At 60.0% G+C, this 212668-nt stretch carries 187 protein-coding genes, 5 tRNA genes, 1 riboswitch and 2 other annotated features (1 of these 195 only partly in view); of the genes, 67 read left to right on the top strand and 125 right to left on the bottom strand.

Annotated features, from left to right (window positions below; genetic code table 11):
• Positions 1 to 463 precede the first annotated feature (463 nt).
• The 3 genes from clpB to rluD form a co-directional block, all read right to left on the bottom strand.
• Positions 464 to 3037 (bottom strand): ATP-dependent chaperone ClpB, encoded by a 2574-nt coding sequence (gene clpB / locus ACJ8OK_RS12350; RefSeq protein ID WP_004932446.1) that lies wholly within the window; start codon positions 3035 to 3037, stop codon positions 464 to 466.
• Between the two features lie 130 nt (positions 3038 to 3167).
• Positions 3168 to 3899, bottom strand: a complete 732-nt coding sequence (gene yfiH, locus ACJ8OK_RS12345; protein ID WP_015376712.1) for a purine nucleoside phosphorylase YfiH — start codon at positions 3897 to 3899, stop codon at positions 3168 to 3170.
• A complete protein-coding gene (gene rluD / locus ACJ8OK_RS12340; protein WP_004932452.1) occupies positions 3899 to 4876 on the bottom strand; it encodes a 23S rRNA pseudouridine(1911/1915/1917) synthase RluD in 978 nt (325 codons plus the stop codon). Before rluD ends, yfiH begins: the two co-directional genes overlap by 1 nt.
• A gap of 131 nt (positions 4877 to 5007) precedes the next feature.
• On the opposite strand from rluD, the gene bamD reads away from it, so the two are divergent.
• From bamD to pheA, 4 genes are all read left to right on the top strand, one after another.
• Positions 5008 to 5739 (top strand): outer membrane protein assembly factor BamD, encoded by a 732-nt coding sequence (gene bamD / locus ACJ8OK_RS12335; RefSeq protein ID WP_004932456.1) that lies wholly within the window; start codon positions 5008 to 5010, stop codon positions 5737 to 5739.
• A gap of 312 nt (positions 5740 to 6051) precedes the next feature.
• Positions 6052 to 6393, top strand: a complete 342-nt coding sequence (gene raiA / locus ACJ8OK_RS12330) for a ribosome-associated translation inhibitor RaiA (RefSeq protein WP_004932457.1) — start codon at positions 6052 to 6054, stop codon at positions 6391 to 6393.
• 122 nt (positions 6394 to 6515) lie between these two features.
• Positions 6516 to 6642 (top strand) — a sequence feature (Phe leader region).
• Positions 6517 to 6564 carry a hypothetical protein gene (locus ACJ8OK_RS12325; RefSeq protein WP_101428074.1) on the top strand — a complete coding sequence of 16 codons (48 nt, stop codon included), beginning with the start codon at positions 6517 to 6519 and terminating at the stop codon, positions 6562 to 6564. Its footprint overlaps the feature before it by 48 nt.
• A 42-nt stretch (positions 6643 to 6684) precedes the next feature.
• Positions 6685 to 7842 carry a bifunctional chorismate mutase/prephenate dehydratase gene (gene pheA / locus ACJ8OK_RS12320; protein ID WP_033631828.1) on the top strand — a complete coding sequence of 386 codons (1158 nt, stop codon included), beginning with the start codon at positions 6685 to 6687 and terminating at the stop codon, positions 7840 to 7842.
• Positions 7843 to 7896: 54 nt separating this feature from the next.
• Here pheA and tyrA read toward each other — a convergent pair whose 3' ends face one another.
• Together tyrA and ACJ8OK_RS12310 are read right to left on the bottom strand one after the other, a co-directional pair.
• On the bottom strand, positions 7897 to 9018 hold the full coding sequence (gene tyrA / locus ACJ8OK_RS12315) for a bifunctional chorismate mutase/prephenate dehydrogenase (RefSeq protein ID WP_048326245.1): 1122 nt from the start codon (positions 9016 to 9018) through the stop codon (positions 7897 to 7899).
• Positions 9019 to 9021: 3 nt separating this feature from the next.
• The gene (locus ACJ8OK_RS12310) at positions 9022 to 10098 is read right to left on the bottom strand and encodes a 3-deoxy-7-phosphoheptulonate synthase (RefSeq protein WP_047025233.1); all 1077 of its coding nucleotides are present in this window, start codon (positions 10096 to 10098) and stop codon (positions 9022 to 9024) included.
• A 495-nt stretch (positions 10099 to 10593) separates the two neighbouring features.
• Here ACJ8OK_RS12310 and ACJ8OK_RS12305 point away from each other — a divergent pair, with 495 nt between their 5' ends.
• The 4 genes from ACJ8OK_RS12305 (at position 10594) to ACJ8OK_RS12290 (ending at position 12614) form a co-directional block, all read left to right on the top strand.
• The gene (locus ACJ8OK_RS12305; RefSeq protein ID WP_004932469.1) at positions 10594 to 11358 is read left to right on the top strand and encodes a DUF481 domain-containing protein; all 765 of its coding nucleotides are present in this window, start codon (positions 10594 to 10596) and stop codon (positions 11356 to 11358) included.
• 245 nt (positions 11359 to 11603) lie between these two features.
• On the top strand, positions 11604 to 11825 hold the full coding sequence (locus ACJ8OK_RS12300; protein ID WP_004932472.1) for an HP1 family phage holin: 222 nt from the start codon (positions 11604 to 11606) through the stop codon (positions 11823 to 11825).
• Entirely contained in the window at positions 11809 to 12321 is a 513-nt protein-coding gene (locus ACJ8OK_RS12295) for a lysozyme (protein ID WP_015376709.1), read from the top strand. Before ACJ8OK_RS12300 ends, ACJ8OK_RS12295 begins: the two co-directional genes overlap by 17 nt.
• Before the next feature lie 65 nt (positions 12322 to 12386).
• Positions 12387 to 12614, top strand: coding sequence for an ogr/Delta-like zinc finger family protein (locus ACJ8OK_RS12290; protein WP_016929021.1), 228 nt, complete (start codon positions 12387 to 12389; stop codon positions 12612 to 12614).
• A 144-nt stretch (positions 12615 to 12758) separates the two neighbouring features.
• On the opposite strand, the gene rplS is transcribed toward ACJ8OK_RS12290, so the two are convergent.
• From rplS to ffh, 5 genes are all read right to left on the bottom strand, one after another.
• Complete coding sequence (gene rplS, locus ACJ8OK_RS12285; RefSeq protein ID WP_004932484.1) at positions 12759 to 13115, bottom strand: 50S ribosomal protein L19; 357 nt, start codon at positions 13113 to 13115, stop codon at positions 12759 to 12761.
• A gap of 48 nt (positions 13116 to 13163) precedes the next feature.
• On the bottom strand, positions 13164 to 13931 hold the full coding sequence (trmD, locus tag ACJ8OK_RS12280) for a tRNA (guanosine(37)-N1)-methyltransferase TrmD (protein WP_004932485.1): 768 nt from the start codon (positions 13929 to 13931) through the stop codon (positions 13164 to 13166).
• 52 nt (positions 13932 to 13983) lie between these two features.
• Entirely contained in the window at positions 13984 to 14532 is a 549-nt protein-coding gene (rimM, locus tag ACJ8OK_RS12275; protein WP_004932489.1) for a ribosome maturation factor RimM, read from the bottom strand.
• Positions 14533 to 14550: 18 nt separating this feature from the next.
• Positions 14551 to 14799, bottom strand: a complete 249-nt coding sequence (rpsP, locus tag ACJ8OK_RS12270) for a 30S ribosomal protein S16 (protein ID WP_004932501.1) — start codon at positions 14797 to 14799, stop codon at positions 14551 to 14553.
• 214 nt (positions 14800 to 15013) lie between these two features.
• Positions 15014 to 16375: a signal recognition particle protein gene (gene ffh / locus ACJ8OK_RS12265; RefSeq protein ID WP_004932504.1), complete on the bottom strand. Its 1362-nt coding sequence runs from the start codon at positions 16373 to 16375 to the stop codon at positions 15014 to 15016.
• 169 nt (positions 16376 to 16544) lie between these two features.
• Between ffh and ACJ8OK_RS12260 the strand changes: the two genes are divergently transcribed.
• Both ACJ8OK_RS12260 and ACJ8OK_RS12255 read left to right on the top strand, forming a co-directional pair.
• Positions 16545 to 17336: a cytochrome C assembly family protein gene (locus ACJ8OK_RS12260; RefSeq protein ID WP_004932506.1), complete on the top strand. Its 792-nt coding sequence runs from the start codon at positions 16545 to 16547 to the stop codon at positions 17334 to 17336.
• Between the two features lie 42 nt (positions 17337 to 17378).
• The gene (locus tag ACJ8OK_RS12255) at positions 17379 to 18668 is read left to right on the top strand and encodes an HlyC/CorC family transporter (RefSeq protein ID WP_442530609.1); all 1290 of its coding nucleotides are present in this window, start codon (positions 17379 to 17381) and stop codon (positions 18666 to 18668) included.
• Between the two features lie 65 nt (positions 18669 to 18733).
• Here ACJ8OK_RS12255 and luxS read toward each other — a convergent pair whose 3' ends face one another.
• The 14 genes from luxS to pncC form a co-directional block, all read right to left on the bottom strand.
• A complete protein-coding gene (gene luxS / locus ACJ8OK_RS12250) occupies positions 18734 to 19249 on the bottom strand; it encodes an S-ribosylhomocysteine lyase (protein ID WP_004932513.1) in 516 nt (171 codons plus the stop codon).
• A 166-nt stretch (positions 19250 to 19415) separates the two neighbouring features.
• Positions 19416 to 20978, bottom strand: a complete 1563-nt coding sequence (gene gshA, locus ACJ8OK_RS12245) for a glutamate--cysteine ligase (protein ID WP_015376703.1) — start codon at positions 20976 to 20978, stop codon at positions 19416 to 19418.
• Positions 20979 to 21060: 82 nt separating this feature from the next.
• A complete protein-coding gene (locus ACJ8OK_RS12240) occupies positions 21061 to 21489 on the bottom strand; it encodes a YqaA family protein (protein WP_025159656.1) in 429 nt (142 codons plus the stop codon).
• The gene (gene yqaB, locus ACJ8OK_RS12235; RefSeq protein WP_004932523.1) at positions 21486 to 22052 is read right to left on the bottom strand and encodes a fructose-1-phosphate/6-phosphogluconate phosphatase; all 567 of its coding nucleotides are present in this window, start codon (positions 22050 to 22052) and stop codon (positions 21486 to 21488) included. Before yqaB ends, ACJ8OK_RS12240 begins: the two co-directional genes overlap by 4 nt.
• 315 nt (positions 22053 to 22367) lie before the next feature.
• Positions 22368 to 22444 (bottom strand) — tRNA-Arg (locus tag ACJ8OK_RS12230).
• A gap of 75 nt (positions 22445 to 22519) precedes the next feature.
• A tRNA-Arg gene (locus ACJ8OK_RS12225) sits at positions 22520 to 22596 on the bottom strand.
• A gap of 189 nt (positions 22597 to 22785) precedes the next feature.
• A tRNA-Arg gene (locus tag ACJ8OK_RS12220) sits at positions 22786 to 22862 on the bottom strand.
• A gap of 61 nt (positions 22863 to 22923) precedes the next feature.
• Positions 22924 to 23000, bottom strand: a tRNA-Arg gene (locus ACJ8OK_RS12215).
• Positions 23001 to 23003: 3 nt separating this feature from the next.
• A tRNA-Ser gene (locus ACJ8OK_RS12210) sits at positions 23004 to 23096 on the bottom strand.
• A 310-nt stretch (positions 23097 to 23406) separates the two neighbouring features.
• Complete coding sequence (gene csrA, locus ACJ8OK_RS12205) at positions 23407 to 23592, bottom strand: carbon storage regulator CsrA (protein ID WP_004091602.1); 186 nt, start codon at positions 23590 to 23592, stop codon at positions 23407 to 23409.
• 252 nt (positions 23593 to 23844) lie between these two features.
• Positions 23845 to 26472, bottom strand: a complete 2628-nt coding sequence (alaS, locus tag ACJ8OK_RS12200) for an alanine--tRNA ligase (protein WP_442530608.1) — start codon at positions 26470 to 26472, stop codon at positions 23845 to 23847.
• Between the two features lie 133 nt (positions 26473 to 26605).
• Complete coding sequence (gene recX / locus ACJ8OK_RS12195; RefSeq protein WP_033631822.1) at positions 26606 to 27109, bottom strand: recombination regulator RecX; 504 nt, start codon at positions 27107 to 27109, stop codon at positions 26606 to 26608.
• 60 nt (positions 27110 to 27169) lie between these two features.
• On the bottom strand, positions 27170 to 28234 hold the full coding sequence (gene recA / locus ACJ8OK_RS12190) for a recombinase RecA (RefSeq protein WP_004932541.1): 1065 nt from the start codon (positions 28232 to 28234) through the stop codon (positions 27170 to 27172).
• Positions 28235 to 28345: 111 nt separating this feature from the next.
• The gene (gene pncC / locus ACJ8OK_RS12185; RefSeq protein ID WP_004932543.1) at positions 28346 to 28834 is read right to left on the bottom strand and encodes a nicotinamide-nucleotide amidase; all 489 of its coding nucleotides are present in this window, start codon (positions 28832 to 28834) and stop codon (positions 28346 to 28348) included.
• 240 nt (positions 28835 to 29074) lie between these two features.
• Between pncC and ACJ8OK_RS12180 the strand changes: the two genes are divergently transcribed.
• On the top strand, positions 29075 to 30454 hold the full coding sequence (locus ACJ8OK_RS12180) for an MFS transporter (RefSeq protein ID WP_021505306.1): 1380 nt from the start codon (positions 29075 to 29077) through the stop codon (positions 30452 to 30454).
• 9 nt (positions 30455 to 30463) lie between these two features.
• On the opposite strand, the gene chbG is transcribed toward ACJ8OK_RS12180, so the two are convergent.
• From chbG to ACJ8OK_RS12150, 6 genes are all read right to left on the bottom strand, one after another.
• Complete coding sequence (chbG, locus tag ACJ8OK_RS12175; protein WP_442530607.1) at positions 30464 to 31225, bottom strand: chitin disaccharide deacetylase; 762 nt, start codon at positions 31223 to 31225, stop codon at positions 30464 to 30466.
• A 147-nt stretch (positions 31226 to 31372) separates the two neighbouring features.
• Positions 31373 to 32221, bottom strand: coding sequence for a transcriptional regulator ChbR (gene chbR, locus ACJ8OK_RS12170; RefSeq protein WP_015376697.1), 849 nt, complete (start codon positions 32219 to 32221; stop codon positions 31373 to 31375).
• 15 nt (positions 32222 to 32236) lie between these two features.
• Positions 32237 to 33622: a glycoside hydrolase family 1 protein gene (locus ACJ8OK_RS12165; RefSeq protein ID WP_033631819.1), complete on the bottom strand. Its 1386-nt coding sequence runs from the start codon at positions 33620 to 33622 to the stop codon at positions 32237 to 32239.
• Positions 33623 to 33665: 43 nt separating this feature from the next.
• The gene (chbC, locus tag ACJ8OK_RS12160; RefSeq protein ID WP_004932557.1) at positions 33666 to 35027 is read right to left on the bottom strand and encodes a PTS N,N'-diacetylchitobiose transporter subunit IIC; all 1362 of its coding nucleotides are present in this window, start codon (positions 35025 to 35027) and stop codon (positions 33666 to 33668) included.
• A 12-nt stretch (positions 35028 to 35039) separates the two neighbouring features.
• On the bottom strand, positions 35040 to 35357 hold the full coding sequence (locus ACJ8OK_RS12155; RefSeq protein ID WP_004932561.1) for a PTS sugar transporter subunit IIB: 318 nt from the start codon (positions 35355 to 35357) through the stop codon (positions 35040 to 35042).
• A gap of 417 nt (positions 35358 to 35774) precedes the next feature.
• Positions 35775 to 36668 (bottom strand): LysR family transcriptional regulator, encoded by an 894-nt coding sequence (locus ACJ8OK_RS12150; RefSeq protein WP_060558603.1) that lies wholly within the window; start codon positions 36666 to 36668, stop codon positions 35775 to 35777.
• A 106-nt stretch (positions 36669 to 36774) separates the two neighbouring features.
• On the opposite strand from ACJ8OK_RS12150, the gene ACJ8OK_RS12145 reads away from it, so the two are divergent.
• The 4 genes from ACJ8OK_RS12145 to mutS all read left to right on the top strand — a co-directional run bounded on the left by ACJ8OK_RS12145 (position 36775) and on the right by mutS (position 42447).
• A complete protein-coding gene (locus ACJ8OK_RS12145) occupies positions 36775 to 37575 on the top strand; it encodes an SDR family NAD(P)-dependent oxidoreductase (protein ID WP_317522971.1) in 801 nt (266 codons plus the stop codon).
• A gap of 12 nt (positions 37576 to 37587) precedes the next feature.
• Positions 37588 to 38559 carry an aldo/keto reductase gene (locus ACJ8OK_RS12140; RefSeq protein WP_442530606.1) on the top strand — a complete coding sequence of 324 codons (972 nt, stop codon included), beginning with the start codon at positions 37588 to 37590 and terminating at the stop codon, positions 38557 to 38559.
• 28 nt (positions 38560 to 38587) lie between these two features.
• Positions 38588 to 39580, top strand: a complete 993-nt coding sequence (locus ACJ8OK_RS12135; RefSeq protein WP_311265702.1) for a Vgb family protein — start codon at positions 38588 to 38590, stop codon at positions 39578 to 39580.
• Between the two features lie 311 nt (positions 39581 to 39891).
• Positions 39892 to 42447, top strand: a complete 2556-nt coding sequence (mutS, locus tag ACJ8OK_RS12130; RefSeq protein WP_048326278.1) for a DNA mismatch repair protein MutS — start codon at positions 39892 to 39894, stop codon at positions 42445 to 42447.
• A 79-nt stretch (positions 42448 to 42526) separates the two neighbouring features.
• On the opposite strand, the gene rpoS is transcribed toward mutS, so the two are convergent.
• From rpoS to ftsB, 8 genes are all read right to left on the bottom strand, one after another.
• Positions 42527 to 43525, bottom strand: coding sequence for an RNA polymerase sigma factor RpoS (gene rpoS, locus ACJ8OK_RS12125; RefSeq protein WP_004932578.1), 999 nt, complete (start codon positions 43523 to 43525; stop codon positions 42527 to 42529).
• Positions 43526 to 43579: 54 nt separating this feature from the next.
• Positions 43580 to 44578 carry a murein hydrolase activator NlpD gene (gene nlpD / locus ACJ8OK_RS12120; RefSeq protein ID WP_015376692.1) on the bottom strand — a complete coding sequence of 333 codons (999 nt, stop codon included), beginning with the start codon at positions 44576 to 44578 and terminating at the stop codon, positions 43580 to 43582.
• A gap of 325 nt (positions 44579 to 44903) precedes the next feature.
• Positions 44904 to 45530 (bottom strand): protein-L-isoaspartate(D-aspartate) O-methyltransferase, encoded by a 627-nt coding sequence (locus ACJ8OK_RS12115; protein ID WP_004932585.1) that lies wholly within the window; start codon positions 45528 to 45530, stop codon positions 44904 to 44906.
• Complete coding sequence (gene surE, locus ACJ8OK_RS12110; RefSeq protein ID WP_033631815.1) at positions 45524 to 46285, bottom strand: 5'/3'-nucleotidase SurE; 762 nt, start codon at positions 46283 to 46285, stop codon at positions 45524 to 45526. Before surE ends, ACJ8OK_RS12115 begins: the two co-directional genes overlap by 7 nt.
• On the bottom strand, positions 46266 to 47312 hold the full coding sequence (gene truD, locus ACJ8OK_RS12105) for a tRNA pseudouridine(13) synthase TruD (RefSeq protein ID WP_060558600.1): 1047 nt from the start codon (positions 47310 to 47312) through the stop codon (positions 46266 to 46268). The genes surE and truD overlap by 20 nt, the downstream gene beginning before the upstream one ends.
• Positions 47313 to 47316: 4 nt before the next feature.
• Positions 47317 to 47790 (bottom strand): 2-C-methyl-D-erythritol 2,4-cyclodiphosphate synthase, encoded by a 474-nt coding sequence (ispF, locus tag ACJ8OK_RS12100; RefSeq protein WP_004932594.1) that lies wholly within the window; start codon positions 47788 to 47790, stop codon positions 47317 to 47319.
• 10 nt (positions 47791 to 47800) lie between these two features.
• Positions 47801 to 48508: a 2-C-methyl-D-erythritol 4-phosphate cytidylyltransferase gene (gene ispD, locus ACJ8OK_RS12095; RefSeq protein WP_015376689.1), complete on the bottom strand. Its 708-nt coding sequence runs from the start codon at positions 48506 to 48508 to the stop codon at positions 47801 to 47803.
• A gap of 3 nt (positions 48509 to 48511) precedes the next feature.
• Positions 48512 to 48832: a cell division protein FtsB gene (ftsB, locus tag ACJ8OK_RS12090; RefSeq protein WP_016929043.1), complete on the bottom strand. Its 321-nt coding sequence runs from the start codon at positions 48830 to 48832 to the stop codon at positions 48512 to 48514.
• Between the two features lie 403 nt (positions 48833 to 49235).
• Here ftsB and ACJ8OK_RS12085 point away from each other — a divergent pair, with 403 nt between their 5' ends.
• From ACJ8OK_RS12085 to ACJ8OK_RS12075, 3 genes are all read left to right on the top strand, one after another.
• Entirely contained in the window at positions 49236 to 50006 is a 771-nt protein-coding gene (locus ACJ8OK_RS12085) for a basic amino acid ABC transporter substrate-binding protein (RefSeq protein WP_044029659.1), read from the top strand.
• 114 nt (positions 50007 to 50120) lie between these two features.
• Entirely contained in the window at positions 50121 to 50840 is a 720-nt protein-coding gene (locus ACJ8OK_RS12080; RefSeq protein WP_049188078.1) for an amino acid ABC transporter permease, read from the top strand.
• Positions 50824 to 51546, top strand: a complete 723-nt coding sequence (locus ACJ8OK_RS12075) for an amino acid ABC transporter ATP-binding protein (RefSeq protein WP_015376686.1) — start codon at positions 50824 to 50826, stop codon at positions 51544 to 51546. Before ACJ8OK_RS12080 ends, ACJ8OK_RS12075 begins: the two co-directional genes overlap by 17 nt.
• Before the next feature lie 52 nt (positions 51547 to 51598).
• On the opposite strand, the gene ACJ8OK_RS12070 is transcribed toward ACJ8OK_RS12075, so the two are convergent.
• The 5 genes from ACJ8OK_RS12070 to cysG all read right to left on the bottom strand — a co-directional run bounded on the left by ACJ8OK_RS12070 (position 51599) and on the right by cysG (position 56438).
• Complete coding sequence (locus ACJ8OK_RS12070; protein WP_004932611.1) at positions 51599 to 51925, bottom strand: DUF3561 family protein; 327 nt, start codon at positions 51923 to 51925, stop codon at positions 51599 to 51601.
• An 84-nt stretch (positions 51926 to 52009) separates the two neighbouring features.
• Positions 52010 to 52699: an adenylyl-sulfate kinase gene (gene cysC, locus ACJ8OK_RS12065; RefSeq protein ID WP_442530605.1), complete on the bottom strand. Its 690-nt coding sequence runs from the start codon at positions 52697 to 52699 to the stop codon at positions 52010 to 52012.
• Positions 52638 to 54065, bottom strand: coding sequence for a sulfate adenylyltransferase subunit CysN (cysN, locus tag ACJ8OK_RS12060; protein WP_033631809.1), 1428 nt, complete (start codon positions 54063 to 54065; stop codon positions 52638 to 52640). The genes cysC and cysN overlap by 62 nt, the downstream gene beginning before the upstream one ends.
• 11 nt (positions 54066 to 54076) lie before the next feature.
• The gene (gene cysD, locus ACJ8OK_RS12055; RefSeq protein ID WP_004932620.1) at positions 54077 to 54985 is read right to left on the bottom strand and encodes a sulfate adenylyltransferase subunit CysD; all 909 of its coding nucleotides are present in this window, start codon (positions 54983 to 54985) and stop codon (positions 54077 to 54079) included.
• Positions 54986 to 55007: 22 nt separating this feature from the next.
• Entirely contained in the window at positions 55008 to 56438 is a 1431-nt protein-coding gene (cysG, locus tag ACJ8OK_RS12050) for a siroheme synthase CysG (RefSeq protein WP_442530604.1), read from the bottom strand.
• Positions 56439 to 56699: 261 nt separating this feature from the next.
• Between cysG and ACJ8OK_RS12045 the strand changes: the two genes are divergently transcribed.
• Positions 56700 to 57770, top strand: coding sequence for an aminopeptidase (locus ACJ8OK_RS12045; RefSeq protein WP_033633554.1), 1071 nt, complete (start codon positions 56700 to 56702; stop codon positions 57768 to 57770).
• A 55-nt stretch (positions 57771 to 57825) separates the two neighbouring features.
• Here ACJ8OK_RS12045 and ACJ8OK_RS12040 read toward each other — a convergent pair whose 3' ends face one another.
• The 3 genes from ACJ8OK_RS12040 to cysJ all read right to left on the bottom strand — a co-directional run bounded on the left by ACJ8OK_RS12040 (position 57826) and on the right by cysJ (position 62139).
• The gene (locus ACJ8OK_RS12040; RefSeq protein ID WP_016929052.1) at positions 57826 to 58560 is read right to left on the bottom strand and encodes a phosphoadenylyl-sulfate reductase; all 735 of its coding nucleotides are present in this window, start codon (positions 58558 to 58560) and stop codon (positions 57826 to 57828) included.
• A 61-nt stretch (positions 58561 to 58621) separates the two neighbouring features.
• Positions 58622 to 60337, bottom strand: a complete 1716-nt coding sequence (gene cysI, locus ACJ8OK_RS12035; RefSeq protein ID WP_033631807.1) for an assimilatory sulfite reductase (NADPH) hemoprotein subunit — start codon at positions 60335 to 60337, stop codon at positions 58622 to 58624.
• Positions 60337 to 62139, bottom strand: a complete 1803-nt coding sequence (gene cysJ, locus ACJ8OK_RS12030; protein WP_015376679.1) for an NADPH-dependent assimilatory sulfite reductase flavoprotein subunit — start codon at positions 62137 to 62139, stop codon at positions 60337 to 60339. Before cysJ ends, cysI begins: the two co-directional genes overlap by 1 nt.
• Positions 62140 to 62575: 436 nt before the next feature.
• Here cysJ and queD point away from each other — a divergent pair, with 436 nt between their 5' ends.
• The gene (gene queD, locus ACJ8OK_RS12025) at positions 62576 to 62935 is read left to right on the top strand and encodes a 6-carboxytetrahydropterin synthase QueD (RefSeq protein WP_004932638.1); all 360 of its coding nucleotides are present in this window, start codon (positions 62576 to 62578) and stop codon (positions 62933 to 62935) included.
• Between the two features lie 30 nt (positions 62936 to 62965).
• Here the strand turns inward: queD and queE are convergent, their stop codons facing one another.
• Positions 62966 to 63637: a 7-carboxy-7-deazaguanine synthase QueE gene (gene queE, locus ACJ8OK_RS12020; RefSeq protein ID WP_033631806.1), complete on the bottom strand. Its 672-nt coding sequence runs from the start codon at positions 63635 to 63637 to the stop codon at positions 62966 to 62968.
• 327 nt (positions 63638 to 63964) lie between these two features.
• Here queE and ACJ8OK_RS12015 point away from each other — a divergent pair, with 327 nt between their 5' ends.
• The 4 genes from ACJ8OK_RS12015 to ACJ8OK_RS12000 all read left to right on the top strand — a co-directional run bounded on the left by ACJ8OK_RS12015 (position 63965) and on the right by ACJ8OK_RS12000 (position 70401).
• Positions 63965 to 65305, top strand: coding sequence for an MFS transporter (locus ACJ8OK_RS12015; RefSeq protein WP_015376678.1), 1341 nt, complete (start codon positions 63965 to 63967; stop codon positions 65303 to 65305).
• Positions 65306 to 65680: 375 nt separating this feature from the next.
• Entirely contained in the window at positions 65681 to 67372 is a 1692-nt protein-coding gene (gene hutU, locus ACJ8OK_RS12010; protein WP_015376677.1) for a urocanate hydratase, read from the top strand.
• On the top strand, positions 67369 to 68904 hold the full coding sequence (gene hutH / locus ACJ8OK_RS12005) for a histidine ammonia-lyase (RefSeq protein WP_015376676.1): 1536 nt from the start codon (positions 67369 to 67371) through the stop codon (positions 68902 to 68904). The genes hutU and hutH overlap by 4 nt, the downstream gene beginning before the upstream one ends.
• Positions 68905 to 69006: 102 nt before the next feature.
• Positions 69007 to 70401 carry an amino acid permease gene (locus ACJ8OK_RS12000; RefSeq protein WP_015376675.1) on the top strand — a complete coding sequence of 465 codons (1395 nt, stop codon included), beginning with the start codon at positions 69007 to 69009 and terminating at the stop codon, positions 70399 to 70401.
• Positions 70402 to 70438: 37 nt separating this feature from the next.
• On the opposite strand, the gene ACJ8OK_RS11995 is transcribed toward ACJ8OK_RS12000, so the two are convergent.
• From ACJ8OK_RS11995 to rlmD, 9 genes are all read right to left on the bottom strand, one after another.
• Complete coding sequence (locus ACJ8OK_RS11995; protein WP_135637785.1) at positions 70439 to 71635, bottom strand: methionine gamma-lyase; 1197 nt, start codon at positions 71633 to 71635, stop codon at positions 70439 to 70441.
• 30 nt (positions 71636 to 71665) lie between these two features.
• The gene (locus tag ACJ8OK_RS11990; RefSeq protein ID WP_080347712.1) at positions 71666 to 72070 is read right to left on the bottom strand and encodes a hypothetical protein; all 405 of its coding nucleotides are present in this window, start codon (positions 72068 to 72070) and stop codon (positions 71666 to 71668) included.
• Positions 72067 to 73257: an NAD(P)/FAD-dependent oxidoreductase gene (locus tag ACJ8OK_RS11985; protein ID WP_135637784.1), complete on the bottom strand. Its 1191-nt coding sequence runs from the start codon at positions 73255 to 73257 to the stop codon at positions 72067 to 72069. Before ACJ8OK_RS11985 ends, ACJ8OK_RS11990 begins: the two co-directional genes overlap by 4 nt.
• 297 nt (positions 73258 to 73554) lie before the next feature.
• Positions 73555 to 74850: a phosphopyruvate hydratase gene (gene eno, locus ACJ8OK_RS11980; RefSeq protein WP_004932670.1), complete on the bottom strand. Its 1296-nt coding sequence runs from the start codon at positions 74848 to 74850 to the stop codon at positions 73555 to 73557.
• Positions 74851 to 74931: 81 nt separating this feature from the next.
• Positions 74932 to 76569, bottom strand: coding sequence for a glutamine hydrolyzing CTP synthase (gene pyrG, locus ACJ8OK_RS11975; protein ID WP_004932674.1), 1638 nt, complete (start codon positions 76567 to 76569; stop codon positions 74932 to 74934).
• A 393-nt stretch (positions 76570 to 76962) separates the two neighbouring features.
• Positions 76963 to 77826 carry a hypothetical protein gene (locus ACJ8OK_RS11970; protein ID WP_442530603.1) on the bottom strand — a complete coding sequence of 288 codons (864 nt, stop codon included), beginning with the start codon at positions 77824 to 77826 and terminating at the stop codon, positions 76963 to 76965.
• A 71-nt stretch (positions 77827 to 77897) separates the two neighbouring features.
• Positions 77898 to 78692, bottom strand: a complete 795-nt coding sequence (gene mazG / locus ACJ8OK_RS11965; RefSeq protein ID WP_442530602.1) for a nucleoside triphosphate pyrophosphohydrolase — start codon at positions 78690 to 78692, stop codon at positions 77898 to 77900.
• A 102-nt stretch (positions 78693 to 78794) separates the two neighbouring features.
• A complete protein-coding gene (gene relA, locus ACJ8OK_RS11960) occupies positions 78795 to 81026 on the bottom strand; it encodes a GTP diphosphokinase (RefSeq protein WP_004932686.1) in 2232 nt (743 codons plus the stop codon).
• 9 nt (positions 81027 to 81035) lie between these two features.
• On the bottom strand, positions 81036 to 82385 hold the full coding sequence (gene rlmD / locus ACJ8OK_RS11955) for a 23S rRNA (uracil(1939)-C(5))-methyltransferase RlmD (protein ID WP_280597905.1): 1350 nt from the start codon (positions 82383 to 82385) through the stop codon (positions 81036 to 81038).
• Between the two features lie 66 nt (positions 82386 to 82451).
• On the opposite strand from rlmD, the gene barA reads away from it, so the two are divergent.
• Positions 82452 to 85178, top strand: coding sequence for a two-component sensor histidine kinase BarA (gene barA, locus ACJ8OK_RS11950; protein WP_033631801.1), 2727 nt, complete (start codon positions 82452 to 82454; stop codon positions 85176 to 85178).
• A gap of 68 nt (positions 85179 to 85246) precedes the next feature.
• On the opposite strand, the gene degP is transcribed toward barA, so the two are convergent.
• Both degP and dgt read right to left on the bottom strand, forming a co-directional pair.
• Entirely contained in the window at positions 85247 to 86686 is a 1440-nt protein-coding gene (gene degP, locus ACJ8OK_RS11945) for a serine endoprotease DegP (protein ID WP_044029675.1), read from the bottom strand.
• A gap of 181 nt (positions 86687 to 86867) precedes the next feature.
• Complete coding sequence (gene dgt, locus ACJ8OK_RS11940) at positions 86868 to 88385, bottom strand: dGTPase (RefSeq protein ID WP_103085949.1); 1518 nt, start codon at positions 88383 to 88385, stop codon at positions 86868 to 86870.
• Between the two features lie 129 nt (positions 88386 to 88514).
• Between dgt and mtnN the strand changes: the two genes are divergently transcribed.
• Genes mtnN through ACJ8OK_RS11925 form a run of 3 tightly spaced genes read left to right on the top strand, consistent with a single transcriptional unit; the run spans position 88515 to position 90638 of the window.
• Complete coding sequence (gene mtnN, locus ACJ8OK_RS11935; RefSeq protein WP_015376665.1) at positions 88515 to 89216, top strand: 5'-methylthioadenosine/S-adenosylhomocysteine nucleosidase; 702 nt, start codon at positions 88515 to 88517, stop codon at positions 89214 to 89216.
• Between the two features lie 22 nt (positions 89217 to 89238).
• The gene (gene btuF / locus ACJ8OK_RS11930; protein ID WP_156866192.1) at positions 89239 to 90024 is read left to right on the top strand and encodes a vitamin B12 ABC transporter substrate-binding protein BtuF; all 786 of its coding nucleotides are present in this window, start codon (positions 89239 to 89241) and stop codon (positions 90022 to 90024) included.
• The gene (locus ACJ8OK_RS11925; protein ID WP_019455092.1) at positions 90024 to 90638 is read left to right on the top strand and encodes a TRIC cation channel family protein; all 615 of its coding nucleotides are present in this window, start codon (positions 90024 to 90026) and stop codon (positions 90636 to 90638) included. The genes btuF and ACJ8OK_RS11925 overlap by 1 nt, the downstream gene beginning before the upstream one ends.
• A 125-nt stretch (positions 90639 to 90763) precedes the next feature.
• Here the strand turns inward: ACJ8OK_RS11925 and erpA are convergent, their stop codons facing one another.
• Together erpA and clcA are read right to left on the bottom strand one after the other, a co-directional pair.
• On the bottom strand, positions 90764 to 91108 hold the full coding sequence (gene erpA / locus ACJ8OK_RS11920) for an iron-sulfur cluster insertion protein ErpA (RefSeq protein ID WP_004932708.1): 345 nt from the start codon (positions 91106 to 91108) through the stop codon (positions 90764 to 90766).
• A gap of 89 nt (positions 91109 to 91197) precedes the next feature.
• On the bottom strand, positions 91198 to 92637 hold the full coding sequence (gene clcA, locus ACJ8OK_RS11915) for a H(+)/Cl(-) exchange transporter ClcA (protein ID WP_033631797.1): 1440 nt from the start codon (positions 92635 to 92637) through the stop codon (positions 91198 to 91200).
• A 174-nt stretch (positions 92638 to 92811) separates the two neighbouring features.
• On the opposite strand from clcA, the gene hemL reads away from it, so the two are divergent.
• The gene (gene hemL / locus ACJ8OK_RS11910; protein WP_049242056.1) at positions 92812 to 94101 is read left to right on the top strand and encodes a glutamate-1-semialdehyde 2,1-aminomutase; all 1290 of its coding nucleotides are present in this window, start codon (positions 92812 to 92814) and stop codon (positions 94099 to 94101) included.
• A gap of 60 nt (positions 94102 to 94161) precedes the next feature.
• On the opposite strand, the gene ampE is transcribed toward hemL, so the two are convergent.
• A complete protein-coding gene (ampE, locus tag ACJ8OK_RS11905) occupies positions 94162 to 95016 on the bottom strand; it encodes a beta-lactamase regulator AmpE (protein WP_033631795.1) in 855 nt (284 codons plus the stop codon).
• Entirely contained in the window at positions 95016 to 95612 is a 597-nt protein-coding gene (ampD, locus tag ACJ8OK_RS11900; protein WP_033631794.1) for a 1,6-anhydro-N-acetylmuramyl-L-alanine amidase AmpD, read from the bottom strand. The genes ampE and ampD overlap by 1 nt, the downstream gene beginning before the upstream one ends.
• An 84-nt stretch (positions 95613 to 95696) precedes the next feature.
• On the opposite strand from ampD, the gene nadC reads away from it, so the two are divergent.
• From nadC to hofC, 4 genes are all read left to right on the top strand, one after another.
• Entirely contained in the window at positions 95697 to 96587 is an 891-nt protein-coding gene (gene nadC, locus ACJ8OK_RS11895; RefSeq protein WP_004932717.1) for a carboxylating nicotinate-nucleotide diphosphorylase, read from the top strand.
• Between the two features lie 189 nt (positions 96588 to 96776).
• The gene (ppdD, locus tag ACJ8OK_RS11890; protein WP_049242050.1) at positions 96777 to 97214 is read left to right on the top strand and encodes a prepilin peptidase-dependent pilin; all 438 of its coding nucleotides are present in this window, start codon (positions 96777 to 96779) and stop codon (positions 97212 to 97214) included.
• Positions 97215 to 97219: 5 nt separating this feature from the next.
• Positions 97220 to 98662 (top strand): type II secretion system protein GspE, encoded by a 1443-nt coding sequence (gene gspE, locus ACJ8OK_RS11885; RefSeq protein ID WP_442530601.1) that lies wholly within the window; start codon positions 97220 to 97222, stop codon positions 98660 to 98662.
• Entirely contained in the window at positions 98659 to 99858 is a 1200-nt protein-coding gene (gene hofC / locus ACJ8OK_RS11880) for a protein transport protein HofC (protein ID WP_060558576.1), read from the top strand. The genes gspE and hofC overlap by 4 nt, the downstream gene beginning before the upstream one ends.
• A 52-nt stretch (positions 99859 to 99910) precedes the next feature.
• Here hofC and ACJ8OK_RS11875 read toward each other — a convergent pair whose 3' ends face one another.
• Positions 99911 to 100954, bottom strand: coding sequence for a GMP reductase (locus ACJ8OK_RS11875; protein WP_442530600.1), 1044 nt, complete (start codon positions 100952 to 100954; stop codon positions 99911 to 99913).
• A 362-nt stretch (positions 100955 to 101316) separates the two neighbouring features.
• Here ACJ8OK_RS11875 and coaE point away from each other — a divergent pair, with 362 nt between their 5' ends.
• The 3 genes from coaE to yacG are packed head-to-tail and all read left to right on the top strand — an operon-like array spanning position 101317 to position 102931.
• The gene (gene coaE / locus ACJ8OK_RS11870) at positions 101317 to 101931 is read left to right on the top strand and encodes a dephospho-CoA kinase (RefSeq protein ID WP_060558574.1); all 615 of its coding nucleotides are present in this window, start codon (positions 101317 to 101319) and stop codon (positions 101929 to 101931) included.
• A gap of 5 nt (positions 101932 to 101936) precedes the next feature.
• Positions 101937 to 102689: a cell division protein ZapD gene (gene zapD / locus ACJ8OK_RS11865; protein WP_033631789.1), complete on the top strand. Its 753-nt coding sequence runs from the start codon at positions 101937 to 101939 to the stop codon at positions 102687 to 102689.
• 50 nt (positions 102690 to 102739) lie between these two features.
• Positions 102740 to 102931 (top strand): DNA gyrase inhibitor YacG, encoded by a 192-nt coding sequence (yacG, locus tag ACJ8OK_RS11860; RefSeq protein WP_004932737.1) that lies wholly within the window; start codon positions 102740 to 102742, stop codon positions 102929 to 102931.
• Between the two features lie 39 nt (positions 102932 to 102970).
• Here yacG and mutT read toward each other — a convergent pair whose 3' ends face one another.
• From mutT to secM, 3 genes are all read right to left on the bottom strand, one after another.
• A complete protein-coding gene (gene mutT / locus ACJ8OK_RS11855; protein WP_033631788.1) occupies positions 102971 to 103375 on the bottom strand; it encodes an 8-oxo-dGTP diphosphatase MutT in 405 nt (134 codons plus the stop codon).
• 80 nt (positions 103376 to 103455) lie between these two features.
• The gene (gene secA / locus ACJ8OK_RS11850) at positions 103456 to 106164 is read right to left on the bottom strand and encodes a preprotein translocase subunit SecA (protein WP_046898126.1); all 2709 of its coding nucleotides are present in this window, start codon (positions 106162 to 106164) and stop codon (positions 103456 to 103458) included.
• A gap of 82 nt (positions 106165 to 106246) precedes the next feature.
• Positions 106247 to 106777: a secA translation cis-regulator SecM gene (secM, locus tag ACJ8OK_RS11845; RefSeq protein ID WP_004932747.1), complete on the bottom strand. Its 531-nt coding sequence runs from the start codon at positions 106775 to 106777 to the stop codon at positions 106247 to 106249.
• A gap of 26 nt (positions 106778 to 106803) precedes the next feature.
• Here secM and ACJ8OK_RS11840 point away from each other — a divergent pair, with 26 nt between their 5' ends.
• Complete coding sequence (locus tag ACJ8OK_RS11840; RefSeq protein WP_004932751.1) at positions 106804 to 107319, top strand: DUF721 domain-containing protein; 516 nt, start codon at positions 106804 to 106806, stop codon at positions 107317 to 107319.
• A gap of 101 nt (positions 107320 to 107420) precedes the next feature.
• On the opposite strand, the gene lpxC is transcribed toward ACJ8OK_RS11840, so the two are convergent.
• The 16 genes from lpxC to mraZ form a co-directional block, all read right to left on the bottom strand.
• Positions 107421 to 108338 carry a UDP-3-O-acyl-N-acetylglucosamine deacetylase gene (gene lpxC, locus ACJ8OK_RS11835; protein WP_004932754.1) on the bottom strand — a complete coding sequence of 306 codons (918 nt, stop codon included), beginning with the start codon at positions 108336 to 108338 and terminating at the stop codon, positions 107421 to 107423.
• A 103-nt stretch (positions 108339 to 108441) separates the two neighbouring features.
• Positions 108442 to 109596, bottom strand: coding sequence for a cell division protein FtsZ (ftsZ, locus tag ACJ8OK_RS11830; RefSeq protein WP_004932757.1), 1155 nt, complete (start codon positions 109594 to 109596; stop codon positions 108442 to 108444).
• Positions 109597 to 109670: 74 nt separating this feature from the next.
• Positions 109671 to 110927: a cell division protein FtsA gene (ftsA, locus tag ACJ8OK_RS11825; RefSeq protein WP_004932758.1), complete on the bottom strand. Its 1257-nt coding sequence runs from the start codon at positions 110925 to 110927 to the stop codon at positions 109671 to 109673.
• Complete coding sequence (gene ftsQ, locus ACJ8OK_RS11820; protein ID WP_004932761.1) at positions 110924 to 111775, bottom strand: cell division protein FtsQ; 852 nt, start codon at positions 111773 to 111775, stop codon at positions 110924 to 110926. The genes ftsA and ftsQ overlap by 4 nt, the downstream gene beginning before the upstream one ends.
• Before the next feature lies 1 nt (position 111776).
• The gene (locus tag ACJ8OK_RS11815) at positions 111777 to 112697 is read right to left on the bottom strand and encodes a D-alanine--D-alanine ligase (protein WP_004932764.1); all 921 of its coding nucleotides are present in this window, start codon (positions 112695 to 112697) and stop codon (positions 111777 to 111779) included.
• Positions 112690 to 114165 (bottom strand): UDP-N-acetylmuramate--L-alanine ligase, encoded by a 1476-nt coding sequence (murC, locus tag ACJ8OK_RS11810; RefSeq protein ID WP_028127852.1) that lies wholly within the window; start codon positions 114163 to 114165, stop codon positions 112690 to 112692. The genes ACJ8OK_RS11815 and murC overlap by 8 nt, the downstream gene beginning before the upstream one ends.
• Positions 114166 to 114249: 84 nt before the next feature.
• Positions 114250 to 115314, bottom strand: coding sequence for an undecaprenyldiphospho-muramoylpentapeptide beta-N-acetylglucosaminyltransferase (gene murG, locus ACJ8OK_RS11805; protein WP_004932773.1), 1065 nt, complete (start codon positions 115312 to 115314; stop codon positions 114250 to 114252).
• 3 nt (positions 115315 to 115317) lie between these two features.
• Positions 115318 to 116520: a cell division protein FtsW gene (ftsW, locus tag ACJ8OK_RS11800; RefSeq protein ID WP_004932776.1), complete on the bottom strand. Its 1203-nt coding sequence runs from the start codon at positions 116518 to 116520 to the stop codon at positions 115318 to 115320.
• Complete coding sequence (murD, locus tag ACJ8OK_RS11795; RefSeq protein WP_442530599.1) at positions 116517 to 117836, bottom strand: UDP-N-acetylmuramoyl-L-alanine--D-glutamate ligase; 1320 nt, start codon at positions 117834 to 117836, stop codon at positions 116517 to 116519. The genes ftsW and murD overlap by 4 nt, the downstream gene beginning before the upstream one ends.
• A 2-nt stretch (positions 117837 to 117838) precedes the next feature.
• A complete protein-coding gene (gene mraY / locus ACJ8OK_RS11790) occupies positions 117839 to 118921 on the bottom strand; it encodes a phospho-N-acetylmuramoyl-pentapeptide-transferase (protein WP_004932782.1) in 1083 nt (360 codons plus the stop codon).
• Positions 118915 to 120276, bottom strand: a complete 1362-nt coding sequence (murF, locus tag ACJ8OK_RS11785; RefSeq protein WP_049277355.1) for a UDP-N-acetylmuramoyl-tripeptide--D-alanyl-D-alanine ligase — start codon at positions 120274 to 120276, stop codon at positions 118915 to 118917. The genes mraY and murF overlap by 7 nt, the downstream gene beginning before the upstream one ends.
• Positions 120273 to 121760, bottom strand: coding sequence for a UDP-N-acetylmuramoyl-L-alanyl-D-glutamate--2,6-diaminopimelate ligase (gene murE / locus ACJ8OK_RS11780; RefSeq protein ID WP_442530598.1), 1488 nt, complete (start codon positions 121758 to 121760; stop codon positions 120273 to 120275). The genes murF and murE overlap by 4 nt, the downstream gene beginning before the upstream one ends.
• A complete protein-coding gene (locus ACJ8OK_RS11775; RefSeq protein ID WP_004932790.1) occupies positions 121747 to 123510 on the bottom strand; it encodes a peptidoglycan glycosyltransferase FtsI in 1764 nt (587 codons plus the stop codon). The genes murE and ACJ8OK_RS11775 overlap by 14 nt, the downstream gene beginning before the upstream one ends.
• Before the next feature lie 42 nt (positions 123511 to 123552).
• A complete protein-coding gene (gene ftsL / locus ACJ8OK_RS11770) occupies positions 123553 to 123873 on the bottom strand; it encodes a cell division protein FtsL (RefSeq protein WP_015376645.1) in 321 nt (106 codons plus the stop codon).
• On the bottom strand, positions 123870 to 124811 hold the full coding sequence (rsmH, locus tag ACJ8OK_RS11765) for a 16S rRNA (cytosine(1402)-N(4))-methyltransferase RsmH (protein ID WP_004932794.1): 942 nt from the start codon (positions 124809 to 124811) through the stop codon (positions 123870 to 123872). Before rsmH ends, ftsL begins: the two co-directional genes overlap by 4 nt.
• 2 nt (positions 124812 to 124813) lie before the next feature.
• On the bottom strand, positions 124814 to 125272 hold the full coding sequence (gene mraZ / locus ACJ8OK_RS11760; protein WP_031300396.1) for a division/cell wall cluster transcriptional repressor MraZ: 459 nt from the start codon (positions 125270 to 125272) through the stop codon (positions 124814 to 124816).
• A gap of 862 nt (positions 125273 to 126134) precedes the next feature.
• Between mraZ and ACJ8OK_RS11755 the strand changes: the two genes are divergently transcribed.
• Positions 126135 to 126575 (top strand): L-alanine exporter AlaE, encoded by a 441-nt coding sequence (locus tag ACJ8OK_RS11755; protein ID WP_004932798.1) that lies wholly within the window; start codon positions 126135 to 126137, stop codon positions 126573 to 126575.
• Between the two features lie 37 nt (positions 126576 to 126612).
• On the opposite strand, the gene cra is transcribed toward ACJ8OK_RS11755, so the two are convergent.
• From cra to leuO, 5 genes are all read right to left on the bottom strand, one after another.
• The gene (gene cra / locus ACJ8OK_RS11750) at positions 126613 to 127617 is read right to left on the bottom strand and encodes a catabolite repressor/activator (protein ID WP_004932801.1); all 1005 of its coding nucleotides are present in this window, start codon (positions 127615 to 127617) and stop codon (positions 126613 to 126615) included.
• A gap of 217 nt (positions 127618 to 127834) precedes the next feature.
• Positions 127835 to 128326, bottom strand: a complete 492-nt coding sequence (gene ilvN, locus ACJ8OK_RS11745) for an acetolactate synthase small subunit (RefSeq protein WP_004932806.1) — start codon at positions 128324 to 128326, stop codon at positions 127835 to 127837.
• Positions 128327 to 128328: 2 nt separating this feature from the next.
• Positions 128329 to 130047, bottom strand: coding sequence for an acetolactate synthase 3 large subunit (ilvI, locus tag ACJ8OK_RS11740; protein WP_235363375.1), 1719 nt, complete (start codon positions 130045 to 130047; stop codon positions 128329 to 128331).
• Between the two features lie 316 nt (positions 130048 to 130363).
• Positions 130364 to 132172: an AMP-dependent synthetase/ligase gene (locus tag ACJ8OK_RS11735; protein WP_442530597.1), complete on the bottom strand. Its 1809-nt coding sequence runs from the start codon at positions 132170 to 132172 to the stop codon at positions 130364 to 130366.
• 465 nt (positions 132173 to 132637) lie between these two features.
• Entirely contained in the window at positions 132638 to 133585 is a 948-nt protein-coding gene (gene leuO, locus ACJ8OK_RS11730; protein WP_004932811.1) for a transcriptional regulator LeuO, read from the bottom strand.
• Between the two features lie 873 nt (positions 133586 to 134458).
• Here leuO and leuA point away from each other — a divergent pair.
• The 4 genes from leuA to leuD are packed head-to-tail and all read left to right on the top strand — an operon-like array spanning position 134459 to position 139141.
• Complete coding sequence (leuA, locus tag ACJ8OK_RS11725; protein WP_004932820.1) at positions 134459 to 136033, top strand: 2-isopropylmalate synthase; 1575 nt, start codon at positions 134459 to 134461, stop codon at positions 136031 to 136033.
• 2 nt (positions 136034 to 136035) lie between these two features.
• Positions 136036 to 137127: a 3-isopropylmalate dehydrogenase gene (gene leuB / locus ACJ8OK_RS11720; RefSeq protein ID WP_025159635.1), complete on the top strand. Its 1092-nt coding sequence runs from the start codon at positions 136036 to 136038 to the stop codon at positions 137125 to 137127.
• Between the two features lies 1 nt (position 137128).
• Positions 137129 to 138529, top strand: coding sequence for a 3-isopropylmalate dehydratase large subunit (gene leuC, locus ACJ8OK_RS11715; RefSeq protein ID WP_033631780.1), 1401 nt, complete (start codon positions 137129 to 137131; stop codon positions 138527 to 138529).
• Positions 138530 to 138538: 9 nt separating this feature from the next.
• Entirely contained in the window at positions 138539 to 139141 is a 603-nt protein-coding gene (gene leuD, locus ACJ8OK_RS11710; RefSeq protein ID WP_442530596.1) for a 3-isopropylmalate dehydratase small subunit, read from the top strand.
• Between the two features lie 37 nt (positions 139142 to 139178).
• Here the strand turns inward: leuD and ACJ8OK_RS11705 are convergent, their stop codons facing one another.
• The 3 genes from ACJ8OK_RS11705 to sgrT all read right to left on the bottom strand — a co-directional run bounded on the left by ACJ8OK_RS11705 (position 139179) and on the right by sgrT (position 142320).
• Positions 139179 to 140651 carry a DASS family sodium-coupled anion symporter gene (locus ACJ8OK_RS11705; RefSeq protein WP_135637779.1) on the bottom strand — a complete coding sequence of 491 codons (1473 nt, stop codon included), beginning with the start codon at positions 140649 to 140651 and terminating at the stop codon, positions 139179 to 139181.
• Positions 140652 to 140795: 144 nt separating this feature from the next.
• Complete coding sequence (locus ACJ8OK_RS11700) at positions 140796 to 141992, bottom strand: MFS transporter (RefSeq protein WP_033631778.1); 1197 nt, start codon at positions 141990 to 141992, stop codon at positions 140796 to 140798.
• A gap of 154 nt (positions 141993 to 142146) precedes the next feature.
• Positions 142147 to 142320, bottom strand: a complete 174-nt coding sequence (gene sgrT / locus ACJ8OK_RS11695; protein WP_442530595.1) for a glucose uptake inhibitor SgrT — start codon at positions 142318 to 142320, stop codon at positions 142147 to 142149.
• A 90-nt stretch (positions 142321 to 142410) separates the two neighbouring features.
• Between sgrT and sgrR the strand changes: the two genes are divergently transcribed.
• The 7 genes from sgrR to ilvN (ACJ8OK_RS11660) all read left to right on the top strand — a co-directional run bounded on the left by sgrR (position 142411) and on the right by ilvN (ACJ8OK_RS11660) (position 149851).
• Positions 142411 to 144072 carry an HTH-type transcriptional regulator SgrR gene (gene sgrR / locus ACJ8OK_RS11690; RefSeq protein WP_015376637.1) on the top strand — a complete coding sequence of 554 codons (1662 nt, stop codon included), beginning with the start codon at positions 142411 to 142413 and terminating at the stop codon, positions 144070 to 144072.
• A 37-nt stretch (positions 144073 to 144109) separates the two neighbouring features.
• Positions 144110 to 144228: riboswitch (TPP riboswitch) on the top strand.
• Between the two features lie 57 nt (positions 144229 to 144285).
• Positions 144286 to 145272, top strand: a complete 987-nt coding sequence (thiB, locus tag ACJ8OK_RS11685) for a thiamine ABC transporter substrate binding subunit (RefSeq protein ID WP_015376636.1) — start codon at positions 144286 to 144288, stop codon at positions 145270 to 145272.
• Positions 145248 to 146855 (top strand): thiamine/thiamine pyrophosphate ABC transporter permease ThiP, encoded by a 1608-nt coding sequence (thiP, locus tag ACJ8OK_RS11680; RefSeq protein ID WP_442530594.1) that lies wholly within the window; start codon positions 145248 to 145250, stop codon positions 146853 to 146855. The genes thiB and thiP overlap by 25 nt, the downstream gene beginning before the upstream one ends.
• Positions 146842 to 147546, top strand: a complete 705-nt coding sequence (gene thiQ / locus ACJ8OK_RS11675) for a thiamine ABC transporter ATP-binding protein ThiQ (RefSeq protein ID WP_033631775.1) — start codon at positions 146842 to 146844, stop codon at positions 147544 to 147546. The genes thiP and thiQ overlap by 14 nt, the downstream gene beginning before the upstream one ends.
• Before the next feature lie 88 nt (positions 147547 to 147634).
• Positions 147635 to 147748, top strand: coding sequence for an ilvB operon leader peptide IvbL (ivbL, locus tag ACJ8OK_RS11670; RefSeq protein WP_154747116.1), 114 nt, complete (start codon positions 147635 to 147637; stop codon positions 147746 to 147748).
• Between the two features lie 111 nt (positions 147749 to 147859).
• Complete coding sequence (gene ilvB, locus ACJ8OK_RS11665) at positions 147860 to 149554, top strand: acetolactate synthase large subunit (protein WP_442530593.1); 1695 nt, start codon at positions 147860 to 147862, stop codon at positions 149552 to 149554.
• A gap of 3 nt (positions 149555 to 149557) precedes the next feature.
• Positions 149558 to 149851: an acetolactate synthase small subunit gene (gene ilvN / locus ACJ8OK_RS11660; protein ID WP_033631773.1), complete on the top strand. Its 294-nt coding sequence runs from the start codon at positions 149558 to 149560 to the stop codon at positions 149849 to 149851.
• Between the two features lie 28 nt (positions 149852 to 149879).
• Here ilvN (ACJ8OK_RS11660) and ACJ8OK_RS11655 read toward each other — a convergent pair whose 3' ends face one another.
• The gene (locus ACJ8OK_RS11655) at positions 149880 to 150650 is read right to left on the bottom strand and encodes a DedA family protein (protein WP_033631772.1); all 771 of its coding nucleotides are present in this window, start codon (positions 150648 to 150650) and stop codon (positions 149880 to 149882) included.
• A 214-nt stretch (positions 150651 to 150864) separates the two neighbouring features.
• On the opposite strand from ACJ8OK_RS11655, the gene ACJ8OK_RS11650 reads away from it, so the two are divergent.
• From ACJ8OK_RS11650 to rluA, 3 genes are all read left to right on the top strand, one after another.
• Entirely contained in the window at positions 150865 to 153231 is a 2367-nt protein-coding gene (locus ACJ8OK_RS11650) for a DNA polymerase II (RefSeq protein WP_442530592.1), read from the top strand.
• 247 nt (positions 153232 to 153478) lie between these two features.
• Positions 153479 to 156385, top strand: a complete 2907-nt coding sequence (gene rapA / locus ACJ8OK_RS11645; RefSeq protein ID WP_213929252.1) for an RNA polymerase-associated protein RapA — start codon at positions 153479 to 153481, stop codon at positions 156383 to 156385.
• A 57-nt stretch (positions 156386 to 156442) separates the two neighbouring features.
• Positions 156443 to 157093: a bifunctional tRNA pseudouridine(32) synthase/23S rRNA pseudouridine(746) synthase RluA gene (rluA, locus tag ACJ8OK_RS11640; RefSeq protein ID WP_004932866.1), complete on the top strand. Its 651-nt coding sequence runs from the start codon at positions 156443 to 156445 to the stop codon at positions 157091 to 157093.
• Between the two features lie 143 nt (positions 157094 to 157236).
• On the opposite strand, the gene djlA is transcribed toward rluA, so the two are convergent.
• Positions 157237 to 158058: a co-chaperone DjlA gene (gene djlA, locus ACJ8OK_RS11635; RefSeq protein ID WP_015376627.1), complete on the bottom strand. Its 822-nt coding sequence runs from the start codon at positions 158056 to 158058 to the stop codon at positions 157237 to 157239.
• Between the two features lie 228 nt (positions 158059 to 158286).
• Here djlA and lptD point away from each other — a divergent pair, with 228 nt between their 5' ends.
• The 6 genes from lptD (at position 158287) to apaH (ending at position 165048) form a co-directional block, all read left to right on the top strand.
• On the top strand, positions 158287 to 160647 hold the full coding sequence (gene lptD / locus ACJ8OK_RS11630; protein ID WP_048326136.1) for an LPS assembly protein LptD: 2361 nt from the start codon (positions 158287 to 158289) through the stop codon (positions 160645 to 160647).
• A 65-nt stretch (positions 160648 to 160712) separates the two neighbouring features.
• The gene (gene surA / locus ACJ8OK_RS11625; protein WP_033631769.1) at positions 160713 to 162014 is read left to right on the top strand and encodes a peptidylprolyl isomerase SurA; all 1302 of its coding nucleotides are present in this window, start codon (positions 160713 to 160715) and stop codon (positions 162012 to 162014) included.
• Positions 161992 to 162993, top strand: coding sequence for a 4-hydroxythreonine-4-phosphate dehydrogenase PdxA (pdxA, locus tag ACJ8OK_RS11620; RefSeq protein WP_370531233.1), 1002 nt, complete (start codon positions 161992 to 161994; stop codon positions 162991 to 162993). Before surA ends, pdxA begins: the two co-directional genes overlap by 23 nt.
• A complete protein-coding gene (rsmA, locus tag ACJ8OK_RS11615; protein ID WP_004932881.1) occupies positions 162986 to 163804 on the top strand; it encodes a 16S rRNA (adenine(1518)-N(6)/adenine(1519)-N(6))-dimethyltransferase RsmA in 819 nt (272 codons plus the stop codon). Before pdxA ends, rsmA begins: the two co-directional genes overlap by 8 nt.
• Positions 163805 to 163816: 12 nt before the next feature.
• Positions 163817 to 164194 (top strand): Co2+/Mg2+ efflux protein ApaG, encoded by a 378-nt coding sequence (apaG, locus tag ACJ8OK_RS11610; RefSeq protein WP_015376624.1) that lies wholly within the window; start codon positions 163817 to 163819, stop codon positions 164192 to 164194.
• Between the two features lie 2 nt (positions 164195 to 164196).
• Positions 164197 to 165048 (top strand): bis(5'-nucleosyl)-tetraphosphatase (symmetrical) ApaH, encoded by an 852-nt coding sequence (gene apaH, locus ACJ8OK_RS11605; RefSeq protein ID WP_442530591.1) that lies wholly within the window; start codon positions 164197 to 164199, stop codon positions 165046 to 165048.
• Positions 165049 to 165094: 46 nt separating this feature from the next.
• On the opposite strand, the gene ACJ8OK_RS11600 is transcribed toward apaH, so the two are convergent.
• From ACJ8OK_RS11600 to ACJ8OK_RS11585, 4 genes are all read right to left on the bottom strand, one after another.
• The gene (locus ACJ8OK_RS11600; RefSeq protein ID WP_442530590.1) at positions 165095 to 166984 is read right to left on the bottom strand and encodes a PhoX family protein; all 1890 of its coding nucleotides are present in this window, start codon (positions 166982 to 166984) and stop codon (positions 165095 to 165097) included.
• Between the two features lie 180 nt (positions 166985 to 167164).
• Positions 167165 to 167647: a type 3 dihydrofolate reductase gene (gene folA, locus ACJ8OK_RS11595; protein WP_004932893.1), complete on the bottom strand. Its 483-nt coding sequence runs from the start codon at positions 167645 to 167647 to the stop codon at positions 167165 to 167167.
• 143 nt (positions 167648 to 167790) lie between these two features.
• Positions 167791 to 168255 (bottom strand): threonine/serine exporter, encoded by a 465-nt coding sequence (locus tag ACJ8OK_RS11590; protein WP_260953418.1) that lies wholly within the window; start codon positions 168253 to 168255, stop codon positions 167791 to 167793.
• Positions 168252 to 169052: a threonine/serine ThrE exporter family protein gene (locus tag ACJ8OK_RS11585; protein ID WP_015376620.1), complete on the bottom strand. Its 801-nt coding sequence runs from the start codon at positions 169050 to 169052 to the stop codon at positions 168252 to 168254. Before ACJ8OK_RS11585 ends, ACJ8OK_RS11590 begins: the two co-directional genes overlap by 4 nt.
• Positions 169053 to 169180: 128 nt before the next feature.
• Between ACJ8OK_RS11585 and ACJ8OK_RS11580 the strand changes: the two genes are divergently transcribed.
• The gene (locus ACJ8OK_RS11580; protein WP_015376619.1) at positions 169181 to 169795 is read left to right on the top strand and encodes a LysE family translocator; all 615 of its coding nucleotides are present in this window, start codon (positions 169181 to 169183) and stop codon (positions 169793 to 169795) included.
• 35 nt (positions 169796 to 169830) lie between these two features.
• On the opposite strand, the gene kefC is transcribed toward ACJ8OK_RS11580, so the two are convergent.
• The 8 genes from kefC to pvcA form a co-directional block, all read right to left on the bottom strand.
• On the bottom strand, positions 169831 to 171684 hold the full coding sequence (gene kefC, locus ACJ8OK_RS11575; RefSeq protein WP_021505358.1) for a glutathione-regulated potassium-efflux system protein KefC: 1854 nt from the start codon (positions 171682 to 171684) through the stop codon (positions 169831 to 169833).
• Positions 171677 to 172234: a glutathione-regulated potassium-efflux system oxidoreductase KefF gene (gene kefF, locus ACJ8OK_RS11570; RefSeq protein WP_004932911.1), complete on the bottom strand. Its 558-nt coding sequence runs from the start codon at positions 172232 to 172234 to the stop codon at positions 171677 to 171679. Before kefF ends, kefC begins: the two co-directional genes overlap by 8 nt.
• Positions 172235 to 172405: 171 nt before the next feature.
• Complete coding sequence (carB, locus tag ACJ8OK_RS11565) at positions 172406 to 175630, bottom strand: carbamoyl-phosphate synthase large subunit (protein ID WP_033631765.1); 3225 nt, start codon at positions 175628 to 175630, stop codon at positions 172406 to 172408.
• 16 nt (positions 175631 to 175646) lie between these two features.
• The gene (carA, locus tag ACJ8OK_RS11560; RefSeq protein WP_004932920.1) at positions 175647 to 176795 is read right to left on the bottom strand and encodes a glutamine-hydrolyzing carbamoyl-phosphate synthase small subunit; all 1149 of its coding nucleotides are present in this window, start codon (positions 176793 to 176795) and stop codon (positions 175647 to 175649) included.
• 470 nt (positions 176796 to 177265) lie between these two features.
• Complete coding sequence (dapB, locus tag ACJ8OK_RS11555; RefSeq protein ID WP_033631764.1) at positions 177266 to 178087, bottom strand: 4-hydroxy-tetrahydrodipicolinate reductase; 822 nt, start codon at positions 178085 to 178087, stop codon at positions 177266 to 177268.
• Between the two features lie 263 nt (positions 178088 to 178350).
• Positions 178351 to 179610, bottom strand: a complete 1260-nt coding sequence (locus ACJ8OK_RS11550) for a glycosyltransferase (protein ID WP_135638769.1) — start codon at positions 179608 to 179610, stop codon at positions 178351 to 178353.
• Positions 179611 to 179634: 24 nt separating this feature from the next.
• Positions 179635 to 180498, bottom strand: a complete 864-nt coding sequence (locus ACJ8OK_RS11545) for a TauD/TfdA dioxygenase family protein (RefSeq protein WP_317522870.1) — start codon at positions 180496 to 180498, stop codon at positions 179635 to 179637.
• Positions 180499 to 180594: 96 nt separating this feature from the next.
• On the bottom strand, positions 180595 to 181563 hold the full coding sequence (pvcA, locus tag ACJ8OK_RS11540; protein ID WP_004932937.1) for an L-tyrosine isonitrile synthase: 969 nt from the start codon (positions 181561 to 181563) through the stop codon (positions 180595 to 180597).
• Between the two features lie 191 nt (positions 181564 to 181754).
• Between pvcA and ACJ8OK_RS11535 the strand changes: the two genes are divergently transcribed.
• Entirely contained in the window at positions 181755 to 182681 is a 927-nt protein-coding gene (locus ACJ8OK_RS11535) for a LysR family transcriptional regulator (protein ID WP_004932941.1), read from the top strand.
• Between the two features lie 271 nt (positions 182682 to 182952).
• Here ACJ8OK_RS11535 and ispH read toward each other — a convergent pair whose 3' ends face one another.
• The 5 genes from ispH to ribF form a co-directional block, all read right to left on the bottom strand.
• Positions 182953 to 183906, bottom strand: coding sequence for a 4-hydroxy-3-methylbut-2-enyl diphosphate reductase (ispH, locus tag ACJ8OK_RS11530; RefSeq protein WP_048326109.1), 954 nt, complete (start codon positions 183904 to 183906; stop codon positions 182953 to 182955).
• Positions 183887 to 184357 carry an FKBP-type peptidyl-prolyl cis-trans isomerase gene (gene fkpB / locus ACJ8OK_RS11525; protein WP_260953415.1) on the bottom strand — a complete coding sequence of 157 codons (471 nt, stop codon included), beginning with the start codon at positions 184355 to 184357 and terminating at the stop codon, positions 183887 to 183889. The genes ispH and fkpB overlap by 20 nt, the downstream gene beginning before the upstream one ends.
• Position 184358: 1 nt before the next feature.
• Positions 184359 to 184868 (bottom strand): signal peptidase II, encoded by a 510-nt coding sequence (gene lspA, locus ACJ8OK_RS11520; protein WP_025301524.1) that lies wholly within the window; start codon positions 184866 to 184868, stop codon positions 184359 to 184361.
• 13 nt (positions 184869 to 184881) lie between these two features.
• Positions 184882 to 187698 carry an isoleucine--tRNA ligase gene (gene ileS / locus ACJ8OK_RS11515; RefSeq protein WP_260953414.1) on the bottom strand — a complete coding sequence of 939 codons (2817 nt, stop codon included), beginning with the start codon at positions 187696 to 187698 and terminating at the stop codon, positions 184882 to 184884.
• A gap of 156 nt (positions 187699 to 187854) precedes the next feature.
• Entirely contained in the window at positions 187855 to 188793 is a 939-nt protein-coding gene (gene ribF, locus ACJ8OK_RS11510; protein ID WP_060558553.1) for a bifunctional riboflavin kinase/FAD synthetase, read from the bottom strand.
• Between the two features lie 390 nt (positions 188794 to 189183).
• On the opposite strand from ribF, the gene rpsT reads away from it, so the two are divergent.
• Entirely contained in the window at positions 189184 to 189447 is a 264-nt protein-coding gene (gene rpsT, locus ACJ8OK_RS11505) for a 30S ribosomal protein S20 (RefSeq protein ID WP_004932960.1), read from the top strand.
• A 71-nt stretch (positions 189448 to 189518) separates the two neighbouring features.
• Here the strand turns inward: rpsT and nhaR are convergent, their stop codons facing one another.
• The 4 genes from nhaR to dnaK all read right to left on the bottom strand — a co-directional run bounded on the left by nhaR (position 189519) and on the right by dnaK (position 195157).
• The gene (gene nhaR, locus ACJ8OK_RS11500; protein ID WP_004932962.1) at positions 189519 to 190418 is read right to left on the bottom strand and encodes a transcriptional activator NhaR; all 900 of its coding nucleotides are present in this window, start codon (positions 190416 to 190418) and stop codon (positions 189519 to 189521) included.
• 192 nt (positions 190419 to 190610) lie between these two features.
• On the bottom strand, positions 190611 to 191777 hold the full coding sequence (gene nhaA, locus ACJ8OK_RS11495; RefSeq protein WP_033631758.1) for a Na+/H+ antiporter NhaA: 1167 nt from the start codon (positions 191775 to 191777) through the stop codon (positions 190611 to 190613).
• A 236-nt stretch (positions 191778 to 192013) separates the two neighbouring features.
• A complete protein-coding gene (gene dnaJ, locus ACJ8OK_RS11490) occupies positions 192014 to 193138 on the bottom strand; it encodes a molecular chaperone DnaJ (protein WP_004932969.1) in 1125 nt (374 codons plus the stop codon).
• 105 nt (positions 193139 to 193243) lie between these two features.
• On the bottom strand, positions 193244 to 195157 hold the full coding sequence (gene dnaK, locus ACJ8OK_RS11485) for a molecular chaperone DnaK (protein ID WP_004932972.1): 1914 nt from the start codon (positions 195155 to 195157) through the stop codon (positions 193244 to 193246).
• A gap of 324 nt (positions 195158 to 195481) precedes the next feature.
• On the opposite strand from dnaK, the gene satP reads away from it, so the two are divergent.
• Positions 195482 to 196081: an acetate uptake transporter gene (gene satP, locus ACJ8OK_RS11480; RefSeq protein WP_048326269.1), complete on the top strand. Its 600-nt coding sequence runs from the start codon at positions 195482 to 195484 to the stop codon at positions 196079 to 196081.
• A 44-nt stretch (positions 196082 to 196125) separates the two neighbouring features.
• On the opposite strand, the gene ACJ8OK_RS11475 is transcribed toward satP, so the two are convergent.
• The 3 genes from ACJ8OK_RS11475 to tal form a co-directional block, all read right to left on the bottom strand.
• Complete coding sequence (locus ACJ8OK_RS11475; protein ID WP_044029718.1) at positions 196126 to 197433, bottom strand: MFS transporter; 1308 nt, start codon at positions 197431 to 197433, stop codon at positions 196126 to 196128.
• 124 nt (positions 197434 to 197557) lie between these two features.
• On the bottom strand, positions 197558 to 198145 hold the full coding sequence (mog, locus tag ACJ8OK_RS11470; RefSeq protein WP_004932980.1) for a molybdopterin adenylyltransferase: 588 nt from the start codon (positions 198143 to 198145) through the stop codon (positions 197558 to 197560).
• Between the two features lie 151 nt (positions 198146 to 198296).
• Positions 198297 to 199250, bottom strand: coding sequence for a transaldolase (gene tal / locus ACJ8OK_RS11465; RefSeq protein ID WP_004932982.1), 954 nt, complete (start codon positions 199248 to 199250; stop codon positions 198297 to 198299).
• 383 nt (positions 199251 to 199633) lie between these two features.
• Between tal and ACJ8OK_RS11460 the strand changes: the two genes are divergently transcribed.
• Both ACJ8OK_RS11460 and yaaA read left to right on the top strand, forming a co-directional pair.
• Positions 199634 to 201070 carry an alanine/glycine:cation symporter family protein gene (locus ACJ8OK_RS11460; protein WP_242141321.1) on the top strand — a complete coding sequence of 479 codons (1437 nt, stop codon included), beginning with the start codon at positions 199634 to 199636 and terminating at the stop codon, positions 201068 to 201070.
• Between the two features lie 105 nt (positions 201071 to 201175).
• Positions 201176 to 201952 carry a peroxide stress protein YaaA gene (gene yaaA / locus ACJ8OK_RS11455; RefSeq protein ID WP_033631756.1) on the top strand — a complete coding sequence of 259 codons (777 nt, stop codon included), beginning with the start codon at positions 201176 to 201178 and terminating at the stop codon, positions 201950 to 201952.
• 46 nt (positions 201953 to 201998) lie between these two features.
• Here yaaA and thrC read toward each other — a convergent pair whose 3' ends face one another.
• The 5 genes from thrC to ACJ8OK_RS11430 all read right to left on the bottom strand — a co-directional run bounded on the left by thrC (position 201999) and on the right by ACJ8OK_RS11430 (position 207730).
• Complete coding sequence (gene thrC, locus ACJ8OK_RS11450; RefSeq protein WP_049277389.1) at positions 201999 to 203288, bottom strand: threonine synthase; 1290 nt, start codon at positions 203286 to 203288, stop codon at positions 201999 to 202001.
• A gap of 3 nt (positions 203289 to 203291) precedes the next feature.
• Positions 203292 to 204221, bottom strand: coding sequence for a homoserine kinase (gene thrB / locus ACJ8OK_RS11445; protein ID WP_004932993.1), 930 nt, complete (start codon positions 204219 to 204221; stop codon positions 203292 to 203294).
• Position 204222: 1 nt separating this feature from the next.
• The gene (thrA, locus tag ACJ8OK_RS11440; protein ID WP_442530589.1) at positions 204223 to 206682 is read right to left on the bottom strand and encodes a bifunctional aspartate kinase/homoserine dehydrogenase I; all 2460 of its coding nucleotides are present in this window, start codon (positions 206680 to 206682) and stop codon (positions 204223 to 204225) included.
• A 24-nt stretch (positions 206683 to 206706) separates the two neighbouring features.
• Positions 206707 to 206824, bottom strand: a sequence feature (Thr leader region).
• Positions 206763 to 206831, bottom strand: a complete 69-nt coding sequence (thrL, locus tag ACJ8OK_RS11435; RefSeq protein ID WP_086581142.1) for a thr operon leader peptide — start codon at positions 206829 to 206831, stop codon at positions 206763 to 206765. (Overlaps the previous feature by 62 nt.)
• A gap of 212 nt (positions 206832 to 207043) precedes the next feature.
• Complete coding sequence (locus tag ACJ8OK_RS11430) at positions 207044 to 207730, bottom strand: tRNA/rRNA methyltransferase (RefSeq protein WP_033631753.1); 687 nt, start codon at positions 207728 to 207730, stop codon at positions 207044 to 207046.
• A 635-nt stretch (positions 207731 to 208365) separates the two neighbouring features.
• Here ACJ8OK_RS11430 and arcA point away from each other — a divergent pair.
• Positions 208366 to 209082 carry a two-component system response regulator ArcA gene (gene arcA, locus ACJ8OK_RS11425; RefSeq protein WP_004933003.1) on the top strand — a complete coding sequence of 239 codons (717 nt, stop codon included), beginning with the start codon at positions 208366 to 208368 and terminating at the stop codon, positions 209080 to 209082.
• A 51-nt stretch (positions 209083 to 209133) separates the two neighbouring features.
• Here the strand turns inward: arcA and creA are convergent, their stop codons facing one another.
• Positions 209134 to 209613 carry a protein CreA gene (creA, locus tag ACJ8OK_RS11420; protein WP_004933005.1) on the bottom strand — a complete coding sequence of 160 codons (480 nt, stop codon included), beginning with the start codon at positions 209611 to 209613 and terminating at the stop codon, positions 209134 to 209136.
• Between the two features lie 342 nt (positions 209614 to 209955).
• Between creA and robA the strand changes: the two genes are divergently transcribed.
• The gene (gene robA / locus ACJ8OK_RS11415) at positions 209956 to 210825 is read left to right on the top strand and encodes an MDR efflux pump AcrAB transcriptional activator RobA (protein WP_015376605.1); all 870 of its coding nucleotides are present in this window, start codon (positions 209956 to 209958) and stop codon (positions 210823 to 210825) included.
• Here the strand turns inward: robA and gpmB are convergent.
• Positions 210822 to 211469 carry a 2,3-diphosphoglycerate-dependent phosphoglycerate mutase GpmB gene (gene gpmB / locus ACJ8OK_RS11410; RefSeq protein ID WP_004933012.1) on the bottom strand — a complete coding sequence of 216 codons (648 nt, stop codon included), beginning with the start codon at positions 211467 to 211469 and terminating at the stop codon, positions 210822 to 210824. The genes robA and gpmB overlap by 4 nt on opposite strands.
• Positions 211470 to 211570: 101 nt before the next feature.
• Here gpmB and yjjX point away from each other — a divergent pair, with 101 nt between their 5' ends.
• Positions 211571 to 212089 (top strand): inosine/xanthosine triphosphatase, encoded by a 519-nt coding sequence (yjjX, locus tag ACJ8OK_RS11405; RefSeq protein WP_004933015.1) that lies wholly within the window; start codon positions 211571 to 211573, stop codon positions 212087 to 212089.
• Between the two features lie 11 nt (positions 212090 to 212100).
• Here the strand turns inward: yjjX and trpR are convergent, their stop codons facing one another.
• Both trpR and sltY read right to left on the bottom strand, forming a co-directional pair.
• Positions 212101 to 212430, bottom strand: coding sequence for a trp operon repressor (gene trpR, locus ACJ8OK_RS11400; protein WP_016929152.1), 330 nt, complete (start codon positions 212428 to 212430; stop codon positions 212101 to 212103).
• Between the two features lie 54 nt (positions 212431 to 212484).
• Positions 212485 to 212668, bottom strand: partial view of a murein transglycosylase gene (sltY, locus tag ACJ8OK_RS11395; RefSeq protein ID WP_033631751.1) — the end only. The gene runs 1745 nt beyond the window's last position; 184 of the gene's 1929 nt are visible here — the last part of the coding sequence; its start codon lies off the right edge, out of view; it ends in the stop codon at positions 212485 to 212487.

The following is a 212668-nucleotide window of genomic DNA, read 5'->3' as shown; positions in this document are numbered from 1 at the left end:
CATGAATTTTACTTCAGTTAGTCACTCTTCAAGACTTGATATTTTTTTGCATCCGAAGATGCTGGATATCGTCTTGTGGAGTGCCCACACAGATTGTCTGATAAATTGTTAAAGAGCAGCGCCGAGAAACTCATCGGCGCGGGCTGCGTATACTACGCTTTTCGCCCGGAGAGTCAAGCGTTTATTTCGCTTTCTTCTCGCTGACCCGGCGGCTTGTCAGTCGTTGTTCCCGGTCAGTGGAGGCGCATTATAGGGAGTTCTCGGCAGGCCGCAACCCCTAATTGCAAAAAACTTTTCAAGCGCTCAAATAATCACCAAAAACGCCTTTTTAGGATATTTATTAGTCGAAAAACACCGGTTTTAGCACAGTAATAGCGGCAACCTCTGTAAATAGGGACAAACGAAGATAAAGAAAAGGGAGCGGTCACCCGCTCCCTTTCATCTCTAATAGGCTTAATTGCCGTTATTGGCGTGCAACGATATGGTCGTTTTCCACATCCAGCGTCACCAGCTTGCCGGGGATCAGCTTGCCGGACAGGATTTGCTGCGCCAACGGGTTCTCGATCTCCTGCTGAATAGCGCGTTTCAACGGACGCGCACCATACACAGGGTCGTAACCGGTTTTGCTCAACAACGCCAGAGCAGGCTCGGTCATGGTCACTTCGTAACCGCGCTCTTCCAAACGCTTGTACAGACGCGACAGCTGAATCTTGGCGATCGCAGCAATGTGTTTCTCGCCCAGCGGATGGAACACCACCACTTCATCGATACGGTTGATGAATTCCGGACGGAAGTGGTGACTCACCATCTCCATCACCGACTCTTTCATCTGCGCGTAGTTCATCTGACCGAAATGCTCCTGGATCAGATCCGAACCCAGGTTGGACGTCATGATCACCACGGTATTGCGGAAATCGACGGTACGGCCCTGGCCATCGGTCAGGCGGCCGTCATCCAACACCTGCAGCAGGATGTTGAACACGTCCGGGTGCGCTTTCTCGACTTCATCCAGCAGGATCACCGAATAAGGCCGGCGGCGCACGGCTTCCGTCAGGTAGCCGCCCTCTTCATAACCGACATAGCCCGGAGGCGCGCCGACCAGACGCGAAACGGAGTGTTTCTCCATAAACTCGGACATGTCGATACGCACCATAGCGTCGTCGCTGTCGAACAGGAACGAAGCCAGCGCCTTGCAGAGCTCGGTTTTCCCCACCCCGGTCGGGCCAAGGAACAGGAACGAACCGATCGGCCGGTTAGGATCGGACAACCCGGCGCGACTGCGGCGGATAGCATTAGAGACCGCGCTGACCGCTTCGTCCTGGCCGATCACCCGCGAATGCAGCTCTTGCTCCAGGCGCAGCAGCTTGTCGCGCTCGCCTTCCAGCATTCTGGCCACCGGGATCCCGGTCGCGCGCGCCAGCACTTCGGCAATCTCCGCATCGGTTACCCGGTTGCGCAGCAGCTTCATGCTCTTGCCTTCGGCCTGCGTGGCAGCGGCGAGCTGTTTCTCCAGCTCAGGGATCTTGCCGTACTGCAGTTCCGACATCCGCCCCAAATCGCCGACGCGACGCGCCTGCTCCAGGGTGATTTTGGCCTGCTCGAGTTCCGCCTTGATGTTCTGAGTACCGGAGAGTGACGCTTTTTCCGCTTTCCACTCTTCTTCCAGCTCCGAATATTCGCGTTCTTTCTGCCCCAGCTCATCGCTGAGCATTTCCAAGCGTTTCTTACTGGCGTCGTCCGACTCTTTATTCAGCGCCTGCTGTTCCAGCTTCAACTGAATGATGCGGCGCTCAAGCCTGTCGAGCGATTCAGGCTTGGAGTCCATCTGCATGCGAATGCTGGACGCCGCTTCGTCGATCAGGTCAATAGCCTTGTCCGGCAATTGACGATCGGCGATATAACGGTGCGAAAGCGTTGCCGCCGCCACGATGGCCGGATCGGTGATCTGCACGTGGTGGTGCAGTTCGTAACGCTCTTTCAGGCCGCGCAGAATAGCGATAGTGTCTTCCACGCTCGGCTCCGCCACATACACTTTCTGGAAACGACGTTCGAGGGCCGCATCCTTCTCTATATATTGACGATACTCATCCAGCGTGGTGGCACCGACGCAGTGCAGCTCGCCGCGCGCCAGCGCCGGCTTCAGCATGTTGCCCGCATCCATTGCGCCATCCGCCTTACCGGCGCCGACCATGGTGTGCAGTTCGTCGATAAACAGGATCACGCTGCCTTCCTGCTTGGCCAGATCGTTGAGCACGCCTTTCAGACGCTCTTCAAACTCGCCGCGATATTTGGCGCCGGCGATCAACGCGCCCATATCGAGGGACAATACGCGCTTGTGCTTCAACCCTTCCGGCACTTCGCCGTTGATGATGCGCTGCGCCAGGCCTTCGACGATGGCGGTTTTACCCACGCCGGGTTCGCCGATCAGCACCGGGTTATTTTTGGTGCGGCGTTGCAGCACCTGAATGGTGCGGCGGATCTCTTCGTCACGGCCAATCACCGGGTCAAGTTTGCCCTGCTCGGCACGTTCGGTCAGATCGATGGTGTATTTCTTCAATGCTTGCCGTTGGTCTTCGGCGCCTTGGTCTTCCACGCTGTCACCGCCTCTCATTTGTTCAATGGCTTTGCTGATTTTGTCGGCCGTTGCGCCGGCCGCTTTCAACAAGTCGGTCAACGAGCCGCGGTCTTCCAGCACCGCAAGCACAAACAGCTCGGAAGAAATGAATTTGTCCGCGCGCTTCTGCGCCAGCTTGTCGCACAGGTTCAGGACGCGCACCAGCTCGTGGGACGGTTGAACGTCGCCACCGGTGCCTTCTACCTGCGGTAAACGGGACAGCGCCTGTTCGATTTCGGTGCGCACGCGCCCGGCATCGATACCTGCGGAAGTTAATAGTGGACGAACCGTGCCCCCTTCCTGATTGAGCAGGGCGCTCATCAGATGTAGCGGTTCAATAAACTGGTTGTCGTGCCCAAGGGCTAGTGACTGGGCATCGGCGAGGGCAAGCTGGAATTTGTTGGTAAGACGATCCAGACGCATAACACCTCCAAGATGGGTCGAAATTGCTACTGGAGATTAAATGAGGTCATCCCTCAAATTTTCAAGGTTATCTCGACGCTAAATTTTCGGTACAACGCCATGCGTCGTTGGATCGTCCTAATTCAATAGGTTATATCAGCCAGATTAAACTTGCCATACGTCCGGTTATTCCATCGCGCCGATAGGAGAAAAAATGACTCGTTTCGTTAACCGTACAGCGGTCGCCGCCATAGATGGCCTGCACGCCCGCACGCAACAAGCGTTGGCGAGCCAGCAAATAGATATTAGCCAAAAACTTATCGCCGTGCGGCGTAAATGCCGCCGCGGCTTCGGCGTCTTCCGCCATGAAAGCGGCGCGCACTTCCGGCCCGACCTCAAACTGCTGTGGGCCGATCGCCGGCCCCAACCAGGCGCTGATCTGACCCGGCGCGGCGCTGAACGCCGCCACGGTTTGCTCCAGCACGCCGTGGCATAACCCGCGCCAGCCGGCGTGGGCGGCAGCCACTTCGTCACCGTGCTGCGAGCAGAATAGCACCGGCAGACAATCCGCCGTCATCACGGCGCACACCTGCCCCGGTACGTTGCTGTACACCGCATCCGCCCGCAGATCGGCGGGCGCTTTCCCTGTCAACGTCACCACGCGAGTGCCGTGCACCTGCTCGAGCCACACCGGCATCTGCGGCAAACCGGCGGCGGTAACCAAACGTTCCCGATTGCGTGTCACCGCTTGCGCCTCATCACCGACGTGGGTGCCGAGGTTCAGCGAGTCATAAGGCGGCAGGCTAACGCCGCCGCCACGCGTGGTGCTGCAGGCCTTAACGCCGGTAGGCAACGGCCAGTCAGGCAGAATGAGCGAGCTCATTACCAGTCCATCTGATCTTTGAATTCTTCGGTGTCCGCCTTCAGCGCGTTGATCAGATCGACCATGTCCTGCGGCAGCGGCGCATGCCACTCCATCTGGATGCCGCTGATCGGATGATACAAACGCAGCATGGTGGCGTGCAGCGCCTGGCGGTCAAAGCCGCGCAGCGTGTTGATGAAGGCTTCCGAAGCGCCCTTTGGTGGACGCGGACGGCCGCCGTACAGCGGATCGCCCACCAGCGGATGGCTGATGTAAGCCATGTGCACGCGGATCTGGTGAGTACGGCCGGTTTCCAGGCGCAGGCGCAGGCGGGTGTGCGCGCGGAAGTGTTCCATGATGCGGTAGTGCGTTACCGCCGGTTTACCCATCGGGTGCACCGCCATATGGGTACGCTTGGTGGAATGACGCGCGATAGGCTCTTCTACCGTGCCGCCGGCGGTCATGGTGCCGATCGCCACCGCTTCGTATTCACGGGTGATCTCACGCGCCTGCAGCGCTTCCACCAGCCGGGTTTGCGCCGGCACGGTTTTCGCCACCACCATCAGGCCGGTGGTGTCTTTGTCCAGACGGTGCACGATGCCGGCACGCGGCACGTCGGCGATTTCCGGGTAGTGATGCAGCAGCGCATTGAGCACCGTGCCGTCCGGGTTACCGGCGCCAGGGTGCACCACCAAATCGCGCGGTTTGTTGATCACCAGGATGTCGCTGTCTTCATAGACGATATCCAGCGCGATATCCTGTGGCTCCCAACGCGCCTCTTCTTCAATCTGTGCATCGATGGCGACGGTCTCTCCGCCCAGCACCTTCTCTTTCGGTTTGTTTGACGTTTTGCCATTGACCTTCACCCGATCGCCCAGGATCCACTCTTTTATGCGAGATCGTGAATAATCAGGGAACAATTCGGCCAAAGCCTGATCTAAACGTTGTCCGAGTTGAGATTCGGCCACCGTTGCGGTGAGTTGTACTTGTTGTGCCATATGCAGCTTCTTCGTTAACGTTGGGTTTTCACGGCGATGCCGTTTAATATAATGTGCTATTGTACCTGGTCTTTGTCGGGAGCTTAACGGACAGTCTCCCGGAATAACACCCTGAGGATAATCAAAACGTCATGACGCGTATGAAATATCTGGTGGCGGCAGCCACGTTGAGCCTGGCGCTGGCAGGTTGCTCCACATCCAAGGATGCGGTTCCCGACAACCCACCTTCGGAAATCTATGCTACCGCGCAGCAAAAACTGCAGGACGGTAACTTCAAGGGCGCGATTACGCAACTCGAAGCGTTAGATAACCGCTATCCTTTCGGGCCGTATTCCCAGCAGGTCCAGCTGGATTTGATTTACGCCTACTATAAGGCCGCCGACTTGCCGATGGCTCAGGCATCCATCGATCGCTTCATGCGTCTGAACCCGACGCACCCGAACATCGATTACGTGATGTACATGCGCGGCCTGACCGACATGGCGCTCGATGACAGCGCGCTGCAGGGCTTCTTCGGGGTTGACCGTTCGGACCGCGATCCTCAGCACGCTCGCGCTGCGTTCCGCGACTTCAGCCAGTTGATTCAGCAATACCCGAACAGCCAATACGCGACCGACGCCAACAAGCGTTTGGTGTATCTGAAAGACCGTTTGGCCAAGTATGAGCTTTCGGTGGCGGAATACTACACTAAACGCGGTGCTTACGTCGCGGTCGTTAATCGCGCCGAGCAGATGTTGCGAGAATTCCCGGATACCAAAGCGACGCACGACGTGTTGCCGCTGATGGAAAATGCCTACAAGCAGCTGCAGCTGAACGGCCAGGCTGACAAAGTGGCCAAAGTGATCGCCGCCAACCCGCAATAAGCGTGCTTCGGCACAGGCAGAAAAACCAAACGGCAGCCAAGGCTGCCGTTTTCATTGGCGTCGACCTGGTTTTTACTGGAAAAATACACAAGTAAAAACACGGTGTTAGCTAGTACTCCTCACCGGTCAACTCATCGATAATGCGCCATCCGGCGGCAACTCTCAAGCATTAGATAGCCAATTCAAATGCTGAATCACAGATTGAACTAACTTTGCAAAAAGTGACAAAAAATCGTGATTTACATCACGCATTTAAACAAAAAGCGGGGTATGCTGGATTCACCAAGACGGAAAGACAGAGAGGTAAGTTATATGACATTGAACATTACCAGCAAACAAATGGATATCACTCCCGCAATCCGCAATCACGTCGAAGACCGTCTCACCAAACTGGAAAAATGGCAGACCCAGCTGATTAACCCGCATATCGTCTTATCCAAAGAACCGCAAGGGTTTGTCGCCGATGCTACCATTACCACGCCTAACGGCCCGCTGGTCGCCAGCGCCAAACATGATGACATGTATACCGCCGTTAATGAGCTGATCGCCAAGCTGGAGCGCCAGCTGAACAAGGTGCAGCACAAAGGCGAAGCGCGCCGCTGCAACGCCAGCGTGAAAGACATCGTGCCGGAAGTCACGCAAGAGCAGGAATAACCGTCCGACTGCGGTTGCCGCATCAAACGCGCCCGAGGGCGCGTTTTTTGTCGGGTATTTTTGTTGACGGGGTAAAAACCAACGGTTACTTTAAAACCTGTTCGCATTAACCTTAGGTAGACCATGCCACGCACACCGTTTTTCTTCGCATTCTTTTTTACCTTCCCCTGACTGGGAGGCGTTTCGTCGTGTGAGAAAGAATGCGAAGACGAACAATAAGGCCTCCTGGAGACAGGGGGCTTTTTTTATGGCTGTTTTACAACGAATAAGAACTGAAGGCGGAAGCTGATTATGACTGACAACCCGTTATTGGTGCTGCGCGAGCGCATCAGCGCACTGGACTTGAAACTGTTGGCCCTGCTGGCGGAACGCCGTGAGCTGGCGATCGAAGTCGGCAAGACCAAACTGCACTCTCATCGTCCGATCCGCGACAAAGAGCGCGAACGCGATCTGCTGGATGCGCTGATCGCCGCCGCCAAACCTTACGATCTGGACGGCTTCTACGTCACCCGCCTGTTTCAACTGATTATCGAAGATTCCGTCCTGACCCAGCAGGCACTGCTGCAGCACCAGCTCAACCCCGTCAGCCAACACTCTGCACGCATCGCCTTTCTCGGCCCGAAAGGCTCCTACTCACATCTGGCGGCACGCCAATACGCCGCCCGCCATTTCGATCGGCTGATCGAATGCGGCTGCCAGAAGTTTCAGGATATCTTCGCCCAGGTGGAAACCGGCCAGGCGGACTACGCAATTTTGCCGATCGAGAATACCAGTTCCGGTTCGATTAACGAGGTGTACGATCTGCTGCAACACACCAGCCTGTCGATCGTCGGCGAACTAACCAACCCGATCGATCATTGCGTTCTGGTGGCCGGCGACAGCGATCTTAGCCAGATTGAAACCGTCTACAGCCACCCGCAGCCGTTCCAACAGTGCAGCCAGTTCCTAAACCGCTTCCCGCACTGGAAAATCGAGTACACCGAAAGCACCGCCGCGGCGATGGAGAAAGTCGCCAAGCTGAATTCGCCGAAGGTGGCAGCGCTGGGCAGTGAGGCTGGCGGCGCGTTGTACGGGCTGCAGGTGCTGGAACACAACCTCGCCAACCAGCAGCAGAACATCACTCGCTTCATCGTCCTGGCGCGCAAAGCGATCGACGTATCTGAACAGGTGCCGGCCAAAACCACGCTGATCATGGCGACCGGCCAACAATCCGGTGCGTTGGTCGAAGCGCTGCTGGTTCTGCGCGACAACGGCATCATCATGACCAAACTGGAATCACGCCCGATCAACGGCAATCCGTGGGAAGAGATGTTTTATATCGATGTGCAGGCCAACCTGCGTGCCGACGCGATGCAAAAAGCGCTGCGCGATCTGGCGCCAATCACCCGCTCGCTGAAGGTCCTGGGCTGCTACCCGAGCGACACCGTGGTGCCGGTCAACCCATCCTGAAACCATAAAAAAAGGTTCGGCCAAGCCGAACCTTTTACGTTTACCGCCCGCGTTTTACTGTCGGCTGTCGTTAGCCTGTCGCAACAGCGTGCGGCTCTCCACCAGGAAGCGTTGGGCGTAATCGCCAAACCAGTGCTCCACCTTGCGGAAACTGTCGATAAACGCCTGTTTGTCGCCATGCTCCAACAGCGTTATCGCCTCGCCGAAGCGCTGGTAGTAACGCTTAATCAGCGCCACGTTTTCTTCCGACGACATAATGATATCGGCGTACAGCTGCGGATCCTGCGCAAACAGGCGGCCAACCATCGCCAGCTCCAGCCGGTAGATCGGCGAGGAGAGCGCCAGCAACTGCTCCAGTTGCACGTTCTCTTCCGCCAGATGCAACCCGTAGGCGAAGGTGGCGAAGTGCCGCAGCGCCTGAATAAACGCCATGTTCTGATCGTGTTCGACCGCGCTGATGCGATGCAGCCGAGCGCCCCACACCTGCAGCTGTTCAAGCAGCCATTGGTAAGCCTCCGGCTGGCGGCCGTCGCAGTAAACCACCACCTGCTTCGCCACGCTGCCCACGTCCGGGCCGAACATCGGGTGCAGCCCGACCACTGGGCCGCTGTGCGCCGCCAACATCGCGTGCAGCGGGCGGTTCTTCACCGACGCCAAATCCACCAGAATACAGTCGGCAGGCAGCGTCGGCAGGCGGCTTATCACCTGCTCGGTCACGTGGATCGGCACGCTGACGATCACCATGCCGGCGTCTGCCAGCAGCTGTTCCGCCTGCGGCCAATCTTCCTGATCCAGTACCCTGACCTGATAACCCGACAGCGTCAGCAAACGGTTGAACAGCCGTCCCATCTGGCCGTTGCCGCCGATGATGACGATCGGCCGCAGCTGCGGACACAAAGTTTTAAAGCCTTTATCGTTCTCGCTGACGTAGGATTCGCGCATCACGCGGCGCAAAACGTCCTCGATCAAATCCGGCGGCACCCCGAGGTTTTCCGCCTCCTGGCGACGCGAGGCCAGCATCGCGGCTTCGCGCTCCGGTACGTAAACCGGCAGGCCATGACGGCTTTTCACTTCGCCCACTTCCGCTACCAGATGCAGGCGTTTCGCCAGCAGATCCAGCAGCGCTTTATCCACCTCATCGATTTGATCGCGCAGCGCGGTCAGTTCTGCCACCATAACTTACTTTTCTCCCGTACGGGCCGTCAGCACAGCGCCGAGTTCCTGATGCATATGGCGCAACAGGGTTTCCGTGCTCTCCCAGTTGATGCAGGCGTCGGTGACGGACACACCGTAACGCATGTCTGCACGCGGCTGTTCGGAAGACTGATTGCCCTCATGCAGATGGCTCTCCAGCATAATGCCGGTGATTGAGCGGTTACCCGCCTTGATCTGCTCCACCACGGACTCGGCCACCGCCGGCTGACGGCGATAGTCTTTATTCGAGTTGCCATGGCTGCAATCTATCATCAAGGACGGGTGGAGTCCCGCCTCAAGCATCTGTTTTTCACAGGCCGCAACGTGCTCAGCGCTGTAGTTCGGAGTTTTGCCGCCGCGCAGGATCACGTGCCCATCCGGGTTGCCCTGCGTCTGCAGCAGGCAAACCTGGCCTGCCTGGTTGATGCCGACGAAGCGGTGCGGCATAGCAGCGGCGCGCATGGCGTTGATGGCGGTACCCAAACTGCCGTCGGTGCCGTTTTTGAACCCGACCGGCATCGACAGGCCGGAGGCCATTTCGCGGTGGGTCTGCGATTCGGTGGTGCGCGCACCGATCGCCGACCAGCTGAACAAATCCCCCAGGTACTGCGGGCTGTTCGGATCCAACGCTTCGGTAGCCAACGGCAAGCCCATGCCCACCAGATCCAGCAACAGGCGACGCGCGATATGCAAGCCTGCTTCAACGTCAAACGAACCGTCCATGTATGGATCGTTGATCAAACCTTTCCAGCCGACAGTGGTTCTGGGTTTTTCAAAGTAGACGCGCATAACGATATACAGCTGATCGCTCAAGTCAGCCGCCAGGGTTTTCAAACGACGGGCATAGTCCAGCGCCGCGTCCGGATCGTGGATCGAACAAGGCCCGCACACCACCAACAGGCGATGATCGCGCCCCTGCAAAATGTTGGCGATAGTGTTGCGCGCAGTGGCGATCTCATTTTCGTCGTCGGCGCTGAGCGGGAACTGGTTCTTCAGCTCCTCCGGCGTGATGAGAACCTGTTCTGCACTGATGTGTACGTTATTGAGCGCGTCTTTTTGCATGATGCTATTCCTGTCGTTTGGCGTTATGCGTTGAAATGGAACATTGAGCGTTTCAGGGCTCTACCCTATCACGATATGTAAAGTTTTCAATCCATTTTCCGTAAATAAAAAATTACCATAATCACCCTGATTAAATCACCGTTGAAAAAGGCTTGTAAAAACCAGTTAAAATACAATAAATACATGGAATTAATGAATCACAAAGCCCGTCACCCCACATTAGCCACTCGGTCTAAGAAAAATGAGCACTCGTAAATAAATATGTACACTTGGTTTTGCAGCGAAAATACGCCGCCGATCTCGGCACCGACGCCTGTGCAAAGCAGGATCAGCACGAAATGCCGCCAAAAGCGATGATTTTAAGTAGAAGAAAAGCGAATAAATGAGGGATAAAAATTAAAAACTTAAGCTAATGGCGGCTATTTTTGTCGCCGAAATGAACCGATATAATGTGACCGTCATCAACAATAACTCCCCTTAACAACTGGATCCAAGATGCTCTCTTCTCGCGCTCGTCGCGCTTTTCCGCTGTATATTTGCTGCTTAACGACTTTCACCAGTGTTTCAGCCCTTGCCGACAATACGCTTTTCACCGCGATGGACGATCCGGCCACCGCCAAGAAACCGTTCGAAGGCAACGTGCAGGCGGGCTACAACGCCCAGTCAGGCAACTCGCAGAGCTCCACCCTGTTGGCCAACACCAACATGACCTGGTTCAACAGCGACGCGGCGTACAGCCTGTGGGGGGCGGCCAACAACACCACCTCCTCCAACGTGCGCTCATCCGAAAAATACCAGGCCGGTGGCCGTACGCGCTATAACCTGACAGATCGCAACTACCTGTTCGGTCAGGCCAGCTGGCTGAGTGACCGTTTCAACGGTTACGACTCACGCTCCACGCTGACCGGCGGCTACGGCCGTCAACTCCTTAACGGGCCGCTCAGTGACCTGCGGGTGGAATTCGGTCCCGGCGTGCGCCATGATGAATACCATGGCGGCGGCCGCTCGACCAAGGGGCTGGCCTATGGTGCGGCCAACTATTCCTATCAGTTGACCGACAACACCAAGTTCATTCAGGGCGTTTCCGCGCTGGCGAACGAAGAAACCACGCTGAACTCGGAAAGCGCGTTGAACGTGGCGATCAACGATCGCTTCTCATTGCGCGTGGCTTACACCGTGACCTACAACAGCAAACCGCCGGCCTCAGCGCCGAAGAACACAGATACCACCACCTCGGTCACGCTGGTCTACGGCCTGTAATCTCCCCCATTATTTCTCGAAGCCCATCATCGATGGGCTTTTTTTATGCCGCCCCCCTCCCTCTTTTGCACAATCTGCTAAAAATATTCACCTCACCCATTGACGATTTTAGCAAATAGCTTAATACTGTATGTATATACAGTAATTATCATACAGGCCAGGAGCATGATGGATATCGATAGCAAGCTGTCTCGCATTGATGCCTCCGGCTCCCGAGATTCTGTAAACGAAGCGAGCATAAGGCTATGGAGAAAATAACCTCATTCATCACCTACGCCATGGCGCTGTTTCTCGCCTGGCTCGGCAAGCTGTCTCCGCAGGACATTGCCTTTTTAGTCGGTGCGGCGGTAGGCATCGGCACGTTTCTGGTGAACTGGTACTACCGACGTAAAAGCCTGCAGATCTTGAAGGCCATTGAGCGCAATGCGACATCGCGGAGGAAAATTTACGATGAGTGCAACCGTTAAGCGCTGCAGCGTCGCCGCCGTTTTGGCCATCGCCGTGCTGTTGCCGTCATTTGGCGAGCTGCAAACCTCAGAAGCTGGCCTCAGGCTGATCGCCGATCTCGAAGGTTGCCGCCTGTCGCCTTACCAGTGCAGCGCCGGGGTGTGGACTCAGGGCATTGGGCACACCGCTGGCGTCATCCCTGGTAAAGCGATCGATGAACACAAAGCCGCGATGGATTTGGTCGACGATGTTCGCCGCACCGAGCGCGGCATGGCCGCCTGCCTGCCGGATACGCTCTCGCAACAAACCTATGATGCGGCGATCGCCTTCGCCTTCAATGTGGGCGTCAGCGCAGCCTGCCACTCTACGCTGGTCGCGCTGCTGCAACAGCGCCAGTGGCGGCAGGCCTGCGATCAGCTGCCACGCTGGGTTTACGTAAACGGAAAGAAAAACAAAGGGCTGGAACAGCGACGCGCCATGGAACGCGCACTGTGTTTGCAGGGCATTGCCTCATGATGACGAGTTCGCTCGCCAAAGGATGATGCCACACCAATTTACTTAATTTGTTCAAGGGGGTTCTTATGATGCACTGTCCACTATGCGGTCACGTGGCCCACACTCGCTCCAGCCGCTATCTGAGCGAGTCGACCAAAGAGCGTTACCATCAATGCCGCAACATCAATTGCAGCTGCACGTTCGCCACGCACGAGTCCGTTGCACGGGTGATCGTCAAACCTGGCGATGATATTGTCCCGGCGCAGCCGCACCCGCCGGAGAATCAACATAAACAAAGCGCCGCCGCGCTGTAATGCCAAAAGCCTGCTGATGGAGGCTTTTTAATGTCGCGGCCAGGCAGCTAAGGCCTCGCAAATGCAACGTGATAGATTTTTCAGATAAAAAAAGGGGTTGGCATAATGCCAACCCCTGATAACTATTAACTTTTGGATGCAGCGTTAGCCAACGCGGTTCAGACGCTCTTTGATACGAGCAGCCTTACCAGTACGCTCACGCAGGTAGTACAGTTTAGCTTTACGAACGGCACCACGACGTTTAACAGTAATGCTGTCGATTACTGGGGAGTGAGTCTGGAATACGCGCTCAACACCTTCGCCGTTGGAAATCTTACGAACAGTGAATGCAGAGTGCAGACCGCGGTTACGGATAGCGATAACCACGCCCTCGAATGCCTGCAGACGTTTTTTGCTACCTTCAACGACCCATACCTTCACTTCCACGGAATCACCCGGACGGAATGCAGGTACGTCTTGTTTCATCTGCTCTTGTTCAAGTTGCTTAATAATGTTGCTCATAATATGTCTCTTACCCTAGGTAAACTGATATATCGGTCCCGTCTGATGTCAGACGTTTCCTTCATAGTCCTGTTGCCTGGCCTGATGTTCCCGTTGGAACTCAGCCAGCAACACCGCTTGCTCGTCAGTCAGAGCTAGGCTTTCTAGAAGTTCAGGTCTTCTAAGCCAGGTTCGGCCCAGCGACTGCTTTAAGCGCCAGCGACGTATCTCGGCATGGTTGCCCGACAGCAGAACCGGCGGTACCTCCATCCCTTCCAACACCTCGGGGCGGGTATAGTGCGGGCAGTCCAGCAATCCGTCGGCGAAGGAGTCTTCCTCCGCAGAGGCCTGATGGCCCAGCACACCCGGTATGAAACGGGCGACTGAATCAATCAGGGTCATCGCCGGCAGTTCCCCGCCGCTGAGAACGTAATCGCCGATTGACCATTCTTCGTCAATTTCGGTTTGGATTACGCGCTCGTCTATCCCTTCGTAACGGCCGCACACCAGAATCATCTTCTGATTGGCCGCCAGTTCGCACACGCCGGTTTGATCCAGCTTGCGCCCCTGAGGTGACAGATAAATCACCTTTGCTCCCTCGCCTGCCGCTGCTTTCGCCGCATGAATGGCTTCCCGTAAAGGTTGCACCATCATCAGCATTCCCGGGCCGCCGCCGTAAGGGCGATCGTCCACGGTGCGATGCCGGTCGTAGGTGAAGTCGCGAGGACTCCAACACTGCACGCTCAGCAGGCCATTTTTTACTGCCCGGCCAGTCACCCCGTAATCGGTGATAGCGCGGAACATCTCAGGAAACAGGCTTACAATACCGATGAACACAAGCCAATCCCCTTACCGTTATTCCACTTGCTTCGACCGTTTGATCCGGGGGTCAAAAACCAGGATCCCAATCTGCCTCAATCACGCGAGCAGTGAGATCGACTTTCTTGATAACCTGCCCATGAAGAAACGGAATCAACCGCTCCTTCATGCCGAACGCATCTTTCAGGTTCGCTTTCACAACCATCACATCGTTCGAGCCGGTTTCCATCATATCGATGACTTTACCCAGCTCGTAGCCGGCGGAGGTGACTACCTGGCAGCCCATCAGGTCTTTCCAGTAGTAATCATCACCCTCCAACGGAGGAAGTTGATCGGAATCCACCATAATCTCGCGATTAGTCAGCAGATTCGCCGCGTCCCGATCGTCAATGCCTTTGACTTTGATGATCAGATCCTGACTGTGGCGCTTCCAGTCTTCCAACTCGATATGCTGCCACTGACCCGCCTGCTGGATAAACCACGGCTGATAGTCAAAAATGCTTTCGGCGTTCTCGGTGGATGAAAACACTCTGAGCCAACCACGAATGCCGTAAGCGGAACCCATTTTACCGAGTACAATCGGCGCGATCGGCGCTACCGGTTTGAGTTGCTTGCTCATTGCCACCACCGCGACAGATTAAGCTGCTTTCTTAGCGTCTTTGATCAGCGCGTGAACGCGATCAGAAACGGTTGCACCCAGACCAACCCAGTGCTCGATGCGGTCCAGGTCCAGACGCAGTGCTTCAGCCTGACCGGAAGCGATCGGGTTGAAGAAGCCTACGCGCTCGATGAAACGACCATCACGAGCGTTGCGGCTGTCGGTCACTACTACTTGATAGAACGGACGCTTTTTAGCGCCGCCACGTGCCAAACGAATTGTTACCATAACATCCTCTTTAGTTAATAAAACAGCCGGGCCCCATTGAGGGACGGGGCCCGGTTGCAATATAAAAAGCCCGAAAATTTTACTCATTTTGGCGCAAAAAGCAATCTAAAGCGTCGATCGCAGGGGACAACTTTTGCAGCCTGTCAAATTTCGGACGGTTTTCACCGCGAACGGCGAATGCTGAAAGCGCCCGCACTCAGCGTGCGGAAGCCCGTCAGCGGCCAGGGAAGCCCGGCGGCATCATACCTTTCATGCCGCGCATCATCTTCGCCATACCGCCTTTTTTCATCTTCTTCATCATACGCTGCATTTCGTCGAACTGCTTCAGCAAGCGGTTGACGTCTTGCACCTGCATGCCGGCCCCCATCGCGATGCGACGCTTGCGCGAGCCCTTGATGATTTCCGGTTTGGCGCGCTCTTTCAGCGTCATCGAGTTGATGATCGCCTCCATGCGCACCAGCACTTTGTCGTCCATCTGCGACTTGACGTTGTCCGGCAGTTGGCCGGCGCCCGGCAGCTTGCTCAGCATATTGGCCATGCCGCCCATGTTGCGCATCTGCTTGAGCTGCTCCAGGAAGTCGGTCAGATCGAAACCGTCGCCCTTCTTCAGCTTGTTGGCCAGCTTCTCCGCCTGCTCGCGGTCGACCTTGCTTTCGATATCTTCGATCAGCGACAGCACGTCGCCCATGCCCAGGATGCGCGATGCCACGCGATCCGGGTAAAACGGCTCCAGCGCTTCGGTCTTCTCGCCGACGCCGAGGAACTTGATCGGCTTGCCGGTGATATGGCGGATGGACAACGCGGCACCGCCGCGCGCATCGCCGTCGACCTTGGTCAGCACCACGCCGGTCAGCGGCAGCGCTTCGTTAAACGCCTTGGCGGTATTGGCGGCGTCCTGGCCGGTCATGGCGTCGACCACGAACAGGGTTTCCACCGGCTTGATCGCCGCGTGCACCTGTTTGATCTCGTCCATCATCGCTTCGTCAACGTGCAAGCGGCCGGCGGTATCGACAATAAGGACATCGTAGAACTTCAGCTTGGCCTGTTGCAGCGCACGATTGACGATGTCGATCGGTTTTTCTTTGACGTCAGACGGGAAGAAGTCGATGCCGACGCCTTCCGCCAAGGTTTCCAGCTGTTTGATCGCCGCCGGGCGATAAACGTCCGCGGAAACCACCAACACTTTCTTCTTCTGTTTTTCTTTCAGGAACTTGCCGAGCTTACCGACGCTGGTGGTTTTACCGGCCCCCTGCAGGCCCGCCATCAGCACCACCGCCGGCGGCTGGGCCGCCAGATTCAGCTCGGTGTTGACTTCGCCCATCGCGGCGATCAGCTCGCCCTTGACGATCTTGACGAACTCCTGCCCCGGCGTCAGGCTTTTGTTGACTTCATGGCCAACCGCGCTCTCTTTGACGCGGTTGATGAAGTCGCGCACCACCGGCAGCGCAACGTCCGCTTCCAGCAATGCCATACGCACTTCACGCAGGGTTTCCTTGATATTCTCTTCGGTCAGCCGCCCGCGGCCGCTGATATTGCGCAACGTGCGCGACAATCGATCGGTTAAATTTTCAAACATCGTCTCATGCTCAACGTGTAATGACAGGCCGCTCCGGCGACACAATTGCGCCGATGATAACACGAAGCGCGCAGGATCTCTGCCTCAGCGTTGGAGATAGGTTGGAGTGAAACGCGCGCAACGCTATACTGACACTCCAATTAACCACGCCGAAGCAAAATTAAACGTTATGCCAGTTTTCTCCATTGTGGCTTTGATGGCCTACCTGCTCAGCCTTGGACTGATCATTCCCAGCTTGTTGCGGAAGAACAGCGCATACCGTCGGCTCGCCCTCGTCTCGGCGGTGGTGGCGTTGATTTGCCACGCCATCGCGCTGCAGCAGCGCATCTTTGACGTCAGCGCCGGGCAGAATCTCAGCCTGCTGAACATTGGTTCTATCGTCAGCCTGATCATCTGTTCGGTGATGACCTTCGTCGCTTCACGCGATCGCGGCTGGTTCCTGCTGCCGATCGTCTACAGCTTCGCGATGATCAATCTGGCCTTCGCCAGCTTCATGCCCGGCGAGTTCATCACTCACCTGGAAGCCAGCCCGGAATTGATGGTGCATATCGGCCTGGCGCTGTTCTCTTACGCCACCCTTATCATCGCCGCGCTCTACGCCTTACAGCTCGCCTGGCTCGACTACCTGTTGAAAAACAAAAAGCTGACCTTCAGCGCCGACATGCCGCCGCTGATGAGCATTGAGCGCAAGATGTTCCATATCACCCAGATCGGCGTGGTGCTGCTGACGCTCACCCTGTGCACCGGCCTGCTGTACATGGATAATCTGTTCAGCAAAGAGAACGTACATAAAGCCGTGTTGTCGATCATGGCCTGGTTCGTGTATATCGTGCTGTTGTGGGGCCATTACCATGAAGGCTGGCGCGGCCGCCGCGTCGTCTGGTTCAGCTTCGCCGGCGCCTTCCTGCTGACGCTCGCCTACTTCGGCAGCCGTCTGATTCAACAGGTGATGGTGCGCTGAGCCAGCCCGGTTCAACTTTCCCTCTCTATAAGGAATACTGCATTGGAGCATGTGTCGACGGGGACCCTCATCATTATCCTGGTGATCATGATCGTGGTCTCCGCTTACTTCTCCGCCTCCGAAACCGGCATGATGACGCTCAACCGTTATCGCCTGCGCCACCTGTCCAAGCAGGGTAACCGTTCGGCGCGCCGGGTGGAGAAGCTGCTGCAAAAACCGGATCGGCTGATCGGCCTGGTGCTGATCGGCAACAACCTGGTCAACATCCTCGCCTCGGCACTGGCGACCATCGTCGGCATGCGGCTGTATGGCGATCTCGGCGTGGCGATTGCGACCGGCGTGCTGACCTTCGCCGTGCTGCTGTTCGCCGAAGTGCTGCCGAAGACCTTCGCCGCGCTCTATCCGGAACGCATCGCCTTCCCCAGCAGCTTCCTGCTGGCGCCGTTGCAAAAGGTGATGTTCCCACTGGTCTGGCTGCTCAACGGCATCACCAGCCTGACCTTGCGCCTGTTCGGTATCCGCACCAACGTGCGCATCAGCGACGCCGTCAGCAAGGATGAGCTGCGCACCATCGTGCGTGAATCCCAGTCGCAGATCTCCCGCCGCAATCAGGACATGCTGATCTCGGTGCTGGACCTGGAAAAGGTGACGGTCAACGACATCATGGTGCCGCGCACCGAGATCGTCGGCATCGACGTCAACGACGACTGGAAGTCGATCATGCGCCAGCTGACCCACTCGCCGCACGGCCGCATCGTGCTGTATCGCAGCTCGCTGGACGACGCGATCAGCATGCTGCGCGTGCGCGAAGCCTACCGTCTGATGACCGAGAAAAAAGAGTTTAACAAAGAGAACCTGCTGCGCGCCGCCGATGAGATCTACTTCGTACCGGAAGGCACGCCGCTCAACGTGCAGCTGGTGAAATTCCAGCGCAACAAAGAGAAGGTCGGCATCGTGGTCGACGAGTACGGCGACATTCAGGGCCTGGTTACGGTGGAAGACATCCTCGAGGAGATCGTCGGCGACTTCACCACCTCGATGTCGCCGACGCTGGCGGAAGAAGTCACGCCGCAGAGCGACGGCTCGGTCTTGATCGACGGCACCGCCAACGTGCGGGAGCTGAACAAGGCCTTTAACTGGACTTTACCCGCCAACGAGGCTCGCACCGTCAACGGCATGCTGCTGGAAGAACTGGAAGAGATCCCCGAAATCGGCACCCGGGTGCGTATCGGCCATTACGATATCGACATTCTTGACGTGCAGGGCAATATGATCAAACAGGTGCGGGTCACGCCGATCACCTCGCTGCAGTCCAGCATCGGCCATCACTAACCCTCCGCCAGAACGTAAAAAAGACGCGAAATCGCGTCTTTTTTGTCTCTGCGGGAAACGTACGGTTAGATATGCAGCTCCTGCAGCTTCTCTTTCGGCAGCGCCAGTTCGTCGTTGTGGTTCACCACCACGCCGTTATCCAGAATGTGCTTGGCGATCTCCTGCGCTTCTTCCAGCGAGTGCATGTGGTAGGTACCACACTGGTACTCGTTCAGCTCAGGGATCTTGCGCTGGTCGGTCACTTTCAGCACGTCTGCCATCGCCGCTTTCCAGGCATCGGCAACGCGCTGCTCTTCCGGCACGCCGATCAGGCTCATGTAGAAACCGGTGCGACAGCCCATTGGGGAGATGTCGATAATCTCCACGCCCTGGCCGTTCAGGTGGTCGCGCATAAAGCCGGCGAACAGGTGTTCCAGCGTGTGAATGCCGCGTTCGGGCATCACTTCCAGGTTCGGGCGGCAAAAGCGCAGATCAAATACCGTGATGGTATCGCCATGAGGCGTTTTCATGGTTTTCGCAACGCGGACAGCCGGGGCTGCCATACGGGTATGATCGACGGTAAAGCTATCCAGCAATGGCATTTCGCTACCTCCTCGTAAAAGAGCATTTATTTCGAAACTTTTTTTCCTAACCGGGAAACCTTTTCCAACCCTGCGAGTCTGAGTATGTGAAAGACGCGCATTTGTTATCATCATCCCTGTCATCAGAGATGCATATTTGGCCACATTGATGTGGCCTTTTTCTTTTTCAGCTTCCGCCGTTTTGCTTCAGGAACGCTTCAAAGCTTAGCGTATCATTGGCTTCTATGTCGCGTTGACGCTGCCAAGAGGCTTCCCGCTCTTTATCCAGCTCGGCTTCGTTCAGGATTTCCAACGGTTCTTCCAGCAATGTCTGGCGATACTGCTCCGCCAGCTGCAGACCGACGCGTCCGGTGCCTTCCGCCTTCATCGCCTTCAGAATGCGCGCGGAGAAGGTCAGCTCAGGATCGTCAAACGCGGCGACCAGCTCATCGCACACCTGCTGGTATTGACGGTTGCCGGCTTCGCCGTCCAACACTTCCGCGACCCGACGCAGATCGGCGAACAGCGCCTTGCCCACTTTTTCCAACGGTTCATGGCTGGCGCCACAGCCGATGCCGATGGTCTGGCCCGGCTTGCGCCCTTCCAGAATCACCCGGTTCCAGTTCTTGCGCGTGCACAGCAGTTCATCGCTGCTCATCTCCGGCGCATCGGCCAGCGCGCACCACACCAGGAACAGATCCAGGAAACGCGCCTGCACCGCATCCACGCCGATCGGCGAGAACGGGTTGATATCCAGCGAACGCACTTCGATGTATTCGATACCGCCGCGCAGCAGCGCGTCTGACGGCGTCTCGCCGCTTTTGGTCACGCGCTTCGGCCGGATCGGCGCATACAGCTCGTTCTCGATTTGCAGCACGTTGCTGTTCAACTGCAGGTAGCGATCACCCTCTTTCACGCCCAGCTTGGCGAACTCTTCGGAAGGCGTAACGATCGCCCGCTTCAAACCGGCCACATAGCTGTGCAGATCGTTGAAGGTGATGCCCAGATTACTCTGCGACTTGTTGGTATAACCCAGGTCGCTCAGACGCAGCGAGGTGGCGTACGGCAGGTAGCACATCCCCTGCTCGGTGCGTTCGAACGGCAGAGTGGTCTCGCGCCCTTTGAGGAACGAAGAACAAATGGCCGGCGATGCGCCGAACAGATACGGGATCACCCAACCGAAACGGTAGTAGTTGCGGATCAGGCGGAAATACCCCGCCGAGATCTGCTCTTTACCGCTTTCTGCGTCCTGCACGCCGGCCCAGGCCTGCCAAAACTCCAGCGGCAGCGAGAAGTTGTAGTGCACGCCGGAAATGGTCTGCATCAACGCGCCATAGCGATTCTTCAACCCTTCGCGGTACAGCGTCTTCATGCGGCCGATGTTCGAAGAACCGAACTGCGCCAGCTCAATATCCTGCTCGGCTTCGATAAAGCACGGCATGCTGAGCGGCCACATGCGCTCATCGCCAATATTGCGCGCAACGTAGCGATGAATATCGCGCAGGAACGTCAGCAGGTGATCGATATTGTCATCAACCGGCGTAATGAACTCTAACAGCGCCTCGGCGAAATCCGTGGTGATCCAGTGATGCGTCAATGCCGCCCCCAGCTTTTCCGGATGCCCGGTAGTCGCCAAGGTGCCGTTCGGCGTGACTCGCAGCGTTTCACGCTCGATGCCGCGACGAATGCCTTTTAATGCCTGAGGATGGGCTTCCAACCAAGAAAGCGCCTGTGATACGTCCGGGATCAAATTGACCTCCCGCTTCTAAAAACAATAACTCGTAAGCATACTGAATCCGCACCCGAGAGAATATTGAGTTATATTCACTTGGTTACTGCCACCAGGCGATGCCCTGTACCGTTATCATAGTCAAAACGATGTAACGCAGCGCCTTTCCGATACACAGAAACAGCGCGACAGAGCCCCAGGGCATGCGCAGCCAACCTGCCAACACGCACAACAAATCGCCCACCACCGGCACCCAACTGAGCAACAGCGCAGCCGGGCCGAAGCGTTGCAGCCACCCGAGCGCCGTTGCCAGCCCCCGCTGTGGTTTCAACGCCGGTAACAGGCGCCCGATAATGACATTGGTCAAGCCGCCCAGCGTGTTGCCCAGGGTCGCAGCCAGCACCAGCAACTCCGGCGAGACGCGACTCTGGGTCAGCAAAGCGACCAGAACGATTTCTGAATTTCCCGGCAGCAGCGTCGCACTGAGGAAGCTGCTGCCAAATAACGATATTACGGCTAGCGTACTACTCACAGCGTGCGAACGTCTACCACGTCCATACCGGCGCTTTTTGCCGCCTGAATGCCGAACTCGGCGTCTTCAAACACCACGCACTTTTCCGGCGGCACGCCGATAAGTTCGGCGCAACGCAGGAAGGTGTCCGGCTCCGGTTTATGGCGCTGTACGTCGTCCGCACCGACGATCGCGTCGAAGCAGTTGAACAGGCCGAGATGACGCAGCAGCATTTCCGCCATGCGGTGCTCGCTGCCGGTACCGACCGCCATCGGACGGCGACCGTGATAGGATTTTACCACCTCGATCAGCGGCAACGGGCGCACGCTGTCCAACAGCATCGCCTCCACCGCGCGGGTTTTCTCCGCCGCCAGATGATGGGGATCGAGATCGGCCTGGTGGCTGGCGATAATCGCCTGAGCGATGCGCCAGGTCGGTGAACCGCTCAGCGCCACCATCGCCGCTTCATCAAACGTCATGCCATAACGCGACAGCACTTCACTCCACGCTTTGCGGTGCGTTGGCTCGGTGTCCAGAATCGTGCCGTCCATGTCGAAAATAAGACCCTGATAGCGGTCGTACATCGTTACTCCATGATCGTTGAGGAAAGAAAACTACTTTAGCGTAAAGCCGTTGGGTTGTCGCTGACTGCGTCATAGCGGAATGTGCTGTGATCGATCGGGTACAAAGCAGGAAAGGGGTGAAGAGAGAATGGCTAAATGCTGAAAAGCGAAAAACCCGCCAGGGCGGGTTTCTCTTAGATGGTACATCCGGGAGGATGATTCGGCGCCAACGCCTCACCCTGCGGGCCGTTGCTAAAGCAACGTTATCCTCCCCAAGGACACTTTCTTTTTACCACCCGCATGACGATTTCTCTTCGCGATACGGGAGGTTAAGCATGGTGCATCCGGGAGGATTCGAACCTCCGACCGCTCGGTTCGTAGCCGAGTACTCTATCCAGCTGAGCTACGGATGCATGACTGTTTTTGCCGCTTGTCTGTTTCACGAATAACAGAAAAGCAAAAACCCGCTAAGGCGGGCTTCTCTTAGATGGTGCATCCGGGAGGATTCGAACCTCCGACCGCTCGGTTCGTAGCCGAGTACTCTATCCAGCTGAGCTACGGATGCATTACTATTTTTACCGCGCGCCGGCTTTGCTAATAAAGCCAGGCTTTAAGAATGGTGTATCCGGGAGGATGATTCGGCGCTTGCGCCTTACCCTGCGGGCCGTTGCTGAAGCAACGTTATCCTCCCTGGGAACACTTTTTTCCTCTCACCCGCATGAAAATTTTTCTTCGCGACGAATGAGATTAAGAATGGTGCATCCGGGAGGATTCGAACCTCCGACCGCTCGGTTCGTAGCCGAGTACTCTATCCAGCTGAGCTACGGATGCACAGGAATTCTTTTTTGATACCGTATGGTACGTTGTTACTACCCCACCATACTGCAAAATATGGTGCATCCGGGAGGATTCGAACCTCCGACCGCTCGGTTCGTAGCCGAGTACTCTATCCAGCTGAGCTACGGATGCAAATGGCGGTGAGGCGGGGATTCGAACCCCGGATGCAGCTTTTGACCGCATACTCCCTTAGCAGGGGAGCGCCTTCAGCCTCTCGGCCACCTCACCATACGCTTCTTTCGAATTGTGCCTGACTTGCTTTGGAGAAGCTCATCGGCACTGCGTGGCGCACATATTACTTTCTCCGACTTTTAAGTCAAACAATTTTTCCCAACTCATGCGCGTTTGCACAATTCGCACCCAACATGGGCGATTTCACGGCAAAAAGGGCGTTTTATCAACAGGCAACCGCAACGTCTGCAGCAATAAAGCAGGAAACTCACCGGGAAAATAATCACGAAAAAGAGAGGGGAGAACGAAAGAAGTGGGTAAAACGATGCAGTAGCGTCTCGTCTGGCAACGAGACGCTGCTTCGGAATCAGTAAGTCGTCTGCTGAGACTTCTCTGCCTGAATGCGCTGATAGATTTCTTCACGGTGAACTGAAACCTCTTTGGGGGCGTTCACACCAATACGCACCTGGTTGCCTTTTACCCCTAGCACAGTGACCGTAACCTCATCGCCAATCATGAGGGTTTCACCAACTCGACGAGTCAGAATTAACATTCTTTGCTCCTTGAAAGATTAAAAGAGTCGGGTCTCTCAGTTTCCCCGTCATTATCCATCATATATGGTGAAAACGTAAGCCGCGCAATCCACAATAAGTGTAAGCAGACTTGGTCCCACCTCAGATAATGGTAAGTTTAGCCGACCAGAAAAACTTTGTTCCCGCAATTGTAACTAAATTGTGTTAGCACAGTATGAAAACGCCATAATCAACAAAGTATTATGGCGTTTGTCCGTGCTATTTATTTATGTTCACAGCTTTGAGGCCACCCAGGCTTCTACGCTGTTTAACGCCGCTGGCAGAGCGTTGATATCCGTCCCCCCCGCCATCGCCATATCCGGGCGACCACCGCCCTTGCCGCCGACCTGCTGCGCCACGTTGCCGATCAACTCGCCGGCTTTCACGCGGTCAGTCAGATCCTTGGTCACGCCCGCGACCAGGCTGACTTTGTCATCAGCCGTCGTCGCCAACACGATAATGGCCGAACCCAATTGATTTTTCAGGTCATCCACCATGGTGCGCAGCATTTTGGCTTCGACATTGTCCAACTGGCTGACCAACAGCTTCACGCCGTTAACCACTTTCGCCTGGCTGGACAGCGACGCGCTTTCCTGCGCCGCCTGCTGATCTTTCAGTTGCTGCAGTTCTTTTTCCAGCACGCGCGTGCGATCGAGCACCGAGCGCACTTTATCGGTCAGGTTGTTACTGTCGCCCTTCACCAACTGCGCAACGTCTTGCAACAAATCGCTTTGCTGGTGCAGCGTGGCGATAGCGCCTGCGCCGGTCACCGCTTCAATACGGCGGATGCCCGCCGCGGTGCCCGACTCGCTCAGAATGCGGAACAGGCCGATATCGCCGGTGCGGCTGGCGTGGGTGCCGCCGCACAGCTCGGTGGAGAAGTCGCCCATGGTCAGCACGCGCACGTTGTCGTCGTACTTCTCACCGAACAGCGCCATTGCGCCCTTCTCTTTGGCGTCTTCCAACGCCATCAGCTCGGTCTGCACCGGCAGGTTACGACGCACCTGCTGGTTCACCAGATCTTCCACCCCGCGGATTTGTTCCGGCTTCATCGCTTCGAAGTGCGAGAAGTCGAAACGCAGGTATTTGTCGTTAACCAGCGAGCCTTTCTGCGCAACGTGATCGCCCAGCGTTTGGCGCAGCGCGGCGTGCAGCAGGTGAGTCGCGGAGTGGTTCAGGCGGATGCTGTTGCGGCGCTCGGCGTCGATCTGCGCATCCACGCGATCGTTCAGCTTCAGCGAGCCCTGCGCCAGTTTGCCTTGGTGGCCGATAGCCTGACCGTATTTCTGGGTGTCATTGACCACAAACTCGGCGCCGGCGGCTTTCAGCACGCCTTTATCGCCGACCTGCCCGCCGGATTCACCGTAGAACGGCGTCTCGTCCAGCACCACCACCGCCTCTTCGCCGGCGTTGATCTGCTCGACCGGCTGGCCGTCACGGAACAGCGCGATCACCGTCGCCTGCTGCTCGTCGTGATCGTAGCCGCTGAACTGGCTGCTGCCATCCACGCGGATCAGGCTGTTGTAGTCGGCGCCGAAGCCGCTGGACTCACGCGCGCGGCGGCGCTGGGCTTCCATCGCCTCTTCAAAGCCCGCTTCGTCGACTTTCAGACCGCGCTCGCGGCAGACGTCAGCGGTCAGATCGACCGGGAAACCGTAGGTATCGTACAGACGGAAAGCGGTTTCGCCGTCCAGGGTATCGCCCTGCAGCTTGGCCAGCTCTTCGTCCAACAGCGCTAGCCCACGCTCCAGCGTGCGGGCAAACTGCTCCTCTTCGGTTTTCAGCACCTGCTCCACCAGCGATTGCTGGCGTTTCAGCTCGTCGGCCGCCGGGCCCATCACTTCGATCAGTGGCGCTACCAGCTTGTAGAAGAAGGTATCTTTCGCGCCCAGCATGTTGCCATGACGGATCGCGCGGCGAATGATACGGCGCAGCACGTAGCCGCGGTTTTCGTTAGACGGGATCACGCCGTCAGACACCAGGAAGGCGCAGGAACGGATGTGGTCGGCGATAACGCGCAGGGATTTGTTATCCAGATCGGTCGCGCCGGTCACTTTCGCTACGGCGGCGATCAGGGTGCGGAACAGGTCGATCTCATAGTTGGAGTTCACATGCTGCAACACCGCCGCGATGCGTTCCAGACCCATACCGGTATCCACCGAAGGTTTCGGCAGCGGCAGCATGGTGCCGTCGGACTGACGGTTGAACTGCATGAAAACGATGTTCCAGATCTCGATGTAGCGGTCACCGTCTTCTTCCGGGCTGCCCGGAGGGCCGCCCCAGATGTGATCGCCGTGATCGTAGAAAATCTCGGTGCACGGGCCGCATGGGCCGGTATCGCCCATCTGCCAGAAGTTATCGGAAGCGAAAGGCGCGCCCTTGTTGTCGCCGATGCGGATAATGCGCTCGGCCGGTACGCCGATTTGCTTCTGCCAAATGTCGAACGCTTCATCATCGGTTTCATACACGGTGACCCACAGTCTCTCTTTCGGCAGGTTGAACCAGTTTTCACCGGTCAGCAGTTCCCACGCGTAGCTGATCGCGTCGTGCTTGAAGTAATCGCCGAAGCTGAAGTTACCCAGCATTTCAAAGAAGGTGTGGTGACGAGCGGTATAACCGACGTTTTCCAGGTCGTTATGCTTGCCGCCTGCGCGCACGCAGCGCTGCGAGGTGGTGGCGCGGGAATAGGCGCGTTTGTCGAGCCCCAGGAAAACATCCTTAAATTGGTTCATGCCGGCATTGGTAAACAGCAATGTCGGATCATTGTTAGGCACCAGGGAGCTGCTTGCTACAACCTGATGGCCCTTACTATGAAAGAAATCGAGAAACGCTTGACGGATCTCAGCGGTGCTCTTGCTCATAATTTTCCTGGAAAGGCTAGAATAACGACACGTGAGCCGGTGGCGCGTCATCCCGACGATGACAACCAGCTCACGAACAAAAAGTGGGGATAAGATAAATTTTCTTCAGAGGGAAGTAAAACCCCGTGTGCGCTCATTGCGCAAAATCACGGTAAATTGACTGAATTTCTTCCTGGAAGAAGCCGCGATAGAGCAGATAACGCTGCACTTTGGCTTTCTCTTTCCAGTCGGTTGGCAACGCATCGCCAAATTTTCGCTGCGCCACCTGTTTCGCCTGTTCGCACCAGTCGATATCGCATTCCGCCAACGCGTCCTGTACCAGCGCTTTATCCACGCCCTTTTGCATCAATTCGCTGCGGATGCGCTGCGCGCCATAACCCTTGCGGCTGCGGCTACCGATGTAGCTGTGTGCGAAACGCTGATCGTCCAGCCAGTTGTGCTGGTAACAGTAGGCGATAACCTGATCGATTAGCGCAGGATCCACCGGCTCTTCGGCCACCGTCGGCGCATGCGGCCCCTTACCGCCAAACCGGGCTTTCGCCACAAACGGCTGCGCCGCAAGTTTGCGGCGCAGTTCAGCTTCACTATGATCGCGTTGCGACAGCAGGCGCATGGCGCGGCTTAGCAAGTCATTCATCATTCAAGCCTGAATTCAGAGGATATGCGCCACATAAACGGCGGCGCACATCTTCAGCGATTAGAACTGCTCGCTGGTTTCCGCTTCATCGTCTTCGAAGTCGTCACCGGAAGCGGCTACCAGTTCACCGCCGCTGTGCAGCAGCAGGTCGCGCAGTTTCTTATCCAGCTCGGCGGCGATAGCCGGGTTTTCTTTCAGGAAGTTACAGGCGTTCGCCTTGCCCTGACCAATCTTCTCGCCGTTATAGCTGTACCAGGCGCCGGCTTTTTCGATCATCTTGTGCTTCACGCCCAGATCGACCAGTTCGCCGCGGCTGTTGATGCCTTCGCCGTACATGATTTGGAACTCAGCCTGTTTGAACGGCGCAGCGATTTTGTTCTTCACCACTTTCACGCGGGTTTCGCTGCCCACCACTTCGTCGCCCTCTTTGATGGCGCCGATACGACGGATATCCAAACGCACCGAAGCATAGAACTTCAGGGCGTTACCGCCGGTCGTGGTTTCCGGGTTGCCGAACATCACACCAATTTTCATACGGATCTGGTTGATGAAGATCAGCAGGGTATTGGCGTTTTTCAGGTTGCCGGCCAGCTTACGCATCGCCTGGCTCATCATGCGCGCCGCCAGGCCCATGTGCGAATCGCCGATTTCACCTTCGATTTCCGCCTTCGGCGTCAGCGCCGCCACGGAGTCGACGATGATGACATCAACCGCGCCGGAGCGGGTCAGCGCATCACAGATTTCCAGCGCCTGCTCGCCGGTATCCGGCTGCGAGCACAGCAGGTTGTCGATATCGACGCCCAGCTTTTTCGCATAGATAGGATCCAGCGCGTGCTCGGCGTCGATGAACGCACAGGTTTTGCCTTCGCGCTGCGCAGCGGCGATCACCTGCAGCGTCAAAGTGGTTTTACCGGACGATTCCGGGCCGTAGATTTCTACGATGCGGCCCATCGGCAGGCCGCCGGCGCCCAGGGCGATATCGAGTGACAGTGAGCCGGTGGAGATCGTTTCCACGTCCATGGAGCGGTCTTCACCCAGACGCATGATGGAGCCTTTGCCGAACTGTTTCTCAATCTGGCCCAGTGCCGCAGCTAACGCCTTTTGCTTGTTCTCATCAATAGCCATTTTTGCTCCTTCGTTTCGCAATGCCGGTGTTACCCCACACTGCCACTGAATGTATGTTGTGCAGGAAATGTCACTAATTATACTGTATGGTCATACAGTATCAAGCCTAATTTACAAAAATTCGTCGATGGCGGTTTGCAGCGCGAAAATCGTCGCCTGCAGCCGCACCGCATCGCGGTCGCCCTCGAATTGCATCTTGCGCGAAAGCCCCCGGCCATCGCTGCTGGCAAAGCCGAACCACACGGTGCCGACCGGCTTTTCCACGCTGCCGCCGTCCGGGCCGGCGATGCCGCTCACCGACAGCGCCAGATCGGCCTGCGCCGCCCGCAGCGCCCCTATCGCCATCTCGCGCACCACCTCTTCGCTGACCGCGCCGTGCGCCGCCAACGTCGCTTCGCTCACCCCCAACAGATCATGTTTCGCCGCATTACTGTAGGTGACGAAACCGCGATCGAAATAGGCGGAGCTGCCGGCGATATCGGTAATGGCCTTGGCTATGCCGCCGCCGGTGCAGGATTCCGCGCAGGTGATCCAGCGGCCCTGAGCCTTCAGTTTTTCCCCCGCCAGCACGCTGAGCCGGCGCAGTTGGTTTTCACTCATAACCCCTCCCTCGCGAATTCAGGTATATGCGCCCGATAGTAGCATTTATCAAGGCGACACGGCGGCCGGCGCGCAGAAATGCGCAGCGCCTCGCAGGAGGTGCGGTTTTAAGCGCCCGGCCAAGCTGCTAGTATCAAAAGAAGCGCCCCATTGAGCGGCGGCGCACCAGCACAAGGAACATCACGGAGGCGGCACGCTGCGGCGGCCTCAGGGCGCACCAGAAGAGATTAGGATGATAGCGTGAAAAAAACGTTGGGCGTATTCTTGCCGTTGTACACCACCACCCTGCTGCTGCTGTTGGGCTCAGGCCTGCTCACCACCTATGTCTCGCTGCGGCTGGCCTCCATCCACGTCAGCAGCGCGCTGATCGGCGCCATCATCGCCGCCAACTACATCGGGTTGGTGATCGGCGGCAAGGTCGGCCACTTTCTCATCGCCCGCGTCGGGCATATCCGCGCCTACGTGGCCTGCGCCGGCATCATCACCGCTGCAGTGCTGGGGCACGGTCTGACGGCATTCATTCCCGCCTGGGTCGCACTGCGTCTGGTGATCGGGCTGTGCATGATGTGCCAGTATATGGTGCTGGAAAGCTGGCTGAACGACCAGGCGGAATCCAACCAGCGCGGCATGGTGTTCGGCTTCTATATGGCGGCGACCTATCTCGGCATGTCGCTGGGCCAGATAGTGCTGATGCTGCAAAGCAACCTGGGCATCACCACGCTGCTGGTGATCGCGTTGTGCTTCGCGCTTTGTCTGGTGCCCATCGCTCTCACCACCCGCACCAATGCGCGCCACATGTCGCCGGCCCCGATGGAGCTGCGTTACTTTGTCGGCGCCATTCCCAAGGTGCTGGCTACCACGCTGGTGATCGGCATGGTGGTGGGCTCGTTTTACGGCCTGGCGCCGGTCTACGCCAGCCTGCAATCCTTAACCACTCAGCAAACCGGCCTGTTCATGGCGCTGGCCATCTTCGCCGGGCTGGTGGCGCAGTTCCCGCTCAGTTGGCTGTCGGATCGCTATAATCGCCCGTTGCTGATGCGCCTCAACGCCATTTTTCTGATCGTGGCGGCGCTGCCGCTGGCGCTGCTGCCGCACATCGATTTCCCGCTGCTGCTAGCGGTCGGGTTCGTCGTCAGCATGTTGCAATTTACGCTCTACCCGCTGGCGGTGGCGCTGGCCAACGATCTGATCGAGCCGGAACGCCGCGTCTCGCTGGCCGCCTGTCTGCTGATGGCGTTCGGCGTCGGCGCCAGCATCGGGCCATTGGCGGTCGGTGCGCTGATCGAGCCGCTGGGCGGCAATATCCTGTACGCCTTTTTCGCCCTGTGCGGCGTGCTGCTGGCGGCTCTCAGCCGCACGGCGAAAGCGGAGGAACCGCAGTTGGCGCAGGACGCGCCGGTGCCGCACATTCCGCTGCCGGACAGCCTCACCAGCTCGCCGCTGTCGCCGGCGCTTAATCCGACCTTCGATGAACAGATCATTCACGACACCATGCCGCCGCCGGAAGCGGCGCCCGAGGTCGACGAGCCGCAGCCCGAAGCACAAGAGGCGGAACCCTTGCCTCAGGGCGCCGATCCGGAAGAAGACACCGGCCTGAAAAAGGCGCACGCCATGCTGTAAACGGCGGCGTTACAGATCCTGGAAGGAGCCCAACAGAAAACCGCGTTCGGCGATCGCCGCTTTCAGCGTCGGCGCGGTCAACACATCCAGCTCGACGAGGCGCGGATGGCAGTATTGGCTCTGCAGGATCGTCGCGTCGAGGAGCGCCGGGTGGCACATCATTTCCAATGATTCTGCGCCCTGCTCGTCGGCGCGCGCCAACCTTTGCAGGAACAACGTTTCGGAAATCGTCTCACCGTAGAATCCCGCGTCGAAAACGTCAGTGCTATAGGGGGCATGCAGCGTGATGCCACGCCGTTTCGCCTCTTCGCGATCGAGACGCAGCGGCAGACCCTGCGCTTGCGCGAACGCCTCCACCAGCGGATAAATTTGCGGCTGCATATGCACATGGTGGTGGCTGTCGATATGCGTCGGCGGCCGGCCGAACAGCGTCACGAAGCGCGTGAACTGGCGCTGCAGCTCCTCGTGAATTTCGTCCAGCTGCAGCTCGCCGGCCTCGGCGCGGCGCCACAGCCATTTACCCAGTTCGCCATGTTCGTTGACCAGCGAAGGCATGGCGCCCAGCGGCTTGCCATGGGTCAAAACGAAATGCAGCCCAATCGGCAACCCCGGATATTGCCGGCTGAGCGCCGCCGCGTGCTGCGCGCCGCCGCCGTTCACCATCGCCGTGGTGGAGGAAACGACGCCATGCTGATACGCCTCGATGACGCCATAGTTCTGCCCTTTGCTCAGGCCGAAATCATCGGCATTCACGATCAGTAGTTTTTCCATAGAGGCTCCCGCGGGATGGATTTTTGGCAAGGGAAGGCCGACCGCTCGGCGCGGCATTCCCCCTCGTTAAGGTAAAATCAAATGATTAACCGACTGGCGCCCTGAAGCTCATCGGCATATCGGCGTTGATACTGATCGGGAGCGGCCCTAAAGAGGGCCGTAACACTTTTTTCGGTAGTTGCCTGGGGTCACGTCGGTGAGCCGCTTGAAGTTTTTAATGAACAAGCTGACGTCGCCATAGCCGGAATCGAAAGCGATGTCAGAGACCGAATAGTTGGTGACCTCCAGCTGCGTCTTGGCGAAGTTGATGCGGATCTCATTGATCACCTGCATCGGCGTCTTCTGGTAGTAGCGCCGCATCGCCCGGGTCAGGTACTCCTGGGTTTTCCCCGACAGCGCCACCATGTTCGCCAACGCCTTTTCACCGAACATCGCCTTGTCATGCATGCCGGCCAGGGTGTTCTTCAGCCACTGCGGGATATCATCGCCGCCGTCGTTTTCTTCTTTATGGTGACGAATGCGGCTGATCACATAGAAGGTCAGCGTTTCGAGAAACTCGGCGAAGTCATCCTCGCGAAACTGCGGCGAACTCACCACCGATTCGATATAGGCCAAAAACTCGCTTCTCAGGCTGTAGGCCTGCGAGGCGACAAAGCAACGCGGCAGCTGCTGCAAATAGTGCTCTTCAAAGAACGCTTTGCTAACCGCCACGTTGAAAATTTTCGTCGCGCCGAACTCGTAAAAGCTCTGGTGGTAGGAACCGATAGGGATAAAGACGAAATCCCCGCGTTCCAGCAGCACCCGCTTGCCGTTGATCTCCTGATAGCATTTGCCGCTCAGCACAATAGTGAACTCGTAGTAGTCGTGCTGATGCAGCCCGGTGGCACTTTCCACCTTGTTGTAGATGAACAGGTGAAAGTCTTTGCAGTTAAAGAAATCCTGCTCGCGAATCAGCTTCACGTCGTTGGCACTCAGCGAAATTCGGTTATCGGACACGGCGCCGGCCTCCCGTTAGTCAAATCCGTTGCGTCTGGCCGCCTCGGCAAACCAGTAACCGCTTTTTTTGATGGTGCGCCGCTGATCCGCCCGATCCAGCCGCACCAGCCCATAACGATTCTTGTAGGCATTCAGCCAGGACCAGCAGTCGATAAAGGTCCACAGATGATAGCCCTTGCACTGCGAGCCTTCGGCCAGCGCGCGGTGCAGCCACTTCAGGTGCTCGCGAATAAAGTCGATGCGGTAATCGTCCTCCACCCGCCCATCGGCGCCGATAAACGCTTCTTCGCCCTCGACGCCCATGCCGTTTTCCGAAATATAACAGGGCAGATTGCCGTAGTTCTCTTTCAGATCCATCAGGATGTCGTACAGCCCCTTTTCGTAGATCTCCCAGCCGCGGTGCGGATTGATTTTGCGACCCGGCATTGCATAGTAACTGAACAAATCCTCCGGCGATGCGATCGGCCCCTCGGCGCGCCGTCCCGCTTTCGCCTGCACCCTGCGCGGCTGGTAATAGTTGACGCCAAGGATATCCACCACGCCGCCTTCGATCAGCTGAGCGTCCTGCGGTTCGCAGTAGGGCATCAGCCCATGCCGCTCCAGCAGGTGCAGCAATGCGGCCGGGTAACGCCCTTTGGCGACAGGATCGAGGAAACTGCGGTTGAGCAGCAGATCGGCGTCGTGTGCCGCCTGCAGATCCTCCGGCGCGTCGGAGCGCGGATAGGTCGGGCTCAGATTCAGAATGATGCCGATGCTCCCCTGCAGCCTCCGCGCTCTGAAACGCTGCACCGCCATGGCGTGCGCCAGTACGCTGTGATACGCCACGGTGACCGCCCGTTTGAAGTCCACTACGCAAGGGTAGTGCAGGTCATTCAGGTAACCGGCTTCCACCGGCACGATCGGCTCGTTGAAGGTGAACCAGTGGGTGACCCGATCGCCAAATAGGCCGAAACAGGTATCGGCGTAACGCGCATAGGCTTCGACCACCGCCCGGCTTTCCCAACCGCCGCGCTGTTGCATGCACAGCGGCATATCGAAGTGATAGAGATTGATAAACGGGGTGATGCCCTGCGCCAGCAGCTCGTCGATCATCGCGTTATAGAACGCCGCCGCCTGCGGGTTCACTTCACCGTCGCCGTCCGGGATCAGCCGCGACCACGAGATCGACGTTCTAAAGGTATTGTGGCCCAGCGTTTTGAGCAGCCCGATATCGGTGCGGAAATGGTCGTAAAAGGTCGAGGCTTCGGTCGGACCCACCCGCTCGTGAAAGCGCTCGGGCGCGATCTCGTACCAATAGTCGAAGATGTTGCGGCTCTTGCCGTCCCGCGCGGCCGCCCCTTCAGACTGCGGCGCGGAGGTGGCGCTGCCCCACCAGAACCCGTCGGCAAATTGATATTCCATACTCGCGTCCCTCGCGGGGCGGCCACGCCGCCCCGTTCCACAGTTAGAATTTCAGCGCCTTGGCGATGTCTTCTTCGCTTTCCGTCGCCGCGTCGATCTGGCTCTGCGCCTTGTTGGAGATCGCCACGAACGGCAGATAGATCACGGTGGCGACCGCCAGGTTGAACAGGCTCAGCAACATGGCCATGATGCTGCCATTGGTGTTGAAGAACGCCCCCAGGCCGACCGGCATGGTCCAGGGAGCGATGTTGGTGATCGGCGGGATCAGCCCGGAGTAGTAGGCCAGGGAGGTGATAATGGTCAGCACCGGCTGCACCAGGATGAACGGAATGAACATCACCGGGTTCATGATCACCGGCAGGCCGAACAGTATCGGTTCGTTGATCTGGAAGATGCCGGATGGCGTCGCCAGTTTGGCGACCTGGCGATAATCTTCGCGGCGCGAGGCGATGAAGATGGCGATGATCAAGCCCAGCGTCGAGCCGGTGCCGCCGAGGTAGATGTAGGAGTCGACGAACGGTTTCGCCCACATGTGGAACTCTTTTCCGGCGGCCACCGCCGCTTCGACCGAACCGTATTTGTTGTACAGCTCCACGTTTTCCAGCGCGAACGGCGTCATGATGCCGCTGTCCAGGGCCGCCAGCGCCATGGAGCCGTGCACCCCAAAGAACCACAGCAGCGAGGAGAACAGCACGTACACCCAGCCCACCACGCTGCCCATCTTGGCCAGCGGCGCCGAAATGCCGTCCATGATGATCTGGTGGAAGTTGGTGCCCCAGTGCGCCAGCGCGAACGCCACCAGCCCCATGATGGAGAGGATGATGAAACCGGGGATCAGCGCCGAGAAGGAACGCGACACCGAAGCCGGCACGCTGTCCGGCAAGCTAATCACCCAGTTGCGCCGCACGATGAAGGCAAACATCTCGGCCACCACCAGCCCAATCACCATACCGGAAATGATGTTGGCGCCGCCCAACCAGTTGGCTCCCACCGCATAGGCCTCGCCGACATTGAACGGTGTGACGGTCATAAAGGCCGCCACCGCCAGCAGCGCCGAAGCGAGCGGATCGACCTTTCGCTCTTCCGCCAACGCCATGCTGATAAAGAACGGCGTCATCAGGGACATGATCCCCAGCGTGCCGTTGTAAACGCTGCCGCCGATGCTCTTCAGACTATTCAGCGTCTCGATGGTAGAGGCATCCAACCTTACGCCCAGCGAATAGAAGAACGATCCTTCGCCGAAGCTCAGGAACACGTTGTTGATCAACACGAACATCGCCCCGGTCAAGGTCAGCGGCATCAGGCGGATAAAGCCATTCTTGATGGCGTTGACGTGGGGCTGCTTACCGATTTTTACGGCGAAAGGCAGGATAACCTTCTCGAGCGAGGCAATGAGGGTATTCACGGCGGCCTCCTTTTATTGATTGGCTTTCTTGATGGCGGCCACCGCGGCCTTCAGTACGCCCAGCCCATCGACCTTGCCGTACAGCAGCGGATCGATGACTTCCACAGGTTTGTTGGGCAGCTGTTTTTGCACTTCCGGCAAGGTGTAGGCGATCTGCGGCCCCAGCAGGATCAGATCCGCCTCAACGCCTTTCTCCGCAGCCAGCGCTTCCGGATAGGCGGCGATGATCACCGGCACTTCATATTTCTCGGCCTGCGCCTTCATTTTTGATACCAACAGGGAAGTGGACATACCGGCAGAACAAAACAGATAGATTTTTTTCTTTTCCATACCAAGCACCTCAGATAATCAAAAAAACCCGGTGTTATTTGTATGCCAGATGCAATCACGATTGCTTCACGCACATTCCTTATGAAAATTTCCGTCACGTTGCCCTGGTTACGGACAGTATACGGAGCATGAAAAACGGATCGGTAAGCCAGGAGTAGACATAACCGTCTCTCATTGACCTGACGGATTGACCCCCTTCACATTTCGCACAAAAAAATAGTGTGACCGGGCTCTCAAATAACCGATAAAAACTCGGAATATTCGCAATAAATATTCAAATAACAATTATAAACAGCAAGTTACAAACTCACCGAGAATTTAAGAGTTTATTTGCGCCTGAACAAACGAAAAGGGAATAAAAATAGTTCAAGCTTGATTCACCTACGGCCATCCGAACGCGATAGCCGGTGAAGAGGATTAGGTGGGCAGACGCAGCAACTCGATCACCGTGCTCAGCGCCACGGAATGATTCCTGCGGTTAGGGTAATAGAGATAAAAACCGGTAAACGGCGCGCACCAGTCGGTCAACACCCGCCGCAGCCGCCCGCTCGCCAGGTGTTCTTCTACCTCTTGTTCGATGGCGAAAGCGATGCCGACGTGCGCCAGCGCCGCCTGCACCATCATCCTGCCGTCATCGAGTATCAACGGGCTGTTAACCGCCACGGAAAACCGCTGCTCACCCTGCTGAAATGCCCATTTGTAGCGCTCGCCCGAAGAGGCCTTGCGCCAACCGATGCAGCGGTGCTGCAGCAAATCCTGCGGATGCAGCGGTTCGCCGTGCCGTTGAAAATAGTCCGGCGTGGCGACGATGGCGAAACGCAGATCCGGCGTCAGACGCACCGCGCGCATATCGTTGTGCAGATCCTCGCCGAGCCTAATACCGGCGTCAAAGCCCTGTTCGACAATGTTGGCAAACCCCTCGTCCGCCACCACTTCCAGCGTAATGCCGGGGTACTCGCAGGCCAACCGCTCCAGATGCGGCACGATGGCAAGATCGATGGCCGAACGCGGCGCGTTGATGCGCACCAGGCCGCGCGGCCCTTCGCGAAACACATTCAGGCTCTCCAGCGCGGCGTCGATGTCGGTAAAAGCGGGCACCAGCTGTGCCAGCAGATGCTCACCGGCCTCCGTCGGCGAGACGTTGCGGGTGGTGCGGTTTAGCAGGCGAATGCCCACCTGCGCTTCCAATTCGCGCAGGGTGTGGGTCAGCGTCGGCGGCGTCACGCCCAATCGGGCGGCGGCGCGGCGGAAGCTGCGTTCACTGGCGATAGCCACGAAGGCCGCCAGCCCAGACAGTTCAGGTTTTTTCATGCTATTGATATAAATTATCTAATAGTGAGATGAATTTTTAGCGGATAGTTATCCGTCACCTAACAACATAGCATTGCGATCGACCCCATTACCAGGTATCGATACGATGATTAATGCTACAGCTCCAACTCATGAAACGCCGCGCCGTCTGGCGGGCAAAGTCGTACTGGTGAGCGGCGGCGGCACCGGCATCGGCCGCGCCGCCGCGCTGGCCTATGCCCGCGAAGGCGCCAACGTCGCGCTGGCCGGCCGACGCGCGGCGGAAATCGAAGCCACGGCGCGCGACATCGCGCTGGCTGGCGGCGACGCCCTGCCCATCGTGGCCGACGTCTCCCAAGAAAACGATATCCGCCAACTGATCGCCACGGTGACCGCCCATTACGGCCGGCTCGACGTCGCCTTCAACAACGCCGGCATCATCGGCAACTTCGCCCCCATCGCCGAACAGAGCAGCGAGGATTTTGACCGGGTGATCGCCATTAACCTCAGGGGCGTCTGGCTGGCGATGAAATATGAGATTGAAACCTTCCTGGCTCAGCGCTCGGGCGGCGTGATCATCAACACCTCCTCCTGGCTGACCCACGGCGCGCTGGCCGGCTCATCCAGCTACTCCGCCAGCAAGGGCGCGCTCGATGCGATGATCCGCGCGGTGGCGCTCGAATACAGCGGCCAGGGCATCCGCGTCAACAACATCAACCCCGGCATCATCGACACGCCGATGGCACGCGGCAGCGTGGCTGACAGCGCGGCCTTCGCGCCCTTTATCGCCCATACGCCCGCCGGCCGCCTGGGTGAATCGGAAGACATCGGCGATGTGGCGCTGTGGCTGGCGACGGACGAAGCTCGCTTCATCACCGGCCAAAGCCTGCTGGTGGACGGCGGTTACACCATCGCCGGCATGCGTTGAGGAGACGAGGCCATGAACTACGTTCGGCTTGGCGACAGCGGCCTGAAGGTGTCCCGCCTCTGCCTGGGTTGCATGACCTACGGCGATCCGGCCTGGCGGCCCTGGGTGCTGAAGGAAGATGAAGCGCGCCCCTTTATCCGCGAGGCGCTGGAGGCGGGTATCAATTTTTTCGATACCGCCAACATTTACTCCGGCGGAGAAAGCGAGCGCATTCTCGGCCGCGCGCTGAGGGCGTTCGCCCGCCGTGAAGACGTGGTGATCGCCACCAAGGCCTACTTTCCAATAGACGCGCAGCCGAACAGCCGGGGGCTATCACGCAAGCACCTGCTGCACAGCGTCGACGCCTCCTTGCAGCGGCTGGGAACGGATTACCTCGATCTGTTCGTGCTGCACCGCTTCGACACCGAAACGCCGATCGAAGAAACCGCCGACACCCTCGATGGCCTGGTGCGGGCGGGCAAGATCCGCTATCTCGGCGCCTCCTCGCTGCACGCCTGGCGCCTGATGAAAATGCTGGCCTTTCAACGTCAGCACCGCCTGGCGCCGTTTATTTCGCTGCAAAGCCAATACAACCTGGTGACGCGTGAAGATGAAGAGGAACTGATCCCGCTGTGCCTGGAGGAGGGTCTTGGTCTAACGCCCTGGTCGCCGCTGGCCCGCGGCGTGCTGGCCGGCTCCGGCAGCGGCGGCACGCTGCGCGCCGCCACCGACGAACAGGCGCCCCGTTGGTACGGCGGCAGAAACGAGGTAGAACGCACCGTCGCGGCGGTCGCGGAGGTGGCGGCCGCGCGCGGCGTTCCACCAGCGCAGATCGCGCTGGCCTGGCTGTTGGCCAAACCCGGCGTGGTGTCGCCGCTGGTGGGCATGTCCAAGCCGCATCATCTGCAGGATGCGCTGGCAGCGCTCGACCTCAGGCTATCACCGGAAGACGTGGCCGCGCTGGAGGCGCCAATGGCGCACGCTGTCCGCCCTGAGCGCTGGTAGCCCCTTTTCCCCATTCCCGGAGAGAAACATGTCATACGCTGTTACCGTGCGAGCGGTGTTGCTCGCCCTCGCTGCCGCATTCCCCCTTAGCGTTCCGGTGCAGGCTGCCGTCAGCGCAGACTGCACAGAAAGCAGCATGACGCTACCGCCTGGCGCACTTTACCCCAATGGCATCGCCCGTGCGACGGACGGTACGCTGTATGTCGGCTTTGTCACCAGCGGCAACGTGCTGCGCAAGCGGCCGGGTCAAGCGTGGGAAACCTTTTTCCCCGGCGCTGACACGGTGTTCGCCTCAAACGCGCTGCGGCTGGACGAACGGCGCGGGTTGCTGTGGGGCAATTCGCCGGACTTTCTCTCCGGCGGCAAAACGCGCGCCAACCGCATTTACGCGCTGAACGTCGCGGATGGCACGCTCGACCGCAGCCTGGCGTTGCCGACGGGAGAAATGGGTAACGATATCGTACTCGGCGCAGACGGTACGGTGTATGTGACGGAAACCCGCGGCGGCGGCATCCTGCGCCTGCGGCCGGGCGAGACGGCATTCCGTACGCTGTTTCAGGATCCGCAGTTAGCGGCCCCCAGCGGGCTGGGCGCCGCCGGGATCGTGCTGCTCGACGACCGGCTGATGGCTGTCGCCAATTTCGGCACCGGTAAGCTCTACACCCTCAGTTATAACGCTCCAAAGCCGCAGCTGACGGAAATGCGGCTGCCGCGCCTCATCGAAAACCCGGACGGAATGGGATTGGCGCCGGACGGCGCGCTGATCGTGCTGGAAAACGGGATCCAAAGCGGCCAGGGGCGGATCCTGCGGATCCCCTCACCCAAGGCGGCAGGCATGCACCAGCTTGAGGTCTTGCGCGAAGGCATGGAATCGCCGGTCAACCTGACTATTACCCCGCAAGGCTGCGCCTTCGTCAGCGAATCGCGCATCCGCCACCGCCTGCTGCCCGGCCATGAAACCGAAGTGCCCGACAGTTTCCTCCTCTATCAACTGCCCTTGCCTCTCACCGCCGCGCAATAACCTCTCCACCACTACTGCAGGCGGCGACACTTGCGTTGTTGCCCGCAGGCGAACGACAATCTCGCTTCGTTGCAAACCGGCCTTGCGCAGCACTTCCCATTTTTACCTGTGACAGCCGATTGCCCGCTGGGCTAGTATAAGCGTCTGTGCAAACCTCGGGTTTGAGCGCGCCGTTTGGCGTATTGATAATTTGATTTGCGCCGCCCGCCAAGCGCTGAATGGGGCGACGCCTGCTGAAACAATGTGATAGCGAATGACGACAATGAAAATCACAGTGACCTTTACATTCAATGGATTGGAAAAATAATCGCATGAATAGCACCGATAAACTCGATTCGCACACGCCAATGATGCAGCAGTACCTGCGCCTCAAGGCCCAGCATCCTGAAATCCTGCTGTTCTACCGCATGGGCGACTTCTACGAGCTATTTTACGACGACGCCAAGCGCGCTTCCCAACTGCTGGATATCTCGCTGACCAAACGCGGCGCCTCGGCGGGCGAACCGATCCCGATGGCCGGCGTGCCGCACCACGCGGTGGAGAACTACCTGGCCAAGCTGGTGCAGCTCGGCGAGTCCGTCGCCATCTGCGAGCAGATCGGCGATCCGGCCACCAGCAAAGGGCCGGTCGAACGCAAAGTGGTGCGTATCGTCACCCCCGGCACCATCACCGACGAAGCGCTGCTGCAAGAGCGTCAGGACAACCTGCTGGCGGCGATCTGGCAGGACGCGCGCGGCTTCGGCTACGCCACGCTGGACGTCAGCTCCGGCCGCTTCCGCGTCGCCGAGCCGCAGGATCTGGAAACCATGGCGGCCGAGCTGCAGCGCACCAATCCGGCCGAGCTGCTGTATCCGGAAACCTTCGAACACATGGCGCTGATCGAACAGCGCCACGGCCTGCGCCGCCGTCCGCTGTGGGAATTCGAGCTTGAGACCGCGCGTCAGCAGCTCAACCTGCAGTTCGGCACCCGCGACTTGAACGGCTTCGGCGTCGAGCAGGCGCACCAGGCGCTGCGCGCCGCCGGCTGTCTGCTGCAGTACGTCAAAGATACCCAACGCACTTCGCTGCCGCACATTCGCGGCATCACCATGGAACGCCAACAGGACGGCATCATCATGGATGCCGCCACCCGCCGCAACCTGGAGCTGACGCAGAGCCTGTCCGGCGGCAGCGACAACACGCTGGCGGCGATCCTCGACCGTACGGTCACGCCGATGGGCAGCCGCATGCTGAAACGCTGGCTGCACATGCCGACCCGCGACATCAAGGTGCTGACCGCCCGCCAGCAGGCGATCGGCGCATTGCAGGAACTGTTCGCGGATCTGCAGCCTTCGCTGCGTCAGGTAGGCGATCAGGAACGTATTTTGGCGCGTTTGGCGCTGCGCACCGCCCGGCCGCGCGATCTGGCGCGCATGCGCCATGCTTTCCAGCAACTGCCGGACATCCGCGCGCTGCTGCAGGATGTGAAAACGCCGCACGTGCAGCAGCTGCTGTCGCAGGTGGGCCAGTTTGACGAACTGCGCGAGCTGCTGGAACGTGCGGTCATTGAATCACCGCCGGTGCTGGTGCGCGACGGCGGCGTGATCGCCCCCGGCTACAACAGCGAACTGGACGAGTGGCGCGCGTTGGCCGACGGCGCCAGCGACTACCTCGATCGGCTGGAGATCCGCGAGCGTGAAAAGCTGGGTCTGGATACGCTGAAGGTCGGCTTCAACGGCGTACACGGCTATTACATTCAGGTCAGCCGCGGTCAAAGCCACCTGGTGCCGATCCACTATGTACGCCGTCAGACGCTGAAAAACGCCGAGCGCTATATCATCCCGGAACTGAAAGAGTACGAAGACAAAGTGCTCACCTCCAAGGGTAAGGCGCTGGCGATCGAGAAAAGCCTGTACGACGAGCTGTTCGATCTGCTGCTGCCGCACCTGGCGGAGCTGCAACAAAGCGCCGCCGCGCTGGCCGAGCTGGACGTGCTGGCCAACCTGGCCGAGCGCGCCGATACCCTGAACTACGCTTGCCCGACCATGAGCGAGCAGCCGGGGATCCGCATTACCGAAGGCCGCCATCCGGTGGTGGAGCAGGTGCTGAGCGAGCCGTTTATCTCCAACCCGCTCACCCTGTCGCCGCAGCGCCGCATGCTGATCATAACCGGTCCGAATATGGGCGGTAAAAGCACCTATATGCGGCAAACGGCGCTGATCGTGCTGATGGCGCACATCGGCAGCTACGTGCCGGCCACCAAGGCCACCATCGGCCCGGTGGATCGCATCTTCACCCGCGTCGGCGCGGCGGACGATCTGGCTTCCGGCCGCTCCACCTTCATGGTGGAGATGACCGAAACCGCCAACATTCTGCACAACGCCACCGAGCACAGCCTGGTGTTGATGGATGAAATCGGCCGCGGCACCTCCACCTACGACGGCCTGTCGCTGGCCTGGGCCTGCGCCGAGAACCTGGCCAACCGCATCAAGGCGATGACGCTGTTCGCCACCCACTACTTCGAGCTGACGACCCTGCCGGAGAAGATGGAAGGCGTGGTCAACGTGCATCTGGATGCGCTTGAACACGGCGACACCATCGCCTTCATGCACAGCGTGCAGGACGGTGCCGCCAGCAAAAGCTATGGCCTGGCGGTCGCCGCGCTGGCCGGCGTGCCGCGCGACGTCATCAAACGCGCCCGTCAGAAACTGCGCGAGCTGGAATCCATCTCCAGCCACACCGCATCGGGCAGCGTCGATGCCACCCAGATGACGCTGCTGCAGGAAGAGACCTCGCCGGCGGTAGAAGCCCTGGAGGCGCTTGATCCGGATTCCCTGTCGCCGCGACAGGCGCTGGAATGGATCTACCGGCTGAAAAATATGGTGTAATCTGGCGCCAAACGCGGGCATAAAAAAACGGTGAGCATCATGCTCACCGTTTTTATTTGATGCGGTTCAACAACCGGCGTTATTCGCGGAACAGCGCCTCAATGCTCAGGCCCTGCATCTGCAAAATCTCACGCAGACGGCGCAGACCTTCTACCTGAATCTGACGGACGCGCTCGCGCGTCAGGCCAATCTCCCGGCCTACGTCTTCCAGCGTCGCCGCTTCATAGCCCAGCAGGCCGAAACGACGCGCCAACACTTCACGCTGTTTGGCGTTCAGTTCGAACAGCCATTTGACGATGCTTTGCTTCATATCGTCATCTTGCGTGGTGTCTTCAGGCCCGTTGTCCTTCTCGTCGGCCAGAATGTCCAGCAGCGCTTTCTCCGAATCCCCACCCAGCGGCGTATCCACCGAGGTGATGCGCTCATTCAGGCGCAGCATGCGGCTGACGTCATCCACCGGCTTGTCGAGTTGCTCGGCAATTTCTTCAGCGCTCGGTTCATGATCCAGCTTGTGGGAAAGCTCGCGCGCGGTGCGCAGATAGACATTCAGTTCTTTGACGATATGGATAGGCAAACGAATGGTACGGGTTTGGTTCATGATCGCCCGTTCAATCGTCTGACGGATCCACCAGGTTGCATAAGTGGAGAAGCGGAAGCCGCGTTCCGGGTCGAATTTTTCCACTGCGCGAATCAGACCGAGGTTACCCTCTTCGATCAGATCCAGCAGCGCCAGACCGCGGTTGCTGTAGCGGCGGGCGATTTTCACCACCAGCCGCAGGTTGCTTTCAATCATGCGGCGGCGGGACGGCACGTCACCGCGCAGAGCACGCCGCGCAAAATAGACTTCTTCCTCTGCGGTCAGCAGAGGTGAATAACCGATCTCACCCAGATAGAGCTGCGTCGCATCCAATACGCGTTGCGTAACGCCTTGAGACAACAGCTCTTCTTCCGCTAAATCGTTCTCGCTGGTCTCTTCTTCTACCAGCGCTTTTTCATCAAACGACTCGGCCTCAGCTCCATTCTCGTCGAAATCCGCATCATCATGTAACTCGTTAACTTTCAGCGTATTTTGGCTCATATGCTGCTCCTACCCGTGATACCGCGAGCAGAATCTCAGCGTATTCTGCCCAATCTATCGCTGCGGAAGATAACGCAGCGGGTTTACGGATTTCCCCTTGTAACGAATTTCAAAATGCAAACGTACTGAACTGGTACCGGTGCTACCCATGGTGGCTATTTTTTGACCCGCCTTCACTTCTTGTTGTTCCCGGACCAGCATTGTGTCGTTATGAGCGTAGGCGCTCAGGTAATCATCATTATGTTTGATGATGATTAGATTACCGTAACCCCGTAAAGCGTTGCCTGCATACACTACGCGGCCATCGGCGGTAGCGAAGATAGGCTGCCCACGGGAACCGGCGATATCGACACCCTTATTCCCACCTTCTGATGAGGAAAAGTTATCAATAACCTTACCGTCAGTCGGCCATCTCCAGGTACTGACCGGAGCGCTGTTGCTGACGGTGCTGCTCACAGGCGGAGCGGCTTCCGGCGCGGTAACAGGCGCAGTCGCGGTCCCAACCGCTGCGGCACCTGCTGCAGGTAACATCTTACCTACATTCTGTTTACCCGAGTTTTCAGAATACGCGTTAGTTGATTGAGAATCAACCGTTGCCGTCTGGATCTGGGAGCTGGAAGGTGGCTTCGGAACACCGCCTTTGGTCGCATCTGTCGTCGCCAACATGCCGCCGCCGCCGTTGGCGGAACCATTACCAAGTTGAATGGTTTGGCCAACATTCAGGCTGTATGGCTCGGGAATATTGTTGCGCTGCGCCAGGTCGCGGAAATCATTGCCGGTGATCCAGGCGATATAAAACAGCGTATCGCCGCGCTTGACCGTATAAGTTTCGCCGCCGCTGTAACTCCCTTTAGGGATGGCGTTATAACTGCGGTTATAAACAATGCGGCCCTCTGGGCTGGCCTGCTGCACTCCGCCATTATTATTGCCGGATGGAGCGGCACCGCCGCCCCCCACGCTGCTGATAGGAGCCGACGTCGAGGCCGTATTCGTACAACCCGCCAACCACAAACTTACCATCGTACACACCGCTACCCGGCGTAACGTAATCATTGGGCTTCCCGTGCTCATGCTTCCCCCATGACAGCAATATCAGTGATATATCCAAAATACCCTTTACATCGTAGCCGAGCTTTTGCCACTTCCCAGTTTCTGCGATGTAAAGGCGCCGCCGGCCGATCCCTGAACGCCAGGTCATCTCGCGCCGGAGCATCAAAACGCGCGCCAATGCTAACCACATTGGCGTTGCCGCACCATAAGACAACTACGTAGAAAGGCCAATTCTAGTGAAAATTAGCCTGATTGGAACGAGAAAACCTTATCCGGCCATGATGAAAGTGCAACAGATTTTGCAGACGGTCGAAAATTCAGACAATCGCTAGGCCAATTCGCCTTTCACCAACGGCACAAAGCGCACCGCCTCTACCGCATCGACAACGAAATCGTTGCCATGACGCTGAATGCGTTTGAGGGTTTGGGCCTGCTCGCCCACCGGCAACACCAAAATGCCGCCGTCGTCCAGCTGCTCCACCAGTGCCTGCGGGATCTCCGGCGGCGCGGCAGTGACGATGATCGCATCGAACGGGCCGCGCGACGCCCAACCCTGCCAGCCATCGCCATGGCGGGTGGAAACATTGTGAAGATCGAGCTGTTTCAGGCGGCGCTTGGCCTGCCACTGCAGCCCCTTGATGCGTTCGACGGAACAAACGTGTTGCACCAGATGCGCCAGGATAGCGGTTTGATAACCGGAACCGGTACCGATCTCCAGCACCCTTGAGGTAGGTTTCAGATTCAGCAGCTCGGTCATCCGCGCCACCATATAAGGCTGGGAAATGGTCTGACCGGAACCGATCGGCAATGCGGTGTTTTCGTAGGCCTTATGATCCAGCGCTTCATCAACAAAACGCTCGCGCGGCACCGCCTCGATCGCCCGCAGCAGCTTTTCGTCTCGGATCCCCTGCTGCCGCAGCTGCGTCAGCAATGTTTGCATGCGCTTATTCACCATTCCCCGCTAACCTCTGCCTTGGTTAACCATGTTTTCACGACTTCTTGCGCCGCGTAGGCGGTTAAATCCACCTGCAGCGGCGTTATCGCCACATAGCCTTGTTCCACCGCCGCAAAGTCGGTATCCGGCCCGGCATCAAATTTATCACCAGGCGGCCCGATCCAGTAGATATTTTGTCCGCGCGGATCCTGCTGGCAGAAGACCTTGTCGGCGGGATGGCGGCTGCCGCAGCGGGTAACGCGCAGGCCTTTGATCTCAGCCAGCGGCAGATCCGGCACGTTAATATTCAGAATTTTTCCGGTACGTAGCGGTTCGCGCTGCAGCGCGCGCAGGATGCGGCAGGTAATGGCGGCTGCGGTCGCGTAGTGCCGGTGGCCGTTCAGCGACACCGCCAAGGCAGGCAACCCCAGGTGCCGGCCCTCCATCGCCGCCGCGACGGTGCCGGAATAGATAACGTCGTCGCCCAAATTCGGCCCGGCGTTAATGCCGGATACCACGATATCGGGCGCCGGGCGCATCAATGCGTTGACGCCAAGGTAAACGCAGTCGGTCGGCGTCCCTTGCAACACCGCAATATCCCCGTTGGCCAGCGTCTGCGTGCGCAACGGCGACTCCAGCGTTAAAGCATTGGAAGAACCGCTGCGGTTACGATCCGGCGCCACGACCTGCACTTCGGCGAATTCCCGCAGCGCCGCCGCCAGCACCTGAATGCCCGGGGCGCTGACGCCGTCATCGTTACTCAGCAATATCCGCATCACTGTTATCCTGCTGCATGATCTCGCGAACCACGCTGGTAGCAAAGCTGCCCGCCGGCAGCCAGAAGCGCAGTTCCACGGTAACGTCATCCCACCAGTTCCACTGCAAATTTTGCGGCTGCAACAGCAGGGCCCGGCGAGCGGGTTCGACACGCTCGCGCTTTAAAAGCGTAAGCAATTCCGGTTGTTCCGCCAAGCATTGTTGTTCAAAAACCAAGGCTTGGCCGGCAGTGCCTGGCTCACCGTCGCCCGGCAAGGGAGCCGTGATCGCCAGCTCGCCGGCATCCAGCCGTTGCTGCAACGTCTCCAGCTCATCAGCTTTGGCGACGAACCAGCTGCCGCGCCCACTCAGCTGCAGGGCATCCCCTTCCAGCACGGTGCGCTGCAGCCCGTCAGCCAGGCGTTGGCTCGCGATCAGATTGAACAGCGCGCTACGGCTGGCGGACAGGTAGAAGCTGCGCTTACTGCGCTCTTTGACACGAATTTCGTCGTTCGCCCAGCGGCGCGCCATCACCAGGTTGTTGCCGCCACGACCGAAACGCTGGCTGCCGAAGTAGTTTGGCACGCCCTGCGCGGCGATGGCCTGCAGGCGACGTTCCACGTCCTGCCGATCGGAAATCTGGCGCAGCACCAGCGTAAAGTGGTTGCCCTTCAGATTGCCGATGCGCATTTTGCGCAGGTGGCGGGCGAACGAGAGCACCTCGCAGCCTTCCAGCGTAAACCGGGAGAAATCCGGCGTGTCTTTGCCCGGCATATGCAGGCAGAACCACTGTTCGGTCACCGCGTGGCGATCCTTCAAACCGGCATAGCTGACAGAACGGGCGTGAATACCGGCGAAGCGCGCCAGGTAATCGGCCACGAACTGGGTATTGCAGCCGTTTTTACGGATATTTACCAGCACGTGCTCGCCTTCGCCGTCCGGTGCAAAACCCAGATCTTCGACCACCACGAAATCTTCCGGATTGGCTTTCAACACCCCGGAACTCTGCGGCCGGCCATGCAGCCAGGTCAGATTCGCCATATCCATGCGGTTATTCCTTGATCAGCAAGGCGACCGCTTCGCACGCGATGCCCTCGCCGCGCCCGGTGAAACCGAGCTGTTCGGTGGTGGTGGCCTTCACGTTGACGTCATCCATATGGCACTGCAGATCTTCCGCCAGGAAGACGCGCATCTGCGGGATGTGCGGCGCCATTTTCGGCGCCTGAGCGATGATGGTGATATCGAGGTTACCGAGGCGGTAACCTTTGGCGCGGATGCGTTTCCAGGCTTCGCGCAGCAGCTCGCGGCTGTCGGCGCCTTTGAAGGCCGGATCGGTATCGGGGAACAGTTTGCCGATATCGCCCAGCGCCGCCGCCCCCAACAGGGCGTCGGTGGCGGCATGCAGCGCGACGTCACCGTCGGAGTGGGCCAGCAAGCCTTTGTCGTAAGGGATGCGAACACCACCGATCACCAACGGGCCTTCGCCGCCGAATTTATGTACATCAAAACCGTGACCGATACGCATGATGCGCTCCTTAATTGTCTAACTGGGTCAAATAGAACGCCGCCAGCGCCAAATCCTCCGGCCGCGTTACTTTAATGTTGTCCGCCCGGCCGGCGATCAGCTGCGGATGATAGCCGCAATGCTCCAGCGCCGAGGCTTCGTCGGTGACGTTTGCGCCTTCATCCAGCGCGCGCTGCAGGCACTGCTTGAGCAGCGGCAGCGGAAACAGCTGCGGCGTCAGCGCATGCCACAGATCCTGCCGTTCAACGGTGTGGGCGATGGTGTCGCGGCCGGGTTCGGCGCGCTTCATGGTGTCGCGCACCGGCGCGGCGAGAATGCCGCCCACCTTGCTGTGTGCGGTGATCGCCAGCAGGCGCTCGAGATCGTCGGCGTGCAGGCAGGGGCGCGCGGCGTCGTGCACCAACACCCAGTCCGCATCACCCGCCAGTTTCAACCCGGCCATCACCGAATCGGCGCGCTGTTTGCCGCCCTCGGTGACGGTCACCCGCGGATCCTGAGCGATGGGTAGCCGTTCGAACTGACGATCTTCGGGGCCGATCGCCACGATCACCCGTTCAATGCGCGGGTGGCGCAACAGGGCGTGGATGGCGTGTTCGACGATGCTGTGCCGGCCGATGGTTAAATATTGCTTCGGGCATTCCGCCTGCATGCGGCTGCCGATACCGGCAGCGGGCAGGACGGCAATCACCGAGGGAAAGGTACCTGCGGAGTGATTCATGCGTTATTTTTGTGCGTTGTTTTGCGAAGAAGACGCCGCGTTGCGCCTGGATTGGTCAGGAACCAGACGATAGAAAGTCTCACCGGGCTTGATCATGCCCAGCTCATTACGCGCACGCTCTTCGATCGCTTCCTGTCCGCCGTTCAAATCATCGATTTCGGCAAACAGCTGATCGTTACGCGCTTTCAACTTGGCGTTGTTGCCCTGCTGGACCGCAACGTCTTCATTGACCCGCACGTAATCGTGAATACCATTTTTGCCCAGCCACAGTGAATACTGTAACCAACCGAGCAATGCCAGCAATAGCAGCGTAAGTTTTCCCATCTCCGCCCCCTGAAAAACCGACCAATCATCCCACAACTTCTCGTTGGACTCCACACTGAGAGCGGCATTTCAACGCCAAATTCAGAATACGGATGAAGGGTTCCCGTGTTTATCGCCTAATTCCGCTGCGAAAGCGGCAAAAAACGCCCCTTTGGCTCGGCGCACGCGCCGCGTTTTCCAATGAGACACACACTGCCCTACCTCCATTATGCAGCAAGAATCACTGCATCACCGCTTCCTGACACATCGCTTACGCCACAGCAAAGCAAAAAGTGAATATTTAACACCATAGAGAGAAGAATCGTCATGCAGCGGTTGCACTTTCATTCATTGAAGCTTATTTTTATGCACTCATAGTGCATAAATAATTCCAATATATAACCATTCATTATCGGGGATCGCGATGTTAAAACGTTTAGTTCTGATCGGCGCCTGCCTGGCCGCCACCTTCTCCATCGCCGCGTTGGCGGCTGAACCCACCTACGTCGTCGGCTCCGGCGGCACCTATCGGCCATTCGAATTTGAAAACAGCCAAAAGCAGCTGGAAGGCTTCGACATCGACATCATCAAGGCGGTGGCCAAGGCCGAAGGCTTCCAAATCAAACTGATCAATACGCCGTGGGAAGGGATCTTCGCCACGCTGAACTCCGGCGATCGCGATATCATCATTTCCGGCATCACCATCACCGATAAGCGCAAGCAGATGGTTGATTTCTCTGCGCCTTACTTCCCGGCTGAGCAGGCCATCGTGGTGCCGCAAGACTCGAAGGTGGACTCCATCGCCGCGCTGAAAGCGCTGAAGGTCGGCGTAGTGAACTCCAGCACCGGCGACATCGTGGTGTCCGACGTGCTGGGCAAGAACAGCACCGCCATCAAGCGCTTCGACAATACCCCGCTGATGCTGCAGGAGCTGTATGAAGACGGCATCGGCGCGGCGGTCGGCGACGTCGGCGTGGCCAAGTTCTATATCAAGACCCACCCTGAGAAAGCCTTCAAGCTGGTGCCCGACGCCAAGTTCGAGCGCCAGTATTTCGGCATCGCCGTCGCCAAAGGCAACGATGAGCTGCGCAACAAGATCAACGCCGGCCTGAAGAAAATCGTCGCCGACGGCACCTACGCCAAGATCTACCAAACCTGGTTCGACAGCAACGTACCGACGCTGCCGGCGGAATAATCCCCAGTAGCCGGCGCCCGCAAGGGCGTCGGCGCACCACCGTTTCAGCCTACCAAGAAGGAATACCCCTTGAACTTCCGCTGGGAGATCATCCAGGAATACGCGCCGCTGTTTATGGAAGGCGCCTGGATGACCATCAAATGCACCATTATCTGCGTGCTGCTGGGCACCACCTGGGGCTTGCTCCTCGGGCTGGGCCGTTTGGCGCAGGCGCCGCACGGCATCTGGAAACCCATCCTGCATTACGGCGTTCAGTGGCCGGTGCGCATCTACATCAGCGCCTTTCGCGGCACACCGCTGTTCGTGCAGATCATGGTGGTGCACTTCGCGCTGGTGCCGCTGTTCATCAACCCGCGTGACGGTCTGCTGGTCACCAGCGGCCTGATGAGCGTCGATTTCGCCCGTGCGCTGCGCGCCGACTACGGCGCCTTTCTCTCCTGCGTGGTGGCGATCACGCTCAACGCCGGTGCCTATGTGTCGGAAATCTTCCGCGCCGGGATCCAGTCTATCGACCGCGGCCAGATGGAAGCCTCACGCTCACTGGGCATGAGCTATGGCAAGACCATGCGCCAGGTGATCCTGCCGCAGGCCTTCCGCCGCATGCTGCCGCCGCTGGGCAACAACGCCATCGCCATCGTCAAGGATTCGTCGCTGGCCTCCGCCATCGGCCTGGCGGATCTGGCCTATGCCGCCCGTACCGTCTCCGGCGCCTACGCCACCTACTGGGAGCCCTATCTGACCATTTCGCTGGTCTATTGGGTCATCACCTTCCTGCTCTCGCTGCTGGTGCAGCATATGGAAAAGAGGTTCGGTAAAAGTGATTCGCGTACATAACCTGCAAAAACAGTTCGGCGAAAGCCACGTGCTGCGCGGCATTTCTTGCCAGATTGCCGCCAACGAAGTGGTGTGCGTCATCGGCCCTTCCGGCTCGGGCAAAAGCACCTTCCTGCGCTGCATCAATGCGCTGGAAACGCTCTCCGGCGGCGAGATCGAGGTGAACGGCTTCGCCGTCCACGATCAGAAAACCGACCTGAACAAAATGCGGGAAAGCGTGGGCATGGTGTTCCAGCGTTTCAATCTGTTCCCGCACATGACGGTGTTGGAAAACATCATCATGGCGCCGGTAAGCGTGAAGAAACAGCCGCGCGCCGAAGCCATCGCGCAAGCAGAACAGCTGCTGCTCAAGGTCGGCCTGCTCGACAAGATCGATGCCTACCCCAACAGCCTGTCAGGCGGCCAGCAGCAGCGGGTGGCGATCGCCCGCGCGCTGGCGATGGAGCCGAAGATCATGTTGTTCGATGAACCGACCTCCGCGCTCGATCCTGAGCTGGTGGGCGAAGTGTTGGCGGTGATGAAATCACTGGCCCACGAGGGCATGACCATGGTGGTGGTGACGCATGAGATGGGCTTTGCCCGCGAGGTGGCCGACCGGGTGCTGTTTATCGATCAGGGGATCATTCAGGAGGAGGGTGCGCCGCAGCAGATCTTCAGCCAGCCGGCCAATCCGCGCACTCAGGCGTTTCTGAGCAAAGTTTTGTAACCTTCGACACGGCTTTGCAATCCTTCGGGCGCCGGCATCGGCGCCCGCTCTCTCACCACCCGGTCAGGAAGCTGAACACCAGCCAGAACAGGCACAGCACGATCGCGCCGGTCAGCAGCAGCGTCAGGATCAGACGGCCGCGCAACAGCATGCTGAGGGTGATGCCGATCAGCACCGACAGCGGCATCAGCGCCAGGAAGAACGGCCAGGTATAGAGCAGGAAAAACAGCGTGTTGGAACCGTAAACCAGAAACGGCAACGCGAACGCCAGCCAGTAGAAAACAAAGCCGCTGACGCCGCCCAGGAAAGAATAAGAAGGCTCCTCTCTCTCCTGTTTTGACTGCTTGGAGTCGATCAAGATAGGCGTGACATTTTGCATAGTGATCCCTGGTTATTCGGCTCGCTCTGCGGCGGCTTAGAGTAAAAAGCGCATGGCGAAAAACGCCACACGCTTTTTTTGAATTCAGGGTTTGATAATAGCCTGACCACGCAACACGTCTAACAATTGCGCAATCAAATTTGTTACCAATTGTTGGCCGTCGAGGTGGATTTCCGGCTGCTGCGGCGCCTCATAAACCGCGTCGATACCGGTGAAATTGCGCAGCTCGCCGGCGCGCGCTTTTTTATACAACCCTTTCGGATCGCGCGCCTCGCAGATCGCCAACGGCGTGTCGACGAACACCTCGATAAAGCGATCGTCGCCGAGCATCTCGCGCACCATTTTCCGCTCGGCGCGGTGCGGCGAAATGAACGCGGTCAGCACCACCAGCCCGGCATCCACCATCAGCTTGGCCACTTCCCCCACCCGGCGGATGTTCTCGCGCCGATCCTCGTCGGAAAAACCGAGATCGCGGCACAGGCCGTGGCGCACGTTATCGCCGTCCAGCAGATAGGTGCTGACGCCAAGCCCATGCAGCGCCTGCTCCAGCGCGCCGGCGACGGTGGATTTGCCCGAGCCGGACAGCCCGGTAAACCACAGCACCGCGCCGCAGTGGCCGTTGCGCGCTTCGCGATCCGCACGCGTCACCGCATGCGGATGCCAAACCACATTTTCGTCGTCCGGCCCGGTCGCCCTCAGTTCAGCGGCCACCTTATCGGCCACCGAGCAGATCGCGTGCGCCCCAATGCGGGAAGTGCTTGCGCACCAGCGCATTCAGCTCCAGCTCGAAGGCGCTGAATTCGCCGCGCGCCGCCGAGGCATCCTGCAGCGTTTCACGCACCAGACCGGCGCCAACCGTCACGTTGCTCATGCGATCGATGAAGATCAGCCCGCCGGTGTCGTGATTGCTCTGATAGCTGTCCAGCACCAGCGGTTCGTCGAAGGTCAGCTCCACCAACCCGATGCCGTTGAGCGGCAATGTGTCGGCCGGGTGTTGCGCCAGCGTGTTGATCTCCACCTGATGGCGGATGCTCTCCACGCGGGCGCGGGTCTTTTTGCCGGCGATCTTGATGTCGTAGCTCTGGCCCGGCACCAGCGGCTGCTCGGCCATCCATACCACGTCCACCCGCGCGCTCTGCGCCGCCTGCAGGCTTTCGCCAGCGTCGACCAGCAAATCGCCGCGGCTGATGTCCACTTCATCTTTCAGCACCAGCGTAATCGCCTCGCCCGGCACCGCTTCTTGCAGATCGCCGTCGAAGGTCACGATGCGCGCCACGCTGGACTCCACGCCGGAAGGCAGCACTTTGACCCGTTGCCCCACCCGCACTACGCCGGCGGACAGCGTGCCGGCATAGCCGCGGAAATCGAGGTTCGGGCGGTTGACGTACTGCACCGGGAAGCGCAGCGGCTGGTTTTCTCGCTCGCTGATCACGTCAACGCTCTCGAGCACTTCCAGCAGCGTCGGGCCGCTATACCACGGCATATGGGCGCTTTCGCTCGCCACGTTGTCGCCGTCCAACGCCGACAGCGGCACGAACTTGATGTCCAGGTCGCCAGGCAGCTGCTGGGCGAAGGTCAGGTAATCCTGTTTGAACTGCTCGAACACCGCTTCCTGATAGTCCACCAGATCCATTTTGTTTACCGCAACCACCAGATGGCGAATGCCCAGCAGGGTCGCGATAAAGCTGTGGCGGCGAGTCTGATCCAACACCCCTTTGCGCGCGTCGATCAACAGGATCGCCAGATCGCAGGTCGAGGCGCCGGTGGCCATGTTGCGGGTGTACTGCTCGTGCCCCGGGGTATCGGCGATGATAAATTTACGTTTTTCGGTCGAGAAATAGCGATAGGCCACGTCGATGGTGATGCCCTGCTCGCGCTCGGCCTGCAGGCCGTCCACCAGCAGCGCCAGATCGAGCTTTTCGCCCTGGGTGCCGATGCGTTTGCTGTCACTGTGCAACGTCGACAGCTGATCCTCGTAGATCTGGCGGGTATCGTGCAGCAGGCGGCCAATCAGGGTGCTTTTGCCGTCATCGACGCTGCCGCAGGTCAGAAAGCGCAGCAGGCTCTTGTGCTGCTGCGCGTGCAGATAGGATTCGACGCCGCCCTGGTCAGCGATTTGTTGTGCAATTGCGTTGTTCATCCGGCGGCTCCTTAGAAATACCCTTGACGCTTTTTCAGCTCCATCGAGCCGGACTGATCGCGATCGATCATCCGCCCCTGGCGTTCGCTGGTGGTGGAGACCAGCATTTCTTCGATGATCTCCGGCAGGGTTTGCGCCTGCGAGTCCACCGCGCCGGTCAGCGGCCAGCACCCCAGGGTGCGGAAACGCACCATGCGCTGGCTGATCACTTCACCCGGCTGCAGATCGATGCGATCGTCGTCCACCATCATCAACATGCCGTCGCGCTCCACCACCGGGCGCGGTTTCGCCAGGTACAGCGGCACGATGTCGATCTTTTCCAGGAAGATGTACTGCCAGATATCCAGCTCGGTCCAGTTCGACAGCGGGAAGACGCGGATGCTCTCCCCTTTGTTGATCTGGCCGTTGTAGTTGTGCCACAGCTCCGGCCGCTGGTTTTTCGGATCCCAGCGGTGGAAGCGATCGCGGAACGAATAGATGCGCTCTTTGGCGCGCGATTTCTCCTCGTCGCGCCGCGCACCGCCGAAGGCGGCGTCGAAACCGTACTTGTTCAACGCCTGCTTCAGGCCCTCGGTCTTCATGATGTCGGTATGCTTGGCGCTGCCGTGCACGAACGGGTTGATGCCCATCGCCACCCCTTCCGGGTTTTTATGCACCAGCAGCTCGAAGCCGTACTCCTTCGCGGTGCGATCGCGGAATTCGTACATTTCGCGGAATTTCCAGCCGGTATCGACGTGCAGCAGCGGGAACGGCAGCGTGCCGGGGAAGAACGCCTTACGCGCCAAATGCAGCATCACGGAAGAGTCCTTGCCGATGGAATACAGCATTACCGGGTTGGCGAATTCAGCGGCGACTTCACGGATGATATGGATACTCTCCGCCTCCAATTGCCGCAAATGAGTGAGTCGTTTTTCGTCCATAACAGATCCTTAAAAGCCTTGCCTATGCCAAATTCACGACGGCCGGGCGCACGGCCCCTTCCGTCTGCGATTGATGCCCGAACCAGGCGATTTGATGGTGCAGTTCCACCACCTCGCCGATCACCAACAGCGCCGGCAACGGCGCCTGTTGGGCCAGGTGTTCCAATTGATCCAGCGTGCCGATCTGCACCTGCTGATCGGCGCGCGTGCCGCGGCTGATCACCGCCACCGGCGTCGCAGCGTCGCGGCCGTGGGCGATCAGGCGTTGGCTGATGTCCGCCGCCTTCATGGTGCCCATGTAGATAGCCAGCGTTTGCCGCGTCCGGGCCAGATCGGCCCAGTCCAGGCCATCGCCGTCCGGGCGGCAGTGGCCGGTGATAAAGGTCACGCTCTGCGCGTGATCGCGATGCGTCAGCGGAATGCCGGCGTAGGCGGTCGCCCCCGCGGCGGCCGTGACGCCCGGCACCACCTGGAACGGAATGCCGGCGGCGGCGGCCACCTGCAGCTCTTCGCCGCCGCGGCCGAAGATGAACGGATCGCCGCCCTTGAGGCGCACCACGCGTTTGCCCTGCTGCGCCAGCTCCACCAGCAGCCGGTTGGTCTCTTCCTGGATCACCGAGTGCGCGCCGGCGCGCTTGCCCACGCAGATGCGTTCGGCGTCGCGGCGCACCAGATCGAGGATCTCACCGCTGACCAAATGGTCATACAGCACCACGTCCGCCTGCTGCATCACCTGCAGCCCGCGCAGGGTCAACAGCCCCACGTCGCCCGGCCCGGCGCCCACCAGGGCGATCTCGCCCTGTGCGCCTTCATCGCCTGCGGCGAAGCGGTGTAAATCCTGCTCCAGCTGGCGTTCCGCCTGCGCCGTCTGGCCGTTGGCCACCAGCGTGGCGAAACGGCCGCCGAAGGTTTTCTCCCAGAAACGGCGACGTTCGCCGATCGAAGCCAACCGCTGTTTGACCTGGCCGCGCCAGCGGCCCGCGACCTGCGCCATCTGCCCCAAACTGGCGGGCAATAACGCCTCCAGCTTTTCGCGCAGCAGTCGCGCCAGCACCGGCGCCTGGCCGCTGGACGACACCGCCACCACCAGCGGCGAGCGATCGATGATCGACGGGAAGATGAACGAGCAGCGCGGCTGATCGTCCACCACGTTGGCCAGCACCCGGCGTTTATCCGCCTCGGCGAACACCGCGGCGTTCAGCGCGTTGTCGTCCGTGGCGGCGATCGCCAGAAACACGTCGTCCAACTGCTGCGGATCAAAGGTTTTCCCCAGCCAGAGCACCCGCCCTTGCTGACGTTGTTGTTCCAGTTCCGGTGAGAGCGACTGCGCAACTATCCGTATTTCAGCCCCGGCGCGCTGAAGCAAGGAGACTTTGCGCGCCGCCACGTCACCACCGCCAACGACCAGCACCGGGCGTTGTTTCAGGTCGGCGAATATTGGTAGATAGTCCACAACAGCCTTTTCATATAACAGAAAGATAGTGTGACTATACGGGCTGAGATTTAGCCTCTGAAATGACGAAAAGGAATGATTAGTTCCTTTATGGAATATAGGCCGCAACGCAGGAGGCAAACGGTAATACTCACGGCGGCGGTTTGCGCGTTCGCGCGAAAATTAAGAGACAGGGAAATTGTGTAATGCCGCCCGGCGTCTCATACTGGGTGCCGAAGAAAAATGATCGGCAGCGCCGATAGCAAAGAAGGATTTTTCGGTATGTTTTCCCGTTTTTACCTGAAGACCAGCCTGCTGGCCCTCGCACTCGGCGGCGTCTTCAGCGTTTGTGCCGCACAGCCCGTAAAAGACGCGCCAATGGGCCGTTTCGCCGCCGAACAGACCCGCCACATCGCCACTTACTTCCCCGGCCGCATGGCGGGCAGCCCGGCTGAATTGCTCACCGCCGACTATCTGAAGCAGCAATTCAGCAAGATGGGTTACCAAAGCGACATTCGCAGCGTCAATACGCGCTATCTCTACACCAGCAAAGACGGCAAGAAGAACTGGAACAACGTCACCGCCAGCTCGGTGATCGCCGCCCGCAACGGCGACAGCCCAAAACAGATCGTGGTCGTCGCCCACTTCGACACCTATACGCCGCAGAGCGACGAGGATCTGGATAACAACCTCGGCGGCTTGACGCTGCAGGGCGTCGACGACAACGCCTCCGGCATCGGTGTGATGCTGGAACTGGCGGAACGCCTGAAGAACATCCCCACCGCCTACGGCCTGCGCTTCGTCGCCACCAGCGCCGAAGAGATCGGTTCACTGGGGGCGCAGAACTACCTGCAACGCATGAGCGCGGAAGAGAAAAGCAACACCGTGCTGGTGATCAACCTCGACAGCCTGATCACCGGCGATCGTCTGTATTTCAACGCCGGGCGCAACACGCCGCCGCAAATGGCGAAGCGTTCCCGCGATCGCGCGCTGGATATCGCCCACCGCTACGGCATCGCCGCCGCCACCAACCCAGGCAACGCGCAGCATCCGCAAGGCACCGGCTGCTGTTCCGATCAAGAGGTGTTCGACGCCGCAGGCATCCCGGTATTGTCAGTGGAGGCCACCAACTGGTCGCTGGGCGACAAAGATGGCTACCAGCAGCGCGCCGTCAGCCCGCACTTCCCGCAGGGCATCACCTGGCATCGTCCGCAGTATGACAATCTGCAATATCTGGATCGCTACCTGCCGGGGCGGATCGACAAACGCAGCCGCGACAGCGTGCAGATCCTGCTGCCGCTGATCAAAGAGCTGGCGCAGGCGCACCCGCCGAAAGCACAGAAGAAAAAGTAGCCCGCAAAAAAACAGGGCCCAGCATTGCTGAGCCCTGTCATGTCAATCACGCCGTTTAGCCTTCGTGCAGGCCACACTCGCGCTTCAGGCCGAAGAAACGCGTCTCTTCCTCGCTCATGCCCGGCTCCCACTTCTGGGTGGTGTGTGTATCGCCTACCGACAGGTAGCCCTGCTCCCACAGCGGGTGATAACTCAGCCCGTGTTCGGTCAGATACTGGTAAATCTTGCGGTTGTCCCAGTCGATGATCGGCAGGATCTTGAACACCCCACGCTGCACCGCCAGTACCGGCAGATTGGCGCGGCTGCCGGACTGCTCGCGCCGCAGGCCGGCGAACCAGCTCTGCGCGCCCAGCGTCTCCAGCGCGCGGTTCATCGGCTCGACCTTGTTGATCTGGTTGTATTTTTCAATCCCTTCCACGCCCTGCTCCCACAGCTTGCCATAGCGCGCCTCTTGCCAGGCGGGAGACTGCTCCGCGCGGAACACCTGCAGATTCAGCTTCAGCTGGTCGGTCAGTTGATCGATAAAGCGATAGGTTTCCGGGAACAGATAACCGGTGTCGGTCAGGATCACCGGGATATCCGGCCGGATGCGCGTCACCAGGTGCAGGCATACCGCCGCCTGAATGCCGAAACTGGACGAGAGTACGAACTCGCCGGGCAGATGCTCCAGCGCCCATGCGACGCGCTGTTCGGCGCTGAGGGTCTCCAGTTGGCCGTTGACCACCGCCAATGCCAGCGCCTGCCCGGATTTGGGCAACGCGTTCAGCGCCGCCAGATCGAATTCAGCCATGTTGTCTCTCCTGATACTTGAAATTATCTGTGCGGCCCCTCTGCCCAGGGGCCGCCCGGCCTCACTCCCAGAAATCTCGCGCCGGATCCAGCACCGGTTTGACGACGCCCGCGCGCACGGTGAAGTCACCGAAACCTTCGCCGGCGTTGCGCTCCTTCGCCCAGCGTCCCACCAGCAGATCGATCTCGCTCAGGATCTCATCTTCGTTGATGTTCTCGCGGTACATGCGCGGAATGCGCGTGCCTTCGCGGTTGCCGCCCAAATGCAGGTTATAGCGGCCGACCGCCTTGCCCACCAGCCCCAGCTCCGCCAGCAGCGCGCGGCCACAGCCGTTCGGGCAGCCGGTGATGCGCAGCACGATATGCTCGTCGCCCACCCCATGCCGATGCATAATCCCTTCCACCTTGGTGACAAACTGCGGCAGGAAGCGCTCGGCCTCCGCCATCGCCAGCGGGCAGGTCGGGAACGATACGCAGGCCATCGAGTTCTTCCGTTGCTCGCTGATCTGGTCGTCGATCAGGCCATGATCGCGCGCCAAGGCTTCGATCTTCGCCTTCTCGCTTTCCGGCACGCCGGCGATGATCACGTTTTGGTTCGCCGTCAGACGGAAGTCGCCTTTATGGAGCTTGGCGATCTCCGCCATGCCGGTCTTCAGCGGGCGCCCCGGATAGTCCAGCAGGCGGCCGTTCTCGATAAACAGCGTCAGGTGCCACTGATCGTCTATACCCTTCACCCAACCGATGCGATCGCCGCGGCCGGTGAATTCATACGGCCGGATCGGCGCGAAGGTGATGCCGGCGCGCTTTTCCACTTCGGCGCGGAAAACGTCCACCCCAACGCGCTCCAGCGTGTATTTGGTTTTGGCGTTCTTGCGGTCGGTACGGTTGCCCCAGTCGCGCTGCGTGGTCACCACCGCTTCCGCCACCGCCAGCGTATGCTCGAGCGGAATGTAGCCGAACTCGCTGGCCTGGCGCGCGTAGGTTTTCTTGTTGCCGTGCTCAATGGACAGCCCGCCGCCCACCAGCAGGTTGAAGCCCACCAGCTTGCCGTTTTCGGCGATCGCCACAAAGTTCATGTCGTTGGCGTGCAGATCGACGTCGTTCTGCGGCGGGATCACCACCGTGGTTTTAAATTTGCGCGGCAGGTAGGTCGGCCCCAGAATCGGCTCTTCGTCGGTGGTGGCCACCTTCTCCTGATCCAGCCACACCTCTGCGTAGGCGCGGGTGCGCGGCAGCAGGTGTTCGGAGATCTTCTTCGCCCACTCGTAGGCTTCCTGATGCAGCTCGGACTCCACCGGATTGGAGGTGCACAGCACGTTGCGGTTCACGTCGTTGGCGGTCGCCAGCGCGTCCAGCCCCAAGCGGTTCAGCAGCTGGTGCACCGGTTTGACGTTGCCTTTCAGAATGCCGTGAAACTGGAACGTTTGGCGGTTGGTGATGCGAATGCTGCCGTACAGCGTGCTCTCCTGCGCGAACTTGTCGATGCCCAGCCACTGCTGCGGGCTGATGATGCCACCCGGCAGGCGACAGCGCAGCATCATGGCGTGGCGCGGCTCCAGCTTCTGCTCGGCGCGTTCGGCGCGAATGTCGCGGTCATCCTGCTGGTACATGCCGTGAAAACGGATCAGCAGGAAGTTGTCGCCGTTGAAGCCGCCGGTCAGGCCGTCGTTCAAATCTTCGGCGATGGTGCCACGCAAGAAGTTGCTTTCCTTCTTCATGCGCTCCGCATCGGCCAGTTTGCCTTCGACTACCAAAGGCCCGGGGTGTTTATCACTCATCAGTAAACATCTCGCTGATAACGGCGCTCAAGGCGCAGCTCACTTAAAAATTCATCCGCCTGCTCGGTATCCATGCCACCGTGCTCGGCCACCAGTTCCAGTAATGTGTTTTCCACGTCTTTCGCCATGCGATTGGCATCACCGCAGACGTAAATGTGCGCGCCTTCCTGAATCCAGCGCCACACTTCCGCGCCCTGTTCGCGCAGTTTGTCTTGTACATATATTTTATGTTGCTGGTCACGGGACCAGGCCAGATCGATGCGGGTCAGCAGGCCGTCTTTCACATAGCGCTGCCATTCGACCTGATACAGGAAATCTTCGGTAAAGTGCGGGTTGCCGAAGAACAGCCAGTTTTTGCCGCCGGCACCGTCGGCGTCGCGCTGCTGCATAAAGGCGCGGAACGGCGCGATGCCGGTGCCCGGGCCGATCATGATCACCGGCGTTTCCGGGTTGGCCGGCAGGCGGAAGTTATCGTTGTGTTCGATAAACACCCGCACGTCGCCGTCTTCCTCCAGGCGATCCGCCAGGAAGCCGGAGGCGCCGCCGCTGCGGGCGCGCCCGTCGATGTCGTAACGCACCACGCCCACGGTGATGTGCACTTCGCTTTCGTTCTCCGCCTGCGAAGAGGCGATGGAGTACAGGCGCGGCGTCAGCGGGCGCAGCAGGCCGACCAGCTGTTCGGCGCTCAGATCCGCCGGCGCCTGGCGCACCATGTCGACGATCGGCGTGTTGTGCGCGTACTGCTGCAGCGCGGCTTTATCCGCCAGCAGGCCGATCAGCGTTTCATCGCGCGACAGGGCGGCGTATTTATCGACGATCGGCGTGGTGTTCTGCGTCAGCTCGAAATGGCTGCGCAGCGCTTGCGCCAGCGGCAGGGTTTGCCCTTCCACCTCGACCGGCTCGTCGCCTTTCAGCCACAACAGCTGCACCAGTTCGTCCACCAGCGCCGGATCGTTGTCGAACCATACGCCGAGCGCATCGCCCGGCTGATAGCGCAGGCCGGAGTCGCCCAGATCGATCTCGATATGGCGCACGTCTTTATCCGACGCGCGGCCGGTAATTTTCTGCTTGACCGCCAGTTGGGCGGTGAGCGGCTGTTCCTTGCTGTACGGGCTGCTGTCGATCAGATCGACCGCGCCGCTGGCCAGCACGCCCGGCGCGGCGCTTTCCGCCGGCGCGCGCGCCTTCAGCACCGACACCACCTGTTTGCGCCAGGCGGCGGCCAGTTCCTGGTACTCCACGTCGGCGTCCACGCGCTCCACCAGGCGCTCGGCGCCCAGCTCGGCCAGCTTGCCGTCGAAATCCTTGCCAGACTGGCAGAAATTCTCATAAGAGGTGTCGCCCAGCCCGAACACCGCAAAAGCGGTATCATTCAGCTTCGGCGCCTTTTTCGAGAACAGGAATTTATGCAGCGCCACCGCTTCTTCCGCCGGCTCGCCTTCTCCTTGCGTGGAGGCGACGATCACCAACAGGCGCTCTTGAGCTATCTGCTTGAACTTGTAGTCGCCGGCGCTGATCAGCGTGGCGCTCAGATTGGCGGCCAGCAGATCGTCGCGCAGCTGCTCCGCCAGGCGGCGCGCATTGCCGGTCTGCGAAGCGGAAATGATGGTGATGCCGGCGGCAGCCGCAGGGGCAACAGGCGCAATGGCCACGGCTCCGGGCTGTTGATTGACCATGCCCCAAAAATAACCGGACAGCCACGCCAGCTGCGTCGGCGAATAGTCGCCGATTGTCGCCTGTAGGCGCGCCAACTGTTCGGGCGTCAGCGGGAGCAAAGATGTTGGAGGAGCCTGAGTCGTCATTGCTGTACTTATTTCCTATACTTAGCGCCTTTCCTGCCAGGCGCGCGCCAGTGTCAGTCGCTGTCTCTTCTCTGCGTCGGGTGTGCGGAAAAGATCAGGAGAGTTTGTAAGGTTACCGAGCAGAATAGCAACGATTAAATAAGGGATAGCAATAAATCATAACCAAAATGACTAAGCTGTTTTTCTGGTAAGGGATAACGCTTAAACCGTTAAACAAAGTTTTTTATCCAGATGAAATTAAAGCGCTTTTTTTCATCGTTTTTTCACCGTTCAACATTTCGGCTCATAACCCCAGCCGATAGGTTCCGCAAACACCAAACAAAAAAAGTGTTAAACGGGCGCGTTGACCGTGGCGGTAGACCATAACGGTATAAATGGCAAGCAGACGCGCTTTCCGGTACTATGCGGCGGTTTTTGAGTCAATGAGGCCGTAATAATGGCAACCACGCTGTTTAAAGATTTTCAGTTTGAAGCCGCACACCGCTTGCCGCACGTGCCGGAGGGCCATAAATGCGGCCGTCTGCATGGGCATTCGTTTATGGTGCGTCTGGAAGTGACCGGTGAAGTGGATCCCCACACCGGTTGGGTGATGGATTTCGCCGAGCTCAAGGCTGTGTTTTCCCCGATCTGGGAACGGCTGGATCACCATTATCTGAACGATATTCCAGGATTGGAAAATCCCACCAGCGAAGTGCTCGCCGCCTGGATTTGGCAGCAGCTCAAGCCCCAGCTGCCGGAATTGACGGCGGTGATGGTGAAAGAGACCTGTACGGCGGGATGCGTATATAAAGGTTAAAAGAAAGGGCGCCGCAATGGCGCCCTGATTTTAGGCGATGTTCAGATACTTGTGGGTCTGCATCGACAGCCGCCAATTGCGCGCGATACAGGTTTCAATACACAGACGGGTCGCCTCTTCTTTCTGGCTGATCGGCTGCAGTGCGATAATGCGCGCCTTGTCATCCTGCAACGTCGCCAGCAGCGCATCCAGTGCCTCGATGTCGCGCTCGCGCGCCACCGGATGCTTCACCTCGTCGGCGCGCCGCAGCGCCTGATCCAACACCTTCATGCCGCCGCGCATATTCACCTTGGGCGAAACCGTCACCCAGGTGTTGGCGGAACAGCGAATTTCGTGGGTGCCGCTGGTCTCAATCTGGCAACGGTAGCCGTGCTGTTCGAACAGCTCGGTCAGCGGCACCAGATCGTAGATGCAGGGTTCGCCGCCGGTGATCACCACATGACGCGCGGTGTAGCCTTGCTGACGCATCACCGCCAGCAGCTGCTCGGCGCTGGCATTGCCCCAGGCGTCGCTCTCTTCTGTTTTGACCAGGATCCGTTGCAGGTCTACTTCCCGATGGGCTTCCTTTTCCCAGGTATGTTTGGTGTCGCACCAGCTGCACCCTACCGGGCAGCCCTGCAGGCGGATGAAAATGGCCGGCACGCCGGTGAAAAAGCCTTCGCCTTGCAAGGTTTGGAACATCTCGTTGATCGGGTACTGCATCGGTTTCTCAATCTGGAAAAGTAAAAAACGATTATCGCAGATTCCGGCTCGGCGACCAAACGGCCAAAATTGTATTAAATTTTTTCCTCCGCGCCGCCGCCAGCATATCTCACCGCCAATGGCGTTCATTTAATTTGTTAACCGGTCTTAGGCCTTTCATCCGCGGTGCAACCTGCTCCACAGAAAACAACACGCAGTTAACAAATAAGATAATTATATTTGACATAAAGCGCCGACGCGCAGATGTATATACAAGCAAACACAAGCCGAGCATCAGTTTCGGCCACGTACTATTCATCACGACTACATCTGCGTTTAGAGGGTGCCATGACTCATTCCACCAGCGAGTTAAACATTCAACAGGCCATCGACGACAGCAAGTTTTCGCTGTTTCACTGGACACTGATCATTCTCGGATTCCTGATCCTCGCCATCGACGGTTTCGATACCGCCGCCATGGGCTATATCGCCCCCTCGGTCGCCAAAGACTGGGGCATCGTCAAACAGGATCTGGGGCCGGTGCTGAGCGCCGCGCTGCTGGGGCTGTCGCTCGGCGCGCTGATCGCCGGGCCAATCTCCGACCGCATCGGCCGCAAGCGCGTGCTGGTGTTTTCCTGCCTGTTCTTCGGCCTGTCAAGCCTGGCCACCGCCTACGCCGGCTCGCTCAATAGCCTGACGCTGTGGCGTTTCCTCACCGGCCTCGGGCTGGGAGCGGCGATGCCCAACGCTATCACGCTGATCTCCGAATACGCGCCGCAGCGCTGCCGTTCGCTGGCGATCAATACCATGTATTGCGGCTTTCCGCTGGGCGCGGCCGGCGGCGGCGCCATTTCATCGTGGCTGATCCCGAGCTACGGCTGGCACAGCGTGCTGTTGCTCGGCGCCATTGCGCCGCTGGCGTTGACGGTGTTGCTGATCCTGCTGCTGCCGGAATCGGTCAAATATATGGTCAACCGCGGGCAGGATGCGGCGAAGATCAAACGCATCGCGCAACGCTTCGTCAGCCAGAGCCTCGACGGCGTGACGCGTTTCTACCTGTATGAAGAGAAGCTGACGCAGGCCAAGACCAGCGTCGGGCTGCTGTTCAGCCGCCCTTACCTGCTCGGCACGCTGATGCTGTGGGTGACCTACTTCATGGGGCTGGTGATCTACTACGTGTTGCTGAGCTGGATGCCGATCCTGATGCAGGGCTTGGGCTATCAGCTGGAACAGTCGGCGATGCTCACCTCGCTGTTCACCTTCGGCGGCACGCTGGGCATCCTGGTGGCCGGCTGGCTGATGGACCGCTGGAATGCGCACAAAGTGGTCTCGAGCGGCTTTGTCGTCACCGCCCTGCTGATCGTGGCGATGGCCACCGAAGACAAGCAGATCGTGCTGCTGGGCGCCTTCATCTTCCTGATGGGCGTCACCATGAACGGCGCGCAGTCCGGGCTGCAAACGCTGGCGGCCACCTTCTACCCGACCCACAGCCGCGCCACCGGCATCGCCTGGATGCAGGGCATCGGCCGCTTCGGCGGCGTCGCCGGCACCATGATGGGCGCCCAACTGCTGGCGATGCAGTGGGAAGTGCAGAGCATCCTGATGTTCCTGTGCGTACCGGCGCTGATCGCCGCCATCGCCACGGTGTGCAAGATGAGCCGCAAGCCGATGCTGCAACCGGCCGCCTGAGCCTGGCAAGCCCGTCCACGGCGGGCTTTCTTGCCGCGGTGATAGGGCTTGTTTATCCTCCGCCGCCAACTGTAATCAGTCTGTAAAAATATTGTGACTAGCCGCCCAAAAATGAGTCAACTTTAATTCATTTTTGCCGAACAGCTCACTTTTCTCCGGCTTTTCGCACATGAAACCGGCAACAAAAAATCGCATATCAACCTGATATAAAAAGAAAATAACTTTTTCTTATGCCACTTTTCAGCGGCAACTGGTCAGTGTTGCATATGCTTGTACATACAAGTATATGTTAATAAGCCCTACGCATTGTTATGCCGTGGTACTCATCCCCACCGCGGCATGGAATCTGCACCGATACTGTTTGAGGAAACTGCTGTGACTACAAATAACAAAGTTCGCAATGTCGATGTACGCGCGCCACGCGGCACACAATTAAACGCAAAAAGCTGGCTGACCGAAGCGCCGTTACGCATGCTGATGAACAACCTCGATCCTGAAGTTGCGGAGAACCCACATGAGCTGGTGGTGTACGGCGGCATCGGCCGCGCCGCGCGCGACTGGGATTGTTACGACAAGATCGTCGAAACCCTGAAAACGCTGGAAGAAGACGAAACCCTGCTGGTGCAGTCCGGCAAGCCGGTCGGCGTATTCAAAACCCACAGCAACGCGCCGCGCGTGCTGATCGCCAACTCCAACCTGGTGCCGCACTGGGCGACCTGGGAACACTTCAACGAACTGGACGCCAAAGGCCTGGCCATGTACGGCCAGATGACCGCCGGCAGCTGGATCTACATCGGCAGCCAGGGCATCGTTCAGGGCACCTATGAGACCTTCGTCGAAGCGGGCCGCCAGCACTACGACGGCAGCCTGCAGGGGCGCTGGGTGCTGACCGCCGGTCTGGGCGGCATGGGTGGCGCGCAGCCACTGGCCGCCACGCTGGCGGGCGCCTGCTCGCTGAACATCGAATGTCAGCAGAGCCGCATCGATTTCCGTCTGAAAACCCGCTACGTCGATGAGCAGGCCAAAGATCTGGACGACGCGCTGGCCCGCATCAAAAAATACACCGCCGAAGGCAAAGCCATCTCCATCGCCCTGTGCGGCAACGCGGCGGAAATCCTGCCTGAGCTGGTGCGCCGCGGCGTGCGCCCGGACATGGTCACCGACCAGACCAGCGCCCACGATCCGCTGAACGGCTACCTGCCGAAGGGCTGGAGCTGGGAAGAGTATCGCCAGCGCGCCCAGACCGAGCCAGCCAAGGTGGTCGCCGCCGCCAAGCAGTCGATGGCCGATCACGTCAAAGCCATGCTGGCGTTCCAGCAGATGGGCGTGCCGACCTTCGACTACGGCAACAACATTCGCCAGATGGCGAAAGAAACCGGCGTCGACAACGCCTTCGACTTCCCAGGCTTCGTGCCGGCCTACATCCGTCCGCTGTTCTGCCGCGGCATCGGGCCGTTCCGCTGGGCGGCGCTGTCCGGCGATCCGCAGGACATCTACAAAACCGACGCCATGGTGAAAGAGCTGATCCCGGATGACGAACACCTGCACCGCTGGCTGGACATGGCGCGCGAGCGCATCAGCTTCCAGGGCCTGCCGGCGCGCATCTGCTGGGTTGGCCTCGGCCAGCGCGCCAAGCTGGGCCTGGCGTTCAACGAGATGGTTCGCCGCGGCGAACTGTCCGCCCCGATCGTCATCGGCCGCGACCACCTGGATTCCGGCTCCGTTTCCAGCCCGAACCGTGAAACCGAAGCGATGAAAGACGGCTCAGATGCGGTCTCCGACTGGCCGCTGCTGAACGCCCTGCTGAACACCGCCAGCGGCGCCACCTGGGTTTCCCTGCACCACGGCGGCGGCGTCGGCATGGGCTTCTCCCAACACTCCGGCATGGTGATCGTCTGCGACGGCACCGATGAGGCCGCCGAGCGCATCGCCCGCGTGCTGCACAATGACCCGGCTACCGGGGTCATGCGTCACGCCGACGCCGGCTACGATATCGCTATCGACTGCGCCCGCGAGCAAGGCCTGAACCTGCCGATGGTTGCCGCGACCCAAGGAGAAAAAGCATGAAAGCGCTGACTATTCGCCCGGGCAAACTGACGCTGGCTCAGCTACGCGACGTCTATCAACATCCGGTGACGCTGACGCTGGACGACAACGCCTACGGCCCTATCCAACAGAGCGTGGCCTGCGTGGAGCGCATCGTTGAAGAAAACCGCACCACATACGGCATCAACACCGGGTTTGGCCTGCTGGCTTCGACGCGCATCGCCCGCGACGATTTGGAAAATCTGCAGCGCTCGATCGTGCTGTCACACGCCGCCGGCGTGGGCGAGCCGACCGACGACAATCTGGTGCGCCTGATCATGGTGCTGAAGATCAACAGCCTGTCGCGCGGCTTCTCCGGCATTCGCCTGGAAGTTATCCAGGCGCTGATCGCGCTGGTCAACGCCGAAGTCTATCCGCATATTCCGCTGAAAGGCTCCGTCGGCGCCTCCGGCGACCTGGCGCCGCTGGCACACATGAGCCTGGTGCTGCTGGGCGAAGGTAAGGCACGCCATCAGGGCCAATGGCTGCCGGCGACCGAAGCGCTGGCCAAAGCCGGCCTGAAACCGCTGACGCTGGCGGCGAAAGAGGGCCTGGCATTGCTGAACGGCACTCAGGTCTCCGCCGCCTTCGCGCTGCGCGGCCTGTTCGATGCCGAAGATCTGTTCGCGGCCGCGACCGTGGCGGGCAGCCTGACGGTGGAAGCCGCGCTGGGCTCCCGCAGCCCGTTCGATGCGCGTATCCACGAGGTGCGCGGCCAGCGCGGCCAGATCGACGCCGCCCTCGCCTACCGCCACCTGCTCGGCGCGCGCAGCGAAGTCTCCGACTCGCACCGCAACTGTGAAAAAGTGCAGGATCCTTACTCCCTGCGCTGCCAGCCGCAGGTCATGGGCGCCTGCCTGACGCAGATCCGTCAGGCCGCCGAGGTGTTGGAGATCGAAGCCAACGCCGTCTCCGATAACCCGTTGGTGTTCGCCGAACAGGGCGACGTGCTGTCCGGCGGCAACTTCCACGCCGAACCGGTGGCGATGGCCGCCGATAACCTGGCGCTGGCATTCGCCGAAATCGGTTCGCTGTCCGAGCGCCGCATCTCGCTGATGATGGACAAACACATGTCGCAGCTGCCGCCGTTCCTGGTGGAGAACGGCGGTGTGAACTCCGGCTTCATGATCGCTCAGGTCACCGCCGCAGCGCTGGCCAGCGAAAACAAAGCGCTGGCGCATCCATCAAGCGTCGACAGCATTCCGACCTCCGCCAACCAGGAGGACCACGTTTCCATGGCGCCGGCCGCCGGCCGCCGCCTGTGGAACATGGCGGACAACGTGCGCGGCATTCTGGCGGTCGAGTGGCTGGCCGCCTGCCAGGGCCTGGATTTCCGCAACGGCCTGAAGACCTCGGAAGGTCTGGAGCAGGCGCGCCGTCTGCTGCGCGAGCATGTCAGTTTCTACGACAAGGATCGTTTCTTCGCCCCCGACATTGAAGCCGCCAGCCAACTCTTGGCGGCCGGTCACCTGACATCGCTGCTGCCTGCGGCGCTGCTGCCTAGCCAGGCATAATCATCACATACTGAATCACGCAGTTTGTTCTGCCCCGCCGGGTGCGTTCCACCCGGCGCGGGCAGCGCGTGCCTGTTCGGCAAACACTTAACGGGAAGCAACATGCGTAACGAAACGACACAACTCAGACGCGGACTAAACGCGCGGCATATCCGTTTCATGGCTCTCGGCTCGGCGATCGGCACCGGCCTGTTCTACGGCTCCGCCGGCGCCATCCAGCTGGCCGGCCCGGCGGTGCTACTGGCCTACCTGGTGGGCGGCGCGGCGGTATTCATGGTGATGCGCGCGCTGGGCGAAATGGCGGTGCACCAGCCGGTTTCCGGCTCGTTCGGCCACTACGCCAGCCACTATCTCGGCCCGCTGGCCGGGTTCCTCACCGGCTGGACCTACACCTTTGAAATGGTGATCGTCGCCCTGGCGGACGTCACTGCCTTCGGCATCTATATGGGGCTGTGGTTCCCGGACGTCGCCCAGTGGGTCTGGGTGCTCAGCATCATCCTGTTTATCGGCGCGCTCAACCTGTGCAGCGTCAAGGTTTTCGGCGAGCTGGAGTTCTGGCTGTCGCTGGTCAAGGTCGCCGCCATCGTGGCGATGATCGTCGGCGGCGCGGCGGTAATGCTGTTCGGTTTCGGGCAAGCCCAGCACGCCACCGGCATCAGCAACCTGTGGCAGCACGGCGGCTTTATGCCTAACGGCATCGGCGGCGTGGTCGCGTCATTAGCGGTGGTGATGTTCGCCTTCGGCGGCATCGAGATCATCGGCATCACCGCCAGCGAGGCGAAAGACCCCGCCAAAGTGCTGCCGAAGGCGATCAACGCCGTGCCGGTGCGCATCCTGCTGTTTTATGTGCTGACGCTGACGGTGCTGATGGCGATCTATCCGTGGAACAGCATCGGCCAGAACGGCAGCCCGTTCGTTGAGATCTTCAGCAACCTCGGCATCAGCTCCGCCGCCAACGTGCTGAACGTGGTGGTGATCACCGCGGCCATTTCGGCCATCAACAGCGACATCTTCGGCGCCGGCCGCATGATGTACGGCATGGCGCAGGACGGCCAAGCGCCGCGCAGCTTCACCAAGCTGACCGCCAGCGGCGTGCCGTGGATGACGGTGCTGGTGATGTCGGTCGCCCTGCTGCTGGCGGTGGTGCTCAACTACCTGATCCCGGAGAAGGTCTTCATGATCATCGCCTCAATCGCTACCTTCGCCACCGTCTGGGTGTGGCTGATGATCCTGCTGTCGCAGATCGTCATGCGCCGCACGCTGTCGCCGGAGGAAACCCGTCAGTTGAGTTTCCCGGTGCCGTGGTGGCCGGTGGCGCCGGCATTGGCGACCGCCTTTATGGCGTTCGTCATCGGCCTGCTCGGCTACTTCGAAGAGAGCCGCATCGCCCTGTATGTCGGGCTGGTGTGGATCGCGTTCCTCACCGCGGCTTACTGGCTGTGGGTGCGCAAAAAAGGCGGCGGTTCGCCGGTGACCACAGCGACGCAACAGATGTAACGCTCGCTTCGGCTAAAACCCGCTGCGGCGGGTTTTTTTATTGCGCCTGCGCCAGCGCCTGCAGGATATCCGCCTGCAGATCGTCAAACGCCTCCAGCCCGGCGGACAGCCGCACCAGCCCCTCGCTGATGTGGTGCCGTTTCCGCTCTTCAGGCGTGTAGGCCGAGTGCGTCATGCTGGCCGGGTGTTGCGCCAGGCTTTCGCAATCGCCCAGGCTGACCGCGCGCAAGATGAGCTGCAGCGCATTGAGGAAGCGAATGCCTGCACACAGGCCACCCCGCAGCTCAAACGCCAGCATGCCGCCGGGGCGCGCCATTTGCCGCTGCGCCAACGCATGCTGAGGGAAGTTCGCCAGGCCGGGGTAATATACCCGCTCGACCGCCGGATGCTCCGTCAGCATCTCCGCCAGGCGCTGCGCATTATCGCAATGACGATCCATGCGCAGCGGCAAAGTTTTCATCCCACGCAGCACCAGCGCGGCATCCTGCGCCGACAGTACCGCCCCATTCATGTCCTTTAGCCCCTCCAGACGGATCGCCTCGGCCAACGCCTGACGCGTCACCGCGATCCCGGCCAGGAGATCGCCGTGCCCGCCGAGGTACTTGGTCGCCGAGTGCACCACGATATCGGCGCCTAGCGCCAAAGGCCGCTGCAGATAGGGCGTACAGTAGGTGTTGTCCACCAGCAACAGCGCCTGATGCCGATGGGCAATCTCCGCCACGGCGGCGATATCGATCAAACGCATATTGGGATTGGCCGGCGTTTCGCAATACACCAGGCGGGTACGCGGTCCAATGGCCGCCGCCAACCGCTCCGGCCGGGTCAGATCAACGTGGGTTATCTTGACGCCAAAGCGCGCCAGACCATGATGAAAGTAGCTGAAGGTGCAACCATAGACGGTTTCGTCGACAATCAGCTCATCACCCGGTCTGAGCAGCGTCCAACAACACGCGGTGATCGCCCCCATACCGGAAGCGAACGCCACCGCAGCTTCCCCTTCCTCCAGGTTGGCGATGCGTTGCTCGAGCAGGTTTAACGTCGGGTTGGCGATACGCGAATAAAAGTACCCCGGCTCGGTGCCGGCAAAGCAGGCGCCGCCGTATTCCGCCGTGGGAAAAGCAAACGTAGAGCTCATAAACACCGGCGGAGACAGTGCCCCCTGATACCGCTGAGGATCGTAGCCGTAATGAATAGCCCGGGTGGCAAAGTCGTGGCCAACTGTTGTAGCGGACATAACACAACTCCTTACCTGAGTGGGTGAAGCTTAATTCGACGATTCATCTGACAGGGCTGACGGCAACGCGCTGTCTCGCGTGCGCTGGCCGATGATTTGTAAAGTACGCAGCAGCAGCGTTAACCCCAGCAGGGTATCCGGCTGCTTCAGCAAGGCGTACAGCGCGCGAAAACTGGCCGGTGGAGGATTCAACTGCAGCTCGCTGTGCGCCATCTGCAGCGCCGTTCCGCCTTCCCAGCCGAGGGTCACCAAACCTTCAAAGACGCCGGCCAGTTTCTCCACCAGCGCGTTGTCGGCAATATCCACCACGTCCGACAGCAGCGACAACAGATCGACCACGTTATCCAACCGGCCACCCGCCAGTAGCGGCTGCAGTTTCTCGAGCAACGCCGCCAATGATTGCAGGTCAGCCGCATGCACCGTGCTTCCCGTCATAGCATCCCCCTTACCGTGGCCCAGTAAAGGCCGCGGTTAAACCCATTGCGCAGCATGCCGCCCACCTTGGTGGCGGGCGTCGGCAGCACGTCGTGACGGTAGTCGTACACCAGCGGCATGCCGGCATTCAGCCCCATTTGCGCGACCGCCTGCACCTTGCCGTCATAATGGCTCACGGTTTGGCCCAGCCGCATTTCCGCCACGATGTTGTCGGCAATGACCGGCGCCTGATTATGGCAAGAGCCGCCGGCCTTGCTGACCGGCAAATCCACGGTATCGCCTATGACATACACGCCCTGTTGGCCGTAGACCTGCAGCGTTTGATGATCGGTCGGCAGCCAGCCTTCACCGTTTTGACTCTCGCTCAACCCGGTATTGCGCACCGCCTCGACTGCGCGAATCGGCGGCGTTGCCATCAGAATGTCGAACGGCTGCTCTTCCCCCTCAGCGGAATAGGCGATGTTACGTTGGGCGTCTACCCGGCTGAGGGTAAACCCACGCTGGTGGAGAATGTCACGTGCGGCAAAAATGGCGGGCAGCGCTTCGCCTGTCGGGCGCTGTAAAAACAGGCAGTTACGCAAGAGTTGAGAAATGGTCGGATAGGTGTACACAATCTCTACCGCCTTGCGCACGCCGCGCCGCCGCAGGTAGTCATCCAGCATCAGGGTGGTTTCGATCGGGGCGATGCCGCACTGGTGGGGCACGTTGGGCGTTTCAGGGAAGGACACGGTGATGAAAATGCGGCCTTTCTCGATCGTCGCCAATTTATGCGCTAACCGCCTGGCGGCCTGATACTGGTAAAAATGATCGCCCGCCTGCGCCAATCCTTCGATGCGCTCTGGCCAGGGTACGCAGCCGGTGGCGAAAACCAGAAAATCATAGGAATAAAATTTACCGCTTTGCGTCGCTATACTTCGCTGTTTTAAATCGAAAGATTCCGCTTTATCAATAATAAACTGTATTTCTGGCCGCAATAAACTCCGCTGTGAGCGCGTGAGCTCTTGCTTGAAAAAAGAATTGAATGCCACATACATAAACGCCGGTTTGTAATAATGCAGCGGTGAATCCGATATCATTAATAACTCGACTTTATTATTAATAATTTCCCGGTGTAATTTTGCGGCCAATAAATTGGCCAGGATGGTGCCGCCGGTTCCACCGCCGACAATGATGATTCGTTGTCGCATCAAGCCCTCGCTCAACCGGCCAGCAAGCCGGCAGTATTAAGGTATGGTGATGATGAAGGTCCACGGCAGAACGGCGAAAATAAACTGCCTTATTGGCAGTCTAGTAACTAATAGTTATAAAGCAAATAGAATTGGAATATAAAATAATCGCGTTTACTATCTTTAATGAAATTATCGGGTTAAACAAAACCACGCTTTCAATGAAAAACTTATTATTAAACTGACAATCATCACGAATTTAAAACATAAAAAAACCCGCCGCAGCGGGTTTTTATTTAGCAACCGAATCGGTCGAACTTACTGGCCTTTAACTTCTTTCAGGCCGTTGAACGGCGCACGGTCACCCAGCGCTTCTTCGATACGGATCAGTTGGTTGTACTTGGCAACGCGGTCAGAACGGCTCATGGAACCGGTTTTGATCTGACCAGCCGCAGTCCCTACCGCCAGGTCAGCGATGGTCGCGTCTTCGGTTTCACCGGAACGGTGAGAGATCACCGCGGTGTAACCAGCGTCTTTCGCCATCTTGATAGCTGCCAGGGTTTCGGTCAGAGAACCGATCTGGTTGAACTTGATCAGGATGGAGTTAGCGATGCCTTTCTCGATGCCTTCTTTCAGGATCTTGGTGTTGGTTACGAACAGATCGTCGCCCACCAGCTGGATTTTGTCGCCCAGTACTTTGGTCTGGTAAGCGAAGCCCGCCCAGTCGGATTCATCCAGGCCGTCTTCGATAGACACGATTGGGTACTGTTTGGTCAGCTCTTCCAGGAAGTGAGTGAACTCTTCGGAAGTGAAGGCTTTGTTACCTTCGCCGGCCAGCACGTATTTACCGTCTTTGTAGAATTCGGAAGCCGCGCAGTCCATCGCCAGAGTGACGTCTTTGCCCAGCTCGTAGCCCGCCGCTTTTACCGCTTCAGCGATAACCGCCAGCGCTTCGGCGTTGGAACCCAGGTTTGGCGCATAGCCGCCTTCGTCGCCCACGGCGGTGTTCATGCCTTTGGCTTTCAGAACTTTCGCCAGGTGGTGGAACACTTCAGAACCGATGCGCACCGCTTCTTTCAGGGTCTTCGCGCCAACCGGCTGAATCATGAATTCCTGAATGTCGACGTTGTTGTCAGCGTGCTCGCCGCCGTTGATGATGTTCATCATCGGCAGTGGCATGGAGAATTTGCCTGGGGTGCCGTTCAGTTCAGCGATGTGCTCGTACAGCGGCATGCCTTTAGAGGCTGCGGCCGCTTTCGCTGCTGCCAGGGAAACCGCCAGAATGGCGTTGGCGCCGAAGTTGGATTTGTTCTCGGTGCCGTCCAGCTCGATCATGATCTTGTCGATGTTCGCCTGGTCTTTGGCATCTTTACCCAGTACTGCCTGAGCAATCGGACCGTTTACTGCAGCAACGGCTTTCAGTACGCCTTTACCCAGGAAACGAGACTTGTCACCGTCACGCAGTTCCAGCGCTTCGCGGGAACCGGTAGAAGCACCTGACGGCGCAGCAGCCAGGCCGACGAAACCGCCTTCCAGATGAACTTCGGCTTCAACAGTCGGGTTACCGCGGGAGTCGATGATTTCACGACCGATGACTTTAACGATTTTGGACATTAGGTTTTCCTCAGTACAAGTTAAACTAAAACTCCAGACAAACAGCGCGCGGTTCTCACCGCGCGCCGCCTACCAAATATGTTATTTCACCTGGCGCTTCTGATGCTCGCCAGCGGCTTTCACGAAGCCGGCGAACAGCGGATGCCCATCACGCGGCGTAGACGTAAATTCCGGGTGGAACTGGCAGGCTACAAACCACGGGTGATTCGGCAGTTCAATGATCTCGACCAGCTTGTTGTCGGCGGAACGACCGGCGACACGCAGCCCTGCGGCTTCGATCTGCTTCAACAGCATGTTGTTAACTTCGTAACGGTGACGGTGACGCTCGACAATGGTCGGTTCGCCGTACAGCTGGCGCACCAGGCTGTTGTCGCTCAGGTTGCACTGTTGGCCACCTACGCGCATCGTGCCGCCCAAATCGCTTTCTTCGCTGCGCACTTCGACGTTGCCGTCTTCATCGCGCCATTCGGTGATCAACGCCACCACCGGGTACTTACAGTCTGGCATAAACTCGGTGGAGTTGGCGTTCTCCATGCCGGCCACGTTGCGAGCGAACTCCATCAACGCCACCTGCATGCCCAGGCAAATGCCCAGGTAAGGAATGTTGTTCTCGCGGGCATAGCGCGCGGTCATCACTTTGCCTTCCACGCCGCGGTAACCGAAGCCACCCGGGATCAGGATCGCATCCAGCCCTTTCAGCACTTCCACGCCGCGGGTTTCCACGTCCTGCGAGTCGATCAGCTTGATGTTCACGGTCAGACGGTTTTTCAGCCCGCCGTGCTTCAGCGCTTCGATCACCGACTTGTAAGCGTCCGGCAGCTCAACGTATTTGCCGACCATACCGATGGTCACTTCGCCGCCCGGATTGGCTTCTTCGTAAATCACCTGTTCCCATTCGGCCAGGTTGGCTTCCGGCGCGTTCAGGCTGAATCGTTTACAAATATAATCGTCCAGCCCCTGAGATTTCAATAGGCCTGGGATTTTATAAATAGAATCAACGTCTTTCAGAGAGATAACCGCTTTTTCCGGCACGTTGCAGAAAAGCGCGATTTTAGCGCGTTCGTTAGCAGGAACCGCGCGATCGGAACGGCAAATCAGCACATCAGGCTGAATACCGATGGAAAGCAGCTCTTTTACGGAATGCTGGGTCGGCTTGGTTTTCACTTCGCCCGCCGCCGCCATGTACGGCACCAGCGTCAGGTGCATGTACAGCGTGTGCTCGCGGCCCACTTCCACCGCCATCTGACGGATGGCTTCGAGGAACGGCAGCGATTCGATATCGCCGACGGTGCCGCCGATTTCCACCAGCACCACATCGTGGCCTTCGCCGCCTTCGATGATGCGCTCTTTGATCGCGTTGGTGATGTGCGGAATGACCTGCACGGTCGCGCCCAGATAGTCGCCGCGGCGTTCTTTACGCAGCACGTCGGAGTAGATGCGGCCGGTGGTGAAGTTGTTGCGACGCGACATCTTGGTGCGGATGAAGCGCTCGTAGTGACCCAAATCCAGATCGGTTTCTGCGCCGTCTTCGGTGACGAAAACTTCCCCATGCTGAATCGGGCTCATGGTGCCCGGATCCACGTTGATGTACGGGTCCAGTTTCATGATGGTAACGTTGAGGCCACGGGCTTCAAGAATAGCCGCCAGAGAGGCTGCGGCAATGCCTTTACCCAGAGAGGATACGACCCCGCCGGTCACAAAAATATAATTAGTTGTCATGCTGAACCTGAGAGTTTAGGTTTAAAGACGATGGAAGAACCAGGACGGGAAAGTAGTATACCCGAACCTCTCCTGACCTACAAACGATCGTTTTGCTGTCCATCATCTCGGCCGCCCTCCCGTGTTCATCAGGGTTTACTCCGCCGGCGCGCCCAAAACCCTCCAGGAAATACAAAGAGTTAGCGGAGAAAATTTCTTTTTACCGCCCCTCAGGAGCGATAAAACGCCTTAGATTTCAGTTTGTTGGCCTTTTGCTGCCGACGGCAGCCCTGCGCCTGTGACCTAACCGCAAGCTTAACCGTTTCAGCTTGAGTGAACCTTGTCGTCGATCAACATTGTAGCGGCAGTTCAGCTTCCCTAAACCCGATTAGCCTGGGATCGAAGCGCATCGGGTTAACGACTGATGTAGAGCATGCGTTCAGGCATATCAACAATCACACGATGACCCCGCATAAAGCCCATTCCCAGCAGACCATCAAAACCCAGCGCCTCAGACGTTGGACCTTCGGTAACGATGGCCAAATCGTTGTGACGCCGGCCCCGGCGATCGGTCAAGGTGAATCTGGTCACTCGGCAATCCAGGTTCTCGGCCTCAGGCTCAATGGAACGACAGCCGGAAAACAAGAGGCCAGCCGGCAAGCCTGCGGCAAACAAAAGAGAATGGCTGGCGCCGGTATCAACAATCAGGCGCAACGGTTTATTGCCAACGAAGGCCGTCACGCTCAGCCCCTCATCGGTCTGTTCGAATGGATATGAAGCCCATATTGCAATGTCTGAAGGCAGATGAGTCAACATTTGCAAGCGGTCGTTTTCGAAATCCATCAGCACCTTTCGATCGCGGAACAACCCAAGCCCCATCACTGCACTTACCGGCACCTCGTTTCCCAGGCTGAGTCCCCAGGGCTTAAAACTCACCGCTTCGACGTCGTTAAACGGGATATTGCCAATAAACAGCCGACTAATCCGCCAGGCAGACACCTGATTTTCACCGCCAGAGAGATCTCTCAGCCGCCGAGGCGCCAGCCGCACCGCCTTCAGACTCGGTTGCGCGACCAGACGCTCCAGATCGTGTTGATAAAGGTGTATCCCTTCTGCGCTGCCGGTATCCAGCATGAGCGTGTGTAACCGGTTATCGATCTGCACATCGACTAATGGCAGCCTGCGCTCATCATACCGCAGCCGCCCAACATCAGCAGGAGGAGACGCCGAGCTGAAACCGGGGAAAAAACAGGCTAAAAGCATTAGCCTCTTGATCATGACGCCACCTTCCCTTGTCTGCGTGGAACGTCCTTCATGTTCACCCCGGCGCCATGAACGCCGGAAGCGCATCAGATTTCAGATTTCTTCACCTGCTGCCAGGCGTCTTCCATCTGCTCCAGCGTGGCGTCTTCAAGCCGCAGCCCGCGTTGCTGGATGATCGCTTCCACCTGGCGGAAGCGGCGCTCGAACTTGCGGTTCGCCGCCTGCAGCGCGTTCTCCGCTTTGTGCCCCAGATGGCGCGACAGGTTCACCGTGGCGAACAGCAGATCGCCGATCTCCTCTTCCAGCTTGCTCTCATCGACCACCGCCTGGCGGGCTTCGTGCATCACTTCATCGATCTCTTCGTACACTTTGTCCAGCACCGGCCCCAGGGTGTTCCAGTCGAAACCGACCGAGGCGCAGCGTTTTTGGATTTTGTGCGCCTTCATCAGCGCCGGCAACGCCTGCGGAATGTCGTCCAGCACCGAGTGCAGCGCTTTTTCGGCGCGCTCGCCGGCCTTGAGCTGCTCCCAGCGCGCGGCCACGGCTTCGCTGTCCCCACCCTCGGCGTCACCGAAGATATGCGGGTGACGGCGCTCCAGCTTATCGCTGATGGCGGTGCACACCTCATCGAAATCGAACAGCCCCTGTTCCTGCCCCATCTGGGCGTAGAACACCACCTGGAACAGCAAATCGCCCAGTTCGTCGCGCAGATCGGCGTAGTCCTGCCGCTCGATGGCGTCCAGCACTTCGTAAGTCTCTTCCAGCGTGTAGGGCGCGATGGTGGCGAAAGTTTGCTTGCGATCCCACGAGCAACCGACCTGGGGATCGCGCAGCGTTTTCATGATGTTCAGCAGGCGCTGCAGCGGAGTGGATTGGGTCATAAAAAATCTCTGAGAAAGAATGAGGGCGCATGGGAGCGCCCACCGAATGCATGGTTCTCGGGCCGTATCGATGGCGCATACGGCCCGAAAGGCGATGTGAGCTTAGTTGCCGTGCAGACGCTTGGCGTCTATCACGTCCGGCAGCTGGTTCAGCTTCGCCAGCACCCGGCTCAGCACCTGCTGGTTGTAGATTTCGATATCCATGTCGATGGTGGCCAACTGTTTCTTGGTGTCGCTGCGGCTGGCAACCCCCAGCACGTTGACCTTTTCGTTGGCCAAAATGGTGGTAATGTCGCGCAGCAACCCGCTGCGATCGTTGGCCATCACGCGCACCACCAGCGAATAACCGCTGGAGTAGCTTTCACCCCATACCGCATCGACGATGCGCTCCGGCGCGTGCGATTGCAAATCGACCAGTTGATCGCAGTCCGCACGGTGGATCGAGATACCGCGCCCCTGGGTGATAAAACCGACGATGTCGTCGCCAGGGATCGGCTGGCAACAGCGGGCAATGTGGTGCATCAGGTTGCCCACGCCCTCCACCACCACTCGGCCGTTGTCCTTGTTGCGGGCCGGCGGCGGCGCTTTCTGCTGCACCAGCTGGCGCAGCGCCTCGCGATCCTGTTCTTCGGCGCTCGGCTTGTTGAACTTACCCTGCAGGTAATTCACCATCTGGTTCAGGCGAATGTCCCCGCCGCCGATCGCCGCCAATACCTCGTCCAGCGAGTTCATGTTGTAGCGCGGGATCAGCAGCTTTTCGGCCTCTTTCAGGCTGATGCCGAGGTGTTCCAGTTCGTTGTCCAGCATCTGGCGGCCGGCGAGAATGTTCTTGTCGCGATCCTGCTTGCGGAACCAGTTGTGGATCTTCGAGCGCCCGCGGCTGGTGGTGACATACCCCAGGTTTGGGTTCAGCCAGTCGCGGCTCGGGTTCGGCTGTTTCTGGGTGATGATCTCAATCTGATCGCCCATCTTCAGCTGATAGGTAAACGGCACGATGCGGCCGCCGATCTTGGCGCCGATACAGCGGTGACCGACGTCGCTGTGAATGTGGTAGGCGAAATCGAGCGGCGTGGAGCCGGCCGGCAGATCCACCACGTCGCCTTTCGGGGTAAATACATAGACCCGATCGTCGAACACCTGGCTGCGCACTTCGTCGAGCATCTCGCCGGAGTCCGCCATTTCTTCCTGCCAGGCGATCAGCTTGCGCAGCCAGGCGATGCGTTCTTCGTAGCCGGAGCGCACGGTCACGCCTGCGCCCTCTTTGTACTTCCAGTGCGCGGCCACGCCCAGTTCGGCGTCTTCGTGCATTTGGCGCGTGCGGATCTGAATCTCTACGGTTTTGCCGCGCGGCCCCAGCACCACGGTGTGGATCGACTGGTAGCCGTTCGGTTTCGGGTTAGCGACGTAGTCGTCGAACTCATCCGGCAAATGGCGGAAGTGGGTATGCACGATGCCCAACGCCGCGTAGCAATCCTGCAGGCGCTCCGCCACGATGCGCACCGCACGCACGTCGAACAGTTCGTCGAACGCCAGGTGTTTTTTCTGCATCTTGCGCCAGATGCTGTAGATGTGTTTCGGCCGGCCGTAGATCTCCACCCGAATGCCTTCGTTGGCCATCTCGGCGCGCAGCCCGGCGACGAAATCGTCGATGAACTGTTCGCGATCGATGCGGCGCTCATGCAACAGCTTGGCGATGCGCTTATATTCTTCCGGATGCAGGTAGCGGAAGCAGAAATCCTCCAGCTCCCACTTCAGCTGGCCGATGCCGAGCCGGTTGGCCAGCGGGGCGTAGATGTTGGAACACTCTTTCGCCGCCAGCACGCGTTCGTCTTCCGGCGCGTCTTTCACCTCACGCAGGTGGGCGATGCGCTCCGCCAGCTTGATGACCACGCAGCGGAAATCCTCCACCATCGCCAACAGCATGCGGCGCACGTTGTCGACCTGTTCGGAGGCCATCGAGTCGTTTTGGGTGGCTTTCAGTTGGCGAATGGCGTCCATATCACGCACGCCGTGCACCAGCGCGACGATGCCCTTGCCGAACGCTTCGGTCAGGGTCTCTTCCTGCACGATGCCGGCGTCCACCAGCGGGAACAGCAGCGCGGCGCGCATGCTGTCGTTGTCCATGCTCAGCGTCGAGAGAATTTCCACCATCTCCAGGCCGCGCCACAGCAGCAGCGAGGCGTCAGGATGGTTTTGGGTCTGCTGCTCACAATAACGCCAGGTTGCGGCCAATCGCTCACATGACTGCGGGTTAGGTAGCCCCAAGCCGGCGATCCACTCATCGAGAGCGAACTCACCCGCCGTATTCAGATGTGCACTTCTTACCGCAACCATAACTTCTCCCTACTTTGCAGCGACCTCTGGCGCACGCTCGTTGATAAACAGCGCCATTGATTCAAGATGCCCCGTGTGCGGAAACATATCCAACATCCGCACGCGCGCAAGACGATAACCGGCGTTCAACAGCACGTTGCTGTCGCGAGCCAGCGTGGTGGGGTTACAGGAAACATACACCACCCGCGCCGGCGCCAGTTTTACAATGTGTGACATCACCCCGGCCGCACCGGCGCGGGCGGGATCCAGCATCACCTTATCAAACCCTTGTGCTGCCCAAGGTTGCCGCGCAACGTTGTCCTCCAGATTCTCATGGAAGAACGACGCATTATTCAGCTTATTCTTATGTGCATTATATTGCCCATTCGCTACCAGCGTGGCAACACCTTCGATGCCCACCACCGCGGCAGCGCGGCGCGCCAGCGGCAGGGTGAAATTACCCATGCCGCAGAACAGGTCCAGCACCCGATCATTGGGTTGAATGTCGAGCCATTCAAGGGCCTGCGCCACCATTTGTTGGTTTACGACGTCATTGACCTGAATAAAGTCGCGCGGACTGAAGTCTAAGCGTAGCCCGTCAACCTGATAATACGGCGTTTCACCGCACAGTTTTTCCACCCGTTCGCTGTCCGGCGCCAGATAAACGGCGACCTTTTCCCGCTCACCAAACGCCAACAGCGCCTGCAGATCCGCCTCTTTCAGCGCGTCGAGATGACGCAGCACCAGCAGCGGGCCGTTATCCGCCAGCACCAGCTCCACATGCCCCAGCCGCCGCACCGCCTGCAGCCCGCTCAGGCAGGCGCGCACCGGCGCCAGCAGCTGCTCCAGCTCCGGCCGCAGCACCGGGCAGTGCTCCACCGCCACCAGCTCGCTGGAGGCCGCCTGCCGAAAGCCCATCATCAGGCGCTGCTGCTTCGGCTGCCATGCCAGGCTCAGGCGGGCGCGGCGGCGATAGCCGTATTCCGGGCCGGCGATCACCGGTTCCTGTTGCGGGGTTACGCCGGTTTCGCGGGCGATCATGCGCACCAGCGCCGCCGCCTTGCTCTGCTGTTGCAGCGCCTCATCCGCGTGCTGCTGCTGGCAGCCGCCGCACACGCCGAAATGCGGGCAGCGCGGTTCTACCCGCTGCGGGCTGCGGCTCAGCAAGCGTTTGAGTTTGCCTTTGGCGAACTGACGCTTGTCTTCGGTCAGCTGGATTTCCGCCTGCTCGCCCGGCAAGACGCCCGGCACGAACACCGCTTTGCCGTCGTGGCGCGCCACGCCCTGGCCGAAAGGATCGAGATCGCTCACCGTCACGGTGAAGATTTGTGAGCTCTGCCGGGTCGTCACGCGGCGTTTGGGAGAGTAGAATTGCGCCATATTTGTCGATTGTGTGCTGGTTCATTAAGCTAGTGTCAGCTGTCAATTCTCCCACATTGGAATCCCATGACCAAATACAGCCTGCGTGCGCGCATGATGATCCTGATTCTGGCACCGACCTTGCTGATTGGTTTGCTGCTCAGCACCTTCTTCGTGGTGCACCGCTATAACGAGCTACAGGAACAACTGGTCGACGCCGGCGCCAGCATCATCGAGCCGCTGGCGGTGGCCAGCGAGTACGGCATGACGTTCCGCAGCCGCGAATCGGTCAGGCAGTTGGTCAGCCTGTTGCACCGCCGCCATTCGGACATCGTGCGTTCGATCACCGTGTTTGATGCGCAGAATAACCTGTTCGTCACCTCCAATTATCATCACAACTTCGCTCAGCTGCAGCTGCCGAAAGGCGTGCCGTTGCCCACCGATCTGATGCTCACCCGACGCGGCGATTCGCTGATCCTGCGCACGCCGATCCTGTCGGAAAGCCAGTATCCGGATGAAACCGCCGACGGCGGCAGCCATCCCGACAACAACCTGGGCTATGTGGCGATCGAGCTGGATCTGCAGTCGGTGCGGCTGCAGCAATATAAAGAGGTCTTTGTCTCTACCCTGCTGTTGCTGCTGTGCATGTGCATCGCCATCCTGTTCGCTTACCGGCTGATGCGCGACGTGACCGGCCCGATCCGCAATATGGTGAACACCGTCGACCGCATCCGCCGCGGCCAGCTCGACAGCCGCGTGGAAGGCTATATGCTCGGCGAGCTGCACATGCTGAAAAACGGCATCAACTCGATGGCAATGTCGCTTACCGCCTATCACGAAGAGATGCAGCAGAACATCGATCAGGCCACGTCAGACCTGCGCGAAACGCTGGAGCAGATGGAGATCCAGAACGTCGAACTGGATCTGGCGAAAAAACGTGCGCAGGAGGCGGCGCGCATCAAGTCCGAATTTCTGGCCAACATGTCGCATGAGCTGCGTACTCCGCTCAACGGCGTGATCGGCTTCACCCGCCAGATGCTGAAAACCGATCTGAGCGCGACCCAGACCGACTATTTGCAGACCATCGAGCGCTCGGCCAACAACCTGCTGACCATCATCAATGACGTGCTGGACTTCTCCAAGCTGGAGGCCGGCAAGCTGGTGCTGGAGCATATTCCGTTCGCCCTGCGTGAAACGCTGGACGAAGTGGTGGTGCTGCTGGCGCCCAGCGCCCACGACAAGGGCCTGGAGCTGACGCTGGATGTGCACAACGACGTGCCGGAGCAGGTGATCGGCGACTCGCTTCGCCTGCAGCAAATCATCACCAACCTGCTGGGCAACGCCATCAAATTCACCGAAACCGGCAATATCGACATTCGCGTCGAGCTGCGCAAACAGCTGGATCGCCGGGTGGAAGTGGAAGTGCAGATCCACGATACCGGCATCGGCATCTCCGAACGCCAGCAGTCGCAGCTGTTCCAGGCATTCCGCCAGGCGGACGCCAGCATCTCCCGCCGCCACGGCGGCACCGGGCTGGGGCTGGTGATCACGCAAAAGCTGGTGAAAGAGATGGGGGGCGATATCTGCTTCCACAGCCAGTTGAACCGCGGCTCGACCTTCTGGTTCCATATCACGCTGGATCTGAATGAGGGCATGCTGTCGCTGGCGCCGAGCCTGCCGGATCTGAACGGCAAAACGCTGGCCTATATCGAGTCCAACCCGACGGCGGCGCAGGCGACGCTCAACATGCTCAGCGTCACGCAGCTGGTGATCACCCACTCGCCGACGCTGGGCCAGTTGCCGCCAAGCCACTATGATTTCCTGCTGGCCGGCGTGCCGATCCCGTTCCGCGACAACATGGCGCAGCACGAGGACAAATTGCTGGCCTCGCTGAAGCTGGCCGATCGGGTCATTCTGGCGCTGCCGTGCCAGGCGCAAATCGATGCCGAACTGCTTAAACAACAAGGCGCGCTCGGCTGCCTGATCAAGCCGATCACCAGCACCCGACTGTTCCCGATGCTCCGGATGGAGGCGCCGGCACGCCTCACCGCGCAGCCTGAGCGTAAACGCCTGCCGCTGACGGTGATGGCGGTTGACGACAACCCGGCTAACCTGAAGCTGATCGGCACGTTGTTGGGAGAACAGGTAGAAAAAACCCTGCTGTGCGAGAGCGGCGAGGAAGCGCTGGCGCTGGCGCGCGACAACGTGCTGGATCTGATCCTGATGGACATTCAAATGCCGAAGATGGACGGCATTCACGCCAGCGAGCTGATCCGCCAGTTGCCGCATCACAACTCCACGCCGATTGTCGCCGTCACCGCCCATGCTGCCAGCGGCGAGCGCGAGCATCTGCTGCAGGCGGGGATGGACGACTACCTGGCCAAGCCGATCGACGAGAAAATGCTGACCCGCGTGCTGTCGCGCTATCACAGCGGCGACGTGGAAAGCGCCGTCGCCGACGATGCCCCGCTGTCGCTCGACTGGCCGCTGGCGCTGCGTCAGGCGGCCAATAAGCCGGATCTGGCGCGCGATCTGCTGCAAATGTTGCTCGATTTCCTGCCGCAGGTGCGCGAACGGGTGCAGGCGCTGCTCGAGGGGCAACACGACGACGAGATCCTCGACCTGGTCCATAAGCTGCACGGCAGCTGCAGCTACAGCGGCGTGCCGCGCCTCAAGCAGCTGTGTTTCTACCTCGAGCGGCAGCTGCGCCAGGGCATCACCAACGACGAACTGGAGCCGGAGTGGCTGGAGCTGTTGGATGAGATTGAACTGGTGATCCACGCGGCGCGCGCGCATCTGGCGCAACCGGCCTGAATCCTCAGGCCATAATGCAAAAAGGCACGCCGTAGCGTGCCTTTGTTGCTTTTAGCGCCTGACGTTTATCACTGCGCCAGCAGGTACAGTTGGCTATCGCCGCGCTGAATATTCAACGCCAGCACCGACGGTTTGCTGTCGAGGATTTTACGCAGCTCGCCCAGGTTCTGGATCGGCTGTTGGTTCACGCCCAGGATCACGTCGCCCTTTTTCAGGCCGATGCGCGCGGCGGCGCTGCCGGCTTTCACGCTGTCGACCTTGACGCCTTTCACGTTGCCGACCTGAGCATTGCTCAGCTCGGCGCCTTCGATGCCGGTGTAGATATTGCCCGAGGCCACCTGGGTCTGCGCGCTTTGCTCCAGCGTGACGTCAATGGTCACCGGTTTGCCGTCGCGGATAATGCCCAGCGACATTTTGCTGCCGACCGGCAGCGTGCCGATCTCCGCCCGGAACGAGGCGAAGCTGGAGATGGCCTTGCCGTTCATGGTGACGATCACGTCACCGGCTTTGATGCCCGCCTTCGCGGCGGAAGACTTCGGCACCACCTGGCTGACGAAAGCGCCGCGCTGCGCGTCGACCTTCATCGCCTTGGCCAGCTCAGAGTTAAGCTCGGTGCCCATGATGCCGAGCTCGCCGCGTTTCACCTGGCCATACTCGACCATTTGCGCCGTCAGGTTTTTCACCATGTTGCTCGGAATGGCGAAGCCGATACCGATGTTGCCGCCGTCCGGCGCCAGGATCGCGGTGTTGATGCCGATCAGCTCGCCGTTCAGGTTAACCAGCGCGCCGCCGGAGTTGCCGCGGTTGATCGCCGCATCGGTCTGGATAAAGTTTTCGTAGTTTTCGATATTCAGGCCGCTGCGCCCCAGGGCGGACACGATGCCTGAGGTGGCGGTTTCGCCCAGCCCGTACGGGTTGCCGATCGCCACGGTGTAATCGCCGACGCGCAGCTGATCGGAGTCCGCCATCTTGATCGCCGTCAGGTTCTTGAAGTCTTTCAGCTGGATCAGGGCGATGTCGGAACGCGGATCCTTGCCGATCACCTTGGCGTCGAAACGGCGGCCGTCGCTCAGCTGCACCTGGATCTTGTTGGCGTTATCCACCACGTGGTTATTGGTCACCACATAGCCCTTGGCGGCATCGATGACCACCCCGGCGCCCAGCGCCTGGAATTTCTGCTGCGTGCCCTGCGGCTGGCCATCCGGCCCAGGCTGTTCACCGCCCTGACACATCGGCGAGCCCTGGAACGGCGAACCGTCCTGGCAGAACGGCGAATCTTCACCGAAGAACTGTTGGAACTGCTGCGGCATGCGCGGCGTATTGACCGTGGTGCTGCCCTCAACGTTAATGCTCACCACGGAAGGCATGACCTTTTCCAGCATCGGCGCCAGGCTCGGCAACTGCTGGGTGCTGGAAGAGGCGGTTTCAGCGGCGCTGGCCGTCACCGGGCCCATCGCCATGCCGATGCTGAATGCCAATGCGCTCAGAACTAATGCGGTTTTTTTCATCTGTGTGTCTCTTATAAAGTCGTTCAAAAAAGAATGGCCGTCTTGCGTGCTTATTCAGAGTTAATTAATAGCCTGAAGTTCCGGCACAGATGATTGGCAATAGTAAACAAATATTGTCCGTCTTTACAAAAATCAAGACAGCCAACCGGTTGGAATTGCTGATAATTATTCCTCAGCTTAATTATTCCGCCGCCATTAATCGACGATATTCATCATAGGCATAAAGGTCGGTCATTCCGCTGATATAGTCCTGCAATAAACGCGCGCGGAAATAATATTCCCGAATGGCTTGCTGCTCCGGCGATAAATGCTGCAGCCCTTCTACCGCCTCCGCATACGCCAGCCGATGCTTGGTGGACAGCTTGTGGAACAGGCGCGTTTCGATCGGGTAAGCGCGGTGGCTGTCCTCACGCACCAGCAGGCTGAAGTCCGCCAGCGACATCGCCAACAGCGGGCTGTAAATGTCCAGCAGGCCGCTGATCACCCGGTAGCCTTGCAGCTCGAGCTGCTCGACCTCCGGGTGGTTGAACACATGCTTGAACGCCACATTTTTAAATATTTTCAGCAGCCGATAGGCCGGGCTGGAATCCTCCAGCAGCGCCTGATTGAAGCTGCCCTGATAAACCGCGTCCAGATTGTCGATAAAGCGCTGCGCCGCGTGCGGCACCAGCCGCGCCACGGTAAACACCCGCAGATACATGAAGAACTGATCTTCCGCGCTGCGCCGCGCGCCGCCGCGATCGATCTTGCGAAACGCGCTGGCGACGGTCTTGTCGAACAGATCGCCCGGCGCCACCTCGCCCCACTCCTGAATCAGGTGCTGATACAGCTGCTCGACGGTGAAAATGCTCTTCTCCACCGCGTCTTCCAGATCGGCCACGCAGTAAGAGATATCGTCGGCGGCCTCCATAATGTAGGTCAGCGGGAAACGATCGAACTCGCCCATATGCAGCTCACGCCGCAGCCGATCGACGAAGGCTTCTTCCGCCAGATAGTAGCCGGGCTTTTTCATCAGGTAACTGTGGCTGGCGGGGATGTCGCTCGCCCAGTAGGCCGGGCGGGTGTATTTCAAAATGCAGCCTACCTGCGCGTAGGTCAGGTTGAGTTTCAACAGGCTGTACACCATGCGGATCGCCTGGGCGTTGCCCTCGAAGTGGCTGAGATCCTGACGGATCCGGCTGCGCAGCCGGTTCAGATCGCTCTCCCCTTCATGCAGGCGCAGCGTCGCCACCTGGCAGCGATCGTGGCTGCCCGGCTCGCTGCCGCAGCTGGCGGGATCGAGCCGCTGGGCAAACCAGTCATTGATCGCCGATTCGCCGAAGTGACCGAACGGCGGATTGCCGATGTCGTGCATCAGGCAGGCCATTTCCACGATGCTTTCAAACGGATCGAGCAGCCGGGTCAGGCCGAATTCATCGATCTTCCCCGCCTGTTTGAAGCGGTTGAGGATCTCTTTGGCGATATGGCGCCCGACCTGCTGCACCTCCATCGAGTGCGTCAGGCGGCTGCGCACCGCCGCGTTGCGCTCCAGCGGAAATACCTGAGTTTTTTGCTGCAGACGGCGAATGGCCGCCGAGTTGACGATGCGCCCGCGATCGCTCTCGAACTGCCGCACGATGTCGTACTCTTCCTCGGCCTCGATCGGTTTGCTGAAAGGCCGTTGGAAGCTGATTTTTTGCTTGAAGTCGATCCCGGACATCTGTTTCTCCGCCGTTGCGCCCTGCCCCCGTGATAACAATTCCCGGCGGCGGATGCAACGCATTATCTCTCTTACACAGCCATGATAGACTATGCCGCAATTCTCACGGCCAATCAGCGAGTGTTATTTATGAAAGTAGGCATCATCGGCGCAATGGAGCAGGAAGTCACCCTGCTGCGCGATCAAATCGAAAACCGTCAAACCATCCAGCGCGCGGGCTGCGAAATCTACACCGGCCAGATCGGCGGCGTTGACGTGGCCCTGCTGAAATCCGGCATCGGCAAAGTCTCTGCGGCCATGGGCACCACCCTGCTGCTGGAGCACTGCAGCCCGGACGTGGTGATCAATACCGGCTCCGCCGGCGGCCTGGCCAGCACGCTGCGCGTGGGCGATATCGTGGTGTCGGAAGAAGTGCGCTACCACGACGCCGACGTCACCGCCTTCGGCTACGAGCCGGGCCAGATGGCCGGCTGCCCGGCGGCGTTCGTCGCCGACGACGCGCTGATCGCGCTGGCGGAAAGCTGCATCAAACAGCTGGATCTGCACGCGGTGCGCGGCCTGATCTGCAGCGGTGACGCCTTCATCAACGGCGCCGAACCGCTGGCGCGCATCCGCGCCACCTTCCCGAGCGTCGCCGCCGTGGAAATGGAAGCCGCGGCGATCGCCCACGTCTGCCATCTGTTCGGCACGCCGTTCGTGGTGGTGCGCGCCATTTCCGACGTCGCCGACAGCGAATCGCACATGAGCTTTGACGAGTTCCTGGTGGTAGCGGCCAAGCAGTCCACGCTGATGGTCAACGCCATGCTGCAAACCCTGGCCAAGCGCGGTTGATGTGAGACTGCGCTTCACCTCGATGTTCTGCCTGTTGGCGCTCTGGCTGGCTCTGCCGGCCGGCGCCGCGCAGCGGGTGATCAGCCTGGCGCCCAACGCCACCGAACTCGCCTATGCCGCCGGCATGGGCGATGTGCTGGTGGCGGCGAGCGCCTATTCCGATTACCCGCCGCAGGCCACCAGGCTGGAGCAGGTGGCCTCCTGGCAGGGCATCAATCTGGAGCGGGTGCTGGCACTCAAGCCGGATCTGATCCTCGCCTGGCGCGGCGGCAATCCGCAACGCGCCTTGGATCAGCTCGCCGCGTTCGGCATCCCGATCTTCTATGCGGACGCCGACAATCTCGAAGGGATCGCCGGCTTGCTGGACAAGCTGGCGCGCTACAGCCCGCACCCGGACCAGGCGCATCAGGCCGCAGAAGGCCTTCGTCGCCAGTTCACCGCTCTCAAGCAACAGTACGCCACTAACGTGCCACGCCGCGTGTTGCTGCAGTTCGGCACCCAGCCGCTGTTCACCAGCTCCGGCGCCACGCTGCAAAGCCAGGTGCTGGCGCTGTGCGGCGGGCAGAACGTCTTCGCCGACAGCCGCACCCCTTGGCCGCAGATCAGCCGCGAGCAGGTACTGGCGCGTCAGCCGCAGGCCATCGTCATCACCGGCGGCGCGAAAGAGGCCGCCAATGTGAAAGCCTTCTGGGCGCCGCAGCTGCAGGTGCCGGTGATCGCGCTGAACGAAGACTGGTTCAATCGCGGCGGGCCGCGCATCCTGTTGGCGGCGCAGCAGCTGTGCCGCCAGCTGGCGGAGATCCGCTGATGCTGGTGTTCTGGCTGGATATTCTCGGCACGGCGGTGTTCGCCGTCTCCGGCGTGCTGCTGGCCGGCAAGCTGCGCATGGATCCGTTCGGCGTGCTGGTATTGGGCGTGGTCACCGCGGTCGGCGGCGGCACCATCCGCGACATGGCGCTGGCCAACGGCCCGGTATTCTGGGTCAAGGATCCCACCGATCTGGTGGTGGCGATGATCACCTGCGTCTTGACGCTGCTGCTGGTGCGCCAGCCGCGCCGCCTGCCGAAGTGGGTGCTGCCGGTGCTGGACGCCGTCGGGCTGGCGGTGTTCGTCGGCATCGGCGTCAACAAGGCCTTCGCGGCCGGCACCGGCCCGCTGGTGGCGATCTGCATGGGGGTGATCACCGGCGTCGGCGGCGGCATTATCCGCGACGTGCTGGCGCGCGAGATCCCGATGATCCTGCGCACCGAAATTTACGCCACCGCCTGCATCATCGGCGGCATCGTGCACGCCACGGCGTTTTACACCTTCGGCATGCCGCTGCAGCAGGCCATGATGCTGGGCATGCTCATCACCCTGGCCATTCGGCTGGCGGCCATTCGTTGGCATCTCAAGCTGCCCGCCTTTATTCTCGAACGCTGAGCCGCCGCGCATCACTCGAGGCCGTCCGGTGCAGGAGAACGGCACGGCAGCGATCCTCGTGGAAGGGTAGGCATAAAAAAACCCGCCGGCCGTAAGGCGAGCGGGTTATGTTCTGACAGGCAAACTCAGATGCTGAACGACGAACCGCAACCGCAGGTGGTTTTGGCATTCGGGTTGGTCACCACAAAGCGCGACCCTTCCAGCCCTTCGGTGTAGTCCACCGAGCCGCCGACCAGGTACTGCAGGCTCATCGGATCGACCACCAGCGCCACGCCCTGCTTCTCGATGGTCATGTCGCCATCGTTGACCTTGTCGTCAAAAGTGAAGCCGTACTGGAATCCGCTGCAGCCGCCGCCGGTAATATAAACCCGCAACTTCAGGTTCGGGTTTTCTTCGTCAGCAATCAGGAACTTCACCTTGTTTGCTGCTGCCTCGGTAAATTGCAGGGGCAGTGCCGTTTGATCACTCATACTCTTTACTCCCAACATTGTTCAGCATCAGATCGCGACTATGGCTGCCTGATTAATATTAACGATTATCCGATACCTGAGTGTTGCGTTCAAGTATTCACCGCATTTGTTGTATTTTCCTTACTTGTTTTCTGCGCCGCCTCCCGCGCCAGCTGCGCCTCCTGCTTTTGCAGCGTGCGGGCCAGGATCGACGAATACAGCGGCTTGCCGCCGAGCAGCTGCGCCACCACCGTGGCGCCGAGGCAGGTGATGATCATCGGTAAAATCAGCTGGTAGTTGTCGGTCATTTCCAGCACCAGCACGATGCCGGTCAGCGGGGCGCGCACCGTGGCGGCGAACAGCGCCCCCATGCCGGCGATGGCGAAGGTGCCCGCCTCGATGCCGTACTGCGGGAACAGATGCGCCCCCGCCAGCCCGAAGGCGGTGCCGAACAGCGTGCCCAACGCCAGCATCGGCGCGAAGATGCCGCCCGGCGCGCCGGAACCGAAGCACAGCAGCGTGGTGAAGATGCGGGTGATAAAGATAAACATCAACATGCCGACGCTGTAGTTGCCCGCCGCGGCGATCGGGATCAGCCCAAAGCCGCCGCCCGCTGCCTCCGGCTGGATCAGCCCCAGAATGCCGCACACGCCGCCGAGCAGCCCGCCCATCAGCAAGACATTGCGCATTCTGCCGCCGTGCAGGCGCGCGAACATGTCCTGGGTGCGGAAGATCAGCGCGTTGAACCCCACGCCCACCGCGCCGAAGATTGCCCCCAACACCAGATAGAGCCACAGGGTATTGATGGGCGCCGAAGAAAGTTTGTCGACCGCGATCACCGCCCCCTGGCCGTTAAACAGCTGGAACACCACGCTCGACATGATAACGCCGATAAACACCGCTTTAATCGAGATCAGGTTGTAGCGGAACTGCGGCCGCATCTCTTCGATGATGAACAGGATGCCGGCCAGCGGCGCGTTGAACGCGGCGGACAAGCCGGCGGCGGCCCCGGTCGCCAGCAACGTATGACGCGCCTCGGCGCCGCGAATGCGCAGCACGTCCAATACCATGCGCCCGACGTTGCCGCCCATCTGCACCGTGGGCCCTTCGCGCCCCAGCACCATGCCCGCCCCCAGCGTGCCCATGCCACCGATGAATTTCACCGGGATCACGCGCCACCAGCGTACCGGCCGCAGCTCTTCCAGCGCGCCTTCGATTTCCGGAATGCCCGAGCCGCCCGCCTCAGGCGCAAAGCGCCGCACCAGGTAATAGCCCAGCGCCGCCAGCGCGGCGGACAGGATAAACGCCAGGGGCCACACCAGGAGCCAGGAGTCGGCGACCTGCGCCAGCGAAGCCAGCCGCTGCTGCTGCACCCACTCCACCGCTTTATCGAAGGCCACGCCGAGCAAACCGGCCAGCGCCCCCACCAGCGCGGCCATCACCAGGATCGCCACCGGGGTTTTATCGCGGCGAATAAACTGACGCACCGCATCGCTGCGGCTAAGACGCGGGCTCAACGTCCCGACGGGCTGTGATTGTGATTCTGTCATCGCGAGTGATTCGTCAGGTATTTTGTAATACAAATAGGCAGGGCGATAATTCTACCCCAACCTGGCGGCGGGCGCTGCCGTTAATGGTATCTGACTGTGATCGTTTCATAACGCGGCGCTCTCCTCTAGAATAGCGCGGTCAAATCATTCAAAAGAGAATCCAGGAGCCGATTTATGAGCCTACACAGCAAGTCCGAAAGTCTGTACGCCCAGGCGCAACAGTTGATCCCCGGCGGGGTAAACTCTCCGGTGCGTGCATTCACCGGCGTAGGCGGTGTGCCGCTGTTTATCGAGCGGGCAGACGGGGCTTACCTGTTCGATGCCGACGGCAAGGCCTATATCGACTATGTCGGTTCCTGGGGGCCGATGGTGCTGGGGCATAACCACCCGGCGATCCGCGACGCAGTGATCGAAGCGGCGCAGCGCGGCCTGAGCTTCGGCGCGCCGACCGAGATGGAAGTCAAAATGGCGCAGCTGGTCACCGAGCTGGTGCCGACGATGGATATGGTGCGCATGGTGAACTCAGGCACCGAAGCCACCATGAGCGCCATCCGCCTGGCGCGCGGCTACACCAACCGCGATAAAATCATCAAGTTCGAAGGCTGCTATCACGGCCACGCCGACTGCCTGCTGGTGAAAGCCGGCTCCGGCGCGCTGACCCTCGGCCAGCCGAACTCACCGGGCGTGCCGGCCGACTTCGCCAAGCACACTCTGACCTGCACCTATAACGATCTGGATTCGGTGCGCGCCGCCTTCGAACAGTACCCGTCCGAAATCGCCTGTATCATCGTCGAGCCGGTCGCCGGCAACATGAACTGCGTGCCGCCGCTGCCGGAATTCCTGCCGGGCCTGCGCGCCCTGTGCGACAAGTACGGCGCGCTCTTGATCATCGACGAAGTGATGACCGGCTTCCGCGTCGCGCTGGCCGGCGCGCAATCCTATTACGGCGTCGAACCGGATCTGACCTGCCTCGGCAAAATCATCGGCGGCGGCATGCCGGTGGGCGCCTTCGGCGGCCGTCGCGAGGTGATGGAGGCGCTGGCGCCGACCGGCCCGGTCTACCAGGCCGGCACCCTGTCCGGCAACCCGATCGCCATGGCGGCGGGCTACGCTTGTTTGACCGAAGTCTCACAGGTCGGCGTGCACCAGACGCTGACCGAACTGACCGAGATGCTGGCCGCTGGCCTGCTGCACGCGGCGCAGGAGGAGAATATTCCGCTGGTGGTCAACAACGTCGGCGGCATGTTCGGCCTGTTCTTCACCGACGCGCCGGCGGTCACCTGCTACCAGGACGTGATGCAGTGCGACGTGGAACGCTTCAAGCGCTTCTTCCACCTGATGCTGGAAGAAGGGGTGTATCTGGCGCCGTCCGCCTTCGAAGCGGGCTTCATGTCCGTGGCGCACAGCAAGGAAGACATTCAGCGCACCATCGACGCCGCGCGTCGCTGCTTCGCCAAGCTGTAATCCTGGCCGAATGGCCAAAAAAAAACGGGCGCCTCGGCGCCCGTTTTTTTTCTCTGCGGCTTAAAGCAGCGTGCCGTAAATGGTCAACAGCGCCACCACCACCACGATGATCATCGTCACCTTGCGCGCCAACGTCACCGCCGCCCGCGGCGTTTGCACCGGATCCATATGCGGATCGCGCGCCAGCGAGAACTGCGCCAGCCGCGTCAACACCTGATACGACGACGAATGCCGATCGCCGAGTGAGGCGAACCAGGCCGGCAACGCGCGCTCGCCGTGGCCGAACAACGCATAGGCCACCCCGGCCAAACGCACCGGGATCCAGTCCAGCCAGTTCAGCAGATGATCGATGCCCGACTGCGAACGCTCCAGCGGCGTATTGTGGCGCGCCAGCCAGGTTTGATAGGCGCGCAGGAAGGCATACCCCGCCAGCGCGATCGGCCCGTACGGCCCAAAGACCACGAACCAGAACAGCGGCGCCAGGTAATAACGGAAGTTGATCCACAGCAGCGCGTTTTGCAGCTCGCGCAGACGCAGCTCTTCACTGCAGTCCACCGGCAAGCCGTGGATCAACGCCAGCTCTTCCGCCATCTGATCGCTGGCATGGGTATCCCCCTGCCGCGCCGCTTTCAGGTAGGCGCGATAGTGTTTGCGCTTGATGCCGGCGCCGACGCACAGCAGATCGATGACGATCCACAGCAGCAGCGTCACCACGCCGAAGAACAGCCCGTGCGACAACCACAGAACGCCCCAGACGATCACCATCCAGGCGGCGGTCATCGCCAGCGTCTGCGCCAGCGAAACCCGATGCAGCCGCTGAAATACCACTTCGAGGCGATGATCCAGCTGCCAGTGTTCTCCCAGCTTGAACAGGCGCTCCCAGGCCAAAACCAGCAACAGCGTAAACAGCGTCATTAGCGATTCCTCTCCCTTTTTCTTGTCTCAAGCATAGCGTCGGCGGGCGCGCCTCGTTGTTCCAGAGATGCCAGATAGCGATCCCAATCGAACGCCGGCCCGGGATCGGTCTTGCGGCCGGGGGCGATATCGCAATGCCCGGCGATATTGGCCGCCAGCGGTGGATAATGTTCGGCCAGCAGCACGGTGACCGCCTGCAGCGTGCGATATTGCGCTTCGGTGTAGGGTAACTGGTCAGTCCCTTCCAGCTCGATGCCGATGGAGAAATCGTTGCACCGATCGCGCCCCTGATACAGGGAAACGCCCGCGTGCCAGGCGCGCTGGTCGAAGGGCACATACTGCACGATCTCTCCGCCGCGGCGAATCAGGCAATGCGCCGACACCCGCAGCTGATGGATATCGGCGAAATAAGGGTGCTGCGCAGGGTCGAGCGTGCCGGTGAACAGCTGGTCGATATAGGGGCCACCGAATTCGCCGGGCGGCAAGCTGATGTTGTGGATGACCAGCAGCGAGGGGTGCTCGTCATCCGGGCGCCGATCGCAGTGCGGCGAGAGCACTCGCGTCGCCCCGACAATCCAGCCATTTTCCAACTGCATCAGACACCTCTCTGCGGTGGTACTTATTCCTGCAACAGAGTAGCATGTTCCCCTACGATCTAACCGTCCATTTCGGAGTTTTCCATGCCGACACGCCGCTACAGTGCCGACAGTCGCCGCACCGAGCTTCTTGAACGAATTGAAAGTGATATTCCCTATGCCGTCGCCCAGGCGCTGCGCGAAGACCTGGGGGGTGAAGTCGACGCCGGGCGCGATATTACCGCGCAATTGTTACCGGCAGACAAGCAGGCCGAAGCCACCGTCATCACCCGTGAAGCCGGCGTGTTCTGTGGCCGCCGCTGGCTGAATGAGGTCTTTATTCAGTTGGGCAATCAGGTGCAGGTGGAGTGGCTGGTGGCGGACGGCGACCGTCTGACGCCGAACCAACCGCTCTGCCGGCTGCGCGGCCCGGCGCGGGTGATGCTGACCGGCGAGCGCACCGCGCTGAACTTCGTGCAGACGCTCTCCGGCGTGGCGACCGAGGTCAGCCGCTACGTGGCCCTGCTGGAAGGCACCCGGACTCGCCTGCTCGATACCCGCAAGACCTTACCCGGCCTGCGCACCGCGCTGAAATACGCCGTGCTGTGCGGGGGCGGCAGCAACCACCGGCTGGGGCTGTCCGATGCCTTCCTGATCAAGGAAAACCACATCATCGCCTCCGGTTCTATCAAGAACGCGGTGGAAAAAGCCTTCTGGCTGCACGCCGACGTGCCGGTGGAAGTGGAAGTCGAGTCGCTCGATGAACTGCAGCAGGCGCTGGATGCCGGCGCCGACATCATCATGCTGGACAACTTCAGCGTAGAGATGATGCGTCAGGCGGTCGCCCAAACCCAGGGCCGCGCCCAGCTGGAAGTGTCCGGTAACGTCACCCGCGAGACGCTGCGCACCTTCGCCGAGACCGGCGTGGATTACATTTCGGTCGGCGCGCTGACCAAGCATGTAACCGCGCTCGATCTGTCGATGCGCTTCAAATGATCCCCTCGCCCCCGGCCGCTGCCGGGGGCGTTACCGTAAAATTGCGAACCCCCTCTCACCGTTTTTTTCACCGCTGCAAACCACATCATTACTGATGGAAGCGCGCCGAGAAACGCGTAACCGCCCCTCGCCGTGCCCCCGAGCAAGCCGCTACCGTTGTCTTCCACACCCCAATGGAGGAAACAACGCATGGAAACACAACGCGGCTTTACCCTGATAGAACTGATGGTGGTGATCGCCATCATCGCCATCCTCAGCGCCATCGGCATTCCCGCCTACCAGCGCTACATCCAGAAAGCAGCGATGACCGACATGCTGCAAACCATGGCGCCGTATAAAATGGCGGTCGAGCTGTGCGTGCTGGACGAAGGCGCGCCCGCCGGCTGCGAGGCCGGCAGCAAAGGCATTCCCACCGGCGGCACGTCGCGCTATGTCAGCGGGGTGAAAGTCGTCAAAGGCGTGATCACGCTGACCGGCAGCCAAACGCTGCAGGGCCTGGCGGTGGCATTAACCCCCAAGTCGAACGCCGATGGGCTGACCCGCTGGACCCGGCTGTGCAGCAGCGAAAACGCGACGCTGGTTGAGGTGTGCCAGGAAGTCTTCCGCTTCGACAACGCGGCGGAGTAATGGCGATGAACGCGCAAATCAGCGAAGAGGTTCACGCCCTGTGCCGGCGCTATCAGGCGCTGGCGCTGAGCGAAGACCCGACCACCCTGACGGTCGCGCTCAGCGAAGAAGCGCCGCAGGGGCTGCTGGCGGCGCTGCGCTTCGCCACCGGCAAGCGCATCCATTTGGAACAATGGCCGGCGGCCAGGCTGGAGATGGCGCTGAACCAGCACCACGAGCCGCTCCCGGCGCCGTTGACGGCCGAAGAGAACACGACCGACATCGCCTACCCCGACGACGGCGATGCGCCGGTGGTACAGTTCATCAACCAGACGCTGCGCCTGGCCATTCAGCGCCGCGCCTCGGACATTCACTTTGAGCCCTTTCGTCAGCATTTTCGCATTCGCCTGCGCATCGACGGCGTGCTGCAAACCCTTGCCTCACCGCCGCCGCAGCTGGCTGCGCGCCTCATCGCCCGGCTGAAGATCCTCGGCCAACTGGATATCGCCGAGCGCCGTCAACCTCAGGACGGGCAGCTCAGCCTGACGCTGGACAGCGCGCGCTATGCCATGCGCATCGCCACCCTGCCGACGTTGCACGGCGAAAAGGTGGTGCTGCGCGTTCAGCAGGGCGAGCAGCAAGAGCTGCCGCTGGATCAACTGGGCATGAGCCGGACGGATCTGGCGCGCTACGCGGCAGCGTTGGCCTGCCCGCAAGGTTTGATCCTGGTGACCGGCCCGACCGGCAGCGGCAAGACGGTAACGCTGTACAGCGGGCTGCGCCAGTTGAATGATGCGCAAAGCAACCTGTGCAGCGTCGAGGATCCGGTCGAGATCCCGCTGTTCGGCGTCAATCAGACCCAGATCAACGCCAAAACCGAGCTGAACTTCACCCGAGTGCTGCGTGCCCTGCTGCGCCAGGATCCGGACGTCATCATGATCGGCGAGATCCGCGATGCGGAAACCGCCGAGATCGCGGTCAAGGCCGCACAAACCGGCCACCTGGTGCTGTCGACGCTGCATACCAACTCCACTGCTGAAACCCTGACGCGGCTGATGCACATGGGTATCCCCGGCTACCTGCTCGCCGGCTGCCTGAAGCTGGTCGTCGCCCAGCGGCTGGTGCGCAGGCTGTGTCGCCACTGCCGCTACCCGCAAAGCCAGCCGGCGCATTTTCCCACCGCGCTCTGGCCGGAACCGCTGACCGCTTGGCGCGCCGACGGCTGCGAGCACTGCTTCGGCGGCTATTATGGGCGCATCGGCGTGTATGAACTGTTGGCCATTACGCCGGAAATTCAGGCGGCATTGCTGGCGAACGCCGCTCCCAGTCTGCTGGCGGATATCGCCCGCGAGCAGGGGCAGCTTTCGCTGCTGCAGGCGGGTCTGGCGCTGGCCGCCGAAGGCACGACCTCGCTGGAAGAACTGTACCGCGTGATCGACGTCGTCCAGCCCGGCGTAACCACGCCATGAAAGCGCGCCGGTTGTTTCTGTGGCAGGCTTTCGACGCTCAGGGCACCTTACGCCGCGGCGAACTGATGAGCGATGAAAAACGGCAGGTGAGCCGGCTGCTGATCGAACAAGGCCTGCAACCTTGGCGGATCGGGCACGGCAAACGCGTCACGCCCGGCCAATGGCGCGGAGAACCGTTAATCCACTTCACCCGCCAGCTCGCTACCCTGTTGCAGGCCGGGCTGCCGCTGGTCAATACGCTGCAGCTTCTGGCGGCAGAGCATCCTTCGGCAGCCTGGCGTTGCCTGCTGCGCCAGCTGGCCGACCAGGTGCGCGAAGGGCAGCCGCTCTCCGAAAGCCTTGCCGCACAACCAAGCGTTTTTCCACTGATCTATCGCCAACTGATCGCCATCGGCGAACTGACCGGCAACCTCGATCGCTGCTGCCTGCAGCTGGCGCAACAACAGGAGGCCCAGCTGCTGCTGCGCCGCAAGGTGACCAAAGCGCTGCGTTATCCCCTCTTCATCTGCGCGGTGGCGCTGCTGGTCAGCGTGCTGATGCTGGTGATGGTGCTGCCGGAATTTGCCAAGGTTTATCAGTCGTTCGATGCGCAACTGCCCTGGTTTACCCAAGGATTATTGGGGTTGTCCGCGCTGCTGATCGCCGTTGGCCCCTATTTGGCGCTGCTGCTCGGCGCGTTGCTGTTCGGCTACTGCCGCTGGCTGCATCCGCGCCCTCCGTGGCGCCAACGCGAACAGGCCGCCTTGCTGCGCCTGCCGCTAATTGCCCTGCTGGTGAGCGGCGGCGCGCTGAGCCAAACATTTCGTATCCTGACCATGACCCAACGCGCGGGGCTGACGCTGGTGGAAGGCTTGAACGCGGCGGCGCTGGCGGCGGATCATCCGTTGTACCGGCAGGCGCTGGAGCAGGTGCAACGGCAGATCGCCGAAGGCGAAGCGTTTCATCATGCCCTGGGCCTGCAACCGCTGTTTCCGCCGCTGTGCCGGCAGCTGGTGCGGGTGGGCGAGGAGTCCGGTTCGCTGGACGCCTTGCTGGATAAGTTGGCGCAGTGGTATGAACGGCAGACGCACGAGCTGGCCGATACGCTGGCGCAAACGCTGGAGCCGCTGTTGATGCTGGTGGTGGGCGGGATTGTCGGCGCTTTGGTTATCGCCATGTATCTGCCTATCTTTCAACTGGGCAGCGTGCTGGGATAAAGAAGAGGATAGCGGGCGCCGTGGTGCGCGGCGCCCGAATGCAAGCTGCGGCTTATTTGCTGCCGAAGACGCGGTTTTCCTGCTCCGCCACGCGGATAAAGGTGGTGCGCTTGGTCAGCTCTTTCAGACGCTCGGCGCCGACGTAGGTGCAGGCGGAACGCAGGCCGCCGAGGATATCGCGCACGGTAAACTCTACCTCGCCGCGCAGCGGCAGCTTGACGGTTTTGCCTTCGGCCGCGCGATACTCCGCTACGCCGCCGACGTGGCGCTTCATCGCTGACTCGGAGCTCATGCCGTAGAACAGCATAAATTTCTCGCCGTTCTCTTCCACCACGGTGCCTTCGCACTCGTCGTGGCCGGCCAGCATGCCGCCCAGCATCACGAAGTCCGCGCCGCCGCCGAAGGCTTTGGCGACATCGCCCGGCACCGAGCAGCCGCCGTCGCTGACGATTTGGCCGCCCAGCCCGTGGGCCGCATCGGCGCATTCGATCACCGCCGACAGCTGCGGGTAGCCCACACCGGTCTTCACGCGGGTGGTGCATACCGACCCCGGGCCGATGCCGACTTTAACGATGTCGGCGCCGGAGAGGATCAACTCTTCCACCATTTCGCCGGTTACCACGTTACCTGCGCAGATGACGTGATTCGGGCAGGCTTCGCGCGCTTTCTGCAGGAAGGCGACGAAGTGTTCGGAGTAGCCGTTGGCCACGTCGATACAGATGAATTTCAGCGCCGGGGACAGGGCCAGGATCTGCTGCATTTTGGCGAAGTCGGCTTCGGAGGTGCCGGTGGAGACCATCACATGGCACAGCACCGATTCCGGCATGCGCTGCACGAAGTCAGCCCATTGCTCGACGCTGTAATGTTTGTGTACGGCAGTGAGAACGTCGAAAGAAGCCAGGGCCTCGGCCATGCGGAAGGTGCCCACCGTGTCCATGTTGGCGGCGATAATCGGCACGCCGGACCAGCTGCAACCTGAATGCTTGAAGGTAAACTGACGTTCCAGTTCAACCTCAGAGCGGCTTTTCAGCGTGGAACGCTTAGGGCGGATCAACACGTCTTTAAAGCCCAACTTCAAATCTTCTTCAATACGCATGACTTATGATTTCCTGGTTAATGGCGACGGATCGCAAGGAGGATATTCGAACCTCTACCCGACGGCTTTCCAGTGGCGCAAAAAGACGGCGGCGAGATTAATGCCAGTTCCAGTGACGTTATAATACGCGCTAATAATCGCCGAACAAGACTGCGAATTCGCCTTTATTTACGCTACAATCCGACAAATTTACCTGCATAATCGCAGTGTGATTGCCCGCTCATTTTTGCCGTGCCGCTGCGTTTTTTCTCGCCACCCAATCGGTGCCGATGCGCAAGCGCCGCCTGCCGACTTGCACTTCTGCGCGATCGCTTTATGATTCGACTATTATTTTTTTATGAACATCGGATGCACCTAACACCATGGCCTACATTGTTGCGTTGACCGGGGGCATAGGCAGCGGCAAGACGACCGTCGCGAACGCCTTTGCGCGCCACGGCGCAACCCTTGTCGATGCTGACGTGATCGCCCGTCAGGTCGTCGAGCCGGGCACCCCTGCCTTGGCCGCGATCGCCGAACGATTTGGTAATGAAATGTTGCTGCCGGACGGTGCGTTGAACCGCGCTGCGCTGCGTCAGCGCATCTTCAGCCATCCCGATGACAAAACCTGGCTGAACCAGCTGCTGCACCCGCTGATACACCGTGAAACCCAGCGCCAACTGGCGCAGGCCACCAGCCCGTACGCGCTGTGGGTGGTGCCGCTGCTGGTGGAAAACCGCCTGCAGGATCGCGCCGATCGGGTGCTGGTGATCGACGTCGACGCCGAAACCCAGCTGGCTCGCACCATCGCGCGCGACGGCGTAAGCCGTGAGCAAGCGCAGAGCATTCTCGCCGCCCAGGCCACGCGCCAGCAGCGCCTCGCCGTGGCGGATGACATTATTGACAACAGCGGCGCCGCTCAGGGGATAGAGCCACAGGTCGCCGCTCTGCATCGTCGCTACCTTGAACTGGCGGCAACAGCGCCCCAACAGGATTAAACTGCATGAGTGATGTTTCCCCAACCGTTCTCTTTGAACACCCGCTGAACGAGAAGATGCGCACCTGGCTGCGCATCGAATTCCTGCTGCAACAGCTGCACGGCCAACGCGCCCTGAGTGAAACCGCCATCGCCCTCACCTTCTTTCGCACCGTCTCCGACTTGCTGGACGTGCTGGAGCGCGGCGAAGTGCGCACCGAACTGCTCAAAGAGCTGGAGCGCCAGCAGCAGAAACTGTTGGCCTGGGCCGATGTGCCGGGCGTGGATATGGCGCTGATCGACCAGCTGCGCGGCCAGCTGAAGTCGCGCTCATCGGCGCTGATGGCGGCGCCGCGCCTCGGCCAGGCGCTGCGCGAAGATCGGCTGATCGGCCTGGTGCGTCAGCGGCTGAACATTCCTGGCGGTTGCTGCAGCTTCGATCTGCCGACCCTGCACATGTGGATGCACGCGCCGCAGCAGGATCGCGATACCGACGTCGCCGCCTGGCTGCAGTCGCTGGAACCGCTGAACCAGGCGCTGATCATGGTGTTGGATCTGATCCGCCAATCCGGGCCGTTCCGCAATCAAATCAGCCTGAACGGTTTTTTCCAGGACAACGCCGAAGGGGCGGATCTGCTGCGCCTGCGCCTCCATCTGGCGCCGCAGCTTTATCCGCAGATTTCCGGCCATAAGACGCGTTATGCCATTCGTTTCCTGCCGCTGGACAGCGAACATGGCGCGGTGCCTGAACGCCTGACGTTCGAACTGGCCTGTTGTTGAACTTTGAAAGAAAGCCTTCTCAGCACTGTCAGAAGGCATAAGGAACCGTTATGACGACCGTAGTAAAATGCCCAACCTGTGGCACCGGCGTGGTTTGGGGTGAAGTCAGCCCATTCCGGCCGTTTTGCAGCAAACGTTGCCAGCTGATCGATCTCGGCGAGTGGGCCGATGAAGAGAAGCGCATTCCGAGCAACAGCGATCTGTCGGAAAGCGAAGACTGGAGCGAAATGGACGATCGCTGATCGCCCGCTGTTGGCCTGGCGGACGCCAGGCCAAACTGGTTATTGCGCGGCGTTCGCCTGTGCCACCAGCAGCTGAATAATGCCGACGTTGGCTTCCGGGAACTCGTCTTCACGCAGGTCCGCCTGTTTTACCCAGCGCATCGGTTGCCCCTCGCGGCCGAACGGCTCACCCGCCCAGGCTTCTACCAGATAAAAATTCAGCGTCACGATGCGATCGCTGAAGCGGTGCTCCACCACCTCCAGCAGTTCGGCGCGTTCGGCTTCGATACCGGTCTCTTCCCGCAGCTCGCGGCTCAACGCCTGTTCCGGCGTTTCACCCTGTTCGATCTTACCGCCGGGAAACTCCCAGAATCCGGCCATGTGCGCGTCAGCGGCGCGGCGGGTAATAAAGATCTCCTGTTGAGCATTGCGGATAATGCCCACGGCGATATTCAGATGTTTCATCTCACCCTCCTGATGGGTGCCAAAAAACAGGGGCTCAGCAAGCTGAACCCCTGGGTGTTATCGGTTAACCGCGGCCGGCATTACTGCAGGCGGCCGTGGCACTGCTTGTATTTCTTGCCGGAACCGCATGGGCAAGGATCGTTGCGCCCCACTTTACGCTCGGCGGTCGCCGGCGCGTTCGGATCTTCAGTCACCAGCGCGTTCTCGTCGTGGTGGCTCAGCTGTTGCTGCTGCGCCAGACGCTCGGCCTCTTCACGGCGCTGCTGTTCCAGCGCTTCCACCTCTTCCGGCATCCGCACCTGTACCTTGCTCAGCACGCTGATCACTTCATATTTCAGCGATTCCAGCATGGTGGCGAACATGTTGAAGGATTCACGCTTGTACTCCTGCTTCGGATCCTTCTGCGCGTAACCGCGCAGGTGGATACCCTGACGCAGGTAGTCCATCGCCGCCAGATGCTCTTTCCACAGAGAATCCAGCGTCTGCAGCATCACGCCCTTCTCGAAGTTGCGCATCATCTCGCTGCCGACCACTTCTTCCTTACGCTGATACTGCTCTTTGGCGTTCTCCAGAATGCGTTCGCGCAGCGTCTCTTCGTGCAGCTCCGGCTCTTTGTCCAGCCACTGGGCGATCGGCATCTCCAGATCGAAGTCGTTCTTCAGGCGCTCTTCCAACCCCTGAATGTCCCACTCTTCTTCCAGCGACTGCGGCGTGATGTAGTTGTCGATGGTGCTCTTGAACACGTCCTCGCGGATGCTGGCGATGGTTTCGCTCACGTCGGACACGTCCAGCAATTCGTTGCGTTGGCTGTAGATGGCACGGCGCTGATCGTTGGCGACGTCATCGTACTCCAGCAGCTGCTTACGGATGTCGAAGTTGCGGCTCTCTACCTTACGCTGGGCATTGGCGATCGCCTTGGTCACCCACGGGTGCTCAATCGCTTCGCCTTCTTTCATGCCCAGTTTACGCATCATGCCGGACACGCGATCCGAGGCGAAGATACGCATCAGGGCATCTTCCATCGACAGGTAGAAGCGGGATGAACCGGCGTCGCCCTGACGACCGGAACGGCCGCGCAGCTGGTTATCGATACGGCGCGATTCATGGCGCTCGGTGCCGATGATATGCAGGCCGCCCGCCGCCAGCACCGCGTCGTGGCGCTCTTTCCAGGCGGCTTTGATGGCTTCGATCTGCTCTTCGGTCGGTTCTTCCAGCAGCGCCACTTCAGCCTGCCAGCTGCCGCCCAGCACGATATCGGTACCACGGCCCGCCATGTTGGTGGCGATGGTTACCGCACCGCTCTGGCCGGCCTGGGCGACGATGTCCGCTTCCATGGCGTGGAATTTGGCGTTCAGCACCTTGTGGTCGATGCCCGCTTTGGTCAGCTCACGGGACACCACTTCGGATTTCTCGATTGAGATGGTACCCACCAGCACCGGTTGGCCTTTGGCGGTACGCTCGCGGATGTCCTCGATGATGGCGCCGATCTTCTCTTTCTCGGTCATGTACACCAGATCCGGCATGTCCTTACGGATCATCGGACGGTTGGTTGGCACCACGATGGTGTCCAGCTTGTAGATCGAGCTGAATTCGAAGGCTTCGGTATCGGCGGTACCGGTCATCCCGGCCAGCTTCTCGTACAGACGGAAGTAGTTCTGGAAGGTGATCGAAGCCAGCGTCTGGTTCTCGTTCTGGATCTCCACGCCTTCTTTGGCTTCCACCGCCTGGTGCAGGCCATCGGACCAACGGCGGCCCTGCATGGTACGGCCGGTGTGTTCGTCGACGATGATCACTTCGCCGTCTTTCACGATGTAATCGACGTCGCGGGTGAACAGCACGTGGGCGCGCAGCGCGGCGGTAACGTGGTGCATCAGCATGATGTTGGTCGGCGAGTACAGCGATTCGCCTTCATCCATGATGCCGGCCTCTACCAGCATCTCTTCGATCAGGATCAGGCCGCGTTCGGTCAGGTGCACCTGGCGCGCCTTCTCGTCCACCGAGAAGTGCCCTTCACCCTTGAAGGTGTCGGAGTCTTCTTTTTCCTGGCGGATCAGTTTAGGGATCAGCTTGTTGACCTTGATGTACATCTCGGAGCTGTCTTCGGCCGGGCCGGAGATGATCAGCGGCGTACGCGCTTCATCGATCAGGATGGAGTCCACCTCATCCACCAGCGCATAGTGCAGTTTGCGCTGCACGCGCTCTTCCGGGCTGAACGCCATGTTGTCGCGCAGGTAGTCGAAGCCGTATTCGTTGTTGGTGCCGTAGGTGATGTCGGCGGCGTAAGCTTCACGCTTGGCCGGCGCCGGCATGCCCGGCAGGTTGATGCCGATGCTCAGGCCGAGGAACTCGAACAGCGGGCGGTTGTTTTCGGCGTCACGCTGCGCCAGATAGTCGTTGACGGTCACCACGTGCACGCCGCGGCCGCTCAGGGCGTTCAGGTAGGCCGGCAGCGTCGCGGTCAGGGTTTTACCTTCACCGGTGCGCATCTCGGCGATGCAGCGGTCGTTCAGCACCATGCCGCCCAGCAGCTGCACGTCGAAGTGACGCATGCCGAACACGCGCTTGCTCGCCTCACGCACCACGGCGAAGGCTTCCGGGATCAGGCTTTCCAGCGACTCGCCTTTTTCCAGGCGTGCGCGGAACTCGTTGGTTTTCGCTTTCAGCTCGTCATCGGACAGTTTTTCCATGTCCGGTTCCATGCGGTTGATCTGCTCAACCACTTTGCGCATGCGGCGCAGGGTACGATCGTTACGGCTGCCAAAAACTTTGGTTAATAATTTCACTAACATGATGTTTGATATCTCTGTCATGACGGCCGAATGCGGCAGTCAACTTGCTATTATTTATGGTTTTTATGCCCTAAGGGCGGAGTCAGACGAGAACGACGGGCCCGGCGCGAATGCCTTGCACCTGAGCCACCCACAGGCCGGTCTGGTGCCGCGCCAGCGTTGGCAGCACCTCAAGGTGGGTGTGGCGAATGATGGTCGGCGGCTTCGGCTCATGCGTCAGCAGCGCATTGAGGGTAGACAGCAACGCCAGTTGCGCTACCTGCAAAGGCGGTTCCGCTTCGGCTTCACTCTCCTGTACCCGCGCATAAACCGCCTGCGGCGCCAACGCGAAAGAGAGGTGACGAATGACGGTGCGCAGTGCATGCTGCTGCCAATAATCTACGCTGAAGGTAGGGCGGCGGTGCGCGTCCTGCAGCAGGGCCAGGCTGTTGAAGGTGCCGTTGGCCGAATTTTGCCGGTTAAGGCTGGACGACGTATTCGGCAGCGCGGCCTGATCGGGAGCGCCGGACAAATTGGAAGACGCGCCAAGCGTGGCCGCAACCATCCCTAACAGGAGATGGGGCCAGAAATAACGTCTGCCAAATTGTCGCCAACGATTTAGAATACCGATCACGAGTTTATAATCCGCCGGAGCCCATTATGCGCGATAGCCGTCCACAATTATTAGATGTCCTGTTCGACGACGCGTCTGCCGGCAGCAAAGGGCCGCTGCATAACGTCCAGCAACGCGCGGTGGCGCTGCTCAAGCTTAACCGTGCAGTGAAGGGCCTGTTGCCCGCTCCCCTGCATCCCTGGTGCCGCGTCGCGAATTTCCGACAGGGTATTTTAGTGCTCGAAACGGCAAATGCCAGTTGGATGATGCGCTTGCGCTACGAACAACCCGCTTTGCTGTCTGCACTACGAGCGCAAATTCTACCATCATTGTCGTCGATCGACATCAGGATTAATCCGGCCTTGATGGCGAAAGGCAGCAACCAGGTGCAAAACGCCGAGAAAGCGCCGGAAAAACCCGTGCCGATGCGGCATTTGAGTCTGGAAAGTGCGGAAGAGCTGAGAGGATTGGCGAGCCGTAGCCCGGAGAAACTGCGCAAGATATTGGAACGGCTGGCTGCATTGGCCGGAGAGGGTACCAACACAACCAGTCGTGATAAGTAATCAGCGACACAACTGCAAAACATCAGACGGCATCACGAGCCTGAATTCTCAGGCTCTCAGAGGATGCGCCTGCCGTTATTCGCAGGCGAGGAATTCAGACCTTACGCCAATACGGTAGACGGCGCCTTGAATGCCAACGGCATTTCGGCTTCGTCCTGGAAGGTCACGTATTCCCACGCTTCCTGCTTGGCCAGTACGGCCTGCAGCAGTTTGTTGTTCAGCGCGTGCCCAGACTTGAACGCGGTGAACGCGCCAATGATGTTGTGGCCGCACATGAACAGGTCGCCGATGGCGTCCAGCATTTTGTGACGTACGAACTCGTCTTCGAAACGCAGACCGTCTTCGTTCAGCACACGATAGTCATCTACCACGATGGCGCAATCGAAGCTGCCGCCCAGGGCCAAGCCGCGGGACTGCAGATATTCGATATCGCGCATGAACCCGAAGGTGCGCGCGCGGCTGATTTGACGCACGAACGACTCAGCCGAGAAATCAAGACGGTAGCGCTGAGAGCTGGCGTCGATAGCCGGGTGGTTGAAGTCGATGGTGAAGTCCAGGCGGAACCCGTTATGCGGGGACAGCTCGGCCCATTTGTCGCCATCTTCAACACGCACGGTCTCTTTCAGACGCAGGAATTTCTTCGCCGAGTTCAGTTCTTCGATGCCGGCATCCAGCAGCAAGAACACGAACGGACTGGCGCTGCCGTCCATGATTGGGATTTCAGCGGCGTCGACTTCGATGACGATATTGTCGATGCCCAACCCAGCCAGCGCGGCGTTGAGGTGCTCAACGGTCGAAATACGCACGTCATGCTCATTCACCAGGCAAGTACAGAGCATGGTATCACGCACGGATTTTGCATCAGCCGGAAAATCAACCGGTGGATTCAAGTCAGTGCGACGATAGATGACCCCGGTATTAGCCGGCGCTGGGCGCATTGTCAGCGTGACTTTCTTGCCGGTATGCAAACCGACGCCAGTCGCCTGAACAATACGTTTTAATGTCCTTTGTTTGATCATCGTTTTATCTCGCAATGTTATCCATCCTACCAGCCAAGCATACAGCATGGCCGGCGGGACAGTTTAGCACAAAGAGCGGAGATTCCAAATTCTCAGGATATTCTTAGTCTGCCTGTTTACGCAGGAAGGCTGGAATATCAAGATAGTCGGGCTCTTTATTCGGCTGCGCAGCTTGGTCGTTGACCACCTTGGCGGCAGGTTTCACTTCCTGCGGCAGAGGCGACATGCCGTGCTGCTGATAACGGTGATCCATCACTGGCTGGCTGGCCTGCTTATTGGTCACCAGAGTGATTTCAGGACGCTTGTCCATACCGATACCGGTTGCAACCACGGTAACGCGCAGTTCGTCGTTCATTTCCGGATCCAGCGAGGTACCGATAACCACGGTAGCGTTGTCGGAAGCGAACGCACGGATGGTGTTACCCACAGTTTCGAACTCATCCAGACGCAGATCGAAGCCAGCGGTAATGTTGACCAGCACGCCGCGCGCGCCGGACAGGTCGATGTCTTCCAGCAGCGGGCTGGAGATCGCCATTTCGGCCGCTTCTTCGGCACGGTCTTCACCGCAAGCCACGCCGGAACCCATCATCGCGTAGCCCATTTCGGACATCACGGTGCGCACGTCGGCGAAGTCGACGTTCATCAGGCCCGGACGGGTGATCAGCTCGGCGATACCCTGCACCGCGCCTTTCAGCACGTCGTTGGCCGCGCCGAACGCGTCCAGCAGAGAGATGCCGCGCCCCAGAACTTTCAACAGCTTGTCGTTCGGGATGGTGATCAGCGAGTCCACGTGTTTGGACAGTTCAGCGATACCCTGCTCCGCGAATGCCATGCGCTTCTTGCCTTCGAAGTTGAAAGGCTTGGTCACCACGGCCACGGTCAGAATACCCAAATCTTTAGCCACTTCAGCCACCACTGGCGCCGCACCGGTACCGGTACCGCCGCCCATGCCGGCTGCGATGAAGACCATGTCTGCGCCGTCCAGCGCTGCGCGCAGGGCTTCGCGGTCTTCTTCCGCTGAATTGCGACCCACCTCAGGGTTCGCGCCCGCCCCCAGACCTTTGGTAATACCGCTACCAATCTGGATGGTTTGGCCAACCGCCGTTTTGCGGAGCGCCTGGGCGTCCGTGTTCACAGCGAAGAATTCAACACCTTCGATGCGCTCACGCACCATGTGTTCAACGGCGTTGCCACCGCCGCCGCCGACGCCGATGACTTTAATCACCGCGTCATTGGTTAGTTCCATTGGTTCAAACATAGTTTCTCTCCGTTTTGTGCCTGTCGCTGCGAGATCATAAAAAGATTACTCAGCATGATCTCTTTGTTGAAACATTAAAACTCTTTTCTCAGCCAGCTATTGATGCGTTTAAACCAATTGCCCACCGAGGCGCGTTTTTCTACTTCTGTCTCACCGCTCAGGTGAGACTCTTTTCCATAGTGCAGCAGACCTACCGCCGTCGAGTAGTAAGGCTCCTGCGCATAATCCGTCAGACCCGTGATGTTCAAGGGTTGGCCGATGCGTACCTGAGTGTGGAACACCCGTTGCGCACAGGCTGCCAGGCCATCAATCTGGGCGGCGCCACCGGTCAGCACGATACCTGCCGCCAGATGATGCTTCACCCCTTGCTGACGCAGTTGCTCCTGCAATTGCAAAATTTCATCGTTAACCAGATTCAACAGTTCGGTGTAGCGTGGCTCAATGACTTCAGCCAGCGTCTGTCTTTGCAGACTGCGCGGAGGACGTCCCCCGACGCTAGGCACCTCTACATTCTCATCCTTGCTAACAATCGACCCAAGCGCACAACCGTGTCGAACTTTAATCGCTTCCGCGTCGGTCGGCGGCGTGCCGAAGGCGTAGGCGATATCGCTGGTGACCACGTTCCCGGCATAAGGGATCACTTTGGTGTGGCGCAGCGCACCGCCGGTATACACCGCCATATCCATGGTGCCGCCGCCGATATCCACCACGCAAACGCCGAGTTCGCGTTCATCTTCGGTCAGCACCGCGTAGCTCGCGGCCAGACCGGCGAAAATAAGTTGGTCAACTTTCAGGCCGCAACGTTCCACGGCCTTGACGATGTTCTTCGCCATATCGTTATGGCAGGTAATCAGATGCACCTTGGCCTGCATGCGCACGCCGGACAGCCCAACCGGGTTTTTGATGCCTTCCTGATAATCGATGGCGTATTCCTGAGGGATCACGTGCAGGATACGGTGTTCGTCGCGCACGCGCACCGATTTGGCGGTGTGCACCACATTCTCCACGTCGTCCTGCGTCACTTCCTCTTCCGAGATCGGCACCATGCCGATTTCGTTCTGGCAGCTGATGTGTTTGCCCGACAGCGCCAGGTACACCGAAGAGATCTGGCAGTCCGCCATCAGCTCGGCCTGATCGATGGCGCGCTGTACGCACTTCACCACCGATTCCAGGTCGTTTACGCCACCCTTATCCATACCGCGAGACGGGCAGCTGCCCACCCCGATAATGTTGACCATGCCATCGGGCAGAACTTCCCCTACCAACGCGGAGACTTTTGCAGTACCGATCTCCAGTCCAACTACCAGTTTTCTGTCCGTCGACTTGATCATTGTTGTTTTGCCTGTGCCTGATTCTGTTGCTGATTACTGTTTTGCTGACCGCCAAGCGCCTGCGGATCGACCAACACCGGAGCCCACCCTACCGAAGCGCCGGACTCGTAGCGCAGATCGACATAGCTGACACGCTTGCTCTCCGCCTGGCCCTGCTGCTGCAATACCGGGTAAAGCTCGATAAACCGCTGCAAACGCCCGTTGCGGTCATCGCGCCCCAGCTCAAGCCGGACATCGTTGTCCAGCGCCAGCTGCCAGGAATGGCGCGCGGTCATCGCCGCCATTTTCAGCGTATATTTGCTGGCCGCCAACGTGGCGCTCATCGCCCGATAGCCTTCCAGCACATCCTGCTCGCTCCCTTCCGGCCCGTAGAGCAGCGGCAACTTCTGCTTGCCCGCCCGCTCCGCCGGCACGCTGAACGCTTTGCCCTCGGCGTCCACCATGTGCAAATCGTTCCAGCGCGCCACCGGGACGTACTCCACCAGATGGATCTTCAGCTCATCCGGCCATTGTTTGCGCACGCTGGCCTGCTTGATCCACGGCAGACGTTCGATCTGCTGCTGGATGACGTCCACATCCTGCGTCATAAAGGTGCCGGGTGCGCCCAGCGCCAGGATCGCCTGACGAATATCATCGTTGGTGGTGTAATGGCGTTCGCCGGTCACCACCAGCCTTGAGAGCGGCAGGCGGCTGGCGTCTTTCATCCAGCCAAGCACCGCCCAACCGCTCCACACGACCGTTCCCAACACCATCAGCAGGAAAATCATTCCCGCCAACTGGGTTCCATTGCTGCGACGCGGGCCGTTATCCACCTCGCGATCGCGCGCATTCAGGGCAGCTTGCGACATATCAGTCGGCCAACTCCAAAATTCTCGCCACCAACTGCGAGAAGCTTAATCCAAACTGGCGCGCCGCCATCGGCACCAGGCTATGACTGGTCATGCCCGGAGAGGTGTTCACCTCAAGCAGATAGAAGCGGCCATCGCTGTCTTGCATCACGTCGACGCGGCCCCAGCCGCTGCAGTCCAGACCGCGGTAGGCGCGCAGCGCCAACGCCGCCATCTCGGCTTCCTGCTCGGCGCTCAAACCGCTCGGGCAGAAGTACTGCGTATCGTCCGAAATGTACTTGGCCTGATAGTCGTAAAACACGCCGGCCGGCTGGATGCGGATCGATGGCAGAACCTGGTCGCCCAGCATCGCCACGGTGTATTCCGGGCCGCTCAACCACTTCTCCACCAGCACATCGTCGTCATGGCGGAAGGCCTCTTCCAACGCCGCTTCCAACGCAGCGCTTTCGGTGACCTTGCTCATGCCGACGCTGGAGCCTTCACGGCTCGGCTTGACGATCAGCGGCAAACCGAGATCCGCCACACGCGCCAGCAGCGCCGCTTTTTCGGCGCCGAGGTACAGCTGGCGATTCAGCGCCACGTAAGGCGCCACCGGCAAGCCCATCGACTGCCACACCATCTTGGTGCGCCATTTGTCCATGGTCAGCGCCGAGGCCATCACGCCGCTGCCGGTATAAGGCAGTTCGAGGAACTCCAGCAGCCCTTGCAGGGTGCCGTCCTCGCCGCCGCGCCCGTGCAGCGCGATAAACACTTTGGTGAACCCCTGCTCTTTCAGCTGGGTCGCCGGGAAATCGCGGGTATCGACGCCGTGCGCATCGATACCGGCTTCGCGCAGCCCGGCCAGCACCGCGGCGCCGGATTGCAGGGAAACTTCGCGTTCGGCGGAGGTGCCGCCCAGCAGAACTGCAACTTTATCAGCCATGGTGCTCCTCCTCTTTCTTCGGCGGCTGCAGCTTCAGCTCGGCCAGTTTACGGGCGATTTTGCCCACGTTGCCGGCGCCCTGCACCAGCACCAAGTCTTCATCCTGCAGCAGCTGCGCCAGGGTTTCCGGCACGCTATCGGCATCGGAAACCAGGATCGGATCCAGCTTGCCGCGGCTGCGGATGGTGCGGCACAGCGAACGGCTGTCCGCGCCCGGGATCGGCGCTTCGCCGGCGGCGTACACGTCGAGCATCAGCAGCACATCCACCTGCGACAGCACGTTGGCGAAATCGTCGTACAGATCGCGGGTGCGCGTATAACGGTGCGGCTGGAAGATCATCACCAAACGCTTGTCCGGCCAGCCGGCGCGCGCCGCTTTCAGCGTGGCGTCCACCTCGGTCGGATGGTGGCCGTAATCGTCCACCAGCATCGCGCTGCCCGCTTTGCCGTTGACCGGTTCCAGCGGGAACTCGCCGAGGAAATCGAAGCGGCGCCCGGTGCCCTGGAAGCCCGCCAGCGCGCGCAGAATATCTTCGTCGTCGATGCCTTCTTCGGTCGCTACCGCCACCGCCGCCGCAGCGTTCAACGCATTGTGGCGGCCCGGCGCGTTCAGCGTCACCGTCAGCAACGGCTTATCCTGGCGGCTCAGGGTAAAATGCCCCTGCGGCCCAATCTGCCGGTAGTCTTCGATGCGCACGTCGGCATCCTCACTGAAGCCGTAGGTGGTGATATGGCGACCCACGCGCGGCAACAGCTCACGCACCACCGGATCGTCAATGCACATCACCGCGCGGCCGTAGAACGGCAGGTTGTGCAAGAAATTGATAAACGTCTGTTTCAGGTTCTCGAAGTCGCCCTGGTAGGTGTCCATATGGTCGGCTTCGATGTTGGTGACCACGGCCACCATCGGCTGCAGATGCAGGAACGACGCATCGCTCTCATCCGCTTCCGCGATCAGATAACGGCTGGACCCCAGTCGCGCGTGGGTGCCCGCCGCCTTCACCAGCCCGCCGTTGACGAAGGTCGGGTCCAGGCGGGCTTCGGCATAAATGCTCGAGACCATCGCCGTGGTGGTGGTTTTGCCGTGCGTGCCAGCAATAGCGATGCCGTGACGAAAACGCATCAGCTCCGCCAGCATTTCAGCGCGGCGGATCACCGGGATGCGCGCTTCACGAGCGGCGACGATCTCCGGGTTGTCGGCGGAGATGGCGGTAGAGACCACCACCACGCTCGCATCCAGCACGTTTTCCGGACGGTGATTGAAATAAATCGTCGCTCCGAGCGCGCTCAACTGTTGGGTCACCGGATTCGGCGCCAGGTCGGAGCCGCTAATCTGATACCCTTCGTTTGCCAACACTTCGGCGATACCACCCATGCCGGCGCCACCGATGCCGACAAAGTGAATGTGCCGGACGCGACGCATCTCGGGCACGATAGTACGTAGTTTCGCCAGTTGTTGTGTATTCATCACTCTCTCTAATCCGGATCCGGTACCCCGGCCCTACATCACATTGCTTTTATTCAGGTTCGGCGCACCGAACCCCTGCACTCGTTACTTGGCGAGCCGCACCAGCTCCGCCGCCACGCGCTCGGTGGCGTCCGGAATGGCGACCGCGCGCGCTTTCTCGGCCATGGCCAGCAGCGTCTTGCGATCCCAGCTCGCCAGCAGTTCGGCCACCACATCGGCGTTAAACTGCGGCTGTTCGATAATTTTCGCCGCGCCGGCTTCTTCCAGCGGACGCGCATTCCAGTACTGCTGACGATCCTTATGCATGAACGGCACGAAGATCGCCGGCAGCCCCGCCGCCGCGATTTCGCTGACGGTCAACGCGCCGGAGCGGCAGACCACCACGTCGGCCCAGGCATAGGCGGCGGCCATGTCATCGATGAACTCGGTCACCTTGTGCTGCGTCTGCCCTACCCTTTCGTAGTCGCGCAGCACCGTTTCCAGCGCGCCCTTGCCAACCTGATGCCAGAGCGTAATTCTATCGCCCAAACGCGCCGCGACTTCAGGAACTGTCTGATTCAGCACGCGCGCGCCCTGACTTCCGCCAATCACCAACACACGGATCGGGCCTTCGCGCCCTTGCAACCGCTCCGCCGGCAGTGGCAGCGCCAACACGTCGGTGCGCACCGGGTTGCCCACCACCTCGGCGTTCGGGAACGCGCCGGGGAAGGCCTGCATCACTTTGGCGGCGATGCGCGCCAGCCAGCGGTTGGTCAAACCGGCGATGCCGTTCTGCTCGTGCAGCACCACCGGAATGCCGCACTGCCAGGCCGCCAGGCCGCCGGGGCCGGAAACGTAACCGCCCATCCCCAGCACCACATCCGGCTGATAACTGCGCATAATGGCTTTCGCCTGACGCACCGCCTGCCAGATCCGCAGCGGCGCCGTCAACTGGGCCTTCAGGCCCTTGCCGCGCAGGCCGGAGATGCGGATAAAATCAATCTCGATCCCGTGCTTCGGCACCAGATCGGCTTCCATTCGGTCTGCGGTTCCGAGCCAGCGCACCTGCCAGCCCTGCGCCATCAGATGATGCGCGACCGCCAGCCCCGGGAACACGTGCCCACCGGTACCGCCTGCCATCACCATTAAACGCTTAGGTTTCCCGCTCATCCCTTACCTCTTCACAAACGCCTGAGCCTTGGTCAGGCGCGTTTCATAATCAATTCGCAGCAACAGCACGATCGCCGTCGACATAATCAGCAGGCTCGAGCCGCCGTAACTGATCAGCGGCAGCGTCAGACCTTTGGTCGGCAGCATGCCTGCGGCGGCGCCGACGTTAACCAGCGCCTGGAAGCTGAACCACACGCCGATCGCGCAGGCCAGGAAGCCGGAGAAGCGTTGGTCGATCTCCAGCGCGCGGCGCCCGATGGACATCGCGCGAAAAGCGACGAAGAATACCATTAACAGGGCTAAAACCACACCGATATAGCCCAGTTCTTCACCCAAAATGGAGAAGATGAAGTCGGTGTGCGCTTCCGGCAAATACTCCAGTTTCTGCACCGAGTTGCCGAGCCCCTGCCCCCAGAACTCACCGCGGCCGAATGCCATCAGCGACTGGGTCAGCTGGTAGCCGCTGCCGAACGGGTCGGCCCACGGGTTCCAGAACGAGGTCACGCGGCGCATACGGTAGGGTTCCGCGATAATCAGCAGCACCACGGCGAACACGCCGGAGCCGATGATCGCCAGGAACTGCCACATTTTCGCGCCGGCCAGGAACAGCATCGCCAGCGTGGTGATGAACAGCACCACCACGGTGCCGAGATCCGGTTGCGCCAGCAGCAGCACCGCCAGCACCACCATGACGCCCATCGGTTTACAGAAGCCCCAGAAGTTGCTGCGCACCTCTTCCACCTTGCGCACCAGATAGCTCGCCAGATAGCAGAACAGCGACAGCTTGGACAGCTCCGCCGGCTGAATACGCAGCGGGCCGAGCGCGATCCAGCGCGAGGCCCCGTTTACCGAGCTCCCCACCACCAGGACGATCAGCAGCATCACGATCGACATCAGCAGCATCACGTTGCTGTAGCGCTGCCAAACTTCCATCGGGATGCGCAGCGTCACCAGCGACAGGCCGAACGCCAGGCCGAGGTACAACGCATCACGCTTGGCGAACAGGAACGGATCGTCCGCCAGGCGTTGGCCGATCGGCATCGACGCCGAAGTCACCATCACGAAGCCGATGATCGCCAACCCGAAGGTCAGCCACAGCAGAGTGCGATCGTACAGCACCATGTTGACCGCGTCGTTATCGCGCGCGCCGGTCACCCAGTCTTTCATCCGTTCTGTCAGCCCGAAGTTCGGCAAGCGTAGTTTCATCCGCCAAGCTCCTGCGCCAGGCGGGAGAACTCATCGCCGCGCACTTCAAAATTACGGAACTGATCGAGACTGGCGCAGGCCGGCGACAACAACACCATATCGCCGGGCTGTACGCGGCCGGCGATGGTGCGCATCGCCTGCTCCATGGTCTCGGTCAGCGTCGCCACTTCCGGCCGCAGCTGCGCCAGCTGGGCGCCGTCGCGGCCAAAGCAATACAGACGCACGTTGTCGCCCTGCAGGTAGCGCGCCAGCGGTGAGAAATCGGCGGACTTGCCGTCGCCGCCCAGCAGCAGATGCAGCGTGCCGTCCACCTGCAGGCCGTTCAGCGCCGCTTCGGTGCTGCCGACGTTGGTGGCTTTGGAATCGTTGATCCAACGCACGCCGTTGTTCTCCCAGGCCAGCTGGAAACGGTGCGCCAGGCCGGTAAAGGTGGTCAGCGCCTTCAGGCTGGAGGCACGCGGGATATTGACCGCATCCGCCAACGCCAGCGCCGCCAGGGCGTTGGTGTAATTGTGGCGGCCGGTCAGCTTCATCTCGCGCGTATTCAGCACCTTCTCACCGCGCACCCGCAGCCAGGTTTCCCCCTGCTGACGGTTCAGGTGATAGTCGCCCACGTCCGCGCCGAAGCTCACGCAGCGCTCGTCGGCGCCGCGCACCGGCATGGTCAGCGCATCGTCCGCGTTCACCACGCACACCGCGGCGTTTTCATACACGCGCAGTTTGGCGCCGCGATACTGCTGCAGGCCAAATGGATAACGATCCATATGATCTTCGGTCACGTTCAGGATGGTCGCCGCCGCCGCCCGCAGGCTATGCGTCGTTTCAAGCTGGAAGCTGGACAGCTCCAGCACGTACAGCTGACATTCCTGACGCAACAGGCTCAGCGCCGGCAGGCCGATATTGCCGCCCACGCCTACCGCCCAACCGGCGGCTTTCGCCATTTCGCCCACCAGGGTGGTGACGGTGCTTTTGCCGTTGGAGCCGGTGATCGCCACGATCGGCGCCTGCGCCTCGCGGCAGAACAGTTCGACGTCGCCGACGATTTCCACGCCGGCGTCCGCTGCGGCGCTCAATGCCGGGGTCGCCAACGCGACGCCCGGACTGGCGACGATCAGATCCGCCGCCAGCAGCCAGTCCTGATTCAAATCGCCCAGATGGCGCTCCACGCTTTCAGGCAGTTTGTCCACCCCTGGCGGCGCGATACGGGTATCCATCACGCGCGGCGTTACGCCGCGCGCCATGAAGAAATCGACACAGGACAGGCCGGTGAGGCCCAACCCGATGATGACGACTTTTCTACCCTGATAGTCTGCCATGATTAACGCACCTTCAGCGTTGCCAGGCCAATCAGCACCAGCATCAGCGAAATGATCCAGAAGCGCACGATCACGCGCGGTTCCGGCCAGCCTTTCAATTCATAGTGGTGGTGAATCGGCGCCATGCGGAAAATGCGTTGTCCGCGCAGCTTGAACGATCCCACCTGCAGGATCACCGACAGCGTCTCTACTACGAACACGCCGCCCATGATCACCAACAAGAACTCCTGGCGCAGCAGCACCGCGATGGTGCCCAGCGCGCCGCCCAGCGCCAGCGAACCGACGTCGCCCATAAACACCTGAGCCGGGTAGGTATTGAACCACAGGAACCCGAGGCCGGCGCCGACGATGGCGGTGCAGACGATCACCAACTCACCGGCATGACGCAGATACGGAATATGCAGGTAGTTGGCGAAGTTCATGTTACCGGTCGCCCAGGCCACCAGCGCGAAACCGGCCGCCACGAATACCGTCGGCATAATCGCCAGGCCGTCCAGGCCGTCGGTCAGATTGACCGCGTTGCTGGTGCCGACGATGACGAAATAGGCCAGCAGGATGTACAGCAGACCCAGCTGCGGCATCACGTCCTTAAAGAACGGCACAACCAGCTCGGTGGCTGGCGTGTCTTTTCCTACGGCGTACATGGCGAATGCGACAATCAGCGCAATCACCGACTGCCAGAAATACTTCCAGCGGGCGATCAGTCCTTTGGTGTCCTTACGCACCACCTTGCGGTAGTCGTCGACGAAACCGACGATGCCGTAACCCACCAGCACAAACAGCACGCACCAGACATACGGGTTGGACGGGTAAGCCCACATCAGCACCGAAATGGTGATGGAGGTCAGGATCATGATGCCGCCCATGGTCGGCGTGCCGCGCTTGCTGAAGTGCGACTCGGGGCCGTCGTTGCGCACCACCTGACCGAAGGACATTTCTTGCAGGCGCTTGATCACCCGCGGGCCCATCCACAGCGACAGGAACAGCGCGGTCAGCAGGCTGACAATGGCTCGGAACGTCAGATAAGAAAAGACGTTGAAGCCTGAGTAATATTTGACCAAATGCTCGGCCAGCCAAACTAACATGGTGCTTTCTCCTGTAACGCGCGTACTACCTGCTCCATTGCGGCACTACGTGAACCTTTGATTAACACGGTGATGACCGCATGTTCCGACAGTAATTCCGCCACGCGCGCGATCACTGCTGTCTTGTCCTGATAATGTTCGCCGTTGCCGGAGGCTTCGCTCAGCACGCGGCTCAACCCGCCGACGCTGATCACTTTGTCGACCCCGGCCAGACGGGCGGCTTCGCCCACCTGACGGTGGCACTCTTCCGCTTCTGCGCCCAGCTCGGCCATATCGCCGACCACCATCACGCGGTAGCCCGGCATCTCCGCCAGCACCTGCGCCGCCGCGGTCATCGACCCGACGTTGGCGTTGTAGCTGTCGTCCAGCAGCAGCTTGCTTTCGGCCAGCGCCACCGGGAACAAACGTCCCGGCACCGCCTGCAATTGTTTTAACCCCTGACGCACCGCTTCCAGGGTGGCGCCTACCGACATCGCCAGCGCCGTGGCCGCCAGCGCGTTGGCCACGTTGTGGCGCCCCGGCAGCGGCAGTGCGATCTCGGCGCTGCCGAACGGGCTGTGCAGCGTAAACTGCGTGCCTGCGCCGTTCACCCGCACGTCGTCCGCGAAGAAGTCCACGCCTTCGGCGGCCTGTGGCGAGAAGCGCCAGACGGTTTTGCCGCCCAGCATGCTCTGCCAGTGCGGCCAGTCGTTGTTATCGGCGTTGATGATCGCCACGCCGTCGGCCGGCAGGCCGGTAAAGATTTCACCTTTCGCCTGGGCGACGCCGGCCAGCGAGCCGAAGCCTTCCAGGTGCGCGGCCGCCAGGTTGTTCACCAAAGCGGTCTGCGGACGCGTCAATGCGGTGGTGTAAGCAATTTCGCCAATGTGGTTAGCGCCCAGCTCTATCACGGCAAAATCATGCTGCGGCTCCAGACGCAACAGCGTCAGCGGCACGCCGATGTCGTTATTGAAGTTGCCGGCGGTATACAGCACTTCGCCGCATTCACGCAGAATGGCGGCGGTCATTTCTTTCACCGATGTCTTGCCCGAGGAACCGGTCAGCGCTACCACGCGCGCCGGCACCTGTTGACGCACCCAGGCGCCAAGCTGGCCCAGCGCCAGACGGGTGTCTTGCACCACCAGCTGCGGCGCGTCCACTGATAAGCGCTTACTGACCAGCAGTGCCCCGGCGCCTGCGGCTACGGCATCCGCCGCGAAGTCGTGCGCGTCGAAACGCTCGCCTTTCAGCGCCACAAACAGGCAACCGGCGGTCACCTTGCGGGTGTCTGTCGTCACCTCGACAATTTGGCAATCGGCGCCCACCAGTTCAGCGCTCAATACCTCAGCCAGTGTCTGAAGAGAGACAGGGATCATGCCAGCACCCCCAGCAGTCGGGCGACCGTCGTGCGGTCGGAGTAATCCAGGCGGCGGTTGCCCACCAGCTGATAATCTTCGTGGCCTTTGCCCGCCACCAGCACCACATCCTGCTCCTGCGCCTGCATGATGGCGCTGGTCACCGCTTCGGCGCGGCCGTGGATCACCAGCGCCTGCCCGGCGTCCAGCAATCCGGTCAGGATGTCGTTGATAATCGCGCGCGGCTCTTCGGTGCGCGGGTTGTCATCGGTGATCACCACGCGATCGGCGAACTGCTCGGCGATGCCGCCCATCAGCGGACGCTTGCCCTTGTCGCGATCGCCGCCGCAGCCGAACACACACCACAGCTGCCCCTGGCAGTGCAGACGCGCGGCTTCCAGCGCTTTCTCCAGCGCATCCGGCGTGTGGGCGTAATCCACCACGACCGTCGGTTTGCCCGACGCATTAAACACTTCCATGCGGCCGCAGACCGGCTGCAGACGGCTGCCGGTTTCCACCAGCGCCTCCAGCGGGTAGCCCAACGACAGCAGCGTCGCCAATGCCAACAGCAGATTGCTGACGTTGAACGCGCCCATCAGGCGGCTTTCGATCTCGCCGTCGCCCCAGCTGGAGCTGAAACGAACAGTCGCGCCGTTGTCGTGATAGTCGACCGCCGTGGTTTTCAGCCAGCGGCCGTGGCAGCCCGGCTGCAGGTTGTCCTGCATCGTCACCGCTACCGCATCCGGCAATTTGCCGAGCCAGCGCTGACCGACTTCATCATCGGCGTTGATGATCGCCTGCCCCACGTTGTGGGCGGCGAACAGCGACCATTTGGCCGCTTCGTAATTGGCCATATCACCGTGGTAATCCAGGTGATCGCGACTCAGGTTGGTGAAGACCGCCGCAGCGAACGGCAGCGCCGCTACCCGGTGTTGCACCAAACCGTGGGAAGAAACTTCCATGGCGGCGAAGGTCGCGCCCTGTTCCGCCAACTCGTTTAATACGTGTTGAACATCCACCGCAGAACCGGTGGTATTCTCGGTCGGACACACCTGGCCCAGCAGGCCGTTGCCGACGGTGCCCATCACCGCGCTGGTTTCGCCCAGCAGTTGGCTCCACTGCGCCAGCAGCTGCGTGGTGGTGGTTTTGCCGTTGGTGCCGGTCACGCCGACCAGGCGCAAGCGCTCGCCCGGCTGATGGTAAAAACGCCCGGCCAGCGCGGAAAGGCGCTGGTTCAGTTGGCTCAGGTAGATCACCGGCACGCCGTGCATCTCAACGATGGCGCCGTCTTCGGCCTGACCGTCAGCCTCGGCGATCACAGCGGCGACGCCCTGCGCGATGGCCTGCGGAATATAGCGGCGCCCATCCGTTTGATGGCCGACCACGGCGACAAACAGATCCCCGGCAGCCGCCACACGGCTGTCTAATGTCATTTCCCGCAGCGCGCGCCCGGGTGCCGTCGGCACCCACGGGGCGAGTAAGTCGCGCAAATTACGATCTGCCACCTGAACCCTCTTTCTTGTTAATCACTAATTCGCTTTTGTCACCGGTGGGCAATGCGTCAGGCTCGACGTTCATGGTGCGCAATACGCCGCCCATGATGGCGCCGAACACCGGCGCGGAGATTGCGCCACCATAGTATTTCCCACCCTGCGGGTCGTTGATGACGACCACCAGAGCAAAACGGGGGTTACTTGCCGGCGCGACGCCGGCGGTATAAGCGATGTATCGGTTGACGTATTTGCCGTCCGGGCCCACTTTTTTCGCAGTACCGGTTTTGATGGCGATACGGTATCCCTTGATGGCGGCTTTTACGCCGCCGCCGCCCGGCAAGGCCACGCTTTCCATCATGTGCACCACGGTGCGCACCAGAGGTTCAGGGAAAACGCGCTCACCGGCGACCGGAGGGTCAACCTTGGTGATCGACAATGGGCGATACACGCCCAGGCTGCCGATCGTTGCATAGACTCGCGCCAACTGTAACGGAGTTACCATCAGCCCGTAGCCGAAAGAGAAGGTGGCCCTCTCTATGTCAGACCACCGTTGTTTTTTTGGGTATATGCCACTGCTTTCTCCGACCAGCCCCAAATTGGTCGCTTTTCCCAGCCCAAAACGAGAGTAAGTATCTACTAACGCTGAGGACGGCATCGCTAACGCCAGCTTTGAAACACCGACGTTACTCGACTTCTGCAAGATCCCGGTCAATGACAGCTCCGAGTACCGCGCCACGTCTTTGATCTCGTGGCCCTGAATGCGATACGGGATGGTGTTCAGCACGCTGTTTTCTCTCACCACGCCGTTTTGCAGCGCGGTCATCACCACCATTGGCTTCACGGTTGAACCGGGTTCAAAAATATCGGTGATGGCGCGGTTACGCATGGTTTCTTTCGGCGTACCGGCCATGTTGTTCGGGTTGTAAGACGGGCTGTTGGCCATCGCCAGCACTTCGCCGGTGTTCACATCGATCAGCACCGCAGTGCCCGATTCGGCCTTGTTGAACGCCACCGCATTGTTCAGCTCGCGATACACCAGCGCCTGCAGGCGCTCATCGACGCTCAGCACCAGGTTGTGCGCCGCCTGGCTGTCGACGGAGGAGATGTCTTCGATCACCCGGCCGAAACGATCCTTACGCACCGTTCTCTCGCCCGGTTGCCCGGTCAGCCAGCGGTCGAAGCTCTTCTCGACGCCTTCGATGCCTTGCCCGTCGATGTTGGTCACGCCGATGATGTGCGACGTCACCTGCCCCGCCGGATAGTAACGGCGCGACTCCTGCCGCAGGTAGATCCCCGGCAGCTTGAGTTTGTGGATGTAGTCGCCGATCGCCGGGTTAACCTGGCGCGCCAGATAAACGAAGCGCCCTTTCGGGTTGGCGTTGATGCGGTTGGAGAGTTGGTCCAGCGGGATGTTCAGCGCATCGGAAAGCGCTTTCCAACGGCTGTCCAGCGTGATGCCGCCGCGCTCGTTCAGCTCTTTCGGATCGGCCCACACCGCATTCACCGGCACGCTGACCGCCAACGGACGGCCGGCGCGATCGCTGATCATGCCGCGCGCGGTCGGCACTTCCTGCACGCGCAGCGAACGCATGTCGCCTTCTTTCACCAGACGATCGGGGTTGATGACCTGCAGGTACGCGACGCGCAACATCAGGCCAACCATCGCCAGCAAAATGCAGCCGCACAGCAACGCAAAACGCCAGCTGACAAAGCTGGCCTGATCTTCCTGGCGTCTCAACTTACCGGGGCGCGCTGCTTTCATGCGTTTCCTTTCTACTCCGTGTCATTATTCCGGTTAAACCATTCATTGTTTAACGATGATATTTTCCTGCGATGGATCAACGTGTTGCATCTGCAGTTTTTCTGTCGCGATACGTTCAACCCGGCTGTGATCGCCGAGGGCGTTCTCTTCTAAAATCAGGTTGCGCCACTCGATATCCAGCGCATCGCGCTCCAGAACCAGCTGTTCACGCTCGGCGGTCAGCAGGCGGGTGCGGTGCGCGGTAGTCACCACGAAAATCGCGGAGACCAGTGACGCAATCAGTAAAATCAGGGGGATCTTGGCGTTGCGCAGCAGATCGCCGCCAATCACCCCGACCAGGCCGTGACGTTCGTTGCCAATCACGCGGGCATCCTCTCAGCAATACGCAGCACCGAGCTGCGCGCACGCGGGTTGTCCGCCACTTCCGCTTCCGACGGCATCATTTTGCCCAGCGCTTTCAGCGTCCGGCCGCCCATGCCGCGCAGCTGCTCTTCGGTCAACGGAATGCCGGCCGGCACCTGGGCGCCGCGGCTGTGGTGACGCATAAAACGTTTGACGATGCGGTCTTCCAGCGAGTGGAAGCTGATGATCGACAAACGGCCCTGCGGGGCCAGCACTTCCAGCGCGCCGTCGAGCGCACGCTCGATCTCTTCCAGCTCGCTGTTGATATAGATGCGGATCGCCTGGAAGCTGCGCGTCGCCGGGTGCTTGTGCTTTTCCCGGAACGGACTGGCATCGGCGATCAGATCCGCCAGCTCTTTGGTGCGCGTCATCGGCTCCACGCGGTTTCTTTCCACGATGGCGCGCGCGATGCGCTTGGCGAAACGCTCCTCGCCGAAGGTTTTCAGCACCCAGGCGATGTCGTCCGCTTCGGCCTTCATCAGCCATTCCGCGGCGGACAGGCCGGTGGACGGATCCATGCGCATGTCCAGCGGGCCATCGCGCATAAAGGAGAACCCGCGCTCCGCGTCGTCAAGCTGCGGCGAGGAAACGCCCAGATCGAGCAGAACGCCGTCGATCTTGCCCACCAGCTCGCGCTCCCGCACATAGTGCGACAACTCGGAAAATGGGCCGTGTACGATGGTAAAACGAGGATCTTCAATAGATTTGGCGGCTGCAATCGCCTGAGGGTCACGGTCAATCGCCAGCAAACGCCCTTCCGGCCCCAGCTGGGACAGAATCAGACGAGAATGGCCACCGCGACCAAAAGTACCGTCGATATATATGCCGTTACTGCGGATGTTGAGGCCATTGACGGCTTCGTCCAGCAGGACGGTGGTGTGTTTATAGTTTTCCAACATGCTTATAGCGACAAGTCCTGTAGCCGCTCAGACAACGGTTCCTGAGCCGACTGTTCAGCGTCAATATCATCCTTGACTTGTTGATACCAGGTCTGTTCATCCCACAGTTCAAACTTGTTGAACTGACCGACCAGCATCACTTCTTTCGTGAGCCCGGCGTGTTGCCGCAGCGTACTGGCTAACAGCAAACGACCGGCACTATCCATCTGACACTCACTGGCATGCCCCAACAGCAGGCGCTGAACGCGGCGCTCGGCGGGATTCATGCTCGACAGACGTGATAATTTTTGTTCAATAATTTCCCATTCGGGCAAAGGATAAAGCAGCAGACAGGGCTGATGGAGGTCAATGGTACAGACCATTTGGCCTTGCGATTCCTCGTTGAGCAATTCCCGATATCGGGTAGGTACGGCGAGCCGCCCTTTGCTGTCGAGGTTGACCATCGTCGCTCCACGGAACATTCCTGAGCTACCCCTTAGTGACCGTTTTCACCACTTTACCCCACAAATTCCCACACAATGGAGTTTACGGAGGGTATGAAAACCTTGTCAAGCCAGAGCGCCAGCGCTTTGGCAATATTTCTCTGGTCATTTTGGGAGCTGACTCGCGAAAGAAACTCTGATTATTCGACGATTAAAAATTAACACCATGATAAACGGAGAGAATTTTCTAAGCGGAAAGAATCTGATTAAAAACCTGACGAACTGGCGATTAATTAACTCATTACTTCCTTCTGCAAGCCATGTCTCATTTTTCAGCTCGGCAATCTCAGGGCTGTAACCGCTGGCGAGCCGCGCCCGCCAAGGCTCGGCGCCAGGCGAACCGATCGCGGAATAAGGCCATAACTCCTTGAGTTAATAACGCTCAATCGTTATTCACCGTAAAACCGGGCGCTATTTTACTTCAATTTGCACCGCCGTGATGAGGCCGCGATAAAAATAAATGGCTCGGATATTACGAGCAGAAGTAATTTCGATTCAAATCAACTTGGTAAGATTATTCCCAAAATACCTGTTTACAATTATGGTTTCATTTTCTTACACCTTTATTTCCACAATTTTTGCCGGAAAAAATCCCCTTCAAAAACGAAAAATCGCAACCTTATGTTTTTAATCGATTTATTTAAAAACGCCGATTTTAATCTCTCCGCCCCATCCTACGCCCCTGTTCTGCGGGACAAAAAGCGAACAAATGTTAAAAATAAAAATATAAACCTAGTTAAAAAACACAATCCAGATTAGTACACTATAAAAAAGGCAAAAAACCAGCCTTAACATCCAACAATGAATGATTTAACAGAATTTTAACTATAAGGGGTGACACATGCTTTCGCCCGCGACTCACTGGCGTAGCGCCGCTGCCGATACGTTCGCACTGGTGGTGTATTGCTTTATCGCCGGCATGGCGATAGAAGTGTTGATCTCAGGCATGAGCTTCCAGCAATCCCTCTCTTCACGCCTGTTGTCGATCCCGGTCAACATCCTGATCGCCTGGCCTTACGGCCGCTATCGCGATCTGTTTATCCGCACGGCGCGCCGCTGCCCGCGCGGCCAGTTCCTGCTGCGCAACCTCGCCGATCTGCTGGCCTACGTCAGCTTCCAGTCGCCGGTTTATGCCGCCATTCTATGGAGCGTAGGCGCCGACGGCCAACAAATGCTGGCGGCGGTAACCAGCAATGCGCTGGTCTCCATGGCGATGGGCGTGGTGTATGGCTATTTCCTGGAATACTGCCGGCGGCTGTTCCGGGTGGCGGACTACGTCTAAACCAGGAGCCCGCCAACGCGGGCCCCTGTCAGGCAAACTACTTGCGGCTCAGGCTGCCGCGGCGGAACAGATTGCGGCGAATGCGCGTCAGCCCCGGCTTGGGTTTACGCGGTTCGTCCAGGCTGGCCAGCACCAGCTCCAGCACGCGCTCGGCCACGTCGCGATGGCGCTGCGCTACCGCCAATACCGGGCACTCCAGGAAATCCAACAGTTCATGATCGCCGAAGGTGGCAATCGCCAGATCGGTCGGCAAGCGGCCGCGTTGCTTCAGCGTCACGTCCATCACGCCCTGCAATAAAGAGAACGACGTGGTAAACAGCGCCTGCGGCATCGGGTGCGTTTTCAGCCATTCGGCAAACAACGCGCCGGCGGCTTCGCGTTCATAGCTGTTGGCGTACAGGTAATCGACGTGGCGGGGATCCTCTTGCCAGGCCTGACGGAAGCCCTGCTCACGCAGGAAGCTCACCGAAAGCTCCGGCAAGGCGCCCAGATACAGCACCGATTCAGCCGGGAAGGTGCGCAGCTCCTGCGCCAACGCAAAGGCATCTTCCTGATCGGCGCCCACAACGCTGATGAAATGCTCGCGATCCAGCGCGCGGTCCAGCGCGATGATCGGCAGCGGATCGTTGGCCCAGCGTTGATAGAAAGGATGTTCCGGCGGCAAGGCGGTGGAGACGATAATGGCATCCACCTGGCGCTGCAGCAGGTGCTCAATGCAGCGCATTTCGTTGTCCGGCTGATCTTCGGAACAGGCGATCAGCAATTGATAACCCCGCTGGCGCGCCTGGCGCTCCAGGTAGTTGGCGATGCGGGTATAGCTGGTATTTTCCAGATCCGGGATCACCAGGCCGATAGAACGAGTGCGCCCAGCGCGCAGCCCCGCCGCGACGGCATTCGGGTGATAGTTATGCTCCCTGACCACGGCCATCACTTTCTCGACGGTTTTATCGCTGACACGATACTGCTTCGCCTTGCCGTTGATGACATAACTGGCCGTCGTGCGCGAAACGCCCGCGAGACGCGCGATTTCATCCAGTTTCACATTAACCCCTTAATGACGCTGAAAATAGAAGTGAAGGCTGTGCTCGGATTAACCATGGCATCCCGTACGGTTATTCAATCCAGCCTCTGCGATCTAACAGCAGAAAACACTACCTAGCAACCGCTTTTGCCGAAAGGTGCCAGCAATCGGGCAAAAAATACCGAAAAACAAAGGGCGCAGCCACGCCGCGCCCCGATTATTCGCCGCCAAACCGCGCTCAGCGCATGATTTTGTCGCCGCGCGACACGCCGACCACGCCGGAACGCGCCACTTCCACGATCTCCGCCACTTCACGCACCGCGCTCAGGAAGGCGTCGAGCTTGTCGCTGGTGCCGGCCAGCTGCACCGTATACAGCGTCGCCGTCACATCGACGATCTGGCCGCGGAAAATGTCGGCGCAGCGCTTCACCTCTTCACGGCCGTAGCCGCTGGCCTGCAGCTTCACCAGCATGATCTCGCGCTCGACGTGGGCGCCCTGCACCAGTTCGCTGACGCGCAGCACGTCCACCAGCTTGTGTAACTGCTTCTCAATCTGCTCCAGCACTTTCTCATCGCCGACGGTCTGGATAGTCATGCGCGACAGCGTCGGATCGTCGGTCGGCGCCACCGTCAGGCTCTCGATGTTGTAACCGCGCTGGGAGAACAGCCCCACCACGCGCGACAGGGCGCCGGATTCGTTTTCCAGCAAGACAGATAAAATACGGCGCATGATCAGGTCCTCTCCGTTTTGCTAAGCCACATTTCGTCCATGCTTCCGCCGCGGATCTGCATCGGGTAGACATGTTCGGTTTCATCGACGGTCACGTCGACGAACACCAGCCGCTCTTTTTCCGCCAGCGCCTGCGCCAGCTTGCTTTCCAGCTCATCCGGCGTGCGGATGGCGATGCCGACATGGCCGTAAGCCTCGGCCAGCTTGACGAAGTCCGGCAGCGAATCCATGTAAGACTGCGAATGACGGCCGGAATAAATCATGTCCTGCCACTGCTTGACCATGCCCAGATAGCGGTTGTTGAGGTTCACCACCACCACCGGCAGGTTATATTGCAGCGCAGTGGACAGCTCCTGAATATTCATCTGAATGCTGCCGTCGCCGGTCACGCACACCACGGTTTCCTCCGGCAGCGCCAGCTTGACGCCCAATGCCGCCGGCAGGCCGAAGCCCATGGTACCGAGGCCGCCGGAGTTGATCCAACGGCGCGGTTTGTCGAACGGATAATAGAGCGCGGCGAACATTTGGTGCTGGCCGACGTCCGAGGTCACATAGGCGTCGCCTTTGGTCAGGCGATGCAGAGTTTCGATCACCGCCTGCGGCTTGATGGTGCCGCTGTTTTTGTCGTAGCCCAGGCAGTCGCGGGCGCGCCACTGCTCGATAGACTGCCACCAATCGCGCAGCGCATCGTGATCCTGCGCTTTGTCGTCCTGCGCCAGCAGCTCCAGCATCTGCACCAGCACCTGCCTGGCATCGCCGACGATCGGGATATCGGCGTCCACCGTTTTGGAGATCGAGGTCGGATCGATATCGATGTGCAGCACGGTGGCATCCGGACAGTATTTGGCCAGATTGTTGGTCGTACGATCGTCGAAACGCACGCCGACGGCGAAGATCACGTCGGCATGGTGCATGGTTTTATTGGCTTCATAGGTGCCGTGCATGCCGAGCATGCCAACGCTCTGGCGATGAGTGCCGGGGAAGGCCCCCAACCCCATCAGGCTGCTGGTCACCGGCAGGTTCAACTGCTCCGCCAACGCCAACAGTTCGGCTTCGCAACCGGCGTTGATCGCGCCGCCGCCGACGTACATCACCGGCTTTTTGGCCGCCAGAATGGTTTGCAGCGCGCGTTTGATTTGCCCGCGGTGGCCCTGCACCGTCGGGTTGTAAGAACGCATGCTCACGTCCTGCGGATAGGCATAAGGCATCCGCACCGCCGGGCCGACGATGTCTTTCGGCAGATCGATCACCACCGGGCCGGGGCGGCCGCTGGAAGCCAGGTAAAAGGCCTTCTTCAACACCGCCGGGATGTCTTCGGTACGTTTCACCAGGAAGCTGTGTTTCACCACCGGCCGAGAAATCCCCACCATATCGCACTCCTGGAAGGCGTCGTAGCCGATCAGCGAGCTGGGCACCTGCCCCGACAGCACTACCATCGGGATCGAGTCCATATAAGCGGTAGCGATACCGGTAATGGCGTTAGTGGCGCCGGGGCCGGAGGTCACCAGCACCACGCCCACTTCGCCGGTGGCGCGCGCGTAGCCGTCGGCCATGTGCACCGCCCCTTGCTCGTGGCGCACCAGAATATGATCGATCCCTCCGACCGTATGCAGGGCGTCGTAGATATCGAGCACCGCCCCGCCGGGGTAGCCGAATACATGTTTAACGCCCTGATCGATCAACGATCGGACGACCATCTCGGCTCCTGACAACATCTCCATGGGTTTGCCTCCAGGCTTGCTTATTCTTCTCTGGCGCCGGAACGTGGCGCCTGCTGCGGGGCAATGCCCCAAAGTTTTTATGGGTTGTCGCTATCGAATTAACATAACGTCAGAATTTGGGGCAGGCAAACGGCAAAATGGCTTAACGGTGGCGGGGTTATTGCCAAGCGGCTGGAGATCGCAGCTTTATAAAAACAATGCGCTAGCCTCAGGGTTGTCGGGCTAGGCATTGTTTCGAACAGGAGGGAAATTACAGAACTAAATCAGGTGATGGATATGCCGCTTTTTTCGCCGGGCACATGGCCCGGCGGCGGCGTCAGGCCTGTTCCTGGTACATTGAGTCGATTTCGCGCTGATAGCGCTGCAGGATCACTTTGCGGCGCAGCTTCAGCGTGGGCGTCAGCTCCCCCAACTCCATGGAAAAAGCCGCCGGCAGCAGCGTGAACTTCTTCACCTGCTCGAAACGCGCCAGCTCCTTTTGCATCTCGCGCAGACGCTTTTCGAACATCGCGAGGATCTCGCCGTTGCGCAGCAGCTCCAGGCGATCCTGATACTTCAGGTTGACTGACTTCGCGTACTCTTCCAACGACTCAAAGCACGGCACGATCAGCGCCGAAACGAACTTGCGCGCATCGGCGATGATCGCCACCTGCTCGATAAAGCGGTCCTGCGCCAGCGTGCCTTCCAGCATCTGCGGCGCTATGTATTTGCCGCCGGAGGTTTTCATCAAATCTTTCAGGCGCTCGGTGATGAACAGATTGCCCTCTTCATCGATCGCCCCGGCGTCGCCGGTTTTCAGCCAGCCGTCGGCGGTAAAGGTCGCGGCGGTTTCCAACGGTTTGTTGAAATAGCCGCGCATCACAATCGGCCCGCGCACCTGAATTTCATTTTCTTCACCGATGCGCACCTCGACCTCCGGCAGCGGTTTACCGATAGAGCCGAAGCGGAAATGCCCCTCTTCCCAGCAGGACACGGTCGCACAGGTTTCGGTCATGCCGTAGCCGTACTTGATGTTGACGCCCATCGCCTGGAAAAACAGGATCACATTGTCATCCAGCTTGGCGCCCGCTGCCGGCAAGAAACGCACCCGGCCACCGAGAATGCCGCGCAGCTTGCTCAATACCAGCTTGTCGGCCCAGCGGTGAGAGAGTTCGAACAGTTTGCCCAACGGTTTGCCGGCCCGCTCTTGCAGGAACTTGCGCTCCCCGCAGACGATCGCCCAGTGGAACAGCGCACGGCGCAGCCAAGGGGCGCGCGCCACTTTTTCATGCACCGCGCTGAAAATCTTCTCGTAGAAACGCGGTACCGCACACATCAGCGTCGGGCGAACCTGCCCCATCGCTTCCCGCACCCAGTCGGTGTTCGGCAGGAAGACGTTCTGCGCGCCGGAATGCATGACAAAGAAGCTCCAGGCACGCTCGAACACATGCGACAGCGGCAGGAAACTGAGCGACACATCCTCTTCGCCGACCGTCAGTCTCTCATCATGCAGGTAGAGCTGCGCCGCCAGGTTGCGGTAATCCAGCATCACCCCTTTCGGCTCGCCGGTGGTGCCCGAGGTATAGATCAGGGTGAAGAGGTCCTGCAGGTCGCACTCTTCAATGCGCTGCCGACGTTGAGCGATAAAAGCCGCCGGATCGGCGGCATGCTCGAAGGCGCTCAGGTGTCGCGCTATCTCGCAGCCGCGCAGGTCGGCATCTTGGTCAAACACGATAATATGGCGCAGCTGTGGGCAAACGCCGCGCAGCGCGATGGCCGCGTCCAACTGTGCCTGTTCGCCGACGAACAGTATGCGAATGTCGGCGTCGTTGATGACGAAGGCCGCCTGCGCCGGCGTATTGGTGGAATAGAGCGGCACGCTGACGCCGCGCAGGTGCAGGATCGCGAGATCGGCCAGCGACCAGGCCATGCCGTTATTGGCGAAAATGCCGATGCGCTCTTGCACTTCGGCCCCCAGGGCCAACAGCCCGGCGGCAATGCGATCGATGCGAACGGCGGCTTCTTCCCAGGTCAGTTGAAACTCGCCGTTGGGCGACCATTGGCGAAAAGCTGTGCGATCGGCTCGGTGGGTGATTTGATGCTGTATACGATGGATCAAATGGTATTGCAGCAGATTAGTGATCATAGTGCTCTAAGCCTGAAATGAATCATACAGTTAAGCCTGAACGACACCTTACGGCCCTCATCTCAGCTTACACGTGTTTACTTTTTTCCGCGCAGTCTACCTACTCTCAGGCAGGGGGAAAAGCGATTTCAGCGTAGAAGTGTGAGCCAAAACTCAGGCCGGCTTTCGCGCTTTCATGGGTTGGACAAAACGGGAAGGAAAAGGTTTGATGGCGGCCATAAAACGCGGCCCGTTCGGGCCGCCACATCGAGTTAGTTTAAAATTCCAGCTGGAAAGTAAAAATCAGAATATTAATTTATATTAATTGTTTTCGCTAAATGAACAAATTTATCCTGAGAATAAGTTATTCTATCGCCGCAAAACCAAGAAACATCTTAATAAAAACACAGATAGTTCTTAGTTTTTATCATGAGAAAAAAACGCTCAGTTGAATATTATCTTTATATAGTTCCCATTTTTATCGCTTTACTTTGGGTTACCCGCCTCAATCAGGACAGATTTCATCCACTGGTGGCCTTTATCCCGCTCTGAGGATTCATGCCAGGAGAGGTAGCAGGTGGCTTTATTATCGTTGCCACATAAAGGAACCGCCTTTATTTTCAACGCCTCCGTCTGCTGTCGCACCAACCAGGCGGGCGCAATCGCTACCATTTCCGTTTGCGACACCATATTCAACACGCTGTAAAGATCCGTGCACTGCTGCGTCACGGCGCGCAGCATCGGCTCGTCTAAATAAAAAGGTTTACTGAACGATCCAAAGCTTTCCAGGGAAACCGCAGCATGCTGCTCGGCCAGCATGTGTTCCGGCGTCACCTCCTCGCCTATTCTCGGGTGCGCCTGCGCAACCGCCAGCACTAATTCGTCGTCGAACATCGCCAGGCTGCGAAACTCCGCCGACTCGAAACGGCTGTAGCCGATGACAAACTCCACGTCCTGATAACGCAATTGACGTTCAATATTATTGTTAATGTATGACTTTATTTGCAGGTTAAGCTGCGGCGCTATCTGTTTGACGTGATTGATTATCCCGGCGCCCAGACGCAAATCGAGCGGGCTGCACAGCGACAGGGAGAACGCTCGCGTGCTGGTCAGCGGCTCAAACTCAGATCCCGGCAACTCATTCTGCACCAGCTGCAGCGCTTGCCGCACCGGCCCGAACAGCTGCCTGGCCCGCATGGTGGGCTGGATCCCGCGGCCGCAGCGCACGAACAGTTCGTCGTTGAACATCACCTTCAGGCGCGCTACCGCGTTGCTCACCGCCGGCTGCGACATCCCTAACGAATTAGCGGCTCGCGTAATATTTTGCATTTGCATCACGGCGTCAAACACCGTCAGTAAATTAAGATCGACGCTGCGCAAATGGATGTCCGCCGGTTCTTTGACCATGGCGATTTCTGAATCATATTCAGCCATATTTCACTCCACTAAATCCTGTGTAGATAATCTAATCCTTATGCTCGACAAACAATGAAACGCCGCATTGTCTTATCTTTGCACGACAAATCCTGCCATTACCGTCATCAACCGATAAAAAACCTCGTGTTATCGACACGATATAAGTCGTATATGGAATACATGTCAGCAGCTTTCCCCGTCAGCGAGAAGAATGCCACCTGGGTAGTACTAATAATTAGGTATCAATAATGATTAATACAATTGAACAACGTCGCCGCACTGTATGAGACAAACTATAAAAACACATCATAAGCAATCAAACCATCTAAAAACACCGCTCACTTTGTATAAAAACGCATTATTTTGTTATATTATGACTAAAACAATCAATTATTCATATGAGTTCAATTTAAACCATTTGCATTGAAAATGTTATTTTATTGCTCCCCGTGATTAATCCCCTTGTTTTTTTCATCACAAATCTTAACGCAACGAAATCCAGAAGCAATTAGCGCAGTATATATTCGATTCGTTTATGCTAAGCAGCACGCAAACTGGCCCCATTTTTTTCTCTAAGGCGTCGTTTTTTTGCCGAATGATCCTCTGTTTAGCTAATGAGCTGATGCATTGTCCCCGCATTCAATCAGGTGTTGACATCGCCAGGCCAATCACGTATCAAATTAGGCAGACACCCAATTTAAGAGAAGCTGAACCCTTATGATCCGTACTCACCGTCTACTAGGCCTACTACTCAACGCATCTTGTTTGCGCGGTATGCCTGTGGACGACGTTCGGAGCTGACTCAGCCGATCACCCATAAGAAACCCGCGCTACTGCGCGGGTTTTTTTTTGCCCGCTTAGCGTGAAATCAACACGATAAGGAATGCACCGATGAGCCAACAAGTCATTATTTTCGATACCACGCTGCGTGATGGCGAGCAGGCGCTGCAGGCCAGCCTGAGCGTAAAAGAGAAGATTCAGATTGCGCTGGCGCTGGAAAGAATGGGCGTTGACGTGATGGAAGTCGGCTTCCCGGTCTCTTCGCCGGGCGACTTCGAGTCGGTGCAAACCATCGCGCGCCAGATCAAGAACAGCCGCGTCTGTGGCCTGGCCCGCTGCGTGGACAAAGACATCGACGTGGCCGCCGAAGCGCTGCGCGTCGCCGAAGCGTTCCGCATCCACGTATTCCTGGCCACCTCAACCCTGCACATCGAATCGAAGCTGAAGCGCTCGTTCGACGAAGTGCTGGAGATGGCGGTACGATCGGTAAAACGCGCCCGCAACTACACCGACGACGTGGAGTTCTCCTGTGAAGACGCCGGCCGCACGCCGATCGACAATCTGTGTCGCGTGGTCGAAGCCGCCATCAACGCCGGCGCTACCACCATCAATATCCCGGACACCGTCGGCTACACCACCCCGAACCAGTTCGGCGGCATCATCACTACCCTGTATGACCGCGTGCCGAACATCGACAAAGCCATCATCTCCGTGCACTGCCACGACGATTTGGGCATGGCGGTCGGCAACTCCATCGCCGCAGTGCAAGCCGGAGCCCGCCAGGTGGAAGGCACCCTGAACGGCATTGGTGAACGCGCCGGCAACTGTTCGCTGGAGGAAGTGATCATGGCGATTAAAGTGCGCCAGGACATCATGAACGTGCACACCAACATCAACCACCAGGAAATCTTCCGCACCAGCCAGATCGTCAGCCAGCTGTGCAACATGCCGATCCCGGCCAACAAGGCGATCGTCGGCTCCAACGCCTTCGCCCACTCCTCTGGCATTCACCAGGACGGCGTGCTGAAGAACCGCGAAAACTACGAAATCATGACCCCGCAGTCGATCGGCCTGAAAGACGTGCAGTTAAACCTGACCTCCCGCTCCGGCCGCGCGGCGGTGAAACACCGCATGGAAGAGATGGGCTACCAGGAGCAGGATTACAACCTGGATACCCTGTACGCCGCCTTCCTGAAGCTGGCCGACAAAAAGGGCCAGGTGTTCGACTACGATCTGGAGGCGCTGGCCTTCATCAACAAACAGCAGGAAGAGCCGGAGCACTTCAGCCTGGGTTACTTCAGCGTGCAATCCGGCAGCAGCATCATGGCCACCGCCTCGGTGAAACTGATCTGCGGCGGCGAAGAGAAAGCCGAAGCCGCCACCGGCAACGGCCCGGTCGATGCGGTTTATCAGGCGATCAATCGCATCACCGACTACCCGATCGAGCTGGTGAAGTACCAATTGACCGCCAAGGGCCATGGCCGCGACGCGCTGGGCCAGGTGGATATCGTGGTCTCTTACAACGGCCGCCGCTTCCATGGCGTGGGTCTGGCGACCGACATCGTCGAATCCTCCGCCAAGGCGATGGTGCACGTGTTGAACAATATTTGGCGCTCACAGCAGGTAGAAAAAGAAAAGCAGCGCCTGCAGCAAAACAAACATCAAAATAATCAGGAAACGGTGTGAACATGACGAAGACTTATCACATTGCCGTCTTGCCCGGAGACGGCATCGGCCCGGAAGTAATGGCTCAGGCGCGCAAAGTGTTGGACGCAGTGCGTCAACGCTTTGACATTCGCATCACCACCGCCGAGTACGACGTCGGCGGCATCGCCATCGATCGCCACGGCAGCCCGCTGCCGGCGGCGACCGTCGCCGGCTGCGAGCAGGCCGACGCCATCCTGTTCGGATCGGTGGGCGGCCCGAAATGGGAACATCTGCCGCCGGCCGAGCAGCCGGAACGCGGCGCGCTGTTGCCGCTGCGCAAGCACTTCAAACTGTTCAGCAACCTGCGCCCGGCGCGCCTGTATCAAGGGTTGGAGGCGTTCTGCCCGCTGCGCGCCGACATCGCCGCCCGCGGCTTCGACATTCTGTGCGTGCGCGAATTGACCGGCGGCATCTACTTCGGCCAGCCGAAAGGCCGCGAAGGCCAGGGCATGCAGGAACGCGCCTTCGATACCGAGGTGTATCACCGTTTCGAGATTGAGCGCATCGCGCGCATCGCCTTCGAATCCGCCCGCAAGCGCCGCCACAAGGTGACGTCGATCGACAAGGCCAACGTGCTGCAAAGCTCCATCTTGTGGCGTGAAGTGGTCAATCAGGTCGCCAAGGATTACCCGGACGTGTCGCTGTCGCACATGTATATCGACAATGCCACCATGCAGCTGATCAAGGATCCGTCCCAGTTCGACGTGCTGCTGTGTTCCAACCTGTTCGGCGACATCCTGTCCGACGAGTGCGCGATGATCACCGGCTCGATGGGCATGCTGCCGTCCGCCAGCCTGAACGAGCAAGGCTTCGGCCTGTACGAACCGGCGGGCGGTTCCGCGCCGGATATCGCCGGCAAAGGCATCGCCAACCCGATTGCGCAGATCCTGTCCGCCACCCTGCTGCTGCGTTACAGCCTGGGCGCCGATGAAGCGGCCGACGCCGTGGAGCGCGCCATCAACCAGGCGTTGGAACAGGGCTACCGCACCGCCGATCTGGCCGGTGACGGCAAAGCCGTCAGCACCGATGAAATGGGCGACATCATCGCTCGCTTTGTAGCTCAGGGGGCATAACATGGCCAAGACCTTATACCAGAAATTGTATGACGCCCACGTGGTGCACGAAGCGCCGAACGAGACGCCGTTGCTGTATATCGACCGTCACCTGGTGCACGAAGTCACCTCGCCGCAGGCGTTCGACGGCCTGCGCGCCATGGGCCGGAAGGTGCGCCAGCCCGGCAAAACCTTCGCCACCATGGATCACAACGTATCGACCCAGACCAAAGACATCAACGCCAGCGGCGAGATGGCGCGCATCCAGATGCAGGAGCTGATCAAGAACTGCGCGGAATTCGGCGTTTCGCTGTATGACCTGAACCACCCGTTCCAGGGCATCGTGCACGTGATCGGGCCGGAGCAAGGCATGACGCTGCCGGGTATGACCATCGTCTGCGGCGATTCACACACCGCGACCCACGGCGCCTTCGGCTCGCTGGCGTTCGGCATCGGCACCTCCGAAGTGGAACACGTGCTGGCGACCCAGACCCTGAAGCAGGGCCGGGCCAAAACCATGAAGATTGAGGTCACCGGCGACGCCGCCGAGGGCATTACCGCCAAAGACATCGTGCTGGCGGTGATCGGCAAAACCGGCAGCGCCGGCGGCACCGGCCACGTGGTGGAGTTCTGCGGCAAGGCGATCGAGGCATTGAGCATGGAAGGCCGTATGACCCTGTGCAACATGGCGATCGAAATGGGCGCCAAAGCCGGGTTGGTCGCGCCGGACGACACCACCTTCGCCTACCTGAAGGGGCGTCAGTTCGCGCCGACCGGTGAAAACTGGGAGCAGGCGGTCGCTTACTGGCGCACGCTGAAGTCCGACGCCGACGCCCAGTTCGATACCGTGGTGACGCTGCGCGCCGAAGAGATCGCGCCGCAGGTCACCTGGGGCACCAATCCCGGCCAGGTGATCGCCGTCAATCAGGCGATCCCGGCGCCGGAATCGTTCAGCGATCCTGTCGAGCGCGCCTCCGCCGAGAAAGCGCTGGCCTACATGGATTTGAAGCCGGGCATCAAATTGACCGAGGTGCCGATCGACAAAGTGTTCATCGGCTCCTGCACCAACTCGCGCATCGAAGATCTGCGCGCAGCGGCGGCGATCGCCAAGGGGCGCAAGGTCGCCAGCGGCGTGCAGGCCATCGTGGTGCCGGGCTCCGGCCCGGTGAAGGCCCAGGCGGAAGCCGAAGGGTTGGACAAAATCTTTATTGAAGCCGGTTTCGAATGGCGCTTGCCGGGTTGCTCGATGTGCCTGGCGATGAACAACGACCGTCTGAATCCGGGCGAGCGCTGCGCGTCCACCAGCAACCGTAACTTCGAAGGGCGCCAGGGCCGCGGTGGGCGCACCCACCTGGTCAGCCCGGCAATGGCCGCCGCGGCCGCCGTCGCCGGTCACTTCGCTGACATCCGTGATATTCACTAAGGGGCTAACGTGGCTAAATTTACTCAACATACCGGCTTAGTGGTGCCTTTGGATGCGGCCAACGTCGACACCGACGCCATTATTCCCAAGCAGTTTTTACAGAAGGTGACCCGCACCGGTTTCGGCCAGCACCTGTTCAACGACTGGCGCTTCCTCGACGATGCCGGCCAGCAACCGAACCCGGCGTTCGTGCTGAACAAACCGCGCTATAAAGGCGCCAGCATCCTGTTGGCGCGCGAAAACTTCGGCTGCGGCTCCTCGCGCGAACACGCCCCCTGGGCGCTGATCGACTACGGGTTCAAAGTGGTGATTGCGCCGAGCTTTGCCGATATCTTCTACGGCAACTCGTTCAACAACCAGCTGTTGCCGGTGACGCTGAGCGAGCAGCAGGTGGATGAGCTGTTCAAGCTGGTGGACGCCAACGAAGGGACGGAGTTCGTGGTGGATCTGGAGAACCAGACGGTCAACGCCGGCGGCAAAAGCTATCCGTTCGAAATAGACAGTTTCCGCCGCCACTGCATGATCAACGGGCTGGACAGCATCGGCCTGACGCTGCAGCACGAAGCGGACATCTCCCGCTACGAAGCGCAGCAGCCGGCGTTTCTGAATTAATCCCCTTCACCCGCCGCCCGGCGGGTGAATTTTTTCCTCACCAGTAGCCCAGCAGCTTCCACCACGCCCCGCCGATCAGCATCCAAATCAGCAGGTTAACCACGCTCATCACCCACCCCGCTTTCCACCATTCCCCTAGCGTCACGTAGCCGGAGCCAAAGACGATTGGCGCGGTGCCGGTGCCATAATGGGTCAGCGACATCATCAGCGAAGAAGAGAACGCCAGGATCAGGCCCAGCAGCGCCGGTGGCGCGCCAAGCGCGATGCCGGCAGCGAAGAAGGCGGCGAACATCGCCGTCACGTGCGCGGTGGTGCTGGCGAAGAAATAGTGTGAATACAAATAGATAAGAGTCAGCAAGATCGTGCCGCCCACCCAGCTCATGCCCATACGGTCGATGCCGTTGCCGACGGTTTGCGACAGCCAGCCGATCAGCCCCAGCTTGCCGAGGAAGCTGGCCATCATCACCAGCGCCGAGAACCACACCACGGTGTCCCAGGCGCCTTTATGTTTCAGCACGTCCTCCCAGCTCAGCACCCCGGTGGCCAGCAGCACTGCCAGGCCGATCAGCGCCGCGGTGGTGGGATTGACCGCCAGCGACGGGCCGAAGATCATCGCCGGAATGCCGGCCCACAGCATCAGCAGCAGCGCAAATACCCCGAGAGTAATTTTCTCCGGCAGCGTCACCGGCCCCAGCGCCTGCAGCTTTTCGCGCGCGAAGCGCGGCGCGTCCGGGGTACTTTTCACCTCAGGCGGATACAGCAGGTAGATGACCAGCGGCATCACGATCAACGAGCACAGCCCCGGTACCAGGGCGGCGACCGCCCACATCGACCAGGACAGCTCGAAGCTGCCGTGGGTGCCTTTGGCGATCAGGCTGACGATCAGCGGGTTAGGCGCGGTGGCGGTGATAAACATCGCCGAGGTGACCGGGTTGATGTTGTAGTTCACCAGCGACAGGTAGCGGCCAATCTTGCCGGAGGTATTGAGCTCGGGTTTGGAGCCGAAGCTGTCGGCGATCGACTTCATGATCGGGTGAATGATGCCGCCGCCGCGCGCGGTATTGCTCGGCGTCACCGGCGCCAGCGTGGTTTCCGCCAGCGTCAGCGCGTAGGCGATGCCCAGCGTCTTCTTGCCGAACAGCGAAATAAAGTAGTAGCCGATGCGCGCGCCCAGCCCGGTTTTGTTCAGGCTGAGGGAGATCATGATAGAAAAGCCGATCAGCCAGATCAGTTGGTTGGAAAAGCCGCTGAGCGCGTCGTCCAGCGCGGCGCCCGGCTTGCCGGGGTTGGTGACGCCGGTCACCGCCACCAGAGCGATGGCGATCACCGAGACCGCACCGATCGGCATCGCCTTGCCGATGATGGCGATGATGGTGCCGATAAACAGCGCCAGCAGCTGCCAGGCATTGGGCGCAACGCCCTCCGGCACGGGAATGAGGAACCAGATAATCAGCGTGGCGCCAAGGGCGCACAGGGAAGGAAGCGGTTTGAGCGGTGTGAGTTTATCCATAACGTTCCCACTGTTCTAAACGACAGGGCGGCATCTCAATAGCGAGACGGGCGTGGGCGCAACGATCGCGCGCCATATGCCTTCAGCTTGAGCGCCCGGCTTAGCCTTCTCAATGACTTGCATCAAGAATGCCGTCGTTTAACCTCACACTTCACGCACTTTGGCGCTCATCCCGAGCGCCGCCAGCGCCAACAGCGCCGCCATCCAATACACCGAACCATGACCGAAATTCTCCACCAGCGCGCCCTGCAGCACCCCGGCCAGGATCACCCCGGTAGAGATGCTGTTGGTGAACAGCGTGGTGGCGGCGCCCGGCCGGCCCGGCATCAAATCCTGAAAATAGAGCATGCCGATACCGGCGACGATGCCGATAAACACCGCGTTGAGCAGCTGCAGCGCGATCAGGGCCGGCTTGGCCGCCAACACCGTCAGCCCGAGATAAAACAGCACGCCCGCCGCCACCGCCAGCAGCATCATGTTGCGTTTGCCGAAGCGTTTGACGTAATAACCGGCCAGCAGCATTGCCGGGATTTCCAACCCGGCGGCGGTGCCCATCAGCACCCCGGCCAGCCCTTCCGGCAGCCCGAGATCGGCGGTGATATACAGCGGCATATCGATGATATACAAGGTATTGCAGGTCCACATCAGCATCGAAGCGATGAACAGCAGCCGCACATCGCGATTGCGCCAGGCGCTGGCGGGCGCGATCGGCGCAGACATCCCGCCCTGCAGCTCCCCATTCTCTGCCGCACGCGGCACCGAAGGCAGCATAACCCCTACCAGCAGCACGCAAACCGCGAAGGTGGCGGCGGCGATCAGGAACATCACGGTGAACCCATAGTTTAGCGCCAGCGCAAACGACAGCGGCGGGCCGATCACCCACGCCAGCGAAAGCTGGGCGCGCATCACCGAGCTGAACATCACCACCTCACGCGCCTCGCTGTCGGCGTATTCCCGCGCCAACGCGAAAATCTGCGGCATGGCGGTGTTGGCAACGGCGGACATCAGCACCCCGGCGGTGATCAGCGTCAGGTAGTCGCGGTTAAAGGCGAACAGCAGGCAGTTGCCGACCGCCATCAGGCAGCACAGCAGGATCAGCCTGCGTCGATCGCCGCGGGTATCGGAGCGCTTGGCGAGCAGAAAACTGACCACGATGCCGGCCACGGCGTTGGCGGTGTAAAACAGCCCTACCCACAGCGGCCGCACTTTGACCTCGGTGGTCAGAAACAGACTGAGCGTCGGCGTCAGCAACGCGCCGGCGATGCCGGAGAGAAAAGCGATCAGCAGGAATGCGGCAAAGATGGGGTTAATACGCAGTGACAACCGGCTCAGGCGTTGCATATCGTCTTCCCTGACCTCAAAGCAGAAGAAAGAACCTTAGGCCACGGCGAGAAAAATGCAAGCGCATCGCCATGACCGCGCATAAAAAAACCAGTGGGTCGCCCCACTGGCTGGTGAAACAGCACCATTACTCAGAAACTTGTTGCCGCAGCCCCTACAGGTGCTCGCGATACTGCTTATCGGTCATCTCTTTAATGTCCCATTGCGTCAGGTGCGCCAGCATCGCCAGCCGCGCCTGTTCGGGCACCACGCTCAGCCAGTCGGCTCGCTGGCGGCGCACCGCGCTGAAATAGCGCTGATAGAACTCCCTGGATAAGAAAGCTTTCATGATTACGCCCTCCCCTTTCATTGATGAAAATTATCGGCGTAATATAGGGAAAGAAAAATTGACGAGTTGAAGCGGGAGCGTTCCTCTTTTATGTCCACGTCCAGATTGCAGCAGCAGTTCATCCGTCTGTGGCAGCGCTGCCACGGTGAAACCACCGACACCACGCTGCAGGATCTGGCGGAGGTGCTCAGCTGCTCGCGGCGCCACGTGCGCTCCCTGCTGAGCGCCATGCAGCGGGAAGGCTGGCTCACCTGGCAGGCGGAGTCGGGGCGCGGCAAGCGTTCGCGGCTAACCTTCCACTACACCGGCCTGGCGCTGCAGCAACAGCGGGCCGAGGAGCTGCTGGAACAGGATCGCATCGATCAACTGGTGCAACTGGTGGGCGACAAAAACGTGGTGCGCCAGATGCTGCTGTCGCAGCTGGGGCGTAGCTTCCGCCAGGGGAAACACATCCTGCGGGTGCTCTACTACCGGCAGTTGTACAACCTGCTGCCCGGCTCGGCGCTGCGGCGTTCGGAAACCCATCTGGCGCGCCAGATCTTCAACGGCCTGACACGCATAAATGAGGAAAACGGGGAACTGGAGTCCGATCTGTCTCACCATTGGCAGGCGTTGACACCACTGCACTGGCGATTTTACCTGCGCCCGGCGATCCATTTTCATCACGGCCGCGAGCTGGAGATGGCGGACGTCATTACTTCTCTCTCGCGTCTGACCTCGCAACCGCTGTTCTCGCATATCGAGAGCGTCACCTCGCCGACGCCATTCGTGATTGACGTGCATCTGCGCAGCCCCGACCACTGGCTGCCCTGGCTGCTGGGCAGCGTGCACGCCATGATCCTGCCGCGCGAATGGCGCGAACTGCCGGATTTCGCCCGCCATCCGATCGGCACCGGCCCCTATCGCGTAGTGCGCAATCTCCCCAGCCAGATGAAGATCCACGCCTTCGACGACTATTTTGGCTACCGGGCGCTGATCGACGAGGTGAATATCTGGGTGCTGCCGGAGTTCTCCGAAGAACTGGTGCATTCCGGCGTACAGCTGCAGGGCGATGAAACCGGCAACAACGAACTGGAAAGCCGGCTGGAAGAGGGCTGCTATTTCCTGCTGTTCGACCGGCGCTCCCCGCTGGCCGCCGATCCCGCCATTCGCAGCTGGCTGTGCGAATTGATCAATCCCATTTCGCTGCTGAGCCACGCCGGGCCGCTCTACCAACGCTACTGGTCGCCGGCGTATGGCCTGCTGCCCCGTTGGCACCACAACCGCGCGCTGGCGCAGCAGCCCAAGCCGGCGGGGCTGACCGAACTGACGATGACCCACTTCAATGAGCATTCGGAGTTTCACGCCATCCGTCAGGCGATCGAGCCGCTGCTGGCGCAGCACGGCATCCGCCTGATCGTGCAAAGCGTGGATTACGCCACCTGGCACCAGGGCGACGCGCGCAGCGATCTGTGGCTTGGCAGCGCCAACTTCTATCTGCCGCTGGAGTTTTCGCTGTTCGCCACGCTGTACGAACTGCCGCTGATGCAGCATTGCATGAACGAAGATCTGGCGCAGGACGCGGCGCTGTGGCGCGCCAACCGCCTGCCGCTGGCGGAGTTCTGCCAGCGTCTGGTCAGCAACCACCAGCTGCATCCGCTGTTCCACCACTGGCTGCAGCTGCACGGCCAGCGCAGCATGCGCGGCGTGCGGATGAACACCCTCGGCTGGTTCGACTTCAAGTCCGCCTGGTTTGCCCCGCCGGAGACATAAGCGCCTTTCGCCCAAGTCGGTTAATCTTTACAATAGCGCCGTCTCAACGGGGTGCGGAGAGCCGGGCCGCGTAATAAGCCTGATTTTCCGCTGAGAGCACACCCGTCGAACCTGATCCGGTCAATACCGGCGGAGGGATTTGAGCCCAGCGAACCGGCGACGCCGCCTCGCCCCCTCAGATGCCCTTGCCCCCTTATTTTTCAGGAGTGCAACGTGGTCAAAAAATATCTGCCCTGCTTATTGCTGCTGTGCGCCGCGCCGGCGTTCGCCAAGCCGACGCTGACGGTTTACACCTACGATTCCTTCGCCGCCGACTGGGGCCCTGGCCCGGCGGTGAAAAAAGCCTTCGAGGCCGAATGCGACTGTGAACTGAAGTTCGTGGCGCTGGAAGACGGCGTTTCGCTGCTGAACCGCCTGCGCATGGAGGGCAAGAACAGCGCCGCCGACGTGGTGCTGGGGCTGGACAACAACCTGCTGCAGGCGGCGCAGCAAACCGGCCTGTTCGCGCCGAGCGGCGTCGATACCGCCAGGCTGACGGTGCCGGGCGGCTGGCAGGACGCGACCTTCGTGCCTTACGACTACGGGTACTTCGCCTTCGTCTATAACAAAGAAAAACTGAAGAACCCGCCGAAAAGCCTGCAGGAGCTGGTCAGCGGCGACCGCAACTGGAAAGTGATCTACGAAGATCCGCGCACCAGCACGCCGGGGCTCGGCCTGCTGCTGTGGATGCAAAAAGTGTATGGCGACAAGGCGCCGGCCGCCTGGCAGCAGTTGGCGAAGAAGACCGTGACCGTCACCAAAGGCTGGAGCGAAGCCTACGGCCTGTTCCTGAAAGGCGAAGGCGATCTGGTGCTTAGCTATACCACCTCTCCCGCCTACCACCTGATCGAAGAGAAAAAAGACCTTTACGCCGCCGCCACGTTCAGTGAAGGCCACTACCTGCAGGTGGAAGTGGCCGGCAAACTGAAAGCCGCCAAACAGCCTGAGCTGGCCGAGCGTTTCATGCGGTTCATGGTGACGCCGGCATTCCAGAACACCATCCCGACCGGCAACTGGATGTACCCGGTGATCAACACCCCGCTGCCTGTCGGCTTTGAGCAGATGAACGTGCCGCAGACCGCGCTGCAATACAGCGCCGAAGAGGTGGCCACACAACGCGGCGGCTGGATCCGGGCATGGCAAACCGCCGTCAGCCGCTGATCCCCCGCTGGCTCTGGCCGGGGCTGCTGGCCGCCGGCCTGATCCTGCTGGTCGCCGCTCTGGCGCTGGGGTCACTGTGGCGTCACGCGCCGGACAGCGACTGGCGCAGCCTGTGGCAGGACAGTTACCTGTGGCACGTGGTGCGCTTCACCTTCCTGCAGGCGCTGCTGTCGGCGCTGATTTCGGTGCTGCCCGCCATTCTGCTGGCGCGCGCGCTCTATCGCCGCCGTTTCCCCGGCCGGCAGTTGTTGCTGCGGCTGTGCGCCATGACGCTGGTGCTGCCGGTGCTGGTAGCGGTATTCGGCCTGCTCAGCGTCTATGGGCGCCAGGGCTGGCTGGCGACGCTGTGCGGCTGGCTGGGCGTCGAGTATGGTTTCTCGCCCTACGGTCTGCAGGGCATTCTGCTGGCGCACCTGTTCTTTAACCTGCCGCTGGCCACCCGCCTGTTGCTGCAGGCGCTGGAGAACATTCCGGTGGAGCAGCGACAGTTGGCCGCCCAATTGGGCATGAACGGCTGGCAGCAGTTCCGCTTCGTCGAATGGCCGGCGCTGCGCCGCCAAATCCTGCCGAGCGGCGCGCTGATCTTCATGCTGTGCTTCGCCAGCTTCGCCACCGTGCTGTCGCTGGGCGGCGGGCCGCAGGCCACCACCATTGAACTGGCGATCTACCAGGCGCTGAGTTACGACTACGATCTGGGGCGTGCCGCCATGCTGGCGCTGATCCAGCTGGGCTGTTGTCTCGGACTGGTGTTGATCAGTCAGCGCCTGAGCCAGGCATTGCCGGTGGGGCATACCCACGCCCAGCGCTGGCGCAATCCGGAAGACAGCCTGTGGCGACGCGTCGGCGATTTTCTGCTGATCGCCGCCGCCCTGCTGCTGCTGCTGCCGCCTCTGCTGGCGGTGATCGCCGACGGCGCCAATCAGGCCATGGTCAGCGTGCTGCGCCAGCCGGTGCTGTGGCAGGCGCTGTTCACGTCGCTGCGCATCGCCCTCGGCGCCGGGCTGCTGTGCGTGGCGCTCACGATGATGCTGCTGTGGAGCAGCCGCGAGCTGAAACTGCGGCAGCAGCTGCGCGGCGGCCAGGCGCTGGAGCTGAGCGGCATGGTGATCCTGGCGATGCCGGGCATCGTGCTGGCCACCGGCTTCTTCCTGCTGCTGAGCGATACAATTGGGTTGCCGCAGTCGCCCTATGCGCTGGTGATCCTCACCAATGCGCTGATGGCGGTGCCCTACGCGCTAAAGGTGTTGGAGAACCCGATGCGCGACCTCGCCGAACGTTACAACCCGCTGTGCCTGTCGCTGGATATCCGCGGCTGGCAACGGCTGCGGCTGATTGAGCTGCGCGCCCTGCGCCGCCCGCTGGCGCAGGCACTGGCCTTCGCCTGCGTGCTGTCGATCGGCGACTTCGGCGTGGTCGCCTTGTTTGGCAACGAGCATTTCCGTACCCTGCCTTTTTACCTGTATCAGCAGATTGGCGCCTACCGCAGCAACGACGGGGCGGTGACCGCGCTGCTATTGCTGCTGCTGTGCTTCCTGTTGTTTACCCTGATTGAACGCTTACCGGGCCGCCATGCTGACGCTTGAAAAACTGACCTACCTGTATGAACACCTGCCGATGCGCTTTGATCTGCGCATCCAGCCGGGCGAGCGCGTCGCGGTGCTCGGCCCCAGCGGCGCCGGTAAAAGCACCTTGCTGAGCCTGATCGCCGGCTTTCTGCCGGCGGCCAACGGCCGGCTGCTGCTGAACGGCGAAGACCACACCGCCACGCCGCCGGCCAAGCGGCCGGTGTCGATGCTGTTTCAGGAGAACAACCTGTTCGCGCATCTGACGGTGGCGCAGAACATCGGGCTGGGGTTGGATCCCGGACTGCGCTTGACTGAGCAGCAGCGCCAACAGCGGGAGCACATCGCCCGGCAGGTCGGCCTGGAAGAGCATCTGGAGCGCCTGCCGTCGCAACTTTCCGGCGGCCAGCGTCAGCGCGCCGCGCTGGCGCGCTGTTTGATTCGCCAACGGCCGATCCTGCTGCTCGACGAGCCCTTTTCGGCGCTCGATCCGGCACTGCGCAACGAGATGTTGCAACTGCTGCAGACGGTATGCGAACAGCGCAACCTGACGCTGCTGATGGTGTCGCACAACCTCGACGACGCCGCACGCATCGCGCCGCGCACGCTGCTGGTGGTCGACGGCCGCATCTATTACGACGGCCCGACGCAGGCCCTGCTGGACGGCAGCGCGCCCGAAGCGCGCGTGCTGGGCATTTCGGGCAAAGCGTGATCTGACGCGCGTTTTTTATGCTGCGCCAATAAACCTGTTGTGCGAATTTTGCGCCTGTGTTTTTATAAAAACCTGACTTTTTTTACTGATGATAAGGTTCCCTGTGATCGCATCCTCGCTGACTTCGACCCTACTAGTTACCGCGCTACCAGCCGCGGTGGTCGTCGTGCGTGTGGTGGTGGTCGTCGGCAATGCGCCGTAGGGTCCGAATCAACGCATCGATTCCCAAACCCCGCCGGCGCAAACCGGGCGGGGTTTCTTGTTTTAGCACCCTGCCCAGCAAAGCTCACCGGCCTTGAGAAAGGACAGGAACATGGCAACTTCGGGCACGCCTCAACCGGGCACCAGCTTCACCGGCGCACAATTGATCGTTCATCTGCTGGAGCGTCAGGGCATCACCACCGTCGCCGGCATTCCCGGCGGCGCCGCGCTGCCGCTGTATGACGCGCTGAGCCAAAGCACCCGCATTCACCACGTGCTGGCGCGCCACGAACAGGGCGCGGGCTTTATGGCGCAAGGCATGGCGCGCGCCAACGGCAAGGCGGCGGTGTGCATCGCCTCCAGCGGGCCGGGCGCCACCAACCTGGTCACCGCCATCGCCGACGCCAAGCTCGACTCCATTCCGCTGGTGTGCATCACCGGTCAGGTGCCCTCCTCGATGATCGGCACCGACGCCTTCCAGGAAGTGGACACCTACGGCATTTCCATCCCGATCACCAAGCACAATCATCTGGTGCGCGATATCCGCGAACTGCCGCAGGTGATTGGCGACGCCTTCCGCATCGCCGAGTCCGGCCGTCCCGGCCCGGTCTGGATCGATGTGCCGAAAGACGTGCAAACCGCCACCATCACGCTGGAAGAGCTGCCGCCGATCGCCGTGCCGGACGCCGCTCCGAGCTTCGATCCGGCGCTGGTTTCGCAGGCCGCCGCGATGATCAATCAGGCAAAGCGCCCGATCCTCTATCTGGGCGGCGGCATCATCTGCGCCGACGCCCACCGGCAAGCGGTGGAACTGGCCGAACGCGCCGGTCTGCCCACCACCATGACGCTGATGGCGCTGGGCGCGATGCCGGTGGAACACCCGCTGTCGCTGGGCATGCTGGGCATGCACGCGGCGCGCAGCACCAACTTCATTCTGCAGGAGGCCGATCTGCTGATCGTGCTGGGCGCGCGCTTCGACGATCGGGCAATCGGCAAAACCGAGCAGTTCTGCCCTAACGCCGCCATCATTCACGTGGATATCGACCGCGCCGAGCTGGGCAAGGTCAAACAGGCCAACGTGGCGATCCATGCCGACGTCGGCCAGGTGCTGCAACAGCTGCTGCCGCAGATCGACACGCAGCCGCGCAGCGAATGGCTGAACACCGTCAACGATCTGAAACGCGAATTCCCGTTCAACATGCCCAACGCCGACGATCCGCTGAGCCATTACGGCCTGGTGCTGGCCGCCGCGCGCTGCGTGGACGACAGCGCCATCATCACCACCGACGTGGGCCAGCATCAGATGTGGGTGGCGCAGGCCTATCCGCTGAGCCGGCCGCGCCAGTGGCTGACATCGGGCGGCCTGGGCACCATGGGCTTCGGTCTGCCGGCGGCGATCGGCGCGGCGCTGGCGGAGCCCGAGCGCAAAGTGCTGTGCTTCTCCGGTGACGGCAGCCTGATGATGAACATTCAGGAAATGGCCACCGCGGTCGAGCACGATCTGGACGTGAAAATCATTTTGATGAACAACCAGGCATTGGGGCTGGTGCACCAGCAGCAAACCCTGTTCTACCAGCAACGCATCTTCGCCGCCGCCTATCCGAAGCGTACCGACTTCCTGAAGATCGCCGCCGGATTCGGGCTGGATACCTGCGATCTGAACGCCGCGGAAGATCCGCAGGCGGCGCTGGCCGAGGTGATCCAACGCCCGGGCCCCTGCCTGATCCACGCGCTGATCGATATCAACGAAAAAGTATTCCCGATGGTGCCGCCGGGCGCCGCCAACATCGACATGATTGGAGAATAAGCCATGCTGCAACCACAAGATAAACCCCAGGTGATCCTGGAGCTGGCGGTGCGCAACCATCCCGGCGTGATGTCGCACGTTTGCGGGCTGTTCGCCCGCCGCGCGTTCAACGTCGAAGGCATTTTGTGCCTGCCGTTGAAGGACGGCCAGCAAAGCCGCATTTGGCTACTGGTCGCCGACGATCAGCGGCTGGAGCAGATGATAAGCCAGGTGGAAAAGCTGGAGGATGTGATGCAGGTGAAGCGCCACAGCGAAGACGTGCGGGTATTTGAACAGCTGGAAGCGTTCTTCCAGTAAGGCGAACGGGGGCTTTCGCCCCCTTTTGTCATTGACCCGACAACACCTGCCACAGCAGGTGGCGATACACCGGCATCAGCGGCTGCTGACTCAGCGCATAACCGGCCGCCAGCGCCGCCAGCCAACCCAATCCGCAAACCACGCGCAGCCGCAGCGGCGTCAGCCAACGGCTCAGTCGATCGGCGTTGCGCTTGCCCTCACGCCACCAGCGCCAGCTCAACCATACCGCCAGCCAGACCAGCAATGCCGCCGCGAGCAGCAGCCACTTGAACATCGCGCTGTCGGCGCCGGCGGGAATATCGATCGCCACGCCCGCCAGAATGCCGGGGAAGAAATAAACCGGCGGCCAGGTCAGGCAACCGATGATGTTCGGCAGCGCGAACTTGTACGGCGGCAAATCGAGCATCCCGGCCACCATCGGCACCAGCGGACGCGTCGGGCCGACGAAACGGCCGATCAGAATGGTCGCCATGCTGTGCTGGTGCAAGGCGTGCTCGGTTTTGTCTAGCAGCGCCTTGTTTTTCTTCAGGAAAGACCAACGGTGTAATGGCCCCTTGAACGCGCGGCCGACGAAATAAGAGATCCAGTCGCCGAGCAGGCAACCGACGATGCCCGCCGCCCAGGCGTAGTAAAAGTCCACCTTGCCGCTGCCGATCAACGCGCCGATGCTGGCCATCATCACCGTGCCGGGCAACAGCAGCCCCACCAGCGCCAGCGACTCCAGAAAAGCGACCAGCAGGACGACCATCAGGGTGAAAGCCAGTGACTGGGTGATCAAATCTTGTAAATAGGCTTCCATTACACCTCTGTGGATTATTCGGGCCAAACGGGCGGAGGATTTTCCAGTGCCGCCGCAAACGAGTCAATCGATCAATTGTATGCGTATTTGGCAACGCCGCGCGGCGATGGACAATCACTGTATAAAAACCCATACTATAATTTATCTATATTAGCGCCAAAACCGACATCTCGCTGAATGTCGCGCACGCCGCCCGGCGGAAGACGAAGGGGTTATGACAGCACTGCAACAGGGTTTCCTGCTCACTCGCCACTGGCGCGACACGTCCGCCGGCACCGAGGTCGAATTCTGGCTGGCGACCGACGCCGGCCCGCGTCAGCTGCGCCTGCCGCCGCAAACCTCGGTGGCGTTTATCCCCGCCGAACAAAGGCAGCGCGCGGAACTGCTGCTGCGGGAAGAACGGCAAGTCGAACTGAAACCGCTGGCGCTGACGGATTTTCATCACCGGCCGATGCTGGGGCTGTACTGCCGCCAGCACCGTCAGCTCATCAAGCTGGAAAAACTGCTGCGGGAAGGCGGCGTTGCGGTCTACGAGGCCGACATTCGCCCGCCGGAGCGCTACCTGATGGAACGCTTCATCACCGCGCCGGTATGGTTCAACGGCCAGGGCGACGGCAATGGGCCGTTGCTCAGCGGCCAAATGAAGCCGGCGCCAGAGTACCGCCCAACGCTAAAACTGGTGTCGCTGGATATCGAAACCACCGCCCACGGCGAGCTTTACTCCATCGCGCTGGAAGGCTGCGGCCAGCGGCAGGTCTACATGCTGGGGCCGGCCAACGGCGGCGATACGCCGCTGGATTTCGATCTGGAGTACTGCGCCAGCCGCCCTCAGCTGCTGGAACGGCTGAACGCGTGGCTGGAACGTCACGATCCCGACGCCATCATCGGCTGGAACCTGGTGCAGTTCGATCTGCGGGTGCTGCAAAAGCACGCCGAGCGCTACCAAATCCCGCTGCGACTGGGGCGCGGCGGCAACCTGCTGGAATGGCGCGAGCACGGCTTCAAGCAGAATCACTTTTTCGCCGCCGCCGCCGGCCGCCTGATCATCGATGGCATCGAGGCGCTGAAATCCGCCACCTGGAACTTTCCCTCCTTCAGCCTGGAATACGTTTCGCAGGAACTGCTGGGCGAAGGCAAGGCGATCGACAATCCTTATCAACGCATGGCGGAGATCGACCGGCGCTTCGCGGAAGACAAGCCGGCGCTGGCTCGCTACAACCTGAAGGACTGTGAGCTGGTGACGCGCATCTTCGCCAAGGCCGACCTGCTCAACTTCCTGCTGGAGCGCGCTACCGTCACCGGGCTGGCGGCCGACCGCAGCGGCGGATCGGTGGCGGCCTTCAGCCACCTCTATATGCCGCGCATGCATCGCCTGGGCTTTGTCGCCCCCAACCTCGGCGAACAGCCGGAGGAGCATAGCCCCGGCGGCTTCGTGATGGACTCCCAACCCGGCCTGTACGATTCGGTGTTGGTACTGGACTATAAAAGCCTGTACCCGTCGATCATCCGCACCTTCCTGATCGATCCGGTCGGGTTGGTGGAAGGCATGCGCCACCCAAGCGACGCCGACTCGGTGCCCGGCTTTCGCAACGCCCGCTTCTCGCGCAGTAAACACTGCCTGCCGGCGATCGTCGAGCAGATCTGGCAGGGGCGCGAGGCCGCCAAGCGCCAGCACAATAAGCCGCTGTCACAGGCGCTGAAGATCATCATGAACGCGCTGTACGGCGTGCTGGGATCGAGCGGCTGCCGCTTCTTCGATCCGCGGCTGGCGTCGTCGATCACCCTGCGCGGCCACGAGATCATGCGCCAAACCCGCGAGTTGATCGAGGCCGAAGGCTATCAGGTGATTTACGGCGACACCGACTCCACCTTCGTGTGGCTGAAACAGCCGCATGACGAGCAGCAGGCGGCGCAGATCGGCCGGGCGCTGGTGCAGCGGGTCAACGCCTGGTGGCAGCAGCATCTGCAGCAGCAGTTCGGGCTGGAGAACGCGCTGGAACTGGAGTTCGAAACCCACTATTCCCGCTTCCTGATGCCGACCATTCGCGGCGCCGAACAGGGCAGCAAAAAACGCTACGCCGGCCTGATCGCGCGCGCCGACGGCGAGGAAGAGATGGTGTACAAAGGGCTGGAAACGGTGCGCACCGACTGGACGCCGCTGGCGCAGCAGTTCCAGCAGCAGCTCTATCAGCGTATCTTCAAACAACAGCCCTACCAGGACTATGTGCGCGATTACGTCGGCAAAACCCTGAACGGCGACTTCGACGATCAACTGGTGTACCGCAAACGGCTGCGCAGAAAGCTCGATGACTATCAGCGCAACGTGCCGCCGCATGCCCGCGCCGCGCGCATCGCCGACGACTACAACCGCCAACAGGGGCGGCCGCTGCAGTATCAGAACGGCGGCTGGATCAGCTACGTGATGACCGTGGCCGGGCCGGAACCGCTGGAAACCCGCCATTCGCCCATCGACTATCAGCATTACCTCGAACGCCAGCTGCAACCGGTGGCAGACGCTATACTCCCTTTCTTGCACGACGATTTCACCACGCTGGTCACCGGGCAAATGGGGCTGTTTTGAGATTGCGCCAGGTTAAGAAAAATCATCGGGTTTTGCAGGTGACGAACGCGCCGCCTTCCATTACCATAGCGCCCTTCCCAAAACTGAACCACGCTTAGCCCTGCCGTCTCGCGACGTCTGCATGGCGTGAACGGCTATTGCCCGCCAAATTTAAAACAAACCGGGATTAGCTGACGTTCAGTACAGGTGCCGCGGCCCTTCCCGCCCGGTAACAAGACTTACTTACAAAGAATCGAGCCGACAATATATGCCTTTTACTCTTGGTCAACGCTGGATCAGCGACACGGAAAGCGAATTAGGATTGGGAACCGTCGTGGCGCTGGATGCGCGCATGATTACCCTGCTTTTCCCCGCCACCGGTGAAAACCGCCTCTATGCCAGAAACGATTCGCCGATCACCCGCGTGATGTTCAACCCGGGCGATACCGTCAGCAGCCACGAGGGCTGGCAGCTGCAGGTGGAAGAGGTGAAAGAGGAAAACGGTCTGTTGACCTATATCGGCACCCGCCTGGACACTCAGGAAAGCGGCGTGGCGATGCGCGAGGTGCTGCTGGACAGTAAGCTGACCTTCAGCAAACCACAGGATCGCCTGTTCGCCGGCCAAATCGACCGCATGGACCGTTTCGCGCTGCGTTTTCGCGCCCGCAAATACCAGAGCGAGCAGTATCGCCTGCCGTTCGCCGGCCTGCGCGGCATGCGCGCCAGCCTGATCCCGCACCAGCTGCACATCGCTCATGAAGTCGGCCAGCGCCATGCGCCGCGCGTTCTGCTGGCGGACGAAGTCGGCCTCGGCAAAACCATCGAAGCCGGCATGATCATCCACCAGCAACTGCTGGCGGGACGCGCCGAGCGCGTGCTGATTGTGGTGCCGGAAACGCTGCAGCACCAGTGGCTGGTGGAGATGATGCGCCGCTTCAACCTCTACTTCTCGCTGTTCGACGACAGCCGCTACGCCGAAGCCAAGCTCGACAGCAGCAACCCGTTTGAGACCGAACAGTTGGTGATCTGCTCGCTGGACTTCGTGCGCCGCAACAAGCAGCGCCTGGAAGAGCTGGCGGACGCCCAGTGGGATCTGCTGGTGGTCGATGAAGCGCACCACCTGGCCTGGAGCGAAGAGGCGCCAAGCCGCGAATATCAGGTGATCGAACAGCTGGCCGAGCATATCCCCGGCGTGCTGCTGCTGACCGCCACCCCGGAACAGCTCGGTCAACAGAGCCACTTTGCGCGCCTGCGCCTGCTCGACCCGAACCGTTTCCACGACTACGGCGAGTTCGTCGCCGAGCAGCAGAAATACCGTCCGGTGGCCGACGCCGTCACCCTGCTGCTGAGCGGTGAACGCCTGGCCGACGACAAGCTTAACCTGCTGGGCGAGCTGATCGACGAGCAGGACATCGAGCCGCTACTCAAAGCCGCCAACAGCGAAGGCGACAACGCCGAGCAGGCGCGTCAGGAGCTGGTTTCGATGCTGATGGATCGCCACGGCACCAGCCGCGTGCTGTTCCGCAACACCCGTAACGGCGTGAAGGGCTTCCCGCACCGCAACCTGCACCAGATCAAGCTGCCGTTGCCAACTCAATATCAGACCGCGATCAAAGTGTCCGGCATCATGGGCGCCAAAAAATCCGTCGAAGCCCGCGCGCGCGACATGCTGTACCCGGAGCAGATCTATCAGGAATTCGAAGGCGAAAACGCCACCTGGTGGAACTTCGATCCGCGCGTCGAGTGGCTGCTGGATTACCTGCTGGCCAACCGCAACGAAAAAGTGCTGGTGATCTGCGCCAAAGCCGACACCGCGCTGCAGCTGGAGCAGGTGCTGCGCGAGCGTGAAGCGATCCGCGCCGCGGTGTTCCACGAAGGGCTGTCGATCATCGAGCGCGACCGCGCCGCCGCCTACTTCGCCTCCGAAGAAGAAGGCGCGCAGGTGCTGCTGTGTTCCGAGATCGGTTCCGAAGGCCGCAACTTCCAGTTCGCCAGCCAGCTGGTGATGTTCGATCTGCCGTTCAACCCGGATCTGCTGGAGCAGCGTATCGGCCGTCTGGACCGTATCGGCCAAATGCACGATATCCAAATCATGGTGCCTTACCTGGAGCACACCGCGCAGGCGGTGCTGGGCCGCTGGTTCCACGAAGGGCTCGACGCCTTCGAACACACCTGCCCGACCGGCCGCACCATCTACGACAGCTGCTACGAGCAGTTGATCGGCTATCTGGCCGCGCCGACCGAGCAGGAAGGCCTGGACGAATTCATCCACGCCTGCCGCCAGCAGCATGACCAGTTGAAAGCGCAGCTGGAACAGGGCCGCGATCGCCTGCTGGAGATGCACTCCAACGGCGGCGACAAAGCCCAGGCGCTGGCCGCCGCCATCGCCGAGCAGGATAACGACGTCAACCTGGTGGGCTTCGCGCTCAACCTGTTCGACATCGTCGGCATCAATCAGGAAGACCGCAGCGACAACCTGATCGTGCTCACGCCGTCCGACCATATGCTGGTGCCGGACTTCCCGGGCCTGCCGCAGGACGGCTGCACCGTCACCTTCGATCGCGATCGGGCGCTGTCGCGCGAAGACGCGCAGTTCGTCAGCTGGGAACACCCGATCATCCGCAACGGTCTGGATCTTATCCTATCCGGCGATACCGGCAGCTGCGCGGTGTCCCTGTTGAAAAACAAAGCGTTGCCGGTCGGCACCCTGCTGGTTGAGCTGGTGTACGTGGTGGAAGCCCAGGCGCCGAAGCACCTGCAGCTGACCCGCTTCCTGCCGCCGACGCCGATCCGCATGCTGATGGACCGCAAGGGCACCAACCTGGCGGCACAGGTCGAGTTCGAAAGCTTCAACCGCCAGTTGAACGCGGTCAACCGCCACACCTCCAGCAAGCTGGTCAATGCCGTGCAGCAAGACGTGCACGCCATGCTGCAGCAGGCGGAAAGCCTGGTGGAAGCGCAGGCGCGCGCGCTTATCGAACAGGCGAAGCAAGAGGCGGACGACAAGCTGAGCGCCGAGCTGGCGCGTCTGGAAGCGCTGAAGGCGGTCAACCCGAACATCCGCGACGACGAAGTCGAAGCGTTGGAGTTCAACCGCCGTCAGGTGCTGGCCAACCTCAATGAAGCCGGCTGGCGCCTGGACGCCATTCGTCTGGTGGTGGTCACCCACCAGTAACCGGCGCGACATGGGGAGGCCACCGTCTCCCCGTTCGGCCCTTTTCGCGGAGCCAAGATGGAACCCTACAATCCCCCGCAGGACCCGCTGCACATCCTGTATCAGGATGAACACATCATGGTGGTCAACAAGCCCAGCGGCTTGCTGTCGGTACCCGGCCGCGCGCCGGAAAACAAAGACAGCCTGATGACCCGCATTCAGGCCGATCATCCGGCCGCCGAATCGGTGCACCGGCTGGACATGGCCACCAGCGGGGTGATCGTGGTGGCGCTCAACAAGGCCGCCGAGCGCGAGCTGAAGCGTCAATTCCGCGAACGCGAGCCGAAGAAATCCTATATCGCCCGCGTTTGGGGGCATATGGAACATGACGAAGGACTGGTGGATTTGCCGCTGATCTGCGATTGGCCGAACCGGCCGCTGCAAAAGGTGTGTTTTGACACCGGCAAAGCGGCGCAAACCGAGTATCTGGTGCTGTCGCGCGACGCCGATGGCAGCACGCGCGTGAAGCTAACGCCGATCACCGGCCGCTCGCATCAGCTGCGGGTGCACATGCTGGCGCTGGGGCACCCGATCCTCGGCGACGGTTTCTACGCCCCACCGGAGGCTAAGGCGATGGCGCCACGGCTACAGCTGCATGCGCAAGAGCTGCGCATCACCCACCCCGCCTTCCAGACGCCAATGCACTTTCGCGCCGAACCGGATTTCTGAGCCCACCACTCAGGGATACCCTAAATAATTCGAGTTGCAGGAAGGCGGCAACCAAGCGCAGCCCCGGGAGCGTACAAAAAGTACGTGACCGGGGTAAGCGCGGGCAGCCAACACACCTGCGGCTCGAAGTATGACGGGTATCGTTATTTGAAGCCTTTCTCGCGTTTGATCAGGTCGTACGCCGCCTGGATCTCCTGCGCTTTCTGCTTGGCCATTTCCATCATTTGCGGCGGCAAGCCTTTCGCCACCAGCTTATCCGGATGGTGTTCGCTCATCAGCTTGCGGTAGGCGCGTTTGATGGTGGCGGCATCGTCGCTGCTGCGCACGCCGAGCACCTTGCAGGCATCGTCGAGCGTCGGGCCGCGCTGAGCCTGCTGATAGCCGCCCTGCGAATACCCGCCCTGCTGACCGCCGCCGAACTGACGCCCGCCCTCCATCATGCTGAGGAACTGATCGAACTGCGCGCGCGAAATGCCCAGCTCTTCGGCGATGACATACAGCACCTGACGTTCGTTCGGGTGCAGCGAGCCGTCGGCAAACGCCGCCTGAATCTGAATTTCCAGAAACATCCGAATCAGATCGAAGCGGCCGAAACAGATGCTGCGAAACTGCTGCAGCGTCTCACGCAGCGGGAACTGGCTCTGTTTGCCCTCGCGGAATGCCTGCTGCGCCGCGGTGCGCGCTTCGCCGTGCAGCTGCAGGCGATCCATAAACAGGCTGGCGATCTGGATATCCGCCTCGGTAACGCGTCCCTTGGATTTGGTCAGGTGGCCCATCACCTGAAAAGTGGTGCGGAAAAACAGCGTTTGCCGCGTTTGCTGGTCGGTGAAAAACCCCCGGCTGCGCTTGTTGCTGCGCGCCGTATCGATCATATGACCGATAATCAGCCCCAGAACTACACCCCAGAATCCCGCGCCAGACCAGATGGCGACGATGACGCCGAGCAGTTTTCCCCAATACTGCATATACTCCTCAATTATCATGCCGAAAGCCGCCCGCTCTCCTTCGCTTCAGGAAAGGGCGCAGGCGATTTTTCCTAGAATTTGGATTATCATACCTGTCATTTATCTTTGCGCCTAACGACGACGCAAGTAAACGGCTGGATTTAGCACTAGCGCAACGCAGATGAGTAATATAGTCTCTGACCGTTTGCCGGACACGACGCCTCTGATGACGGAACACCAAAACCGCGTATGAAAAAAAGTTTCCCAACACTGCTGGCCACGATGATTTGGACGGCACTCTACAGTCAGCATGCGCTGGCTGATCTGGCCGAGCAATGCATGCTTGGCGTTCCCGTTTACGACAAGCCTTTGGTCAGCGGCGATCCGAACAGCCAGCCGGTGACCATCAATGCCGATGACTCGCGCGCCGACTACCCGAAAAGCGCCCTGTTCAGCGGCAACGTGCATATCGAGCAGGGCAACAGCACCCTGACCGCCAAAGAAGTCGAGTTGAACCAGACGCAAAACCCTGGCCAGACGGAACCGGTACGCACCGTCACCGCCACCGGCGACGTGCACTACAGCGACAATCAGATCAAACTGAAAGGCCCTAAGGCCTGGTCGAACCTGAATACCAAAGATACCGACGTCTATGAAGGCGACTACCAGATGGTCGGCCGTCAGGGGCGCGGCGACGCCGACAAGATGAAAATGCGCGGCGCCAACCGTTACACCATTCTGGAAAACGGCACCTTTACCTCCTGTCTGCCGGGCGACGACAGCTGGAGCGTGGTCGGTTCCGAAGTGATCCACGATCGCGAAGAGCAGGTGGCGGAAGTGTGGAATGCCCGCTTCCGCATCGGCGGCGTGCCGGTGTTCTACAGCCCATACCTGCAATTGCCGGTCGGCGACAAGCGCCGTTCCGGTTTCCTGATCCCGAACGCCAAGTACGGCAGCAACAACGGCTTCGAGTTCATGTTGCCGTACTACTGGAACATCGCGCCGAACTACGATGCCACCATCACGCCACACTATATGTCCAAGCGCGGCCTGCAGTGGCAGACCGAGTTCCGCTATCTGGTACAGCCGGGCCTCGGCCTGATGGAGTTCGACTGGCTGCCGGACGATAAGGAATACGGCAAAGATCATGACGACAGCAAACGCTGGCTGTTCTACTGGAACCACAACGGCGTCATGGATCAGGTGTGGCGCTTCAACGTCGACTACACCAAGGTCAGCGATTCCAAATACTTCACCGATCTGGACTCCAAGTACGGTTCCACTACCGACGGCTACGCCACGCAGAAATTCAGCCTCGGCTACGCCAACGAAAACTGGAACGCCACGCTGAGCTCCAAGCAGTTCCAGATTTACGACGATACCGATCGTTCACAGTCGGAGTCGTATAAAGTCCAGCCGCAGCTGGATCTGAACTATTACAAGAACGACCTCGGCCCGTTCGATTTCCATATTTACGGCCAGGCTGCCAAGTTCACCAGCGTCAACCCGTACAGCCCGGATGCCACCCGTCTGCATATGGAGCCAACGCTGAGTCTGCCGCTCACCAACGGCTGGGCCAGCCTGAACACCGAAGCCAAAGTGATGGCGACCCACTACCAGCAGGATATTCCTGACGGTTTCGCCGCTAACTACCAGAACCGCAAAGGCGCCGCAGCACCGGATCTTGATGACTCGGTCAACCGCGTATTGCCTCAATTCAAGGTCGACGGCAAGCTGGTGTTCGAGAGGCCGATGATCTGGGCCGAAGGCGCCACCCAGACGCTGGAGCCGCGCGTTCAGTACCTGTACGTGCCGTACCGCGATCAGAGCAACATCTACACCTACGACACCACGCTGCTGCAGACCGACTACTCCGGCCTGTTCCGCGACCGCACCTACAGCGGCCTGGATCGCATCGCTTCGCAGAACCGCGTCTCTACCGGTTTGACCACGCGCATTTATGATGACGCGCTGGTGGAACGTTTTAACGCTTCCGTGGGTCAAATCTACTACTTCAGCCGTTCGCGAACCGGTGACCAGATGACCGGTTACGACAACAACGACGACACCGGCAGCGTGGCCTGGGCCGGCGATACCTATTGGAAAATCGACGATCGTTGGGGCCTGCGCGGTGGCCTGCAGTATGACACCCGCCTGAACAGCGTCTCGCTGGGCAACGGCGTGGTGGAATACCGCCAGGACGCCGAGCGCGTGGTGCAGCTGAACTACCGTTACGCCACGCCGGAATACATCCAGACGGCGTTGAACACCAAAACGGTTCCGGCCTTCCAGGACGGCATCTCGCAGGTGGGCATCACCGGCAGTTGGCCGATCGCCGATCGTTGGGCGGTCGTCGGGGCGTACTACTACGACACCCGCGCCAAACAATCCGCCGATCAACTGGTGGGGCTGAAGTACAACACCTGCTGCTGGGCGGTGACCCTGGGCTATGAGCGCAAGATCACCGACTGGAACAACAGCAACAATACCAGCGTTTACGACAACAGAGTTTCGTTCAACGTCGAACTGCGCGGCCTGAGCAGCGATCATAGTCTCGGCTCCGCAGAAATGCTGCGCTCCGGCATTCTGCCGTATCAGCGCGCATTCTGACGCTTTGCAACACTTTGAAAACGAGAACTTTCACCCGCATTTGCGGATTACATAATGGGAAATGTATGAAGAACTGGAGAACGCTTATTCTCGGATTGGTGGTTTGCGCCAATGCCGCGTTCGCAGCACCCCAAGAAGTGGATAAAGTCGCCGCCGTCGTGGATAACGGCGTGGTACTCGAAAGCGACGTCAACGGTCTGTTGCAGTCAGTCAAGCTCAACGCCCAGCAGGCCGGCCAACAGTTGCCGGACGACAAGACGCTGCGCCATCAGATCATCGAACGGCTGATCATGGATAACATCCAGCTGCAGATGGCCAAGAAAATGGGCATTACCGTGTCCGACGCCGAGCTGGACAAAGCGATCGCCAACATCGCCGCGCAGAACCGCATGAGCGTCGATCAGCTGCGCAGCCGCCTGTCGTACGAAGGGTTGAACTACAACACCTACCGTTCGCAGATCCGCAAAGAGATGCTGATTTCCGAAGTGCGTAACAACGAAGTGCGCCGCCGCGTCACCATCCTGCCGCAGGAAGTGGACGCGCTGGCCAAACAGGTGGGCGCGCAGAACGGCAGCGACACCGAAATGAACATCAGCCACATCCTGATCCCGCTGCCGGAAAACCCGTCGCAGCAGCAGGTCGACAAAGCCGAAGAGCTGGCCAAACGCCTGGTGGGTGAGATCAACAGCGGTGCCGACTTCGGCAAGCTGGCGATCACCTACTCCGCCGATTCTCAGGCGCTGAAAGGCGGCAACATGGGCTGGGGCAAGCTGCAAGAGATCCCGACCCTGTTCGCTGAACGTCTGGTTAGCGCCAAGAAAGGCGACGTCGTCGGCCCAATCCGTTCCGGCGTCGGCTTCCACATCCTGAAAGTCAACGATATCCGCGGCGCCAGCCAGTCGGTGTCGGTCACTGAAGTGCACGCCCGTCACATCCTGCTGAAGCCTTCTGTGGTGCTGACTGACGATCAGGCGCGCGCCAAGCTGCAATCCGTTGCGGAAGCGATCAAGAGCGGCCGCGCCAAATTCGCCGACGAAGCCAAACAGCTGTCGCAGGATCCGGGTTCCGCCATGCAGGGCGGCGATCTGGGCTGGGCCTCCCCGGACATCTACGATCCGGCCTTCCGCGATGCGTTGCTGAAGCTGAGCAAAGGTGAAATCAGCGCGCCGGTCCACTCTTCCTTCGGTTGGCACCTGATTCAGCTGCTGGATACCCGTCAGGTGGATAAGACCGACGCCGCGCAGAAAGATCGCGCTTACCGCATGCTGTTCAACCGTAAGTTCGCCGAAGAGGCGCAGACCTGGATGCAGGAACAGCGCGCCCAGGCTTACGTGAAGATCCTCGATGGCAGCGATGCACAGCAATAAACGCGTCGTCATTACCCCCGGCGAACCCGCCGGGGTGGGGCCGGATTTGGTAGCCGCCCTGGCGCAACAGGATTGGCCTGTTGAGCTGGTGGTGTGCGCCGATCCGGCCCTGCTGCTTGAACGCGCCAAGCGTTTGGGCCTGCCGCTGACGCTGCGCGACTACCAACCGCAGCAACCGGCCGAGGCGCAACGCGCCGGCACGCTGACCGTGCTGCCGGTGTCACTCGCTCAGCCGGTCACCGCCGGTGAACTGAACGTCGGCAACAGCGCCTACGTGGTGGAAACCCTGGCGCGCGCCTGCGACGGCTGCCTGAACGGCGAATTTGCCGCTCTGATCACCGGCCCGGTGAACAAAGGCGTGATCAACGACGCCGGCGTGCCGTTTATCGGCCATACCGAATTCTTTGCCGAGCGCAGCCGCTGCGATCGCGTGGTGATGATGCTCGCGACCGAAGAGCTGCGCGTGGCGCTGGCGACCACCCACCTGCCGCTGCTGGCGGTGCCGGGCGCCATCACGCAGCAGAGCCTGTTCGAAGTCATTCGCATTCTCGACCACGATCTGAAAACCAAATTTGGCATCGCTCAGCCGCACATTTACGTCTGCGGTCTGAATCCCCACGCCGGGGAAGGCGGCCATATGGGGCGCGAAGAGATAGACACCATCATCCCGGCGCTCGACGCGCTGCGCGCTGACGGTATCCATCTGATCGGCCCGCTGCCGGCGGACACCCTGTTCCAGCCCAAATATCTGCAAGATGCCGATGCGGTGCTGGCGATGTATCACGATCAGGGGCTGCCGGTGCTAAAATACCAAGGGTTCGGCCGCGCGGTGAATATCACCCTCGGTTTGCCTTTCATACGCACCTCGGTCGACCACGGTACCGCTCTGGAACTGGCCGGCACCGGCACCGCCGATGTCGGCAGTTTCCAAACGGCCCTGAATCTCGCCATTAAAATGATAATTAATTGTAATGAATAACAGAGTCCACCAAGGGCACTTTGCCCGCAAACGCTTTGGACAAAACTTTTTAACCGATCAGTTTGTCATCGATAGCATTGTCTCCGCCATTCACCCGCAGCCGGGCGAAGCGGTGGTCGAGATCGGCCCCGGCCTCGGCGCCTTGACCGAGCCGGTTGGCGCGCGCATGGACCGCATGACGGTGATCGAACTGGACCGCGATCTGGCCACCCGGTTGGAGAACCACCCGCGGCTGAAAGACAAGCTGACCATCCGCCAGCAGGACGCCATGACGGTGAATTTTGCCGAACTGGCCGAGGAAGCTGGCCAACCGCTGCGCGTATTTGGTAACCTGCCGTACAATATTTCGACGCCGCTGATGTTCCACCTTTTCAGCTATACTCAGGCAATCCGCGACATGCACTTTATGTTGCAAAAAGAGGTGGTCAACCGTCTGGTGGCCGGCCCGAACAGCAAGGCCTACGGGCGTTTGACCGTGATGGCGCAGTACTACTGCAACGTCATTCCGGTGCTGGAAGTGCCGCCGACCGCGTTCGCGCCGCCGCCGAAGGTCGATTCCGCCGTGGTGCGCCTGGTCCCGCACACCGAGCTGCCGAACCCGGTGGGCGACGTGCGCATGCTGAGCCGCATCACCACGCAGGCGTTCAACCAGCGGCGGAAAACCATCCGCAACAGCCTGGGCGACCTGTTCACGCCGGAGCAGCTGACGGAGCTGGGCGTCGATCCTTCGCTCAGAGCAGAGAATATTTCTGTGGCGCAGTACTGCAAGCTGGCGAACTGGCTGTCAGCCAATCCGGCGCCGCAGCAATAAGGAGTTGTTGTCATGATTGATTCGCCCCGCGTGTGTATTCAGGTTCAGAGCATCTATGTGGAATCACAGTCGATCCCTGAAGAAGAGCGTTACGTCTTCGCCTATACCATCACCATCCGCAATCTGGGGCGGACCAACGTGCAACTGCTGGGCCGTTACTGGCTGATCACCAACAGCAACGGCCGCCAAACCGAAGTCCAGGGCGAAGGCGTGATCGGCGAACAGCCCGTCATTCCGCCCGGTGGAGAGTTTCAGTACACCAGCGGCGCCATTCTGGAAACGCCGCTGGGCACCATGGAAGGCCATTACGAAATGGTTGACCATCAGGGTCAGCCGTTCCGCACCGCTATTCCCGTGTTCCGCTTAGCCATTCCAACGCTGATCCATTAATTATGTCGACATACCTTATCGGCGACGTTCACGGCTGTTTCGATGAACTGAAGTCGCTGCTGGCTCAGGTTGCGTTCGATCCCGAGCGCGATCAACTGTGGCTGACCGGCGATCTGGTGGCGCGCGGCCCCGCCTCGCTGGGCGTGCTGCGCTACGTGCGTTCGCTCGGTCCGGCGGTGCGCATGGTGCTGGGCAACCACGATCTGCACCTGCTGGCGGTCTACGCCGGCATCAGCCGCAACAAACCCAAAGATCGCATCACCCCGCTGCTGGAGGCGCCTGACGCCGACGAGCTGATCAACTGGCTGCGCCGCCAACCGGTGCTGCAGGTGGATGATGAGCAAAAGCTGGTGATGGCGCACGCCGGCATCACCCCGCAGTGGGATATCGACACCGCGAAAATGTGCGCGCGCGAAGTGGAAGCGGTATTGAGCAGCGACAGCTATCCGCTGTTCCTCGACGCCATGTACGGCGACATGCCGAACAACTGGGCGCCGGAGTTGAGCGGCCTGGCTCGCCTGCGTTTCAGCACCAATGCGTTCACGCGCATGCGCTACTGCTTCCCCAACGGCCAGCTCGACATGATCTGCAAAGATGCGCCGGGCAGCGCGCCGGCGCCGCTGAAGCCGTGGTTCGAACTGCCGCGCCTGGTGGATCCGGAATACACCATCATCTTCGGCCACTGGGCCTCACTCGAAGGCAAGGGCACGCCGGAAGGCGTGATCGGGCTGGATACCGGCTGCTGCTGGGGCGGCGACCTGACGATGCTGCGCTGGGAAGACCGCCGTTACTTCACGCAGCCCGCCAATCGCGGCGAGGCGCCTGGCCACGCCGGCAGACTGGCCGCATCCTGAAAATACAAAGGCGGCCCCGTGGCCGCCTTTGTTCCACTTTATCGCCTTACGCCCCAATCACCCCGCCATCTTCACGCGTGATCATCAATACCGATGAACGCGGGCGCGGGCTGTTGTTCGGGAAGTGCGAATCGCCCTCTTCTCCGGGATGCTGTACGTTGACGAACATCGTCTTGTAGTCCGGGGTGAAGGTGATGCCGGTCAGTTCGCAGGACTTCGGCCCCACCATGAAACGGCGGATCTCGCCGCTGACCGGATCGCCCACCAGCATCTGGTTGTTGCCCTGCCCGACATAATCGCCCTTGTTGCTGTACTTGCCGTCGGTGAGGATCCACAGGCGGCCGGCGCGATCGAAGCCCAGCCCGTCCGGGCTGTTGAAGGTATTTTCCGCCGTGATGTTCGGCGTGCCGCGGTTGACGCCTTCAGGGTGGGCGATCGGGTTGCCGCACAGCGCATAGATGTCCCAGGCGAAGACGTCGGCGGTGGCGTCGCCGCCCTCGTCCCAGCGAATGATTTGGCCATAGATATTGTTAGGCCGCGGGTTGGCGGCGTTCAGCGGCATCCCTTCCTCACCGCGCTTGCTGTTGTTGGTCAGCGTACAGTACGCGCGGCCGTCATGCGGGTTCACCGCGATCCACTCCGGGCGATCCATTTTGGTGGCGCCGACCTGCTGCGCCGCCTTGCGGGCGAAGATCAGCACTTCGGCCTCGTCGCGGAAGCCGTTCTCCGGCGTCAGGCCGTTCTTGCCGAACTCGAGCGCAATCCAGCGCCCTTTGCCCTTCAGCGGCGTGCCGGCCTCATCGCCGTCGAACTGCGCCACGTACAGCGTCCCCTCGTCCAGCAGCGTGCGATTGTTGGCCGGATTGGCGGCGTCGACCACGCCTTTGGAGACGTACTTATAGATATGTTCGCCGCGCTCGTCGTCGCCCATGTACACCACCAGGCGGCCGTCTTTGGCCACGGTCACCGCCGCGTTTTCATGTTTGAAGCGGCCGAGCGCGGTGTGCTTGATGGGCGTCGAGGTCGGATTCAACGGATCGATCTCGACGATCCAGCCGTGGCGGTTGAATTCGTTAGGGTTCTTCGCCACATCAAAGCGCTCGTCATAGTCCGGCCAGTTGCGCTCCGGTTCGCTGGCCTTCAGCGTGTAGCGCTTCTGTTCCGGCGTGGTGCGATAATCGGCCTGACGGGTACCGAAATAGGTATCGAAGTTTTCCTCGCAGGTCAGATAGGTCCCCCACGGCGTCTTGCCGTTGGCGCAGTTGCCGAAGGTGCCCAGCACCTTGCGGCCGCTCGGATCGGCGGCGGTCTGCAACAGCGGATGTCCGGCGGCCGGGCCGCTGAATTGCATCTCGCTGTTGGCGGTGATGCGGCGGTTATAGCGCGACGGGCGTTCCACCTCCCAGCGCTGGCCGTCGCCGATACGCTTGACCGCCACAATGGAGACGCCGTGCGCCGCCTGTGACTTGCGCACCTCTTCCAGGCTGGTGGCTTTGGCGCCGCCGTGGGCGAACAGATACTGTTCGTTGACGTATTCGTTATTGATGGCCATCACGCCGTGATTGTCATCGATAGGGAAGAAGCTCATGCCGTCATTGTTGTCGCCAAACTGTTTTTCCTGATCGGCGGCGCTGTTGTTGCCCTGCGGATCGAAGGCCGGCGCGCCGTCCACCAGCGGCTCGCCCCAAGAGATCAGCACCTCCGCGCGGTAGCCCGGCGCGATGGTCACCTTGTCGGCGGTAGATGCGGCGATGCCCTGAAAGCCCAGCAGCCTGTTCGGCGGCAGATCCTCGGCCAACGCCTCGGCGGAGACCGACCAGATACCGCCGCCGAGAAAGCCGGCCAGGCCGACGGCGCCGGCGCTGCCGAGCAACAGCTTGCGGCGAGTGGGATCGATCAGGCGGTCGGCGTCTAATTGCTCAATTTGCTTGGTCATAACGTGGTTACCTTTTTAGTTATGGCGCCGCGGTCAAGATTCACCAGAGTTGCCGTGGCGCTCGGAGTTGGGCTTCATACTAATCAGGTAATGTGACGGAAAGGTTACGAATGACCGGCGTAAAAAGACCGGGGGCGCAATTGCTTGCGCCCCCGGGGATAACTGGCTAACGCGCTGAGATCAGCGGCGCTGCAGGATTTCGAAACAGTAGCTGTGCGAGTTCAGATTGTCGGCATCGTGGAATTCGCTGAACGTGGTTTCCCACTCGTCCGGCTCGTAATCCGGGAAGTGGGTATCGCCGCCGACTTCGGCGTCGATGTGCGTCAGGTACAGACGGTCGGCGCGCGGCAGCAACTGGGTATAGATGCGCCCACCGCCGATCACCATTACTTCTTCCACCTCGCCCGCGGCGGCCAGCGCCTCATCCAGCGAGGTTACCCAGGTCACCCCGGCTTCGCTGCCCGGGCGGCTGCTCAAAACGATATTGTGGCGGCCCGGCAGCGGGCGGCCGATGGACTCGAAGGTCTTGCGGCCCATAATAACCGGCTTATTCAACGTGTTGCGTTTAAACCACGCAAGGTCCGCCGGCAGGTGCCACGGCATGGCGTTTTCCATGCCAATAACGCGATCCGCCGCCAAGGCAGCGATCAGGCTGATAATCATTGTTTAACCCTGTGTAGGCAGCAAAATTGGTGACACTATACGTAAAGGCCTGAGTGCCGTCGATAGGCTAATCAAGCAAGATGAATATATAAGATAGCTCTTATCAGCATATCTAATAACCAACGTTCTTCCGCCGGGAAATTTCACACGCCGGGGCGTTTGCGGTACAGCCACAGGCCCGGTAACGACAGGCCGATCGACAACGCGCCGACGATGAAACTGGCCTTAAGGAAGTTGGTGATCATGGTCTCCATCAGGGCCTCGCTGTAGCCCAGATGCGAGATCTCCACCACAGTTATCATCGCGGTATAGGCGGAAATGCCGGGGAACATCGGGATCACCGCCGCCACGGTGAACACTTTCGGGTGCGCCAGCAGCCAGCGCGACCAGTAGATGCCGATGACGCCAATCAGGATCGCCGCCAGCAGCGAGGCCCACTCGATGTTCATGCCGGCATGCATCATCAGCATGCGCGAACCGCGCCCGATAGCCCCGAGCAATGCGCAATAGCGCAGCGCACGCAGCGGCACGTTAAACACCATGGCGAAGCCCAGCGCCGGCACCGCCGCCAACAGCATCTCCTGCAACAAGGCCCACAACAGATTCATGACCACCCCCGCAGATCCCACAGCGACATCGCCATCACTACCCCGATACAGGTCGCCAGCGTCAGCAGGCTGGCCATCGCCCAGCGCGCCAGCCCGGTATTCACATGCCCCTTGAACATGTCGGCCACCGCGTTGATCAGCGGGAAGCCCGGCACCAGCAGCAGCACGCTGGCGGCCATCGCCACGCTCGAGGTGTCTTTAAACGCCGGCAAGCGCAGCAGCAGTCCGGAGATCGACGTCGCGACAAATGCCGTCAGGCAGAAATTGATCAGCGGATTCATCTGGCGGGCGGTGAGGATTTGGCGCACCAGCATCGCCGTGCCGCTGGCGATAAAGGTCACCAGGAAGGCGTCGCCGCCACCGCCGTTGAGCATGCTGAAGCACCCGCAGGACAGCCCCACCATCAATACCACCAGCCAGCGCGGGTAGCGCAGCGGCCGGATCCTTTCAAAGCGGCGCGCCACGTCGTGCGCATCCGCCAGGCGATGCTCGGCGAGGATCACGATATGCTGCACTTCGGTCACCACCTGCATATTGATGCCGCGATCGACGTTCTTACGGGTGGTGGTCAGACAGGCACCGTGGCTGAGGGTGGTCAATACCACCGCATTGGCGGAGATCGAGCTTTCCACGCTGTCCATGCCCAGCGCCAGTCCCAGGCGAGTTGATAACTGTTCCACCACCGTGCTCTCGGCGCCGTGCTGCAACAGCAGCAACGCGCATTGAATGCACAGTCGGGTGATTTCACGCTGTTGCCGGTGCGGTTCCGGCCTGTCTGTGGCGGTAGTCTGCTGCATGGTGCTCCGTCGCGGGCGGTAGATGAATTATTATCATAGAGCCTAACAATACCTCATTGGGTTGATGCGCATCAGAGGAAGCGGCGTTATTATCGCCAGATTGCTGCCTTTTGCGCGAGACGTCTCCCATGCTTGAAACTTCGTTGTTCGTCGCCGGCATTGCCGCCCTCGGCATGCTCTCCCCCGGCCCGGATTTTTTCCTGGTGATCAAAAACGCCGCCCGCTACCCGCGGCTGGCCGCCATGATGACCGCCTTCGGCGTGATCTGCGGCGTCGCCACCCACATGTCCTACTGCGTCGCCGGGCTGGCGGTGGTGATCACCACCACGCCGTGGCTGTTCAACCTGCTGAAATACGCCGGGGCGGTCTATCTGGTGTGGATCGGCATCCAGGCGCTGCTGTCGCGCGGCGGCGGCAAAATGAACGTCAGCAATCTGCCGCAGCAGCAGGTCAGCCTGAAGAGCGCCTTTGCGCAAGGCTACCTGTGCAACCTGCTGAATCCGAAAGCCACCCTGTTCTTCCTGGCGGTCTTCACCCAGGTGCTGCAGATCGATTCCGGTCTGGGTGACAAACTGTGGTACGCGGGGATTATTCTCGGCCTGTCGGTCATCTGGTGGCCGCTGCTGGTATTTTTGATCCAGAGCGGGCCGGTGCGCCGCGGGCTGGAAAAGACGCAGAAGATCGTCGACAAATTGCTGGGCGGCATGTTGATCGCCTTAGGCATCAAGGTGGCGCTGAGCTAAGCAAAAAAAGGGGCGCCATCACGGCGCCCCTCCCCTTATCCTTTGGCTTCCACCACTTCGTCTTCCGGCGCCTTGCCGTCGATACTGCCGCGCCAGCCGGTCTGCTGCACCCGCGCCAGCCGATTCTGATCCTGCTCGATGGCCGCGCTGAGCATCTCCTTGGCCCGCTGCAGGCTGGCGATACGGAATTCAGTATCCTGGTAATTATCCAGCGTATCTTCCAGCATCTTCAGGTTATAGCGACGGAACGTGTCCGCTTTCTCGCGCGCCTCATAGGCGTCCAGCCCCAGCAGCTCCAGCGTTTCACGGCCGACGCGCAGCGAGCTTTCGAAGGTTTCGCGCTCCGGTTTTTCCACCCCCAGCTGCCGCAACTGATACCAGTGATCGACGTCGCGCGCCCGCGCCACCACCTTAAGATGCGGGAAGTGCTGCCTGGCCAGCTCGGTTAACGCCAGGCTGTCCTCCACGTCGTCGATGGCGTTGATCAGCACCTTGGCGTGAGCGGCGCCGGCGGCCTCCAGCAGATCGGCGCGCGTGGCGTCGCCGTAGAACACCTTGGTATCGAATTTACGCAGCGTTTCGATATGGTCCGGATCGTGATCCAGTACCACGGTGTGCACGCCGTTGGCCAATAACAAACGACCGGCGATCTGGCCGAAACGGCCGAAGCCGGCGATGATCACGCTGGCATTCTCGTCATCAATGACGTCAGCCGGGCGATCCTCTTTCGGCGCATTTTTCTCCAGCTGCGCGGCGATCACCAACAGCAGCGGAGTGGCCGCCATCGACAGCGCCACCGCCAGCGTCAGCGACTTGGCCCATTCAACCGGCAAGACGCCGGCCAGCTGTGCGGCGCTGAAAATCACGAAGGCGAACTCACTGCCCTGCCCCAGCAGAATGGCGAACAGGCCGCGCTGGCGCTTCGGCACGCCGAGCAGCGGCCCAATCAGCCACAGCAACGCCGCCTTGATCAACATAAAGCCCAGCAGCAGCGAGGCGATCAGCAACGGATGATGGAACAGCGTGCCGAAGTCGATCGACATGCCGACGCCGATGAAGAACAGCCCCAGCAGCAACCCCTTGAACGGCTGAATATCGCTCTCCAGCGCGTGGCGGTATTCCGAGCTCGCCAACAGCACCCCGGCGAGGAACGCCCCCATCGCCATCGACAGCCCGGCCATCTCCAGCAGGATGCCGAAGCCGAACACCAGGAACAACGCCACGGCGCTGAACACTTCGCGCATGCCCGAACGGGCGACGAAGTGCAGCAGCGGACGGGTGACGTAGCGGCCGAGCAACACCACCATCGTCAACGCGCCCACCACCTTGGCCGCCGACAGCATGAAAGCGCCCAGCGTGGTGGTGGCGCCGCTGCTGGCCAGCAGCGGGATCATCGCCACCAGCGGGATCGCCGCGATATCCTGGAACAGCAGCACCGCAAACGCGCTGCGGCCGATCGGCGACGGCGTCAGATTGCGTTCGCTCATCGCCTGCATGGCAATGGCGGTGGATGAGAGCGCCAGCGTCAGGCCAATCAGCAACGCCACCTTCCAGTTAAGGCCAAGGAAGTAACAGAAGGCGCTCAGCGCCAGGCCGCAGCCCACCATCTGAATGCTGCCGCCGCCGAACACCGAGGCACGCAGCGTCCACAGCCGTTTAGGATCCAGCTCCAGGCCGATGATAAACAGCATCAGCACCACGCCGATCTCGGCGAAGGTCAGGATCGATTCGGCGTCCGACACCAGCTTCAGCCCCCAGGGGCCAATGATGCAGCCGGCGATCAGGTAACCGAGCACCGAGCCCAGTCCCAGGCGCACCGCGATCGGCACAAACAGCGCCGCGGAGCCGAGGTAGATCAGCCCTTCGATCATCATGTGGTGATTATCCATGGCTGGCCTCCCGGGTTTCCGCTTCGGCATGTTCCATCAGGTAGTCGACCAGCCGCTGGCGGTAGGCTTCGCCGGCGGCGAGCAGCGCCGGCTCGTTGCAGGTAAAGGTATTGTGCACGGCGAAATAAGGCAGCCAGGTCATGCCGCAATAGATCGCCGTGGCCTGTAGCGGCTGCGCCAGCGCGGCGAAGTTGGGGAAGTCGCCCAGCTCGAAGTGGTGCTCGTCGCCGCCGCTGGTCACTGCCCACAGGCAGTCTTTACCCACCAGCGCATTGCCGTCGTGGCCGTAGGCCCAGCCGTGCTCCAGCACTTTGTCGATCCACAGCTTCAACAACGGCGGGAAGCTGTACCACTGCATCGGATGTTGCAGCACCACCAGGTCGGCGCGCTCCACCGCCCGCTGCTCGGCGTTGATGTCGATATTGAAATCGGGGTACAGCTCATACAGCGAGCGCACCTCCACCTCGGGGAGATCCTTCACCGCCTGCAGCAGGCGGTGATTGGCATGCGAATGCCGGGGATACGGGTGAGCATAAATTATCAGAATCATTGTTATCGTCGTTCCTTCGTTCCTTGCCAATACACCAAGCATATACCAATCACACAGAGTGACAGTTTGCCCACTGATTGATAGCGGAAATTTTTAACGCCAGCCGACAAATTCGCTGAATAAAAAAGGGCGCTGCATCTGCAGCGCCCCTTACGTTGCGTTATCGCGCGGTTACTTGCCGATGCGCGCGTGCATTTCCTGTACCGACGTCACCTGCTCGGTCGGATCCGCTTTCAGCGCCATCGCGGTGGCGAAGCCGCCGTTCAGCGTGGTGTCGTAGTGCACCTTGTACTGCAGTGCGCTGCGGCGAATCAGCTTGGAGTCCTCAATCGCCTGACGGCCTGCCGTGGTGTTGACGATGTAGGTGTACTCGCCGTTCTTGATACGGTCCTGAATGTGCGGACGCCCTTCGTGCACCTTGTTGACCAGGCGCGGGTTGATGCCCGCTTCGCCCAGCACCACCGCGGTGCCGTGGGTGGCGTCCAGCTCGAAGCCCTGCTTCAGCAGGCTGGCGGCCAAATCGACCACGCGGGCTTTATCGCCTTCGCGCACCGACAGCAGCGCGCGGCCCTGCTTCTTCATGCCCGAGTTGCTGCCCAGCATCGCTTTGGAGAAGGCTTCCGCGAAGGTGCGGCCCACGCCCATCACTTCCCCGGTAGAGCGCATTTCCGGCCCCAGAATCGGGTCGACGCCCGGGAATTTGTTAAACGGCAGCACCACTTCTTTCACCGAATAGTACGGCGGGATGATCTCTTCGGTCACGCCCTGCTCGACCAGCGTTTTGCCCGCCATCACGCGCGCGGCCACTTTGGCCAGCGGCACGCCGGTCGCTTTGGACACGAACGGCACGGTGCGCGCGGCACGCGGGTTGACTTCAATCAGGTAGACTTCGTTGTCTTTCACCGCGAACTGCACGTTCATCAGGCCGCGCACCTGCAGCTCGAACGCCAGTTTCTCCACCTGGCGACGCATCACGTCCTGAATTTCCTGGCTCAGGGTGTACGCCGGCAGCGAACACGCGGAGTCGCCGGAGTGCACGCCCGCCTGCTCGATGTGCTCCATGATGCCGCCAATCAGCACGCGCTCGCCGTCGCAGATAGCATCGACGTCCACTTCCACCGCGTCGTCCAGGAAGCGATCCAGCAGCACCGGCGCATCGTTGGATACGCTGACCGCAGTCTGGAAGTAGCGGCGCAGGTCGGTTTCGTCGTAAACGATTTCCATCGCCCGGCCGCCCAGCACGTAGGAAGGACGCACCACCAGCGGATAGCCGATGGCCGCCGCCTTCTCCACCGCCTGTTCGATGGCGGTCACGGTGGCGTTGGCCGGTTGCTTCAGGCCCAGACGGTTGACCGCCTGCTGGAAGCGCTCGCGGTCTTCGGCGCGGTCGATGGCGTCCGGACTGGTGCCGATAACCGGCACGCCTGCGGCTTCCAGCTCGCGCGCCAGCTTCAGCGGAGTCTGGCCGCCATACTGCACGATCACGCCCTTCGGCTTCTCGATGCGCACGATTTCCAGCACGTCTTCCAGCGTTACCGGCTCAAAGTACAGGCGGTCTGAGGTGTCGTAGTCGGTGGAGACGGTTTCCGGGTTACAGTTGACCATGATGGTCTCGTAGCCGTCTTCACGCAGCGCCAGCGAAGCGTGCACGCAGCAGTAGTCAAACTCGATGCCCTGGCCGATACGGTTCGGCCCGCCGCCCAGCACCATCACTTTCGGCCGGTCGTTGGTCGGGTTGGACTCGCACTCTTCTTCATAGGTGGAGTACATATAGGCGGTGTCGGTGGCGAATTCCGCCGCGCAGGTATCCACGCGCTTATACACCGGATGCAAACCGTAGCTGTGGCGCAGCTTGCGAATTTCGCTCTCGGCGACGCCGGCCAGCTTGGCCAGACGCGCATCGGCGAAGCCTTTGCGCTTCAGAGTGCGCAGGAACTCTTTGTTCAGGCCGTTGATGCCCGCCTCGGCCACCTGCTCTTCCAGGCGCACCAGCTCTTCAATCTGCACCAGGAACCAACGGTCGACGTTGGTCAGGTTGAACACGCCGTCTACCGACAAACCGGCGCGGAAGGCGTCGGCGATGTACCAGATGCGGTCGGAACCGGCGTCTTTCAGCTCGCGGCGGATTTTGGTCAGCGCTTCCGGATCGTCCAGGCTCACTTTCGGATCGAAGCCGGTGGCGCCCACTTCCAGACCGCGCAGCGCTTTTTGCAGCGATTCCTGCTGGGTGCGGCCGATGGCCATCACTTCGCCGACCGACTTCATCTGGGTGGTCAGGCGATCGTTGGCGCCGGCGAACTTCTCGAAGTTGAAGCGCGGGATCTTGGTCACGACGTAGTCGATGGACGGTTCGAACGACGCCGGGGTGCGGCCGCCGGTGATGTCGTTCATCAGCTCATCGAGGGTGTAGCCCACCGCCAGCTTGGCGGCGATCTTGGCGATCGGGAAGCCGGTGGCTTTCGACGCCAGCGCCGAAGAGCGCGACACGCGCGGGTTCATTTCGATAACGATCAGGCGGCCGGTTTTCGGGTTGACCGAGAACTGCACGTTGGAGCCGCCGGTTTCGACGCCGATCTCACGCAGCACCGCCATCGAGGCGTTGCGCATGATTTGGTATTCCTTGTCGGTCAGGGTCTGGGCCGGCGCGACGGTGATCGAGTCGCCGGTGTGGATGCCCATGGCGTCGAAGTTTTCGATGGAGCAGACGATGATGCAGTTGTCGTTCTTATCACGCACCACTTCCATCTCGTACTCTTTCCAACCGATCAGCGATTCATCGATCAGCAGCTCGTTGGTCGGCGACAGATCCAGGCCGCGTTCGCAGATTTCTTCGAACTCTTCGCGGTTGTAGGCGATGCCGCCGCCGGTGCCGCCCATGGTAAAGGAAGGACGGATGATGCACGGGAAACCGACGTCAGCGGCCACCGCCAGCGCTTCTTCCATGGTGTGCGCGATGCCGGAACGCGCGGTATCCAAACCGATTTTCTTCATCGCCACGTCGAAACGGCGACGGTCTTCGGCCTTGTCAATCGCATCGGCGGTGGCGCCGATCATAGTAACGCCGAACTCGGCCAGCACGCCCTGACGCTCCAGTTCCAGCGCGCAGTTCAGCGCCGTCTGGCCGCCCATGGTCGGCAGCACCGCATCCGGGCGCTCTTTTTCGATGATCTTGCGCACCACTTCCCAGTGGATCGGCTCGATGTAGGTGGCGTCGGCCATTTCTGGGTCGGTCATGATGGTCGCCGGGTTGGAGTTGACCAGAATGACGCGGTAACCCTCTTCGCGCAGCGCTTTACACGCCTGGGCACCCGAGTAGTCGAACTCACACGCCTGGCCGATAACGATCGGGCCAGCGCCGAGGATCAGGATGCTTTTTATGTCTGTACGTTTTGGCATTTTTTACTGCTCCTGATTATTTGGCGTTAGAACGGTAAGTCTCAATCAGTTCGATAAAGTGATCGAACAGCGGCGCGGCATCGTGCGGGCCTGGGCTGGCTTCCGGGTGCCCCTGGAAGCTGAACGCCGCTTTGTCGGTGCGGTGAATGCCCTGCACCGTGTGGTCGAACAGCGATTTGTGCGTCACGCGCAGGTTCGCCGGCAGATTGTTCTCATCTACCGCAAAGCCGTGGTTCTGCGCGGTGATCATCACGGTGTTGTTGTCCAGATCCTTCACCGGGTGGTTGCCGCCGTGGTGGCCGAGCTTCATCTTCATGGTTTTCGCCCCGCTGGCCAGCGCCAGCAGCTGGTGGCCCAGGCAGATGCCGAACACCGGAATGTCGGTTTCCAGGAACTGTTTGATGGCGGTGATGGCGTAGTCGCACGGCTCCGGATCGCCCGGGCCGTTGGACAGGAAGATGCCGTCCGGATTCATTTTCAGCACCTCGTCGGCCGGGGTCTGCGCCGGCACCACGGTCAGGCGGCAGCCGCGATCCACCAGCATGCGCAGGATGTTGCGCTTGGCGCCGTAGTCGTAAGCCACCACGTGGAACGGCAGTTCCGCGGCGGTTTTGGCTTCGGGCAGGTCGCCTTCAAGCGTCCAGCTGCCTTGCTGCCAGCTGTAGGCCTCTTGGGTGGTGACCTCTTTCGCCAGATCCATGCCCTTCAACCCCGGGAAACCTTGCGCCTTGGCCAGGGCCAGCGCGGCGTCCGGCGAATCGGCGGCGATGATGCAGCCGTTCTGGGCGCCCTTCTCGCGCAGCAGGCGGGTCAATTTGCGGGTATCGATATCGGCGATCGCCACGATGTTGTGACGCTTGAGGTAGTCGGACAGGCTTTCTTCGTTGCGGTAGTTGCTGGCGATCAGCGGGAGGTCGCGAATGACGAGGCCTTGGGCGTGTACTGCGGAGGATTCTTCGTCGGAAGCATTGGTGCCGACATTGCCGATATGAGGATAAGTAAGAGTAACGATCTGGCGGGAATAGGAAGGATCAGTGAGGATTTCTTGATAACCGGTCATCGACGTATTGAAGACCACTTCCCCCACTGCCGTTCCCTCTGCCCCGATGGCCCGACCGTGGAATTGGGTTCCGTCTTCCAGAACCAATAGCGCTGACTTTATCAAAACACCCTCCAAGGAATAATCAATCACAATATTTGCATATTAATTCAGATATCGCGATCTAAATCAATGCAAAAACCGTCCGCGAGGCCAATTTTTGGCAAATTGGGCGCATTTTAATGATGAGTGCCTGGCTTGTCTACCCAAACTGCCGTTTTTTGTTTTATTTTTGCAGTTCTCGGCGCTCATGCGGCTTGAGCGCCGATAAAAACACAGAAAACCGGGGCTGGAAAACGGTTGCGGGGAAGAATGACGGAAAATAGCGCCGGAATGGGACAAAAAAGACGCTAAAAAAGCCGAGGGTGGAAAAAAAGGAGATGATTAGCAAAGTAAACACAGATAAATGACAGCTTTGGTAATGAAATAAAATCAACACGATATTTATCATGTTAAAAAAAAGGACAATAAAATTATTGCCCGATTATCATAGCATTATGATCAATACAACCACATCACGATGGTATGCAAATCAATTATAACTGGTCCAAATTCAACACGTCGCGCATATCAAATAAACCTTTATCCCGGTTATGCAGCCAGGAAGCCGCGCGCACCGCACCGCTGGCAAAAGTCATACGGCTGGAAGCCTTATGGGTAATTTCCACCCGTTCACCGATGTCGGCGAACATTGCGGTGTGCTCGCCGACGATGTCGCCGGCGCGAATGGTGGCAAAGCCGATGCTTTGGGGATCGCGTTCGCCGGTATGGCCTTCGCGCGCATAGACCGCACAGCTTTTCAGATCGCGCCCCAGCGCGCCGGCGATCGCTTCGCCCATCGCCAACGCCGTGCCCGACGGCGCATCCACTTTGTGGCGGTGGTGCGCCTCGACGATTTCGATATCGGTATAGTCGCCCATCACCTGCGCGGCCTTCTCCAGCAGTTTCAGCACCAGGTTGACGCCGACGCTGAAGTTGGCGGCGAACACGATGCCGATATGCTGCGCCGCAGCGCGGATCGCCTGCTTGCCGGCGTCATCGAAGCCGGTGGTGCCAATCACCATCGCCTTGTGGTGCGCCACGCAAAAATCCAGGTAGTTCCGGGTGCTTTCCGGGCGGGTGAAGTCGATCAAAATGTCGAACTCGCTCGCCACTTTCTCCAGGCTGTCGCTTACCTTAACGCCCAGCGCGCCAATGCCCGCCAGCTCGCCGGCGTCGACGCCGATCAGGCTTGAACCCGGGCGCGACAGCGCCGCGCCCAACACCACGCCTTCCGCCTGCTGCACCGCCTGGATCAACTGGCGGCCCATCCGGCCGCCGGCGCCCGCAATCGCAATGCGGATTTGTGAATCACTCATGCTTGCTCTCTTCTTGATTTGACGCCTATCCCATTAGGCTATCGATTCAGGGTAACTGCCCCGCTGCAGCGCCGCCAGAGGATTCATTTCATAATTAGAAAATTATGATATTCCCCCGTTTTCATCAGCGGCGCTGTCGTGAGATTAACATTCAACCGATTTGGCGGCCTGCGACGATTGTACATAATCATGCAGTTTCCATGGCAAAAAAATGCAGAAAAAAGGCGCCGAAAACGGCGCCTGGAGAAAGGATCACAGCGAGGTCAGGCGGTAATGGCGGCCACTTCGTTGGCGATCGCCGTCAGCGCATCGTGGCGGGCATAGTCCTCACGCACCAGTGCCGCGCGCTGGCGATAGATCGGCTGCTGCAGAATGCGCGTCGCCGCCGCCAGGATCTGTTCAGGGCTTGGCGTGCTGGTGTGCAGGCTGATGCCGCAGCCGGCGGCGACCACGCGCGCGGCCGCCTCCAGTTTGTCTTCGCCGGTGCCGGCGACGATCAGCGGCACGCCGCTGTTCAGCGCATAGTTGATCGAGCCGTAACCGCCGTTAGTGATCAGCAGCGCCGTCTCCGGCAACCAGCGTTCGAAGGAGATAAACTCCCGCACTCTGGCATTGGCCGGCAGCGCGTCCATCAGCCCTTCGGTCGCCCGCCCGCCGGTGGTGGCCAACACCCGCACCGGCAGATGCGCCAGCGCCTGCAGCGTCGGCACGATCAGCTGATGCAGATCGACATTGGCCAGCGTGCCCTGAGACACGATCACCAACGGCCGACGATCGTCCTCCTCCCACAGCGCCTCTTCCGCGGCCGGTTGACCACCGCTGCGCAGCGGCCCGACGAAGCGCACGCCGCTCGGCAGGTCGTCGCGCTCATATTCCAGCGCCGTGGTGGCCAACTGCAGGAAACGCTCGCAGCCGCCGATCAACGCATCGGTGAACGGGCGATCCAGCGCCCGTCCCCCCGCCTGCACCAGCGCCACATCGAAGCTCTGCTGCACCTCATCGAGCAGCACGCGCGTTTCTTCATCCACCAGCTGCTCACGGGTCAGCGCCTGCGGCAGCAGCGCCGGCGGGATGCGCGGGCCATAGAAAATGGCGTCGCGCGAGGAATACGACAGCGGCGTGACCCCGATACCGAAGACCGGCGGCCGTTCGGCGGACTGCAGCAGCGGCAACACGCCGTAGAAGCAGTTCTCCACCATCAGCAGATCGGTCTTTTCGGCGGCGATGGCCGCACGCAGATGACGATCCAACAGCGGGATCGGCGCGGCGAAGAAATCTTTCAGCGCCAGCGCCATCTGTGCATTGCCCGGCGGCAGCGCGGCGCGCTCGGGGAAGTGCTGCTCCAGGTGACGGTAATCGAAGTCCACCTGCGCGTCGAACGGCACGAAGCTCGCGCCCACCGCCTCGGCGCGTTCGCGGAACAGCGCGCCGGTCATCACCCGCACCTGATGCCCTTGGGCAATCAGGTGGCGAGCGATGGCCAACATCGGGTAAACGTGCCCCGGAGTGGCGACCGCCGCCATCAATATCCTTGCCATAATGCTCCTTTACGCTTCTGCGTTGGCCGGCTTCAGCGCCAGATTGGCGCACACCGGATTGCTTTGAATATGCACGCGCTGCAAATGACGCGCGGAACGGGCGGTAAAGCCCTCGCGGCCGTGCAACAGCGAGAAGTTGTCCGCCACCACCACGTCGCCCTGTTGCCATTGGTGGGCATAATAGTGACGCGGATCGTACAGATGCTGCTGCAGAGTGTGGTGGAACTGTTCCTGCTGTTGTTCCGGCACGCCGTGATATTCCAGCGCATGTTGATTGAGGAATTTTTTCCCCTCCGTCGGCGGTTCATTGTAGCGCATGATCAAGCCCCTGCCGTTCGGGTGCTGCACCACCAGCGGCGAACAGACTTCACCGCCGTAGTGCACCACCTGCTTGATGCGGTAGGTGATCGAGACCGACAGCCACTGATCCAGCAACGCTTCGTCCGCATTGGCCAGCAAGCGCGTGGTGTCGACGAAGGTCGTGCACCCGCCTTCGTCCGGCGACGGCGCCGCCACGCAGTGGAACAGCTGGAACTCGGGAATAGTCGGCTTATACATGCCATCCCAATGCAGCGGGACGTAGCTGCTGTCGAAAATATGATCCTTGGCGTCCGGATGTTCCTTCACGTCCAGCACCGCGCCAAACGGCCACATCATGATCTCGCCCCACTGTTCGGCGTAGCGCGTCAGAACCTCCCCATCACTGAAACCGGAGTCGAATCCGCGCAGCACCAGCAAGTGATGCTCCTGCGCCAGCGCCCGCAGCGCTGCCACCGGCAGTTCGCCGATCTTTTGCCCCGGATGCTGCGGCGTCAGGATCGCGCCAAACGGGGTATTCGGTTGAATATGGCAATTAAGCAGTTGGTTATTCATCGGTGATTCTCCTTGCATCGAATGTGCTGCTCACACGGCAACGTGCCGTCAAAAACGCGTCCGCCAGGATTTCGGGCGCAAAAGCCTGCAACGGCCTCAGGCCATCTGCGGTTGTTCGATCAGGTAATGGCTCGGCGTGCCGCGGATCTCCACCAATTCGCCGTCCAGGCTCTGCGCATCTTTACGCTTCATCAGCACGAACTGGCCGTTCACGTTGGCTGCCACGCCATGCCACGGCGTCAGCCAGTCGTCTTTGGTCGGCATCATGTGGATGCCTATCTTCAGGCTGTCGGCCGGCTGCGGGTGAATCGACAGGCGGATCGCCGCCGGGAAATGCTGGGCCAGCAGGTTACCCCAGGCCCAGCTGCGCTGGATAACGCCGCAGGCGCGCCGTTTGGCGTCTTTTTGCAGCGCGGCGTTGGAACCGCTGTAGCCCGGCAGGAGGCTGTCTTCATACAAGAAGCGCGTGATGGCGCGATACAGCATTAATCCCTGCTCGTCCTGCATCAGCTGGCGCTTGATCGCCTCTTCCGATTCGGCATAGCCGTCCACCAACAGCCGGCGCAGCAGATCGTAGTCATCGGTATGCTCCGCCAGGCCTTTGACATCGCCGAGGTTGAACACGCTCAGGTGGGTTGCGCCTACTTCATGCAGCAGGCTTTCAATCTCACGTTGATAATGGTTGATCGCTTCGTCGCTGACGCGGATCAGATCGCCGAACACGTGGCCGTCGGAACAGATAACGATATGCGCGCCCGGCGGGTAATAGAGTTGAATGCGCTGGCACAGCGAGTTGAGGAAGATCAGCGACAGCCGCTCCGCCATGTCCGGCACCGCGCCTATCACCTTATTGGCGTTGGGTGACTTGGTCGGAAAAGCCGGCAGCACGAATTCGATGCGCTGGTCGTTTTCAATGAATGCCCGAATGCGCGGCAATTGCACCTGAGTGACCTGCCGCTCTTCTTCAGCCAGAGAAGCATCGTCGGCGATGAGGCGACGTCGATATTGCAATAATTCACGTAGGATTTTTAATGCTATTTCTTCTTTTTTCTGTGCGCTATCCACAATGAGCTCCTGTTGCGATGTGGCGCGGGTGTATTATTGGCAAGCGCAATAAGATTTATCAAAAAGAGATAAAGCGCATGCAAAATAATAATCAGCCCGTCGTTTATATGCTTCAGGCAATATAGGAAAGATGGTGCTATATTATTAGCCCGTATAAATCACAATCTAGGTTAAGTTGTGCTTAACAAACTATGAGCAATATTTTAAAACGCATGGCCATTTTCTCAAAAGTGGTCGATTGTGGCGCATTCAGCATGGCGGCAAAAGAATTGGGCATGACGACATCGGCCGTCAGCCAGCATATTCGCCAGCTGGAGGAACATCTGGGCATTCAATTACTGTTGCGATCGACGCGCTCATTGAGCCTGACCGAAGCCGGATTGTGCTTTTATGAAGATTGTCTGCTGATGATCCACGCCGCCGAGCGCGGGCAACAGCGGATCGCCGCGCTGCGCGGCGAGCTGGTCGGTGAACTGCGCGTCGCCACCTCGACCGAATTCGCCACCCATTATCTGGTGCCGGCGCTGCAGAGCTTCCTCGACGAACACCCGCGCATCACGCTGCGGTTGGAAATCCACGATGAGAGAATAGACCTCATAGCGCAACGCATCGATCTGGCAATACGCGGCGGCGCGCTGGCTGACTCCAGCTACGTCTCAACGCGGCTGGCGCGCTGCCGCGAAGTGCTGTGCGCTTCCCCGGCCTACCTGGCACACCACGGGGTGCCGGATTCGCCGCAGGCGCTGACCCATCACCATTGGGTCACCTTTACGCCGCTCGGCAATCCGCAGTTTGTTCGCCTGATCCATCGCGACGGCGGCGAGCACCGCATGCGCATGACCGGGCGACTGTTCACCAACAGCGGCATGGCGATGAAGGAGCTGGCGCTGACCGGCAAAGGCATCATTCGCAATTTCTTCGCCAACGTCGAGCGAGAGTTGCGCAGCGGCGAGCTGATTGAAATATTGCCCGACTGGCGATTACCGGAAATTAATTGCTATGCCATTATGCCGCGACGGGAGATCCAGCCATTAAAAGTCCGGCGATTGCTGGAGCATATGAAGCTCTATTTAAAGGAGAAAGGATTAAACGACCTAGAACAGATTCGACAAGAATAAAATAAGAAACATCTGCAAGACTACTATTGTAATTATTGTAATCACGTTGACGACACCAGGCCCTATTTAGATTGCAGCCTAATGATATTCTATTTAATGACTTCATTCAGCCTATATAATTAATGACACCACCGCTATTTCAAATACGCAGAATAAATTTGACTTTAGTTAGCAGAAAATTTGAATATACTCAGCATTTTATTTTTGATGCCGTTGGCATTCCAAAAAAAACGGGAAGCCTAAGCTCCCCGTTGTCATTCACTCACGCACCTCAGTCAATCTGACGGACGTCCACGCGTAGCTCTTTCGGCACTTCGAACACGATGTTCTCTTCACGCCCGCTGATTTCATGCACGTCCAGGCCGCCCAGCGCTTTCAGGCGGGAGATCACCTCCTGCACCAGCACATCCGGTGCCGAGGCGCCGGCGGTAACGCCGATATTGCGCGCTTCGCTCAGCCAGCTTTCCTGAATATCCGCCGCCGAATCGATCAGATAAGCCGGTTTGCCGACGCGCTGCGCCAGTTCCGCCAGACGGTTAGAGTTGGAGGAGTTCTTCGACCCCACCACCAGCACCACGTCCGCATCGCCGGCCAGGTTGCGCACCGCTTCCTGACGGTTGGTGGTGGCGTAGCAAATGTCATCCTTACGTGGCCCGATAATATTCGGGAAACGCTGACGCAGCGCGTCGATCACGTCCGAGGTATCATCCACCGACAGCGTGGTCTGCGTCATGAAGCACAGGTTGTTTTCGTCTTTCACCTGCAGCTTCCACACGTCATCCGGCGACTCGACCAGGTACATGCCGCCCTGCGGATTGCTGTACTGGCCCATGGTGCCTTCCACCTCCGGGTGCCCGGCATGGCCGATCAGAATCGCTTCGGTGCCGCGGCGGCTGGCGCGCGCCACTTCCATATGCACCTTGGTCACCAGCGGACAGGTGGCGTCGAACAGCATGGTCAGATCGCGCGCCTTGGCTTCGGCGCGCACCGCCTGAGAAACGCCGTGCGCCGAAAAGATCAGGATAGAGCCGTCCGGCACTTCGGCGATCTCTTCGATAAACACGGCGCCACGCTCACGCAGGCTGTCGACCACGTAGCGGTTGTGCACCACTTCATGCCGTACGTAGATCGGCGCGCCATACAGCTCCAGCGCGCGTTCCACGATGCTGATCGCACGATCAACCCCGGCGCAGAAGCCGCGCGGGTTAGCCAGCAATATTTGCATGCGTCTCCTCCTGCTGCGGATCGATTTCCAGCACTTCGATGTCGAAGGTCACCGGATGGCCCGCCAGCGGATGGTTGAAATCGACGGTGATCGAATCTTCCGCCACCGCGCGCACCACGCCCGGCATTTCGCTGCCGTCAATCGCGGTAAACAGCATGATGGTACCTACGTCCGGCACGCCGGTTTCCGCGAAGTCGCGGCGCGAGAAGAACTGGACCAGATCCGGGTTCTCCGCGCCGAACGCCGCTTCCGGCTGCAGGGTAAAGGCGCGCTTGTCGCCCGCGCGCAGGCCGAGCAGTTGCTCTTCCAGCGGCACCGACAGGCTGCCGTCACCCAGGCGGAACAGCGCCGGTTTGCCGCTGCTGCGGGTGGATTCAGCGGTCGAACCGTCTTCCAGTTTCAGCGTAAAGTGAACCAGCACCGCGCTGTCACTGATAACCTGAGCCGTCATATTACTCACCTTTGCTCTTTGCGCCTTTGTTCGCCGGCGACAGGAAACCTTCCAGCACGATCATCGCCGCGCCCACGCAGATAAAGCTGTCCGCCAGATTGAAGGTCGGGTAGTGCCAGTCACCGACGTAAAAGTCGATGAAATCGACCACGAAACCGTGCCACAGGCGATCGAACAGGTTGCCCAACGCCCCGCCGATGATAAAGGCGTAGGCGATGTTGTTCAGCTTCTGCTGCGCCGCGCTGCGGTACATCATCACCAGCAGCACCGCGACGATGGCGATGGCGATGCCGGCGAAGAACCAGCGCTGCCAGCCGCCATGGTCGGCCAGGAAGCTGAACGCGGCGCCGTAGTTGCGCGCGTAAAACAGGTTGAACGACGGGATCAACGGCTGGGACTGGCCCAGCGTAAAGTTAGCGAGGATCCACTGTTTGCTGCCGAAATCCAGCGCCAGCACCGCCACTACAACCCACAGCCAACGCAGGCCGGTCGAACAAATTGGTTTACTCATCAGGCGCAAGTTCTCAGGCAAAGTTACGCTTCTCGCCGTCACCGGCGACGTTGCTCACACAGCGGCCGCAGATGTCTGCATGCTCCGCCACCAGGCCGATATCGGTGGTGTAATGCCAGCAGCGCGGGCACTTCTCACCCGGCGCCGTGCTGAAGGCGATCTTCAGCCCTTTCAGCAGCTCGGAGGCCTGCGCATCGGCTGGCGCCTCCGCCAATGGCGCAACGCTTGCCGCAGAGGTCAACAACACAAAGCGCAGCTCATCCTGCAGGCTGTTCAGACGCGCCGCCAACTCGCTGTCGGCATACAGCGTCACCGCCGCTTCCAGCGAACCGCCGAGGCGTTTGTCGGCACGCGCCTGCTCCAGCACCTTGTTCACTTCACCGCGCACTTTCAGCAGCTCAGCCCAGAAAGCGTCGTTCATCGGCTCGCCTTCCGCCAGCCCGAACAGACCGTCGTACCACTCTTCAGTGAACACGTACTGCGCGCGTTTGCCCGGCATGAAGCCCCAGATCTCGTCTGCGGTGAACGACATGATAGGCGCCATCCAGCGCACCAGCGCTTCGACGATGTGATACAGCGCGGTCTGGCAGCTGCGGCGAGCGACGCTGTCGCTCTTGGCGGTGTACTGACGATCCTTGATGATATCCAGGTAGAAGGAGCCCATCTCGACCGAGCAGAACTGCATCAGGCGCTGCACCACTTCGTGGAAATCGTAGTTGGCGTAAGCCTGCTCGATATCCTGCTGCGCCGCCAGCGCGCGGCCGACCGCCCAGCGATCCAGCACCACCATGTCTTCCGGCGCCACGCAATCGGTGCTCGGCTCGAACCCGTTCAGGTTGGCCAGCAGGAAGCGCGCGGTGTTGCGGATGCGACGGTAAGCGTCGGCGGAACGCTTGAGGATCTCGTCGGACACCGCGATCTCGCCGGTGTAATCGGTCGACGCCACCCACAGACGCAGAATGTCGCCGCCCAGCTTGTTCATCACGTCCTGCGGACTGACGGTGTTGCCGATCGACTTGGACATCTTGCGGCCCTGGCCGTCGACGGTGAAGCCGTGGGTCAGCACTTCCTTGTAAGGCGCTTTGCCCTTCATCGCGGTGGAGATCATCAGCGATGACATGAACCAGCCGCGATGCTGGTCGGAGCCTTCCAGATACATGTCGGCGCCGTGGCCGTTAAACTCAGGGCGCACGTCGACAACCGAGGCGTGGGTGGAACCGGAATCGAACCACACGTCCAGCGTATCCGGCACTTTCACGTAGTCGGCGGCTTCCGCGCCGAGGATGTCGGCCGCGTCCAGATCCCACCAGGCCTGAATGCCGTCTTGCTCGACGCGCTTGGCCACTTCTTCCATCAGCTCAACGCTGCGCGGGTGCAGCTGTTCGGTCTCTTTATGCACGAACAGCGACATCGGCACGCCCCAGGTGCGCTGACGCGAGATGCACCAGTCCGGGCGGTTGGCCACCATCATTTCGATGCGCGCCTGGCCCCAATCCGGGATCCACTGCACGCCCTTGATCTCTTCCAGCGACTGCTGACGCAGGCCTTTCTGATCCATGCTGATGAACCATTGCGGCGTGGCGCGGAAGATGATCGGCGTCTTGTGGCGCCAGCAGCACGGATAACTGTGCAGGAACTTCTCGACGTGCAGCAGCGCGCCTTTGTCACGCAGCAGATCGACGATCAGATCGTTGGCCTTGAAGACGAACTTGCCGTCCAGCAGCGGGTAGGTGCCGGTCAGGTAGCAGCCGTTCGGCCCTACCGGGTTGGCCACTTCCAGGCCGTATTTCTGGCCGATCACGAAGTCGTCCGGGCCGTGGCCCGGCGCGGTATGCACCGCACCGGTACCGGCGTCCAGCGTCACGTGCTCGCCGAGGATCGCCGGCACGTCGAAGTCCATGAACGGGTGTTTGAAGCGCAGCAGCTCCAGATCGGCGCCTTTGCAGCTGCCCAGCACCGTCCACTCGGTGATGCCGGCGCGTTTCATCACGCTTTCCACCAGTTCGGCCGCCAGGATCAGGCACTGGCCGTCAACCTGCACCAGTTGATAGGTGAAGTCCGGGTGCAGCGAGATCGCGCGGTTGGCCGGCAAGGTCCACGGCGTGGTGGTCCAGATAACCAGCGAGATGGCGCCGTTGAAGTGGCTCACGCCGAACTTGGCCGCCACGGCAGCCGCGTCGGCCGCATGGAAGGACACGTCGATCGACGGCGAAGTCTTGTCGTAGTACTCCACTTCCGCTTCCGCCAGCGACGAGCCGCAGTCGGTGCACCAGTGAACCGGCTTGGCGCCTTTCAGCAGGTGGCCGTTGCTGATGATCTTGCCCAGCGCGCGGATGATGTTGGCTTCGGTTTTGAAGTCCATCGTCAGGTACGGTCGATCCCAGTCCCCCAACACGCCCAGACGGATGAAGTCCTTCTTCTGGCCTTCAACCTGCTCGGCCGCGTACTCGCGGCACTTCTGGCGGAACTCGGCCGCCGTCAGCTTCTCGCCCGGCTTGCCGTACAGTTGCTCAACCTTCAGTTCGATCGGCAGGCCGTGGCAGTCCCAACCCGGCACATAAGGCGAGTCGAAGCCGGCCATCCCTTTCGACTTGATGATAATGTCTTTGAGAATCTTGTTAACCGAGTGACCAATGTGAATGCTGCCGTTCGCATACGGAGGGCCGTCATGCAAAATGAAGGTTTTTTTGCCCTTTTTGGCAGTACGAATCATCCCGTACAGATCCTGTTCATACCAACGTTGCAGCATGCCAGGTTCGCGCTTGGCGAGATCGCCGCGCATCGGGAACCCTGTTTCCGGCAAGTTCAGGGTATTCTTGTAGTCACTCATGAGATTCTCGTTTCCGTTTTCGGCTATTTACCCGTCACACTTCAAGCTGCATCTTTGTCGGCCGCCCTTTCTCACCCGAATCACTTGCCTGTGCAAGCTCATCGGGGTTCGCGCGGTTGCCGCCGCGATGCAACTCGAATTGTTTAGGGTAAACGATTAAACCAGTGTTTTTAACCCGAAGAACTTCCGGGCCGTCACCACATCATTGGCGATTTGCTGCTTCAGGGCATCGAGCGAAGCAAACCGCTGTTCATTGCGCAATTTTGCGCGGAGCACCACCTCAATATGGCGCCCGTAAAGATCCATTGTGACATCCAGCAGATGCACTTCCAGCTGCTGGCGCACGCCGGCGACGGTCGGGCGCGTGCCGATATTGGCCACGCCCGGCAGCGGCTTGGGCCCCAGGCCGTACACTTCCACCGCATACACTCCTTTCACCGGCGCCACCAGACGCTTGAGCGGCAAATTGGCGGTCGGGAAGCCGATGGTGCGCCCCAGCTCGTCGCCGTGCACCACGCGCCCGGAAATACTGTACGGGTGGCCCAGCAGGGTTTCCGCCAGCGGCAGATCGTCCTCGCTCAGCGCGGTGCGGATCGCGGTGCTGCTGATGCGCCGCTCGCCCTCACGGAAGGTCGGGGTGCTGACCACCTCGAAGCCGTACTCTTTTCCGGCCTGCTGCAATAGCGGGAAATCGCCCTGACGCCCGGCGCCAAAGCGAAAATCATCCCCCACCATCAGGAATTTGACGCCCAGTTTTTCCACCAGCAGCTCGGCGACGAACGCCTGCGCGGTGTTGGCGGCGAAACGCGGATCGAACTTGACGCACAGCAGGTAATCGACGCCCGCCTGCGCCAGATAGTTGGCCTTGTCGCGCAGGCGCGTCAAGCGGGCCGGCGCTTTGTCTGCGGCGAACATCTCCAGCGGCTGCGGCTCAAAGATCATGACCATCACCGGCAGCCCGAGGCGTTGCCCTTGTTGCTTCAACTGCTCCAGCAGCGCCTGATGACCGCGGTGTACGCCGTCAAAGTTGCCGATGGTGAGCACGCAACCATGGTGGCGCGCCCGGATATTGTGAATGCCGCGAATTAGCTCCATAGCTGGCTCAAAACAGTGGAAATCGGCGGATTATACCTTGTACAGCCGGTAAGGTTAACCCGCGATTGGTGCCTTTATGTAATAGACATACCATACCGGAGATAATCTGTGCGTGAAACGGCTTCGCCGCAGTTTATCCGGCGCTGCCGGGGCGATTCTCGACCGCGGCCAACGGCTTGCGCCCGCCGCGGCAAATCATTGGCGAATTTTCTCGCGAAACACTGTATTCCCAAGAGCGAAGCTGGTAAAATCCTGCGCCATCACAACGTAGCGAGTGCCGCCTGTACAAACGGCGCTTATTTGCACAAATCCATTGACAAACGAAGGCTAAAAGGGCATATTCCTCGGCCTTTGAATTGTCCTCAATAGAATATATTTGGGAGTTGGACCTTGGCTAATATCAAATCAGCTAAGAAACGCGCCGTACAGTCTGAGAAACGCCGCAAGCATAACGCAAGCCGTCGCTCAATGGTGCGTACCTTCATCAAGAAGGTAGACGCAGCTATCGCAGCTGGCGACAAAGAAGCAGCACAAAATGCATTCCTGGTAATGCAGCCACTGGTGGACCGTCAGGCAGCTAAAGGCCTGATCCACAAAAACAAAGCAGCGCGTCATAAGTCAAACCTGACTGCACGCATCAACGCAATGCAATAAGCATTTCGTTATCTGCTTGATAAAAAAACCGGCTCAGGCCGGTTTTTTTACGTCCTGCGTTCAGTGAACCGCTAGCAGGAAAACAGCGCCGAGAAGTCTTTGTTGCAGACGCGCTGCACCGCCGGATGCTGGATCATGCGCTCGGCGAAGATGATGTAATACTCCTCCTGCACGCTGTCGATGCGCCCAATCTCCACCACGTTGTCATCGTTGTAGGTATCCTGCGCATACAGCGTCGGCGCCACGAAGATCGCATTGTGGTACATGCCAAAGGCCTTCATCAGCGCCGCATCGTCGAACTCGCCCAGAATTTCCACCTGAATGCCCTGCGTATTGAACCAGTTGAGCAGCTTGCGCCCCAGCATCGAACGACGGCCGGGGATCAGCAGCTTGCGCTGCTCCAGGCAAGCCGGGAACGGCAGCTCCGGCGCCGGCTGGCGACAGAAAAAGCTGATGCCGCACTCGCCCAGCTTCAGCGAGAACAGCCCTTCCTGCTGGCTGGAGTCCACCGGGCAATCCGACAGGATCATATCCAGCTTGTGCTGGCTGAGCTGCTCCAGCAGCATCTCGTGCGTCGATTCAAAGCAACGCAGGTGGATCTGCTCGTTGTCCACCACCACCGCCGTTTCCAATACCTGGCTGACCAGCCGCTTCGACAGCGCGTCCGCCACGCCGACGTCGAACAACAGGTTGGACTCTTTGCGGTAGTTGACGATATCCAGCATTTCCTGGCTGAGCATAAACATCTTGTCGGCATAGCGGAACACCAACTGCCCCAGCTCCGAAGGCACCAACCCGCGCCCCTGGCGTTTGAACAGCTTGCCGTCTAACCGCTCTTCCAGCGCTTTGATCTGGCCGGTGATGGTCTGCGGCGTCAGAAACAACGCTTCGGCGGCACCGACCACGGAACCGGCCTTGCAGACCTGCCAGAAATAGTAAAGGTGATTAAAGTTGATATGCGACATCCTCACGAGCGGCTCTCCTTAACAACGTTTCGCAGCGGCAAACGGTGTGCCGTGACGAGCGACAAACTTCCTTTCCCTGCTTCAGACAACGTATAGCCCCATTAGTCCCAACGAAGAACGGCCGAAGCTGCACATATTTTATACCGTACAGCTCCGACCAGCCATTTTATTATGTGCCCTTACCGGGCACATTCAGGATTAACGCACGCGCGGCAACGCCAGACGCAGTAATCCATACCCTACCACCGCCGCAGTGGTGGAGCCCAACAGGATCCCCAGGCGGGAATAGGTGCTGAGCGCCGCATCCGCATCGCCGAACGCCAGCGAGGCGATAAAAATCGACATGGTGAAACCAATGCCGCAAAGCACCGAAACGGCAAACACCTGTTTGAAGCCGATGCCTTCAGGCAAACGGGCGATGCCCATTTTCACCGCCAGCAGGCTGAAGAGGAAAATCCCCAACGGCTTGCCGATAAACAGGCCGGCCGCAATCCCGACCGGCAGCAGCGAGGTCAATCCCTCCAGCGATACGCCCTGCAGAGAAACCCCGGCGTTGGCGAAGGCGAACAGCGGCAGGATCATAAACGCCACCCACGGGTGCAGCTCATGCTCCAGCGTCTCCGACGGCGATGGCCCCTTCTTCACGTTCAGCGGGATCATAAAGCCGACGATCACCCCGGCCAGCGTCGCATGCACCCCCGACTTGAGGATCGCCACCCACAGCACCAGGCCGACTATCATGTACAGCGAGGTCTTGCCCACGCCTCGCCAGTTCATCACCGCCAGCAGCGCCGTCGCCGCCGCCGCCACGCCCAGCGCCACCATCGACACTTCGTGGGTGTAGAACAGCGCGATGATGATAATCACGCCCAGGTCGTCGATGATCGCCAACGCCAGCAGGAACACTTTCAGGCTGGTCGGCACGCGGTTGCCCAGCAGCGCCATGACGCCCAGCGCAAAGGCGATGTCGGTCGCGGCCGGGATCGCCCAGCCCTGGCGGGTGACGTCATCCGCGCCGTTGAACAGCAGGTAAATCAGCGCCGGCGCCAACATGCCGCCCAGTGCGGCGATCGCCGGAAACACCGCCTTGTCACGCCCGGACAGTGAGCCTTGCATCAGCTCGCGCTTGACCTCCAGCCCCACCACCAGGAAGAAGATGGCCATCAGCCCGTCGTTGATCCACAGCAGCAGCGGTTTAGCGATCTCCAGCGAAGCTACCTTCACCATCACCGGCAGGTTAAGGAATGCCTGATAGATCCCCTGCGCCGGGGTGTTGGCCATGATCAGGGCGACGATCGCCGCCGCGATCAGAATGATACCGCCCGCCGCTTCCTGACGTAAAAATTGACGAATGATGTTGGTCACAATACGTCTCTCCAAATCTGTGCAAGGCGCAGCGCCCTGCGAACCACAGTCATGAAGTGAGTATAGAGGGCGTTTTAGTTCGAAAAAATAAGTTTATAAATGCTAAACAGCTCGAAAAAACCGATAAAAAGCACGAATAAGTCACATTTACGTTGTGGAATTAGCGGTTCGGCGCGCAAATAAAAACCCCGGGACAGAAGCCCGGGGTTCGCACATAAGCCAACAGAAACAGCAGGTTAGCGAGTCAGATCGTCAAAGAACTTTTTCACCCCGTCGAAGAAGCTCTTCGAACGCGGGCTGTTCTTGTCGCCGGACGGGCCACCCAGGCTCTCTTCCAGCTCACGCAGCAGTTGCTTCTGCTTGTCGTTCAGATTGACCGGGGTTTCCACCACCACGCGGCACAGCAGGTCGCCCTGGCTGCCGCCACGCACCGATTTCACGCCCTTGCCGCGCATGCGGAACAGCTTGCCGGTTTGGGTCTCCGAAGGCACCTTCAGTTTCACCCGGCCGTCCAGCGTCGGCACTTCAATCTCGCCGCCCAGCGCCGCCATGGCGAAGTTGATCGGCACTTCACAGTACAGGTTGTTGCCTTCACGCTCGAAGATCGGGTGCGCCTTCACCTGCACCTGAACGTACAGATCGCCCGCCGGTGCGCCGTGTTCGCCGGCTTCACCTTCACCCGCCAGGCGAATGCGGTCGCCGGTATCGACGCCGGCCGGAATTTTCACCGACAGCGTCTTGGATTTTTCTACCCGGCCGTGGCCGTGGCACTTGTTGCACGGATCTTTGATGATCTGACCGCGGCCATGGCAGTGCGGACACGCCTGCTGCACGGTGAAGAAGCCCTGACGCATCTGCACCTGGCCCTGGCCGTGACAGGTTGGGCAGGTGACCGGCGAACTGCCCGGCTTGGCGCCGCTGCCGTGGCAGACGTCGCACTCTTCCAGCGTCGGGATGCGGATCTCTTTGGTGACGCCACGTACCGCTTCCTCGAGGGTCAGCTCCATGTTATAGCGCAGATCGGAACCGCGGCTGGCGCGCTGACGGCGGCCTCCGCCGAAGATGTCGCCAAACACGTCGCCAAAGATATCGCTGAAGTCGGCACCGCCGCCAAAGCCGCCGCCGCCCATGCCGCCCTGTTCAAAGGCCGCGTGCCCGTACTGGTCGTAGGCCGCACGTTTCTGATCGTCGGTCAGGACTTCGTAAGCTTCTTTAACTTCTTTAAACTTGGTTTCGGCGTCTTGTTCCTGGTTGCGGTCAGGATGGTATTTCATCGCCAGGCGCTTGTACGCCTTTTTGATCTCACGTTCATCCGCCGTCTTGCTGACGCCGAGAATCTCGTAATAGTCTTTCTTCGCCATTCTTTCGCTTACCCTTAACATGCGTGCACGGGCGCAGAGTTGCCTCGACGCCCGTGCTGGTTTCCGGGAGCGGCATCTCGCCGCCCCGTGCCCGCTTAAGGGCGATTATTTTTTGTCTTTAACTTCTTCGAACTCGGCGTCAACCACGTCGTCGTCTTTCTGCGCCGCGTTGTCCGCGCCGGCGTCAGCACCCTGCTGAGCCTGCTGCGCCTGAGCCATTTCCAGCAGCTTGCCGGAAACCTGCACCAACGCCTGGGTCTTCGCTTCGATCTCGGCTTTATCTTCGCCTTTCACCGCCGCTTCCAGATCTTTCAGCGCCGCTTCGATCGCCGTTTTGTCTTCCGCCGGCAGTTTGTCGCCCGCTTCTTCCAGTTGCTTGCGCGTGCCGTGGATCAGGTGATCCGCCTGGTTACGCGTCTGCACCAGCTCTTCGAACTTGCGGTCCGCTTCAGCGTTCAGCTCGGCGTCGCGCACCATTTTCTGGATTTCGTCTTCGTTCAGGCCAGAAGATGCCTTGATGGTGATCTTCTGCTCACGGCCGGTGTTCTTGTCTTTGGCAGACACGTGCAGGATGCCGTCGGCATCGATATCGAAGGTCACTTCGATCTGCGCCATGCCGCGCGGCGCCGCCTGGATACCGTCCAGGTTGAACTGGCCCAGAGATTTGTTATCGCTGGCGCGCTTACGCTCACCCTGCAGCACGTGGATGGTTACCGCAGACTGGTTGTCTTCAGCGGTAGAGAACACCTGGCTGTGCTTGGTCGGGATAGTGGTGTTTTTGGTGATCAGCGGCGTCATCACGCTGCCCATGGTTTCGATACCCAGCGACAGCGGGGTCACGTCCAGCAGCAGAACGTCCTTCACATCACCGGCCAACACGCCGCCCTGTACCGCAGCGCCCACGGCAACCGCTTCGTCCGGGTTCACGTCTTTACGCGGTTCTTTGCCGAAGAAGTCTGCGACTTTCTTCTGCACCATTGGCATACGGGTCTGGCCGCCCACCAGGATCACGTCCTGAATGTCGGAAACCGACAGGCCAGCGTCTTTCAGCGCCACTTTCAGCGGTTCGATAGAGCGCGCAACCAGATCTTCAACCAGCGACTCGAGTTTGGCGCGAGTCACTTTGATGTTCATGTGTTTTGGACCGGTCGCGTCTGCAGTGATGTACGGCAGGTTAACGTCGGTCTGCTGAGCGGAAGACAGTTCGATCTTCGCTTTCTCAGCGGCTTCTTTCAGACGCTGCATCGCCAGCGGATCGTTGCGCAGATCGATGCCCTGATCTTTCTTGAACTCTTCCACCAGGTAGTTGATCAGACGGCTGTCGAAGTCTTCGCCACCCAGGTGGGTGTCACCGTTGGTCGCCAGCACTTCAAAGGTTTTTTCGCCGTCAACGTCGTCGATTTCGATGATGGAGATATCGAAAGTACCGCCGCCCAGGTCATAAACCGCGATGGTGCGGTTGCCGACTTCTTTGTCCAGGCCATAGGCCAGGGCCGCCGCGGTCGGTTCGTTGATGATGCGCTTGACTTCCAGACCCGCGATGCGGCCGGCGTCTTTGGTCGCCTGACGCTGGGCATCGTTGAAGTATGCCGGTACGGTGATAACCGCTTCAGTTACCGGTTCGCCCAGGTAATCTTCCGCCGTTTTCTTCATTTTTTTCAGCACTTCCGCAGAGATCTGCGGCGGAGCCATTTTCTGGCCTTTCACTTCCAGCCAGGCGTCGCCGTTGTCGGCTTCGACGATTTTGTACGGCATGATCGCTTTGTCGCGCTGCGCTTCTTCATCCTGGAAGCGGCGACCGATCAGGCGCTTGATGGCGAACAGGGTGTTTTCAGGGTTGGTGACTGCCTGACGCTTAGCCGGCTGGCCAACCAGAGTTTCACCGTCCTGGGTATATGCGATAATAGAAGGAGTGGTGCGGTCGCCCTCGGCGTTTTCCAGCACGCGTGCCTTGGCACCATCCATAATTGCTACGCAAGAGTTGGTCGTACCCAGGTCGATACCAATAATTTTGCCCATCTAAACGTCTCCACTAAAAAATTCATAATCAGTCAGGTTGCTAACCTATATGCGGGCGATTTTTTGCTTTTCAACTGCCCGATATCTCAGTGCGACCCGCGGTTAGCAGCTGCGGTTGCAAATAAGATGGGGCCATCCAACCCGGCATCAAGGGGCAAGGCGAAAAAAATTTCTTTTTTTATCGTCATTCAGATCATTGTTTCCGGTTGCGGGGATCATTATGATGCGCGCGCTCTGGTGGAAAACTTCGATTTTTTGGCCATTCAGACCATTTATGATTTTAATTCGCTGTTTCCGTTAATTTTCTGTTATCGCAGAGGACTTATGCACACCAACAAGTTGGCGAATCCCGGCCCTCTCGGCCTGATGGGCTTCGGGATGACCACCGTCTTGCTGAACCTGCACAACGCGGGCTTTTTCCCACTGAACTCCGCCATCATCAGCATGGGGATTTTCTTCGGTGGCCTGGCCCAGATCCTGGCCGGTCTGCTGGAGTACAAGAAGGGCAACACCTTCGGCATGACCGCCTTCACCGCCTACGGCAGCTTCTGGCTGAGCCTGGTCGGCCTGCTGCTGCTGCCGCGTCTGGGCCTGGCAGAGGCCACCGAAGCCCACGTGCTGGGCATCTACCTGGCGCTGTGGGGCATCTTCACCCTGTTCATGTTCTTCGGCACCCTGGGCGCCAACCGCGTGCTGCAGTTCGTGTTCGCCAGCCTGACGCTGCTGTTCGCCCTGCTGGCCGTCGGCAACATCACCGGCAACCACACGCTGCTGACCTTCGCCGGCTATGAAGGGATTATCTGCGGCGCCAGCGCCATTTACCTGGCGATGGCCGAAGTACTCAACGAGCAATACGGCCGCACCGTGCTGCCGATTGGCGAACCGGCTCCGGCGCGCGTCGCGGCCTCACCGGTCACGGCGTAATCGCCCGCCCCTGATGAAAAAGCCCTGCACTGCAGGGCTTTTTTTTAGCTGTAGGAGTCGGCTCGCCGCTCCCCGGCTTCGCTGTTCAGGTCACGATGCAGGTAGAAGCCGAGCAGCAGCCCGATGAGCGACAGCGCCAACACATAGTAAGCGGGCGCTAACGGGGTTAATTTCATGATCAACGTCACAAAAATAGGGGTTAAACCGCCAAAAATAGCGTACGAGACGTTATATGAGAACGAGATACCGGTAAACCGCACTTCCGCCGGGAATGCCCGCACCATCACGTACGGTACGGCCCCCACCACGCCTACGCTGAACCCCACCAGAGCATAACAGGCGAACAGCATTTCCGGGCGCACGCCCACCGTCTGATAGAACAGCCAGCTGCAGCCGGCCAGCAGTACACTGCCGACCACCAGCGTTTTGCTGGCGCCGAAGCGATCGGCCGACAAACCGGCGACGATGCAGCCGGCGATCAACATGATGGTGGCGATGCTGTTGGCCTGCAGCGTCAAGGCCGGCGCGATGCCGAACTGCTTTTGCAGATAGGTCGGGGTCATCAGGATCACCACCACGATGCCGGCGGAGAGCAGCCAGGTCAGCAGCATCGACACCGCCACTTCCCGTTTGTGGTTGAGCACCACCGATTTCAGCGGCAGCTCCTCGGCCAGCGCTTTACGCGCCTGCATCTCGATAAAGATCGGCGTTTCCTGCAGCCAGCGGCGCAGGTACATCGCCACCAGGCCGAACATGCCGCCAAGCAGGAATGGAATGCGCCAGCCGCCGCCGGCAATGCTCTGCGGGCTGAGCGTGGTGTTGATCACCGTCGCCACCACCGAGCCCAGCAGGATGCCGACCGTCAGCCCGGCGGTCAGCGTGCCGCAGGCGAAGCCGATGCGCCGGCGCGGCACGTGTTCGGCGACGAAGACCCAGGCGCCCGGCACCTCACCGCCGATCGCCGCCCCCTGCAGCACGCGCATCAGCAGCAGCAACAGCGGCGCGGCGATGCCGATGCTGGCGTAGGTCGGCAGCAGGCCCATCGCCAGCGTCGGCAACGCCATCAGCAGAATGCTCAGGGTAAACATCTTTTTGCGGCCGACCAGATCGCCGAAGTGCGCCATCACGATGCCGCCCAGCGGGCGGGCCAGATAGCCGGCGGCGAAGATGCCGAAGGTTTGCACCAGCCGCAGCCATTCCGGCATGTCCGCCGGGAAGAACAGATCGCCGACCACGGCGGCGAAGAACACAAAGATGATGAAGTCGTAAAACTCCAGCGCGCCACCTAACGCGGCCAACGTCAGCGTTTTGTAGTCTTGCCGGTTCAGCCGGCGATTAGTGTCGTGAGGCATAGGGCACCGTCGGTAAAGGCTGTAAAAGTAAAAGCCGCAGGCTTTCTGTAAAAGAATCCTTACTATAGCGGCAAATTATTTTCACACCAAACGGACTGAGGCCGATGTCGCAGAACGCTGAAATTTAGAGGTTTATCTCGCGACGCGCGCTCTTTGGCCGAAATGCTGCTACCACCGCGGCATGCGTTTCGACGTAAGGCCCGTCGAGCAGCTGAATGCAGTAAGGCACGCTGGCGAAGATGCCGTGCACCACCGCATTGCCCTGCTCATCCTTTACCCCTTCCAGCGTTTCCTTGATCGACTTCGGTTGGCCGGGCAGGTTGATGATCAGCGCCTGTTTGCGGATCGCCCCCACCTGGCGAGAAAGAATTGCCGTTGGCACATAGTGTAGGCTGATCTGACGCATTTGCTCGCCGAAGCCGGGCATCACGCGATCGGCGATCGCCAGCGTGGCGTCGGGGGTGACGTCGCGGCGCGCCGGCCCGGTGCCGCCGGTGGTCAGCACCAGATGGCAGCCCATTTCGTCCACCAGTTCGCACAGCGTCTGTTCAATTTGCGTCTGCTCATCGGGGATCAGCCGTGTTTCCAGCTTGAAGGGCGTCGCCAGCGCGCCGCTCAGCCACTCCTCCAGCGCCGGAATGCCTTTATCCTGGTAAACGCCGCCGGAAGCGCGGTCGGAAACGGAAACCAAACCAATACGTAAAATATCCATGCGTAACCTCTACAGCCTGATGGGGTTCGAACGGGTTCGTCTCCCGTTCTGTTGTCATTGCCGAGAGTATAAGGGCTTCCCCCGCCTGCGGGGGCGTCGGGCATAAAAAAAGGTGGCTCAGGCCACCTTTTTACTGCGCGATCTGCGGGAATTACAGCAGGTCGGCGATCATTTTTTCCAGTTTGCCCTGGTCTACGGCGAACTTGCGGATGCCGTCGGTCAGTTTCTCAACCGCCATCGGATCCTGGTTGTGCTGCCAGTAGAACTCAGGTTCGGTCAGTGCGGCAGGACGCGCCTTCACTTCACCGGTATAAGACAGTTTGCGCTCCAGCGCGCCTTCGCTCTCCGCCAGCTCTTTCAGCAGCGCAGGCGCGATGGTCAGGCGGTCGCAGCCGGCCAGTTCGATGATTTCGCCGACGTTGCGGAAGCTGGCGCCCATCACCACGGTGTTGTAGCCGTGCTGTTTGTAATACTGGTAAATTTCGGTCACGGAGATCACGCCCGGATCTTCGTGCGGGGCGAACTCTTTCTTGTCGCCGTTGGCTTTGTACCAGTCGAGGATACGGCCGACGAACGGCGAGATCAGGTAAACGCCGGCTTCGGCACAGGCGCGAGCCTGAGCGAAGGAGAACAGCAGCGTCAGGTTACAGTTGATGCCTTCTTTCTCCAACTGCTCCGCCGCGCGGATGCCCTGCCAGGTCGAGGCCAGTTTGATCAGAATGCGATCGTTGCTGATGCCGGCTTCGTTGTACAGCTTGATCAGGCGCTTGGCCTTGGCCACGCTGGCAACGGTGTCGTAAGACAGACGCGCGTCCACCTCGGTGGAGATGCGGCCCGGAACCAGTTTGAGGATCTCCAGACCGATGTTGACCGCCAGCTTGTCGGCGGCATCGGCGATTTGCTGCTCGCGATCGCTGCTCTGGCCGCGCGCCCAGGCGATGGCTTCGTCAATCAGTTTGCGGTATTCAGGAATTTGGGCTGCATTGAGGATCAGCGAAGGGTTGGTTGTGGCGTCCTGCGGTTGATACAGCTTCATTGCCGCGATATCACCCGTATCTGCAACCACCGTGGTCAGCTGGCGCAGGGAAGTTAATTTGTCGGTCATGTTGGCATTATCTCATCGTTTGTGCATGAACTTTTGGCATTGTTCAACCATGCCCTACCCTGATAATAACATGCGCCAAGCCCGGTGCAAGGCTGGAAAACCGCGGCGCACAAGCATCTGTTTTATCCTTGGGCGAGCAACCGTTTACGCCGATATCTTTCGCCATTACCGAGCGGATGGAAAGGCAATAACGTGCTATTGTCCGAATAAATTATGTTAAATTCGAAAAAATTGATGCAATTCGTCCGCTAATCTGCGAAAAATCTTAATCGACTGACGCCGGACAGATTCCAGCTAAGCTCTTGTAAAAAATAGGCCAATGTTTTTCACCTGCGGTGGATGCTGCAAGGTGCGCATTAAATTTCGATAAGAGGAGGGATCCATTGACGGACCTGATGAATTTTATAAACAACATTTTGTGGGGGTCGGTGCTGATTTATCTGCTGCTCGGCACCGGCATTTACTTCACGCTGCGCACCCGCTTTATCCAGCTCCGCCACTTCAGCCACATGTTCTCGGTGTTGAAAAACAGCAATAAAAGCGACAGCGCCGGCATCTCCTCTTTCCAGGCGCTGTGCACCACGCTGGCAGCGCGCGTCGGCACCGGCAACCTGACCGGCGTCGCCATCGCCCTGACCGCCGGCGGCCCCGGCGCCATCTTCTGGATGTGGGTGGTGGCGTTTATCGGCATGGCCACCTCATTTGTGGAAAGCTCGCTGGCTCAGCTCTATAAAACCAAAGACGATAACGGCAACTACCGTGGCGGCCCGGCCTATTACATGGAAAAAGGCCTTGGCATGCGCTGGATGGGCGTGCTGTTCTCGATCTTCCTGATCATCGCGTTCGGTCTGGTGTTCAACGCCGTGCAGGCCAACTCCATCGCGCAAGCTTCCGCCGTCGCCTTCCACTTACAGCCGCTGCACGTCGGCATCGGTCTGGTGCTGCTGAGCGGCGTGGTGATCTTCGGCGGCATCCGTTCCATCGCCAAAGTGGCCGAACTGGTGGTGCCGCTGATGGCCAGTGCCTACCTGTTGCTGGCCCTCTGGGTGATTGGCCATAACATCGAACACATGCCGGCGATCCTGGCGCTGATCTTCAAAAGCGCCTTCGGCCTGCAGGAAGCCGCGGCCGGCGCCGTCGGTTACGGCATCTCCCAGGCGATGACCCAGGGCGTACAGCGCGGCCTGTTCTCCAACGAAGCCGGCATGGGTTCGGCGCCCAACGCGGCGGCGTCCGCCTCGCCTTATCCGCCGCATCCCGCTTCGCAGGGCTACGTGCAGATGCTCGGGGTATTTATCGACACCATCGTCATCTGCAGCGCCACCGCGGCGATCATCCTCTCCTCCGGCATTCTCGATCAGCCGACCGACAGCATCAGCGGCATCGATCTGACCCAGCGCGCGCTGTCGACCGCCGTCGGCAGTTGGGGCACGCCGTTCGTCGCTATCGCCATCTTCTTCTTCGCCTTTACCTCGATCATCGCCAACTACGCCTATGCCGAGAGCAACCTGGTGTTCCTCGAACACAATCATCCGGGCGGCCTGCTGATTTTCCGCTGCGTGGCGCTGGGCATGGTGATGTTCGGCGCGCTGGCGGAGCTGCCGCTGGTGTGGAAAATGGCGGATACCTCCATGGCGCTGATGGCGATCACCAACCTGACGGCGATCCTGCTGCTGTCGCGGGTGGCGCTGAAGCTGGCCGACGATTACCATCGCCAGCGCCGCCTGGGCAAACTGCCGACCTTCGATGCCAACCGCTACCCAGAGCTGAAATCGCAACTGGAGCCGGGCGTGTGGGACGACAAGCAGCCGCCGCGCTGAGTATTCCGGGGCGTGTGCGATGCACGCCCCGCCTATTGGACCGATTGCCCCTTTTTTCCGCGCTTTTTGCTACAGTATGCGCACTTGGATAAACAGGATCTGGCCATGCTCGTTATTATTTCCCCTGCAAAAACGCTCGATTACGAAAGCCCGCTGGCGACAGAACGCTTCACGCAGCCCGAACTGCTGGACAAATCTCAGCGGCTTATCAAAATTTGCCGCGCGCTGACGCCGGCGCAAATCGCCAGCCTGATGAGCATCAGCGACAAGCTGGCCGGGCTCAACGCCGCGCGCTTTAGCGAATGGCAGCCGAAATTTACCCTGGACAATGCCCGCCAGGCGTTGCTGGCGTTCAAGGGCGATGTTTATACCGGCCTGCAGGCGCAGGATTTCAACGAAGCCGATTTCGACTTCGCCCAGCAGCATTTGCGCATGCTGTCCGGCCTGTATGGCGTGCTGCGGCCGCTCGATCTGATGATGCCGTACCGGCTGGAGATGGGCATCAAGCTGGAAAACCCGAAGGGCAAAGATCTGTACAGCTTCTGGGGCGATCAGATCACCCAAAAGCTCAACGAAGCGCTGGAGCAACAGGGCGACGACGTGGTGGTCAACCTGGCCTCCGACGAATATTTCAAAGCGGTGAAACCGGCCAAGTTGCACGGTTCGCTGATCAAACCGGTGTTCCTCGACGAGAAGAACGGCAAGTTCAAGGTCATCAGCTTCTACGCCAAGAAAGCGCGCGGGTTGATGAGCCGCTTTATCATCAAAAACCGCCTGACGCGCAGCGAGCAGCTGGCGGACTTCAACCTGGAAGGCTACGCCTTCGACGAAGCCGCCTCGCAGGGCAACGAGCTGGTGTTCAAACGCCCGGAACAAGCATAAAAAAAGCCGTCGCAAGACGGCTTTTCGCATTTTACCCTGCCGAACTTCAGGCCGGCAGCCCCATCAGGAACGTGCGCAGCTCGCCGAAACTGGCCGGCAGCGTGTGCGACAGCAGCGGCAGATCGGCCCGCAACGCCAGCGCTTTCGGCAACGGCAGTTCCTGGCCGAGGATAGCTTCCACACTCTCTTTAAACTTGGCCGGATGCGCGGTGCCGAGGAACAGACCGAACTCCCCTTCCTGCAGCTGATCGCGCAGCGCGCGGTAGGCGATGGCCGCGTGCGGTTCGGAGATATAGCCCAGCTCGGCCAGCTCACGCATCGTGTCTTTGGTGGTCTCGTCGCTGACCGCCGCGTGACCCAGCTCTTTCAACTGCCAGACCTTGCGACGGAACAGCTCTTCCACGCGCGGCCAGTTGTTTGGCTGGCTGACGTCCATGGCGTTGGACAGCGTCGCGACCGTGGCGTGCGGCTGCCACTGGCCGCTGGTCAGGAAGCGCGGCACGGTGTCGTTGGCGTTGGTGGCGGCGATGAAGCGCTTCACCGGCAGGCCCAGCGATTTGGCCAGCAACCCGGCGGTCAGATCGCCGAAGTTGCCGCTCGGCACCGAAATCACCAGCTGATTGCGCGCTTCCTGCGGCAGCTGCGCCACCGCCTCGAAGTAGTAGCAGATCTGCGCCAGCAAGCGACTGATGTTGATCGAGTTGGCCGAGTTCAGGTGCAGCGCGTCTTTCAATTCCTGATCGTCGAACGCCTGCTTCACCAGCGCCTGACAGGCGTCGAAGTCGCCGTCGATCGCCACGGTGTGGATGTTGCCGCCCAGGGTACAGAACAGCTTTTCCTGCAGCGGGCTGATTTTGCCCTGTGGATACAGGATCACCACCCGTACGTTTTTCAGGCCGTAGAAGGCATGCGCCACCGCGGCGCCGGTGTCGCCGGAGGTGGCGGTCAAAATGGTCACCGGCTGATCGCCGGCCACTTCCGCCAGCATCTGTGCCATAAAGCGGCCGCCAAAGTCTTTGAACGCCAGCGTCGGGCCGTGGAACAGCTCCAGGCAGGAGACGTCTTCCGTCACTTTCGCTACCGGCGCCGGGAACTCAAAAGCGGCCTGCACGCGTTTCTTCAGCGCCGCTTCCGGCACCTCTTCGCCGATAAAGGCCGACAGAATACGGCTGCTGCGGGTGACAAAGTCCTGCTCCAGCAGCTGGTCGATCTCGGTCAGTTCGAACGCCGGCAGCTCCAGCGGGAAGAACAGCCCCTGCTGCTTGCCCAGGCCTTGTTTGATCGCCTGCGCGAAGCTGACCTGCTCGTTGTGATCCTTAAGGTTGTACAGTTTCATGCGTTATCCCAGTAGTCGAGCGCCTGCGGTATCCAGACGGCAAATATGAACAAAACCTTCGTCGTTTTGCAGATAGTGTTGTTGCAGCCAGGCGGCCATGCGTTGCGCGGTGGCGCCGTCGTTGCAGACGGCGAACAGCGTCGGGCCGGAGCCGGAGATGCCGCAGGCCAGCGCGCCGATCTCCTGCGCCGCCTTGCGCGCTTCGGCGAAGCCCGGCAGCAGCCGGGTGCGGTACGGCTCGGCGATCACGTCCTGCATTAATTTGGCGGCCAGCTGCGGCTGCCGGGTGTGGCAGGCGTGAATAAAGCCGGCCAGATAACGGCCGTGGCTGATGCAATCCTGACGGCGGTACTGCGCGGGTAAAATGGCGCGCGCTTCGGCGGTGGAGACCTTGATGCCCGGATAGGCCATGACCCACAGCCAATCATCGAAGCACGGCACTTCCTGGCTGATGATGCCTTCTTCTTCCAGCATCAGCTGCAGGCCGCCCAGATAGCAGGGCGCCACGTTGTCGTAATGCACGCTGCCGGAAATGCGGCCTTCCAGCTCGCCCATCAGACCGAGCAGCGTCGTCTTATCCAGCGGCCGATCGCAAAATTCGTTCATCGCCATCAGCCCGGCCACCACCGAACAAGCGCTGGAGCCCAGCCCCGACCCGATCGGCATGTTCTTTTCCAGCCGCATCGCCACCGGCACTTCGCGGCCGATCTCCTGGCAGAAACGCTCCCAGCATTGATAAACGATGTTCTCTTTCGGCTCGGCCGGCAGCTTGCTGACGAAGCGCCCGGCGTTTTGCAGACTGAACGTCTCGGCGGCTTCCACGCTGACGCAGTCGCCCAGCAGCGTGCCGTCGATCGGCGAAACCGCCGCGCCCAGCACATCAAAACCGACGCTGACGTTACCGATCGAGGCCGGTGCATACACCTTAACCATATTAAACTCCCAACTTCCATGACAGTGTGCGCAGCAGATCGGCGAACACGCCCGCTGCGGTCACATCGTTACCGGCGCCGTAGCCGCGCAGCACCAGCGGCAGCGGCTGATAATAACGGCTGTAGAAGGCCAGCGCGTTCTCGCCGTTCTTCACTTTATACAACGGATCGTTGCCGTCCACCGCCTCGATGCGCACCTTACAGCGCCCTTCGTCGATCAGGCCGACATAGCGCAGCACCTTGCCTTGCTCGGCGGCATTGGCCACGTTGCGCGCGAACTCTTTATCCAGCTCCGGCAACCGCGCCAGGAAGGTGTCCACGTCGCCCGACGCGTCGAAGGACGGCGGCAGCACCGGCTCGACCTCGATATCGCTCAGCTCCAGCTTGTAACCGGCCTCGCGCGCCAGGATCAGCAGCTTGCGCGCCACGTCCATACCGGACAGATCGTCGCGCGGATCCGGCTCGGTGTAGCCATTGGCTCTGGCCTGCAGAGTCGCCGCCGACAGCGACAGCCCTTCGTCCAGCTTGCCAAAAATAAAGGACAGCGAACCGGACAGGATGCCGGAGAAACGCACCAGCTCATCGCCGGCGTTCAGCAGGTTTTGCAGGTTCTCGATCACCGGCAGACCGGCGCCGACGTTGGTGTCGTAGAGGAACTTGCGGTGCGAACCGGCGGCGGCGGCGCGCAGTTGCTGATAATAGTTCATCGACGAGGTGTTGGCCTTTTTGTTCGGCGTTACCACATGGAAGCCGTCCGCCAGGAAGTCCACATACTGATCGGCCACCGCCTGGCTGGAGGTACAGTCGACGATCACCGGGTTCAGCAGGTGATACTCCTTCACCAGCCGGATCAGGCGGCCGAGATTGAACGGCTCCTGCGCGCCGGCCAGCTCGTCCCGCCAGCTGTCCAGCGCGATGCCGTGCACGTTGGTCAGCATCACGCGCGAGTTGGCGATGCCGCACACCCGCAGATCGATATGTTTTTGCTTCAGCCACGGCTGCTGGCGGTAGATCTGTTCGATCAGCGCCCCGCCGACGCCGCCGACGCCGATGACGAACACTTCGATCACCTGATCGGTGTTGAACAGCATCTGGTGGCTGACGCGCACGCCGGTGGTGGCGGAATCATTGCTGACCACCACCGAGATTGAACGCTCGGAAGAGCCCTGGGCGATGGCGACGATATTGATGTTGGCGCGCGCCAGCGCGGAGAAGAAGCGCGCTGAAATGCCACGCAGGGTGCGCATGCCGTCGCCGACTACCGAGATGATCGCCAGGCGCTCCATGACGTCCAGCGGATCCAGCACGCCATCTTTCAATTCCAGATAGAACTCCTCCTCCAGCGCGCGGCGGGCGCGCTGCAGTTCGCCCTGAGGCACACAGAAGCTGATGCTGTATTCGGAAGAGGATTGGGTGATCAGCACCACCGAAATGCCGGCGCGCGACATCACGGCGAACACCCGCGCAGCCATGCCGACCATGCCTTTCATGCCCGGGCCGGAGACGTTGATCATCGCCATATTATTCAGGTTGGTGATGCCTTTCACCGGCATTTCGGCATCGGTGCTGTCTTTGCCGATCAGCGTGCCGGGAGCCTGCGGGTTGGAGGTGTTTTTTATCAGGCAAGGAATTTGGAATTGGGCAATCGGCGTGATGGTGCGAGGGTGCAGCACTTTGGCGCCGAAATAGGAAAGCTCCATCGCCTCCTGGTACGACATCGATTTCAGCAGCCTGGCGTCCGGCACGGTGCGCGGATCGCAGGTATACACGCCGTCGACGTCGGTCCAGATTTCGCAACAGTCGGCGCGCAGGCAGGCGGCCAGCACCGCGGCGGAATAGTCGGAGCCGTTGCGGCCCAGCACCACCAGCTCACCCTTGTCGTTACCGGCGGTGAAACCGGCCATCAGCACGATGTGGTCGGCCGGGATCGCCGCGGCGGCGATGCGCAGCGTGGACTCGGCGATATCCACGGTAGACTCCAGGTAGTGGCCCTGCGCCAGCAGTTTCTCCACCGGGTTGATCACCGTGACCGGATAACCCTTGGCGCGGAACACCCCTTCCATGATGGCGATGGAGAGCTTTTCGCCGCGGCAGATGATCGCCGCGTTGACGCTGTCCGGGCACTGCCCCAACAGCGAGACCCCGTGCAACACCTGTTTGAGCTGCGCGAACTCCTGATCGACCACGCCTTTCAAACGATCGTATTCAAAGCCCGGCAGCGCCTGCGCCAGGCCGCTCAGCAGGTCGGCAAAGATCCGCTCGGCGTCGCTGATATTCGGCAGAATGTCCTGGCCCGCCACCGTTTTGTCGATCATTGCCACCAGATGGTTGGTGATCTTTGCGGGGGCGGACAAGACCGTGGCTACCTGTCCCTGACGCGCATTACTCTCCATGATGTCGGCGACGCGCAGAAAACGTTCTGCATTCGCCACCGAGGTTCCGCCAAATTTCAGCACTCGCATGTGTGATCTCTCCGAATTTAAGCCGAAAAAAAAGCCCGCACTGATTAGGTGCGGGCTTTTTTCTGTGTTTCCTGTGCGCGTCAGCCCGCCCCGTTACCTGTGGTATCGGTGGTGGTAATAATTGTGGTTTTCAGGCTGATGTTGCGCATGTTGTCTGTCTGTCTCATGAAATACTCTGTCCCCTCTATTGGTTAAAGCAATCGCTATCCCAAGTCAAACTATTTCTTTTTTTTGCTTATTTTCCGTTCAGCGGCGGTAATGCGCGATGCAACAGGTGAAAAGCAAAATGACAGAACAAAAAAACAACTTAAAGCCTATTTACTAGTGGATCACGCTGGGTAACCGTCTGATGGAGCCGCTATCACTTGGCGAGTTTTTTTTCGATATCGTGCAGCAGCGTATGCAGCATCGCCGTATCTCGCTGTTGCAGCGCGCCGAGGCGCTGGTGCAGCCAGTCGCGCAATTTTTGGTCATCGCCGACCTCCAACGCGCTCAACAAGGCATCGGCGCGGCGGCGCAGCGCCTTAAGCTGCCCTTCCGACGCCGCCGTTTCCTGTGGCGTATTGACACCCATCAGGCTAGCCAGCTGATAGCAGTACACCATCACCGCCTGGCCCAGGTTAAGCGACGGATAGTCCGCCTGCATCGGCACGCCGGTCAGCAAGTCCGCCAACGCCAGCTCTTCGTTGGTCAAGCCGGAATCTTCGCGGCCGAACACCAGCGCGGCCTGGCCGACCCACTGCTTACGCTCGCTCAGCTGTTCCAGCAGTTCGGGCGGCGTACAGTAGTAGTGAAAGCGCGCGCGGCTGCGGGCGGTGGTGGCGACGGTAAAATCCACGCCCGCCAGCGCCTGTTCCAGCGTGGCGAACGTTTGCACGCCGTCGAGGATCTCGCCGGCACCGTGCGCCACCCAGCGCGCCGCCGGCTGCAGGTGCGCCTCGCTGTCGACGATGCGCAACGACGTGAAGCCCATGGTTTTCATCGCGCGCGCCGCCGCGCCGACATTTTCCGGCCGCGCCGGAGCCACTAAAACAATATGAAGCTGCATCACTCTTCCACCGAAGGCGGGCCTGCGTTTTTGACGATGGCGCAGCGCCCGCTTATATTTATATTTACAATTACGTAACAATAAACGCGTTAATAGCAACAAACAAGATTAAACGGCTCGTTGAGCTAATAAACCCATCGTAATAGTCATTATTCGCGCTTATGTTTTACTGTGTTTATTTATCAATAAGTTAAAACAACGCGATGATCAATAAGCGAATAATTGTATCCTATCGGGCCGGATAATGCTGAATCGTTCACAGAATTTGAGGTTCTGTGACTTAAACTGGCATTTCTGTAAGTGTTTTTCACAAATCTGTTAACGTGCTACAATTGAATTTGATATATGTCAACAAAGCGTAGTTTTGTTGGGTGATGAATTCGGCACGCGCTGTTATATTGCTGTTAATGGGGTTAGGATATGCGCCGTTTCGGCACCCAAGGGGTTGTAGGGAACAGCATCCCCACCAGGCTAGCGATCTTGTTGACATGAGATGGAAAGTGCATCAAGAACGAGTTTACGTACTTTAGTCATTTGCTGAGAGGGAACGTGGCGCTATCTCTGCCCTCCTCTAAGAAAACAAAGACTTCTGTACTTCCGATTTTCTATTTTGTTGGCAATTTTAGGTAGCAAATATGCAGACCCCGCACATTCTGATTGTCGAAGACGAGTTAGTCACTCGTAACACCCTGAAGAGCATTTTCGAGGCGGAAGGCTACATTGTTCATGAAGCCAATGATGGTGCAGAGATGCACAATATCCTGTCTGAAAATGATATCAATCTGGTCATCATGGACATCAACCTGCCAGGCAAAAACGGCCTGCTGTTGGCGCGCGAACTGCGTGAACAGGCCAGCGTCGCCTTGATGTTCCTGACCGGTCGCGATAACGAAGTGGACAAAATCCTCGGCCTGGAAATCGGCGCCGACGATTACATCACCAAGCCGTTCAACCCGCGTGAGCTGACCATCCGCGCGCGCAACCTGCTGTCGCGCACCATGAACCTGGGCAGCCTCGGCGAAGAGCGCCGTCTGGTCGAGAGCTACAAGTTCAACGGGTGGGAGCTGGACATCAACAGCCGCTCTTTGATCAGCCCGGCCGGCGAACAGTACAAGCTGCCGCGCAGCGAATTCCGCGCCATGCTGCACTTCTGCGAAAACCCGGGCAAGATCCAGTCGCGCGGCGAACTGCTGAAGAAAATGACCGGCCGCGAGCTGAAGCCGCATGACCGCACCGTGGACGTCACCATCCGTCGCATTCGCAAACACTTCGAATCGACGCCGGATACGCCGGAAATCATCGCCACCATTCACGGCGAAGGCTACCGCTTCTGCGGCGATCTGGAAGAGTAATTCCGGCCTGCCGTCATGAAAACGGGGTTCAGCATGCTGAACCCCGTTTTTTTATTTCGTCTCAGCCCACGGCATGATCGGCACCGCGCTCAACGCGTTCTTCGGCGAACCGTCGATCACCTTGTCGGAATAGCTAAGGTAAATCAAAGAATTGCGCTTGGCGTCATAGAAGCGCACCACCTGCAACTTCTTGAACACCAGCGAGGTGCGTTTCTGGAACACCACATCGCCTTCCGCCTTGCCGTTTTTGATCTTGTCGCTCAGCTCGATAGGCCCCACCTGCTGGCAGGAAATGGCCGCGTCGGCGGTGTCTTCCGCCAGCCCCAGGCCGCCTTTGATGCCGCCGGTTTTGGCGCGGCTGATATAACAAGTTACATTTTTAACATCCGGATCGTCGAACGCTTCCACCACGATTTTGTGGTCCGGCCCCAACAATTTAAACACCGTATCAACGGAGCCCACCTGCTCCGCCTGCGCGCTGCCAACGGTTGCGCAAACCAAACCGAATAAAAATATCCAGCTTTTTTTCATTTACTTAACTCCGGTATAACCTTGCCGCAAAAATAGGTTCGGCGGTCGCCATTATTTATGTCTAAGCTCACGGAATCGGTTTTTTACGGGTCCGCACCGTCCGTTTTAGCACAGAGCGTGACAAAAATCTTTGAGAGTCGCGGAGTAAAAAAATTGCTATGATGCGGCGTCGTTATTTCTTTGCGCCCACTACGGTGTACCCCAATCCAACTCTGGCGCGGCATGCGCAGCAGAGGCAAAGAGTGCAACGCATAATGGCTCATGGATCGGTCTGATAGCGCAGCACCAGCGTGACGAATCAACAGTTCGGGTTCCTACCCCCAAGCTTTACGAGGAAGATCTATGGATCAAGCCGGTATCATTCGTGATCTGCTTAGCTGGCTGGAAAGCCATTTGGACCAACCCTTGTCGCTGGATAACGTGGCGGCCAAGGCAGGCTACTCCAAATGGCATCTGCAACGGATGTTCAAAGATATTACCGGTAACGCCATCGGTGCTTACATCCGGGCAAGGAGGCTGTCCAAAGCCGCCGTCGCGCTGCGTTTGACCAGCCGGCCGATTTTGGATATCGCCCTGCAATATCGCTTCGACTCGCAGCAGACCTTCACCCGCGCCTTCAAAAAACAGTTTGCGCAAACGCCGGCGCTGTACCGCCGCGCCGAAGACTGGAATGCATTCGGCATCTGTCCGCCGATCCGTCTGGGAGCCTTCACCTTGCCGCAGCCGGAATTCGTCTCGCTGCCGGACAAGCAGCTGGTCGGCCTGACCCAAAGCTACTCCTGTACGCTGGAACAGATCACCACCGTGCGCACCGAACTGCGCTCACAGTTCTGGCGTCAGTTCCTCGGTGACGTCGAAACCCTGCCGCCGGTGCTGTACGGGCTGCATCACTCGCGACCGAGCCAGGAGAAGGATGACGAACAGGAAGTGCTGTACACCACGGCGCTGGAGCCGGATCAGGTGCCTGACAAGGTACAGGAAGGCCAGCCGCTGGTGTTGCCGGGCGGTGAGTTTGCGATGTTCAGCTACGAAGGGCCCACCGAGGGACTGCAAGACTTTATTCTGACGGTCTACGGCACCTGCCTGCCGGCGCTCCAGCTGACGCGCCGCAAAGGGCACGACATCGAGCGCTTCTATCCGAAAGGCGAGCGCCGTCCGCATCAGGCACCTATCGAGATCAAGTGCGATTACCTGATCCCGATTCGGCGTTAACGCTGCAGTTCGTCCAACGCGGGCATGTCCAAATGCGTGACATCGCCCGCCGTTTCCACGATCCAGCCGGAAGCCAGCCACGGGCTCTGCTGGTGATCGACGCGCGACAGTGAGCAGTTGCGCAAGCGCAGGCGGCGTTCCGCATAGGCCGGCAGCCCCAGCACCGTACTGATCAAACACCCCAACGCGATACCATGACTGACGAGCAGCGGCTTGCTGCCTTCAGGCAGCATCAGGCAACTCTCCAGCGCGGCGCGCATGCGCTCGCCCAGCTCCTCCATGGATTCGCCTTGAGGGATTCGGCCGTCAGGAGTACCATCGACCATCTGTTTGCGCCACTGCTCTTCCTGCGGCGTCAAACTGTCGATCAGGCGTTCTTCCAGAACCCCCATGTGCAGCTCACGCAAACGCGGATCGCTAATCACTTCGCAGCCACAGGCGTCGGCGATGATCTGTGCGGTGCGGCGCGTGCGCCCCAGATCGCTGGTAATAATGTGCGTAATGCCTTCTTTGCTGACGCGCCTGGCGACCAGACGGGCCTGGTGTTCACCCATGGCGGTTAACGGGCTGTCGGACTGACCCTGGATGCGGCGAGCCGCGTTCCATTCCGTTTCGCCATGGCGAACGAGGTATACCTGTAACATTTTTGTTTTCCGTTATACTGCGTGAAATTTGCATTTATCCCCGGCCCGGTGGCGCTTTTGCCGCTGCCCGGCGTATCGGCCAGAAGGATATCAAACCCGTTATGTACCATGTTGTCGCTGCAACTACCAACCCGGCAAAGATCAAGGCTATTCAACTGGCCTTCGATGATGTCTTTGGCGCAGGCCAATACCGCATTGAATCCGTTGACGTCGCCAGCGGTGTCTCGCTGCAGCCGATAGGCAATCACGAAACCCGCACCGGCTCGCGTCAACGCGTGATGGAAGCGCGCCAGGTCAGGCCCGAGGCCGATTTTTGGGTCGGCGTGGAAGCCGGGATTGAAGAGAATATGACCTTCGCCTGGATGACCATAGAGAACCCGCACATCCGCGGCGAATCCCGCTCGGCGAGCCTGATGCTGCCGGAAGTCATCTTACAAGGTATTCGCGCCGGTCGCGAATTGGGCAGCGAAATGGCGGCGATCACCGGTAACGCCGAAGTGAAGCGCCAGGGCGGCGCCATCGGCGTCTTCACCGACGGCCGGCTGAGCCGCACCAGCGTTTACCATCAAGCGTTGCTGCTGGCGCTGGTGCCGTTCCACAACGCCATCTATCAGCAATAGCGAAGAGCCTGCTAGGGCGCATCGTGCAGCAGCTGCTGCTCAAGCCACTGTTTCAGCGCGGGCGACGCCGCTTTCAGGCTGTTTGAACCGCGGGTGATGGTGGCGATCCCCGCGCCCAGTTCATTTTTCAGCTCGCGCTGGCTCATCTCGCCGCGCATCAATTCCTGAATGATCCGTACCCGGGTGCCCAGCGCGGTGCGCTCGTCCGGCGTCAGCATCAGCTGCAGCAGCGGTTGATGCAGTTCTTGCGCAAACGAATTCTGCAGCAGCGCGACGAAGCGCAGCCAATCCTCATTGCCTTGTTCTGAAAGAGCGGGGTCGTTTAATGATAATTGCGTCATGGCAGCCACCATACTATTTAACTAGTACAGCAGCATACCATAGGGCCGTCAAAATCAATAACGTCTCTGCCACTCGGCGTCGGTCAGCACCTTGGCCGGCCGGTGCGTCAGATAGCGGTAAAACGCATCATAGGCCAACACATTCTTGACGTAGCCGCGGGTTTCCGAGAACGGAATGCTTTCGATGAATGCCACCGGATCGATCCGCCCCGCGCTGTTGCCCAGCCAGGTATTCACC

It is taken from the genome of Serratia sp. CY71090 (assembly GCF_052166845.1).
Lineage (GTDB): Bacteria > Pseudomonadota > Gammaproteobacteria > Enterobacterales > Enterobacteriaceae > Serratia > Serratia nematodiphila.
The sequence above is the reverse complement of the archived record's forward strand: the minus strand, read 5'-3'. Positions and strand labels throughout refer to the sequence as shown.

What these genes read in the sequence shown, in the direction of transcription:
- clpB (WP_004932446.1), bottom strand. Translation starts at nt 3,037, where the DNA reads ATGCGTCTGGATCGTCTTACCAACAAATTCCAGCTTGCCCTCGCCGAT.
- yfiH (WP_015376712.1), bottom strand. Translation starts at nt 3,899, where the DNA reads ATGAGCTCGCTCATTCTGCCTGACTGGCCGTTGCCTACCGGCGTTAAG.
- rluD (WP_004932452.1), bottom strand. Translation starts at nt 4,876, where the DNA reads ATGGCACAACAAGTACAACTCACCGCAACGGTGGCCGAATCTCAACTC.
- bamD (WP_004932456.1), top strand. Translation starts at nt 5,008, where the DNA reads ATGACGCGTATGAAATATCTGGTGGCGGCAGCCACGTTGAGCCTGGCG.
- raiA (WP_004932457.1), top strand. Translation starts at nt 6,052, where the DNA reads ATGACATTGAACATTACCAGCAAACAAATGGATATCACTCCCGCAATC.
- pheA (WP_033631828.1), top strand. Translation starts at nt 6,685, where the DNA reads ATGACTGACAACCCGTTATTGGTGCTGCGCGAGCGCATCAGCGCACTG.
- tyrA (WP_048326245.1), bottom strand. Translation starts at nt 9,018, where the DNA reads ATGGTGGCAGAACTGACCGCGCTGCGCGATCAAATCGATGAGGTGGAT.
- ACJ8OK_RS12310 (WP_047025233.1), bottom strand. Translation starts at nt 10,098, where the DNA reads ATGCAAAAAGACGCGCTCAATAACGTACACATCAGTGCAGAACAGGTT.
- ACJ8OK_RS12305 (WP_004932469.1), top strand. Translation starts at nt 10,594, where the DNA reads ATGCTCTCTTCTCGCGCTCGTCGCGCTTTTCCGCTGTATATTTGCTGC.
- ACJ8OK_RS12300 (WP_004932472.1), top strand. Translation starts at nt 11,604, where the DNA reads ATGGAGAAAATAACCTCATTCATCACCTACGCCATGGCGCTGTTTCTC.
- ACJ8OK_RS12295 (WP_015376709.1), top strand. Translation starts at nt 11,809, where the DNA reads ATGAGTGCAACCGTTAAGCGCTGCAGCGTCGCCGCCGTTTTGGCCATC.
- ACJ8OK_RS12290 (WP_016929021.1), top strand. Translation starts at nt 12,387, where the DNA reads ATGATGCACTGTCCACTATGCGGTCACGTGGCCCACACTCGCTCCAGC.
- rplS (WP_004932484.1), bottom strand. Translation starts at nt 13,115, where the DNA reads ATGAGCAACATTATTAAGCAACTTGAACAAGAGCAGATGAAACAAGAC.
- rimM (WP_004932489.1), bottom strand. Translation starts at nt 14,532, where the DNA reads ATGAGCAAGCAACTCAAACCGGTAGCGCCGATCGCGCCGATTGTACTC.
- rpsP (WP_004932501.1), bottom strand. Translation starts at nt 14,799, where the DNA reads ATGGTAACAATTCGTTTGGCACGTGGCGGCGCTAAAAAGCGTCCGTTC.
- ffh (WP_004932504.1), bottom strand. Translation starts at nt 16,375, where the DNA reads ATGTTTGAAAATTTAACCGATCGATTGTCGCGCACGTTGCGCAATATC.
- ACJ8OK_RS12260 (WP_004932506.1), top strand. Translation starts at nt 16,545, where the DNA reads ATGCCAGTTTTCTCCATTGTGGCTTTGATGGCCTACCTGCTCAGCCTT.
- luxS (WP_004932513.1), bottom strand. Translation starts at nt 19,249, where the DNA reads ATGCCATTGCTGGATAGCTTTACCGTCGATCATACCCGTATGGCAGCC.
- yqaB (WP_004932523.1), bottom strand. Translation starts at nt 22,052, where the DNA reads ATGTACGACCGCTATCAGGGTCTTATTTTCGACATGGACGGCACGATT.
- csrA (WP_004091602.1), bottom strand. Translation starts at nt 23,592, where the DNA reads ATGTTAATTCTGACTCGTCGAGTTGGTGAAACCCTCATGATTGGCGAT.
- alaS (WP_442530608.1), bottom strand. Translation starts at nt 26,472, where the DNA reads ATGAGCAAGAGCACCGCTGAGATCCGTCAAGCGTTTCTCGATTTCTTT.
- recX (WP_033631822.1), bottom strand. Translation starts at nt 27,109, where the DNA reads ATGAATGACTTGCTAAGCCGCGCCATGCGCCTGCTGTCGCAACGCGAT.
- recA (WP_004932541.1), bottom strand. Translation starts at nt 28,234, where the DNA reads ATGGCTATTGATGAGAACAAGCAAAAGGCGTTAGCTGCGGCACTGGGC.
- pncC (WP_004932543.1), bottom strand. Translation starts at nt 28,834, where the DNA reads ATGAGTGAAAACCAACTGCGCCGGCTCAGCGTGCTGGCGGGGGAAAAA.
- chbG (WP_442530607.1), bottom strand. Translation starts at nt 31,225, where the DNA reads ATGGAAAAACTACTGATCGTGAATGCCGATGATTTCGGCCTGAGCAAA.
- ACJ8OK_RS12165 (WP_033631819.1), bottom strand. Translation starts at nt 33,622, where the DNA reads ATGGAATATCAATTTGCCGACGGGTTCTGGTGGGGCAGCGCCACCTCC.
- ACJ8OK_RS12155 (WP_004932561.1), bottom strand. Translation starts at nt 35,357, where the DNA reads ATGGAAAAGAAAAAAATCTATCTGTTTTGTTCTGCCGGTATGTCCACT.
- ACJ8OK_RS12150 (WP_060558603.1), bottom strand. Translation starts at nt 36,668, where the DNA reads ATGAAAAAACCTGAACTGTCTGGGCTGGCGGCCTTCGTGGCTATCGCC.
- ACJ8OK_RS12145 (WP_317522971.1), top strand. Translation starts at nt 36,775, where the DNA reads ATGATTAATGCTACAGCTCCAACTCATGAAACGCCGCGCCGTCTGGCG.
- ACJ8OK_RS12140 (WP_442530606.1), top strand. Translation starts at nt 37,588, where the DNA reads ATGAACTACGTTCGGCTTGGCGACAGCGGCCTGAAGGTGTCCCGCCTC.
- ACJ8OK_RS12135 (WP_311265702.1), top strand. Translation starts at nt 38,588, where the DNA reads ATGTCATACGCTGTTACCGTGCGAGCGGTGTTGCTCGCCCTCGCTGCC.
- mutS (WP_048326278.1), top strand. Translation starts at nt 39,892, where the DNA reads ATGAATAGCACCGATAAACTCGATTCGCACACGCCAATGATGCAGCAG.
- rpoS (WP_004932578.1), bottom strand. Translation starts at nt 43,525, where the DNA reads ATGAGCCAAAATACGCTGAAAGTTAACGAGTTACATGATGATGCGGAT.
- nlpD (WP_015376692.1), bottom strand. Translation starts at nt 44,578, where the DNA reads ATGATTACGTTACGCCGGGTAGCGGTGTGTACGATGGTAAGTTTGTGG.
- ACJ8OK_RS12115 (WP_004932585.1), bottom strand. Translation starts at nt 45,530, where the DNA reads ATGGTGAATAAGCGCATGCAAACATTGCTGACGCAGCTGCGGCAGCAG.
- surE (WP_033631815.1), bottom strand. Translation starts at nt 46,285, where the DNA reads ATGCGGATATTGCTGAGTAACGATGACGGCGTCAGCGCCCCGGGCATT.
- truD (WP_060558600.1), bottom strand. Translation starts at nt 47,312, where the DNA reads ATGGATATGGCGAATCTGACCTGGCTGCATGGCCGGCCGCAGAGTTCC.
- ispF (WP_004932594.1), bottom strand. Translation starts at nt 47,790, where the DNA reads ATGCGTATCGGTCACGGTTTTGATGTACATAAATTCGGCGGCGAAGGC.
- ispD (WP_015376689.1), bottom strand. Translation starts at nt 48,508, where the DNA reads ATGAATCACTCCGCAGGTACCTTTCCCTCGGTGATTGCCGTCCTGCCC.
- ftsB (WP_016929043.1), bottom strand. Translation starts at nt 48,832, where the DNA reads ATGGGAAAACTTACGCTGCTATTGCTGGCATTGCTCGGTTGGTTACAG.
- ACJ8OK_RS12085 (WP_044029659.1), top strand. Translation starts at nt 49,236, where the DNA reads ATGTTAAAACGTTTAGTTCTGATCGGCGCCTGCCTGGCCGCCACCTTC.
- ACJ8OK_RS12080 (WP_049188078.1), top strand. Translation starts at nt 50,121, where the DNA reads ATGGAAGGCGCCTGGATGACCATCAAATGCACCATTATCTGCGTGCTG.
- ACJ8OK_RS12070 (WP_004932611.1), bottom strand. Translation starts at nt 51,925, where the DNA reads ATGCAAAATGTCACGCCTATCTTGATCGACTCCAAGCAGTCAAAACAG.
- cysC (WP_442530605.1), bottom strand. Translation starts at nt 52,699, where the DNA reads ATGCGCTGGTGCGCAAGCACTTCCCGCATTGGGGCGCACGCGATCTGC.
- cysN (WP_033631809.1), bottom strand. Translation starts at nt 54,065, where the DNA reads ATGAACAACGCAATTGCACAACAAATCGCTGACCAGGGCGGCGTCGAA.
- cysD (WP_004932620.1), bottom strand. Translation starts at nt 54,985, where the DNA reads ATGGACGAAAAACGACTCACTCATTTGCGGCAATTGGAGGCGGAGAGT.
- ACJ8OK_RS12045 (WP_033633554.1), top strand. Translation starts at nt 56,700, where the DNA reads ATGTTTTCCCGTTTTTACCTGAAGACCAGCCTGCTGGCCCTCGCACTC.
- ACJ8OK_RS12040 (WP_016929052.1), bottom strand. Translation starts at nt 58,560, where the DNA reads ATGGCTGAATTCGATCTGGCGGCGCTGAACGCGTTGCCCAAATCCGGG.
- cysI (WP_033631807.1), bottom strand. Translation starts at nt 60,337, where the DNA reads ATGAGTGATAAACACCCCGGGCCTTTGGTAGTCGAAGGCAAACTGGCC.
- cysJ (WP_015376679.1), bottom strand. Translation starts at nt 62,139, where the DNA reads ATGACGACTCAGGCTCCTCCAACATCTTTGCTCCCGCTGACGCCCGAA.
- queD (WP_004932638.1), top strand. Translation starts at nt 62,576, where the DNA reads ATGGCAACCACGCTGTTTAAAGATTTTCAGTTTGAAGCCGCACACCGC.
- queE (WP_033631806.1), bottom strand. Translation starts at nt 63,637, where the DNA reads ATGCAGTACCCGATCAACGAGATGTTCCAAACCTTGCAAGGCGAAGGC.
- ACJ8OK_RS12015 (WP_015376678.1), top strand. Translation starts at nt 63,965, where the DNA reads ATGACTCATTCCACCAGCGAGTTAAACATTCAACAGGCCATCGACGAC.
- hutH (WP_015376676.1), top strand. Translation starts at nt 67,369, where the DNA reads ATGAAAGCGCTGACTATTCGCCCGGGCAAACTGACGCTGGCTCAGCTA.
- ACJ8OK_RS12000 (WP_015376675.1), top strand. Translation starts at nt 69,007, where the DNA reads ATGCGTAACGAAACGACACAACTCAGACGCGGACTAAACGCGCGGCAT.
- ACJ8OK_RS11995 (WP_135637785.1), bottom strand. Translation starts at nt 71,635, where the DNA reads ATGTCCGCTACAACAGTTGGCCACGACTTTGCCACCCGGGCTATTCAT.
- ACJ8OK_RS11990 (WP_080347712.1), bottom strand. Translation starts at nt 72,070, where the DNA reads ATGACGGGAAGCACGGTGCATGCGGCTGACCTGCAATCATTGGCGGCG.
- ACJ8OK_RS11985 (WP_135637784.1), bottom strand. Translation starts at nt 73,257, where the DNA reads ATGCGACAACGAATCATCATTGTCGGCGGTGGAACCGGCGGCACCATC.
- eno (WP_004932670.1), bottom strand. Translation starts at nt 74,850, where the DNA reads ATGTCCAAAATCGTTAAAGTCATCGGTCGTGAAATCATCGACTCCCGC.
- pyrG (WP_004932674.1), bottom strand. Translation starts at nt 76,569, where the DNA reads ATGACAACTAATTATATTTTTGTGACCGGCGGGGTCGTATCCTCTCTG.
- ACJ8OK_RS11970 (WP_442530603.1), bottom strand. Translation starts at nt 77,826, where the DNA reads ATGATCAAGAGGCTAATGCTTTTAGCCTGTTTTTTCCCCGGTTTCAGC.
- mazG (WP_442530602.1), bottom strand. Translation starts at nt 78,692, where the DNA reads ATGACCCAATCCACTCCGCTGCAGCGCCTGCTGAACATCATGAAAACG.
- relA (WP_004932686.1), bottom strand. Translation starts at nt 81,026, where the DNA reads ATGGTTGCGGTAAGAAGTGCACATCTGAATACGGCGGGTGAGTTCGCT.
- rlmD (WP_280597905.1), bottom strand. Translation starts at nt 82,385, where the DNA reads ATGGCGCAATTCTACTCTCCCAAACGCCGCGTGACGACCCGGCAGAGC.
- barA (WP_033631801.1), top strand. Translation starts at nt 82,452, where the DNA reads ATGACCAAATACAGCCTGCGTGCGCGCATGATGATCCTGATTCTGGCA.
- degP (WP_044029675.1), bottom strand. Translation starts at nt 86,686, where the DNA reads ATGAAAAAAACCGCATTAGTTCTGAGCGCATTGGCATTCAGCATCGGC.
- dgt (WP_103085949.1), bottom strand. Translation starts at nt 88,385, where the DNA reads ATGTCCGGGATCGACTTCAAGCAAAAAATCAGCTTCCAACGGCCTTTC.
- mtnN (WP_015376665.1), top strand. Translation starts at nt 88,515, where the DNA reads ATGAAAGTAGGCATCATCGGCGCAATGGAGCAGGAAGTCACCCTGCTG.
- btuF (WP_156866192.1), top strand. Translation starts at nt 89,239, where the DNA reads ATGTTCTGCCTGTTGGCGCTCTGGCTGGCTCTGCCGGCCGGCGCCGCG.
- ACJ8OK_RS11925 (WP_019455092.1), top strand. Translation starts at nt 90,024, where the DNA reads ATGCTGGTGTTCTGGCTGGATATTCTCGGCACGGCGGTGTTCGCCGTC.
- erpA (WP_004932708.1), bottom strand. Translation starts at nt 91,108, where the DNA reads ATGAGTGATCAAACGGCACTGCCCCTGCAATTTACCGAGGCAGCAGCA.
- clcA (WP_033631797.1), bottom strand. Translation starts at nt 92,637, where the DNA reads ATGACAGAATCACAATCACAGCCCGTCGGGACGTTGAGCCCGCGTCTT.
- hemL (WP_049242056.1), top strand. Translation starts at nt 92,812, where the DNA reads ATGAGCCTACACAGCAAGTCCGAAAGTCTGTACGCCCAGGCGCAACAG.
- ampE (WP_033631795.1), bottom strand. Translation starts at nt 95,016, where the DNA reads ATGACGCTGTTTACGCTGTTGCTGGTTTTGGCCTGGGAGCGCCTGTTC.
- ampD (WP_033631794.1), bottom strand. Translation starts at nt 95,612, where the DNA reads ATGCAGTTGGAAAATGGCTGGATTGTCGGGGCGACGCGAGTGCTCTCG.
- nadC (WP_004932717.1), top strand. Translation starts at nt 95,697, where the DNA reads ATGCCGACACGCCGCTACAGTGCCGACAGTCGCCGCACCGAGCTTCTT.
- ppdD (WP_049242050.1), top strand. Translation starts at nt 96,777, where the DNA reads ATGGAAACACAACGCGGCTTTACCCTGATAGAACTGATGGTGGTGATC.
- gspE (WP_442530601.1), top strand. Translation starts at nt 97,220, where the DNA reads ATGAACGCGCAAATCAGCGAAGAGGTTCACGCCCTGTGCCGGCGCTAT.
- hofC (WP_060558576.1), top strand. Translation starts at nt 98,659, where the DNA reads ATGAAAGCGCGCCGGTTGTTTCTGTGGCAGGCTTTCGACGCTCAGGGC.
- ACJ8OK_RS11875 (WP_442530600.1), bottom strand. Translation starts at nt 100,954, where the DNA reads ATGCGTATTGAAGAAGATTTGAAGTTGGGCTTTAAAGACGTGTTGATC.
- coaE (WP_060558574.1), top strand. Translation starts at nt 101,317, where the DNA reads ATGGCCTACATTGTTGCGTTGACCGGGGGCATAGGCAGCGGCAAGACG.
- zapD (WP_033631789.1), top strand. Translation starts at nt 101,937, where the DNA reads ATGAGTGATGTTTCCCCAACCGTTCTCTTTGAACACCCGCTGAACGAG.
- yacG (WP_004932737.1), top strand. Translation starts at nt 102,740, where the DNA reads ATGACGACCGTAGTAAAATGCCCAACCTGTGGCACCGGCGTGGTTTGG.
- mutT (WP_033631788.1), bottom strand. Translation starts at nt 103,375, where the DNA reads ATGAAACATCTGAATATCGCCGTGGGCATTATCCGCAATGCTCAACAG.
- secA (WP_046898126.1), bottom strand. Translation starts at nt 106,164, where the DNA reads ATGTTAGTGAAATTATTAACCAAAGTTTTTGGCAGCCGTAACGATCGT.
- ACJ8OK_RS11840 (WP_004932751.1), top strand. Translation starts at nt 106,804, where the DNA reads ATGCGCGATAGCCGTCCACAATTATTAGATGTCCTGTTCGACGACGCG.
- lpxC (WP_004932754.1), bottom strand. Translation starts at nt 108,338, where the DNA reads ATGATCAAACAAAGGACATTAAAACGTATTGTTCAGGCGACTGGCGTC.
- ftsZ (WP_004932757.1), bottom strand. Translation starts at nt 109,596, where the DNA reads ATGTTTGAACCAATGGAACTAACCAATGACGCGGTGATTAAAGTCATC.
- ftsA (WP_004932758.1), bottom strand. Translation starts at nt 110,927, where the DNA reads ATGATCAAGTCGACGGACAGAAAACTGGTAGTTGGACTGGAGATCGGT.
- ftsQ (WP_004932761.1), bottom strand. Translation starts at nt 111,775, where the DNA reads ATGTCGCAAGCTGCCCTGAATGCGCGCGATCGCGAGGTGGATAACGGC.
- ACJ8OK_RS11815 (WP_004932764.1), bottom strand. Translation starts at nt 112,697, where the DNA reads ATGGCTGATAAAGTTGCAGTTCTGCTGGGCGGCACCTCCGCCGAACGC.
- murC (WP_028127852.1), bottom strand. Translation starts at nt 114,165, where the DNA reads ATGAATACACAACAACTGGCGAAACTACGTACTATCGTGCCCGAGATG.
- murG (WP_004932773.1), bottom strand. Translation starts at nt 115,314, where the DNA reads ATGAGCGGGAAACCTAAGCGTTTAATGGTGATGGCAGGCGGTACCGGT.
- ftsW (WP_004932776.1), bottom strand. Translation starts at nt 116,520, where the DNA reads ATGAAACTACGCTTGCCGAACTTCGGGCTGACAGAACGGATGAAAGAC.
- murD (WP_442530599.1), bottom strand. Translation starts at nt 117,836, where the DNA reads ATGGCAGACTATCAGGGTAGAAAAGTCGTCATCATCGGGTTGGGCCTC.
- mraY (WP_004932782.1), bottom strand. Translation starts at nt 118,921, where the DNA reads ATGTTAGTTTGGCTGGCCGAGCATTTGGTCAAATATTACTCAGGCTTC.
- murF (WP_049277355.1), bottom strand. Translation starts at nt 120,276, where the DNA reads ATGATCCCTGTCTCTCTTCAGACACTGGCTGAGGTATTGAGCGCTGAA.
- ACJ8OK_RS11775 (WP_004932790.1), bottom strand. Translation starts at nt 123,510, where the DNA reads ATGAAAGCAGCGCGCCCCGGTAAGTTGAGACGCCAGGAAGATCAGGCC.
- rsmH (WP_004932794.1), bottom strand. Translation starts at nt 124,811, where the DNA reads ATGTTGGAAAACTATAAACACACCACCGTCCTGCTGGACGAAGCCGTC.
- mraZ (WP_031300396.1), bottom strand. Translation starts at nt 125,272, where the DNA reads ATGTTCCGTGGAGCGACGATGGTCAACCTCGACAGCAAAGGGCGGCTC.
- ACJ8OK_RS11755 (WP_004932798.1), top strand. Translation starts at nt 126,135, where the DNA reads ATGCTTTCGCCCGCGACTCACTGGCGTAGCGCCGCTGCCGATACGTTC.
- ilvN (WP_004932806.1), bottom strand. Translation starts at nt 128,326, where the DNA reads ATGCGCCGTATTTTATCTGTCTTGCTGGAAAACGAATCCGGCGCCCTG.
- ilvI (WP_235363375.1), bottom strand. Translation starts at nt 130,047, where the DNA reads ATGGAGATGTTGTCAGGAGCCGAGATGGTCGTCCGATCGTTGATCGAT.
- ACJ8OK_RS11735 (WP_442530597.1), bottom strand. Translation starts at nt 132,172, where the DNA reads ATGATCACTAATCTGCTGCAATACCATTTGATCCATCGTATACAGCAT.
- leuO (WP_004932811.1), bottom strand. Translation starts at nt 133,585, where the DNA reads ATGGCTGAATATGATTCAGAAATCGCCATGGTCAAAGAACCGGCGGAC.
- leuA (WP_004932820.1), top strand. Translation starts at nt 134,459, where the DNA reads ATGAGCCAACAAGTCATTATTTTCGATACCACGCTGCGTGATGGCGAG.
- leuB (WP_025159635.1), top strand. Translation starts at nt 136,036, where the DNA reads ATGACGAAGACTTATCACATTGCCGTCTTGCCCGGAGACGGCATCGGC.
- leuC (WP_033631780.1), top strand. Translation starts at nt 137,129, where the DNA reads ATGGCCAAGACCTTATACCAGAAATTGTATGACGCCCACGTGGTGCAC.
- ACJ8OK_RS11705 (WP_135637779.1), bottom strand. Translation starts at nt 140,651, where the DNA reads ATGGATAAACTCACACCGCTCAAACCGCTTCCTTCCCTGTGCGCCCTT.
- ACJ8OK_RS11700 (WP_033631778.1), bottom strand. Translation starts at nt 141,992, where the DNA reads ATGCAACGCCTGAGCCGGTTGTCACTGCGTATTAACCCCATCTTTGCC.
- sgrT (WP_442530595.1), bottom strand. Translation starts at nt 142,320, where the DNA reads ATGAAAGCTTTCTTATCCAGGGAGTTCTATCAGCGCTATTTCAGCGCG.
- sgrR (WP_015376637.1), top strand. Translation starts at nt 142,411, where the DNA reads ATGTCCACGTCCAGATTGCAGCAGCAGTTCATCCGTCTGTGGCAGCGC.
- thiP (WP_442530594.1), top strand. Translation starts at nt 145,248, where the DNA reads ATGGCAAACCGCCGTCAGCCGCTGATCCCCCGCTGGCTCTGGCCGGGG.
- thiQ (WP_033631775.1), top strand. Translation starts at nt 146,842, where the DNA reads ATGCTGACGCTTGAAAAACTGACCTACCTGTATGAACACCTGCCGATG.
- ivbL (WP_154747116.1), top strand. Translation starts at nt 147,635, where the DNA reads ATGATAAGGTTCCCTGTGATCGCATCCTCGCTGACTTCGACCCTACTA.
- ilvB (WP_442530593.1), top strand. Translation starts at nt 147,860, where the DNA reads ATGGCAACTTCGGGCACGCCTCAACCGGGCACCAGCTTCACCGGCGCA.
- ilvN (WP_033631773.1), top strand. Translation starts at nt 149,558, where the DNA reads ATGCTGCAACCACAAGATAAACCCCAGGTGATCCTGGAGCTGGCGGTG.
- ACJ8OK_RS11655 (WP_033631772.1), bottom strand. Translation starts at nt 150,650, where the DNA reads ATGGAAGCCTATTTACAAGATTTGATCACCCAGTCACTGGCTTTCACC.
- ACJ8OK_RS11650 (WP_442530592.1), top strand. Translation starts at nt 150,865, where the DNA reads ATGACAGCACTGCAACAGGGTTTCCTGCTCACTCGCCACTGGCGCGAC.
- rapA (WP_213929252.1), top strand. Translation starts at nt 153,479, where the DNA reads ATGCCTTTTACTCTTGGTCAACGCTGGATCAGCGACACGGAAAGCGAA.
- rluA (WP_004932866.1), top strand. Translation starts at nt 156,443, where the DNA reads ATGGAACCCTACAATCCCCCGCAGGACCCGCTGCACATCCTGTATCAG.
- djlA (WP_015376627.1), bottom strand. Translation starts at nt 158,058, where the DNA reads ATGCAGTATTGGGGAAAACTGCTCGGCGTCATCGTCGCCATCTGGTCT.
- lptD (WP_048326136.1), top strand. Translation starts at nt 158,287, where the DNA reads ATGAAAAAAAGTTTCCCAACACTGCTGGCCACGATGATTTGGACGGCA.
- surA (WP_033631769.1), top strand. Translation starts at nt 160,713, where the DNA reads ATGAAGAACTGGAGAACGCTTATTCTCGGATTGGTGGTTTGCGCCAAT.
- pdxA (WP_370531233.1), top strand. Translation starts at nt 161,992, where the DNA reads ATGGCAGCGATGCACAGCAATAAACGCGTCGTCATTACCCCCGGCGAA.
- rsmA (WP_004932881.1), top strand. Translation starts at nt 162,986, where the DNA reads ATGAATAACAGAGTCCACCAAGGGCACTTTGCCCGCAAACGCTTTGGA.
- apaG (WP_015376624.1), top strand. Translation starts at nt 163,817, where the DNA reads ATGATTGATTCGCCCCGCGTGTGTATTCAGGTTCAGAGCATCTATGTG.
- apaH (WP_442530591.1), top strand. Translation starts at nt 164,197, where the DNA reads ATGTCGACATACCTTATCGGCGACGTTCACGGCTGTTTCGATGAACTG.
- ACJ8OK_RS11600 (WP_442530590.1), bottom strand. Translation starts at nt 166,984, where the DNA reads ATGACCAAGCAAATTGAGCAATTAGACGCCGACCGCCTGATCGATCCC.
- folA (WP_004932893.1), bottom strand. Translation starts at nt 167,647, where the DNA reads ATGATTATCAGCCTGATCGCTGCCTTGGCGGCGGATCGCGTTATTGGC.
- ACJ8OK_RS11590 (WP_260953418.1), bottom strand. Translation starts at nt 168,255, where the DNA reads ATGAATCTGTTGTGGGCCTTGTTGCAGGAGATGCTGTTGGCGGCGGTG.
- ACJ8OK_RS11585 (WP_015376620.1), bottom strand. Translation starts at nt 169,052, where the DNA reads ATGCAGCAGACTACCGCCACAGACAGGCCGGAACCGCACCGGCAACAG.
- ACJ8OK_RS11580 (WP_015376619.1), top strand. Translation starts at nt 169,181, where the DNA reads ATGCTTGAAACTTCGTTGTTCGTCGCCGGCATTGCCGCCCTCGGCATG.
- kefC (WP_021505358.1), bottom strand. Translation starts at nt 171,684, where the DNA reads ATGGATAATCACCACATGATGATCGAAGGGCTGATCTACCTCGGCTCC.
- kefF (WP_004932911.1), bottom strand. Translation starts at nt 172,234, where the DNA reads ATGATTCTGATAATTTATGCTCACCCGTATCCCCGGCATTCGCATGCC.
- carB (WP_033631765.1), bottom strand. Translation starts at nt 175,630, where the DNA reads ATGCCAAAACGTACAGACATAAAAAGCATCCTGATCCTCGGCGCTGGC.
- dapB (WP_033631764.1), bottom strand. Translation starts at nt 178,087, where the DNA reads ATGAGTGATTCACAAATCCGCATTGCGATTGCGGGCGCCGGCGGCCGG.
- ACJ8OK_RS11550 (WP_135638769.1), bottom strand. Translation starts at nt 179,610, where the DNA reads ATGGCGGCGGTCGCCACTCCGGGGCACGTTTACCCGATGTTGGCCATC.
- ACJ8OK_RS11545 (WP_317522870.1), bottom strand. Translation starts at nt 180,498, where the DNA reads ATGAATAACCAACTGCTTAATTGCCATATTCAACCGAATACCCCGTTT.
- ACJ8OK_RS11535 (WP_004932941.1), top strand. Translation starts at nt 181,755, where the DNA reads ATGAGCAATATTTTAAAACGCATGGCCATTTTCTCAAAAGTGGTCGAT.
- ispH (WP_048326109.1), bottom strand. Translation starts at nt 183,906, where the DNA reads ATGCAAATATTGCTGGCTAACCCGCGCGGCTTCTGCGCCGGGGTTGAT.
- fkpB (WP_260953415.1), bottom strand. Translation starts at nt 184,357, where the DNA reads ATGACGGCTCAGGTTATCAGTGACAGCGCGGTGCTGGTTCACTTTACG.
- lspA (WP_025301524.1), bottom strand. Translation starts at nt 184,868, where the DNA reads ATGAGTAAACCAATTTGTTCGACCGGCCTGCGTTGGCTGTGGGTTGTA.
- ileS (WP_260953414.1), bottom strand. Translation starts at nt 187,698, where the DNA reads ATGAGTGACTACAAGAATACCCTGAACTTGCCGGAAACAGGGTTCCCG.
- ribF (WP_060558553.1), bottom strand. Translation starts at nt 188,793, where the DNA reads ATGGAGCTAATTCGCGGCATTCACAATATCCGGGCGCGCCACCATGGT.
- dnaJ (WP_004932969.1), bottom strand. Translation starts at nt 193,138, where the DNA reads ATGGCGAAGAAAGACTATTACGAGATTCTCGGCGTCAGCAAGACGGCG.
- dnaK (WP_004932972.1), bottom strand. Translation starts at nt 195,157, where the DNA reads ATGGGCAAAATTATTGGTATCGACCTGGGTACGACCAACTCTTGCGTA.
- satP (WP_048326269.1), top strand. Translation starts at nt 195,482, where the DNA reads ATGCACACCAACAAGTTGGCGAATCCCGGCCCTCTCGGCCTGATGGGC.
- ACJ8OK_RS11475 (WP_044029718.1), bottom strand. Translation starts at nt 197,433, where the DNA reads ATGCCTCACGACACTAATCGCCGGCTGAACCGGCAAGACTACAAAACG.
- mog (WP_004932980.1), bottom strand. Translation starts at nt 198,145, where the DNA reads ATGGATATTTTACGTATTGGTTTGGTTTCCGTTTCCGACCGCGCTTCC.
- tal (WP_004932982.1), bottom strand. Translation starts at nt 199,250, where the DNA reads ATGACCGACAAATTAACTTCCCTGCGCCAGCTGACCACGGTGGTTGCA.
- yaaA (WP_033631756.1), top strand. Translation starts at nt 201,176, where the DNA reads ATGCTCGTTATTATTTCCCCTGCAAAAACGCTCGATTACGAAAGCCCG.
- thrC (WP_049277389.1), bottom strand. Translation starts at nt 203,288, where the DNA reads ATGAAACTGTACAACCTTAAGGATCACAACGAGCAGGTCAGCTTCGCG.
- thrB (WP_004932993.1), bottom strand. Translation starts at nt 204,221, where the DNA reads ATGGTTAAGGTGTATGCACCGGCCTCGATCGGTAACGTCAGCGTCGGT.
- thrA (WP_442530589.1), bottom strand. Translation starts at nt 206,682, where the DNA reads ATGCGAGTGCTGAAATTTGGCGGAACCTCGGTGGCGAATGCAGAACGT.
- ACJ8OK_RS11430 (WP_033631753.1), bottom strand. Translation starts at nt 207,730, where the DNA reads ATGCAGCTTCATATTGTTTTAGTGGCTCCGGCGCGGCCGGAAAATGTC.
- arcA (WP_004933003.1), top strand. Translation starts at nt 208,366, where the DNA reads ATGCAGACCCCGCACATTCTGATTGTCGAAGACGAGTTAGTCACTCGT.
- creA (WP_004933005.1), bottom strand. Translation starts at nt 209,613, where the DNA reads ATGAAAAAAAGCTGGATATTTTTATTCGGTTTGGTTTGCGCAACCGTT.
- robA (WP_015376605.1), top strand. Translation starts at nt 209,956, where the DNA reads ATGGATCAAGCCGGTATCATTCGTGATCTGCTTAGCTGGCTGGAAAGC.
- gpmB (WP_004933012.1), bottom strand. Translation starts at nt 211,469, where the DNA reads ATGTTACAGGTATACCTCGTTCGCCATGGCGAAACGGAATGGAACGCG.
- yjjX (WP_004933015.1), top strand. Translation starts at nt 211,571, where the DNA reads ATGTACCATGTTGTCGCTGCAACTACCAACCCGGCAAAGATCAAGGCT.
- trpR (WP_016929152.1), bottom strand. Translation starts at nt 212,430, where the DNA reads ATGACGCAATTATCATTAAACGACCCCGCTCTTTCAGAACAAGGCAAT.